The 230,686-nt window shown below is 43.6% G+C and carries 189 protein-coding genes and 1 tRNA gene (2 of these 190 cut by a window edge); 94 read left to right on the forward strand and 96 right to left on the reverse strand.

What is annotated here, in order from left to right; genetic code table 11:
* The 4 genes from G9X62_RS04995 to G9X62_RS05010 all read right to left on the reverse strand — a co-directional run.
* On the reverse strand, window positions 1–1,040 hold the 5' portion of the coding sequence (locus G9X62_RS04995; protein WP_223131670.1) for a M61 family metallopeptidase. The gene continues 328 nt to the left of window position 1, outside the view; only the first 1,040 of its 1,368 coding nucleotides appear in the window; the start codon lies at window positions 1,038–1,040; its stop codon lies beyond the left edge, outside the window.
* On the reverse strand, window positions 1,040–1,681 hold the full coding sequence (gene recO, locus G9X62_RS05000; RefSeq protein WP_315857631.1) for a DNA repair protein RecO: 642 nt from the start codon (window positions 1,679–1,681) through the stop codon (window positions 1,040–1,042). Before recO ends, G9X62_RS04995 begins: the two co-directional genes overlap by 1 nt.
* A gap of 25 nt (window positions 1,682–1,706) precedes the next feature.
* The gene (locus G9X62_RS05005; RefSeq protein ID WP_223131672.1) at window positions 1,707–2,411 is read right to left on the reverse strand and encodes a lysophospholipid acyltransferase family protein; all 705 of its coding nucleotides are present in this window, start codon (window positions 2,409–2,411) and stop codon (window positions 1,707–1,709) included.
* 85 nt (window positions 2,412–2,496) lie between these two features.
* The gene (locus G9X62_RS05010; RefSeq protein WP_223131673.1) at window positions 2,497–6,432 is read right to left on the reverse strand and encodes a hypothetical protein; all 3,936 of its coding nucleotides are present in this window, start codon (window positions 6,430–6,432) and stop codon (window positions 2,497–2,499) included.
* A gap of 52 nt (window positions 6,433–6,484) precedes the next feature.
* Here G9X62_RS05010 and G9X62_RS05015 point away from each other — a divergent pair, with 52 nt between their 5' ends.
* The 3 genes from G9X62_RS05015 to G9X62_RS05025 are packed head-to-tail and all read left to right on the forward strand — an operon-like array spanning window position 6,485 to window position 7,754.
* Window positions 6,485–6,994 (forward strand): KdsC family phosphatase, encoded by a 510-nt coding sequence (locus tag G9X62_RS05015; RefSeq protein WP_223131674.1) that lies wholly within the window; start codon window positions 6,485–6,487, stop codon window positions 6,992–6,994.
* Entirely contained in the window at window positions 6,985–7,506 is a 522-nt protein-coding gene (locus tag G9X62_RS05020; RefSeq protein WP_223131675.1) for a gamma carbonic anhydrase family protein, read from the forward strand. Before G9X62_RS05015 ends, G9X62_RS05020 begins: the two co-directional genes overlap by 10 nt.
* Window positions 7,503–7,754, forward strand: coding sequence for a VF530 family protein (locus tag G9X62_RS05025; RefSeq protein WP_223131676.1), 252 nt, complete (start codon window positions 7,503–7,505; stop codon window positions 7,752–7,754). The genes G9X62_RS05020 and G9X62_RS05025 overlap by 4 nt, the downstream gene beginning before the upstream one ends.
* On the opposite strand, the gene G9X62_RS05030 is transcribed toward G9X62_RS05025, so the two are convergent.
* On the reverse strand, window positions 7,751–8,605 hold the full coding sequence (locus tag G9X62_RS05030; protein ID WP_223131677.1) for a bile acid:sodium symporter family protein: 855 nt from the start codon (window positions 8,603–8,605) through the stop codon (window positions 7,751–7,753). The genes G9X62_RS05025 and G9X62_RS05030 overlap by 4 nt on opposite strands.
* Window positions 8,606–8,649: 44 nt before the next feature.
* On the opposite strand from G9X62_RS05030, the gene G9X62_RS05035 reads away from it, so the two are divergent.
* Window positions 8,650–9,465, forward strand: a complete 816-nt coding sequence (locus G9X62_RS05035; protein ID WP_223131678.1) for a 1-acyl-sn-glycerol-3-phosphate acyltransferase — start codon at window positions 8,650–8,652, stop codon at window positions 9,463–9,465.
* Here the strand turns inward: G9X62_RS05035 and G9X62_RS05040 are convergent.
* The 3 genes from G9X62_RS05040 to G9X62_RS05050 are packed head-to-tail and all read right to left on the reverse strand — an operon-like array spanning window position 9,411 to window position 13,244.
* The gene (locus G9X62_RS05040) at window positions 9,411–10,031 is read right to left on the reverse strand and encodes an alpha-ketoglutarate-dependent dioxygenase AlkB family protein (protein WP_223131679.1); all 621 of its coding nucleotides are present in this window, start codon (window positions 10,029–10,031) and stop codon (window positions 9,411–9,413) included. The two genes, G9X62_RS05035 and G9X62_RS05040, sit on opposite strands and share 55 nt — an antisense overlap.
* Before the next feature lies 1 nt (window position 10,032).
* The gene (locus G9X62_RS05045; protein ID WP_223131680.1) at window positions 10,033–12,084 is read right to left on the reverse strand and encodes a glycoside hydrolase family 97 protein; all 2,052 of its coding nucleotides are present in this window, start codon (window positions 12,082–12,084) and stop codon (window positions 10,033–10,035) included.
* A gap of 53 nt (window positions 12,085–12,137) precedes the next feature.
* Complete coding sequence (locus G9X62_RS05050; protein ID WP_223131681.1) at window positions 12,138–13,244, reverse strand: alpha/beta hydrolase; 1,107 nt, start codon at window positions 13,242–13,244, stop codon at window positions 12,138–12,140.
* A gap of 34 nt (window positions 13,245–13,278) precedes the next feature.
* On the opposite strand from G9X62_RS05050, the gene G9X62_RS05055 reads away from it, so the two are divergent.
* The 3 genes from G9X62_RS05055 to G9X62_RS05065 are packed head-to-tail and all read left to right on the forward strand — an operon-like array spanning window position 13,279 to window position 15,903.
* Window positions 13,279–13,854, forward strand: coding sequence for a pentapeptide repeat-containing protein (locus G9X62_RS05055; protein WP_223131682.1), 576 nt, complete (start codon window positions 13,279–13,281; stop codon window positions 13,852–13,854).
* Window position 13,855: 1 nt separating this feature from the next.
* Window positions 13,856–15,337, forward strand: a complete 1,482-nt coding sequence (locus G9X62_RS05060) for a DUF1593 domain-containing protein (protein ID WP_223131683.1) — start codon at window positions 13,856–13,858, stop codon at window positions 15,335–15,337.
* A gap of 8 nt (window positions 15,338–15,345) precedes the next feature.
* Entirely contained in the window at window positions 15,346–15,903 is a 558-nt protein-coding gene (locus tag G9X62_RS05065) for a GNAT family N-acetyltransferase (RefSeq protein WP_223131684.1), read from the forward strand.
* Here the strand turns inward: G9X62_RS05065 and G9X62_RS05070 are convergent.
* The 6 genes from G9X62_RS05070 to uxuA form a co-directional block, all read right to left on the reverse strand.
* Window positions 15,900–16,607, reverse strand: coding sequence for a DUF2490 domain-containing protein (locus G9X62_RS05070; protein ID WP_223131685.1), 708 nt, complete (start codon window positions 16,605–16,607; stop codon window positions 15,900–15,902). The two genes, G9X62_RS05065 and G9X62_RS05070, sit on opposite strands and share 4 nt — an antisense overlap.
* A gap of 71 nt (window positions 16,608–16,678) precedes the next feature.
* Window positions 16,679–17,926, reverse strand: a complete 1,248-nt coding sequence (locus G9X62_RS05075) for a YeiH family protein (RefSeq protein ID WP_223131686.1) — start codon at window positions 17,924–17,926, stop codon at window positions 16,679–16,681.
* On the reverse strand, window positions 17,926–18,858 hold the full coding sequence (locus tag G9X62_RS05080; RefSeq protein ID WP_223131687.1) for a 3-keto-disaccharide hydrolase: 933 nt from the start codon (window positions 18,856–18,858) through the stop codon (window positions 17,926–17,928). The genes G9X62_RS05075 and G9X62_RS05080 overlap by 1 nt, the downstream gene beginning before the upstream one ends.
* Before the next feature lie 4 nt (window positions 18,859–18,862).
* Window positions 18,863–20,128, reverse strand: a complete 1,266-nt coding sequence (locus G9X62_RS05085) for an MFS transporter (protein WP_223131688.1) — start codon at window positions 20,126–20,128, stop codon at window positions 18,863–18,865.
* Window positions 20,128–20,886, reverse strand: coding sequence for an SDR family NAD(P)-dependent oxidoreductase (locus G9X62_RS05090; RefSeq protein WP_223131689.1), 759 nt, complete (start codon window positions 20,884–20,886; stop codon window positions 20,128–20,130). The genes G9X62_RS05085 and G9X62_RS05090 overlap by 1 nt, the downstream gene beginning before the upstream one ends.
* 1 nt (window position 20,887) lies before the next feature.
* Entirely contained in the window at window positions 20,888–24,106 is a 3,219-nt protein-coding gene (gene uxuA / locus G9X62_RS11260; RefSeq protein WP_315857633.1) for a mannonate dehydratase, read from the reverse strand.
* Window positions 24,107–24,269: 163 nt separating this feature from the next.
* Between uxuA and G9X62_RS05100 the strand changes: the two genes are divergently transcribed.
* On the forward strand, window positions 24,270–25,307 hold the full coding sequence (locus tag G9X62_RS05100) for a Fic family protein (RefSeq protein WP_223131690.1): 1,038 nt from the start codon (window positions 24,270–24,272) through the stop codon (window positions 25,305–25,307).
* 72 nt (window positions 25,308–25,379) lie between these two features.
* Here G9X62_RS05100 and hemN read toward each other — a convergent pair whose 3' ends face one another.
* Window positions 25,380–26,744 (reverse strand): oxygen-independent coproporphyrinogen III oxidase, encoded by a 1,365-nt coding sequence (hemN, locus tag G9X62_RS05105; protein ID WP_223131691.1) that lies wholly within the window; start codon window positions 26,742–26,744, stop codon window positions 25,380–25,382.
* Between the two features lie 153 nt (window positions 26,745–26,897).
* The gene (locus G9X62_RS05110; protein ID WP_223131692.1) at window positions 26,898–28,292 is read right to left on the reverse strand and encodes an alpha-L-fucosidase; all 1,395 of its coding nucleotides are present in this window, start codon (window positions 28,290–28,292) and stop codon (window positions 26,898–26,900) included.
* A gap of 53 nt (window positions 28,293–28,345) precedes the next feature.
* On the opposite strand from G9X62_RS05110, the gene G9X62_RS05115 reads away from it, so the two are divergent.
* Together G9X62_RS05115 and G9X62_RS05120 are read left to right on the forward strand one after the other, a co-directional pair.
* Window positions 28,346–29,308, forward strand: coding sequence for a zinc-binding alcohol dehydrogenase family protein (locus tag G9X62_RS05115; RefSeq protein ID WP_223131693.1), 963 nt, complete (start codon window positions 28,346–28,348; stop codon window positions 29,306–29,308).
* Entirely contained in the window at window positions 29,305–29,667 is a 363-nt protein-coding gene (locus tag G9X62_RS05120; RefSeq protein ID WP_223131694.1) for a hypothetical protein, read from the forward strand. Before G9X62_RS05115 ends, G9X62_RS05120 begins: the two co-directional genes overlap by 4 nt.
* Here the strand turns inward: G9X62_RS05120 and G9X62_RS05125 are convergent.
* From G9X62_RS05125 to G9X62_RS05140, 4 genes are read right to left on the reverse strand one after another with little or no spacing between them, the layout of a single operon-like run.
* On the reverse strand, window positions 29,664–30,089 hold the full coding sequence (locus G9X62_RS05125; RefSeq protein ID WP_223131695.1) for a DUF6174 domain-containing protein: 426 nt from the start codon (window positions 30,087–30,089) through the stop codon (window positions 29,664–29,666). The genes G9X62_RS05120 and G9X62_RS05125 overlap by 4 nt on opposite strands.
* Window positions 30,089–30,751 (reverse strand): hypothetical protein, encoded by a 663-nt coding sequence (locus tag G9X62_RS05130; protein WP_223131696.1) that lies wholly within the window; start codon window positions 30,749–30,751, stop codon window positions 30,089–30,091. Before G9X62_RS05130 ends, G9X62_RS05125 begins: the two co-directional genes overlap by 1 nt.
* Window positions 30,748–31,326, reverse strand: a complete 579-nt coding sequence (locus G9X62_RS05135) for a PepSY-associated TM helix domain-containing protein (RefSeq protein WP_223131697.1) — start codon at window positions 31,324–31,326, stop codon at window positions 30,748–30,750. Before G9X62_RS05135 ends, G9X62_RS05130 begins: the two co-directional genes overlap by 4 nt.
* Entirely contained in the window at window positions 31,327–32,757 is a 1,431-nt protein-coding gene (locus G9X62_RS05140; protein WP_223131698.1) for a DUF2271 domain-containing protein, read from the reverse strand.
* A 98-nt stretch (window positions 32,758–32,855) separates the two neighbouring features.
* Between G9X62_RS05140 and G9X62_RS05145 the strand changes: the two genes are divergently transcribed.
* Together G9X62_RS05145 and G9X62_RS05150 are read left to right on the forward strand one after the other, a co-directional pair.
* Window positions 32,856–33,494, forward strand: a complete 639-nt coding sequence (locus G9X62_RS05145; protein WP_223131699.1) for a DsbA family oxidoreductase — start codon at window positions 32,856–32,858, stop codon at window positions 33,492–33,494.
* Window positions 33,491–34,366 (forward strand): hypothetical protein, encoded by an 876-nt coding sequence (locus G9X62_RS05150; RefSeq protein ID WP_223131700.1) that lies wholly within the window; start codon window positions 33,491–33,493, stop codon window positions 34,364–34,366. Before G9X62_RS05145 ends, G9X62_RS05150 begins: the two co-directional genes overlap by 4 nt.
* Here the strand turns inward: G9X62_RS05150 and G9X62_RS05155 are convergent.
* Complete coding sequence (locus G9X62_RS05155) at window positions 34,363–35,211, reverse strand: sugar phosphate isomerase/epimerase family protein (protein ID WP_223131701.1); 849 nt, start codon at window positions 35,209–35,211, stop codon at window positions 34,363–34,365. The two genes, G9X62_RS05150 and G9X62_RS05155, sit on opposite strands and share 4 nt — an antisense overlap.
* Before the next feature lie 71 nt (window positions 35,212–35,282).
* Here G9X62_RS05155 and G9X62_RS05160 point away from each other — a divergent pair, with 71 nt between their 5' ends.
* From G9X62_RS05160 to G9X62_RS05170, 3 genes are all read left to right on the forward strand, one after another.
* Entirely contained in the window at window positions 35,283–35,693 is a 411-nt protein-coding gene (locus G9X62_RS05160) for a GNAT family N-acetyltransferase (RefSeq protein ID WP_223131702.1), read from the forward strand.
* A 135-nt stretch (window positions 35,694–35,828) separates the two neighbouring features.
* Window positions 35,829–39,041 carry a SusC/RagA family TonB-linked outer membrane protein gene (locus G9X62_RS05165; protein WP_261345555.1) on the forward strand — a complete coding sequence of 1,071 codons (3,213 nt, stop codon included), beginning with the start codon at window positions 35,829–35,831 and terminating at the stop codon, window positions 39,039–39,041.
* 21 nt (window positions 39,042–39,062) lie between these two features.
* Window positions 39,063–40,517, forward strand: a complete 1,455-nt coding sequence (locus G9X62_RS05170; RefSeq protein WP_223131703.1) for a RagB/SusD family nutrient uptake outer membrane protein — start codon at window positions 39,063–39,065, stop codon at window positions 40,515–40,517.
* A gap of 64 nt (window positions 40,518–40,581) precedes the next feature.
* On the opposite strand, the gene G9X62_RS05175 is transcribed toward G9X62_RS05170, so the two are convergent.
* From G9X62_RS05175 to G9X62_RS05185, 3 genes are all read right to left on the reverse strand, one after another.
* Entirely contained in the window at window positions 40,582–41,847 is a 1,266-nt protein-coding gene (locus G9X62_RS05175; RefSeq protein WP_223131704.1) for a M28 family peptidase, read from the reverse strand.
* Window positions 41,848–41,882: 35 nt separating this feature from the next.
* Window positions 41,883–43,049 (reverse strand): cytochrome-c peroxidase, encoded by a 1,167-nt coding sequence (locus tag G9X62_RS05180; protein ID WP_223131705.1) that lies wholly within the window; start codon window positions 43,047–43,049, stop codon window positions 41,883–41,885.
* 84 nt (window positions 43,050–43,133) lie between these two features.
* The gene (locus G9X62_RS05185; RefSeq protein ID WP_223131706.1) at window positions 43,134–44,210 is read right to left on the reverse strand and encodes a carboxypeptidase-like regulatory domain-containing protein; all 1,077 of its coding nucleotides are present in this window, start codon (window positions 44,208–44,210) and stop codon (window positions 43,134–43,136) included.
* 36 nt (window positions 44,211–44,246) lie between these two features.
* Between G9X62_RS05185 and G9X62_RS05190 the strand changes: the two genes are divergently transcribed.
* Window positions 44,247–44,891, forward strand: coding sequence for a peptidoglycan DD-metalloendopeptidase family protein (locus G9X62_RS05190; RefSeq protein ID WP_223131707.1), 645 nt, complete (start codon window positions 44,247–44,249; stop codon window positions 44,889–44,891).
* Here G9X62_RS05190 and G9X62_RS11275 read toward each other — a convergent pair.
* The 4 genes from G9X62_RS11275 to G9X62_RS05210 form a co-directional block, all read right to left on the reverse strand.
* Window positions 44,888–45,103, reverse strand: a complete 216-nt coding sequence (locus G9X62_RS11275; protein ID WP_223131708.1) for a helix-turn-helix domain-containing protein — start codon at window positions 45,101–45,103, stop codon at window positions 44,888–44,890. The genes G9X62_RS05190 and G9X62_RS11275 overlap by 4 nt on opposite strands.
* Before the next feature lie 369 nt (window positions 45,104–45,472).
* A complete protein-coding gene (locus G9X62_RS05200; protein ID WP_223131709.1) occupies window positions 45,473–46,264 on the reverse strand; it encodes a hypothetical protein in 792 nt (263 codons plus the stop codon).
* 298 nt (window positions 46,265–46,562) lie between these two features.
* The gene (locus G9X62_RS11240; protein ID WP_261345556.1) at window positions 46,563–47,948 is read right to left on the reverse strand and encodes a M56 family metallopeptidase; all 1,386 of its coding nucleotides are present in this window, start codon (window positions 47,946–47,948) and stop codon (window positions 46,563–46,565) included.
* Window positions 47,941–48,309: a BlaI/MecI/CopY family transcriptional regulator gene (locus G9X62_RS05210; protein WP_130895575.1), complete on the reverse strand. Its 369-nt coding sequence runs from the start codon at window positions 48,307–48,309 to the stop codon at window positions 47,941–47,943. The genes G9X62_RS11240 and G9X62_RS05210 overlap by 8 nt, the downstream gene beginning before the upstream one ends.
* A 133-nt stretch (window positions 48,310–48,442) precedes the next feature.
* Between G9X62_RS05210 and G9X62_RS05215 the strand changes: the two genes are divergently transcribed.
* Window positions 48,443–49,282, forward strand: a complete 840-nt coding sequence (locus tag G9X62_RS05215) for a VOC family protein (RefSeq protein ID WP_223131710.1) — start codon at window positions 48,443–48,445, stop codon at window positions 49,280–49,282.
* A gap of 57 nt (window positions 49,283–49,339) precedes the next feature.
* On the opposite strand, the gene G9X62_RS05220 is transcribed toward G9X62_RS05215, so the two are convergent.
* From G9X62_RS05220 to G9X62_RS05235, 4 genes are all read right to left on the reverse strand, one after another.
* Window positions 49,340–49,882, reverse strand: a complete 543-nt coding sequence (locus tag G9X62_RS05220; RefSeq protein ID WP_223131711.1) for a nuclear transport factor 2-like protein — start codon at window positions 49,880–49,882, stop codon at window positions 49,340–49,342.
* Between the two features lie 9 nt (window positions 49,883–49,891).
* Entirely contained in the window at window positions 49,892–50,665 is a 774-nt protein-coding gene (locus tag G9X62_RS05225; RefSeq protein ID WP_223131712.1) for a hypothetical protein, read from the reverse strand.
* Between the two features lie 106 nt (window positions 50,666–50,771).
* Complete coding sequence (locus G9X62_RS05230; protein ID WP_223131713.1) at window positions 50,772–51,761, reverse strand: SO2930 family diheme c-type cytochrome; 990 nt, start codon at window positions 51,759–51,761, stop codon at window positions 50,772–50,774.
* Window positions 51,761–52,957, reverse strand: coding sequence for a parallel beta-helix domain-containing protein (locus G9X62_RS05235; protein WP_223131714.1), 1,197 nt, complete (start codon window positions 52,955–52,957; stop codon window positions 51,761–51,763). The genes G9X62_RS05230 and G9X62_RS05235 overlap by 1 nt, the downstream gene beginning before the upstream one ends.
* A 68-nt stretch (window positions 52,958–53,025) precedes the next feature.
* On the opposite strand from G9X62_RS05235, the gene G9X62_RS05240 reads away from it, so the two are divergent.
* The 3 genes from G9X62_RS05240 to G9X62_RS05250 are packed head-to-tail and all read left to right on the forward strand — an operon-like array spanning window position 53,026 to window position 56,395.
* Window positions 53,026–54,015: a sialidase family protein gene (locus tag G9X62_RS05240; RefSeq protein ID WP_223131715.1), complete on the forward strand. Its 990-nt coding sequence runs from the start codon at window positions 53,026–53,028 to the stop codon at window positions 54,013–54,015.
* Window positions 54,015–55,511, forward strand: a complete 1,497-nt coding sequence (locus G9X62_RS05245) for a sodium:solute symporter (protein WP_223131716.1) — start codon at window positions 54,015–54,017, stop codon at window positions 55,509–55,511. Before G9X62_RS05240 ends, G9X62_RS05245 begins: the two co-directional genes overlap by 1 nt.
* Complete coding sequence (locus tag G9X62_RS05250) at window positions 55,508–56,395, forward strand: dihydrodipicolinate synthase family protein (protein WP_223131717.1); 888 nt, start codon at window positions 55,508–55,510, stop codon at window positions 56,393–56,395. Before G9X62_RS05245 ends, G9X62_RS05250 begins: the two co-directional genes overlap by 4 nt.
* Here the strand turns inward: G9X62_RS05250 and G9X62_RS05255 are convergent.
* Together G9X62_RS05255 and G9X62_RS05260 are read right to left on the reverse strand one after the other, a co-directional pair.
* Window positions 56,364–56,660, reverse strand: a complete 297-nt coding sequence (locus tag G9X62_RS05255; protein ID WP_223131718.1) for a Dabb family protein — start codon at window positions 56,658–56,660, stop codon at window positions 56,364–56,366. The genes G9X62_RS05250 and G9X62_RS05255 overlap by 32 nt on opposite strands.
* Entirely contained in the window at window positions 56,660–57,112 is a 453-nt protein-coding gene (locus G9X62_RS05260) for a DinB family protein (RefSeq protein ID WP_223131719.1), read from the reverse strand. Before G9X62_RS05260 ends, G9X62_RS05255 begins: the two co-directional genes overlap by 1 nt.
* A gap of 76 nt (window positions 57,113–57,188) precedes the next feature.
* Between G9X62_RS05260 and G9X62_RS05265 the strand changes: the two genes are divergently transcribed.
* Window positions 57,189–58,490 (forward strand): alpha-L-fucosidase, encoded by a 1,302-nt coding sequence (locus tag G9X62_RS05265; RefSeq protein WP_223131720.1) that lies wholly within the window; start codon window positions 57,189–57,191, stop codon window positions 58,488–58,490.
* A gap of 50 nt (window positions 58,491–58,540) precedes the next feature.
* On the opposite strand, the gene G9X62_RS05270 is transcribed toward G9X62_RS05265, so the two are convergent.
* The 15 genes from G9X62_RS05270 to G9X62_RS05340 are packed head-to-tail and all read right to left on the reverse strand — an operon-like array spanning window position 58,541 to window position 85,415.
* Window positions 58,541–59,785 (reverse strand): serine hydrolase domain-containing protein, encoded by a 1,245-nt coding sequence (locus G9X62_RS05270; protein WP_223131721.1) that lies wholly within the window; start codon window positions 59,783–59,785, stop codon window positions 58,541–58,543.
* Window positions 59,782–60,597, reverse strand: a complete 816-nt coding sequence (locus G9X62_RS05275; protein WP_261345557.1) for a sterol desaturase family protein — start codon at window positions 60,595–60,597, stop codon at window positions 59,782–59,784. Before G9X62_RS05275 ends, G9X62_RS05270 begins: the two co-directional genes overlap by 4 nt.
* Window positions 60,594–63,464, reverse strand: a complete 2,871-nt coding sequence (locus G9X62_RS05280) for an invasin domain 3-containing protein (RefSeq protein WP_223131722.1) — start codon at window positions 63,462–63,464, stop codon at window positions 60,594–60,596. Before G9X62_RS05280 ends, G9X62_RS05275 begins: the two co-directional genes overlap by 4 nt.
* A gap of 55 nt (window positions 63,465–63,519) precedes the next feature.
* The gene (locus tag G9X62_RS05285) at window positions 63,520–64,689 is read right to left on the reverse strand and encodes an OmpA family protein (protein ID WP_223131723.1); all 1,170 of its coding nucleotides are present in this window, start codon (window positions 64,687–64,689) and stop codon (window positions 63,520–63,522) included.
* Between the two features lie 5 nt (window positions 64,690–64,694).
* Window positions 64,695–66,977 carry an O-antigen ligase family protein gene (locus G9X62_RS05290; protein WP_223131724.1) on the reverse strand — a complete coding sequence of 761 codons (2,283 nt, stop codon included), beginning with the start codon at window positions 66,975–66,977 and terminating at the stop codon, window positions 64,695–64,697.
* 26 nt (window positions 66,978–67,003) lie between these two features.
* A complete protein-coding gene (locus G9X62_RS05295) occupies window positions 67,004–68,743 on the reverse strand; it encodes a hypothetical protein (protein WP_223131725.1) in 1,740 nt (579 codons plus the stop codon).
* A 10-nt stretch (window positions 68,744–68,753) separates the two neighbouring features.
* A complete protein-coding gene (locus G9X62_RS05300; protein WP_223131726.1) occupies window positions 68,754–70,031 on the reverse strand; it encodes a hypothetical protein in 1,278 nt (425 codons plus the stop codon).
* Between the two features lie 9 nt (window positions 70,032–70,040).
* Window positions 70,041–71,228 (reverse strand): tail fiber domain-containing protein, encoded by a 1,188-nt coding sequence (locus G9X62_RS05305; RefSeq protein WP_223131727.1) that lies wholly within the window; start codon window positions 71,226–71,228, stop codon window positions 70,041–70,043.
* A 9-nt stretch (window positions 71,229–71,237) separates the two neighbouring features.
* Window positions 71,238–73,463, reverse strand: coding sequence for a fibrinogen-like YCDxxxxGGGW domain-containing protein (locus G9X62_RS05310; RefSeq protein ID WP_223131728.1), 2,226 nt, complete (start codon window positions 73,461–73,463; stop codon window positions 71,238–71,240).
* Between the two features lie 3 nt (window positions 73,464–73,466).
* Window positions 73,467–74,078: a hypothetical protein gene (locus G9X62_RS05315; protein ID WP_223131729.1), complete on the reverse strand. Its 612-nt coding sequence runs from the start codon at window positions 74,076–74,078 to the stop codon at window positions 73,467–73,469.
* Between the two features lies 1 nt (window position 74,079).
* On the reverse strand, window positions 74,080–75,435 hold the full coding sequence (locus tag G9X62_RS05320) for a fibrinogen-like YCDxxxxGGGW domain-containing protein (RefSeq protein WP_223131730.1): 1,356 nt from the start codon (window positions 75,433–75,435) through the stop codon (window positions 74,080–74,082).
* Between the two features lie 6 nt (window positions 75,436–75,441).
* A complete protein-coding gene (locus G9X62_RS05325) occupies window positions 75,442–76,386 on the reverse strand; it encodes a tail fiber domain-containing protein (protein WP_223131731.1) in 945 nt (314 codons plus the stop codon).
* Between the two features lie 2 nt (window positions 76,387–76,388).
* Window positions 76,389–76,667 carry a hypothetical protein gene (locus G9X62_RS05330; protein WP_223131732.1) on the reverse strand — a complete coding sequence of 93 codons (279 nt, stop codon included), beginning with the start codon at window positions 76,665–76,667 and terminating at the stop codon, window positions 76,389–76,391.
* A 32-nt stretch (window positions 76,668–76,699) separates the two neighbouring features.
* Window positions 76,700–84,808, reverse strand: a complete 8,109-nt coding sequence (locus G9X62_RS05335) for a beta strand repeat-containing protein (RefSeq protein ID WP_223131733.1) — start codon at window positions 84,806–84,808, stop codon at window positions 76,700–76,702.
* Between the two features lie 10 nt (window positions 84,809–84,818).
* Entirely contained in the window at window positions 84,819–85,415 is a 597-nt protein-coding gene (locus G9X62_RS05340; RefSeq protein ID WP_223131734.1) for a hypothetical protein, read from the reverse strand.
* A gap of 207 nt (window positions 85,416–85,622) precedes the next feature.
* On the opposite strand from G9X62_RS05340, the gene G9X62_RS05345 reads away from it, so the two are divergent.
* On the forward strand, window positions 85,623–86,777 hold the full coding sequence (locus G9X62_RS05345) for a helix-turn-helix domain-containing protein (RefSeq protein ID WP_223131735.1): 1,155 nt from the start codon (window positions 85,623–85,625) through the stop codon (window positions 86,775–86,777).
* A gap of 34 nt (window positions 86,778–86,811) precedes the next feature.
* Here G9X62_RS05345 and G9X62_RS05350 read toward each other — a convergent pair whose 3' ends face one another.
* From G9X62_RS05350 to G9X62_RS05360, 3 genes are read right to left on the reverse strand one after another with little or no spacing between them, the layout of a single operon-like run.
* Complete coding sequence (locus G9X62_RS05350) at window positions 86,812–88,176, reverse strand: OmpA family protein (protein WP_223131736.1); 1,365 nt, start codon at window positions 88,174–88,176, stop codon at window positions 86,812–86,814.
* A 1-nt stretch (window position 88,177) separates the two neighbouring features.
* Window positions 88,178–89,089, reverse strand: a complete 912-nt coding sequence (locus G9X62_RS05355; protein WP_223131737.1) for a PorP/SprF family type IX secretion system membrane protein — start codon at window positions 89,087–89,089, stop codon at window positions 88,178–88,180.
* 2 nt (window positions 89,090–89,091) lie between these two features.
* A complete protein-coding gene (locus G9X62_RS05360) occupies window positions 89,092–96,021 on the reverse strand; it encodes a LamG-like jellyroll fold domain-containing protein (RefSeq protein WP_223131738.1) in 6,930 nt (2,309 codons plus the stop codon).
* A 226-nt stretch (window positions 96,022–96,247) separates the two neighbouring features.
* Between G9X62_RS05360 and G9X62_RS05365 the strand changes: the two genes are divergently transcribed.
* From G9X62_RS05365 to G9X62_RS05380, 4 genes are read left to right on the forward strand one after another with little or no spacing between them, the layout of a single operon-like run.
* Window positions 96,248–97,375: an AraC family transcriptional regulator gene (locus G9X62_RS05365; RefSeq protein ID WP_223131739.1), complete on the forward strand. Its 1,128-nt coding sequence runs from the start codon at window positions 96,248–96,250 to the stop codon at window positions 97,373–97,375.
* A 24-nt stretch (window positions 97,376–97,399) separates the two neighbouring features.
* The gene (locus tag G9X62_RS05370; protein ID WP_223131740.1) at window positions 97,400–98,782 is read left to right on the forward strand and encodes a hypothetical protein; all 1,383 of its coding nucleotides are present in this window, start codon (window positions 97,400–97,402) and stop codon (window positions 98,780–98,782) included.
* A gap of 3 nt (window positions 98,783–98,785) precedes the next feature.
* Window positions 98,786–99,271 (forward strand): asparaginase domain-containing protein, encoded by a 486-nt coding sequence (locus G9X62_RS05375; protein ID WP_223131741.1) that lies wholly within the window; start codon window positions 98,786–98,788, stop codon window positions 99,269–99,271.
* 31 nt (window positions 99,272–99,302) lie between these two features.
* On the forward strand, window positions 99,303–99,803 hold the full coding sequence (locus G9X62_RS05380) for a heme-binding domain-containing protein (RefSeq protein WP_223131742.1): 501 nt from the start codon (window positions 99,303–99,305) through the stop codon (window positions 99,801–99,803).
* A gap of 62 nt (window positions 99,804–99,865) precedes the next feature.
* Here the strand turns inward: G9X62_RS05380 and G9X62_RS05385 are convergent, their stop codons facing one another.
* The 4 genes from G9X62_RS05385 to G9X62_RS05400 form a co-directional block, all read right to left on the reverse strand.
* Complete coding sequence (locus G9X62_RS05385) at window positions 99,866–100,909, reverse strand: NAD(P)-dependent alcohol dehydrogenase (protein ID WP_223131743.1); 1,044 nt, start codon at window positions 100,907–100,909, stop codon at window positions 99,866–99,868.
* A 408-nt stretch (window positions 100,910–101,317) separates the two neighbouring features.
* Window positions 101,318–102,397 (reverse strand): OmpA family protein, encoded by a 1,080-nt coding sequence (locus G9X62_RS05390; RefSeq protein ID WP_223131744.1) that lies wholly within the window; start codon window positions 102,395–102,397, stop codon window positions 101,318–101,320.
* Entirely contained in the window at window positions 102,394–103,284 is an 891-nt protein-coding gene (locus G9X62_RS05395) for a PorP/SprF family type IX secretion system membrane protein (RefSeq protein ID WP_223131745.1), read from the reverse strand. Before G9X62_RS05395 ends, G9X62_RS05390 begins: the two co-directional genes overlap by 4 nt.
* Window positions 103,281–114,779, reverse strand: a complete 11,499-nt coding sequence (locus G9X62_RS05400) for an Ig-like domain-containing protein (protein ID WP_223131746.1) — start codon at window positions 114,777–114,779, stop codon at window positions 103,281–103,283. The genes G9X62_RS05395 and G9X62_RS05400 overlap by 4 nt, the downstream gene beginning before the upstream one ends.
* A gap of 187 nt (window positions 114,780–114,966) precedes the next feature.
* On the opposite strand from G9X62_RS05400, the gene G9X62_RS05405 reads away from it, so the two are divergent.
* Window positions 114,967–116,640 (forward strand): hypothetical protein, encoded by a 1,674-nt coding sequence (locus G9X62_RS05405; RefSeq protein WP_223131747.1) that lies wholly within the window; start codon window positions 114,967–114,969, stop codon window positions 116,638–116,640.
* Window positions 116,641–116,655: 15 nt separating this feature from the next.
* Here the strand turns inward: G9X62_RS05405 and G9X62_RS05410 are convergent, their stop codons facing one another.
* The 9 genes from G9X62_RS05410 to G9X62_RS05450 all read right to left on the reverse strand — a co-directional run bounded on the left by G9X62_RS05410 (window position 116,656) and on the right by G9X62_RS05450 (window position 145,134).
* Window positions 116,656–117,825 (reverse strand): Fic family protein, encoded by a 1,170-nt coding sequence (locus G9X62_RS05410; protein WP_223131748.1) that lies wholly within the window; start codon window positions 117,823–117,825, stop codon window positions 116,656–116,658.
* Window positions 117,826–118,220: 395 nt separating this feature from the next.
* Window positions 118,221–118,475: a hypothetical protein gene (locus tag G9X62_RS05415; RefSeq protein WP_223131749.1), complete on the reverse strand. Its 255-nt coding sequence runs from the start codon at window positions 118,473–118,475 to the stop codon at window positions 118,221–118,223.
* A gap of 92 nt (window positions 118,476–118,567) precedes the next feature.
* Window positions 118,568–119,728, reverse strand: coding sequence for an OmpA family protein (locus G9X62_RS05420; protein WP_223131750.1), 1,161 nt, complete (start codon window positions 119,726–119,728; stop codon window positions 118,568–118,570).
* Window positions 119,728–120,621, reverse strand: coding sequence for a PorP/SprF family type IX secretion system membrane protein (locus G9X62_RS05425; RefSeq protein WP_223131751.1), 894 nt, complete (start codon window positions 120,619–120,621; stop codon window positions 119,728–119,730). The genes G9X62_RS05420 and G9X62_RS05425 overlap by 1 nt, the downstream gene beginning before the upstream one ends.
* Window positions 120,621–140,978: a tandem-95 repeat protein gene (locus G9X62_RS05430; protein WP_223131752.1), complete on the reverse strand. Its 20,358-nt coding sequence runs from the start codon at window positions 140,976–140,978 to the stop codon at window positions 120,621–120,623. The genes G9X62_RS05425 and G9X62_RS05430 overlap by 1 nt, the downstream gene beginning before the upstream one ends.
* 133 nt (window positions 140,979–141,111) lie before the next feature.
* A complete protein-coding gene (locus tag G9X62_RS05435; protein ID WP_223131753.1) occupies window positions 141,112–142,269 on the reverse strand; it encodes a helix-turn-helix domain-containing protein in 1,158 nt (385 codons plus the stop codon).
* Window positions 142,270–142,357: 88 nt separating this feature from the next.
* Complete coding sequence (locus tag G9X62_RS05440) at window positions 142,358–143,518, reverse strand: helix-turn-helix transcriptional regulator (RefSeq protein ID WP_223131754.1); 1,161 nt, start codon at window positions 143,516–143,518, stop codon at window positions 142,358–142,360.
* Between the two features lie 36 nt (window positions 143,519–143,554).
* Window positions 143,555–144,817, reverse strand: coding sequence for a type II toxin-antitoxin system HipA family toxin (locus G9X62_RS05445; protein ID WP_223131755.1), 1,263 nt, complete (start codon window positions 144,815–144,817; stop codon window positions 143,555–143,557).
* A 5-nt stretch (window positions 144,818–144,822) separates the two neighbouring features.
* Window positions 144,823–145,134: a helix-turn-helix domain-containing protein gene (locus tag G9X62_RS05450; protein ID WP_130895608.1), complete on the reverse strand. Its 312-nt coding sequence runs from the start codon at window positions 145,132–145,134 to the stop codon at window positions 144,823–144,825.
* 101 nt (window positions 145,135–145,235) lie between these two features.
* Between G9X62_RS05450 and G9X62_RS05455 the strand changes: the two genes are divergently transcribed.
* Complete coding sequence (locus G9X62_RS05455) at window positions 145,236–146,603, forward strand: TlpA family protein disulfide reductase (RefSeq protein WP_223131756.1); 1,368 nt, start codon at window positions 145,236–145,238, stop codon at window positions 146,601–146,603.
* Between the two features lie 309 nt (window positions 146,604–146,912).
* Window positions 146,913–147,269 (forward strand): hypothetical protein, encoded by a 357-nt coding sequence (locus G9X62_RS05460; protein WP_223131757.1) that lies wholly within the window; start codon window positions 146,913–146,915, stop codon window positions 147,267–147,269.
* Window positions 147,270–147,574: 305 nt separating this feature from the next.
* Here the strand turns inward: G9X62_RS05460 and G9X62_RS05465 are convergent, their stop codons facing one another.
* The 3 genes from G9X62_RS05465 to G9X62_RS05475 are packed head-to-tail and all read right to left on the reverse strand — an operon-like array spanning window position 147,575 to window position 151,227.
* Window positions 147,575–149,065: a GH3 auxin-responsive promoter family protein gene (locus tag G9X62_RS05465; RefSeq protein ID WP_223131758.1), complete on the reverse strand. Its 1,491-nt coding sequence runs from the start codon at window positions 149,063–149,065 to the stop codon at window positions 147,575–147,577.
* A 7-nt stretch (window positions 149,066–149,072) separates the two neighbouring features.
* Window positions 149,073–149,792, reverse strand: a complete 720-nt coding sequence (locus G9X62_RS05470; protein WP_223131759.1) for a tetratricopeptide repeat protein — start codon at window positions 149,790–149,792, stop codon at window positions 149,073–149,075.
* 10 nt (window positions 149,793–149,802) lie between these two features.
* Window positions 149,803–151,227, reverse strand: coding sequence for a DEAD/DEAH box helicase (locus tag G9X62_RS05475; protein ID WP_130895614.1), 1,425 nt, complete (start codon window positions 151,225–151,227; stop codon window positions 149,803–149,805).
* 64 nt (window positions 151,228–151,291) lie between these two features.
* Here G9X62_RS05475 and G9X62_RS05480 point away from each other — a divergent pair, with 64 nt between their 5' ends.
* The 3 genes from G9X62_RS05480 to G9X62_RS05490 are packed head-to-tail and all read left to right on the forward strand — an operon-like array spanning window position 151,292 to window position 154,200.
* Window positions 151,292–152,383, forward strand: coding sequence for a chloride channel protein (locus G9X62_RS05480; protein WP_223131760.1), 1,092 nt, complete (start codon window positions 151,292–151,294; stop codon window positions 152,381–152,383).
* Window positions 152,383–153,564 (forward strand): M14 family zinc carboxypeptidase, encoded by a 1,182-nt coding sequence (locus G9X62_RS05485; protein WP_223131761.1) that lies wholly within the window; start codon window positions 152,383–152,385, stop codon window positions 153,562–153,564. Before G9X62_RS05480 ends, G9X62_RS05485 begins: the two co-directional genes overlap by 1 nt.
* Window positions 153,565–154,200 carry a PglD-related sugar-binding protein gene (locus G9X62_RS05490; protein ID WP_223131762.1) on the forward strand — a complete coding sequence of 212 codons (636 nt, stop codon included), beginning with the start codon at window positions 153,565–153,567 and terminating at the stop codon, window positions 154,198–154,200. It begins immediately after the preceding gene.
* Here the strand turns inward: G9X62_RS05490 and G9X62_RS05495 are convergent.
* Together G9X62_RS05495 and lipB are read right to left on the reverse strand one after the other, a co-directional pair.
* Window positions 154,195–154,920, reverse strand: a complete 726-nt coding sequence (locus G9X62_RS05495; protein ID WP_223131763.1) for a 3'-5' exonuclease — start codon at window positions 154,918–154,920, stop codon at window positions 154,195–154,197. The two genes, G9X62_RS05490 and G9X62_RS05495, sit on opposite strands and share 6 nt — an antisense overlap.
* A 30-nt stretch (window positions 154,921–154,950) precedes the next feature.
* On the reverse strand, window positions 154,951–155,685 hold the full coding sequence (gene lipB / locus G9X62_RS05500) for a lipoyl(octanoyl) transferase LipB (protein WP_223131764.1): 735 nt from the start codon (window positions 155,683–155,685) through the stop codon (window positions 154,951–154,953).
* A 68-nt stretch (window positions 155,686–155,753) separates the two neighbouring features.
* Here lipB and G9X62_RS05505 point away from each other — a divergent pair, with 68 nt between their 5' ends.
* The 9 genes from G9X62_RS05505 to G9X62_RS05545 all read left to right on the forward strand — a co-directional run bounded on the left by G9X62_RS05505 (window position 155,754) and on the right by G9X62_RS05545 (window position 166,049).
* On the forward strand, window positions 155,754–156,107 hold the full coding sequence (locus G9X62_RS05505) for a YraN family protein (protein WP_223131765.1): 354 nt from the start codon (window positions 155,754–155,756) through the stop codon (window positions 156,105–156,107).
* A gap of 23 nt (window positions 156,108–156,130) precedes the next feature.
* On the forward strand, window positions 156,131–156,541 hold the full coding sequence (gene ybeY / locus G9X62_RS05510; protein WP_223131766.1) for an rRNA maturation RNase YbeY: 411 nt from the start codon (window positions 156,131–156,133) through the stop codon (window positions 156,539–156,541).
* A gap of 27 nt (window positions 156,542–156,568) precedes the next feature.
* Window positions 156,569–158,428 carry a tRNA uridine-5-carboxymethylaminomethyl(34) synthesis enzyme MnmG gene (gene mnmG / locus G9X62_RS05515; protein ID WP_223131767.1) on the forward strand — a complete coding sequence of 620 codons (1,860 nt, stop codon included), beginning with the start codon at window positions 156,569–156,571 and terminating at the stop codon, window positions 158,426–158,428.
* The gene (locus tag G9X62_RS05520; protein ID WP_223131768.1) at window positions 158,428–159,312 is read left to right on the forward strand and encodes a class I SAM-dependent methyltransferase; all 885 of its coding nucleotides are present in this window, start codon (window positions 158,428–158,430) and stop codon (window positions 159,310–159,312) included. The genes mnmG and G9X62_RS05520 overlap by 1 nt, the downstream gene beginning before the upstream one ends.
* On the forward strand, window positions 159,305–160,936 hold the full coding sequence (locus G9X62_RS05525; protein ID WP_223131769.1) for an Ig-like domain-containing domain: 1,632 nt from the start codon (window positions 159,305–159,307) through the stop codon (window positions 160,934–160,936). Before G9X62_RS05520 ends, G9X62_RS05525 begins: the two co-directional genes overlap by 8 nt.
* Before the next feature lie 477 nt (window positions 160,937–161,413).
* Entirely contained in the window at window positions 161,414–163,186 is a 1,773-nt protein-coding gene (locus G9X62_RS05530; RefSeq protein ID WP_223131770.1) for an AMP-dependent synthetase/ligase, read from the forward strand.
* A 49-nt stretch (window positions 163,187–163,235) separates the two neighbouring features.
* On the forward strand, window positions 163,236–164,315 hold the full coding sequence (gmd, locus tag G9X62_RS05535) for a GDP-mannose 4,6-dehydratase (protein WP_223131771.1): 1,080 nt from the start codon (window positions 163,236–163,238) through the stop codon (window positions 164,313–164,315).
* A gap of 1 nt (window position 164,316) precedes the next feature.
* Window positions 164,317–165,570 (forward strand): nucleotide sugar dehydrogenase, encoded by a 1,254-nt coding sequence (locus G9X62_RS05540; RefSeq protein WP_223131772.1) that lies wholly within the window; start codon window positions 164,317–164,319, stop codon window positions 165,568–165,570.
* 2 nt (window positions 165,571–165,572) lie between these two features.
* Entirely contained in the window at window positions 165,573–166,049 is a 477-nt protein-coding gene (locus G9X62_RS05545) for a UpxY family transcription antiterminator (protein WP_261345558.1), read from the forward strand.
* Between the two features lie 85 nt (window positions 166,050–166,134).
* On the opposite strand, the gene G9X62_RS05550 is transcribed toward G9X62_RS05545, so the two are convergent.
* Window positions 166,135–167,370 carry a nucleoside recognition domain-containing protein gene (locus G9X62_RS05550; RefSeq protein ID WP_223131774.1) on the reverse strand — a complete coding sequence of 412 codons (1,236 nt, stop codon included), beginning with the start codon at window positions 167,368–167,370 and terminating at the stop codon, window positions 166,135–166,137.
* Between the two features lie 48 nt (window positions 167,371–167,418).
* Between G9X62_RS05550 and G9X62_RS05555 the strand changes: the two genes are divergently transcribed.
* The 4 genes from G9X62_RS05555 to G9X62_RS05570 all read left to right on the forward strand — a co-directional run bounded on the left by G9X62_RS05555 (window position 167,419) and on the right by G9X62_RS05570 (window position 171,455).
* Entirely contained in the window at window positions 167,419–168,102 is a 684-nt protein-coding gene (locus G9X62_RS05555) for a M15 family metallopeptidase (RefSeq protein WP_261345559.1), read from the forward strand.
* 95 nt (window positions 168,103–168,197) lie between these two features.
* Window positions 168,198–169,550 carry a TolC family protein gene (locus G9X62_RS05560; protein WP_223131775.1) on the forward strand — a complete coding sequence of 451 codons (1,353 nt, stop codon included), beginning with the start codon at window positions 168,198–168,200 and terminating at the stop codon, window positions 169,548–169,550.
* Between the two features lie 354 nt (window positions 169,551–169,904).
* Window positions 169,905–171,305 (forward strand): efflux RND transporter periplasmic adaptor subunit, encoded by a 1,401-nt coding sequence (locus G9X62_RS05565; RefSeq protein ID WP_223131776.1) that lies wholly within the window; start codon window positions 169,905–169,907, stop codon window positions 171,303–171,305.
* Window positions 171,306–171,381: 76 nt separating this feature from the next.
* Window positions 171,382–171,455 (forward strand) — tRNA-Asn (locus G9X62_RS05570).
* A gap of 225 nt (window positions 171,456–171,680) precedes the next feature.
* On the opposite strand, the gene G9X62_RS05575 is transcribed toward G9X62_RS05570, so the two are convergent.
* Window positions 171,681–172,340 carry a hypothetical protein gene (locus tag G9X62_RS05575; RefSeq protein ID WP_223131777.1) on the reverse strand — a complete coding sequence of 220 codons (660 nt, stop codon included), beginning with the start codon at window positions 172,338–172,340 and terminating at the stop codon, window positions 171,681–171,683.
* 60 nt (window positions 172,341–172,400) lie between these two features.
* Here G9X62_RS05575 and G9X62_RS05580 point away from each other — a divergent pair, with 60 nt between their 5' ends.
* The 3 genes from G9X62_RS05580 to G9X62_RS05590 all read left to right on the forward strand — a co-directional run bounded on the left by G9X62_RS05580 (window position 172,401) and on the right by G9X62_RS05590 (window position 174,147).
* Window positions 172,401–173,303 carry a CorA family divalent cation transporter gene (locus G9X62_RS05580; protein WP_223129762.1) on the forward strand — a complete coding sequence of 301 codons (903 nt, stop codon included), beginning with the start codon at window positions 172,401–172,403 and terminating at the stop codon, window positions 173,301–173,303.
* Between the two features lie 188 nt (window positions 173,304–173,491).
* Window positions 173,492–173,686: a hypothetical protein gene (locus tag G9X62_RS05585; protein ID WP_223129763.1), complete on the forward strand. Its 195-nt coding sequence runs from the start codon at window positions 173,492–173,494 to the stop codon at window positions 173,684–173,686.
* 2 nt (window positions 173,687–173,688) lie between these two features.
* Window positions 173,689–174,147 (forward strand): DUF6036 family nucleotidyltransferase, encoded by a 459-nt coding sequence (locus G9X62_RS05590; protein ID WP_223129764.1) that lies wholly within the window; start codon window positions 173,689–173,691, stop codon window positions 174,145–174,147.
* A gap of 22 nt (window positions 174,148–174,169) precedes the next feature.
* Here G9X62_RS05590 and G9X62_RS05595 read toward each other — a convergent pair whose 3' ends face one another.
* On the reverse strand, window positions 174,170–174,532 hold the full coding sequence (locus G9X62_RS05595) for a MerR family transcriptional regulator (protein ID WP_223129765.1): 363 nt from the start codon (window positions 174,530–174,532) through the stop codon (window positions 174,170–174,172).
* A 107-nt stretch (window positions 174,533–174,639) separates the two neighbouring features.
* Here G9X62_RS05595 and G9X62_RS05600 point away from each other — a divergent pair, with 107 nt between their 5' ends.
* Together G9X62_RS05600 and G9X62_RS05605 are read left to right on the forward strand one after the other, a co-directional pair.
* Window positions 174,640–175,455: an SDR family oxidoreductase gene (locus tag G9X62_RS05600; protein WP_223129766.1), complete on the forward strand. Its 816-nt coding sequence runs from the start codon at window positions 174,640–174,642 to the stop codon at window positions 175,453–175,455.
* Window positions 175,456–175,607: 152 nt separating this feature from the next.
* On the forward strand, window positions 175,608–175,943 hold the full coding sequence (locus G9X62_RS05605) for a carboxymuconolactone decarboxylase family protein (protein ID WP_223129767.1): 336 nt from the start codon (window positions 175,608–175,610) through the stop codon (window positions 175,941–175,943).
* 16 nt (window positions 175,944–175,959) lie between these two features.
* On the opposite strand, the gene G9X62_RS05610 is transcribed toward G9X62_RS05605, so the two are convergent.
* On the reverse strand, window positions 175,960–177,027 hold the full coding sequence (locus tag G9X62_RS05610) for a formylglycine-generating enzyme family protein (protein ID WP_223129768.1): 1,068 nt from the start codon (window positions 177,025–177,027) through the stop codon (window positions 175,960–175,962).
* Window positions 177,024–178,673 (reverse strand): sulfatase family protein, encoded by a 1,650-nt coding sequence (locus G9X62_RS05615; RefSeq protein ID WP_223129769.1) that lies wholly within the window; start codon window positions 178,671–178,673, stop codon window positions 177,024–177,026. The genes G9X62_RS05610 and G9X62_RS05615 overlap by 4 nt, the downstream gene beginning before the upstream one ends.
* 167 nt (window positions 178,674–178,840) lie before the next feature.
* Here G9X62_RS05615 and G9X62_RS05620 point away from each other — a divergent pair, with 167 nt between their 5' ends.
* The gene (locus tag G9X62_RS05620; protein ID WP_223129770.1) at window positions 178,841–179,572 is read left to right on the forward strand and encodes a hypothetical protein; all 732 of its coding nucleotides are present in this window, start codon (window positions 178,841–178,843) and stop codon (window positions 179,570–179,572) included.
* Window positions 179,573–179,600: 28 nt separating this feature from the next.
* Here G9X62_RS05620 and G9X62_RS05625 read toward each other — a convergent pair whose 3' ends face one another.
* Together G9X62_RS05625 and G9X62_RS05630 are read right to left on the reverse strand one after the other, a co-directional pair.
* A complete protein-coding gene (locus tag G9X62_RS05625) occupies window positions 179,601–180,107 on the reverse strand; it encodes a cupin (RefSeq protein WP_223129771.1) in 507 nt (168 codons plus the stop codon).
* 9 nt (window positions 180,108–180,116) lie between these two features.
* The gene (locus tag G9X62_RS05630) at window positions 180,117–181,028 is read right to left on the reverse strand and encodes an alpha/beta hydrolase (protein ID WP_223129772.1); all 912 of its coding nucleotides are present in this window, start codon (window positions 181,026–181,028) and stop codon (window positions 180,117–180,119) included.
* A gap of 141 nt (window positions 181,029–181,169) precedes the next feature.
* Here G9X62_RS05630 and G9X62_RS05635 point away from each other — a divergent pair, with 141 nt between their 5' ends.
* From G9X62_RS05635 to G9X62_RS05665, 7 genes are all read left to right on the forward strand, one after another.
* Complete coding sequence (locus tag G9X62_RS05635; protein ID WP_223129773.1) at window positions 181,170–181,484, forward strand: nucleotidyltransferase family protein; 315 nt, start codon at window positions 181,170–181,172, stop codon at window positions 181,482–181,484.
* Window positions 181,471–181,800: a HepT-like ribonuclease domain-containing protein gene (locus G9X62_RS05640; protein ID WP_223129774.1), complete on the forward strand. Its 330-nt coding sequence runs from the start codon at window positions 181,471–181,473 to the stop codon at window positions 181,798–181,800. The genes G9X62_RS05635 and G9X62_RS05640 overlap by 14 nt, the downstream gene beginning before the upstream one ends.
* A 70-nt stretch (window positions 181,801–181,870) precedes the next feature.
* Complete coding sequence (locus tag G9X62_RS05645) at window positions 181,871–182,158, forward strand: GldL-related protein (RefSeq protein ID WP_223129775.1); 288 nt, start codon at window positions 181,871–181,873, stop codon at window positions 182,156–182,158.
* A gap of 114 nt (window positions 182,159–182,272) precedes the next feature.
* Entirely contained in the window at window positions 182,273–182,638 is a 366-nt protein-coding gene (locus tag G9X62_RS05650) for a hypothetical protein (RefSeq protein WP_223129776.1), read from the forward strand.
* Window positions 182,639–182,684: 46 nt separating this feature from the next.
* Window positions 182,685–183,065, forward strand: coding sequence for a helix-turn-helix domain-containing protein (locus G9X62_RS05655; RefSeq protein WP_223129777.1), 381 nt, complete (start codon window positions 182,685–182,687; stop codon window positions 183,063–183,065).
* 4 nt (window positions 183,066–183,069) lie between these two features.
* On the forward strand, window positions 183,070–183,723 hold the full coding sequence (locus G9X62_RS05660) for a hypothetical protein (RefSeq protein ID WP_223129778.1): 654 nt from the start codon (window positions 183,070–183,072) through the stop codon (window positions 183,721–183,723).
* A gap of 9 nt (window positions 183,724–183,732) precedes the next feature.
* Entirely contained in the window at window positions 183,733–184,170 is a 438-nt protein-coding gene (locus tag G9X62_RS05665; RefSeq protein WP_223129779.1) for a DinB family protein, read from the forward strand.
* A 7-nt stretch (window positions 184,171–184,177) separates the two neighbouring features.
* On the opposite strand, the gene G9X62_RS05670 is transcribed toward G9X62_RS05665, so the two are convergent.
* From G9X62_RS05670 to G9X62_RS05680, 3 genes are read right to left on the reverse strand one after another with little or no spacing between them, the layout of a single operon-like run.
* On the reverse strand, window positions 184,178–184,594 hold the full coding sequence (locus G9X62_RS05670) for a VOC family protein (protein ID WP_223129780.1): 417 nt from the start codon (window positions 184,592–184,594) through the stop codon (window positions 184,178–184,180).
* A 2-nt stretch (window positions 184,595–184,596) separates the two neighbouring features.
* Window positions 184,597–186,285 carry a GMC oxidoreductase gene (locus tag G9X62_RS05675; RefSeq protein WP_223129781.1) on the reverse strand — a complete coding sequence of 563 codons (1,689 nt, stop codon included), beginning with the start codon at window positions 186,283–186,285 and terminating at the stop codon, window positions 184,597–184,599.
* 13 nt (window positions 186,286–186,298) lie between these two features.
* Complete coding sequence (locus G9X62_RS05680) at window positions 186,299–187,210, reverse strand: hypothetical protein (protein ID WP_223129782.1); 912 nt, start codon at window positions 187,208–187,210, stop codon at window positions 186,299–186,301.
* Window positions 187,211–187,269: 59 nt separating this feature from the next.
* Here G9X62_RS05680 and G9X62_RS05685 point away from each other — a divergent pair, with 59 nt between their 5' ends.
* Window positions 187,270–187,461 (forward strand): hypothetical protein, encoded by a 192-nt coding sequence (locus tag G9X62_RS05685; protein WP_223129783.1) that lies wholly within the window; start codon window positions 187,270–187,272, stop codon window positions 187,459–187,461.
* Window position 187,462: 1 nt separating this feature from the next.
* Window positions 187,463–188,659, forward strand: a complete 1,197-nt coding sequence (locus tag G9X62_RS05690; protein ID WP_223129784.1) for an FAD-dependent monooxygenase — start codon at window positions 187,463–187,465, stop codon at window positions 188,657–188,659.
* Between the two features lie 4 nt (window positions 188,660–188,663).
* Here G9X62_RS05690 and G9X62_RS05695 read toward each other — a convergent pair whose 3' ends face one another.
* The 3 genes from G9X62_RS05695 to G9X62_RS05705 all read right to left on the reverse strand — a co-directional run bounded on the left by G9X62_RS05695 (window position 188,664) and on the right by G9X62_RS05705 (window position 190,147).
* Window positions 188,664–189,227, reverse strand: a complete 564-nt coding sequence (locus G9X62_RS05695) for a PIN domain-containing protein (RefSeq protein WP_223129785.1) — start codon at window positions 189,225–189,227, stop codon at window positions 188,664–188,666.
* Entirely contained in the window at window positions 189,217–189,672 is a 456-nt protein-coding gene (locus G9X62_RS05700; RefSeq protein ID WP_130895656.1) for a helix-turn-helix domain-containing protein, read from the reverse strand. The genes G9X62_RS05695 and G9X62_RS05700 overlap by 11 nt, the downstream gene beginning before the upstream one ends.
* Window positions 189,673–189,796: 124 nt before the next feature.
* Entirely contained in the window at window positions 189,797–190,147 is a 351-nt protein-coding gene (locus G9X62_RS05705) for a hypothetical protein (protein ID WP_223129786.1), read from the reverse strand.
* Window positions 190,148–190,218: 71 nt separating this feature from the next.
* On the opposite strand from G9X62_RS05705, the gene G9X62_RS05710 reads away from it, so the two are divergent.
* The 4 genes from G9X62_RS05710 to G9X62_RS05725 all read left to right on the forward strand — a co-directional run bounded on the left by G9X62_RS05710 (window position 190,219) and on the right by G9X62_RS05725 (window position 193,689).
* Window positions 190,219–190,608: a DUF1398 domain-containing protein gene (locus tag G9X62_RS05710; RefSeq protein WP_223129787.1), complete on the forward strand. Its 390-nt coding sequence runs from the start codon at window positions 190,219–190,221 to the stop codon at window positions 190,606–190,608.
* A gap of 34 nt (window positions 190,609–190,642) precedes the next feature.
* Window positions 190,643–190,984 carry a putative quinol monooxygenase gene (locus G9X62_RS05715; protein WP_261345487.1) on the forward strand — a complete coding sequence of 114 codons (342 nt, stop codon included), beginning with the start codon at window positions 190,643–190,645 and terminating at the stop codon, window positions 190,982–190,984.
* Complete coding sequence (locus G9X62_RS05720) at window positions 190,984–191,268, forward strand: hypothetical protein (RefSeq protein ID WP_223129789.1); 285 nt, start codon at window positions 190,984–190,986, stop codon at window positions 191,266–191,268. The genes G9X62_RS05715 and G9X62_RS05720 overlap by 1 nt, the downstream gene beginning before the upstream one ends.
* Before the next feature lie 75 nt (window positions 191,269–191,343).
* Window positions 191,344–193,689, forward strand: a complete 2,346-nt coding sequence (locus tag G9X62_RS05725; protein ID WP_223129790.1) for a TonB-dependent receptor — start codon at window positions 191,344–191,346, stop codon at window positions 193,687–193,689.
* Here G9X62_RS05725 and G9X62_RS05730 read toward each other — a convergent pair.
* Genes G9X62_RS05730 through G9X62_RS05740 form a run of 3 tightly spaced genes read right to left on the reverse strand, consistent with a single transcriptional unit; the run spans window position 193,686 to window position 194,954 of the window.
* Window positions 193,686–194,144, reverse strand: coding sequence for a hypothetical protein (locus G9X62_RS05730; RefSeq protein WP_223129791.1), 459 nt, complete (start codon window positions 194,142–194,144; stop codon window positions 193,686–193,688). The two genes, G9X62_RS05725 and G9X62_RS05730, sit on opposite strands and share 4 nt — an antisense overlap.
* 4 nt (window positions 194,145–194,148) lie before the next feature.
* Entirely contained in the window at window positions 194,149–194,415 is a 267-nt protein-coding gene (locus G9X62_RS05735) for a hypothetical protein (protein WP_223129792.1), read from the reverse strand.
* Complete coding sequence (locus G9X62_RS05740; protein WP_223129793.1) at window positions 194,412–194,954, reverse strand: RNA polymerase sigma factor; 543 nt, start codon at window positions 194,952–194,954, stop codon at window positions 194,412–194,414. The genes G9X62_RS05735 and G9X62_RS05740 overlap by 4 nt, the downstream gene beginning before the upstream one ends.
* A gap of 115 nt (window positions 194,955–195,069) precedes the next feature.
* Between G9X62_RS05740 and G9X62_RS05745 the strand changes: the two genes are divergently transcribed.
* From G9X62_RS05745 to G9X62_RS05775, 7 genes are all read left to right on the forward strand, one after another.
* A complete protein-coding gene (locus tag G9X62_RS05745) occupies window positions 195,070–196,038 on the forward strand; it encodes a YHYH protein (RefSeq protein WP_223129794.1) in 969 nt (322 codons plus the stop codon).
* Entirely contained in the window at window positions 196,038–197,357 is a 1,320-nt protein-coding gene (locus G9X62_RS11265) for a YHYH protein (protein WP_315857597.1), read from the forward strand. Before G9X62_RS05745 ends, G9X62_RS11265 begins: the two co-directional genes overlap by 1 nt.
* 137 nt (window positions 197,358–197,494) lie before the next feature.
* Window positions 197,495–197,764, forward strand: a complete 270-nt coding sequence (locus tag G9X62_RS05755; protein WP_261345488.1) for a toxin-antitoxin system YwqK family antitoxin — start codon at window positions 197,495–197,497, stop codon at window positions 197,762–197,764.
* Window positions 197,742–198,368 (forward strand): SCO family protein, encoded by a 627-nt coding sequence (locus tag G9X62_RS05760; RefSeq protein WP_223129796.1) that lies wholly within the window; start codon window positions 197,742–197,744, stop codon window positions 198,366–198,368. The genes G9X62_RS05755 and G9X62_RS05760 overlap by 23 nt, the downstream gene beginning before the upstream one ends.
* A gap of 64 nt (window positions 198,369–198,432) precedes the next feature.
* The gene (locus G9X62_RS05765; RefSeq protein WP_261345489.1) at window positions 198,433–199,311 is read left to right on the forward strand and encodes a sugar phosphate isomerase/epimerase family protein; all 879 of its coding nucleotides are present in this window, start codon (window positions 198,433–198,435) and stop codon (window positions 199,309–199,311) included.
* A 24-nt stretch (window positions 199,312–199,335) separates the two neighbouring features.
* Window positions 199,336–199,782: a winged helix-turn-helix transcriptional regulator gene (locus tag G9X62_RS05770; RefSeq protein WP_223129797.1), complete on the forward strand. Its 447-nt coding sequence runs from the start codon at window positions 199,336–199,338 to the stop codon at window positions 199,780–199,782.
* A 145-nt stretch (window positions 199,783–199,927) separates the two neighbouring features.
* A complete protein-coding gene (locus G9X62_RS05775; RefSeq protein WP_223129798.1) occupies window positions 199,928–200,479 on the forward strand; it encodes a nuclear transport factor 2-like protein in 552 nt (183 codons plus the stop codon).
* A gap of 76 nt (window positions 200,480–200,555) precedes the next feature.
* Here G9X62_RS05775 and G9X62_RS05780 read toward each other — a convergent pair whose 3' ends face one another.
* On the reverse strand, window positions 200,556–200,774 hold the full coding sequence (locus tag G9X62_RS05780; protein WP_223129799.1) for a DUF4287 domain-containing protein: 219 nt from the start codon (window positions 200,772–200,774) through the stop codon (window positions 200,556–200,558).
* A gap of 37 nt (window positions 200,775–200,811) precedes the next feature.
* Between G9X62_RS05780 and G9X62_RS05785 the strand changes: the two genes are divergently transcribed.
* Window positions 200,812–201,258 carry a DinB family protein gene (locus G9X62_RS05785; RefSeq protein ID WP_223129800.1) on the forward strand — a complete coding sequence of 149 codons (447 nt, stop codon included), beginning with the start codon at window positions 200,812–200,814 and terminating at the stop codon, window positions 201,256–201,258.
* Here G9X62_RS05785 and G9X62_RS05790 read toward each other — a convergent pair.
* Window positions 201,255–203,678 (reverse strand): TonB-dependent receptor, encoded by a 2,424-nt coding sequence (locus G9X62_RS05790; protein ID WP_223129801.1) that lies wholly within the window; start codon window positions 203,676–203,678, stop codon window positions 201,255–201,257. The two genes, G9X62_RS05785 and G9X62_RS05790, sit on opposite strands and share 4 nt — an antisense overlap.
* A gap of 156 nt (window positions 203,679–203,834) precedes the next feature.
* Between G9X62_RS05790 and bla the strand changes: the two genes are divergently transcribed.
* The 5 genes from bla to G9X62_RS05815 all read left to right on the forward strand — a co-directional run bounded on the left by bla (window position 203,835) and on the right by G9X62_RS05815 (window position 208,535).
* Window positions 203,835–204,542: a subclass B1 metallo-beta-lactamase gene (gene bla, locus G9X62_RS05795; RefSeq protein WP_223129802.1), complete on the forward strand. Its 708-nt coding sequence runs from the start codon at window positions 203,835–203,837 to the stop codon at window positions 204,540–204,542.
* Between the two features lie 37 nt (window positions 204,543–204,579).
* Complete coding sequence (locus tag G9X62_RS05800; RefSeq protein WP_223129803.1) at window positions 204,580–205,026, forward strand: QcrA and Rieske domain-containing protein; 447 nt, start codon at window positions 204,580–204,582, stop codon at window positions 205,024–205,026.
* A gap of 90 nt (window positions 205,027–205,116) precedes the next feature.
* Entirely contained in the window at window positions 205,117–205,293 is a 177-nt protein-coding gene (locus G9X62_RS05805) for a hypothetical protein (RefSeq protein WP_261345490.1), read from the forward strand.
* A gap of 95 nt (window positions 205,294–205,388) precedes the next feature.
* Window positions 205,389–205,943 carry a hypothetical protein gene (locus tag G9X62_RS05810; protein ID WP_223129805.1) on the forward strand — a complete coding sequence of 185 codons (555 nt, stop codon included), beginning with the start codon at window positions 205,389–205,391 and terminating at the stop codon, window positions 205,941–205,943.
* 114 nt (window positions 205,944–206,057) lie between these two features.
* Window positions 206,058–208,535: a zinc-dependent metalloprotease gene (locus G9X62_RS05815; RefSeq protein WP_223129806.1), complete on the forward strand. Its 2,478-nt coding sequence runs from the start codon at window positions 206,058–206,060 to the stop codon at window positions 208,533–208,535.
* Here the strand turns inward: G9X62_RS05815 and G9X62_RS05820 are convergent.
* The 3 genes from G9X62_RS05820 to G9X62_RS05830 all read right to left on the reverse strand — a co-directional run bounded on the left by G9X62_RS05820 (window position 208,525) and on the right by G9X62_RS05830 (window position 211,075).
* On the reverse strand, window positions 208,525–209,217 hold the full coding sequence (locus tag G9X62_RS05820) for a hypothetical protein (RefSeq protein WP_223129807.1): 693 nt from the start codon (window positions 209,215–209,217) through the stop codon (window positions 208,525–208,527). The two genes, G9X62_RS05815 and G9X62_RS05820, sit on opposite strands and share 11 nt — an antisense overlap.
* Before the next feature lie 2 nt (window positions 209,218–209,219).
* On the reverse strand, window positions 209,220–209,630 hold the full coding sequence (locus G9X62_RS05825) for an SRPBCC domain-containing protein (RefSeq protein ID WP_223129808.1): 411 nt from the start codon (window positions 209,628–209,630) through the stop codon (window positions 209,220–209,222).
* 104 nt (window positions 209,631–209,734) lie between these two features.
* Window positions 209,735–211,075, reverse strand: a complete 1,341-nt coding sequence (locus G9X62_RS05830) for an alpha-L-fucosidase (protein ID WP_223129809.1) — start codon at window positions 211,073–211,075, stop codon at window positions 209,735–209,737.
* Between the two features lie 90 nt (window positions 211,076–211,165).
* Between G9X62_RS05830 and fabV the strand changes: the two genes are divergently transcribed.
* Both fabV and G9X62_RS05840 read left to right on the forward strand, forming a co-directional pair.
* Window positions 211,166–212,368, forward strand: a complete 1,203-nt coding sequence (gene fabV, locus G9X62_RS05835) for an enoyl-ACP reductase FabV (RefSeq protein WP_223129810.1) — start codon at window positions 211,166–211,168, stop codon at window positions 212,366–212,368.
* A 74-nt stretch (window positions 212,369–212,442) separates the two neighbouring features.
* Window positions 212,443–212,994 (forward strand): sugar O-acetyltransferase, encoded by a 552-nt coding sequence (locus G9X62_RS05840; RefSeq protein WP_223129811.1) that lies wholly within the window; start codon window positions 212,443–212,445, stop codon window positions 212,992–212,994.
* Window positions 212,995–213,188: 194 nt separating this feature from the next.
* Here G9X62_RS05840 and G9X62_RS05845 read toward each other — a convergent pair whose 3' ends face one another.
* Window positions 213,189–214,100 carry a LysR family transcriptional regulator gene (locus G9X62_RS05845; protein WP_223129812.1) on the reverse strand — a complete coding sequence of 304 codons (912 nt, stop codon included), beginning with the start codon at window positions 214,098–214,100 and terminating at the stop codon, window positions 213,189–213,191.
* A gap of 261 nt (window positions 214,101–214,361) precedes the next feature.
* Between G9X62_RS05845 and G9X62_RS05850 the strand changes: the two genes are divergently transcribed.
* The 10 genes from G9X62_RS05850 (at window position 214,362) to G9X62_RS05895 (ending at window position 222,190) form a co-directional block, all read left to right on the forward strand.
* Complete coding sequence (locus G9X62_RS05850; protein ID WP_315857598.1) at window positions 214,362–215,327, forward strand: sodium-dependent bicarbonate transport family permease; 966 nt, start codon at window positions 214,362–214,364, stop codon at window positions 215,325–215,327.
* Window positions 215,320–216,162: a DUF6671 family protein gene (locus tag G9X62_RS05855; protein ID WP_223129813.1), complete on the forward strand. Its 843-nt coding sequence runs from the start codon at window positions 215,320–215,322 to the stop codon at window positions 216,160–216,162. The genes G9X62_RS05850 and G9X62_RS05855 overlap by 8 nt, the downstream gene beginning before the upstream one ends.
* A 7-nt stretch (window positions 216,163–216,169) precedes the next feature.
* Entirely contained in the window at window positions 216,170–217,120 is a 951-nt protein-coding gene (locus tag G9X62_RS05860) for an L-threonylcarbamoyladenylate synthase (protein ID WP_223129814.1), read from the forward strand.
* Window positions 217,117–218,460, forward strand: a complete 1,344-nt coding sequence (locus G9X62_RS05865; RefSeq protein WP_223129815.1) for a dihydroorotase — start codon at window positions 217,117–217,119, stop codon at window positions 218,458–218,460. Before G9X62_RS05860 ends, G9X62_RS05865 begins: the two co-directional genes overlap by 4 nt.
* 66 nt (window positions 218,461–218,526) lie before the next feature.
* Window positions 218,527–219,183: a DUF4386 domain-containing protein gene (locus tag G9X62_RS05870; protein WP_223129816.1), complete on the forward strand. Its 657-nt coding sequence runs from the start codon at window positions 218,527–218,529 to the stop codon at window positions 219,181–219,183.
* On the forward strand, window positions 219,183–219,968 hold the full coding sequence (locus G9X62_RS05875) for a PhzF family phenazine biosynthesis protein (RefSeq protein ID WP_223129817.1): 786 nt from the start codon (window positions 219,183–219,185) through the stop codon (window positions 219,966–219,968). The genes G9X62_RS05870 and G9X62_RS05875 overlap by 1 nt, the downstream gene beginning before the upstream one ends.
* Before the next feature lie 169 nt (window positions 219,969–220,137).
* Window positions 220,138–220,653 (forward strand): DinB family protein, encoded by a 516-nt coding sequence (locus G9X62_RS05880; protein ID WP_261345491.1) that lies wholly within the window; start codon window positions 220,138–220,140, stop codon window positions 220,651–220,653.
* Window positions 220,654–220,708: 55 nt separating this feature from the next.
* Window positions 220,709–220,846 (forward strand): DUF2256 domain-containing protein, encoded by a 138-nt coding sequence (locus G9X62_RS05885; protein ID WP_223129818.1) that lies wholly within the window; start codon window positions 220,709–220,711, stop codon window positions 220,844–220,846.
* Complete coding sequence (locus tag G9X62_RS05890) at window positions 220,821–221,114, forward strand: TIGR03643 family protein (protein WP_223129819.1); 294 nt, start codon at window positions 220,821–220,823, stop codon at window positions 221,112–221,114. The genes G9X62_RS05885 and G9X62_RS05890 overlap by 26 nt, the downstream gene beginning before the upstream one ends.
* Window positions 221,114–222,190 (forward strand): FAD-binding domain-containing protein, encoded by a 1,077-nt coding sequence (locus G9X62_RS05895; RefSeq protein WP_223129820.1) that lies wholly within the window; start codon window positions 221,114–221,116, stop codon window positions 222,188–222,190. The genes G9X62_RS05890 and G9X62_RS05895 overlap by 1 nt, the downstream gene beginning before the upstream one ends.
* Here G9X62_RS05895 and G9X62_RS05900 read toward each other — a convergent pair.
* Together G9X62_RS05900 and G9X62_RS05905 are read right to left on the reverse strand one after the other, a co-directional pair.
* Window positions 222,170–223,609 carry a cryptochrome/photolyase family protein gene (locus tag G9X62_RS05900; RefSeq protein ID WP_223129821.1) on the reverse strand — a complete coding sequence of 480 codons (1,440 nt, stop codon included), beginning with the start codon at window positions 223,607–223,609 and terminating at the stop codon, window positions 222,170–222,172. The genes G9X62_RS05895 and G9X62_RS05900 overlap by 21 nt on opposite strands.
* Window positions 223,606–225,069, reverse strand: coding sequence for a cryptochrome/deoxyribodipyrimidine photo-lyase family protein (locus G9X62_RS05905; protein WP_223129822.1), 1,464 nt, complete (start codon window positions 225,067–225,069; stop codon window positions 223,606–223,608). Before G9X62_RS05905 ends, G9X62_RS05900 begins: the two co-directional genes overlap by 4 nt.
* 85 nt (window positions 225,070–225,154) lie before the next feature.
* Between G9X62_RS05905 and G9X62_RS05910 the strand changes: the two genes are divergently transcribed.
* A complete protein-coding gene (locus G9X62_RS05910) occupies window positions 225,155–225,787 on the forward strand; it encodes a hypothetical protein (RefSeq protein ID WP_223129823.1) in 633 nt (210 codons plus the stop codon).
* Here G9X62_RS05910 and G9X62_RS05915 read toward each other — a convergent pair.
* Complete coding sequence (locus G9X62_RS05915; protein WP_223129824.1) at window positions 225,782–226,270, reverse strand: DUF4442 domain-containing protein; 489 nt, start codon at window positions 226,268–226,270, stop codon at window positions 225,782–225,784. The genes G9X62_RS05910 and G9X62_RS05915 overlap by 6 nt on opposite strands.
* A 57-nt stretch (window positions 226,271–226,327) precedes the next feature.
* Window positions 226,328–228,331, reverse strand: a complete 2,004-nt coding sequence (locus G9X62_RS05920) for a glycoside hydrolase family 3 protein (protein WP_223129825.1) — start codon at window positions 228,329–228,331, stop codon at window positions 226,328–226,330.
* A gap of 53 nt (window positions 228,332–228,384) precedes the next feature.
* Here G9X62_RS05920 and G9X62_RS05925 point away from each other — a divergent pair, with 53 nt between their 5' ends.
* The 4 genes in view from G9X62_RS05925 to G9X62_RS05940 are tightly spaced (at most 59 nt apart) and all read left to right on the forward strand, a layout consistent with a single transcriptional unit that may run on beyond the window.
* Window positions 228,385–229,032 carry a DUF1801 domain-containing protein gene (locus G9X62_RS05925; protein ID WP_223129826.1) on the forward strand — a complete coding sequence of 216 codons (648 nt, stop codon included), beginning with the start codon at window positions 228,385–228,387 and terminating at the stop codon, window positions 229,030–229,032.
* Window positions 229,033–229,091: 59 nt separating this feature from the next.
* Entirely contained in the window at window positions 229,092–229,583 is a 492-nt protein-coding gene (locus tag G9X62_RS05930) for a helix-turn-helix domain-containing protein (RefSeq protein WP_223129827.1), read from the forward strand.
* A 59-nt stretch (window positions 229,584–229,642) separates the two neighbouring features.
* A complete protein-coding gene (locus G9X62_RS05935; RefSeq protein ID WP_223129828.1) occupies window positions 229,643–230,122 on the forward strand; it encodes a (2Fe-2S)-binding protein in 480 nt (159 codons plus the stop codon).
* A 5-nt stretch (window positions 230,123–230,127) separates the two neighbouring features.
* Window positions 230,128–230,686, forward strand: the start of a protein-coding gene (locus G9X62_RS05940; protein ID WP_223129829.1) for a xanthine dehydrogenase family protein molybdopterin-binding subunit. 1,583 nt of this gene lie beyond the right edge of the window; 559 of the gene's 2,142 nt are visible here — the first part of the coding sequence; its start codon is at window positions 230,128–230,130; its stop codon lies beyond the right edge, outside the window.

Raw genomic sequence — 230,686 nt, forward strand, 5'->3', positions numbered from 1 at the left:
TTAGGCAAGCTCGTCCCATAACCATCCAGCCATAAATCGATCGAACTTTCCTCCAGCGACTGTTGCGCATCAGCGTCGCGGTCAAAATGCAATTTCAAGTTTCCTAATAAACCGGCGAGGTATTCTTGGCGAGACCAAACGCCTGATTCATACAAAAACCAATCCCCTACATAAGTCGTGATTCCCTCTACCACCCAACCCGTTGAAAAGGGGATTTCGCGGTCGTAAGCATAAGGGAATAGTTCTTTAGGCCGAATTGTCGCGATGTTCCAAACGTGAAAGAGTTCATGAGAACCTAAGCCGATCAAATCTTCATAGGCATCGCGGTCCGGCGGACCCATCACCATCATCGTGGATTTCGTGTGTTCCACGCCGTGGTAATAAGGCGTAGGACAAACCCAAAGCATGTAATGGTATTCTTTGACGGGGAAAGTGCCCATCCAGTCGAGCTGGGTTTGGGTGAATTTCTCGTAGGCGTCTGTCAGTTTTTTCGTCAAAGCCTGACGCGAACCCACCACATCGATAGCAAATTTCACACCATTGCATTTCCATTTGTGTTGAAAGATGGCCGGTGCGGCGATGTAGGGCGAATCCACTAGTTCGCGATATTTTCCACCATTTTTAAAGGTGCAAACGCTCTGCCAACCAGCTTGTTTTTCGATTTGGATTTCGCAACGCTCGTTTTCGCGACCCTTCACATACAGAAGACAGTTGATGAAATTGATGTAAAGTAAGTCGGGTTCCACCACTGATCCACCCGCATCGGGTTGATTCGCATAATAACTGTAGCGAATTTCTACGGGTTCCGATGCTTCTAGTTCCCAGGTGGAAGAGGCTGTTTTAGCAATTGCAACGGGAACACCTCCGCTGTATGCCTTTAAAATATGAATGTTTTTAGCAAAGTTTTGAGCCTGGTAGCGACCTGGGCGCCAAATAGGTAATTGAATCACCTGTTTGCCCGGTTTACGTGGGGTAAACTGAAAGGTGATGTCCAAATAGTTCGGCTGCGCCGAAGGTTTCAGAGCGTACAGGTTTGGCATTAGGCTAATACTTCTTGTAGAATTTGCAAGGAACGAATCTCTCCGAAATTTTCCATGTGCAATTGATAATAATTGAGCATTCCGGCCAATAATTCTTTGCGTTCCGCCCGGTGAAGTACAATGGGGTGACCGTAATCCGCGTGAATCAAGGCATCCAATTCTGTGAAATTAGGCACGATGCAGCCGGCAGCTTTTAACTGCTGGTAGAATTCCGCGGCATTACCTGCCCCAAAACCCAGAAAAGCCGCTAATTGCCACAAAAACTGCAAATGGAAATTTTCGAAATTTGCCTCTGCGCGATCTAGATATTGCATGGAATGGCTCAAGAACTCGAACAGAGCGGGATTTGCCTCCTCTTCTTTCAATACTTTGCTCAAAACTTCAGAAAGAAATAAGGCTAAAGACGACTTCGCGATATCGAAGGGAATAGCCTGGTAAGGGAAGAAGCATTTGGCCTCTGAAATCCGGTGTAAACCCTTGCCCGGCTTGTGGTAGACTTCTAAATCCAACAAGGTGAGTGGTTGGAAGAGGGCCATTTTATGCTTGGCTTTGGCAGAACGCACCCCGTTTTCAATGTAAGAACTGATCCCCATTTCCGCGGTGTAGACGTTCACCAGGATCGAGGTTTCCCGATACCGCATGTAGGAAATGACTATGCCTCGTGTTTTAGTTAGCATTCGTATCGACCATCGGAATACCGGTTTCGTCCGAAATTCGCTGTAAAATTTCTTCGATTGTATCTGATTCTTTGAAGCGAATCGGGTCTTTAAATTCCACGCTCAGAGTCGTGTTACGTTTCTTTAAGAAAAAGCCTTTCTTGTCAAAAGCGCGGCGAAAACCGTTGATTTGGACAGGAACGACAATCGGATTCTCCGCCTTAATCAAGTGAGCGGTTCCTTTTCTGATCGGTGCAAAAGCGCGGGTAGTTCCTTGTGGAAAACTGATGACCCAACCGAATTTCAGGCCTTTCCCTACTTTAGTTTGGGCTTCTAAATCTACTTCTCTTTTTACGTCTTGGCCGTGTGCACGCCACGAACGGTTCACTAAAATCGCCCCAGCTAAAGAGAAAATCCGCGGCAAAAATCCATCCTCCTTCATCGTCTCCGTAGCCGCCACATAAAACAGGCGAGAACGCGGAGCTAACAGGTAAAAGGGGAAGCGAATGCTGTTGTTCATCCGCCATTTCACGGAGAAGAAGATGTGGTAGAGGCAAATCACGTCCATGAAATAGGTTTGGTGATTCGACAGGAACAAGACGCCTTCGCGAGGCAAATCCTGAATCTTTTCCGTGCCTTTAATCTCTGTTTTATTGTAAATACTCAAACGAGCATAAGTCAACCAACCTAATACAAATACGATAATGCGCTTCATACCGATGGGATTCCCAAACGGATCGCGACGGACCAGACCCCAGCGGTCCAGGCAATCAAAAAACTTCTTTAAAAAGGTTATACTCTTAAAATCCACCGCTCTTTTCTTTGCCTTTTGTGGCTGGTTTTGTTTTTGTTGGTTCTTTCTTTACCGGTGCTTTCTTCACCGGAATCAATGGTTTGTAATACGAAGTGAAGCGCTTGATGAAGGCATTCTTTTCTTCTGCGGCAGCCTCTACGACTTTAATTCCGCCTTTTTTCTGCGTCTTTAACGACTCTCTCACCGCGGCAAGGAAGGAATTATCCGAAGAATAAACGCCTAACTCACCCTCAAAATAAGCGAAATAATACCAAAGATCTTCCGATAATTCCCAATAGGCGTAAAACTCTTCCTTGTTTGGCTTCTTAACCACCTCCATAAATCCTTTAATCGTCGCATTCACATCTACCGGTCCCACGTTAATCAGAGGCAAATCCCCAATCGAATAAAAAGCACTCAAATTAGGCGACCAAGCCCATTTTACGGAGGAGAAATTAATCATGCTCGTGAATTCAGGATCCACTTTATCTAGGGCCAAATGCTCCCGATCCATGCGTGCTTTTGTGGCCTCGGGAATTTTTTTGCCTAAAATCGGTTCCACCCGCTTTAAGTATTCATCTCGATCCGCCGGTTCATCGGCGGCGGCAGTTAGTAAACCTTCCTCTAAATTATATTTGACAATGCGATCGCCCATTTTCTGCAGAATGGGAACCGGCACTTGGAACTGTAAACTCAGCCAGGATTCGATGCGTGGAATCAGCGTGTCGATGGACATGGAAATCTTGCCAAAAGACCGAACTAGTTTGTTACCCGTGAATAATTGCACCATTCCGTCCGTGTCCACACGCTTTTTCGGAATCGATAAATGCATCTGCGATTCCACATTTTTAATGCTATAAACCTCAGCAGCCTCCGTCACTTCGCCGGCCGCTTTGAACAAAACTGGGTCGTCTTCATTCGACATCGGGCCTAAGAAAGAAGGGTATAATTTATTCGCCGCATTCACGAAAATGCCGGCGGTGACCGAGCGACCGAGTTCGTCTTTTAACTCGTCGTTCACCACAATTCCCTTCGAATTCGCGAACGGAATCCAGGCCGTTTTGAACTTCAACGTGCCTAATAAAGGCCTGATCGAGCCCTTGAATTCCAAGCTCGGTTTTTCAGAAAGAAAAAACACATCGCCCTTAAATTCTTGGTGCGAGGTTAATTTTAAAGGGGTTTTCTCGATGTAGCGTGCTTCAGCTCTGATTCCTTCGGGCAGAAAATCGAAGTTCTTCATCGGGATTACCAAACTGTCGCTTCCCTCTACCGGCAGTAGATAATTCGCGGTTCCCGTAAATCGATTCGCGTTAGCGGTGACGGTGTTAATGTTTGCCAAAACGTGGCCATTCACCGTCGCCCTCGCACCTATCAAAGATTTGAATTGGCCGCCCTTCGCAATGGCAAGCAAGCCTTTTGCCGGATAAACCGTCGCTGGTCCGATCTCGATTTCCTTCACTCCCTCTAGCGAAATGACCTCGGAGACTTGATCCAACACGCCAGATTTTGCCGTGATAGGGCTGGCTTTCGAAGTGGAATCTAGGGTTTGTAAAACGGGCCTCTGTAACTTAATTTTTTGGTTTTTTTGCTCCCAAACCGCCCCTGTGTAAGCGGTTTTATATCCTTGAATCGGCAATAAAGCTGGCGATTCCTCCACCGGTTTAAAAGTCAGATTCACGGCCCCGGGTGCGGCTTCGATCGAAATCCGTTCCGCGTTGAAAACCGGTTTCTTCAATCCAATGGTGAGCGATGCATCCTTCGATTTCCACGTCGCAGGTTGGAAATAATACAGTTCTGATTTCAGTTTTCCATCACCTAAGGTAATGTCGCCCTTCCCAAATACCTGCTTCTTGTGCATCCAAACCGGCCCCTCTAATTGCAACTGATTCGCATAGAGTGCAAAGGAATTCTTCTCCGGATAAATCGCTAGCGAATCCTCGCGCGGCAACCAAGTGAATCGGTGACCAGGAAGACTCGCGATGGGTCCTTTTTTGTTTGCCATCTCCCCTAGTTTCCCCTCCGATCCGACACTAATTAGCGAATCCGGGTAAAGGAAGGCCTCTTTCATGGATGATTGAAAACCCTCCATGGCAAAAGATCCTGCCGTATGAAGGCCCTTTTTGTCCATTTCCAGCGGGGCGCTTAGGCTGAGGTTGGCCTTGTTTTGATAGATTTTTAGGGGCGTTTTCTGGGTGTAGGTAAAACCAAAACTTTGGTCCGGCTTCAAGATCAATTGCGTGCTTAAGGGAGGTAAAAGCCCTTTAGAGTGAAAGGTACCCACAAATACCGGTGCCTTTTGGGTCAAACTATCCAGAGCGATGCTAGGAACTTTAAAATAGTAGGTCGAATCATACACCCCTTTCGCGCGCCATGGCTCGTCGAAGTGGGCGGTCATTCCTTTGGGAATAATTAATTTAGGGTATTCTGCTACGCCAAAACGTCCCGACTTATTTCCTGGTGGACTCAAAATCAGAGATCCAGATCCATAGCGAAAAGCTCCTCCAAATTCCTTGGATTGGCCTTTAGGGATAAATGTAATCGAATCAATCTGCGCGAATTGAGCCGTAAAGTCGTTGAATTTGAAGGCAAAATCTGGGCCTCGGAAACGGTAATCGCCGATCTTGATTTCGCCTAGGAAATTAAAGTCGCGGCCTTTTTGGAAGGTCAACGCCTCATCATAGGGAATAAATTCCGCCTTCAAGGAATCCGAAATCATCACCTGCTGAATACCCCGAATGCGCAATTTCTTGTCCACTAAATCGAGGGAAATCGAGGCCGAATCCGCATCAAGGTTTTCGCCCATCGAGGCCGCATAAAAGGTATCAAAATCCTTTTTCTCATAGGCTACCCTCGCGTAATGCCGCCCCAAAGCCGTAAAAGAATACAAATCGTCCACCACTTGCATGTAGCCAGCATCCACATAAGACTGAAAACCGGAATGAATCTGCTCCGGCCTGCGATTCACTAAAACTGCTAGGTCGCCGATGGTCGCCGCCTCCACTTTATTTTCGACTAAATAGCGGTACAAGATCCGCATAGGGCTATAATTCAGCAATCCTTGTAAATCTTGAATACGGCCGTCATTATAATAATCCTTTGACTCAAGCCAGGCAGGAACCTGGTTTCGGCCGGAAATTTGGTAAAAATCGATACGCTTTTCTTTCACTCGCAACACCCCTAAATCAACTGACATCCGCATCTCGTGGAACGTGTCTTCGAACAAGGCGCGGTTCTTTGCACCGGTATTTTTCTTGAAATGAAAGGTCTGGTTTTTCGGGTAATACTGACCGGCTACATCCCCTCGAAATAGGGAATCGTTTTCGCTCAATGGGCTACTCCAACGACCTGATGGAACTAATATGGTGGAATCTGGCAGAAACCAAATCAGCGGAGCTGACATCGTTCCCAGTTTTTGGAAATGCAAAGCTCCATCCCGCAATCCTTTGCGCAGATCCTTGAAGACAGGTTTGCCTGCCGCGGACCACACATCCCCCGTCATTTCGGTGGATTCTGTTCCTTTAAATTCGAAGGCAAAATATTTCTCTTTTCGCCGTAAGGTAAGCGATCCCTCGCCATTTAATTCGCGTTCGTTTTCGATCCAATCCGCCGATACAAACCGTAATGTACCATTCGCCGGCTGAAATTGCATCGCATCGATTTGTAGACGCGCGTTCTTGTGACCTAATTTATCACCAGGAATTTCTCCGCCTTTGGCCATACCTGTTTTCGACTTTTCGTCCCAGGCAAATTCCGTCACCTGAAAAACAAGGCTGTCATTAGCAACCCGATAGGTGATTTCCGAAGGGCCCCACTGGTTTTTCTCTATCTGAGCGCCATTCACGCGCAGCGAATAGGGCCCCACCTGAATCTTTTGCGCAGAAAGGCTAAAGCTCAGGGCTAGGGTGAAAAGCAGGATGCGAAAGAATGTAATCGTATTCTTCATAAAGGGATAAAAATACATAAAATATTCAGATATTTGGGTCAAAATAATCCCTATGTCTAACGTACTTTCCTTATTTAAAGATATCAAAGCCTTCATTTTTGACATCGACGGTGTGATGACGGACGGCAATGTACACGTTCTGGAGACAGGCGAACATTTCCGAACCTTCTACATACGCGATGGCTATGCGCTAGAAAAAGCGCGTGAGGCTAATTTTCAAATGTGCGTAATAACAGGTGGAAGTCATCCGGGGGTCAAAAAACGTTTAGAAAATCTCAAGTTTCAACACATCTATTTCGGTTTAGGTGGGAAAGATAAGCTGGAAACTTATTTAGAATTATTGCCAAAATTAGGGGTTAAAGAGAACGAAATCTTATATATGGGAGACGATATGGCTGACCTGAAGGTCTTGTCTCGCCCAGATATTTTGAGCACCTGTCCGGCAGATGCGATTCCTGAATTACACCAAGTCGTGAAATACGTTTCGCCATTTAATGGTGGCCGCGGTGCGGTGAGAGATGTGATTGAAAAAGTATTAAAACTCCAAGGAAAATGGGCTTAATCTTGCCAGTGAAAGGGATATCGCCTGTTTTAGGAGAAGACAATTGGGTCGCACCTAATGCCACGATTGTGGGAGATGTGCAGACCGGAAAGCAGTGCACGATTTGGTTCAATGCGGTTGTTCGCGGGGATGTGAATTCCATCCGCATCGGCAATTATTCGAATATTCAAGACGGTGCCGTGGTGCATTGCACCTACCAAAAAACCGTCACTTCCATAGGCGATTATGTTTCTATCGCACACAATGCCATCGTTCACGGTTGTACCATCGAAGACAATGTACTCATTGGGATGGGGGCCATCGTGATGGACAACGCGTACATCGAAGAAGGCAGTATTGTGGCGGCAGGAGCAGTAGTCACCCAAGGAACACGGGTGCCGGCTGGCACTATTTATGCGGGCAACCCGGCGAAATATTTAAAAGATGTCAGCCCAGAGGCGGCTGAAGTTTTCAAGCGCACGGCCTATAATTATGTAGAATACGCGTCTTGGTTTTCAAATCCTACCCAATGAGTAACGACCCACTTCACGGTGTAACCTTAGAGAAAATCTTAACGGATCTAGTCGATTTATTAGGCTGGGAAGAGATGGCTCGCAAGATCCGAATTAACTGCTTTGCGAGTGATCCGAGTATCAAATCTAGCTTGACATTCTTGCGTAAGACGCCATGGGCGAGGGCGAAGGTGGAGACGCTGTATATTTGGAATATTAAAAAGATCGAAAAGAAAAAGGCGAGTTCAGCCTCTAATCTGGAAGATTAGTTTCGCAAATTCACTAGCCAGCCAAAAATAGCCGCGGTGATAAACATCACAATGCTATACACCACCGCTGGAATCGTCATTGTTCCATTTCCGATCACATTCAAGGCAATAAAGATCGCCAAAGATCCATTGTGAATCCCGATCTCCATCCCTATCGCGATGGCCTGCTTCTTCTCCAAATTCAATAGCCGAGGTAGAAAATAACCGATCGAAAGACAGGCGATATTGAATAATAGACAGGCTAAACCTACCGTTCGAATATCCGCCATCAAGTGATCACGCTCCTTCCATCCGGCTAAAACGATGATCAAGGCAAGGAAAATAGCAGAAAGAATTTTAACCGGCGACTCAAGTTTTTGCGCGAATTCGGGGACCTTTTTTCTGATCAACATCCCGATTGAAACGGGTAAAATCACAATCAAACACACTTCCAAGACTTTAGAAAATTGCAAGGGAACGTAGGCGTCTTGCTGCATCAATAATTTCATCGACAGATTGACGATGAGCGCAATCGAGATGACGGAAAGAATGCTGTTGAGGGCTGTGAGGGTGACATTGAGGGCTACATCGCCTTTCGCGATGTGCGAGTATAAATTCGCGGAAGGGCCGCCGGGAGCAGCGGCTAAAAGCATTAAGCCGACGGCTAATTCAGGGGGTAAGTTCAGCCCTTTCGCGATGAAAAAACAGATGATGGGCAGCAGGATCATTTGGGTTCCTAGGCCCACAATGACCGCTTTGGGGTACTCGTACACGCGCTTGAAATCCGCAATCGTGAGTGACAAACCCAGGCCTGTCATAATGATGGCGAGGGCGATGGGCATTAAAACCACGGAGAGAAAGCTTGCTTGCATGCGATATTTTTTAAACCTTGCGGTCGTTAAAATTAAAGAAATACTTGATCTTTCTCCTAAAAATCTTTGCTCGTTTAGCGCTTCGCCTGTTTTGCCCGTCCCTCGTGGTGAAAAATGCGGAGCTGATGAAAACCAAAGGCCCCGTTCTATTAGTCGTTAACCACCCGGATTCTTTTTTAGATGCGGTCATCATAGGCGCATTGTATCCGCGAAATATCAACTATTTAGCGCGGGGTGATGTGTTCAGAAACCCTGTTTTCGGATTTTTGCTGAGGCAATTAAATATGCTTCCCGTCTTTCGCCAACGTGAGGGAAAAGAGCACCTGCACCTGAATTCAAACACCTTTCAAAAGGCAGTGGAATGCCTCCGGAACGACGGAATTGTATTGATTTTCATCGAAGGAATCTGCCTGAATACCCACGATTTGCAACCTTTTAAAAAGGGCGCGAGCCGCATTTTAGAGAGTGCGCATGCGGAAGGAATTTTCCCGATTGTTCAGATTGCGGGGATTGGGTATTCGAGTTTTACGGCTTTTGGGAAGGGAATTCACCTGGCATTTGAAAACATGTCGTGGCCTACGCCTATCGTGGACGCGACAGATCGAGTGAAATTTAATGCGGCGGTTTTTGAGAAGATGGAACGCTTGATTGAGGTGCCGCAGCACGTGGGATTCCCGCGCGGTTTACTCTACTATTTTGCCTTGCCTTTGTATATCCCGATGCGGGCTTTTGCCTACGCGAAAACGAAAGGTTCTGTCTTTTATGATTCGGTTTTGTTCGCCCTTTTGCTTTTTACTTTCCCCGTCTACGTCGCGCTCGTGGTGACAATTGTTCTAAAGGTCAGGTTGATTCTGGGCTGATGCACTTTCGTGGTGGGCGGCAGACGATGCAGCCAGTGGGTTTGGGTTTCGCCTTTCATGACTAAAAGGCTTCCAGCTTCTAGAAACACGTCTATTTTTTCGCCGGACTGCTTGTGCTTGAAACAGAATTTTCTTTCTGCGCCAAAACTAAGCGAGCCAATTGCCCCATTTTTCCGCAAATCTTTTTCGCCATCACTGTGCCAGGCCATTCCTTCGGAGCCGTCGTGGTATAAGTTCAAAAGGCAGGAATTATAGGTTTCGCCGGAGTGCTTTTCCGCGAGGGATTTTAAGGCTTGCAATTCAGGTGTCCAAGGCAAGGCCGTCTTCGTGGTATTGCTGTAGGTGTACGAAAAAGGCTGGTCTCCGTACCAAGCCACTTTGCGTTTCGTGATGATGCGTTTGCCATAAATGACCGCCTCATCGTTGCGCCATTCAATGCGATCTAATAAGGCCTGTGCCATTTCAGCTGCTTCCGTAGAAGACATCAATTTTCCATAATAATGAACGATTCCGTCGCCTGGAAGCAGGTTTATAGAAGGGTCCGCAGGAAAATCGAATAGTTCCATTTTAGTTCAGACGTCTAAGACTGATGGCGCAGCCGCCTCCGCGTTGCAAACGGAAAGTCATTTTTGACTTCGCGGTTACAAGGCGTTTTTCGACTACGTAGGCTTCTGGATTCTTCTCAAAATCGGCGTCATCTGCGTCGCGGTAGAGCAACGCTTCGTAGGTTTTATCTGGATCTAAAAAGTCTAAATCGAAAGACATATTTCTGGCCGTCGCGTTCGTGATCGAACCGATGAACCAGGTGTCTTTGTTTTTTGCCTTACGCGCAATTGTTACGAATTCGCCCGGTTCTGCGGTGATGATTTTCGTATCGTCCCAGTCCACCGCGACGTCCTTGATGAATTGGAAGGCGTCTAGTTTAGGCTCGTAATTTTCTGGCAAATCTGCCGCCATTTGTAATGGGCTGTAGATGGTGACGTAGAGGGCTAATTGTTTGGCCAACGTAGAGCGTACTTTCGTCGTCCGCGTCGAATCGAATTGATTCAAGTTCATGTGGAAAAGTCCCGGCGTATAATCCATCGGGCCACCCATCAAGCGGGTGAATGGTAGAATAGTCGTGTGTTCTGCGTTAATTCCAAGCGTAGGCGCGTTGTTAAATTCCGATCCACGGGCGGCTTCTGCGGCCATCCAGTTCGGATAGGTACGATGCAAGCCCGTCGGGTGAACGGACTCGTGTGAATCGACCATCAGGTGGTACTGCGCGGCTTTCTCAGCGACGCGGTTGTAGTGGTTCACCATCCATTGGCTGTCGTGGTGCTCGCCGCGCGGGATGATTTTACCTACATAACCCGTCTTAACGGTGTTGATTCCTTTGTCCACCATAAATTGGTAGGCTGCGTCCATTCGGCGCTCGTAATTCGTCACCGAACTCGAGGTTTCGTGGTGCATAATTAGCTTCAAGCCTTTAGATGCGGCATATTTTGTGAGGGTGTCGATTTGGTAATCCGCGTAAGGTGTCACAAAATCGAATACTTCTTCCTTCCAGTTTCCGAACCAATCTTCCCAGCCCGTGTTCCAGCCTTCCACTAAGACACCGTCGAATCCGTGCTTGCCCGCAAAGTCGATGTAGCGTTTCACGTTCTCCGTATTTGCGCCGTGTTTGCCACCAGCCAAAGGCCAGTTTGCTTTACCCACGTGCATTTCCCACCACATGCCCATGAATTTTTGGGGCTTGATCCAGGTGGAATCCTTGATTTTTGAGGGCTCGTTTAGGTTCAAGATTAGTTTAGAGGCCAAAATCTGTTCCGCCTTATTCGAGATCACCACCGTTCTCCACGGGGTGTTAAATGGCGTCTGTGCGTAGGCCTTATTTCCCACCGCATCAGGCACTAAAGCGGATGTAAATTCGAGTCCCTCCAGTTTCAAATGCATCGCCGGGTAATTCACTAATGCCGCCTCGTGCACATTCACATACATGCCGTCCGTGGACTTTAACATCAGGGGAGTTTGGACGAAGTTTTTGCCCATTAAAGACGTCACCGCGATGTCTTTTTCCTTTGCCGCTGCGGCTAGAGCATCGATTTCGGAGATTTTAGTTCTTTGGTAGGTATATTCATTCGTATCGTAATCTCCCGGAATCCAGAAGGCATTGTGGTCGCCCGTCATCGTGAAAGAAGACCACTCGTTATCGACGATAAAATGTTTGAAATTGTCTTGCGAAGGGAAGAAATAACGGAAGCCGATTCCATCATCAAAAACGCGGAAAATCACGTCCATTAACACCCCAGATTCCTTCAAATGCAGGGTCAATTCCTTGTAGTTATTTCTGATCTCCTTTACCTCGCCCCACACCGGTTTCCAGGTGCCGTCCACGATGGTAGAATCCACGCCTAGGATTTGGAATTTACGTAATTCTAATGCCGGCTTTTTCAGGGTTAGACCTAAGTCGGAGGCTGCTATTACTTCTTTGGCTTTATAAAAAACCTGGTATTTAAGGGCTCTGTCTGCACCTTGCGATACTTGAATCGAAATTTGATCTGTAGGCGAAGCTATCTTAAACGATTTTTGGGCGAATAAAGAGACGCTCAAAAGCAGGAGAAGAAGGGTTTTGTTCATACCGCGAAATTACTAAATTAATAGATTAAACGGTAAATGAACGCCAAAATTGCCTAAGGTAAAAACTCGATCGCCGGCTTCTTTCCTGTCTTCACAAAAGCGCGCATCGCATCGAATGCCTTCGCCGTCTGTGCATCCGTGAACTGACAATGGGCCTGACCATTCGTGTATTTAACGGCAAAATATTGATCGCGTCCTTGCGCATGAATCATATTTTCAATGTTCGTCACGGCATAGGAAACCGGAATTAATTGATCGTAAATCGTGTGCATTAATAGGACAGGCTTATCAATTTTTCCCGTGCGATCGTAGCGCGCAAAGAGCTCTGCCTGATCCTTCGTGGCAGGTAAGCGTTCCGCTACTGCGTTTACTTTCAAGTTATCTGGGAAGCCCGTGTAAAGCGTTTCCGTGTTGTCAAAAGGATTGCCTTTTAGCTTGAGGGCGATGTCGCGTAACACGTTTTGGTTAAAAAATAAGGCCCCAGGCAGGTCATCGAATTTCAAGTCAAAACGCTTCGCAAAAGCTACTGCTAACACGGAGTCTTTCTGCAACAAAGCCTTTTTGATCTCCCCCATTCGTTTGCCTGCGGTTGCAAAGGATACGAAACCGACAGAGCTATTGACGTCAAAAATATCTTTCAACGAAGGCACAATTCCAGGAAACAAACCGTTCATCGTCGCGTACATATCGTACTCTTTTCTGCACTGTAAATACGGGCGTGAAGAAAGTGGACATAAGGGTAATCCGCCATTATAATGTTGGCCAAAATTCTCCAAAGTCGCGAACGTAATTCCACCGCCCATCGAGTGCCCCATCATAAAGGTCGAGTCCGGCTGGCCCATCTTTTTGATAAAGGCTTGGCGCAATTCTTCGGTCGCATCAACTCCCTCCGGTAAGGCAAAACCTTGGATAGGGTAATCAGACGCCGCAATGGCAAAACCACGATCTAAAATCACCTGCAAGCGCTTATCCAAACCCGCATTTGCACTCGCCGCTGGGGTTCCCATAAACTGATAACCATGGGCATACATCACGAGTTTTTTGTTCCAATTTTTAGGCATCAAAACCTGATATCCGCCCCCTTTCAGGGTGCCTAAATCAATTTTTTCTTGGGCGAAAAGGGTGGTGCTGAGTGCGAGGAAGAGGAATAGTTTTTTCATAGTGCTAGTTAAGAGAAAGCAAAATAGGGAAAAAATGGTAATTTGCAGTATGGAGAAGCCCTATATCGTCGACCAAAAATTCGAGAAAGAAAGCACACTCGCCATCGGCGAATACGAACATTGCGTTTTCAAAAACTGCCAGTTTGAATCAGAAGATTTCAAAAATTTCCAATTCGTGGACTGCACCTTTGAATCTTGCAATCTCAGTTTAGTCAAACTCAGCGGAGCAGCGCTCCAAAAAGTACATTTCAAAGACTGCAAAATGCAGGGCCTTCGCTTCGAAGCCTGCAATCCTTTTTTATTCGAAGTAAGCTTCAATACCTGCGTTTTAAACCTGTCTTCCTTCTACCAAATCAAGGGAAAAAAGACGAAGTTCGCGGGCTGTTCCTTGCACGAAGTGGACTTCACAGAATCCGATTTCTCAGAAACCATTTTCGATGATTGCGATTTGGCTGGGGCGCTTTTTGACCAGACTAATGTGAGCAAAGCGGACTTCCGTAGCGCCTTTAATTTTGTGATTCATCCGAGCATTAATCAGATCAAGAAAGCGAAGTTTTCGAATGATGGATTGGCGGGATTATTGCAGGGCTTTGACATCTCTATATCCTAATATGAAAAAAATCTTATTCCTACTCCTGCTGAGCACCACGCTTTTCGCGAAAGGCCGCTATCCTCGTACGATCGTGACAACTGACGGCGAAATCGATGACGTAGACACCTTCATCCGGATGCTGTTGTATTCGAATGAATACCAGCTGGAGGGTTTGGTCTATTCGAGTTCGATGTGGCATTATAAGGGCGACGGGAAAGGGACCAAGTTCACCTCTGAAATGGAGATGACCCGCCAGATGTACGGTGCGAAAACAGACCTTCGCTGGCCGGGCGTTCAATGGATTCAAGATTTATTGAAAGCGTATGGACAAGTTCATCCGAACCTGATTTTACATGACAAAAACTACCCATCTCCTGCCTATTTAAACTCACTGGTCAAGGTGGGGAATATCGATTTCGAAGGAGAAATGGAGCAGGTAACCGAGGGTTCGGAATGGATCAAAGCAAAATTGTTAGACAACGATCCGGAGCCCATCTACTTGCAAGCCTGGGGTGGAACCAATACGATTGCCCGCGCTTTGAAATCGATAGAAGAAGCTTATTCGAAGGCGCCAGATTGGGCAAAAATCAAAGAAAAAATCTCTCGAAAAGCCATCCTCTACACGGTGATGGACCAAGATACTACCTTGAAGAATTACATCGCTAGAAATTGGCCGCAGATTCGCGTGTTTTACAATGCGCAGCAGTTTGCCAGTTTCGCTTATCCATGGAAGCGCGTGATGCCTAAGGCGACGCAACCCTATTTTGAGGGAACCTATATGGGGCCTAAAATCATCCAGAATCACGGGCCTTTATTGAAGATGTATTATGCCTATGGAGATGGCCAAAAACAACCCGGCGACGACGAGCACATACACGGTGATCCGACCAAATTGAAAGATGCGCAATGGGGATCTTTCCAACCTTTTGACTTTATTTCCGAAGGAGATTCACCCGCTTTCTTGCACCTAGTGGATGTGGGATTGAATAACTTGAACAACCCATCCTATGGTGGTTGGGGTGGTCGATTCGCTCTAGCGGAGGGAAATCCGTATCGTTTCGAAGACAACGAAAAGGCGGCGGATTTCAATCCGGATACCGGTAAATTAGATATTTCTTATTCCCAAACCCGCTGGTTAATCGCCGCGCAAGAAGACTTCGCAGCCCGCGCAGATTGGTGTGTGAAATCGTTCAAAGATGCGAACCATGCACCGCAAGTAACGGTCAGTGAAGGCATGTATGTGTACGCAAAACCAGGCGCAAGTCTTGACCTTCATGTGATCACTAGAGACCCCGATGGGCACGCCATTAAGCTGAAGGTTTGGCCCTATTCGGAGGCTGGATCTGGTAAAGTAGACGTGCAACTAGAAAACGCAACGGTAAAAGTGCAAATACCAGCGACCGCAAAAAAAGGTGACACTTTTCACGTCGTGGTCGAAGGAACAGATACGGGTTCGCCGGCTTTGACGAGGTACAGGAGAGTGGTGACTACTATAAACTAAATTCCCTCATGATCACACTTCAATTAGTCAAAGCCAAGGTGGAGATGAAGGGCGTTTTAGCCTTACAGCAAGCTAATTTGCGTAAAAACATTACGCAGGAAGAAGCGGAGACGGAGGGTTTTTTGATGGCGGAATATGACCTTGATTTTCTGGAATTGCTGAACCAAAAAAGCCCAGGTATCATTGCGAAAGATAGAGAAAAAGTGGTGGGATACAGTTTAGTCGCGTTGCCAGAAACGGCACGCCAGCATCCTTTATTAGCAGATCTGGTGCAGAATATTGAACGCTGCATTTTCGAAGGTAAGCCGGTTGAAAATTATGCGATTGTGGCTCAGCTTTGTGTTTCGAAAGAGTATAGGGGACAGGATTTGGTCCAAAAACTCTACGGAAGTTTCCGAGATCATTATGCTAATCGTTACACGTATTGTGTAACAGACGTCGCCCAGGCAAATCACCGTTCGCTAAAAGCGCATCAAAAACGTGGATTCCAAGTAATTGATACCTTAGATTATGGTGGAATTGGCTGGAATATTGTGTTGTGGGATTGGAATAAAAAAACTTTTTAAGGGATACGGTGATATACCATAATGCTCAAAATACTGCGGTCGTAATAATTCAAATTAGGGCGTTGCTGAAAGGCGTGCAAATAACCCACATCAACTGTTAAATTATCTCGTAAAGGAATACTGACTCCGGCAAACATCCGGTGTTGGTCTAACTCATTCGCAGGATTTTCCTGCGCCGCATTCAATAAAATTTCTGTATTCACTTTTCCCTGTATTCGCTTGATGAAGGGAAATAAGGCTTGAATTCGGTAACGAAGACGGTAATTGCTGAAGTTAATGTCATCCGTCAGTTCTGTACGAGTCGCATTCGTTACCCGGTTAAAGCGCATCTCTGATCTGAAACGATGATCCAGCCGAACTTTGGACCAGCGATGTTTGTATACGATATCTAGATGAGGGCGGTATTCCGGAATGGCTAGTCTATTCGCCGTTCGCGGATCATTAGGCGTGTTTAGGAAAAGGGCTGCTCCAGCAGAAAGATCCCAATTATCCCCTATCGTATGATGCACATGCGCTCTAAAAGCATTTTGGTGGTGCACTAATGGGTCTACAAAATGACGGGTATGTGCCTCGCCTTGAACATACCATTTCGCATTTAAAGAATGAGTGAGGTAATATCCGTACCAAACTTGGGATTGATGCTCTATTAGACCTTGGCTTTGCGCTGCGAAGACCGGGAACAAAAAGAAAAATACATACTTCATTTGGCAAAGATACAATTTTATTCTATAAAAACGATAGACTAAGTATTCTTTGTGTATTTCTACCTAAAAAACTAACTAAACAGCACATAAGCCACCGCCAATGTCACAAACACATTAAATAACTGCGCGATTAAGAAAGCGTATAAAGGCTTCTTTCCTTCCTTCGAGAATAGGTCTGAAAACTTGGTTTCTAAACCGATGCTAGTGAAAGCTAGGGCAAACCAAAGTCCTTGCAAAGCCTTGAAACCTCCCTTCACTGAATCGATCGTTTCGGATGAAATCACGAACGAGAACAATAGAGAAGCAGCGATGAATCCCAAAACGAACTTAGGGAAACGTTCCCAAATAATCGCTCCCGTTGGCTTCGCTTCTTGTACTGCCGAAGACTGATTATTTGTCACCGTCCAATAAATTGAAATCGCAAATGCCGCAAAGCCCAAAAGTACGTTTTGGGAGAATTTAACAATCGTCGAAATCTTTAAGGCCTCCTCGCCTACCATCGTTCCCGAAGCAATCACCGCACCCGTCGTATCAATCGTTCCGCCTAACCAAGCGCCGGTTACCGCTTGCGAAAGACCCAAAGCTTGCGCAATAAACGGCAAAAAGATAATCATCGGAATCGCTGTAATCAAGACGATGGAGATGACATAGGATAGTTTTTTGGAATCCCCTTTAATGGCTCCAGACGTTGCAATCGCAGCTGAAACACCACAAATAGAAACCGCACTAGAGATCATGATGGCGAATTCTTCGTCGATGCCCATTTTTTTGGAAACCCAAAACGCAAAATACCAAACCGAAATCACCACCACTAATGCTTGAATCAAACCGAGTGAACCGGCCTTCAAAATGTCTCCAAAAATTACGCTCGTTCCTAATAGGATCAAACCGATTTTCACGAACAATTCCGTCGAAAGGGATTCCGTTAACCACGCCGGAAGCGTGAAGAAATTACTCAAAACCAACCCGATCGTTAAGCTGAAAATCACCGCTTCCAAGTTCCAATTTTTCAAGAATGAGTTCCCTGCTAACACTAGTGCAAGTGAGGTAAGCACGAAAACAATGGGAAAACCTTTGGCCGTACCTGCTACACTTTTGCCTAAAACACTTGCCGCGAGAATCGCGATGATGTACGCGAAAATGAATAGCTGACCCAGCTTTACTAGGTTGCCGGCCGTGATTACCTTTTCGGTTAAATCACTCGTGGTCTCCCATCCGAAAGAGGGAGATGGAATTTTCACCCCTAAAAGGGCGACACCGATGATGATAAATCCAAGAAGGACGACTGTCCAATCTTCAGTTAAAAGGCTCTTCTTCATTATTTTGCTGGAGTCAACACAATGTTTCTGTATTCCACTGGACCGTGGTCGCCTTGCATCATGATAGGACCCGGCGCTGCTTCGTCGCTGTCCATCGCGCCGCCGGTGATGCCGGGGATGTTTTGTTCGACGATGACTTTTTGGCCATTTAAGGTCACGGAGACCTTGCGTCCCACTAAAGTGATGTCATAGGTTTGCCATTCACCGGATGGTTTTGCGGCTTGGAAAAGCGGATCGATAAAGCCGTAAATACCGCCTAAATAGATGCTGTAAGGCTCTTTCCCAAAACTGTCTTCCACCTGCACCTCGTAACGGCCGCGCAAGTACACGCCACTATTACTTCCTGGAGGAAGACGGAATTCGATGTGTAATTTGAAATCGTTGAACTTTTGTTCGGTGCATAAATTTGCACCAGAAGCAGGACTTTTCAGCACGCCGTTCTCTGCGATCCATTGGTTTTTAGGACCTAAGGCTTTCCAGCCTGTTAAATCTTTTCCATTAAATAGGGTGATCGGTTTTTGCCAAACCGGTTCCGCAGTTCTCCACAAAGAGGGAGCACGAACGCCCGTAAAGGCCATCGCTTTGCCGTTTGGTTTTACGATCGTTCCCGACAATTTTCCTTCTTTTAAATCCCCTTCGAATGACATGTAAGCTTCTTCTTTCTCCCACTGTGGCGGAATCTTAAACGACACGTGGCCATCCTTAAAAAACACCTCAGCAATAGGTCGCGAAGAACCACCATCTCCCACAAAATGGCCAAACAAGGTCTTGTGTCCTGAGTGGCGAACCTCTAACCAAGACGGGGCCGTCGATACTCCGCCATTGCGGTTTTCCATGGATACGTTTAAGTCCCAAGCTCCTTCTAAAGGGTGGTGTTCTTGTGCATAAGCACTCGTCGCGAAAGCGAATAAAGCAAAGAATAATTTTTTCATAGTCTTACGATTGAACCGCCTTCATCTGAGGCGAAATAAAATGTATGAGTAACCACGCAAATAAATAAGCGCAGCCACAAGCCACAAATATAACATTATATCCGGCTGACAAAGCCTGGTCTGCCTTGTAGGAATCTAAAATAACCCCAATAATGTAGGGGAAAATCACGCCTCCTAGCGAACCTGCCAAACCACCGATTCCCACGACAGAGCTTACCGCATGTTTCGGAAACATATCCGAAACGGTCGTAAAAATATTCGCAGACCAAGCCTGGTGCGCGGATGCCGCGATGGAAATTAAGAATACTGCCTGCCAAATATCCGTCGCCCAGCGCGCCCCAATAATCGGTACCGCACATAATGCAAAGAAGAACATCGAATACTTCCGTGCCTTGTAAACCGGCCAGCCTTTCTTAATGAAATATCCTGAAATATAACCTCCACCAATACTTCCAATCGAGGTACAGGTAAACAAAATCGCTAAATGCAAACTCGGCTTTTTCAAGTCAAGCGCGAAGGTCGTCGAGAAATAAGACGGCAACCAAAACAAGAAAAACCACCAGATAGGATCGGTGAAGAACTTGCCTACGATGAAGACCCAAGTTTGGCGATATCCAAATAATTTAGACCAGGCGATGGGTGCGACTTCTGATGTTTCTTCCTCAGACTGTATATGTGCTAATTCTTCTGAAGTAACCGAAGTGTGCTTCGCGGGTACTTCATAAAACCACCACCACAAAGCCAACCAAATAAATCCAATGGCACCCGTAATAATGAAGGCTTCTTGCCAGCCATAGGCTCCTAAAATCCAGGGCACCATAATGGGCGCGACCATCGCACCGATGTTTGCTCCGGAATTAAAAATGCCGGTCGCTAATGCGCGTTCGCGTTTTGGGAACCACTCCGCGACTGTCTTAATCGCCGCCGGAAAATTTCCCGCCTCACCGGCTCCTAAAGCGGCGCGTGCCGCGCCGAACCCAAACGACGTTTTCGCCAAAGCATGCGCCATCGCCGCGAACGACCAGATGACGATGGAGATGGCGTAACCCATTTTGGAACCAATCTTATCGATCACCTTCCCAAAAGCCAACAATCCGATCGCATACGACGCCGTGAAACACATCACGATGAAACTGTAATCCGTCTCCGACCAGTTCAATTCCTTCTCCAGCGTGGGCTTCAACAAGCCGATCACCTGGCGATCCAAATAGTTAATCGTCGTTGCAAAAAACAAGAGGGCGACCACCACCCAGCGGTAATTTCCTTTCATTAGAATCCGATTGAATTCCCGCCGTCAACCGGGATTGAGACGCCTGTTACATAATTTGCTGCATCCGAAGCTAAATAAACTGCCGCCCAACCGATGTCTTCTGGTTTCCCGAAATAACCCATTGGCGTACGATCCATCGCCTTATGTTTGCGATCTGGATCCGAATTCATCGCCGTTCTACTCATCGCCGTTTCGATAAATCCAGGAGCGATCGCATTCACACGAACGCCTTTGCCGGACCACTCGGACGCGAGCACGCGCACTAAACCATAGATACCCGTTTTAGAGGATGCATAAGCTGCCACGCGATCGATTCCGTAATAAGCCGCCATCGAAGAGATCATGATGATAGATCCTTTTCCGCGGTCTAACATATGTTTTCCTACCTCCCGAGTCAGCGAGAAAACGGCATTCAAATTCACGTTAATAATGTTCGCAAAATCGTCATCCGAAACTTCCACGGCCGGGCGTTTCATGTTGATGCCCGCATTGTTCACGAGTATGTCTATTCCGCCATGTTTAGCTACCAGCTCAGCAACTAAAGATGAGGTCAGACTCAAATCAGAAACGTCATTCACCGCATAATGTGCCCCTGAACCTAAATTGGCAACTGCCTCTTTCAGTACCTCTTCCCGTCGACCCGTAATCACGACCGTCGCGCCAGAAGCTAAGAAGCATTTGGCAATATCAAATCCGATTCCGGTTCCGCCGCCCGTGATGAGCGCCACGCGCCCTTGTAATGAGAATGGTTGTTGCATTTTATTTCAGTTGGTATATACGTACAATTTCTTTTATCTCTGCCAAAGTCCGCGTAGGCGTCCCATAGCTAATCGGTAATTTCGAATAGGTTTGAAAATACAGCAAATGCGCATCGCGCCATAAAACAGACTCACGTTGTTGCGCGGCCAAACGTCCGCGAACATCCGCAAAAATCTCCGGATCCACCTTGCCTTGTAGCGAATCCCAGTCCTTTTGCAAATCTTTCACTTCCTGTAAACCGGTATTCATTCGGTAACAGAATTCATCCCAAAGCGTGCGGCCCGAAGACAATTTCTCCTGCCAGCCTACATGGTGGAACCAAAGTAAATAGTTTAAATCGGTCTTCGCTGGATCAAGCCACTGTTGAGCGACCGCTGGATGATATAAACTCAAGGCATTACTTCCAGATGCTTTTCGGTCAAAACCCAAGCCCACAGAATCTGCGCGGTGGTAATAAATCGAAGTCCAATCCGGACGTTGGCTACGCTCGAGCCAAGGCTCCGGGCCCCAGTGAATCCCTTGACCCATCACGTGGTGCAAGCCTAGAGGTGTCGTGAATTTCACATAAGTGTCGCGGGATTTGATCAGGATATCCGAAGCCGTTTTAGCCGCTTTATCGTCGTGGGTCAAGGTCTGTTTCACCCACTCGTCCGCAATTTTTTCGGAGCTCAAGGTGTGATCCCAAGCCAATCGACCGAAGGCATACCAGTTTGCTTGCGACAGTAAATGTCCTGTCCAGTTTCTGTCGGAACCTGTGTTTGCCACGCCCGCCATCATGGTGATTTGGTCGTTGCCCAGGCTGCCGTCGATGACTTTTGCGACGGTGGAGCCTTTCCCGTTTTGGTAGGTATCTGAACCCAAGCATTCCTTGAAAAGGATGGATTGGTAAAAAACGTTCGTACTGAAACCGGTGTATTCTTGGGTGATTTGGAATTCTAAGGCCAAAGGCGTTTTCGGCATCGCGCCGAACAAGGGATGGAATGGTTCCCGCGGCTGAAAGTCGATCGGGCCATTTTTCACTTGAACGATCACATTTTTTGCGAAGGCTCCGTCCAAAGGTTTGAAGTCGTTATAGGCCTCTTTGAAGCGATCCCCTTTGGGATTAGGCGCATAAACGAACGCGCGCCAAATGACAATTCCATTAAAAGGTTGCACCGCCTCTGCTAACATATTCGCGCCATCCGCGTGCGTGCGACCGAACTCTTGTGGACCCGGTTCGCCCTCAGAATTTGCCTTCACTAAGAAGCCCCCAAAGTCTGGAATCTGCGCATAAATTTCTTTCGTTTTCGCCGTCCACCAAGCGCGCACTTGCGGGTCTAGCGGATCCGAGGTTTTCAATTTTCCCACCAGTTTAGGCGAGGCAAAGTTCACGGATAAAAACAGTTTGATGCCGTAGGGACGGAAGACGTCTGCGAGCACCTTTACTTTGGCCAAATACTCCGGCGTCATAAACCGCGCCGAGGCATTTACGTTGTTCACGGACACCGCGTTGATCCCGATGGAAGCGTTTGCCCGGGCGTAATCCGTGTAGCGCGGGTCGACCGTTTCCGGCAATTCGTACCATTTCCACAGCGATTGCCCCGCGTATCCGCGTTCGATGGTGCCCATCACGTTGTCCCAGTGGTTCAACATGCGGAATTTGACTTTGGGCGATGAGCTGAAGTTTGCCAAAGGCTTCTCCTGCTGAATCATCCGTAACAATTCGAAAACCCCGTACAAAATCCCGCGGTCAGAGCTGGCTTTGATTTGAATTTGCGGGCCTACGACGATGCTGAAAGCTTCTTCTTTTAGACTAAGGTCTTTTACGAATTGAACAGAGCCTTTAGTCGCGCTTACAGGCGCCACCCCCGTCAAACCCTTCAAGCCATTCGTTAATTCTTTCTTCGCCGTCTCTAAAATGGGCGTCGAGGCAAACTCGGATGAGATCGATTTCGCATACGGCGCATAGCGCGCCGCGGATGCGACTTTGTCAAATTTCAACCACAAGCGATAGCCATCATCTGCTTTCACGGCGAAACTGCAAACCACAAAAAACACCGCTAAAAAGGAGCGAATCGCTAATTCGAGTCCACGGATTTCCGCTAAACCGCGCAATCGTCCGATCGCCGAATAGCCTGGATAGGTTTTCTTTTTCAAATCGTCTAACATTTGGTGACCGTGATCTGGGCGCATCGGAATCTGTTCTCCGCCTCTTCTTTTTTCTTCTTCCACCACCGCTTTCACTACTTCAAACATATCCACATCACCCGTTAAATGCGGAGCCTCGTGGAAAATCAAAGGATCATTTTGTTCTCTAAAAGTGGTCCGCAAATGCAAGAAATGTATGCGATCTGCGAAGCGACGAATCATCTGAGGCAAATCATTATCCGCTCTCACTCCTAATGAACCGGTGCAGAATGTAATTCCATTCGCGCGTTCTGGGGAAGCCGCCATCAATGCCGCTAAATCCGATTCCGTACTCACCACCCGTGGTAAGCCTAATAAAGGGAATGGAGGATCATCCGGGTGGATGCATAAATTAATACCTAATTCCTGTGCCAAAGGCGCAATAGAACGCACAAAATAGTGCAAGTTCTCCCGCAATTGATCGGCAGATATATCCTTGTATTCGTCTAATAGACTTTGGAAATTCTCTAAATGAAAGGCCTCCTCTGAGCCGGGAAGACCTAAAAGTGCCGTGTTTTTTAACTCCGCTTTCTCATCGTTAGACATCGTTGCGAAACGCTCAGCAGCCGCAGCCTGAACAGCCGGCGTGTAATCTGAAGCGGCTCCCGGACGCTGTAAAATATGCAAATCAAACACCGCAAAATCCGTCCAAACAAACCGCAATGCGCGTGCCCCATCCGGCATCTCGAAGTTCAATTTTGTCCGCGACCAATCGAGCACGGGCATGAAATTATAGCACACGGTTTTGATGCCGCAAGCCGCCAAATTGCGCAATGATGTCTTGTAATTTTCAATGAGTTGTGCGCGAGACGGCAAGGCTTTTTTAATCCCCTCGTGAACCGGAAGCGATTCCACCACGGACCAATGCAAAGGCGTCCAATCCTGATTCCCCGCTTCAATAATAGCAATACGTTCTTGAATGGATTCGATAGGCCAAACTTCCCTCACCGGAATTTGGTGCAATGCGGTAACGACTCCTGTACATCCGGCTTGACGAATATCCATCAAGGAAACCGGATCGTTCGGACCGAACCAACGCATCGTGTGTATCATGTAAATTTGTTTAGAGGCTTGTGCTTTTATAGCAAAGGCTTACGCCTTGTAAAGCGCAAAATGCACAAAATTTACTGAAAAACCTGCGGGCTTGGAGGGATGGGTACAACCGAATTTGCGGATATATTATCGTATATTTGCGGATATTTACGTATATTTCTGAATGAAAATAAATAACCTACAGCTCGACCTAGACATGGCATTGGTGTCTGAAATAGCAAAAATCGACCGATTTGATGCAGCGTGGGCGAATTATGAAAAACGGGAGGGCGACACGTTGAAACAATTAAAATCCATTGCCACCGTGCAAAGTGTAGGGGCTTCCACCAGAATTGAGGGTTCTCAAATGACAGATGACGAGGTGGAGGTTTTTATCAACAAAATCGAGATGTCCTCTTTTACAGAAAGAGATCAGCAAGAAGTGGCGGGTTACTTTGAAACATTGGATACTATTGCTGAGCATTTTGGCACGATTGAAATTTCAGAAAACCAAATCATGGGGCTGCACAGCCTCCTACTAAAATACGGCGAAAAAGATACTTGGCATCGAGGTAAATTCAAGCAAGTAAGTAATTCTGTCGAAGCAAATTTAGCCGACGGAAGAAAGCAAGTCATTTTCAAAACGAGCGAACCCGGACTTCGCACGCAAGATGATATGATTCGTTTACTCGAATGGTATCGCACTGATGGGGAAACCTTACCCCTCATCAAAGCGGCACTTTTCGTTTATGAATTTTTAAGTATTCATCCTTTCCAAGATGGCAATGGGAGACTAAGCAGATTATTAGGCAGCTTGCTCCTATTGAAAAGCGGCTATTCTTGGATCCAATATATCAGTTTTGAAAAGGAAATCGAAAACAGGAAATCCGCCTATTATAAGGTTCTCATAGACACACAGCGAAACCGACCTGGTGAAAATGTGACGGAATGGCTACGTTTTTTCTTAAGCTGCTTAAGCCATATTCAAGAAAACTTGCTGTTAAAATTAGACCAAAGAAGAACGGACAATATCGCTTCCAATCAACGCGAACGCAAGATCCTTTTCTTAATTGAAAATCATCCGGGATGCAGCTCTGGAGAGATTTCAAGCAAACTCGATTTAGCGCTTCCTACAGTCAAAAAAGACTTAAAAGAGTTAGTGGAAAAAAAGGTGATTTATAAAGAGGGTGTGGGAAGAGGAACGGCGTATTTTTTGGTTTAAGTAAACAAAATTTCTAATCGTCTCATAAATCGGGCTTTTTTGAGGCGATTAGCGAAATTAATCGCCTCATTTCTACACCCCCCTACTAAACTGCGTCGTGGCCTCCGCTGTCGCCAGCAGTTTCAGGTCAAAAGCCTTGCAGATATTGCGAATGAAATGCTTGCCTAGATCTGTGACGATGACTCCGTGTTCACCCCAGGTGACGAGGTCATCGATCGCGAGTTCATCGAGTTCGTGAAAGGTGTATTGGCGCAGGACTTCGAGGTCCTCTTTGTGGAAATGGGTCTTGCCTTGGCAGGCGATGTCGAGGATGTATTGGCGCATTTTTTGGTCCATCTGACTTAAAAAATAGCCCTTGAAAACGGCCAGTTCGCCGGCGTGGATTTGCTGGTAATATTCCTGAATCGTCTTTTTGTTTTGGGCAAAACCATAGTAAATATCGCTGATGCTCGAGACGCCTAAACCTAAAAGCAAACCCGTCTGCTGCACCGTGTAGCCCATAAAGTTGCGGTGTAAGGTGCCCTCGTTGTGCGCTTTAACCATCAAATCCGATGGGAGCGCGAAGTGATCCATCCCAATGTCCGTGTAACCGGCGGCGCGGAAAAGCTCCTTGCCTTTTTGGTACAACTGCATCTTCTCAGACGCCTCCGGCAAATCGTTTTCGTCAAAAAGTCGCTGCGCCTTGCTCGTCCACGGCACATGCGCATACGAATAAAACGCGATGCGATCCGGCCGCATCGAAATCGCATCTTGAATGGTCTTTTCGATCCGCGGCAAGGTCTGCAAAGGCAGGCCATACACTAAATCCAAGTTCACCGATTCATACCCAATCTCCCGCGCCCATTGCACCACCTGTCTCACATTTTCCAAAGGCTGCACCCGATTAATCACCTCCTGAACCTGGGGATTACTGTCCTGCATCCCAAAACTCACGCGGTTAAATCCGAGCTCAAAAAGCGTTTGTAAATGTTCGCGTGTCGTGTTATTTGGATGCCCCTCGAAACCGAATTCGTGGATCTTTGGCACAACTGAATCCGCTAAAATTCCCTGCAACATCCGCTGTAAATTCTGCGGCGAAAAAAACGTAGGCGTTCCGCCTCCAATATGCAATTCCCGAATAACGGGCTTAGAGCTCATCGATTTTCGGTACAAATTCCACTCCTGTAACAGCACTTCGATGTACTCCTCCTCCACGGAATGATTCGTCGTAATGCGCTTATTACAGCCACAAAATGTGCAGAGTTTCTCGCAAAAAGGCAAGTGAATATACACGCTAATCCCCTCTTTTTCATTGCTCTCCTCGAAACGACGCACAAACATCCGTTCCCAATGTTCGCTGTCAATCGTCTCATCCCAAAACGGTACCGTCGGATAACTCGTATAGCGCGGAATCGCTACGTTGTACTTGTTCAATAAATCTAGGCTTACCGCTTGCATGGGGGCAAAGGTAAAAGGGAGAGGATTGTTGAAAAATGACGAATGTCAATTTTCAACAGAGCATAGAGTAGAGAGTATAGATAAAAGATGGTAGATTATAGAGTAGAGAGTATAGATAAAGAGAACCCATCTCTACTCTATAATCTACTCTCTCTACTCTACCGACGAAGTCAATTTAAACACCCACGCATACTGACACGGACTATTCCCCGGTGTAACGGCCGGAGGAGCGATGCTTAAGACTCCATTTTTAAACGTCGACTTAACCACTGCTGAAGACCCTACCAGAGTCACCGAAACCGGTTTTTTCACACCCGCCACCTGAAGCGCGGCCGTTGGGAATTCCGTCGTAATGAGATATAAATCATTGCCCTTTTGGGTGAAGTATTGTTTGGTAGCGGGCGTGACCTTAGGAGCTTTGGCCCACTTACGCGTACCATAAATCCCCTCGCCATTCACCTTTAACCAAGACCCGATGTCCGTCAAACGCTGCTGCATAATCACCGGAATTCGACCATCCGCAGTGGGCCCAATGTTCAACAACAAATTGCCTCCGCGCGCGACCTTGTTAATCAACATGTGCACGAGCTGCTCGGAAGTAGAATAGTCCTCGAGATTTTCGTTTCGGTTATAGCCAAAAGATCCGGCGATCCCGCGACATTCCTCCCAGGGTTTGGCAAAATCCAAGCCATTCGCATCCCCATTATGCACTAAATCGTATTCCGTGGTGTAAAATCCACCGTGCTTACTGCGCGTTTCCTTGCCCCATCGATCGTTCACGACTACACTCGCGCGAACCGGCGAATCGTTGTATAGCCAGGACAAAAACTCCGTGCTGCGCAACTTATCAGACGTATAATCCCACTCGCCATCCGTCCAAACCAAATCCGGATGGTACGTGTTCACCAAGTCCTTCATCTGTGGGAACATGTGCTGGTCGATGTACTCGTTCAGCGTCTCCTTTTTATACAAGGGATTGTACCACTCGAGAAGCGAATAGTAGTAGCCCATTTTGATATTTTTGCTTTTGACAGATTTTGTCAAATCTCCTAATAAATCCCGGTGCGGACCCACATCCACCGCGTTCCAATTCCAGGATTGTTTTGATGGCCAAAGGGTAAAACCCTCGTGGTGTTTCGACGTCAACACGACATATTTTGCGCCTGCATTTTCGAACAATTTAGCCCACTCATCTGGCTGAAAAAGCTCGGCTTTAAATTGATTTGTGAAGTCTTGGTATTTGACATTAGGCCCAAAAGCCTTGTTATGAAAATCCGTAAAGAAATGCTGCGTCTTATTCGGCTCTTGCCAGCGACGCCAGTACCATTCCGCATAGCGATCGTACACGCCCACCTTGTCTCTGGCAGTCGGACTATAAGCCGGCACAGAATACAATCCCCAGTGAATAAAGATGCCAAATTTTGCATCTTCAAACCATCCCGGTACGGGGCGGCTGTCGATGGATTCCCAGTTATTTTGGTAGGTTTTTTGGCCGAATGCGTTGCCCGCGACAAGGCAAAGTGCCAGAATTAATAACTTGATTTTCATAAGGTTTAGATTTTATCGAGCCTAATTTAATTAAAATTGTTAATTTCAACCCTATGCAACAATGGATATGTAATGAGCCTGGAGTTTTGGTTTCTCAACAAGTAGAAATGCCTCAGCGCACACCCGGATTTTCCCTTCTTCGCGTACGCAACATCGGCATCTGCGGAACCGACATTCATGCCTTCGCTGGCAACCAACCCTTCTTTTCGTATCCCCGCATTTTAGGCCACGAGCTGGCGGTAGAAATCGTGGAATCGGAAACCTTTTCGCCGGGAGAATTAGCGACGATTATCCCCTATTTTAATTGTGCTACTTGCGGGGCTTGCACGGCTGGCAAATCGAATTGCTGTGAGAATATCCAGGTTTTTGGGGTGCATACAGACGGCGGAATGCGTGAATATATCGTAGTAGAGGATCGTTACATTTTACCGGGCAATGGTCTTTCAGCTGACGAACTCGCACTAGTAGAACCACTTTCCATCGCAGCACACGGACTTCGCAGAGCGGATCTAAAAGCAGGCGAAAAAGTCCTCGTAATGGGCGCCGGACCTATCGGTCTTTTCACGATTTTGCTGGCTAAAATTCAGGGGGCTTTAGTCGAAGTAGCAGAACCTAATAAGGCGCGTTTGCAATTTTGCGTGGAGAATTTAGGGGTTGCGGAAGTTTCCTCAGCGGCCTTCAACACCGTCATCGATGCCACCGGAAATCTGAACGCTATCGAATCAGGATTCACCAAAATAGCCCACGGCGGAAAATACGTTTTGATTGGATTACAAAAACAGGCGATCTCCTTTTCGCATCCAGAATTCCACAAAAGAGAAGCCACTTTAATGAGTAGCCGAAACGCAACTTTGGAAGACTTCCACTTCGTCATGAATTTATTCCGCGATGGTAAGATTCAGGCAGAAAAATTCATCAGCCATCGCTTCACAAAAAATCAAGTTCCTGGTATTTTTGCAAAAATTAACGAGCCCACTCAACAAGTAATCAAGGCGATGATTACTTTAGCGGAATGAAACCACTACTCCTATTCTGCCTACTTTTAGGCGCCTGTAAATCCCAAGAAGTGCTACCCGATAACTGCTTCAAAGGACGTCTTTCCCTAAAGGGTATTTGCAATAATTACGTGATTGAATTAGTCCAAGGATCGATAGACACAGCGAAGCTCGAAGTAAAGTGGAAAAATCCGGATACAGGTAAAAACTATACCAATGCCTTCGCACTTTCAAACCCTTGCGCCTTACCCCTTAGCCTGAAAGAAGGGGATGAATTCTTTTTCAAGTTAGATTCCACCCAGCTGACCGCCGAATGCGTTACGTGCAAAGCTTACAGCCCCACGCCTAGGAAATCTTTACCTATCTCAATCTGTCCCTAGTTGATTTTGAAATTCGTCACCTCATAGCCGATTTCTTCGTCCGCCATCATTTCTGAAAAGTCGAAGAAGACATTCGTGGGGTAGCCATAAGTGGCATTAAAATTCAGCACTTTCTTCGCTGGATTTTTGTCGACGTTCGCCTTAATGACTTGCAATAATTCCGGGATCGTATACATCACACCGTAGCGTTCCGCAGCATTATAGGGTGCGCCATTCACGCTAACAATTTTACCATTTTGAACCACAATTTGATGTGGCCCCACATATTCCAGGGGACAAAAGCAAACCCGCTTAAAGGAAAAAGAATAGTTAACAATCTTCTTTTCGTTCCAAAGATTCAGATTCGTAGTCACGTCATCCAGCGGCTCCACGGTTTTGCAACCCAAGAAAGAAAGGCAAAATAAAAAGAGTAATTTCTTCATTACAGCGCGAGGCGAGTGAATAGACCTACATTGTCTTTCTCCATCTTCATCGGTCCATAGTAATCGAAATTCGCTCCTAGACCTACTGTGAATTTCCCTTTAGTAATACCCGCACGCAACATCAAAGCACTACGCGCGTGAGTTCCTTCGCTTAAACTAGCGACATGTAAAATCTGGGCTTTGGAATAAAAAGAAAGATCCTTCGAAATAGCCGGCTTAAATTCGACGATACCAATGGTGGAGATGGCACGCGATGGCTGTAAATTTATATTGGGATTCAATAAAAATAACCAAGTCCGATTCGCCTTAAAATACTGCAATCCCACCTGTGGCACTAAGCCTAATTTATAATGCCATTCCGCTCCAGCCGTCGCTCGAATATTCCCAAAAAGCTTGTACGTGAGGTTATTCACAATCACTAACTCCGTCTCTGAAGCGGTGTTATTATAATCCACCATCCCAGTGCTGAGATTAAAATAACTCAACTTCCCATCCGCTGAAACGGGGCGATTGATAACGCCTATAAACTGAACTCGATTATTTCCAAAAACCGCCTCCACCGGAAGTGGCGGAAGTGGAGCGTGGTCCTGACCAAACACAGCTACAGAACAGAAAAGTAAAATGATAAATGGTAAATGGTGAATGGTGAATAAACGTTTCATACAAAATAATAAAATACCCAGGCAACGATCCCGCCGATAGCTAACCAAAGCATCCCGTTCGCGCGTTTCTTCTTTAAAAATAATAACAAAATCAACCCCGATACCGAGATAACAATCATAAAGATTGCAGAAAAGTCAATGACCCAAGACCAGGACTTCCCGGTGTCACGCCCTTTGTGTAGATCGTTGATCACGGCGATAATACCCATCTTCGTTTCCGTTAATTCGTATTTCCCATCAGCCCGATTCACGAAGAAATCAGCTGTATAGCCTGGGCCTTGGAAAGAGATCGAAATCTCTTCGTCGTCGATTCGGAAATCGTTCAATTGTCCCTTGATGCTGTGGTTTGCGCGCAGTTGTTCGACGATGTCGAGTTTGGGGATTTTGGCGGTATCAGCTACCGAAACCCAACCAGCTTTCACAGAACCTTTCAGCTCAGAAACAACCGTACTTTCTGGGAACCAATCCACGTGATTCAGGGTCAAACCCGTCACCGAAAAGAACAATACAATGATGAAACTGAACATCGACAAATAGATGTGCAGCCACCTCGACCACGTCGCTAAATCTCTCATTTACTTTGCTTTATAGACTAAAGAAGCCGCGGTCATCTCCTCGCCGCCGGGTAATGTTTGGCTAGCTGACTTCCCGTTAAACTTCATTTCTTGCTTAATCAACTGATACGTTCCGTGCTCACGAGCTGCCTCAATAAACACGGTATATTTCCCCAAAGGTACATATTCCCCCGCATCATTCTTCCCATCCCAAACCAAGGTATACTGCCCCGCCCCACGCGTCGCTCCCGTCACCGAAGCGGCATCAAATTCCACCTCTCTCTTCGCCGCAAACCATGAGCGCAAATCTGGCAACCAACGTGGCTTATTATACCAAACTGCGATTCTTTTCACCGGTTTGTGATCTTCATCCTCAATCCAAACCGCCACGAACGGACGACGCGCCCGACCTTCGAAACGAGCAAGTTCGAAATTGATATCCAATGTTTGGCCTGCAGTCCACAACTTCTCTTTTATATTCACTAAGCTGATCGCGGACTTCTCTACTGACGTCGCCGGCCAGTTGTCACTTCTATATTCCGCACCCTCTTTGTCCACGATTAAATACGATGCCTCCGGATACTGAGCCGCTAAATTGATCGATGCCGCCACGCCTACTACGTTAAATGCAGTTGCCAAAGCCCCCGCCGTCACCGCATCCTCGTGCGCCACCGTCGCCGAAATCACTTCCGAAGCTGGTTCCGCCGTCCGCGGATCCATGATGTGCGAATAATGCACGCCATCGATATCCGAACCTCTTCTATAATCGCCCGATGTCGCCACCGCTTGATTATTCACTTGGATATAGCCTAAAACCTCCGCGTTCTCCCCCGCATTTCGCGGATCAGACACGCCTATTTTCTCTGTCCAATCTCCCTTCACCACAAAATCTCCGCCTATATTCACGACTACACCAGCCACGCCCTCTTCTTTCATCGCCTCTTCGGCTGCTTTCTCCATCACATAGGACTTTGTAAAACTGTGTAATTTCAATTCTGTATCCGATAATCGCGTCGCTCCGTTTTCGTCTAGTGACCAATGCGCCTGATTCACTTCATTCACCGCATTTTCACGCGCACCTTCAGAGGGGATTTCTGATGCCCACATTTTGGCAATATGTTCCGAGGCCGGATTCAAAGCTCCGTCCGTTTTCACATTCCATTCTTCGAAATGCTGTAACACCTCACGTAATTCAGAAGAAATTTCGATGGACTCGCCGTGTGACGAGCGCCATACATTAAACTCCGAAGATTCACGGGAAGAAAGGATATCATTTAAACGATTAATCTCCGCTAATACCTTCGATTCTGCGGTGGAAGCAGCGGCCTCTGACGAAGCGATGATTTTTAAATCCAGCGAAGTACCTAATACATTTTCAAAATGGGAGGTCAAAAGGCCATGAGACGCGCTGGGCGTTAAACTAAGTAGACTTAGGGCGATTGAATGGATCATAGGGTTTGTATTTAGACCACAATATTGAAAAATAAAGTGTTTATTGGAATGATTTTTGCGATAAAGCGTAGAGATTTGTAGATATAATCGGGGAAATAATGAAAATCGAGATTTGGAGTGATATCATGTGTCCGTTTTGCTACATAGGCAAGAGGCATTTGGAAAAGGCATTAGAAACGTTCCCTGGAAAAGATGAAGTGGAGATCGAGTGGAAGAGTTTTCAATTAGACCCCACGATCCCGATGGACCTAGGCGATGAGACAAGCGTTTACGATTATTTAGCCGCTAGAAAAGGAATCTCGTTAGAGCAAGTGAAATTGATGCACGACCGCGTTTGTGAAATGGCGGAGAGCGTAGGTTTGCACTATGATTTTGACCAGGCCAAAGTTGCCAATTCTCTAAAATCCCACCACCTCATCCAATACGCGAAAGACCAGGGCAAAGGCGATGCCATCGAAGAACGCTTATTTCAGGCCTATTTTATGGAGGGCAAAAACCTAGCACTCGATGAAGCGCTCGTGGAATGTGGAGAAGCTGTAGGACTAGAACGCGAGGGAATTCTGAATGCTTTGCAAGACGAGAATTACGCATACCGCGTGAAGCAAGATATTCAAGAGGGAGAGAACTTAGGCGTGCGAGGCGTGCCCTTCTTTGTTTTTGACAGAAAATACGGCATTTCCGGTGCCGAACCCATCGAAGTGTTTACCAAAACCTTATTGCAAACAGCCGCAGAATGAAAAAGCTCATAATTTTTTTACTCCTATTAATAACGACAGCTGCAAAAGCACAGGATTCTACTTATGTCTCCGTCGAACTGAAAAATGGGAAAAGTGTATCGGGTCAATTGATCCATAAATCAGAGGCAGAAGTAACCGTCGCTACAAAGGATTTAGGCAAAGTCACGCTAGCTTGGTCAGCTATCAAGTCAATTAACATGATTTCAAAGGAAGGGAAAGGCCAAAACACGCACCCCACCCGCTATTTCTTCGCACCTTCAGCGATTCCTTTGAAAAAAGGAGACAAATATTACCAAAACGCCCTTTTCCTAGTCAATTCTTTCCAAGCTGGAATAACGGATCATTTCTCCATAGGGGGAGGATTAGTCGTCCCTTTTGCGCTTTTTATCACGCCAAAAATAGGCTACCAGGTAGCGGATAAAGTACACGTAGGTGGAGGAATTCTATTTGCCACTTCCTTGATAGGGGGATTGAATTTTGGGGTAGGAACGGTCTACGGATCTGTCACCTACGGGACAAAAGAAAGCAACCTAACCTTAAATACGGGATTAGGGGCGTATAATGAAAACACCGGTTTAGGTAGAGATGATTATAACTGGAAGTTTGCCAGCCATCCGATGTTCACTTTATCGGGTATGACACGCGTTTCGAATAAAGTCATGTTACTCACAGAGAACTGGTTTTTCTCTAACAAGACCGTGAATTATGACTCGAATGGTCAATTCTTAAATTCCTCAACAGCGTATAATGGGATTCTATCCGGAGGCGTAAGAATTTTACTAGAACGCTCCGCCTTCGACGTGGGGTTTTTAGTTCCTTCCAGCATCGAAAGTGGAGCGATCCCTTATTTAGCTTATAATATTAAATTCTAAAGACTCTTCAAGTACGCAATACTAATAGGTACAAACTGCTCCTCTTGATTACTTTCGTCTTCAATGAAGCAATGCTCGATGCCATTCTTCTTCGCAAGTTTGATGATCGCCTTCCAGTTTCCTTGACCCGTTCCCACCGGAACATCGTTTTCCGCTGGAGTTCCGCCAGTTAAATCGCCTGCCACGCCTTTGCGCAAATCTTTTACGTGCATTAACTTGAAACGTGTCGGGTATTTCTTCAATAGCTTCTCAGGCATCGCTGCGCCACCCCCATGCATCGTCCACAACACATCCATTTCGAAAGAAACGTATTCCGGATTCGTGTTTTTGATGATGTAATCTAAGAGAGTTTCATCTTTGCCAAAAGGCTGGAACTCGTAGCCATGGTCGTGGTAACAAAGTGTCAATCCATTTTCTTTGAATTGCTTTCCTGCCTTATTGAATAAAGCAACAGCCTTCTCCGCTTCTTCTAAAGTAAAGCCTCCACGAACTTTATGAGGGATCCACGCACACATCACAAATTTCGCGCCTAGTGTTTTCGCATTAGCAATTGCCTCCGCTGGGTTCTCTAATTGCTCGTAACCCACTCCAGTAGAAGGAACGCTAATTCCGCGATCCGCACACATTTGCTTGAACTCTGCTGCAGTCTGACCCTTTTGGGCGCCACCTTCTATTTCAGTGATGCCCATCGATTTAATCAGATCAAGCGTCTTCGCTACATCTTTAGGAAATTGATTTCGAAAAGTATAGGCTTGAACGCCAAGAGGATAGGTGTATAATTTTTGTGCTTGTACGAAAGCAGGTAATGCCAAAAGGCACACAATAACAAGGTGTTTAATTTTCATATTAATATAGGTTTTGTGTAAAAATGACTTTTTTTTGTGAATAATTCGAGAAACGTAAAAATTATTTTCACATGCCCATCACCTACCTTCCCCAGCCTAAAATTACTGCCCAAGATTTCATCGACATCCTGGACAAGTCGACCTTAGGCTTACGCCGTCCTCTGGCGGATAAGGAAGCAATGCAGATCATGTTCGATCACGGTAATGTGTATATAGGCGCTTACGATGACGAGAAATTAGTGGGTTTAGCACGCGTAATGACCGATTTTGTCTTTACTAGCTATCTTTCTGATCTTGCAATAGATGAGGCCTACCAGCACCAAGGCATAGGGAAACAATTAATCTTAGAAGTGAAAAAATTTATTCCTCGGGCTAAAGTTATCTTGCTGGCGGCACCGGCAGCGGAGGGTTATTATCCTAAAATTGGGATGAAAAATCACGGGCATTGTTACGTTTTAGACAGCTTGGATGAAATCAAATAGTTTGGGGATTTCTTTGATTTTTAAACATTCTGTGCGATTTTTCGGTTTGAAAACCAAATAAACGTTTGGCTTTCAGTATAAAACCCAAATTAATTCTATCATTTTTTAACCCAATTTTTGCAAAATTCATCGCTTATGAAAACAAAAATTACTAGCCTTTTGACACTAATATTAGTGTTCATGATGCAGGTATCGTTCGCCCAGAAAGCAACGAAAACTGTAACAGGTACGGTAGCAGATGAGAACGGCCAACCTTTAGTGGGCGCATCTGTCATCGTAAATGGAACAAAAACGGGAACAAACACAGACAAGTCTGGTAAGTTCTCCATCGCCGCGGCTGATGGCCAAAGCTTAACTTTCAGCTTTGTAGGTTACAACAAATCTACTGTAGCTGTAACGAGTGCCACTTCATCTGTTCAAGTAGCATTAACATCTGACAACACGTTAGATGAAGTTATCGTAACGTCTTATAGCACGTCTACAAAACAATCCTTTACAGGTACGGCGAAAGTCGTAGATGCAAAAAACATCGAGCGTAAAAACTTCTCTAACATCTCTAAGGGATTAGCGGGTGAAGCTGCCGGTGTGACTGTCATCAACTCTTCTGGACAACCAGGTACTTCAGCGGCTATTCGTATCCGTGGTATCGGTACGGTTAACGGTAGCCGTGGTCCACTTTACGTGTTAGACGGTGTGCCTTTTGAAGGAAACATTAACTCGATTAACCCAGGTGATATCGAAAACACTACTATCTTAAAAGATGCGGCTGCAACAGCGATCTACGGTTCTCGTGGAGCGAATGGTGTGGTAGTAATCAACACGAAGAAAGGTAGCAAAACGGGTGATGCAGTGATTGAACTAGAATTAAAGTCTGGTCAAAACATGAGCTTATTGCCTCGTTACAGCACAATCAAATCCCCAGAGCAATACATTGGTTTAACTTGGGAAGGTTGGTACAATAGAGGTGTTGCGTTAGCAAATGCTAACCCAACGGCTTACGCTAACACAAACTTGTTTGCTAACATGCCTAACTACAATATGTGGACGGTTCCTGCGGCTCAATTAATTGACCCAGTGACAAGACAAGTTGTACCAGGTACACAACGTCGTTATATCCCAGAAAACTGGGCTGATTACGCATTCCAAAACTCGAATCGTAACGAAGCGAACTTGAAAATCTCAGGTGGAAACAGCAAAACACGTTATTTCGCTTCTTATGGAGCATTAGAAGACGTAGGTTACTCTGTAAACACAGACTACAAGCGTTATTCTACTCGTTTGAACTTAACACACAACCCTAAGTCTTGGTTAAGCTCGACTACGAACATTGGTTACTCGTATGGTGTGACTAACAACCCAGGTCAATCATCTGACTCCGGTTCTGTATTCTGGTTTGTGGATAACTTGCCACCGATCTATCCATTATTCTTACACGATAACACAACATCACAATACGTACGTGATCCATACTACAATGGATACCAATACGATTACGGTGTAGGTCGTGGTTTTGGTGCATTAACGAACTCGATTGCAGATGCTAAATTAGGTATCCGTAACACGAAGTCACACGATGTGAATGCATCTACTTCATTGAATATTCAAATTACTCCAGGTTTGTCATTAGAAAACAAATTAGGTTTACAATATTCAAATGCTTCTTTGGATAACCAAAACAACCCCTTCTACGGTCCTAACGCAGGTCAAGGTGGTTATATCTACAAGCAAAAAACAGAAAACTTAAACTACAACTTGTTAAACTTATTACGTTACAAGAAGTCGTTTGATGTGCATAATTTTGAAGCCTTCGTAGCACACGAAAGCTATGCAACAGAGACGAAGTTCATGTGGGCTTCTATGTACAAGTTAGTAATGCCAGACGGAGTTGAATTCAACAACGCGGTTATCTCTAACCCTCCAGGATCTTACTTAAATAACTACTCATTAGAGTCTTATTTTGGACAATTAAACTACGATTACGATGGCAAATACTTCTTATCTGCTACGGTAAGACGTGACGGATCTTCTCGTTTCTTGAAAAACAAATGGGGTGATTTCGGTTCAGTAGGTGCTGCTTGGTTAGTATCTAAAGAAGCGTTCATGGAAAATGTTCCATTGATCAAAGACTTGAAGTTAAAAGCTTCTTATGGTTTAATTGGAGAGCAAGGTGGTATCGGTCTTTATCCTGGATATGACTTATTCCAAGTACAGAACTTGAACTCAAACATTTCTTTATCATTCGTTTCAAAGGGTAACCCAGATTTAACATGGGAGGTTTCGAAGCAAATGCAGGTAGGTGCTGAATTCAAATTAGGCAAATACTTAGATGTTGCCATTGACTACTATACGAAGACAACTGATAACTTGATCTTCGATCGCCGTGTAGGACCTTCAGTAGGTTATGCATCTCTTCGTGTAAACGATGGTGCTTTACGTAATACAGGTATCGAATTCGATGTAACGGCACACTTGTTACAATCGAAGAAGAACTACTTAGATTTAACGATCAATGGTGAGATGATCCAAAACACGATGCTTCGTTTACCAATCGATCCAGCAACGGGTAAGGAGAAAATCATCGACATCGACGGTTTATATGGTAGAGCAGTAGGTCACTCGATCTTCGATTTCTACACACGTGAGTACGCAGGTGTTAACCCAGAGACAGGTGTTTCTGAGTGGAACGTATATTGGGTAGATTCTAACGCGGATGGTGTTCGTCAAGCGGCGGAAAACATCAAGTCAATGGCTGATTTCGAAGCAACTGCAACGGCAGAAACATTGAAAAATGTAAAAGTTTCTCGTACTGCTACGTATGCGGATGGTACAACTAAATTTATCAACAAATCCCCATTCCCTACTGTTAGAGGAGCGTTCACGTTAAATGGTGGTTTAGGTAACTTTGACATCAGTGCACAATTCCTTTACAGCTTAGGCGGTTACGCTTATGATGGTGCTTATGCTGGTTTAATGAACTCAGGTGGTGCTGCAGGTGGTAATAACTACCACACAGATATCTTAGCTCGTTGGACAGCAAAAGGTCAAGCAACTGACGTACCTCGTTTATCTGCTGGACAAGATGCGAACGTAAATTCAGGATCAACTCGTTTCATTACGAAATCAGATTTCTTAACGTTGAACAACGTTCAAATCGGTTACAAGGTTCCTAGTAAATTCTTCCAAAACAGCCCAATTTCAGGTGTTTACCTTTGGGTGTCTGGAGATAATTTATTCTTAGCTTCTGCAAGAGCTGGTTTCAACCCAAGCTCAGCTGAAACAGGAGGATCTGATACCTACCGTTATTCTCCATTGTCTACATTGACAGCTGGTTTACGCGTTAAGTTTTAATTTTTTAAACGAAATAGAAAGATGAAAACAGTATATAAATTTTTATTTGCGGCTGTCCTAATGGGAACAGTTAGTTGTAAAGAAGAATTTTTACAGACGGAACCTACCGAATTGATTTCAGCGAATCAAATCGCGGAAGCGTCTGCTTTAAATCCGGGTTTACAATCTGCGAACGTAGCAGGTATTTATGCAACGATGTATGGCGCGGGAACGGGCGGTACGTCAGGACACGATGACTTTGGTCATAAGTCTTACGATATGTATGGTGACTTATTATCAGGTGACATGGCTTTAACTTCGGTTATCTATGGCTGGTTCAGAACAATCACAGAATTCCAAACAACAGTAGATTATACGCAACAAGATAACTACCAAGTATGGCGTTTCTACTACCGCCTTATCTTTGCTGCTAACACAGTAATTGATGGTTTAGGTGGTAGCGATGCGATCCCTGCAACAGCAGCTGGTCGTTGGTACATGGGTCAAGCGAAGGCGATGCGTGCATTCTCGTATTTCTACTTAGCACAGTATTTCCAAAACGAATACAACCCATCTGAGAAGATTTTACCATTATACAAAAACACAACAGATCCTAACTTGCCTAAGAGCTCAGCAGCGGATGTGTATGCGCTAATGGTGAAAGATTTAACAGACGCACAATCTTTATTGTCTGACTTCTCTCGTGCAAACAAATCAGAAGTAAATGCTTCCGTAGCGAAAGGTATGTTAGCGTATGTTCACGGTGCGATGGGTAACAACGCAGCGATGAAAACGGTTACTGCTGATGTAATTGCAAACGGTGGTTTCAAAATCATGACAGCTGCTGAGGTAACTGGAGGATTTAATAACCTAGGTACAAGCCAATGGATGTGGGGTGTAGACATCACAGTAGATTCTAAGTTAAACTTGATCTCTTGGTGGGGCCAAATGGACCTTTACACGTACTCATACGCTTGGGCAGGTGATATCAAAGGTATGGATAAGGCATTATATGATGCGATCCCTGCAAATGACATCAGAAAGACACAATTCTCTGCTGCGAATAAGTTAGCTCCTATCGGTAAGTTCTACCACCCGAACAAAGTGATCGGTGGTCAAAGAACAATCGACGCGGATTATATCTACATGCGTGTGGAAGAGATGTACTTGTTAAATGCAGAAGCTTGTGCTAAAACAGGTGACGAAGCAGGGGCAAGAAAATCTTTGAAAGCGATTGTATCGCTACGTGTTCCTGATGCCTCTTACATCGATGCGTTAACAGGAAAAGCGTTACAAGATGAGATTTACTTCCAAACTCGCGTTGAGCTTTGGGGTGAAGGAAAGTCGTACTTATCATTGAAGCGTAACAAGGGAACTACAAACCGTGGATCAAACCACTTGAAGTTTGTAGCTACTCCAGTTCCTCACAACGATACACGTTTAACTTTCAAGATTCCTATCGAAGAAGTTCAAAACAACCCGAACTTGAACAAGTAATCAAGTTTAAATTAAAAAGCCGCTCCTTCTTTCGAGGGAGCGGCTTTTTTTATTTACGTTTCTTTTATTTCAGCTTGGACGTATCTACGCGGCTAGGGGTATCTTGTCCAGAAATAATACTGGTCGCGCTCTTCGCGATGGCCTTAATGATTTCGGTCATATTATCTAGGTCCAAAGTCTGTACCTCATCACTCGCCTTGTGGTAATTAGGCTCGCTGTCCATCTTAGACGTTGAAATCGTATGAGCTGGAACGCCTAATTCTGCTAGCGTGGCATTGTCAGAGCGATAGAATAAATTTTGGTCTAGATAGGGATCTGGATAAAACGTGAAGGGAGAACCGACTAAATTCTTCTTCAGAATTTCCCCCATCGATGACTTCTCGTAACCGGTGATGTAGGCACTGTTTTTGCCCCATTTACTTTCTGTACCGATCATCTCAAGATTGAACATCGCCATCACTTGATCCGGATTAAATTGCTTCGAGAAATAGGCGCTGCCGTGTCCCCCACTCTCCTCTGCCGTGAAGGCCGCAAAGATCAAGGTCCGTTCATTATCGCGCTTCTTAGCGTAGTATTTGGCTAACATCATCACCGCTGTAGTTCCGGCGGCATCGTCGTTTGCGCCATTGTAGATGGAATCACCTGCTACCGGTTTGCCTATGCCTAAATGGTCGTAGTGGCCAGAGAAAATGACATATTCGTTCGGACGGCTTTTGCCGGGAAGGATTCCCACGACGTTAGATAGTTGTAGTTTCTCTACTTGCTGCGTCGCGCTTACTTTAAACTTCGTAGGAATGGTATTCGCAACCATGAAAATAATCGTGGCTTGATTTTCTCTCAGCGGACCTCTGCCGGAAAGGCGCGGAATGAATTTAGCAAAGCTCTCGTGTAAGAAGGCGATCGTTGGTTTTTTTGCGCTCATAATGCGGTAGGCATTTTGGCCAAAATTCTCTCCTTCCTTAATGCTCACCACTTCGAAACCGGATTTCTCGTCGATCTGGATGGAGGTTTCTTTAGAAATAATGGCGACCTTTTTTGACTCTATAGATTGTTCATCTAGACCACCGGAAACAGAAATAAGTTTCGATTGATACATCGGAAAACTCTGCAAATAAGAACCATTGGTCTTCTGCAAACCCGCTTTCTCGAATTCAGCAGAGATAAATTGCGCGGCCTTTTCGATACCCGGCGTGAATGGTTTTCTGCCCGCCAGCTCGTCAGAAGCTAAATAAGTTTCGATACGCTCGGTTTCTGAGCGTGTAATGATTTTGTCAATTTGCTGCGCTTGAGCCAATAATGGTAGCGCTAAGAGTAAGAAGATTTTTTTCATCGGAAGATTTTATTCCGACAATATTACACAATTATCTACAGAAAAGGATTCCCCCATTTCTTGTTTGTATAGACATCCTTTCCGGTTAAGGTGCGCAAAAAGGCGACCATGGAATTGATTTCATCAGGAGTCATTTGGAGGTTTTGGCCTATGTTATTTGGTTTCAAACGCGCATCCAAATTCGTGTTACGGGGGTTAGCCGCAATCGTATTATAGTGATTCAACACCTGGCGAATCGTAGCAGAAGCAGCCGTATGCATGAAGGGCGTATTCGCTACTCCCGAAGCATTTAAAATGTCCCGTAAAGAAGGGGAACGTGTGTTATTTAGGTCGTTTTGGGTGTTACCGATCACACCGATAAAACCATTATTACGCGAGTTCGGGTCAATGTCAAATTCAGGGGCTTGGTGACAACCTTGGCATCCGAAGCCTCCGCCAATGCGTTCGCTTGCGGCATTAAAGATAGGTGGATTGATAAACAAGGCCTTCCCGGCATTTTCTTGAGCAGTGAAATTAGGGAAAGGGGCACCATCATTTCCTACTTGTGCGCGGCCTATATCGTATTTCGAGTCGAAGGATTGAATGCTGCGAATAAATTGGGCCAAAGCCGTTTGCATCCGTGCCTCCGTTATCGTCGCATCACCATAAGCGAGCTTAAAGAGTTCTTTGTAATAGCCCTTTCCATTGAGTTTTGTGATGAGCGAAGTGATCGTGCCGCGCCCGGTTTGGCCACTAAAACCCATCTCCAAGTGATCCACAATGGGCATCGTCGTCTGCGCCTCTAGACTCGCCGCACGCTCGTTCCAGAAAAACTTCGCCTCATTCGCATAACGCGTATTGATCAAACGCATCGAGTGCCGTTCCGTCCGCCCATTTTCCACGCCTAAACTGGAAATAGCGGTATCCCCAAAGGCAAACTCCTGCTTATGGCAGCTCGCACAGGCGATCGTATTATTAATACTCAGATTCTTGTCGTAAAATAACACGCGACCTAGCGTCGCAGCCTTATCGGTGATGGCATTCGCCCCGGTATTATCCTTATTGACGTAGGCCGGCTTACCTTGCGCGGCATAATTCTCTAAAGCGAGCGGATTGATGGAAAGGGCTTTTGGGATTTCTGTATACGGATCCGAAGTAACGGTATCCAGCGAATCCTTGCAGCTGAATAATAATAGACTGAGAACTAGAGTGTATAGACGCATAAATTGATTTTTTATGAAGCTAGGAAAATTAACGTCTATAAACGGGTCAAGTAGACGTTTCGCAGCATCCTGGCGATGAACAGACTAAGGTTGACTAATGTCAAAGTCTAAAGGAAGTAAGTCCGCCATCCCTATTTTGCCCATATCTCCTCGCATTTCGATGGAATAAGGATTCATGATATCGCCTGTATTCGTCACTTGAATCAGGCCTTTCGGAATTAAGATAGTGTAAGGGTACGGAGCATCCATAAAGATAGGCCTCGACACCCGTTTTTTATTGAATACGATTTCCATCGGAATACGCCATTCAAGGGTTCGCAAGCCATCTGTAGTCATAGGTCCGGCTAATTCGGCCGCCTTGAAAGCGACATGGCGTTCATTGTTTGGGTCAAAAAACAGGCCCCTGCGTAAATTGTTCAAGTATTCCGGCTTCAATAAATAGGCATTAAATCCCTCCTCTTCTACCCGATTATCCACTAAAGCCTTCAAGAAATGCTTCATCGAACCCTCATAAGCCTCCATGCGATTTCGCTGCCACCTTCGTTCCTGCTTCGCATCTTCTGCCACCATTTTCTCAAAACTCGCCAAACCCTTATACGCCGTCAAGCTATTCGTTTTCTGAAAATTGTCCATAAAATACGTGATCTTATAGCCCAGCGTCATGTTCACAATTTGCACAGGCTGAGAGGCTTTAGCGGTAAAGAAGTCCTCATCTTCGGAAAAATCAACTACCTCTCTATTCGTGATGTAGACCTCTTTTCGATTATAACTTTCTCCTAAAAACCCTTTCTCAAAGGCCCTAAATTGCTTTTCCCAAATCTTGTCCTGTGATCCTACCACCCGCACTTCGTCTAGTGTTTTGTTGTCTTCCTCTAAATTGAAATTCAATTCTGAGATTTTTGCAGGAAATTCCAGGGAAACTAATTTAGGTAAATACCCCACCATGGAAGCTACCAAACGATATCGACCAGTCGGAATATTTTTCAATACATAGTGCCCATTTGCATCCGCCTGTGTCCCTATAGTCGTTCCTTCGATGAAGACACTCGCCCCCGGAATGGAAACGTTTCCTTTCTCTACCACAGATCCAATTAGCTGATATTTTTGCTGTGCACAGAGGAAAAAGGGGGCAAGAAGCAGGGTGAATAGAAGGCGCATCATTTATCTTTGACTAAATTTAAGCAAATAAATTCAAGAATGATTAATCGCCTATTTTACGAGCCATTAACGCCTGAAAACAGTATCGCGCTGGATCTAAGTGCGAAGAATAAAGAGCTAAAACGCCGTATTTATTCGAAAATCGACGCGTTTTGTGCGTATATGGAAGAAAAATTAGGGGCCAAATACGGTGTGGGCGGCTACCTCGAACACCGCATCATCTACGAAGCACACGAGAATTTTGCGACGAACGCGGACGATTTCAGGAACATTCACTTGGGAGTTGATCTTTGGGCACCGGCTGGAACACCCGTTTTTGCACCGCTAGCTGGTATCGTTCACAGCTATCAAGTCAATCGCGGCTCCGGAAATTATGGCCCCACGATTATTCTCTACCACCCAGCAGAAAACATTTACAGTTTATACGGCCACCTAGGAATGGAAGATATGGCGGAAATAGACGAGGGAATGCCAGTTGCCGCGGGAGACCTACTTTGCCACCTAGGCAACTCAGATGAAAATGGCGGCTGGCCTCCGCACCTGCATTTTCAACTCATTCGCGACCTGAATGGATTTCACGGGGATTATCCGGGCGTATGTTCTAAGCGGGATGTAGCGTTTTATGCAGAAAATTGTCCGGATCCTTTGGGATTTAGTGCTGCTGCGAATAGCGCCACTCTTTAATTAGGTGACAATTTTGAAAACAAGAATTTCGCGAAATCGGTCTTACCTTTTAGTCCTAGTTTTTTAAATAGGTTCCTTCGATGGCATTTGACCGTCGAAACCTCGATTTGCAATTGATCTGCAATCTCTTTATTTGTGAGACAATCTTTGGCCAGATTGATAATCCGAATTTCTCTACTCGTAAGATGTGATGTAGGTATCCTCTCCTCCATAATAAATTCATGTTTAACACCTTCTAGTGTAAATGGTGCGGGTGAATCATTCGTAATCCGAATGATAAAAAACAAAATTTAAGAATAGAACAGGGGGTGAAATCGTAGATTTCAGTTAGAATTGCAAAATTTACTTTGAACTAACTTCAAATTCTTTCTGAGAATTTAAAAAAGCGAAATACAGTATTAGACCACCAATTGGAATAAACAAAACTAACATTATCGCTATTGTTTTTTTGTAATTGGAAAATGTTTTCTCCAAAATAATTTGCCTAAGAACTTTTATCAAAAACAGAATATAAGCAATGAAAATTCCTGCAACCGTAATTCTGAATATCAGTGAGTTAATGGGAGATAGAAGGTTCATAGCTAATTGTTTGTTGTACATTTAAATGTAGAAATTGTCACACAACCTATAGATTCATAGAAGCAAGATGTACTTGTTCCCAATAATTTACATTGGTAATATTTAATATCTTCACCAGCTCCTCCTCTTGCTTCTTGCTCATCATCAATTGATTGCTCTCTTGTAAAGCCCCATCCCATAGTGTATCCATAGTAGGTTCGACCAATTGGTGCTTCATATTCAGGCCGCTGATTTGAATTTCTGCCTATATATGGATTAGATGTCCGAATTTCATCATAATAGTTTAATAAAACTAATGCCATCATTCTTTCTTTAGAAGACAAATTTGCCTCTTTATCTAATTTTAAAATTTTATCATTATAGGCTAATACGAACGTATTTAGAGATTTATCAATATAAAGTTTCGCGTTAATCCCCCACGTATTAATATGGGTCTCGACCGAATACGCTCTTGCTGTCATTTTCTTAAATACTATTCGAGAATGGTGAAGGTTTAGGCTTTCCCCATTTACTACGATATTCTGGCCTTGCACCTCGAAAACCAATTCGTTAAGTTTTGAATGTTCTATTTTGGTAAACTGATTTACCCCTAGTAAATAGCTAATTTTAGAAATATCTGTTTTAACAGAATCAAATGAAACTTCCTCTAATTTAATTTCAATATCTGAATTAAAGGGTTCTATTGAATTAGTTGAAACGCATCCGACTAATGATAAAAGGGACAAAAAATTGATAGCGAAAATAGAGAATACTACAGACGTCAATGTATTTTTGGGGAACTTAAAAGTATCCATATTTCCTATAAAATTTTACCCCTACTCTTCATTGGTTTTTCAGGTTTCACCAACACTTGATTGTGCGGTGTAAACATAGCGTATTAAAATACACGTATCAATACCGCCATGGTGGTAGTTTAGTAGTAGTTTAGCGGTATAGGGAATTCTGAACAGCTTTTTTACTATCTACATTCAGGTCTGAGCTCAAGAATATGGCCTGAAATGAATCCGAAATCAACTAGGTATAAACGGTAATAGCCTGGTGAAAATCACCGGCTATTACATAGTATTCTATCATTTTTTAAAACCTTAAGAGCTAGGGCTTTTTAGTAGTAATTTCTACTACACCGTTTGCTCCTTTTTCCGCATATTTTGCTGTGGCTTTTTCGCCTTTTAAGACATTCATCGATTGGATGTTGTTTGGGTTTAAATCGTTTAGATTTATCTCTGGGGTGATGACGCCATCGATGACGATGAGGGGTTTAATTTTATCTCCAGAAGATGGCTTCAAAACAATGTTTCCCTGGTCTTGAGGAGAAATGTTTTTGTTCGATCCTTTCACAATCACAGTAATATCTTTACCGTCGCGAGTTCCTTTCATGACGATGGAACTTGAATCTATGTTCCCATTCAATTTTGAAATAGAAATAGATTCAGGTGCTGCTGGAGGAGTTGGAGGCGTGGGTGCTCCCGGCGCACCAGCGGGTGGCGGTGGAGGTGGCATATCACGTGTGGCTACAGAAAACACTTTCTTGCCTGTTTTAGGGTCAGAAAAAGTGGCGGAATCTGGTCGCATCGTAACCGTGTATTGTGTTGCCAATTCCTTTTTAGGCTTAGGCTTTTGAGCGCTCAATTGGATCGAGAATAAGACCAAAGAAATCGCCACTAGAGGCAATACGGCCACCTTTCTTAGGTAGGCGTATTTAGGGGTATTGGAGGTTGTTAACATAATAATTCTTCGTTTAATAGATGAGTAATAGAATGAGTGACTCGGATTTAAAAAATGATTACCGTAATAGGTTTGTAAGAGCATTTTGGCAAAAGCATCCACCTCTCCAGCGCCCACCGCATCGCGGTCAGCAATAAATTCGTGAATGTTTTGCAATTCTTTTTGAATGATCCAGTTGAAAGGATTCATCCAAAAAATAGAACAAATCAGTTGAGAGAAAAGGCGATCCCAAGAGTGTTTCTCCCGAATGTGGGTAAGCTCGTGTTGCAGCATTTTTTGGCCATTTTCGTCTTCTATGGAGATTGATCTTTTCCAAAAAAGATTCGAGAAAAACGAGAACGGCGCCTCCTCTAAGTCTGTTTCGATGAAGGTAAAATCCCCCATCTGTTTTTTGGCACTGACCGATTTCAAACGGAAAACTTTCAGAATTGAATAGGCTAAATAACAGAGTAATAAGGCACTGATTGCATACATTGGTACTAATTCCCAAGGAATATTTAGCCGCAATTCCTGCACTGGCGCGGACGAACCATACATCAAGTATTTCAATGCGGGTGTGGCAGCCACTTCTTCTTCAAAAACACCAATCCTTAGATGAAAAATGGGAAAAACTACACTTAAAGCCATCGCCACTAACAGATAAAAGCGATTGTAGGCATGATAAATTGTATTCTTTAGAAATAGCGAATAATAGCCAAAGAAAATCCCTGCATAAATCATCGATTTCAGCAGGTAAATTAAGGTCTCATTCATCGCCTTTCGATTTTAGGTTTTGTAATAGGAGTTCTAAATCTTCGATAGACATCTGCTTTTTGTCCACTAAATAAGACACGACGTTCGTGTAAGATCCGTCAAAAAAGGATTCCGTTAAACCGGCCATTCGCTGGCCAGAATAATCCCGTTTCGAGACTTTCGCAGAATACAAGTTGTTTCGATTCGGATTAGAGATTTGGACAAAATCCTTCTCCACTAAAATCTTCAACAGCGTCGCCACCGTATTCGAGTGTGGCTTCGGCTCCGGCAACAGCTCGATGATGTCCTTCAAAAATCCGCCTTCCGACAAATTCCAAATGACCTGCATGACCTGCTCCTCTGCTTGTGTTAATTTTTTCATTCGTTTTACTTTTCGTTGAGGCAAATGTATAACTAAATTTTTAGTTACAAAATATTTCTAACTATTTTATTAGTTATTATTTTACAGGTTGTTATTTGGAAAGTCGTATTTTCTATCGAAATTTAATCCCACTATGATACACGAAATCGCTACCTGCCTCTGGTTTGACAAGAATGCAAAAGAGGCTGCTGACTTTTATCAAAGCACTTTTTCGGGCTTTGAACCTCTTTCCGAAAATCCGATGGCGGTGAATTATCGTTTATTTGATAGACGTTTTATGCACCTGAATGGCGGACCAGGATACCCGATTAATCCGTCTATTTCCTTCTTCTTGAACCTAGAAGACGAGGAAGAAATCAAACGTGTTTGGGCGAAATTAACCGAAAATGGTAAGGTGTTAATGGATCTAAACAACTATCCTTGGAGTCCTTTATATGGCTGGTGTTCAGATCAGTTTGGAATGAATTGGCAAATCATGAAGAACCACGAATCGCACGCAAAGTTGGCGCCTAATTTGATGTTTACTGGCGTCAATAATGGAAAGGCAAACGAGGCGGTTGATTTCTACACTTCTCTTTTCCCCAATTCTGAAATATTACACAAAGCGCTTTACGAAAAAGGGGAACACGATACGGAGGGGAATGTGAAGTATTCTCAATTTACATTGAACGGAAAGCCTTTCCATTTAATGGAGAGTTCGATGGATCATCAACATAACTTCAATGAAGGTGTTTCGATGATGGTCACGGTCGATACGCAGGAAGAAATTGACCACTTGTGGGACAACTTAGTGGCAGAAGGTTCGCCAGGAAGATGCGGTTGGTTAAAGGATAAGTACGGGGTTTCTTGGCAGGTTGTTCCTTCGGTTTTGGGAAAATTAATGAGCAATCCTGAGACGGCACCTAAGGCGACATATGCTTTTTTGCAGATGTCCAAATTCGTAATTGCAGAGTTAGAAGCAGCAGTAAAATAAAAAAGGTGGGCACTAATAGCGCCCGCCTTTTCTAAACCCTTTTCAACAAAAATTCTCTTATTTCTTCTTAGCGGCTTCCATTGCCATAAACTCGTCCACGATAAATTTCGTATCGTAGAAATGGATTTCTTGAGCCACTTTATCATTCTCCCATTTCAAGGCCTGGTGCACATTCATCACAAGTTCTTTACCCGTAAATTTCCCCTTTACATGCCAAGTGCCCCAAAGGTTAGTCCAGGTTTCTCCATTATTCATCTTTAATGTAACCACGCGAAGGAAACTAAAACGAGGATTATCCCAAAGTTGACCATTCGTAGTAAAGTCCGCCACATAAGCTTTCTTTCCTTTAATGTCTGGAATCGTATCTCCAGGATAATAAACCGCTATATTGTCTGCAATCTCATCCCATTTGTAAGTCGTGTCATTTGCAAACGCAGCCTTAATTTGGTTTTGAATAATTTGAGATTTCTCATCCGTTGAGGTGAAAGTTCCACCTAAAGAATCTGCGCTTGCTTCTGTAGAAGTAGCGGCTACATCTTGCTTTTGACCGCAAGAAAATAAGGCTGTAGCGACAGCCATGATCATGATTAGTTTTTTCATTATGTGTGTTTATTTAGTAGATAAGGCAACAGTGGTAATCATAGTTGCTGTCATTTGACGTTGAGAAGGAATTTGTTTCATGAATGCCTCCGGGCTAATTCCTAATGCTTTCGGAATTGCAGCGGCATAACTTGCCATTGCTTCGTCCAATTTTGATAATTTATCCAAACTTTGAATCGTAGTATAATTAGCTGAAACTTCATCAGAAGATGGGTAAATCGTTTTATAAAGTGACCAGCCAGAGATATTTCCTGCTGCAATTCTAGCTTCGTGGACCTTCAATACTTTTGCTTCAAATGCCTCATAAGCTGCAGCATCACCTACTTTCATCATATCAAAAATTAAGAAATGGCTTTTATTTGTTCCCTTTGCAGTACCATTCACTCTTTTGCCGATGGATTGGCGAATAATGGTTTGGGTGCTATTCGTAGCGGCAGCTAATTTTGCAAAACTAGGATCTGCTTTTAACATGTCTGCAAATAGTTCCATTGGATACGTATGTATCTTATCAAGATCTGTTCCTCCATTCACGGTTATATAATCAAAATCAATACCCTCTGACTTAATGCCGTTAAAGGGAACATACATCATCCAATCGGAAATAATTCCTGCTGTTTTGCGTGCCTGGTGAATAGGCAACCATTGCTTTTCATTTGCGATAGCATCATCAATTGTTTTGCCTGGTTGTAATTTGTGAAAAGCTACGATAGTGTAGCGATTTTGTGCGAAAGTCGCTGCGGATACCAGCAGGACTAGAGCTAGAGAGGTGAGTAGTTTTTTCATTTCTTTTAAGGTTATGTTTCCTCAAACCTAGAAACAATACCATTAAAAGAAATTACATCACTATTATCATTTGTTCCAAAATCCGTAAACGGAACAAATTCCTACGCTATTGCAACGATTGAATCCAGGAACGAACTAATTCAACTCCCTCGTGATGAGTAAGTTGTCTACCTAATTCCGGCATCATCACGCCTGGATCGCGCGAAGCCATTCGGTAGTGTAAAATACTCTGTTCCGGCTTTCCAGGAACTATGTCATAACTCAGATTTCCAGACCCGCGACCTGCAGCAACAGGGGATTTTAGGAAACCATAAGCGGTGCGATCTTTGGAATCCCAGGTTAAATAGAGGCCAGATGAACGAGCCGGTCCGGTGGGATTATGGCAGTGGGCACAATTGATATCGAGGTAAGCTTTCACGCGATCATCGAGGGAAGCTGCCGTATTAAAATAGTTGACGAGGGCGGGAATGTGGTCTTTTGGCAAACCTTTTAAGATGCCAGCTGTCTCCCAATGTTGTAATTGCTGGCCATCATTCAACTGGCGAACGGATGGACCGATGGGCGTCATTTCGCCGGAGCGTTCGTGACAGCCCTTGCATTGGTTCATGTTAGGCACCTGGTATTCAAAGGACTGCTTTTTGCCGGAGGCGTCTGTCCATAAAACTTGGTCGCTTCCGCCAGCTACTTCTAGTGTGGCATCGGTTTGTTCTTTGTTCCAAATGTAGGGTAACGCCACCCAGCCTTTCTCTTCGTGCAATAAAACGCGCGTTTCCATCAGGCGACGCCCTTTCTTCGGGTTGCGTTCGTCGATGGGATAGTAGAAGGTTTTGACGATGGCCGTGCCCACAGGGAATTGCAAAACAGAATCTGGATTATAGGCGACCGATTGACCTGGGGGCAGCTTTACAAAACGTAGCTTTGAGGCGTAGTCAGAAAATAGTGCGGAGTTTAAGGCGTAGGGAACGACGCCGTCAGCCGGGATTAGGTCCTTTAAGGTGCCTTTGAAAAAACCGTAATCAGACAGGTTTTCTCGGTAATTCGTTTCTGCCGAAATGAGCCCAATAAACGCTATCAATAAAACGATTAGTATCCGCATTAGAATTTAGTCGATTTCACGTGTTCTAAATCACAATCAAACAAGTCTTTGCCCTGCTTCAAACCCTTGAAATTATGCTCGGCATCTAGGTTAGCCGTACTTTGGTTGACATTATCTCGCACGCAAATCGAATAATCCAACGGATATTTCCTGTCTGGACCCACCTTTGCTGGGTTCAAAATGCCATCATACACGACCGCAGGAACGTGGCGACCGAAGCGTAAAACGAAGCGGTACATTTTGCCAAAACGGCTATCCATAGGTACCCTTCTCGGTTTACGCTCGAAGGTGTTATGGTGAATCGAAACCGCCGTAGGATAGGGATCGTAATCCTTGTCTTTGATAGCGTTTTCGGTCATATAATAGGAGATAACGGCGACGCCGATGGTGGCATTGTTGATGATTTGATTCTCAAAAAACTCGACATTACTTGCCGCCAACACCATCATACCCGTGCCTTTAGGTACATTCCCTACGATATTCCCCTTAGGGGCGAAGTTCTTCAAATTATTCTCCTTCACTAGGTTGTGGTGGACACGGACGTGGCCTCCCTTTTTTTGGACCAAATCCGGTAAATCAAACACCAAAATACCACCCGTATTCCCGATGGCCTTGTTATTGTAGACATCTGCATAGAGGGAGTTTTCGATTTCGATGCCGGCCACATTTTCATAGGCCTCCGAATTACGGACGATAATGTGTTTAGATTGTCCCACATAAATGCCCGCATCCGAAGCGCCAATGGCGATGCACGAATCGATCAAGACATTCTCGCATAAAACGGGATAGAGCGCATAGGAGCCATTGGTAGACTTAGGACCGCCCGTCCAAGCTGCCTTCAGGCGGCGAAAGGTGATGCCTTTTACATTCATCGTCTTGATCAAATCGCCTTTGGAATCCTCCGTCGTCATATCCTCAATCACGATGTTTTCACAGTTCGAAACCCGGAGGCCTTCTGCGCCTTGGGTTTGGCTTTTAAAGCTCAAAATAGTTTTATCGATGCCCTTCCCGCGCAAAATGATGTTCTTTTTACCCTCTAATGACAGGGTTTTAGTCAACTGGAAACGCCCTGCCTCGATCTCGATGGTAGAGCCATCTTCGGCTAAAATGAGGCGTTTTTGCAGGTTTTTTTCAAAATCTGCTTGAGCTAATGCGGTGAGGCTCAAAAGACTGAGCAAAAAAGTCAATAGTTTCATCAAATAGGATTAAGGTATTCGAAATTAGGAATAATTTCATAATATTACCGCTAACAACCTAGTAACCTATGAAATTCATTTACACCTTTCTATTCAGCTTAGGGGCTTTTTGTGCTACAGCACAAGTGGGAAAAGCCGCCTTTATCTACGAAACTGCCCCATACCCCTCCTGCCACGCTTCTACGTTAGCTGAAACGCCTACGGGTTTAGTGGGTGCTTGGTTTGGTGGGAAGCACGAAAAAAATCCGGATGTGGGGATTTGGTTTAGTCATTATGTGAATGGAAAATGGGAAACGCCGGTAGAAATCGCGAATGGAATTCAGGGGGATGGCCGTCGTTATCCGCTTTGGAACCCCGTATTATACCAAGTTCCGGGGAAAGAATTAATCCTGTTCTACAAAGACGGGCCAGCACCAGACGAGTGGTGGGGGATGTTAAAACGCTCTTTTGACGGGGGAAAAACCTGGTCCGCGGCAGAACGCTTGCCAAAAGATATCTATGGTCCCATCAAAAATAAGGCCGTTTTACTCCCTGATGGGACCTTATTATGCCCATCGAGTTCCGAAGACGACGATTGGAAATTGCACATGGAATTCACCCGCGACTTAGGGAAAACCTGGTCTAGAACGGGCCCACTGAATGATGGCGTGACCACTTCGGCGATTCAGCCTTCTATTCTATTCTTACCAGATGGACGATTACAATTAGTTTGCCGCTCTGAAAATGGCTTTATTTTACAAGCCTTTTCTGGAGATCAAGGTCGTACTTGGACGGCGCTAGAACCCTCCAGTTTAGTGAACCCTAATTCTGGAATCGACGCGGTTACGTTGAAAGATGGCCGCCACGTCATCGTCTACAATCCGGTGAAAAAAGGCCGATCTCCCATCAGTGTGGCTATTTCCTCAGATGGGAAAAGCTGGAAAGATATCGCGACCTTAGAAAATGAGCCCGGGGAAGAGTTCTCCTATCCGGCGGTTATTCAGACAAGTGATAGCAAAGTTCATATCACCTATACGTGGAAACGTAAGAAAATGAAGCACGTCATTCTTTCGCTCTAATGGCTGTACTCGACCTCTTTTTGATTCTATGTTACCTACTGGCGATGGTGGGAATAGGGGTGTATTTTTCGAGAAAGAATAAGAGTTCCGAACAGTTTACGACTGCCTCCGGATCGATTCCGGGCTGGGCTTTGGGCTTGAGTTTTTATGCCACTTTTCTGAGTGCAATTACATTTTTAGGGGATCCAGGGAAGTCGTTTGGGGCGAATTGGAATCCCTTTGTTTTTAGTCTGTCTATTCCACTCGCGGCCATCGTCGCCACGAAATGGTTTGTTCCCTTTTACCGAGAAAGTGGAGAAATTAGTGCGTATACGCATTTAGAAAAGCGGTTTGGGAATTGGGCTAGGACCTATGCAATGGTCTGTTTTATCATGACGCAGCTGGCGAGAATGGGGACGATTTTTTATGGAATCGCACTGACTTTAAACGCGCTGACAGGGATTGATATGCGCCTGATTATTCTGGTGGCAGGGCTTTGCATTATTCTCTATACGGTGTTAGGCGGGATGGAAGCGGTGATTTGGACTGAGGTTATTCAAGCCGTTTTAAAGACGCTGGGGGCCGGGATGATTCTCTATTTGATTACGTTGCAAACGCCCCTCAGTGCGATCATTAAAAGGGCGGTACAGGAGGATAAATTCAGCCTGGGGACCTTCGATTTCAATTTTCAAACGAGTTCTTTTTGGGTGATTTTAGGGTATGGTTTTTTTATCAATCTGACGAATTTTGGGATAGACCAAAACTATATTCAGCGTTACCATACCGCTAAAAATCCCCGCGATGCGGCGAAAAGTATTTGGCTTTGCGTACTATATTATGTGCCTGTTTCGTTTCTGTTTTTCTTTATTGGGACTGCGCTGTACAGTTTTTATGCGGAGAATCCGGCGCTGATTTTGGAACTGAAACAACAGGTTTCTATCGAGAAAAACATTCCGCTGGACGCCCTACAAGCGAGTGATTATGGCGACCGCGTTTTGCCCTATTTTATGAAAACCCAAATCCCCACCGGGTTCCTCGGTCTGCTCATCGCCGCCCTTTTATCCGCGGGAATGAGCACGATGAGTTCGGGGATGAATAGTTCGGCGACGGTGTTTTTGAAAGACATCTATTTACGTTATATCGATCCAGAAGCAGACGCGAAAAAACAGTTTCGGCTGTTGTTAATCGCTACGACTTGTATGGGTGGATTGGGCATCGTTTTTGGGATAAGTATGATAGGGGTAAAAAGCCTTTTAGATGTGTGGTGGAAGCTTTCTGGGATTTTTGCGGGAGGAATGTTAGGCATCTTTTTGCTCGGGTTTTTAGCGAAAAAGGTACGCAATTTCGAGGCCAAAATCGCTGCGATTATAGGTTTACTCCTGATTGCGTTGATGTCGTTCAAGGATAACTTGCCTGAAGCTTTGCAAATTCCTTTAGATAGTAAAATGACAGTGGTTGTGGGGACCGTAAGTATCGTGGGAATAGGCGTTCTCATTCAAAAATTGCGCACAAAATGACAGCCCTACCACGCGGTTTTATTCCAGTGATGCTCACCCCTTTTCAGGACGATTTATCTATTGATTTTGCTATTTTACGCCAATTGTGTGATCTCTATATCGATAAGGGAGCAGTAGGGCTTTTTGCAAATTGCCTTTCGAGCGAGATGTATGAATTATCCTCTGAAGAACGATTAGAAGTCATTAAAACGGTAGTAGATCAAACGGCGGGCAGAGTGCCAGTAGTCGCGACGGGAACTTTTCAGAGCAGTATCGAGGAGATGGCCTCATTCTCGAATCAAGTTTATGAATTAGGGGCGGATGCGGTCATTATTTTGAATAATCAGTTTGTATCCGCAGAAGAATCCGATGAGGTATTTATAGCGCGCATCCGTCGCTGGATGGAGTTAACTCCGGGCGTGCCGTTTGGCATTTATGAATGCCCGGTTCCCTATAAAAGATTGGTTTCGATCCCGGTTTTAGAGGAGCTTTTAGCGACTGGACGACTCTGTTATCACAAGGATACGTCGCTCAATTTAGCGCAGGTGCAGGCGAAAATTCAGGCTGGGAAAGCATCCCATTTTGGGGTATATGATGCCTATATGGTTCATGCCAAAGCTTCTTTAGCCGCCGGCTCAATGGGCCTTTCCTGCATTCAAGGCAACTTTTTCCCTGATTTACTCGCTGATTTCTGCTTGCGACCTTCTGAAGATTTTCAAGCTTTTCTGACTGATAACATGGAGCTAATGCATTCGGCATATCCCACGAGCGCAAAATATGTGTTGCAAAAACAGGGCTTTCCTATAGGGCTTGCCACGAGGCGCAAAGTGGAACCTTTAACTGAGTTTCTAAAAGCAGCATTAGACGAATTGCTTACATCAGCTTCTCGGTATCAATTTCCATAAAGTCCTCCACTAAGGGAATGAAAAAATCCTGCACGAAGGCGTCGTGTTGTGGATGAATCGAATAGGCTTGGTAAATTTCTGGCGATGCGAATTCCATGGAGAAGCCGTATTTGAACTTGTTTTTGGAGCTGGTTTGGCGAGAGACTTCCATTTTTTCTACCCCGTTAATTTCTTCTAATGCTTTCAGCGCCACGAAGAATTCGTGCTTCTGTGATTCTGAAACCGTTGCTTTGAAATTAAAAATGCCTGCGTGTCGTAAACTCATTAGTTACCGTATTTATGGATGATGGCTATTTGTCCAGCATGATAAGCCGTGTGGGAGACAATTCTACCCAGTGCTTCTGCTTTTGTTTTTGTCCCAAATTCCTTCGTCGTAATCACCTCCGACCAAACCGAATCCGGCTGTGAAACTAAGGTTTCGTGTAATATCGAAAACGACTCCTCCACGTAAGCTAACAAGCTTTCCAAGTCCCTCCACTCACCCGTATCGTGGCCAGCAATGACCGTTTTAGCGGACACTTGCACCGACGAATTCCCGAACACATTCTTCGAAAACAATAACTCTACATCCCCAATGTGACGGATCAAAAAACCAATCGAATTAGGTGAATCGCCTAAATGCTTGCTTAAATCCTCTGCAAGTAAGGTTTTCAATTGATTCGAAAATCGCGTGCGAGCCTCGACCCACTCAGCGACAAAATGATTCGTCGTTTCCATGTACCAAGTTAAGGAATTTGCGGTAAAATTTTTGAATAGCGCTGACAACTAGTAAATTGGGTGAAAATCTAGACCTATGAAAAAAATATTATTACTCTCGCTTTTACTACTAAGCACGCTGGTTTACAGCCAAACTTACACCCCCTCTCCTGCCAATCTAGCGGCGAGAACGGACTTCCAAAACAACAAATACGGCCTTTTCGTCCACTGGGGCATCTCTTCGATGCTGGCCGATGGCGAATGGGTGATGAACAACCGTAAGATCGAAAAGAAAGATTACCAACGACTTTTAAAGGGTTTTTATCCCTCCGAATTCAACGCAGCCGAGTGGGTTACTATGGCCAAGAATTCCGGCATGAAATACATTATTTTCATCACGCGCCACCACGATGGTTTCTCGAATTGGGATACGCAACAATCGGATTGGAAGATTACGAATACACCCTTTAAGCGCGACGTGCTTAAGGAATTAGCGGCGGAATGCAAGAAACAGGGGATTAAACTGGGTTTATACTATTCGACTTTGGACTGGTACCGCGATGATTATCCTAGGGAAACGGGGCGCACGGGACAAAGCTCCGGCAGAACGGGTAAGAGTGATTACGCGTCTTATTTGAAATTCATGAAGGCGCAGTTAACGGAATTATTGACGAACTATGGCGAGATTTCAAACATCTGGTTTGATGGCCATTGGGATCAAACGAATCCGGAAGGAAATAAGGATCGCAGCTCGCGGATTGATTGGAAATACGATGAGATTTATGGCTTGATTCACTCGATTCAGCCGGCGTGTATGATTGGGAATAACCATCATTTGGATCCGATTCCAGGAGAGGATTTCCAAATGTTTGAGCGCGATCTTCCAGGCGAAAATCTACATGGTTTGAGCTTTCAGACGGCCTCTGCTTTGCCTTTGGAAACCTGCGAAACCATCAACGGCGCCTGGGGTTATAATATGAACGACCACAAGTACAAAACGCCTACCCAAATCCACCAGTTATTAGTGGGAGCGGCGGGTCGTAACGCGAACTTATTATTGAATGTGGGGCCCATGCCTACGGGCAAGATTCAGCCGGAATTCACGGACAGTTTAGCGGTAGTAGGCAAGTGGCTAGAGGCCAATGGCCGTTCGGTTTATGGAACGCGCGGAGGTCCGGTGAAACCGCAACAATGGGGTGTTACAACGGAGAACGCGAGCAGCGTATTCGTGCATTTGTTCCACAAACCGAGTGAAGAAAGTGTGTTCATTCCGGGCAAATACAAGAAGGCTTCCGTTTTAAATGGCGCCGCTGTAAAAGCTAAAATCGAGAAGGATGGAATGCGAATTGTGGTGGCAGATGTGCCGGTGGGGACGCAGGTGATCGAACTAGTAAAATAAAAAAAGGGGCCGTTTTTTGCGCTGCGCTATGCACGCGCGGCCCCCCTCTTTTATTTCAATGCTCCGTAAATAATATTCTCTATTTTTTCCTGGTAATCACCGTGGGAGTTTGGCGTGTGTTGCGACATAATCAACACGATCATTTTCTCTTTCGGGTCTGCCCAATAGGTCGTTCCATAGTAGCCTCCCCAAGCGAAGGATCCTTTGTTGCGCATCCTGCGATTAGCGGATTTTTCGCCAGTGATTTGGAACCCTAAACCATAGTCATCATTGCCTAAATTGAAGTTCGGGCTCACCATCAATTCTGCCGTACGACGTCCAATGATTTGTTTTCCGTTGTATTTACCTCCGTTCAAGATGCATTGCAAGAAGATCGCGTAGTCAAACGCCGTAGACGAAAGTCCAGCGCCGCCAGAGAAGAACTTCTTCTTGAATAATGGATAGTTCGGGTTAATGCCACGGAATGTAGGTGACCAAGGGATGATTTGGTTCTGCTCATTTTCCGTGTATACCGTAGGCAAGCGCGATCCTTTATCCGCCGGCAAATTGAAATAGGTGTCCTTCATGCCTAATGGGATGAAGATATGGTTTGTTAAATAGGCTTCCAAAGTCTCTCCGCTGATCACCTCGATCAAACAGCCCAAGACATCCGTGTTCAAACCATAGGTGAATTTTTCACCTGGATTGTGGATTAAAGGTAGGGTTCCTAATTTCGTGATTGCCTGCAATAACGTGGTTCCGTTGTCGCCTAGGCCCGATGGGACGCCGGCTTTCGCGTAAATCGCCTTCATTTTATCAGACCCAATTCCCGCGTAATCTAAGCCCGAAGAGTGCGTTAACAGATCGCGGAAGGTGATCTCGCGTTTCGCTGGTTCCGAGGTGTAGCTCGTGTCTGCGGCATTGAAATCCTTCAATACGCGCGGTGATTTGAAGGACGGAAGGAAGTCTGAAATCGGTTGGTCTAAGCGTAATTTTCCTTGTTCGAAAAGCTGCAAGATGCCTAGGCTGGTTAGGGCTTTGGTCTGTGACATGATGCGGAAGATTGCGTCTGCCGGCATTGGTTTTTTGCTCGCCAAATCCGCGTAGCCATGGCCCTTGTAATGCACGAGTTGGTTGTTCTTCACGATCAAGGTAACTGCTCCCACTAAATGGTTTTTCTCCACATAGGATTTGACTAGAGCATCAATCGCTTCGAGTTTTTTGGCATCAAAATCTGCCGTGGGCTGCACCACCGGCGATAAAACTTGCGCCACTAACGATAGCGGGAGCAAGAAGAGAATTAAGAGTTTTTTCATTCGTCTGTTTTGATTTTCGAGTTAAAAGGAAGGTTTAATTGGTAGGCAAAGGATTGGTCCTTGTCGTTATCTAACACGTCTAAACCATATTTGATTTTCTCCATCGGCGTGGCATCAAACGTGCCGAAAAGGCGATCCCAAAACGCAAAGATATTCCCGTAGTTCGAGTCCGTTTGTGGACGCTCGAAGTGGTGGTGTACCTTGTGCATATTAGGTGAAATGATCACATAGGAAAGGGCCTTATCTAGCCAAAGCGGCAAACTGATATTAGCGTGATTGAACTGAGAAAGTACGACGCTGAGGCTTTGGTACAAAAACACGATCCACATAGGCGCTCCACACACCAAAATCGCTAAAATGGCGAAGACCGCCCGAATCACACTCTCGCCCGGATGGTGACGATTCGCCGTGGTCGTGTCCACCTGCGTGTCCGCGTGATGCACCATGTGGAACTTCCAAAGCACCTTAATCTTGTGCTCGATCAAATGCACTAAATAGGCGCCCACTAAGTCCATCAGCAATAATCCCACGATTAAGAAGGCCCAGCTAGGCATCGCAAACCAATGTAAAATGCCAAAATTTGCTTCAGTCGTCCAGTCGCTCGCCATTACTAATAGCACCGCAAACGGGAAATTAATCGCAATGGTGGTGAAGGTCAAAAAGAGGTTCAGCTTTGCATGAGCCCACTTGTTTCCTTTGAAATTCACTAAGGGAATCCCGGTTTCAATCAACCAAAACAACATAATTCCGCCAGCTAAAATCAAGCCGCGATGTGCACTAGGGATGGTAGCAAAATACGATTCAATCATCATTTTTTCTCGTTACGTAAAACATAGACAAAATTTTTCACAGTAGGCCTTTTGTCATAAAAGTCCAAAATATAGTAGTAGGTTCCATCTGGAACAGAACCCGTTTTCTCAAACAAAGAAGTACCCTTAGATGTTTCGCCGGCCCAATTGTTTTGGTAATTATCCGTCTCATATACTAAACTTCCTACCCGATCAAAGATTGAAATGTGGTTCGGGATAGGCTTCGTTAATAGGCCCTCAAAGATTAAGAAATCATTTTTACCATCCCCGTTAGGTGAAATTCCTTGCGGCTCGAAGAACGGACAAGGATCCGGATCCAATCGATTTTCGATCCCATCTCCGTCGCAATCCGGCTTGTACTTCAACGGATTCTCCTCATCCTCATCATAAATTCCATCCCCATCCGTATCCAAGGTTCCCGCTGATAAAACCGTCACTGTTAAAGATGTCGTGCTATTGCAACCCGTGTTATTTGTTCCTTTAATCGAATAGGTCGTTGTCTTAATCGGATTCGCTATCACCACCGCTTTATCCACCGCCGAGAGGCCATAACGCGGCGACCAAGCGTAGCGATCCGCTCCAGAGGCTGTGATAGTCAGACTAGACCAGCGAACCACTTGCGCCGGATTAGGCACAAACGTGATCGATGGAATAGGGTTAATGACTACGACAGTTCCGGAACTATACGCCGTTCCGCAAACGGGTTGCGTGATCACGGCGCGGAAGTATTTCGTGTTAGGCAAGTTCGTGGCCGTGTAACTTGAATCCGTATTAGCGATGTCCGCCACCCCTACTAAGAAATCCGGCGTGTCAGCCGATTGCCATTTTGAAATGGTCCCTATGTGCCCGCTCAGCTTAATGGGCTGGCTGTTTTTGTCCCCACAGAAGGTACCGGTTCCGGTTAACTTTCCACCGGCAATTTCCTCCGTTCGAATGACGACAGCGTTCGTGAATTCTAAACTATCCAGCGACGAGCGCGCGCCACGGCGGTAATAATAGACCGTTTTCGAAAGCGGTGGCGTATAGGTTTTTGCGGTGGCTCCGGGAATCTGCGTGAATGAAATGTTGTCTAGGCTTTGTTGCCAAATATACGTAATGGGCCTAGGAACGCCGTAGGCGTCTATTTTAGACGTTAAGGACGAGGGTTTAGCCGGGTAGCAGAGGGATTGATCGGAGGCAATTTCACCAGGCCACAGGTAAGGCAAGATGGTGACCGTGTCCTTCTGGACCGCATTGGACCCATTAATCGTGAAGCTGATGATCGCCGTACCTGCAGTAATACCGCCTGTTAAGATGGCCGTATAGGTTCCGTTGTTATTATTTACGACAGCAGAAACGGTTCCTAAAGTGGATGAAATAGTCACTAGGCCGCCATTTCCGGTCAAATTATTGCCTTTGAAATCTTTTAATTGAACGAAGATGGTGGAATAATCCTTGTTGTTTGCCTTAATGATTTTAGGGCTTGCGTTGATGGTTGAAGTAGTCGTGTCAGAGACATTCGGTACAGAGCCGCAGAGGTCGATGGTGGGCGTTTGGTCGCAGTTAAAGATAGGCTCTTTGGCATCAAACGATGTTCCATCACCCATCGAACCATTAATCCGGTGGCCTACATAGCAGAATTTCGAGCTGCCTTCCTTCACATATAACAAGGTGTGGCCACCCATTTCTGCAAAGAGTGCTTTATCAGTCCCTTGATTAAATCCTCCCGCTAAACCCGGATCGTAGGACGCGTTTTCCACTGGCCTGCCTAACATATTGCGGGCATTATAACCCCAGGAGTATAAATCCCCCGCCTTGGTGATGGCCGAAGCAGCTGGAACGGAATTACTATGTTCCTGTACGGTTACGAAGATGACGTTTGTAAGGAAGTCATTAGGAGCCGCTGATTTTTGGGCTTGAACCCAATTCAAATGAACTAAATCCCGCGTAAAGGCACCGCACTGGTAATTTTTATTATCCCCCATCGCGTAGAGGTTCCCAGAATTACTCAAGACGTAATACGTATTATACGAGCTACCGCCTGTGATTCCTCCCGTCACACCGATCATCTTGATCCCCTTCGTTTTCACATCATCCGGCAGCGTCATCTCAGTTGCATACGAACGGTAAGCGGATCCCGTGCCGTCACCCAAAAAGGTCGAAGCTCCCCAAGTATACATCTTACCGTCATTCGTTTCCGCCACAAAGGCATTGTAATTCGCACTGGCAGATTGGCCCCGCACATTTTTTACTCCCGTTAAATACGTAGTTGCATTCAACTTCACCCGTTGCCAACTATTCATACCAGTCGTGCCTTGAGCCGCCCCGTTCCCGTCTATTGCCCCAGATAAATAGCCTAAGACGTATACGTCGCCTGATTTACTTAATAAGACCAAAGTCCGGTAAACGGCAAATAGCATCTTTACATCCTGCGGTTCTAATCCCATAGGCAAACCGATGGGCGAAGAACCAGTGGGAGGCGTGATTTGAGCGACGCCTTGAGAGGTCGTAAGTGAAGGGTTAAAAAGCGACCCCACTGCACCCCAGGCAAATAATCCCGTGGAAGTTAACACCGCTGCCTGGTCAATGGATGCTCCTGTATTAGTACCTCCAATGCCCGCTTTGTAGATGGTTCCTGATATGCCAGAATAATTCGTAGAGTTAATTTCCAAAGGCGTTAATTGCCCCGTCAAACCCGATGGTGCCATATTTGCCCCCCAGATGGAGTATTCCCCCGTACTCTTAATGGCAACCGAAGCATGGTAACCACTAATGAGCTTATCGTATGGATCATTTACGTTGCATTGGGCTGTGACGTCGAATGCGGCACAAAAAAATAGGATCATCCAGCCCCATACCCTAAAGTAATAGATTGTGCTAGATGATCCCATTTATAAATTTCAATTTGTTTAGAGCTTAAATATAGCCTTAAAATATTGAAATTTATTATTTGATGATTCTAATTTCGATGCGACGGTTAAGCGTCATTCCTGCCTTCGTTTTGTTCGAAGCTACTGGCTTGTCTTCGCCATAGGCATTTACTTTAAGGCGAGAAGCCGCGATTCCATTTTTCACTAAGAATTTAGCTGCCCCTTGCGCTCTAAAGCGAGATGCCTTTAGGTTATTTTTTGATGTACCATACGTATCTGAGTGACCATCAATGCGCACCTTAATTTCTGGACGTGCCGTCAATGCTGAAGCAACTACTTTCAATTTTGCTTCTGATTCTGACGTCAACTCCCACTTATTATTCATGTACAAGATGGTCGTTTCCGCCATCGCCTCTTGATCTGCTTTCAACTGAGCCGCCGCCTTCACTTCTGCCTCCGCTTTCGCGATGGCCTCAGCTTTTGCTTTCGCTTCTGCCTCTGCTTTAGCGATAGCGTCTGCTTTTTCTTTTGCATCAGCTGCTGCCTTTTTAGCTGCCATCTCGCGTGCAATTCGATCTTGCTCTGCCGCCTCCGCTGCAGCTTTCGCCGCTGCTTCTTCCGCTGCTTTTGCTGCCGCAATGGCTGCCTCCTCATCCATTTTCTTCTTCGCTGCTTTGAAACCAAAGTGGTATACTAAACCGAAGGAAGTACTATTATTCGAACCCCTCACAGACGCGATCTTCACTCCTGCTTCCGTCGATTGAGCCATCGGGATGGCTAAATTCGATTGAACGATAATAGAGAAATTTTTCGCCACTTTTAGGTCAAGTCCTAAACCACCTACAGCGTTTAATTCATAGGCATTTCCAGGGTAACCGTAGTCTCGACGCGCGAAGGCGTCTGCTCCTATTTGGAAGAATGGTTTAAAAACCGATGTCTTTTTACGTGGGATGAAGAAGTAGCGCATGTTAGCGCCCGCAGAGATAAATTTGCCATTCCAGGCACCTGGGCTAAAAAATTCCCCTTGAAAACCGGCTAAGGACGTGTAAACCACATCCATATTCGCGGATTTACGCTTCGAGAATTGTACTCCTAAGTTCGTGAAAGCATTGAATTCATCCTTTCCCGTTAAGCGATTGTTTGTCCATAAGTCGGTAGGGCCGCCTATAATGACTAACGATTTGTCGTTTTCTTGTGCTGCGACTGTTCCGCTTAGGAATAATAAACCTAGTAGTAATTTTTTCATATTCGTTATTTACAATGCTGAGCAATGGCTGCAGCTGCATCTGGGTAGCCTTTTGCTTGTGATCTATTAAAACTAGCACATGCGTCTGCTTTCTTGCCAGTGGACAGCTGAGACATACCCGCAAAGTACGCCGATTTCCCGGTATTATTCCCGGGGTGTTGTTCGGATTTGGCAAAATAGAACAAACTTTCTGCAAACTTACGGCCCGCATAATAGCAAATCCCTACGTTTTCTAGGTGGGAGAAATTACCCGGATCTAGTTGTGAAAGTTCCTTGTAGATGGCTGCCGCTTGCACGTATTTTCCTTTCACGAATAGCGCATTTCCTTTCGCCGTCAGTCCTTGTAAATCGCGGTTGCCTCCGCGCAACATGTTTTTCGTTGGATTCAAAATCGCCGTGTCCGCCGGGAATTTTTTCAAGGTCTTTTCTAATTGCGCCAGTAAGTTTTTGTCTGCCCCTTGCTTCACTTCGAACATCCCTAGCAAGTACTGATTCCATGTTAAGGCGTTGTCGTTGTTTACGTCCAAAGATACCTGCAACGCCCGCTTGATCTCGTTCGTATCCTTGAGTTTCGCAGACGTGAAAATCATATTCTTGTAATAACTAGACGCGCGAGGCCAGGCATCAAAGGCACGTTTCGCATAGAAGTGAGCCGAGTCCATTTTGTTCAAAGACGCATAAATGGAGGTGCGCAAGAAGTCATTATAGTGCAAGAAAGGGTTATCCTTTTCGCTCTCTTTCAACACACGCAAGGCGTCGTCAAAACGTTTGTCCCGAATGTAGTAGCGAGATAACATAGCTTTCATCGGTAAAGTGGACGAAGAAAGATTCGGAATGTCTGGCAATTTCTCCACTTCAATAGTCGCCATTTTCGGATCTGCGTTCACTTCTCCCATCACGAATTTTTGGATCTTCAAGGACTCAAACGTTTCGTTCGCGATGTAGATCGCTGGGATTAAAAGAGCTGCTCCCGCGATGAGGTAAATGAAGGGTAGTGCGCGTAGGTTCCGTGATGTATTGTCCAAAGGAATCAACACCAACGCCGCCGCCAACGACAGCATCGTCTGCATCGCTGTCCGCTCTGCCGGGAAGTTTAAAAGCGCATCCACGCCGTAGCAAGTAACGGCTAAAAAGGCGATGATGACCATGAGTTCATCGCCACGTTTTTGGTTTAAAAACTGAACCGTATAATAGAGCAAAAGCAGGAACAATCCTGCAAAACAAAGTCCGCCTACCAGACCTAAATCCGCAAACATTTCGATGAAATCATTGTGCGCGTGATACGGCACAAATAACTCGTTCGCCAGCTCCCGCTCGTAAGGAATCGAGGCTAATTTCCAGTTGCCATAACCCGCACCTAAAATGGGATTGTGAAGCGCATAATCTGCAGCAGTTCCCCAAAGGTGAATACGAGAATTTTGTTCACTGGCAATGGTGATGTCTCCGATACGCTTCGTTACTGTGCCATAACCAGTCTCGGTATCTTGTCCAGCGACAGCTAATTTCAAACGCATATTCGAAGCGAAGATCGCTAGGACCGCAGGCAATAAAACGAAAAGAAGCGCCGGTTTTAGCGCTGATTTTTTCTTCCAAATAAGTCCAGTGAAAAACAACACTATGATCAACGCAAAACCCACATAGGTGGAACGCGTGTTCAACAAAAACAGGCCAAACGTCCCTAAGAATAGGGCGATGATTCCGGCAATTTTGCCTAGCCATTTGGCAGACATAATCACATACATTGCAAACGGAATCAATATTAAAAGCGTCGCCGCCGTCACGTTCTTATTCCCGTGGTATTTATTCAAACCTAGGATGGCCGCGTCCAAATTCATCGTGCGCAAATTCGCGCTAAAACCCTTGATCACATAGATGGCATCGAAGAACAAAAAGGCCGTAATCGCATACGCAATCCCAGTAAAAAGAAACGCGCGATCTTGGTTATAATACAGAATCGAGAGATTCAAAAAGACGAAATAGGTAGTAATCAATCGGGCCAAAGTCACCAGCGTCTCCGTGGGATTTATCGCATAGAAATAGGACCCAATCGCCCAAAAAACCAACAGCGAAAACACCCACGTAAACTTGAAAGAAAGAACGTGCTTTATAGCCTCTTCGTAGACTTTATAGCGTAGACCTATGAAGGCCACAATCCCTAAACTCAAGCTACTCGAATACAACCACTGCGCACCCATCACATCCGACCCGCCCATGTCTGGGATGAAGTAGACGGCGAGGTAGAAGACGCTGGCTAAAATCGCGATGAAGGAGGAGAGGGTGGGTTTCATGGGGTAAATTTAATAAAATATAATAACTACTCACCCAACCAACGTGCCTGAAACCAAGATGTTGCCGCTCCTTGACCTCTAGCATTTGCATTAAAACCAACATTGTAAATATTGATATAATCAGTAGAGCCATTTAGATATATGACTCTATTTACGATTAGTGTGACGGCCGATATTGAACCAACGACTCCGACGTTTGCACCATTCTTGTATATTACCATTGAAGCCTCTCCATTTCTATAAACATCATAGCTTGCACTAATTTCCCAATAACCCGCCTTTTGGGGTGTAAAAGTATATGTTGAAGTATTGAACCAACTACTTGGCACATTGACAGTATTATTAACAACACTATACCTACAAAGATCATAGGTGTAAGCACCAGGCAAAGTATAAGAAACATTTGCGTATGCTTCAAGTAAGAATAGTTTGGATGACGATGCAGTACCAATAAAATTATTCGCTTTCACATTACCACTCACCTCCAATTTTTCAGAAGGAGCATTCGTTCCTATCCCCACATTACCTGTTGTATTATAGGTATTTGTTCCTGAAAGTATCCAGGGATTTATAATGGCGGATGAGCCAATTTGTGTAATGTTAGCAGTTCCAGCTAGTACCAGCTGCGTGCCTCTTGTAGCTCCAATTGTCCTCAACTTAACTGTTTGATTGGCTGTTGGAGTATAAATAAAATTTACAACGGGGTTCGATCCAAATCCGGAAGTAGATGTAGTCGAAGTAGTTATAGTTTGTGTTCCATCTACTAATAAAGAATTTGTCGTAGCATCTACAAAACCATATTCAATATAACTTCCATCTGCAGAAGGTGTATTTGCTCTTATCTGAGCTTGAAACAAATAGGTTTTATTAGCAGAAAGTGTAAAAATACCTGTGGTTGTATTGTAAGGAATATTACCACCATTATTCGTTGTAAAAATTAAATCTCTATTAACACCAACTGTTGTTTGGTAAATAGTACCCACAGACACATAATCCACACTCTGTCCAGTGACTGGCGAGTTACCCGATATTACTTGTGCCTCAAACCAAGGATAAGAACCTGAAGCAGAGAAATCACCAAGTCCTCCAACTGTAACGGCTCCACTGTTTAACGAACTTAGCAATCTAAATGATAATACGGTAGAGACATTGGGAGTAATGATTACCTCTGCTATACCACCAAATGCACCAGCACCTGATGCTCCATCAGTTGGTGAATAAGCATTGGAAGCGCTGCCAATATAAGACGTAGAAGTTTCATTATACCACATGAATGCGGGCCTATTACCTGAAAAATTTGGCACAGCCGCCATAAGTCTATAGGTATTTCCGGGAGCTAAGGTGATTTTCCCATTAGTCGTATTTAAGGAGATATCTTGACCTGAAGTATTATCAACCCGAGTAAAAGTAACAGCTCCATCTACTGCAACGGATTGATTAGCCGTCCTAGATCCTCTTACAAAAGAGGACGCAAAACTACCGCTACCTCCTGCAGTTGCAATAGTAGCCCAGGCATTTCCATTCCAAAAATAATATCCTGCTGGCAATCCAACATTATCTCCTGTATTATACACTAACAAACCAGTTGCCGGGCTTGCAATTGTAGAATTATCAGAAATACCAGTTAATGTAACTCTTGGTGGCAAAAAGCCTTTATTGGTAGCACTTACATCCAACTTAGCAGATGCATGTGGAGTATTGGTGCCGATGCCGGTTTGGGCAAATACACTTACAGAGATTAAGAAGAAAAATACTATCTTTTTCAATTTGTCTTTTTTAGAACCCGAGGTAAATAAACGTGTTTACAACTAATTTTCGTGGTGTAATATCGATGGTTTGTTGCGTTACCCCTCCATTAATGCTCGTTGATGTGGCGGTATGATTGTGTGGATCTATGACATGAGTATGGTCTCCTGCAGAACCAATGATACCCGTGGTTGCATAAAAGGCGTTTATGACACGGTCAGTAATATCTGCGTCTCCTTCATTGGGAGCCATTCCTGTTTTAAAGGCATAGGGGTATCCATTTGCATATCCTCCCGTAGAATTGGGCACTATCTTCACCGGGTGATCGTGAGCTCCAGCACTTTGCATAGTAGCTGTGGTATTACTAACCGTTATTGTAGGTATGATGTTCGGTAATTGATTTTGAGCAAGCGTCCTACTCATACTTCCTGTTACACTCCCCAAACTACCGCTAGATTGCACCAAAACCGCATCTGTTGCATCTGGAAGATTAGCGCCAATTCCAAGTGCCGTAGCTTTTGATTGTTGTGTAGCAGTTAATGAAGATTTTAACCGTCCATCTAATTTAATCCATCCATTGTGATCTGTAGATTGAATCCCCGTTTTTATATCTCCAAAATTGATGACGGTCATAGGGGCATTCCCAGATATTTTTTTCCACGTAACGAAAGACCGTCCATCTGTATTTGAATAAACATTATAGGCTCCATTGGATGCCCACGCTTTTATTTTATAGGTTGCACTACCCGTTGTTGTTACCTGATACGCTGCTGTACCTGTTGTAGAAAGTACACCATAACCTGCTAAAATTTCAGAGTTTGAAATTAATGTCCCCGAAGCGTCATATAAAGCATATTGCCCAACTATCGTAGTTGATCCTTGAGTTCTAATAACAGGAATAATTTCCCATGTACCGGCTGAAGGCAAGGTAAATGACAATAATTCAACAGGTGTTGAGGAAGTAATTGAAATTGGATTTGCCCCTAACATTTGTGAACCAAATTCCGCCGCTACACTACCGCTGCCTCCTGCAGTTGCAATGGTTGCCCAGGCACCTCCATTCCAAAAATAGTAGCCTGCGGCAAGACCTGCATTATTTCCTGTATTATAGATTAATAATCCTGTGGCTGGCGATGGAATGGTGGTATTATCCGTGCCCGATGTTAAGGTCACACGTGGAGGCAAAAAGCCTTTGTTCGTTGCATTCACTTCTAGCTTCGCGGATGCGTCAGGCGTAGTCGTCCCTATCCCTGTTTGGGCATAAAGACCACTACTAATAAATAAGATTAAAATTATTTTCCGGATCATAATTAACGATCAATTATTGCCTTCTTTATTTAACAATTTTTCTAATTGCACTATTCGCTCTTCTAATTGCTTCATTTTTACATCTTGCTCTTGAAGAGCTTTAACTAAAATGGGAGTCAACTTACTGTAATCAACAGATTGGGGAATTATTTTTCCATCAGCATCCATTGCATCCTTTTTTCCAGAAACAGCATAAGGTAGCACTTCTTGAAGTTCATGTGCTATAACACCATACATTCTAGAGCTATCCCTCTTCCAGGAGTAATCATATGTTTTTACTTTATTAATTAAATCTAATCCGTTAAAATCTTTAAAATCAGTTTTTAAGCGATAATCAGAGGATGTATTATATGAAACCATGTTGCCGCCATTTGACCCAACAATGGAACCAATATTAGTCCCCTGATTTTGAAAAAACATAAACTCGTGATAGTTGTTCCCCCAGTTTTGATTGGTATTTGCATTTAATTGTATGATACCATAATTATCCGAACTTGTGCTCTCAAGATAAAGTGTAGTCATTTCAGAAGATTTGAGATGGAGTCTGGAGAATGGTGAATCTGTACCAATTCCCACTTTATTATCGGTAGTAACTGTGTAGGCCGGAGCTACTGAATTGTTTAAATTCCAATTTGTGTAAAATTTAAACTTATCTGAATCTGCATTATCTATCCCCATAGAATAGCCTCTTACTCCCAAGATGTCGAATGCAAGATAGGGATTGCCACCGCCAGCGCCAGCGGTCCTTATCAGTGCAGTGGCATGAGATGCTGTGGAAGTATTATTTGTGTTTAAAATATACAAACTGGGACTTGTTGTATTAGAAGGGTCTGAACCAAAAGTATTAGCGTTATCTATATGTAATGTAGTTCCTGGTGTAGCCGTTCCAATGCCTAATTTCCCATCCGAATTGAGCCACATCCGGTTTGTATTATTGGTACCAAACGTAAGTGCCCCTGTAGAAAATTGATTCATCAGAGTCAACGTGGTAGAATTAGCCCCAAGGTATCCTAAATAGCCATATCGCGTACTTGGTCCCTGAGGATATAATTCCATGTACGCATGGTCTGAACCCTCCATACGAAAAATACTTCCATTAGATTTCACATGGAGTTTTACTGCGGGAGTAGTCGTCCCAATACCCGTTTGGGCAAAAACACTTACTGAGATCAAGCAGAGAAATAATATCTTTTTCATAGGACAAATTTAACGGACCCAATACCAAATAATACCAGGAAACTCATTTACATCCCCTCCTGTTCCAGCATTACTAATCCATGGCACTGGGGGATATCCATAAAAAGTAGAAATTAATGTGCCCCACCAATTACCTGTACCATCACAAATTGTTAATAAACCATACCCAGAACCAGCAGTTGAACTATACCATGGCATTCTTTGTGACAAACCCATATTGTTTGCCACATATTCCCATTTATTGAACTTTTTGTCGACTGTGACATTAGTTTGTGTATTATCTGTATTAACAAAACTATAATTCCCATTGGCCGTCCAAATTCCACCATAGCTTTTTCTATTAGTAGCATCAATCATATATTGAAAACCACTTGCACTTTTTTTAATATAATTTGCCCACCCAACAATAGAATAATTTGATGTAGAAGTGCTTGTAATATCTGCATTGGTTGTAAATGGATTCGAAGAATTTAAGGAAATCGCATTCGCATAATTCCATCCTGCATAAGATGAATTTTTCAATATTAATGTCCATCCACCACCTTCCGTAGTCATGTCTGCGTAAATTTTAATTGGGATACCTCCATTGATATTTGCATTTTTTATCCAATAAAATCCATCGGGTGAGTTAGGATAATCTTGTTTAATTTGATAAGCACTAGTAGATGCCGATGCGGGACCAAGCCCATCTTTAGCAGCACGAAATTTATACCTATAAGCTGTAAAATTAGTATTGATTTCCTGTTGCGTTAATTCACGATTATAAATTTTAAAATTGGCGACACCCATATTTATCTTATACCCATCTGAAAGCCTCCACCCAGAAATTCTGCCTATCCCTGATCCAAAAACCGCATTTGCTGCGCTCCAACCAGTCCCTGCAATTTGTGTACTAAGTGTTTGTTGAACTCCATTAATATAAATTTTATTGGAGGTGTAATTACTCCCAGGATACATGACAAATGTATAATGTTGCCAATCACCCCAATAAGTACTAAAGACAGAAGTATTGATTCCATATAAAACACCATTGCCGCAATTAAATCCTAAATGTCCATCACTTGTCCAAACATCATATGTATTGAAACCAAACATCATACCATTCATATTTGAAGCCCCAACATTCGTTACATTCGCCCACATCTCTACAGTTACAGCGGTTGCATTACTTACATTAGCCGTAAAATCCCCATAATTAGTTGTGCCATCAAATGAAAAATACCCCTCGTAAGATGGATAGTATTTATTTGAGCTTAAACTAGCATCGTTTGCGTTTAGAGTTAAATCTTTCCAAATAGTTGAGGATCCTGTATAACTACTTGAATTCCCTGCATCTAAATTTAACACCAATCCAGAATTTGAAAAACAAGTTATAGCCACACTGCCATCACCAGTTGTATTTGGTGTCCCAAATATACTATAGGCAGAACTGGATTTTGTAGAACCACCAGCACCACCACCCGTAGCTCCGCCACCGCCTGCACCTCCGCCGCCTCCAAAAAATCCGCCGCCTGCGCCGCCTCCACCGTTCCAACCCCCTACTCCAGTATCTGAGCCTCCAGATCCACCAGAAATATCATTACCGTTTGTCCCTTTAGTTCCAGGATCATAGGGCTCTCCGGCTAATCCGGGTTCAGTTATAGTGGCTGCATAGCCATTCTGGTATTTGTTATTCTTTATATAAGCTGGCTCAACGGGTTGATTTCCATTGCTAGAAGTTCCACTAATCGTATTCCCCGCATTACCACCAGTATAATTAAACTCTGTAGAAATTCCTGCTCCACCTCCACCTCCACCAGCAACTACTAAAGCGTTTGCATTCGCTGGACTTGCGGAAGTAAACACCCCTGATAATCCTCCGCCTGCACCTCCATAGTTACCTCCACTTCCACCATTACCTCCAAAGCCATACTTAGCCGTAGCTGATTGGCCAGGAAATCCGCCCACTACGATGTATAAAGTTTGGCCTGGCGTTACATTTAAAGTTGTCGTTATATTTGCTCCTGCACCACCTATTTGTCCTCTGGCACCTGTACCTCCTTTGGCCCCTATAGCATTCACCTGAATACTCGTGACACGATTAGGCACGATGAACTTTTGAATAGCACCTGAATAGGAAAATACTTGAGTGGTATTTACAAAAGGTTTCCGAAGTGCTAAGTTTTGAAAATTAATTTGCGCATTCGACAAAATCGAAGATGTCAATAAAAATAGTATGAAATAAAATTTCCGCATTTTTTAATATATACTATCTCCAAAAACAAAACCTGTTGATGTGGTATTCATTACTAATCCAACAATACTATTTGTAGATCTTGTTGTTAAACCGTTGGCAGAATTTAACGTTACACCGGTACCTTGGACAAAAATGACTTGACCTACGCCGCCTTGTATTACTTGACATGAAAAACCAACTGGCAAATTATTTGGTACCGTTACATTAATGCTAGTGGTTGATGTAATCAGAAATATCTTATTGTTATCAGTGGCTGCTAAAGAAAACGAAGAAGGAGATGTAGTCTTACTATTATCAATAATTAATCCATTCGCAATTGCTATCCAACTAGTTCCGTTATAATAATAATACCCGGGAACTACCTTATAAGGGTCCGTTGTAGTAGTTGCAGTATTGTAAACTAACAATCCTGTTGCCGGGGTAATGGAAGATCCTGCAGAATTTTTAATCGTTGTATTATCATTAGTTCCAGTTAATGCAATGCGAGGGGGTAAAAATCCTTTATCGGAAGCAAATACATCTAGCTTCGCAGAGGCATTAGGAGTGGTGGTGCCTATGCCAGTTTGGGCCAATGCACCAAAAGAAACCAATAAGAAGAAGACTATTTTTTTCATATTATCGAATCCAAATTTGATGGAAGGTGCTATTTTGATACCCTGTGCCACCTGTTCCTGCAGGGTAATCATCTACTTCCCATCTATCTGTATATCCTTTGATTCCCCAGTGATTTAACCCGGCGATCCAAAATGGAAATTCCGTCATTGCTTTGTTCCCCTGACTTGTAAAAAAGCTAGACGCACTTCCTGGCGTAATTCCATTATGACCTGTAAGTGGAAAAGCCCCTGATTGTATCCCTGATGCACTTCCTGTACCCGTTTTAAAATAACTGATTGTCTCGGGATGTGAAGTCTTAAAATTTACAATTCTATTGTGCCCTGATGTTATTCCATAAAAACGTAGTTCCGTAAAAGTAAAACTACTTAAATAGGCTGGTGAAGTATGCCCCCAAGTAGTTGTACCTTGTTCATTTGTACCTAAGGCAGTAGAGCCTTGAAGTGGTAAGGAATTTGCTCTAACATTTAATTCAGGATTAGTACCTCCTGCATGTAAATAATTCAATACCAAAGTCCATCCTCCGCCATCAGTCGCCATATCACAATAGCAAGTCGTATTAGGCTGTGCCCCAGCTAATCCGTCAGGATCTATAGTATAAGTACCAGAAGCTGAACCTGGGAAAGCGGCTAAAATTTCTTTACATGACCTTAAGATATTTTCACGAAACAATATACCTAATCGCATGGATGGATAGTTAGAGTTAGTAATTGGTGTAACTCGCACAAAGCGTGCAAGCATGACATTTGAAAAGTTGTTGTACACCTTTGTATTTTGATCCGAATTCAAAGTCATACCCGTGCTTGCAACTGCCCAATTAACATTATCTATACTCGTTTCCACTTTAGCACTGGTTACCCACTGGGCCATATTACCTCTACCTTGCGTAACTATCCCTTGTACCCAACGTGGACTTTGAAGATCATATTGTAAATAATCATTGGGGTTATCTACTGTTCCAGCTGACCAAGCCTGTGTTGCGTCTAACCATGGTCTATTATGTGATACTCCATAGGCATCATTAATATAAACACTTGATGAAGACCAATTGATTGAATTATTAATAGACTCCATGGTAGGGGCTCCATTCATACTGGTTGCAGCTACCCATTTACTGGAATTATTTGTTAACACTAATTTAGCCGTGCCATTAAAGGTAATTTTATTTGAATAGACCGTTGTGATATTGGGTATAGTGATGGTGTGACCTGTTAATATATTAGCATTTCCCGTTAAATCTTTAGGACTTGTCCAAATAGCCGTGTTATTAAAGTTACCCGATCCCGTACTGTTGGTAGATGTTTGAGCAACAAGCACCGATAATTTACACAAAAGAAAAAGAACCCATACTCTTTTCATGGTCGTCTATTTTTTCTTGCGCTTTAACTTCTTGACTTGAGATTTTAAGCTATCGATTTGCTTTTGTTGCTCTTTGATAGCCTCCACTAAAAGGGCTACTACTTTGTCGTATTTCACCGAGCGGTATTCCTCTGGCGAATTGTCTTTAGACACTACCTCTGGCAGGATTTTCTCTACTTCTTGAGCGATGAAACCTACTGAACGATTTTCACTAAAGCTACGAGTAGGAAACTCAGTCGTCTTCCAATCAAAATTTACCCCACGAAGCTGCAATACTTTTTGCAACGGATTTTCGATAGGAGAGATATTCGTTTTAAACCGTGCATCTGAGGAACCAGCGATGGAGTTTGCAATGATATCGCCCGCAACTTGCAAACGTACGGAAGGAGTTAAGCTACCCATGCCGATATTCCCATTTTCCATAATGGTAATGCCATTTGTTTCTGCAATGGAATTAAAAATACGGAGTCTAGCATCGGATGAGGTCGTGCCATATTGATCAATTATCCAGTCTGCCGTACTTCCGTTTAAAGATTTTTTAATATTGATTTGGCCTCCTTCGTTAGAAGTAAAGGCCGGATTAATCGAAATTTCTCCAGGGATAGTTCCTGTAGAATTTCCTACCGTGAGGGTGCTATTAGGAGCCGAAGTTCCTATCCCTACATTGCCACCTATAGGATTAAATGCCAAGCTGTATAGGGTGGCATAATTCCCTCTATCTCTCGCCTGCATCCAAGAAAATGTAGACGTAGAACTTAGGCCAAAATCCAACACGTGCGTATTTGCTCCTGATGCGCCTAACCTTAGGTTGCCATTTGCTGAAGAGTTAGAAGTAGCTGGATCTGCCTTAGTCGTAAATATGTCTAGCTTATTAATGGGCGTAGTCGTCCCTATCCCCGTTTGGGAAAAGGCATAAAACGACACCAATAAAAGGACGACTATTTTTTTCAATGCTATTTTTTCTTGGTTGGTGCCGCTACTGGTGCCGGTGCCGCCACCACGCTATCTAAACGTGCGGTGCGCGCCATGTCTTTTTGTAAACTGTCTATCGCCGAGATGATGAATTTCACTTGCGAGTGGGGCAGGTTGCTTTGGTCTGCGATCGCTTTGATCGAGTTCAAATTATTCCAGTGGTAATTCACCGTAGGTTCCGCGATGCGCATCGAGATGAATCTGTCAGCGGCGAAAGAGAATAAGGCCAAAGCCCCAGCAAGCATTAATACTTTTTTCATTTTATGTTGTGTTAAAATTGTTCTTTATAGTTTTAGAATAGTGCTCTAAATAATATCCATTGACTATTTGTTCCGTCTGCAATTAATTTAACCCAGTTGTTAGATGCTTCAACGCCTAGAGTTGCAGATCCCGCTGTGTTATTTGCAAAGTCTGCCACTATTTTCTGCGTTCCATTTGCATTAATTGTGACATTGAAATTCGAAATATTTTTAATAATAATTTCTTTGCCACTCATTGTGCTTGTAATAGCCGGCAGAGAGATTGTACCCGTTGCAGCATTTGAATAAATCACATATTTATCATCCGTTGCAGAAACGGTATAAGTCGCAGAAGAAGAAACCAATCTAAATGCAGCATTCGGATTTGAATTCCAAGTTGCTCCTCCATTAGCATCAGAAGTTAAAACTTTATTTAATCCTGCGCCTGTAGAAATCGTAACCGTGCTACTGAAAGTAGCAGCCCCTGTTGTAGTTAAGGTAGTTAATGTCGAATTACCAGATGCCGTCAATGTAGATAAAGTCGTTGCACCTGTCACTCCTAAAGTACCCCCAACCGTTTCATTATTCGTAACACTCAAACTTGTTAAGGTAGATGTTCCGGCTGTTAAGGTACTTGCTAAGGTTGTAGCACCTGTTACTCCTAAAGTTCCGCCTACAGTTTCATTATTCGTAACACTCAAACTTGTTAAAGTAGATGTACCGGCAGTTAAGGTAGATGATAAGGTTGTGGCTCCTGTCACTCCTAAAGTTCCGCCAACATTCACATTTCCAACAATACCAGCACCACCACCAACTTGTAAAGCCCCCGTTGTTGTAGAAGTAGATGCCGTTGTTCTAGCCAAGGTTAAATCACCATTGATGGTAGCACTTGTTATGGAAGTGTTACCAATTACAGTAGTGTTTGATCCATTGCCCTTTGCATTTGAGCCAATTACAATTTCATTCGTTGAACTGGTTGTGTTAGACAAGGCCATAGTTCCAATAAAGATACTATTAGTACTACTAGTTAGGTACCCAGAGGAAGTTCCCTGTGGTCCAGTTGTAGCATTATTGTATGCGCCAGCTGAACTTCCTATAGCAATATTTGAATTCCCTGATGTTATTTTAGAAAGCGCATTGCCTCCAATACTCGTATTATCAGCACCGGTAATTGCACTCCCCATCGAACTATTTCCAATTGATATATTATTATTAATTTCACTAGCAGTAACTGAAACTAAATACCTTAATGAAGAACCACCAAATGCGATGTTATTTGATCCAATTGTATTAGCAGATAAAACATTACTTCCTACACCAATATTGCCATTACCACTTGTTAATCTATTTAATGTACTATATCCAATTCCAACGTTATTGCTTCCAGATAGGTCATTGCTAAAAATACTAGACCCTATTGCATAATTGTAATTATACGCTCCCGTACTACTAAGGTTATCTGAGAGACCAATAGATAAATTTGAGGCATTACTTGTTGAGCTAGACCCTACAGAAAGATTTGCTCCATTAAAATCAGCTGCATAAACACTTCCTGAAACACCAACACCCCCATATACTTGCAATGCACCAGTAAACCTAGAAGTTGAAGCTGTGCTAGAACTTACCAAAACTCCTCCGCCACTACCGACTCTTAATCCCCACTTTGTTGGACTACCTGTACCACTAAAGGTTGGGGCAATATCAAGTCCAACTAATACATCTGAGCTAGATCCTGAAGTTAAAGTTGGTGAAACTAGTAAACCACGTGCTAAAGATGAACTAGCTGTTACACTAGGAGAAAATGTCTTAAGTCCAGTAAATGTTTGTGCTCCTGTTGAAATTAAACCTGGGTTTGTTGAACTTGCTGCAGCAAGAATTAAGCTTGTTCCGCTTATAGTTCCTCCAGTTGAATAAGATGTTGCACTCGTATATGAAATAGTATTTACCCCTGAAGGTGTGGATGAAACCCAACCCGTTCCATTCGATGTCAAGACATTACCTGAAGTTCCTGGACTTGTTAAACCTGTACCGCCGTAAGCAACCGCTACAGTTGATCCGTTCCAAGTACCACTTGTGATTGTAGCAACTCCAGTTAAACTAGAACCTGTAACGGTCGAAGCTAATGAGGTACCAGTTAAAGTCCCAGCATTAGCCACAATACTTGCCGTACTTGCCGCAGTCAAACGGCCCTTACTGTCTACCGTAAATGTAGGAATGGCAGTAGAGGAACCATAGGCAGCAGCTGTAACTGTTGTGTTTGTAAGTGTCGCCGCAAAACTTCCCGTACCTGTTCCTGTCACATCGCCTGTTAAGGTGATTGTCTGATCTCCTGTATTTGTTCCAGATGTATTAGAAATAACACCCGCCTGAGCATCAGTTACATAATTTCGATTTGTACTAGGCGCAATATCTGCCGTTGTTGCATCTGCACCAGCTGTTACAAGACCAAAAGCATCATAGGTGATTTTTGTTTTAGTTGCTGCTGTGATAGCAGCATTTGGAGCAATGAAACTAGTTCCCGCCGTTAAAGGCGCTTGATAATCTGTACCAGCCACCGCCGCACTTACAACACCACTTCCGTTTGCTTTTAATAATCCGCTCACGGTTCCGGCACCCCCTTTGCTACTGCTAATTACGGATCCACTCCAAGTACCTGCAGTGATCGTACCCACCGTCGCTAAATTAGCTAGTGAAGTTAATGTTGTATTCGAAGTCGCTGAAATGTTGCTAGCAGTTGTTGCCGTCGTAGCATTTCCTAAGAAGTTAGTAGCGGTAACGTCACTGCTGAAGGTCTTTGCCCCCGCAATCGTCTGCGCTCCCGTCGAAATTAATCCCGGATTCGAAGCATCTGCAGCAGTTAAAGTTAAGGTCGTTCCACTGATGGTTCCGCCATTCGAAGCTCCCGTAGTTGAGTAAGCTAAAGTCGAAACTCCCGCCGTAATTCCTACGGTGCTCGCTGAAGTTACTCTACCCTTAGTGTCCACCGTTAATACTGGAATCGCAGTAGAAGATCCATAAGTTCCTGAATTAACACCGGAAGCAGCTAAAGTCGTCGCAAAACTTCCATTTCCAGCACCTGTCACATCACCGGTTAAGGTCGTAGTAAAGTTCGCAGCCATTACATCTGTACCTATTACTAATCCTAAATTTGTTCTGGCTCCGGCGGCGGTAGTGGCGCCTGTACCACCTTTGGCAATAGCAACTTCCGTCGCACTCCAAATACCTGACGTGATATTACCCGTTAACGATAAATCCCCCGTTAAGAATGTTTTAGTATTCGAGCTATTACCTAAAGTCACCGTATTGCTTCCATGACCTATCGCACGCATACCGATAACGACTTCATCCGTTCCTCCGCTAGTTAATGGCCTTGCGTCGTAACCTAGCAAGATACCATTATTCATCGTAGTATTATTTCCTGTAGCACCGCCATTTGGACCATAATTTCGTCCGGCAAAACCACCGACCGCGGTATTATTATTTCCAGATGTTAAATAGTCAATCGTAGCTGCACCAAGAGCAACGTTTACACTACCACCTGTATTTCTTTGCAATGCCTCACTACCCACAGCCACGTTATAGTTACCAGAAGTGTTTGCATTTAAAGCTGTTGCACCCAGGGCCGCGTTTGAAGCAACTGCTCCAGCTCCACGTCCCACAGTTAACCCATTCACTGAAATATCTGTATTAAATGTAGCGGTATTTGTAAAGGTCTTTGCTCCCGCAATCGTCTGCGTTCCCGTCGATATTAATCCCGGATTACTTGCATCTGCTGCTGTTAAAGTTAAGGTTGTTCCACTGATTGTTCCACCATTCGAAGCTCCAATAGTTGAATACGCTAAAGTCGAAACTCCCGCCGTAATTCCTACCGTGCTAGCAGCTGTTAATCGACCTTTGCTATCTACTGTGAATGTAGGAATGGCAGTAGAAGATCCATAAGTTCCTGCGGTAACTGTAGTGTTGGTTAAGGTAGCAGATCCCGTTACATTAGATGTTCCGTCAAATGCCCCACTCGTGTAGGTCACATCCCCTATTGTAGAGATGGTGCGGCCGGTTGCTAAGGCTGTTGCTGTACCCGACAAAGTTCCTGTTAAATTAGTTGCCTCTAAACTTGTTAAACCTATTACCGAAGAAACCGTTCCACCTAAAGTCATCGTGGTCGACCCTAAAATCGTTGTACTATTAGCCAGCTTCACATTTGTGATACTACCATCCGAAACACCCGCTGATGCTACACGTGTATCAACATAATCCTTAATCAATTTTACGCTTGGATATCTTGATGTAGAAGCTGCATCTGTTGTGATGTTTGTACTCATATTATCTACAGATTGAGCTCCTAAATTTGTTAAGGCTCCTCCTGCTGTGGTGGCACCTGTACCACCTTTGGCAATATCAATCGTTGTAGCACTCCAAATACCCGAAGTGATTGTTCCCACACTAGTTAAACTAGACGCCGTAATATTACTTGCCAAAGTCGTACCCGTTAAGGTATTCGCATCTGCCGCAATCGTAATATTAGCAGATCCATCGAATGCCACACCGTTAATGTTTCTCGCTGTGGCTAAAATGGTGGCAGATGCTGCATTACCTGAAGGAGTTAAATAATCCGTACCGGCTACCGCAGCACTCACCACTCCACTTCCATTTGCTTTTAAAATTCCATTAACGGTCCCAGCACCACCATAATTACTCCCAATCGTGGTTCCACTCCAAGTCCCGCCGTTCAAATTACCCGTTAAATTGATATCTCCTTTAAAATAGTTTGCAGTAATTGAATTATTACCAATAGTGACTGTGTTAGAGCCATTACCTACCACATTATAACCGATGGCTATTTCATTTGTAGATGTATTTGTTCCTGCACGAACGCCACTACCAATAAAAATACTTTGTGTTGAACTTGTTAAAGCGGTTCCAGAACCAGACCCAAAAAGTAAACCCGCATTATCTCCTACAGCCACGTTATTTGAAGCTCCTGCTGCATTGTATAATGCTTTAGCCCCTAAAATTGAGTTATTTGCTCCGCCATTGTATAAGGATTGATAACCTAATACTGTATTGTTAGCCCCAGTTCCAGGATTGTAAAGTGCTTGATAACCTACAGCCACATTATTATCGCCGCTTGATGGTGCTGCAGAACTATAAAAAGATTGAGAACCTATAGCTACGTTATATCTGCTATTAGGGAATTTCATAGCTTGATAACCTAAAGCGACATTATAACCACCGGAATTAGATGCAGCTTGCGAGTTGGCCGAATTTCCAATGGCCACATTATAGTCAGACGTATTATTATTTAACGCTAATCTACCTATGGCAATATTATTCGTCTTATTATGAGTTCCATAACCAAATAAGATTTCTCGAACAGTCATATCATTGCTAAAAGTCTTTGCTCCAGCAAACGTCTGCGTACCATTCGTTACCACACCACCATTCGATGCATCCGCAGGAGTTAAAATCAACTCTGTAGTTCCACTAATCGTTGCACCTTTCGCATTTGAAGTACCAGAAATGGCGCCAATAGAACTTAATCCTGCATTTGCCGCAACAATCGAATTCTTCACGTATTCTGTGGTAGCCACTTTCGTTGAATTATCACTCGTCGCCGGAGTAGGCGCCGTAGGAGTTCCTGTAAATGTCGGTGAAGCAAGAGGGGCTTTTAATAAAATATCGGATGTATTTGCTGTAATACTAGCCGTGTTCGCCGCCACATTCGTAGGCAATGTTGCAATCGTACTTGAACTCACACCACCCACGGAATTCACGGTCGTTGCAAAAGATCCATTCCCTGATCCTGCAACATCGCCCGTTAAGGTTGTGGTGAAGTTCGCAGCCATCACATCGGTGCCTATCACTAAGCCTAAATTGGTTCTAGCATCAGCGGCATTAGAGGCACCTGTACCTCCTTTTAATACCGCTAACGTACCGTTGATTTTTGCTGAGGTAATACTATTATCCGCCACACCAGCATTCGCACTTTGTTGATCTACGTAGTCCTTAATCGCCTTAAACGAGGGGAATTTCGTAGTGGAATTTCCGTCAATAAGAATATTATTACTCTTATTGTCAGTAGGTTCTGCGCCCAAAGCCACAAGAGCTCCAGTCGCTGTAGACGTACCCGTACCACCATTCGCAATCGAAACAATTCCTGTTACGTTGGCCGCATTACCCGTGATATTTCCAGAAGGCGTTACGTAATCTATGCCCGCAGTTAAAGCTGTTTGCTTGTTGTTGAAAGTGGTGAAATCAGCCGAACTCAAATAGCCATTCGCAGACGCTGAGGCAGCTGTCATGCTGAAATTACCTGTGGACGCATTATAGCTTAGTGGCCCAGTCGCACTGATAGCACCCCTTACTCGAGCGTCTGTATAATATTTATTCGTAGCCCCCTCTGGGATTTCATTTGTGGATAAATTCACACTAGGTCCCACCAATCCGTTAATAGTAGAAACATCGGTCGATGCAGCTAGCTGAATCCAGTTCGATAAAGTGGTAGCTGGCAAAGCGCTCAACACGTAGTTAATGTTTTGGTCTGATCTGATAGCAATACTTCCCACTTGAGCACCTGAAATAGCCGTCATGGTCGCATCAGAATTGACTACAGAAACGCTTTGAAAAGAGATCGATGGAATTTGAGCAGATGGGATTTTTCCATTAACACCTAAGGTAGCTACCCCATTATTTGCACCTTTCTCTGTGACAGCTACAAAGTCTGTCGCAGCGCTATTTGCCGCTGTACCAAACGTTCTTTGGGCTAATACATCTGTACCAATGACCAATCCTAAATTCGTTCTTGCGCCAGCCGCCGTTGTAGCTCCCGTTCCTCCATTTGCAATGGCAATGGTACCAGATATAGTGGAGGCACTTGTTGAAATGGTGATATCAGACGATCCATCAAAAGGAACGCCGTTGATATTTTTAGTGGCTGCTAATTTCGTAGCCGTGGCTGCATTACCCGTCGTACTTTGATTTAATAAAGGGAAGTTAGTCAGGTTTGCTGCGCTGCCGTTTGGACGAAGGTAATCCGTTCCTGCCACGAGTGGCGCTTGCACATTAGTCCCTATCACTAAGCCTAAATTCGCCCTGGCTCCAGCTGCAGTAGAAGCTCCTGTTCCACCATTAGCAACAGCGATCATTCCTGTTACATTGGTTGCATTGCCCGCAATATTTCCAGTTACTTTCGATCCAGCAATAGACGTAATTTTTGTATCTGTGACAGCTCCATCAATGATTTTAGCCGTGGTAATCGAGTTCGCCGCAATGGCAGGAGCATCCGCCGTTCCCGTTAAATCACCCGCTAATTTGACTAACCCTTTCGTGGTTGCATTTGCATCTGGAGGGGTTACCCCTACCGGAATCGTGATATTCGCTGTACCGTCAAAAGGAATTCCGTTGATGGTGCGCGGGGTTTCTAAAGCTGTGGCTTTGGCCGCTAAATTAGCGCGGTTTGCTTGATTTGCTAGATTCGAATTCCCCGTACGATTATCAATATAGTCCTTAATCGCCTTCACAGAAGGGTACTTCACGGACGAAGCAGAGTCCGCAATGATATTCGTTGATTTATTTGCTAAAGATTCTTTGGTGTCTAAAATGGCCAAAGTAGGAATGGAAACTTGCTTGTCCACATCCGCCGTGTTGTCCACATTGCCTAGGCCTAAATTTGTTCGTGCAGCGATGGCATTCGTCGCACCCGTACCGCCTGAAGCGATCGGTAAAACCCCTGATAATTTCACCGCAGTCTCCGCTAACAGGGTGTAAGGAACGTACGTAAATTTCTGATTGCTCACCTCGGTGTAGCGGCCACCTTGGTCAAAACTCACATTCGTAATGATGCTTTTTGTAACGCCGTCCCAGCTCAAGGAAGTAAAAGTCCCCGCTTTCCCCGTATTAACGCCACCGCCAATAATCAGGTTTACAAGGCCGTATTCGTCGGTTTTAGTTTTGTGAAGTTCCTCGTATTGCAAAGTCGTTCCCGCATAAATCCCAAAACGGATCCACACGTCTTTGCTCACGTAAGGTTGCGCGGTGACGTCTTTTCCCGGAATTTCAATCGGATTCGGGTCGATGATCACGGCTTGATAACTGATTCCTTTGTTCTGCGAAAAACCCACGAAGGAAATCAAGGAGAATGCGATGAATGATAAAAATTTCTTCATAAAATAGAATCTATTTCGACTGGATCTTTATGCCAAAAGAAACCGTCGAGGGTACAAAGTTCAGGGTTGATGTCCCGAACTGAATGGTGTCTAAATGTTGATATTGCGTGTATACGTACAGATTTGAATTTACTTTCTTCTCAAGCTCGAGCGAAAAACCCGCGAAGTAGCGAAGTCCACTGAACTGCTCATCTTCCGATAAATCTTCATAGTGGTTTTGTAAGAATTGGTTACCGTTGATCATTTTTTGGACCGCACCTCTCGCTTTCAGCATCAAGGTGAAATCATTTCTGAATTCTAGCTTCGGACCGATACCTCCGCTAACACCCATAAAATCGGTTTGGTAGGAAAAGGGAATGTTCTGCACATCACCCACCGCGTTGTATTGCGAATAGGCTAATCCTAGATCGTATTGGAAACGACGGGACATCGATTTTTCGTAACCTAGCGTCATATTTATACCTGACCCAGGTTTTAAAAATGTAGGATTTACCCCAGCAGAATTCGTGAAAATGAAATTCGTGGTGTTTGCCCCGAAAGACAAATTCCAAGTTTGAGCTGATACTGAGCTCGCTACGAACAACAAAAGAAGCGTAATTCTTTTCATAATTTTCCTTGTAAATGGCCATTAAATGTGGTTTTGGCCTAGTTCAACAAGCAAAATTCGAATTAATAATGCGATAGTTCTTTATATGATAAAACCGATTTAGTCCAATATGTGTTTTTTTGGACTAGTCAGAAAATGAAATTTTTTTGGACTAGTCAAATATTTTACAATTTTAATCGGTTAAATTGCAATGCATTCATTTATTAAATGATTTTATACATATCCCTGTTCTCTATCATCACCTCTGCGATTATCGCCATTTACAACTGGCGCATTAATCCGAATGCGTTATTATTAACAGGGATTTTCGGGATATTCTCCACGTATGGCCTGACGCATTATTTCACGGTTTACCACCACGACATTTTTTGGACAGCTATCTTCTACGGAAACTTATCCCCTTTATGGTATTTACCTGGCCCGATGTTGTATGTGTATACGCGGAATACCATCACCGACAAAAGCCTATTTTCGTCTAAAAAAGACTACCTACATCTGCTGCCTTTTCTCATTCAGGCCATCAATATTTCCCCTTATCTATTCAGCACATTTGACTTTAAATTACAAACGGCCAGGCTCATCATTGAAAATATCAACAATGTCCGCACCTTAGGAAGTGGCTTCTTTATTCCGCCAAGTATCTCCTTTGTGACACGGCCCAGTTTGGTAATTATCTATGCTATCGCCAGCGTATTCCTTTTGCAAAAATACCACAGGAAAGAGCATAAAAACTTAGAGGCAAACAAGCAAAATAAACTCGTTTATAACTGGTTATTTACCCTCATTTTAGTCACCTTAATCGTGGCACTAAATTTCTTAGTTATGACGCTTGATTTGTATGGCGCACCCGTTAATCGCGTCATCATGGAATCCGAGCCTACTTACAACATTTCTGGAATTGCTTTCGCATTGCTACCACTTGTTTTGATTGTATTCTTCCCTCAAATATTGTACGGGATGCCTATCGCAACCTCGACTAAAAAGGCGGCTAAACTAACTATCATGGCGGCTGACCCATCTGATCCTTTGGCAGAAACCGCCCAAATCATCGTCGACTACATCAACAACGAGAAACCCTATTTAAACCCAGATTTTGATTTAGAAGATTTATCTGAAAAACTGGATATTCCAAAGCACCATATCATTTATTGCTTCACCATCATCCTTCAGAAAAAATTCACCGCTTACCGCTCTACCGTTCGCATCGAATATGCGAAAACATTATTGAACTCAGGAACGGCAGATACCCTCTCCATTGACGGAATAGGTTCACAATCTGGCTTCTCTTCTCGTTCTGGTTTCTATGCTACATTTAAAGCCGAAACAGGAATGACGCCGAGTCAGTATTTGGAAACGCTATAAAAAAGAGGCCTCTTTTCAGAAGCCTCTAGTTTTACTATTTCGTGATTTTCAATTCCACTCTTCGATTAAGTTTCATCCCATCCACCGTCTTATTAGGTGCAGCTGGCACTAGCTCTGAGAACCAAGCTAATTTCATTCGCTTATTCTTCACACCATGCTGGATGAGGTAGTTGCGTGCCTCGAATACACGGTTCTTCGAAAGTTCGACGTTGTATTGTACTGTTTGGCGAGAATCCGTGTGACCCGTCACTTTCAGCTTTAGACTAGGCTGAGCTTTTAATAAGGCCAACGCAATATCCAAGGTGCTTATCGACTCTGCCGTTAAGCTAAATCTATTCGTATTAAAGTAGATCACTAAGTTCTCTGGCACCCCTTGAAGAGCAACTAAACCGGCTACGTTTGGCATCAAATCATCAGCATCGATTACACCGTCACCATCCGCATCTTTAGGCGCAGGACAGCCTTTTAGCGAGGCAATTCCGGCTAGGTTAGGACACGCATCTTCGCTGTCAATCACACCATCGCCATCCGAATCTGCTGGGCAACCTTGGTTTGCTTTAACACCTGCAACCGTAGGGCAACGATCTTCACTGTCGATGATTCCATCGCCATCTGTGTCTGCAGGACATCCTTGATTTTCCTTCACACCTGCTACCGTTGGGCATTTGTCTTCTGCATCAATTACGCCGTCTCCATCTGTATCTAGAGGGCAACCGTTGTTCGCGCGAACGCCTTTGACCGTAGGGCATTTATCTTCTTTATCTACGATGCCATCGCCGTCGGTATCGATGGCAACTGGCTCGGTAATTTTAGCTGGTACAGGAACCGGTTTGTTCCCCCATTCGTACACTAGACCTGCGGTATAATGTGCATAAGTTCCACGACCGTCCGTGAAGTCTACTTTGCCTAGTTGGAAGAAAGGGAAACCCACATTTACCATGGCACGACCGTAAAGAGAGCCTAAAATTTTAAAGTCAAAACCGGATCCTACGGATCCTGTTAAATCAACATCACTATAGGTCGAACGCGTTGAGTTATCTGCCACGACTTCACCACTGAAATTCGCAAAAGGTCTAAACTTTTTGTGTGTCTCGCGATCCAATAAATAATAACGAAGACCTAGGCCGGCTGAGGCCATATCCTTGGCATCACGAATCCCATAAACTAACGTTCCATACACATCGACATTCGGCTTTACTTCAGCCGCATATTGAATCCCAAAATGCGTGTAGCTTTGTACGTAGTCTCTGCGGGTTGGGTAGTTTTGGTACCACATATCAGAAACGCCACCGATTAGGGCGAAAGACTGGCGCTTAGGTGTTTTCGATTCTGTGCTATCCTGCGCAATAGCAGGCGATAGTAAACTAGTTAATATAAAAAATAGTATATATTTCTTCATGTTATTTGGCTGTTTCGGTTTTGGCCTCTTTCTTAAAAATCGACAAGCGGATCGCAATCTCGTGAGACTGCATCGTTACTTTACTTAAAGAAGAAATAGGCATTTCATAGATGTATCCCAGGTAGATTTTAGGACTCGCTTGAATTCCTAAACGGGCGCCGTAACTGTCCTTATGGCGGTAAGATAATCCTGCCTCGAAGGCATTGCCAAAACGCGACATCACATTCACATCCCAGCTAACTGGTACATCCTTTGCGATACGCGCCATGAACGAGGGCATTAGCGTGATAAATTCTGACATACGAAGCGTAGTCCCCGCGTTCACATAATGATAGGTAACGTCTTTGTATCCTCCGTTCACATTCCCAAAATCATAACTAATCACCCGAGGCTGCGAAATCGCCACAAACGTCCCTTTACTATTTCCTAAACGCAATCCCCAACCGGTATTGAATTTAATACCTGTCGAGCGATCTCCCTGAAAAACCGGGTCTGTTTGATCCACCACTTGAATTCCATCGTAATCAAGGCTAAGCGTCGAAGCGCCTACTCGAACACCACCAGATATCTTCCAGTTATCATTCAACTTTACTTGGTAAGCAAAATCTCCTGCAACCGTTGAAATCTTAAGTGGCCCTGCGATGTCAGACATGGCTAAAATCGCCAATCCCGTCTTAGGCTTCCACTTAAAGTTTCCTGTAAATGCCATCGTCCGAGGAGCCCCTTGAATCCCCACCCATTGCTGGCGGTTCATCGCAGTAATTTCTGCTTGATGCTCTACTTCTCCAGCAAACGCTGGCGAAGTAATTACTGGATTTAAACGATACATTGAATACATCGTCTCAATCTGCGCTTGCACTAGAAAAGTCCCTAAAAGTAAACCTGCTAGTAGTATAAATCTTATCTTTTTCATCTCTATTTAATCGTGCGGTCTACTGATAAATAATTACTGATTACTGGTTTTTTGCCAAAGAAGTCAAGGATGTAATAATACGTTCCATCCGGCAACAAGGTCCCTGTAAAACTATTATCATAGCTTTCCATCTCGAACACCAGCGTGCCCCATCGGTTGAAGATCGACAAGTGATTTGGAATCTTACGTAGGAATAATCCTTTAAAGACTAATCGATCATTCTTACCATCGCCATTAGGTGAAATCCCTTGTGGTGCGAAAATCTCACATTCATCCGGATCTAATCGATTCACAATGCCATCCTTATCACAGTCTGCGAAGTCCGCATCCTCATTAAATTCTTCATCGTAATCCAAGATGCCATCTCCATCAGAATCCACATCATATGGATCTAACTTCCCATCGCGATCTGTATCTGGCGGCGTTAAGCCTTTGTTCGCTGAGCTAGGAATTCCTTTCTCATCGATGTTTCCATCAGCGATGCCATCCTTGTTATAATCCGAACCACTCGCTTCGATGACATCGGAGATTTGATCTGCATCAGAATCCAAATCACGGAAGTTAGGCATTCCATCTGCATCCGTATCACATAGAATTCCGGTTCCCGTACATACCTTATTTTCTATTGAATCTAGGATGCCATCGTTATCAGAATCCAAGTCCAAATAATCTGGCTTGCCATCCTTATCCGTATCAACCGTCGTCTCTAATTTATCAGTGATGCTATCCCCATCCGAATCCGTATCCAAACAGTTTGGAATACCGTCTCCGTCAAAGTCCTGCGTTCCTTCCACCTTATTCGTGATACCATCTGAATCGCAATCTAAAAGCAACCAAGCAGCGCTAGGGGCTAGTGTGATGCTTCCGGCCTTAAATGAACATGCATCTGCAGCCGAAGTACCATCCGCTAATTCGGTTCCATTGGTCACACCATCACCGTCGCAATCCAATGCTTTCCAATCATCGGATACATTCGCTTTTACTTGCCGAGTTGGCTCATAAACGCAAGGATCCGTTGGGGCTAAATCTGTTCCGTTAAGCTCTCCGTCACCATCACAATCCGCTAATGGATCTTGTAAGTCGCAGGCCATAATCGTTACAAATGCAGTAGAAAATACCTCCGTATTACCGATCTTGTAGCTAACTCGGTAACCCATCGTTACTAAGCCACTCTCAAATGGAGCACGCTTGTAAGTCATCTCACCGGTTAATGGGTTGAATGTTACGGTACCTCTAGCCGTTCCTTCGTTAGGGGTAGCCTGGCGGACAATGATCGTATTTGGCCCAGGTAAGAAGTCGTCGTTCGTTAAGATATTTATCGTTACCGTACCAGAGTTCCCTACGGTCACAACATCATTGCTGGCCACTGGAGTATCCTTATTGGGATCGGTTGCGTTCGGGTTACCATCGTTATCACAATCTAAAGCTCCCCAGTTCATGGTAGGGGTTAATGTTTTAGAGGCAGCTGTGAAAGAACAACCGCTTCTAGGATCTGTTCCGTCATCCGTCTCTTTTCCATTCGTCACTCCATCTCCATCGCAGTCCGCTGCACGCCAAATAGCGTTCGTCGTTACTGGTGTTGCACCTGCAGCGTGAACACATGGGTCTTTAGGATCTGTATCTGTTCCGTTAGGTGTACCGTCCCCGTCACAGTCTAAAGCATTCCAAGCTGTACTTGGAGTTAAGGTCTTGCTGGCAGCTACGTAAGAGCAGCCATCGTTAGGATCTGTGCCGTCATCGGTTTCTTTTCCATTCGTAACGCCGTCTCCGTCGCAGTCCGCTGCACGCCAAATCGCATTCGTCGTTACTGGTGTGGCGCCTGCTGCGTGTACACATGGGTCTTTAGGATCCATGTCGGTCCCGTTAGGAGTGCCGTCGCCATCACAGTCTGTCGAGTTCCAGGCAGAACTTGGTGTCAAGGTCTTGCTAGCAGCTACGTATGAGCAACCATCGTTAGGATCAGTGCCGTCATCCGTCTCTTTTCCATTCGTTACTCCATCTCCATCGCAGTCCGCAGCACGCCAAATCGCATTCGTCGTTACTGGTGTGGCGCCTGCTGCGTGTACACATGGGTCTTTAGGATCCGTGTCGGTCTTGCTAGCCGCTACGTAGGAGCAGCCGTCGTTAGGATCTGTTCCGTCATCCGTCTCTTTTCCATTCGTTACTCCATCTCCATCGCAGTCCGCAGCACGCCAAATCGCATTCGTCGTTACTGGTGTGGCGCCTGCTGCGTGTACACATGGGTCTTTAGGATCCGTGTCGGTCCCGTTAGGAGTGCCGTCGCCATCACAGTCTGTCGAGTTCCAGGCAGAACTTGGTGTCAAGGTCTTGCTAGCCGCTACGTAGGAGCAGCCGTCGTTAGGATCTGTTCCGTCATCCGTCTCTTTTCCATTCGTTACTCCATCTCCATCGCAGTCCGCAGCACGCCAAATCGCATTCGTCGTTACTGGTGTAGCACCTGCTGCATGAACACATGGATCTTTAGGTGCTGTATCTGTTCCGTTAGGTGTTCCGTCGCCATCACAGTCCGCCGTTGACCAAGCAGAAGTGGGCGTCAACGTTTGACTGGCTACTAGGTATGAGCAAACATCGTTAGGGTCCGTGCCATCAATTACCTCTTGTGCATCGGTGACTCCATCACCATCTGTATCTGCTGGTGCAGCTGAAGTAACCGTTACCGTTACGGAAGTTGTACCTGAACATGATGTATTAGATGTGCCAGTTATAGTGTAAGTCGTCGTTACAGTAGGCGATGCTGTAACTACTGCTGTATTCATTGCAGATAAACCAGTAGAAGGAGTCCAGCTGTAGGTATTCGCTCCTGAGGCTGTCAATGAAACGCTTGACCCCGAAGTAATCGATGGCGCTGATGGTGAGACCGAAATAACTGGCAGTGCATTAACAGTCATCGATGCAACAGAACTATTCACCGCACTACATGACCCTAAAGTAATTACTGCACGGTAATAGGTGGTCGCCGTTAAATTAGTTGCTGTGATACTAGCTGTCGTACTCGCGATATCTGTTACCGTTCCGGAGAAGTTTGCCACTAAAGCTGATTGCCATTTCGTGATAGATCCTGTTTGGCCTGATAAAGTCAATACCGTACTATTTGTACCAGCACAAACTGCAGCAGAACCCGCAATCGATCCACCCACACTCTCTTGAACCGTAATTAATATAGCCGATGTATAAACCACCACATCAGTTGCTGTGCTCACTCCGCGTCTAAAATAGGTATTCACTGAAATTGCTCCAGGGGAATAGGTCGATGAAGTAGCGCCCGAAATCGTATTAAAGGTTGTACCATCAATACTAGACTGCCATACATAAATGAACGACCCAGTTCCTCCGCTTGCATCAGTAGCTGAGCTTAAGCTAGCCGGCGTAGCGCCAACACAAATTGTTTGATCCGCTGAAATACTTCCTGCGGTTAAGGCTGCATTTACGGTTACTGACACCGTTGCAGTCGAAGAGCAAGTGGTCGTTGAGTTAGTCCCCGTAACCGTATAAGTTGTCGTTGCAGTAGGAGATGCAGTTACCACTGCGGTATTTGTTGCGGATAAGCCCGACGAAGGTGTCCAGCTGTAAGTATTCGCTCCAGAGGCAGTCAAAGACACAGAAGATCCCGTGGTAATGGTTGCCGAAGAAGGTGAAATAGAGATAACTGGTAAAGCATTGACTAAAACTTCAACTGGATGAGTAATTGCAAATGAGGATCCAATGGTCGCTTTTCGCCTAAAATGAGTCGTGGCCGTTAATGCAAAAGGATGCGTATACGATGCTGAGGTAGCCCCCGAAATATCCGTATATGTGCCAGAATGACCATTGGTTGAAATTTGCCAAATATAAGTAGGGGACCCTACTCCTGCGTCTGCTGTACTCGTTATTGTTGCTGCAGTATTTCCGTAGCATATCGATTGATCAGGGCTTAATGTGCCAGGCGTTATATCGGTAACACTTAACACAAATGGTACAACGGCTGATGTACAACCCGTCGTACTATTCTTTACCGTTAAGTTAAAATCATAACTATTTTGAGCACTAGCCGGAATCGAAATAGTTAATGGACTCGTTGTAATAGATGCATTTGAAACCGCGACAAAATTCGCCATGGCTGTAGTCCCCGCAGTTAATGAGTATTGATCTGCACCTGCACTTAAATTAGCATAAGGAAGCGAAAAGCTTGTTGCAGATGTCGTCACATCTGGAATGACATTGACAGAAACCGTAGGCAAAGGATTCACAGTAACGGTTGCTACCGAACTATTTACTGCAGTACAAGATCCTAGCTTAACCACTGCGCGATAATAAGTAGTTGATGTTAGGTTTGTTGCTGTTATACTTGCCGTCGTACTGGCAATATCTGTAACCGAAGAGAAATTAGAGGTTAGTGATGATTGCCACTTTGTGATAGATCCTATTTCGCCAGATAAAGTTAAAATAGTGCTGTTCGTTCCGGCACAAACTGCCGCAGAGCCTGAGATCGATCCGCCTACACTGCTTGTCACTGAGGCATTCCCAGTTGCTAAATTTTGTGTTATGGCATCCGTAGATGTGATAGCAATATTTCCAGATTGTCCATCAATGGCTGTAGATGCCAAACGTACATATATTAACCTTGCACTTACGGTTCCAGAGGATGGTGCAATGCTAATAGTAGATGAATAGGTCCCCCCTGCACTCGTTGCTATTTCATATCCAGTCGGAGCTGTTAAGATTAAATTTGCCGTTAAATATTGAGCACTCACTGTAAATGTCTGGGATGCAGATGCCGTACCTAAACAAGAATTAAATGCAGTTAAAGAACCCGATGTTGTAATGGTTGGAATAACAACAGTAACTAATTTAGAAACCGTTTTATCACACACTATATAAGTGATGGTACTTGAACCAGCATTCACACCGGTAACCACTCCGGTTGTTGGATTAACCGTCGCAATATTAGTTGCTGCAGAAGACCAAGATCCACCCGTTAATCCATTTGTATAGTTTGTCGTTAAACCTTTATTTAAAATAGATTCGCCAGAAATTTCTGGGATTAAGCCAGGGACAAAATTGGATGTGTTACCAGACATGGCAAAACCTTGTAATGTTCCATTAATATTGGCAACATTTGTTCTATTGGTGATAATATCATTAATCGAATTCGTACCATTTAGGACTCCTTGGTTAAAATTATAATAGGCAACCAAACCTGTTTCATTTCCAGCTAATTCAGTTAAATAGGAATTTTGAATTTGAGTTAAATTTCGAGCAATATTCCAAATGCGAACTTCATCCATTTTACCTTTAAAGAAACTCACTTTTGACGTAGTACCACCAACAGTATTATCGGTTGCTCCTATATATACTTTTACTGCTGAAACACTTGAAGCTACGCTTTCTGCTGTATTTACAGAATTACTCAATACACCATCTACATAGATTTTCATACTCGTGCCATCAAACACTCCAACTACATGGTGCCATTCATTAATCGGAATACTATTTGAACCTACAATACTCCAAGGAGATGCCTCTCTCGCAAAAACAGGTTTGCCGTCGCTATTAATGAATAAACGATAATTACTGTTTACACCACCGTTATTTTTTGAAATTATATCGGCTGAATTCGCATTGGTTTCTCTATTTATCCATGCTTCAAGTGTAAAACTTGTAGTACCGGTAAAAGCTAAATTAGCATTGCTTCCTACATTGTCCAGTACCACATAATCGTTAGTACCATCAAAATGCATAGCATTATCCGTATTAGTGGTTACAGTCAATGTCTTACTTGTTGCACCGGTAGATGTGACAGAAAGTACATCTGAAGCCACTGTTGTTGAGTTAGTAGTTAATTTAACATAAACAGTCGTAGTGGTAACCGCATTTGAAACTTGACTAATTGTTACGGAGCTTTGATAGCCAGTATTTTGACTTGTGGAAACCTGAACTCCAGTAGGGGCAGTAACAACAATGCCCGCTGTTAAATTAGACCCTGAAATGGTAAACGTTTGAGGACTAACGGTACAGCCTGAACAGGTTGAAAATGTTTTTAAAGTTCCTGAAGTGGTAATTAATGGTGATGGCAAAATAGTACCTATTCCATATGCACCATCACTATTCAACACATTACTACCAGCAATGGCTCCAGTATTTAAATTAAAAGTTCTATTAGAAGCTGCGCCAGCGTTCAAAATAGGGACCCTAATTTGAATACTTGTTGCTCCTTGCGCTATTGAAACTGAACTTGAAATGTTTACCCAAGCACTCCCATTATAATACTGCATACTACTTGTGTAATCAGTATTAAGTGTAGCAGTTACAGCCGTTAAAGATGGAGTAAATGTAGAATTTGCATTCGCTGCACTGGAAAGGCTAACCGTAAAAACTGCATAGGAATCTGTATTATTGACAGTTACATCATTTACAGTAATTTTTGGTTGGCTATTTTGCGCTGTTAGAACAGCATCCATAGCAGCTAAAATTGGATCCGATGACGTGGAAACGTTAGTATTCGAACTATAAGAAGTTACACCTGGTATTACTAATAAATAGGCTTCGTTTGTATTGGTATAAAAATACAACCCTACCGTTGTACTTCCATTCTTATCTTGTCTAGATACTTGACCGGTTATTGATTGTTTAACTCCGGAAGAATTGACATAAGTTAAGACACCTGCAACATTGTTGCCTGTTAATCTAAAAGTTACATCTGCAGGATCTAAAGAGGTAAAAGTAAATCCAGAACCTGTTATAAATTGAATATTGGAAATACTACTTGTTTGCTCTGCATAAGAACTACCGGTTCCTTTATACACATCATTAAAGAAAATTCTTGCGGCATTTGCTTTTTCTGAAGAAAAGATAAATGAAACTAGCAATAATAGAATAAAGGATGATTTATGAATAGACTTTGAAAAGCCTTTCCATTGATTGAAAATCGACATATTTATAAAATTTAGAACACGGGGTTAACTCCGTTATTATAATCGTGAGACAAACGCTTAATAAACGAATGACTCAAAATTTCATTTACTCGAATCAAAAGTACGTCAATTAGAAATCAATCGACGAAAACCCTAATGAGTAATTAGTCCAAAAAAAAACCGGACACCTTTACTCTTGGGAATTGAAGATTTTTTGTGGAAATTTAAATGTGTTCTAAATAAGTTTATGCTTTACTACTTTGCACTACTTTCGGTATTGTTAGCTTTAATACTGTCCATTTATAATTGGAGAGTGAATAAAAACACGTTTTACATTAGCGGAATTTTAGTTATTCTCTCTGCTCACGGACTTACCCACTTTTTTACTGATCCGTCTCAAAGTGATTTTTCATTGGCCCTATTTTATGGGAACTTAACTCCGTTTTGGTTATTGCCCGGCCCATTACTTTATTTTTATTTTAGATCTGTCTTCTTTCCTGGAAGACCTAAATGGACAACAATAGACCTCTTACATTTCATTCCTTTTGCCGTTCAGCTAATCAATATTTTCCCCTATTTGATAAGTCCTTTTGACTATAAATTACAAGTAGCACACGCCATTCACTTAGATCTAAATAACTTACAAAAAGTACGTATTTATTCGTTTTGTTCTTTTAGTGCCTCTTTATTAAGCCGACCCATTATTATGTTAGCCTACCTAGTTTGGTGCTCCTTATTAATGCTTCGACAGAAAAGCTCATTAAGTAAATCAAAACATAATTGGCTAGTGTTCTTCCTAGGCGGTCTTCTAATACCTACTATTGCCTACCTATATATTGCATTAAAGTTGTTTAATGCGCCTATACCACGCATTTCGATAGATAATTATTCCACTTACTTTATCTCCGGAATAGCTTACATAGCATTACCTATCATTTTAATTACGCTATTCCCTGAAGTGCTTTTTGGCATAAAACCACTAAATCTAAAACACGCTGAGGAGGGCTCGAAAGTAATTAAGGAGGACAATGACTATTATCTCGAATTAACCAAAAAAATAGATCAATATTGTCATAAAGAAAAGCCCTACCTGCAGCCATCATTTGAGATAGCTAATTTAGCTAAAGCCATGCAAGTGCCACAAAAACAAATCTCAAACGCCTGCAAAATTGCCTACAATAAAAAATTTACCGAAATCCGTAATCACATGCGTGTAGAACATGCGAAACAATTGCTACAAAATGGGCTTACAAACAATAATACCATTGAAGCGATAGGAGCATATTCAGGATTCAAATCAAGATCTACCTTCTATGAAGCTTTCAAAGCCGAAACAGGAATGACCCCTAGCCAATATTTGGAAAAATTAGCTTAATTTTAGCTCTGACTCTGGAGCTACATGAAAAAATTCATCTTCTTTCTTCTACTGATTTCTGCAACTATTATTAAGGCAGACAATCTCCGCCTATCCTATCTAGGAGAAGCAAACATTTCCTATACAAAACCATATATCTATTTAATTGAAAAAAATTATTACAAAACCATCAAGATTCCTGAATTAACAGAATCAGAGCCCATCTACTTTAAATTTTCAGATTCCACATTTTATAAGAAATTTACCCCTTCCTCTTTCCAATTAAATATCATTAATAAGAAACTATATATAACCCAGAATTTAGGGGGAATTGTTTATGAAATTCGTGGGAATGAATTAATTAGAATTGACCACTCTTTCGAGCATAAAATGCAAATTAATAGTCAGCAATTTATTCATGATAATCGCATTTTTCGTTTCGGGGGATATGGCTTCTGGTCTGCTCGGAATTTCTTCACTTATTTTGATATAAATTCCAAAGAATGGGAAAGCTATTCCCCCGTTCAAGGCGACAAAATTCCACCTGGAATGTTCGATGTAAATCAGTTTAAAAACGGCGACGATATCACCTATTTTAATGGTATGGTAATCAATGCTTTTGACTACCTAAAATTTGAAAGAAATCAGGATATCTGGCATTTTAATTTACGATCAAAAACGTGGGAAAATAATGGGAAAACGGCCCTGTTTTTTGGCAATAGCCCTCAAAATTTTCAATACGAAAATTATTATGTTGCTTTCAATGATGAACGTAGAATTGTACGCGTAAACTTCAATGATGAAACCTATGAAATATTTGAAAACGAGGCTGTTTCATCTAAACTATCTCCTCAATTAAAACCATTTGTAGAAAAGGGTATCATCTATTATTTTGCGAACAATCATGCGAATGGCGAGATAGAATTAGTAGGCCTTCCTATTGAGAAATTTTTAGGAAAATCCATCTTAAAAGCTGCCTTTATAGAACGAAATCTTTGGGCCACATATTCTGCCTATATCATTGCAATCATTGCCCTACTTATTTTCGCTTTGCTCATTTATTTCGGGTTGAAATTGCGCCCATCGAAGGCCACTAAAATCACAGACAAAGACGGCCTTCTCTACCTAGGAAAAGCAGCCATCAATTTCGACGAAACAGAATTAAAAGTCATTAAATATTTATTGAAAAACGATGACGTACCTAACTCAGAATTACTCGAATTAGTAGAGCAAAAAGGCGTCCATTTTTCGCACAATATTCGGGTCAAAAATGATATTTTAAATCAGCTAAATTTAAAGCTTAAAGCGATTCTCCAGGTCGATGTGAACTTCATCATATTCAAAAAATCAGACACCGATTCTCGCCTTAAAGTGTATCGTTTAAATAAGCAATACTTCAAGGTGAGTGAGGAGTTTTTGAACACTTAATGTATGATCCAAATCTTTGTAACCGGCGGCACTTTTGACAAGGAATACAACGAACTAAATGGGTCGTTGTTCTTTAAAGATACACACTTACCGGAAATGCTCGAAAAGGGCCGGAGCAGACTCGATGTTTCGATCGATACTTTGCTCATGAAAGACAGCTTAGAGTTTAGTGACGTGGATCGCCGGTTAATTTCCTTTGCCTGCGCGTCTGCCGGCGCTAATCGCATCTTAATTACTCATGGAACAGATACGATGGTCCAAACGGCTCAATATTTGGCCGCGCAGAATTTGGCTAAAACCATCGTCCTCACCGGCGCCATGATTCCCTATAAATTTGGTAGCTCAGATGGGATGTTTAATCTGGGTAGTGCTTTGGCATTCCTCCAAATTCTAGAGCCCGGAGTCTACATTTCGATGAATGGGAAGATTTTTGCGACGAATAACGTCCGCAAGAACCTAGAAAAAGGTGAATTCGAGACAATTAATTAATACCTTGCATCTACATAAAACCCTGTTAATCATGAAGAACAAAATCATCGTTGGATTAATCGTTGTATTAATCGCCATCCAATTCGTTCCTACGGAAAAGAACCTTTCGAACGACAACACTTACGCTATCGAAACGAAGTATGAGGTTCCTGCAGACGTTAAGGTCTTGCTAGAAAATGCCTGCAACGATTGCCATTCAAATAAATCTACCTACCCTTGGTACAGTTCGGTTCAGCCGGTGGGATTTTGGTTAGATCACCATGTGAATGATGGTAAAAAGCACTTGAATTTCGCGACGTTCACGAAGATGCCTATCGCGGTGCAAAACCACAAATTGGAAGAAACGATCGAACAAGTAGAGTCTGGCGAGATGCCTATGCCGTCTTACACGTATTTTGGTTTACATAGTAATGCCAAATTATCAGAGGCAGACCGCTCTAAAATCATCAACTGGGCTAAGTCTCAAATGGCGATGTTGAAATCAAGCTATCCGGCGGATAGTTTGAAGATGAAGCCAAGACCGCGCGGCTAAGCGCTGCTGCGCTGCGCAGTCGAACAGTCGCCTACGGCTTAGTCAGCGCTGCTGCGCAGCGATTACAGCGTCTTCATATCAATCACAAAGCGGTACTTCACATCTGACTTGATCACACGCTCGTACGCCTCGTTCACATCTTTCATGTCAATCATTTCGACATCAGAAAGGATGTTATGTTCCGCGCAGTAGTCTAGCATTTCTTGTGTTTCCTCGATGCCGCCGATCATCGATCCGATGATGGAACGTCTTTTGGAAATCAACGTAGCCGCGTAAACTTGAGCTGCCTCTGGAGGAATTCCGACTAAAAGCATCTTGCCTTCGACCTTCAAAAGGCCCAAAAACTTATTCAAATCATGTGACGCCGCCACCGTATTCAAGATGAAGTCAAATGAGCCTTTCAAAGATTCCATCGTTGCAGGGTCAGTAGACAAAGCGAAGTGGTGAGCGCCTAGGGCTTTTGCGTCTGCTTCTTTGGAAGGAGAAGTACTCAACATGGTCACTTCCGCGCCAAAAGAAGCCGCAAATTTCACCGCCATGTGGCCCAAACCACCCAAACCTAAGACCGCCACTTTGTGACCCTTACCTACCCCAGCATAGCGCAAAGGCGAATATGTCGTGATGCCGGCGCATAATAGAGGAGCGACGCGCTCTAGCTCTTTGGTAAACGGAATGTGCAATGTATAGGCTTCATCGATGACATACGTCGAGGAATATCCGCCAAAAGTCTGCGTCACCCCATCGCGGTAATAGCCATTATAGGTAGGCGTCATCTCCTCGTCGCAGTATTGCTCCTGACCCTTTTTACACGATGGACACTCGCGGCACGAGTCCACAAAAACACCCACACCTGCCAAATCGCCCACTTTAAACTTCGTTACTTCGGCACCTACTTCCGTGATCGTACCCACAATTTCGTGGCCTGGAACAATCGGATACACAGACGGCCCCCACTCGGAGCGCACCATGTGAATATCTGAGTGACAAACCCCGCAATAGAGGATGTCGATTTTAACGTCTTTAGGACCTACATCGCGTCTTTCAAAATCAATCGGTGCAATGGGCGCCTGCGGATTTACCGCGCCATATCCGTGTACTTTTATCATAGTTTCGTTTTTTAGTATAAGGTAAAATTACTCGTTTAATACTCACATTTGTATCACGATTTAACCTTTATATTGTAAAATGGATTTAGGCCAAATAAGGGGTGTATTTGTTCGAAAACCTTCAAGGTACTGAGGCCACTTTTGGACTATTGACACTTTCTGTCAATACCTGAAAAGCCCTCTGAGTGCCTCGACGTTTATTTCACACCATAGTGCCCTCAGGGGCCTTAATAAGCATATTAGACTAAATCGCGAAGCGATGACTAAGCCATGGGCGACTCATTGACTAAACGACACATTCGTGACTAAGCCACGAAGTGGCGACTAAGGCGCTTCGCGCCGACCATAACAAAAAAACCCTTCAGCCAGTAGCCAAAGGGTTTCAAAACTCCGTGTTCTAAATAATCTTTAACGCCAAATCCGGACTTCCACCCGGCGATTCAGCTGTAAATCTGTTCGAGAAGCAGGTGCCTCTTCTGAAAAGGCCTCTGCTTTAAATCGCGCCGCTGCAACGCCGTGTTGTACTAAATACAAGCGCACGTTTTGGACACGTTTCAATGATAGTTTTAAATTATAATCGTCCGATTTTCGGTAATCCGTATGTCCTTTTAAGTGGATTTTCACATCGGGATATTCGGCCATTAATTCGATGATGCGATCTAATTTTTTGGCAGATTCTGGGCCTACCCAAGACTTATCCGTTTTGAAATAGATTTGGGTATTAAATAAGCTGTCCAAATCTACATCCGCTTTCGCGACAGAAGCGACAGATGCAACAGTAGCAACCGCAGTAGCTGGCGCAACTGCAGGTGCAACCGCAACGACTTCAGCCGAAGAACCACCAGCCGGAGCCGCAACCACAGGAACAGGAGCGGCAACAGCAGTCGCAGGCGCCTCAGCAACCACAGCCGGAGCAGCAGCCACGATAGCCTCAACCGCCATAGCCGGCGCCTTAACCGGCGATGGCAAACGAAACACCACACTCAGCCCCGCAAAGACATTCGATCCACTATTCGTAAACGGACTTAAAGACCCAGACGAAAAGAAAGGCAAACCTAAAGCCACCGAACCACGCAAAGAAACAGCCGAAGCCGCTTTGAAGTCAATCCCTAATCCAGCAGAACCTACAAAATCAGCATCGCGATTCGTCAGCGCATAGGAATTATCGAAAAGTAATTCGCCAGAAAATTGCCCAAAAGGCACAAAGCGTTTGGAAAGAGGCTTCAAAAAATACCGCATACCCGCAGAAGCGGAAGCAGATCGCGCCGGAGAAGAAAGGTCAAAACCATAAGAAACTCCGCCAAAAACCTCCGCCGTAGGCTTCAAAAAACGACCATATTGCCCCCCTAAAGAAGTATAATGCAACAACACATCTCTTCGAGTCGCAGCCTGTTGAAGCGTGCGATCTGTGCCTCCTACCAGAAACGAGAGGGAAGACTGCGCGAAAGTGCCAAAACTGATAAAAAGTAAAAGTAGAATTTGTCTCATTTTTGTTTCTCGAATAAGGATAATTTAAGCGCCAGCTCGTGGGTTTGGACCCCGATGGGATTCAACGTAGCTAAAGGAAATTCCGCCGTATATGCGACATACACTTTCTTAGAAAAGGGGACCCCGAGGCGCGCGCCGTAGGAGATTTTGTCGCGATAAATTACACCCACATCAATCTTTTCAGATAGATTAGCCAGCAAATTCACATCCCAGCTAAGCGGCACAGAAGAAGCCATACGTAGCATCGCAGAGGGGGAAATACGAATCCCCGGAGCAGCCTGAATCGAAGTTCCCGCCTGCAAGTATGTGTAAGCGACATCTTTAAAGGCCCCAGATAAATTGCCAAAATCATAGGTCAGCACCCGCGGCTGAGAAACCGATATAAACGAACCATTACGGTGAGCGAAATGCAATCCCCAGCCTGTGTTTGGCTTTAATCCAGTCGATTTATTGACCTGGATATAGGGATCATTGATATCGATGGCCGTTAAACCTGCATAATCGATGGAAACGGAGGAAACGGAAAGCCGAAGTCCTCCATTCATTTTCCAATCCGTATTTAAGCGTACGGAATACCCTAAATCGCCGGATAAACTTGTGATGCGCAAAGGGCCGGCTTGGTCAGCAGCGAAAACGCCGGCGATGCCGATTTTAGGCTTCAGCTGGTAATTCCCGGTCAAAATAGACGTGCGTGGCGAGCCCTGCACTCCTATCCATTGCTGGCGGTTTATCGCCACGAACTCCCCTTTTGCGTCACGGGAAATAATTCCGGAATGAGCGGGAGAAGTGACCAAAGGATTGATTTGGTACATCGAATACATCGACTCGATTTGGGCGGAAGCGATGTGGCCTCCTAATAGTAAAAGCAATAGAATTATCTTTCTCATTTTCCGGTGCGATCTAAATAAATAAAGTTCGTGATAGTAGGTTTAGCCCCTTTAAAGTCCACCACATAATAATAAGTGCCATCTGGCAGCTCGCCAGAGACGCCGTTGCCGCCCCAGGTGTTTTGGTAATTTTCTTGCTCAAACACGACACTACCCCAGCGATTAATAATGGTCAGATGGTTCGGCTGAAGTCTGAAGATTCCAGGAATTTTCAACACATCATTTAGCCCATCACCATTAGGAGTAATGATTTGCGGCAAGATTAAATCGCACACATCTGGATCGATGCGGTTTTCGATTCCGTCGTGATCGCAGTCTTTTAGATTGCCAAAATCCAAGTCATCCTCCACTTTGTCCAGAATACCATCCCCATCAGAATCGGTATCTTGGAAGTCTGGAATTCCGTCTTTATCCGTATCGATGTTCTTCTCATAGGTATCTAAATAGCCGTCATTATCCGCATCTAATTCGCGGTAATCTGGAATACCATCACCGTCAGAATCGAGTGGTTTCAATGGATTAGAACCCGCTTCGATTTTGTCCAAAATACCATCACCATCCGAGTCCGTATCGAGGTAATCAGGGATACCATCTTTGTCCGTATCACCCGTTGTTTCTAGTAAATCAGGGATACCATCTCCATCAGAATCCGTGTCTAAATAATCCGGGATTCCATCTTTGTCCGTGTCGATTGGATTCAATGGATCAGAACCTATTTCCACGTCGTCTAAGATGCCATCGTTATCCGCGTCGATGTCGATGATGTTAATCGTGAACACCGCGTGATCCGTTTTGCCACTTAAGTCTTTCGATTGAATATCGAGTGTATAAACGGCCTTATCATCGAAATTAGGGCTCTTCACGAAGCGTAAAATACCCGTTACTGGATCGATGGTAAAGGATGAACCATCTAAACCTGGCAAAATAGTGAAGCTTGTTAAATCCTGATAATCCGGTAAAGTTTGAACCTTGATGACAGCTACCGAAGTAGGTTGTTTTTCGCGGTACGAAACCGTTTTACCCGAAATAATTCGAGGGAATTCATCTACGTTTGTGATCTCTTGCGTGAAGCTCGCCAGGTCGTAATTACCATCTATATCAGTGGCACGAACCACAATCGTAAAGCGCGCATTTCCATTCGCATCCACGAACGATTCATAATCAAATCCAGAGGCGTCTCTCACCGTGATCGCGCCAGTTAAGGAATCGATCGCCACGGCTGCGCGGATCGCGGCAGAGTTCGTAGAGTCTAGCGTGTAGTAGAGTTTTTGGCCCTCTTCATCCTTATCCACTGACGAATTCACATCATTCACGTTGTATAAAAGCGTCGCCGCAACCGTGCCTTCCGGACGAGAAACAAGCGCCGCATCGTTAATCACCGGCTTAATAATTCCCAACCCGCCCGGGTCACTAATGGAGTTATTCACTAAAGTATCCCTATCCCCGAAGGCCCCATCCGTAAAGGTCAACACAATACGCTCAATCGTGCTCGGGTCATTATCTAAGTCGATTAAGGTCGCCCCGTCGTCATAGGTCTTTAAGTCTTGGTCATCCTTAAAGCTCTTCCACTCTCCAGCGGTATTCTTCTTCAAATAAGTAGAACCCTTCATTCCCACTGGGAATTCTAAGACTGCACGCACCTGTAGACCCGGTCTGTTCGGATCTAAATCGCGTAATGGTAAACGCGGTGAAAGTGTATCTGCTGCGTTCGTTAATAAGCCCTCAATCGTGAACTGGTACAAGTCTGATGAGAACTGGCGATCCGTGTTCGCGATGTTAGGCGTAGGCAATAAGGCTACGTTTCTGAACTTCGCGTTCGGGTCAAGATCTAGCGAATCTAAACCACTTTTTCCACCAGGTAATGAACCAATTAACAACGATCCCACCTTAGAAGTCGCTGGTCTTACTGCACCCGGCACTCCATTTGCCCAATCGATTCCGGCTTGGTAATCCGCGTAAGAACCCAAAGGAACGTTCGTGATATTGTTTTGCTTTCTGTCAGGAATTCCGTCGCCATTTACGTCGCCTCCGTTAGGTGCCACCTCTTCCAGTTTCGAAGGAATGCCGTCGATATCAGGGTTTTCCGCAATCACAATTTTCACTTTGTAAGGTCCATTTAAGACCCCACTTTGGTCCTTAATGTAGTAGTCAAACTCTTGTTCTCCGTAGTAATTCGGATCTGGCAAGAAGTTAAATGAACCATCTGGGTTGAAGACGAATTGACCGTTTGATACGCTGGAGTTTTGGTCCAAAGTATATTCCACCGAATCATCGTCCGGATCAATTCCCGGCACGTTCGTACTCACACCCACGCCCTCAGTTAACGGAATACCCATATTTTGGCCATTAATCACGACCTGATTCAAGGTAACCGCCGCACCCGTAGGCTGGTCATTTGCCCCTATGATATTGATCACCGCATTCGCATTCAGGTTATTATTCCCGTCGGTTACCACGTAGGCAATATTGATTTGGCCTTTTTGCGAACCATTTAAGAACTTCGACTTGCTCATCTCGATGAACAAATTCGTTCCTGATAAATCCGTCGAAGACACCACATCCTGGAACTTCGTCACCGTCGTCGAATTGATAATGACCGGCTGATTTGTGACTACATTTTCGATCGAATAGGTAATGACCACGTTGCTGACGGTGAGCGGGTCGCCCTCGGGGTCAGTGATGCCGGCTAATAAATCGAGATTGAAATCTGGTGAATCTTGAGAAATCGTAACCGGAGCCGTATTATCAACCGGAGTTTGATTCTTTAAGACAGAAACAGACGACCCATCTGTAGAAGCCGAAACGGTAGTTCCAGCATTTCCAGCTATGTCTGTGTAGTCAATGGCAAAACCTAAAACACCATCATTCGTACTATTGATAATGACATAACTAGCTGTCCAATTAATACCGTCTCCTGAAACAAAGGCTGTCTGGCCATCCATCGTAACGATTGGAGTATTCACCGTTTCAGATGTCACGAAATCGATGGTCACCACGTCGCCTATATTTCCTAACGTAGCATCGGTGTTACTACTGTAAATCGTCGCAGAAGAAACACTAGGCGCACTTGCGTCTATCGTAACCGTAAACGTATTATTTGCATCTGCGCCGTCTGTATTGCTATTGCCCACCGTGTCACTGAAGGTATTACTTGCCACTGAAATGGAAGCGTTTCCGTTGAAATTCGCCGCCGGAGTGAACACAATCGAGTAGCGACTTCCTGATCCTGTTAATGATCCCAAAGTTCCATTCGTAGCCACGATATCTGATCGCGTAAATCCACTCACTGATTCGTTAAAGGTGAACGAAATGGTGGCGGTTTCGTTTGCATTTAAGGAGCTCACGTTGCTCGTTAATGCGACTGTAGGACGGAACGTGTCGATGATGAACGAGACGTTATTGCTTGCCCCGTTTTCGTTGCCCGCTGCATCGGTAAATTTAGCTCCAGATACACTTAAGTTCCCGTTCGCTGCCGAATTTACGGCAGGCGTAAAGGTTGCTCTATAAACCGTGCTTGAAACCACTGTCCAGCCACTTAAAGTACCGCCAGTCACCGTCACGTCACTTTGGATAAAGTTCGAGGTCGCTTCTGAAGCCGTGAATGTAATCGTGGAAGTTGTTCCTATCTTAAAGGTGCTAGCACTGCTTGATATCATCATTCCAGGTGCCGTTCTATCCACTCTAACTGTAGAGTTATTGGTGGTAGCTGTGGCAGCCGTTCCTGGGTTTCCTGCTAGATCCGAATAATTGATCGAGATCGCAGCGATTCCATCCGTTGTTGTAGCCGTCGCTGCATAAGTCGCCGTCCAACTTGTTCCTGATCCAGCAACAGTCGCTGCATTTCCAGCGATTGTCACTAAAGGTGTTGCGATCGTTTCAGAAGACGTAATGGAAAGGGTAATGTTGTTACCTGATTTCGCCAAATTCGTCACCGCATTATTACTCACAATCGTCACCGCCGATAAACTAGGAGCCGTCTTATCTACCGTAAACGTGATTGTTCCCGCTGGAGCAGCATTGCCCGCTAGATCACTCACATTCGAAGTAATCGTGTAAGTGCCGCCGTTTGTTAACGCTGTTAAAGCGGATGCAGGTACAGAAAGAGCTGCAGTGCCTCCGCCACTAACTGTGCTCGTATACGTCTGGCTATTTAAGGTGGTTGATACGATTTGACCTGCCTGAACATTAGTTAAGGCAATATTAACCGTCCCATTTGTCACAGATTCCGCTTGGTTTATTGACGTTCCAAAACTCACACTCGAAATCGAAAGCGTAGGCACTTGTGTATCGATGCTGACAGACGGAGCGCTTGCTGAAGCCGCATTATCGTTACCCGCTAAGTCAGTAAATCTCGACGTAGCTATGCTGATCGCGGAGGACCCCTCGAAAGAGGCCGTAGGCGTAAGCACAACCTCATAAACCGCCCCTGCCGTTTGAGTCAAGGTTCCAAAGGAACCGTTATTCATCGACACATCCGTCAAATCAAAACCTAAAATGGCTTCCGAGAAAGTAAACGTGATCGTCGCCGTTTCACCTGCTTTTAAGGCCGTAGCACTCGACGTAATTGCGACCGTAGGAACGGTATTATCAATCGAAATGTTCAATGTACTGCTCGCTGCCGAATTCGTATTTCCTGCCGCATCCGTGAATTTCGTTGTCGCTACATCGATCACACCGTTCGCATTTGAATTCGCTGTAGGGGTGAAGTCAGCGGTGTAAGAAGTTCCACTCACCGCCGTCCAGTTTGCTAACGTTCCGCCACTCACCGTCACATCTGACTGCACAAAATCAGCCACCGATTCTGAGACCGTAAAAGTGATTACAGAAGTCTGACCAGAGCGAAGATTCGCCGGGTTACTCGATACGGTAATGGTAGGTGCTTTTGTATCTACGGCGACCGAAATGGTATTAGCCGTATTTGCACTCTCGTCATTCGGGTTCGCGTTTGGATCCGTATAAGAACCACTCGCGATAGAAATTGCAGCTGTTCCCTCGAAATTAGCCGTCGGTGTAAACGTCGCGGAATAGTTTCTGCCGCTGCCCGTTAACGCACTAATGGTACCTCCGGTAACCGTCATATCACCTGCTACAAAATCCGTTGCCACCTCTGACAGGGTGATAGATAAGGTGGCGCTTTGGCCTATTTTCAAATTAGCCGCATTCGAAGTGATCGCTGCGGTCGGTTTCGTTTTATCAACGGTGATAGTGAACGTATTCGCGCTCGCCGCATTCGAAGCCGCATCGCTTACATTCGTCGTGACCGTGTACGTTCCCCCATCCGCTAAGCCCGTTAAGGCAGAAGCAGGAATCGTAATCGTAGCGGAGTTATTGTTAACTGTCGCGCTATAGGTTTGGCTATTCAAATTAACGCTAACTACCTGTCCATTTTCTGTTCCTGAGGTGGTGACTGTAACCGTCGCATCTGTTGCCGATTCGCTCGCATTAATGATGGTTCCCGCGCTTGTGGAAACACTAGAGATCGTCGGTACCGTTTTGTCTACCGTAAATGTGACCGTTCCTGCCGGAGCCGCATTGCCTGCTGCATCACTCACATTCGTGGTTACCGTGTAAGTTCCTCCATCCGTGAAAGCAGACAAACGAACTGCCGGAATGGTGATGGTTGCGGCATTGGAAGCAACCGTCCCTGTATAGGTTTGGCTATTAATCGAGACACTTACCGTGCGACCATTTTCTACATTCGTTAAGCCTACTGTAATAGTACCTGCTGTCGCTGTTTCTGAGGCATTCAGTGACGTTCCCCAGCTCAAACTATTTGACCCTATACTTGGGATTTTTGTATCGATTGCCAAAGCAGACATACTAGCCGTCGCGCCATTATCATTACCCGCTAAGTCCGTAAATGTAGTCGCAGCTATACTAATTGCTGACGTTCCTTCTAGATCAGTGGCTGGCGTAAATAACACCGCATAGGCCGTCGATGACGTTTGGGTTAATGTACCAAAACTTCCATTATTCATCGTCACATCCGTCAGGTCAAAACCCAACACAGCCTCCGAGAATGTAAACGTAATTGTCGCCGTTTCACCCGCTTTAACAGCCGTTGTGCTCGAAGTAATCGCCACGGTAGGAAGCGTATTATCGATCGAAATCGTCACCGTACTGCTAGCTGCCGTATTCGTATTTCCAGCCGCATCTGTGAATTTCGAAGTCGCCACATCGATCAAACCATCCGCATTTGAATTCGCCGTAGGGGTGAATTCTGCGGTGTAAGAAGTTCCACTCACAGCAGACCAGTTCGCTAACGTTCCACCACTCACGCTCACATCTGACTGCACAAAATCAGTCACTGATTCTGAGACCGTAAAGGTGATCACGGACGTCTGACCTGAGCGAAGATTTGCTGGATTGCTCGCGACGGAAATAGTAGGAGCCGTTCTATCAATGGTCACGGTAGAGTTATTCGTCGTCGCTGAAACAGCTGTTCCTGCATTCCCCGTTAAATCGGAATACGCAATCGTGATGGACGCCGTTCCTTGCGGAGTCGAGCTAGTCACCATATAAGTCGCCGTATATGTTCCACCCGATCCAGTGATACTAACTGTCCCACCAGCAATCGAAATACTTGGTGTCGTTATAGATTCAGAAGCCGTGATGGATAGGGTAATAATGTCCCCTATTTTGGCCAAAGCCGAATTCGCATTCGAACTCGTCACCAGCACCGAACCTAAGCTAGGAGTCGATCGATCCACCGTAACCGCCGAACTATTTGTCGTCGCTGATACCGCCGTTCCTGCGTTACCTGCTAAGTCGTTATAGCTAACGGTAAATGTTGCCGTGCCTTCTGGCGTTGTATTCGTCACCGTATAGGTCGCCGTATAAGTTCCGCCCGTTCCAGTTACGGTTGCTGATTGACCCGCAATGGTTACTATAGGGGTTTGAATAGATTCACTTGCGGTTAAAGCAACGGTAATAACGTCTCCTTCTTTTGCCTTTGCAGGGTCCGCGTTGTTACTTGAGATAGTAATAGAGCTCAGTGTTGGAACTTCCGTATCAATAATAATATTTGAAGACCCTCCTAATGAGCTTACCGCGTTTGTTGCAGGCAATGTAATTGTTGCAGGGTTATTTCCTAAGTCTACAATCGTTCCTCCATTTAAGGCTAATGAAGTTGTTGCAGCGTAATTCAAATCTCCCGCCGTTTCACCTGCACCGACTGTATAGTTAAAGGTCAAAGTGCTTGTTCCGCTTCCTGAAGAATAGCTAACAACTGCATCCGTAGTTCCTGTTTCTAACGTTATTTGTGGGGATCCTGTAACTGTAACTGGTTCAGAGAATGATACCAAAATAGGAATTACTTGACCTGCTTTATAATTCCCGTTTGCTAAACTAGTACTTACCGAACTTATTGTTGGAACTACAGCATCTTTATTAACTGTTTGCGTAACCGCTGTACTTGTATTGCCACTTCCATCAGTTAATGTCAGGCTATACGTTAATTGACCATCAGCTAAACTTGTTACATTAATATTAGAAATCGTTTGAGAGGAAGAAGTGATGGCACCTGTTCCTGTAACCGTTCCAGAACCAATAGATATAGTATAATTATAAGTAGAACCAACCTCGGCTCCTGTTAAACTAATGGATGTTACCGTTTGATTTGCTTGTGTGATGCTTGCTTGATCAATGGCAAAAGAGTATCCTGTTGGTGCGGTTCTATCTACGGTAACCGAAGAACTATTCGTTGTAGATGAAACAGCCGTTCCTGTATTACCAGATAAATCAGAAAAATTATTAATTACAATAGCAACCACTCCCTCTGTTGTAGAAGAACTTACGGTATAAGTAGCCGAATACGTTCCGCCATTTCCTGTTACTGATATTGTTTGTGAAGCAATAGAAACAGTTGGTGTTTGAATAGATTCACTTGCGGTAATAGAAAGTGTGATAACATCGCCCACTTTTGCTTTTGAAGTATTGCTATTATTAGATAAAATTTGAACTACTGTTAAGGTAGGTGCCGTTCTATCCACCAAAACTGACAAACTATTTGTCGTTGTCGTAACTGTCCCACTATTACCTGCTAGATCTGAGAAAGAAATCAACAACGAAGCCGTTCCTTCAACCGTTGAACTAGCCACCGTATAGGTTGCCGTATAAGTGGCCCCTGTACCTGTTACGATAGCAGATTGTCCTGCAATGGTAACCGTTGGGGTTTGGATAGCTTCACTAGCTGTAATGGATAGTGTGATTACATCCCCCTCTTTTGCCCTTGATGTACTTGAATTATTACTTGCGATACTTGCTGCACTTAATGTGGGAATTGTATGGTCTACTGTAACTGAAGACGAATTTGTGGTACTCGACACAGCAGTTCCTGCGTTACCTGCTAAATCATTATACGAAATCGCTATGGCCGCTGTACCTGTTGTTGTAGAACTTGTTACTGTATACGTTGCAGTAAACGAAGTACCTGTACCGGTTACAGCCGCAGCTTGACCTGCAATCGTAACAGTAGGCGTATTGATGGACTCATTAGCGGTCAAGGAAACAGAGATTACATCTCCCACTTTCGCAAGCGTGCTAACTGGGTTGTTACTTGAAATAGAAACAGTAGTCAAACTAGGGTTTGTTCGATCAATCGTATATGTTTGGCCACTGCTAAACCCTCCTGAAATGGGAGAAGTTAATGCATCAATGATGTTTGTCCCACTATTATTCAAATTCAATCGTAATGTACCATCTCCCGAGAATGACACAACTGTAACGGTATAGGTGGCTCCAGAGCCAGTTATACTCGAAATTGTACCAGAAGTTACCGATCCTGTATAAGCAAGTGCAAAATCACTTACATCGACCCCAGTAACTGATTTGCTAAAGTTGACCGTAAAATCAAGGGAGGTTACATTCGTATTCTCATTGGATACGCGATTGATACTAGTAACTGAGGGTAAGATAGCATCCACCAATACCCCGGTAGTCGCAGCTACACTATTCAAATTTAAATTCAAATGATTCCCTGCTCCATCTGTCAAAGTTCCTGAATTTAAAATAATAGCAGAACCCAAAGCAATACCGTTTGCATCTGAATCGCCATTTACAACAGTATACGTAAAGGTTAGGCTTGTGGTCCCAGAGCCAGCAGCATAAGTGGCTTGAACCACATTCGAGCCAATAGTTACAGGAATGTTAGGAGATCCTGTTACAAATACATTTTCCGATATATTTACCTTAAAAGTTAATACGTTTGAACCTATATAAGTGCCATTTGTCGGCACGGTTACGGAACTTACCGTAGGAGCCGTATTATCAATTGTAATGGATGAAGCATCAGTCGTGGTTGTAACTGCGGCTGTTGGGGCATTACCGGCTATGTCTGTAAATGAAACTGAATACGTAAGTGTTCCAGAACTAATCGTATTAGGGACTGTAAAGGGGTAAGTCCAAGACGTGCCACTCCCAGTAGCTGTGTAGGTAGAGCCTGCAATGGTAATGGTAGGGGCAGTGATGGATTCAGACGCTGTCATACTAAACGTAACAACATCTCCTGTCTTAGCCCTGGAACTATTCGAGTTTCCAGAGGACACTGTAAATGTAGGTAACGTAGGTCTTACCCCATCGTAATTCAAGGTAAATGTTCTTGTGGCATCACCACAAATTCGAAAAGCATTACCACCTATTGCACAAGTACCTCCCGTTGAAATTAATCTTCTTGCCGTATTATCTGTCAAACTAAAACTAGCCCCACCTCCACCAGGAGATGCTGAAATTTCATAGCCAGTAAATTCTAAACTTGTCCCTGAGAAATTTTCAGGTATCGTATAGTAAAACGTATGCACATTTGTCCCATTACCTGCCCCAGGTGTTGCTGCGGTAGCCCATTTCCAGTTAGAAGATAAACTACTGCCAGTTAACAATTGATATGTATTAGCAACACCTGGTGCGGTAGTATAATGAAACATTGGTTTATTATACTCAATTGACACAGGAACAACATCCCCAATCTTAGCGGCAACTGTCCAAGTGGATTTAATTTTCACTACACTTGGTTGAACCTTATCTAGTATAACATCACTTTGCCCGGAAAGCGAATTAGCTGAACCTGGCGCGGGTAGTGTTAACGATGCATTAACTGTACCATTTATAATCGTACCTCCATTTAATTCTAATGCAGCGGAAGATTGATAGTCTAAATCTTCAGAATAAGCATTTGCTGCGGAAGAATTACCTGAGTTGTCTTTATTATTGTCATACTCAAAAACTAAGGTATTAGATCCGGAGCCAGAGACATATTTTGCATAAGCAGAATTCTGTAAATTCACATTAAGTGCTAATCTTGGTGTACCTGTTACAGTTACTGCATTATTAAACAAAACATTAAATCGAATTGCATCAACTGTCGCATTACTTCCTGAGATACAAGCGGTTCCTTGAGGGAGCACTGTAAAAATATTATTGCCTCTAAAATAATACTCTTTTAATGAAACCTTAATTGGAAATGGTTTTCCGTCTGATTGAATATTGATGTTCTCTTGTCCAGCTAATGATTTAGCCGAGTTTAAATCAGGTAATAAAATTGGGGCATCTACATTAGGTCCCACATTATTTTTTATGGTCCCTGTAGTAATCTGCAAGGCGCTAGTAGAAGCATAGTTTATGTCTCCCCCCTGCAAACTAGAGCCCACTATATACTTAAATCGCAAAGTTTTTGAATCAGGCTGACTATCATAATTAGCTGTTACTTCTATACCTCCTACATCGAGCTTAAGAATAGCGACAAGCCCAGAAACAACTACAGGCCATGTATAGTGAACGTCAATAAAAAAACTTTGGCCTTCAGAATAATTTTGCCCATCATAAGCATCAGAATCGACAAATATTTCTTGTTTTGACGCAATTAAGATTTTCTTTGAATTCCAAAATCCTTTATTTGGATTATCTCTAGAGTAGGCAGAATAATACCAAAAATTTTGATTCCCGCTTTCCGGAAATATAGGAAAACTTCCATTAATGAGCTCTTGATTCGAATTCATTACACCTATTATCCCTCCATTAGCTTGTAGCGTACGAGGAGCAATGGCAGTACTGGTATTATATTGACTGCCATTAGAATAGTAGGTTAAGAAATTTCCGAACGAATTATCTCCGTCAATAACTACATATTCAAAAACCAAGCTTTTTGCTCCGTGACCAGAAACATAATTGGCGTAGTACCAGACACTTGGAATTGCAGACGAAGTTAAAATGATGCGTGGCGAACCATTACTAGTATTTACGTGCCAATTGAAGCTTCCAGAAAGCTCAGTACTGGTTAACACAATTTGAACAATATCGCCTGTCTTTAAATAAGTAGGATTGTTGACATCTGTACTTGGAGTAATTTCAACCCGAGAGGAATTGAATAACTTAATTGTTGTAGACAGATTTGCCTGCACATTATTAACACTTTGTGAAAATGCCTCACCTACAGGCAATACTAGGAAAAGAAATATGAAAATTGATTTATAAAGCGACTTATGGGAGAAAATCATTTCCATCGAATATTATTTTGGTTTTATTTAACCCACAAAAATACCCCTTCCTATTCACCTAATCAGTACAAAAGACAAAATCTAAAATCCTATTTAAAACATCATTTAGTATGATATAATCAAATTTAGGCCTATATTTGACTTAAATAAAGATTCTGTTTAACCATACTCTGGGAATCGGATAAGATAAAAAATGCGTGTTTTACTAAAACATCTTCGAGGTTTAGGGCTTCTAGGTGCCATATTCCTGATAAGCACGAAATGCTTGGTGGCAGATAATTTATCCGATTTTCAGCTCATTTCAGTGAACTCGGAATACTTCTATTACAACTTTGAGTACAAGAATAAGGCGCTGTTTTTGGGGAGTAGTGAGGGGGTTTTGGCCTATAAAGATCCTACTCACGTTCAGTTGATTGATAAAGAAAAAAAGGGGTATGTCTATTTGGAAAATGAAGAACTGAAATCCTCCATTTACCTAAAAGGCAACATCTATACACCCCATTATAAATTGCTTTTGCCGGAGGAATTTAGACACAACGCGATCCTAGGAACCACCTACCAGAATAAGTTGATGCTCATTTCTAAAGGGCAACTATTCATCTTTAAAAAGACGATTAAACCTAAAGCGGACACGCTGAGTATTCGAACCATTTCTTCTCATTTTTTAGGAACCTACGGTGGTATTTTTCAAAATGGAAAACGATTCACCTATCCAGAATATACGAACGGCTATATCCGCGAATTCCCAGGGGAAACATTCATTTGCTATGATGGACTGTTGCGCTTAAAGGGTATCGATACCCTTCGCTATGAAGCAAATGGCGGGAATACGCAAATAGGCAAAGTCGACATTGGGAAAGTAAAAGATGTTTTCAAAATTGATAGTAGCCGATACCTCTTGTTCTCAAGTAAAGGTTTGAGCATTAGTGATTTGAAAACGAATGTCCGTTGGATTGAACGAAACAATTCAGATAGAGAGCCCCGTTTTTTAAAGTCCTACAACCGCGATAATTTGGCAATTGTCATCTATTACGCGTATGGAAATAAAATCCAAAAATTCAACCTCCTAAATAATTCTTACACCACCTTATTTCAAATTAATCCCAGTCTAGGGAATATAGAAGACGCCTATTTTAACTCCGCCTCTAACATCTATTTATTAACTGAGAACAAATTAATTAAGGCTATTTCTGACTCTGAGGGGAAAAACTTTTTGTTTGAAACTTTGGCAGAAAACCTCATCGGAAACCACCATATCATTCCATACGACGCGAATCATTTATTGGTTACTTCAAATGACGGACTTTCCACTTACAACCTAGACACCCACGAGTGGATTCCTCATCTGATTCGCGACGAGTTCAACCACCGTGCCGTTTTTATGAACGGCAACACCCTATTATTAGGAACCATTCACGGATACTATGAACTATCCAAGACCCAAATTGAACAGCTCATTTCCTCCCGTCTAGAAGAGCTCGTACAGGAGCGCGAGCCGTCTTTTGCGGATCACAGAACGGAGATTATATATGGCCTTACCGCCATTTGCGTTTTGCTTTTAAGTCTAACCCTTTACCTGATTACGCGTCCATCTAAATCCGCGATTGATAACAAGGCCAAAGCCTCAGCCATCCTCTCCTACATCGACGACAACCTAAAAGACGTCACCATCGTTAACATCTGCCACGAGTTCAACATCAACCCGCTACAGCTAAACGATATTTTGAAGACAGACAAACCCGGCGAACTCATCCGCTCAAAACGCCTCGACCTCGTCCGCAAAATGCGCAAAGACCGTCGCCGCGAAGAAGATATCGCCCAGGTAACCGGCTTCTCCGTTTCCTATTTGAAGAAAATCAAGGCCTGAACCTAAAACGAAAATTTACACTCTAATTATTTTCATATAAGGTTCAAAAGAGTATACTGCGGAGCGCCTACCAGAAGCCTCTTGTACTACCCTGAGTAGCCCATAATCATGTAGTACGCGTGTAAATCTGGAAGCAGTGGGAGTAGGTATGCCACTCCTGGTTGTAAACTTACTGTTTAAAAAAACGGGATTCGTAAATATATAATCTAATGCTGTTACACTCCATTTAGAGGCTAGTAAGTCAGAGAAAGTGGTTTTCATTTGATTATATAATTCATTAATTTTTTCAACAACTTCTAAATTAGAAATGGCTTGTTCTTCCACTGCCTTAAAAAAGAACTCACACCACTCGTTCCAATGATTTAAACAAGATACATTCCTCATCAAATCGAGGTACTCATCCTTATGTGTTTCGAAATAGGCACTTATATAAAAATGGGGCTGTAAAATTAAACCCGCTTTCCATAAATATAGCGTAATCAGCATCCTTCCAATCCTTCCATTCCCATCCTCGAATGGATGTAGCGCTTCGAATTCTACATGCATCAACGCAATTTTTATAATATCCGGAAAACTATTTTGATCCATAAAATGAAACAAATTATCTAAGCCCTCAGGTAACATTTCGGGACTTATTGGAACAAATAAAATCTTCTTTTTGATCTTATCTGCTAAATAATTTTGCTCTTTCTTAAACGAACCTGGAGACTTTTCTGCACCTCTTCCAAAAAAAAGTAATTGTTGATGAATCGTTCTAATCAGATGACTTGAGATAGGATATCCTTTTTCTACTGAACTTTGAGCAGTTTGAAGTGCTCTTCGATACATGATCGTCTCTAGTACCTCTGAGCGAAAATTTTTGGAAGAATTTTCCTCACTTTCACTTTCGGCTTCAAACAATAGAATTTCATCCATTGTACTAATCGTACCTTCCATTCTAGAGGAAATAACCGCTTCCTGATTTCTTAATGGAGCGAGTAATAATTCACTATTATGCATACTCTTTAGCATTTGGTCATATCTTGCCAAAGCACTAGTAGCCTTTATCAATTGAGGCAAAAAACCTCGTAAATCTAATTCTACTGGAGGAAATTGGTTATAATGATAAGAAACAGCGCCGTTTAAATCCATCGTTTTTTGTTTAAAATTACCGAAAAATACAAGACAAACAACTTTGTTTATCATATTTTTGAAATTTTAAACAACAAGCTATCTAGACCTCAAACCATTCACATCTACGCACTTTGTTTATTATATTTTTCAATTTTTAAAGAACAAAATACCTACTAGGCCTAGTCCGCAAATTGTCCCACGATTACAGTTTTGTTAAATAAATCAAGAGGCACGTAAGCCGCTTTTGGACTATTGACACTTTCTGTCAATACCTGAAAAGCCCTCTGCATACCTCGCACTTTATATCACACAATACTAACCTCAGTCACTCTAATCGACATATTCGACTAAATCGCGAAGCGATGACTAAGCCGCAGGCGACTCATTGACTAAGGCGCATCGCGCCGACCATAACAAAAAAACCCTTCAGCCAGTAGCCAAAGGGTTTCAAAACTCCGTGTTCTAAATTATCGTATGACTTCGAACTCTGCGAGATCAAAAAAGATCTCTTCCGAAGCCTCAAAACGCGACCAGCGCTGATTAAATACATCCAAAGTTTCCGCACCACTTAAAAGCGAAACCGATTCTCCTGTTTTTAAAGTCAGTTCAATACAAACAGACCCTTTCTTCTCGACTACGTCGAAACGCTTAATATTCGCCCGATTAACAAACTTAAACGTGCAACCGTTATTCGTACAGTATTTTAATCGTATTGATTTCATCGTAAAAGAGAAATAACAATCAAAACTACATTACCGCAAAATCACTCTTTGTCAAAAATCCTGCCAAGCACAGTTTTTGGACTAAATAAATCTTACTTCCAAATATGCACCTCCACACGGCGATTCAACTGCAGATCCGTCTTCGAAGCCGGCACTAACTCAGAGAACGCCTCGCCTTTAAAGCGATTTGCAGAAACTCCGCGCTGCATCAAGTAGCGGCGAACAGATGCCACACGACGCTCAGCTAAACCGGTATTATACTGCTCGGTCTGGCGGTAATCCGTATGACCTTGAAGCTTCACATTCACAAACGGGTATTCCTTCAACAACTCAATTATGCGGTCTAATTTACGCGCATTCATCGGCCCTATCCACGACTTATCCGTGCGGAAATAGACGACGGTATCGAAAAGCGAATCGAGATTCACCTCGCGACGAGGCTCAACAGCAGCAACTACAGGAGCAGGAGCAGCAGCCACCGGAGGACAACCTTTCAACTCCTTCAAACCCGCAACTACTGGGCAATCATCCAGCGCATCGATCACCCCATCGCCATCTTTATCAGATGGACAGCCTTTATTTTCACGTACCCCTTTCACGGTAGGACAATCATCCTCAGAATCTAAAACTCCATCGCCATCAGTATCTAATGGAGCAGGCTCAGCCACAACCACCGCCTCAGCAATAGGTGAGTGACCCCACTCAAACACCAGCCCTAAAGTCGCACTAAAATTCGTCCCTCTATGATTCAGTGGATCTAGTTTACCTGACACAAAAAACGGGAATCCCACCTGCGTGAGACCGCGCAAAAGCCAGTGTTCCGCCACCTTGTAATCCACACCAGCGGCGATGGATCCGGCGAAATCTACATCGCGGTAGGTTTGGTTATAATTATTATCGAAAACAGCATCCCCCGCAAACTGCCCGAACGGTTTCAGGCGAAACTTGTCCCTATCACGTAGGTAATAACGAAGACCCAAACCCGCGGAAGCATAGCGATCACGCGACCCATTGAGACCGAATAATAAGGTCCCAAAAACGTCCACATTCGGCTTCGTTTCGCGGGCATATTGCAACCCTAATTCGGTATAATTAACTAAGAAATCACGGCGGGATGGCAACTCCTGCATCCAGCGATTCGTGCCCCCTAAAAGAAGAGCCATGCTGTGGCGCGGAGTGTATTTTATCTCTTCCACGGTGCTTTGCTGAGCAAAAGCAGAGAAACTTAACAGGATAAAAAATAGCTTCTTCATTATTTCGGACGATTTAAAATAGACAGGCGAATCGCGATTTCGTGCGTCTGGTTACTCACTTTGCTTAGGCCGGAAATGGGCATTTCGTAGATGTAGCCGAGGTAAATTTTGGGGTTTGCTTGCATCCCAAAACGAAGACCATAACTATCCTTATGTCGATAGGCCAAACCCGCATCAAATGCCTTTCCTACCCGTGCCATCAGATTCACGTCCCAGCTGAGTGGAACGTCCTGTGCGGCGCGCGCCATAAACGAGGGCGAAAACGACAACTGATCGTTCACGCGCACGGTCGTTCCCGCATTAATATACAAATAGGTCACATCCTTGTAGGCGCCAGAAAACCCGCCAAAATCATAGCTCAACACCCGCGGCATCGACAAGCTCGCAAAGAATCCGCCCTTGTGATTAAAGCGCACGCCCCAGCCCGTGTTTCCTTTCAATCCTGAGCCTTTATTCGTCGCTAATATCGGATCATTCGGGTCCACCACTTGAATACCGTCATAATCTAAATAAACCGAAGAAACGCCCAAGCGAATCCCGCCAGCCATACTCCACTCCGGATTAAACTGCACGTGGTAGGCTAAATCCCCCGCCATCGTCGAGATGCGCAAAGGTCCCGCCTGATCTGCGAGCAATAAGAAGCCTCCGCCTATTTTGGGTTTGTATTGAAAGTTCGCCGTTAAGGCCAACGTCCGCGGCGCACCCTGAATACCTAACCATTGCTGGCGGTCCATCACCACGATTTCGCCGCGGTGCCCGTCCTCCATCGTTCCAGCGTAAGCCGGTGATGAGATAATCGGGTTAATGCGGTACATCGAATACATGGTTTCAATCTGCGCAAACGAGCGCAAACTAACCAGCAAAAACAAAATCAGTATATAACTCTTTTTCATTAGTTCGAAGATCTATCTAAGTACACATAATTGCCTAGGTTTGGCCTAGCACCAAAGAAGTCAAGGATGTAATAATACGTTCCATCCGGCAGCTGACTGTCTGTCGCAAGCGCGCCAAAAGCATTGTCCGTTTGACCTGACCAATTGTTTTGGTAATTACCCGTCGAGAACACGATGTTACCCCAACGGTTGTAAATCGTCAAGCGGTTTTCGATGTTTAATCCTGGCAATCCACGGAAAATCAAGGTGTCATTTTTACCATCCCCATTAGGCGTGATGGCCTGTGGCGCGATCATATCTGGCACCGGTAAAACGGTAATGTGCAAGGTCGCTTGCGTACATTTTCCGTCTGCGCTGCACACCGAGTAAATGATGTCCACTGGTCCTACATAACCCGCCGCTGGAGTGAACGTATACGCTCCCGAAGGACTCAAGCTGAAGCTTCCTTTCGCCGGATCCACGTTCGTCACCGCCGTCGCTGTTAAGGCGCTGCCCGTCGAACTCTTATCGTTTCCTAACACGTTTCCGCTCACTAAACCTCCCTGCGTCGTCGCAAAGTCATCTGAGGCGAGCAAGTTTTTCGATGCTGAAGCTCCTACCGTGTAGTACACTTTTGCCGTCTTGCAAAGTGCCGGCTGGCTGTTATCGCAGACCGTATACGTTAACACGTCTGTTCCCACAAATCCTGGCGCTGGCGTGTACGTGATTGTTCCGTCCGCATTGACTTTCGCGGTTCCATTAAGAGGTGCGTTGGTGATCGCCAAAGTACTATAAACTAGCACTCCTCCCACATTCGCCGCCTGGTCATTCGCTAACACATTCGTTGTCACCGGAGATCCTGCTGCCACTGAAACCACATCTGCATTTGCGATCGGTGGATTCGTAATCGCGTTAGGATCGCTCACCGTGATGACTAATGGAACGAGAGGACAGTTGGTCGTTTGAGCTTTGGCACACACTGGAACCAAATACTCATACGTTCCCGGCGTCGTCGAACTGAAAATATACGTTCCATCCGGATTCATTTGCAGACTCGCGCCGCTAATCGAAGTCGGCTGGCCATAGGTCGATCCCGCAGGCACCACGTCATTCGTCGACACACTACCATTCACCGGAATCCCTATCAAGGTCGCGTTAAAGTCTGGCGTGATGACTGGCGCCGGATTCACGACTAGGTGAAGCGTCGCTTTCGCACACACATTGCTCGCAGAACACACGGTGTACACCACATCCACCGGACCAGAGAATCCTGGCGCTGGCGTGAAGACATAAGTTCCGTCCGCATTAAACACGAGCGTTCCTTCGGCCGCAGAAACCCCACTGACAATCGTCGCGGTTAAGGTCTCCCCAGCCGTATTTTTATCATTCGTTAACACAGATCCCGTTACCGGCGTACCTGCTGGACTGCTGTTATAATCATCCGTCGCAAAGGTCTTCGAAGGTTCCGCCACTGGCTGAACAGTGTACGTAACTTTCGCCGTCGCACAAAGTGCTGGTGTCGAATTATCACAGATTTTATACGTGATTTCATCCACTCCGGTGAAGCCTGCTTTTGGCGTATACGTTATCGTTCCATCCGAGTTCACTACGGCTGTTCCGTTTGCTCCGTTAGTTACGATTGCCAAACTCGCTGGATTCAGACTCGCCGCTGGATTCGCCGCTTTGTCATTTGCCAAAACTTTCGTCGTCACAGATGATCCCGCATTCACCGTCGCCACATCCCCATTCGCCACCGGACTGTTGCTATCTTTTAACGGATCGCTAACCGTAATCACGAGTGGAACCGTAGGGCAATTCGTCGTTTGACCCGCAGGACAAGCTGGAACTAGATACGTGTAAACTCCCGGAATCGTCGCCGTGAAGCTGTAGGTTCCGTTCGCATTGACTGTGATTGTCGCCCCCGATTGTTGCGCTGGCTGACCATAAGTCGCACCCGGCGCATCATTCGTCGACACATTACCGCTCACCGGCACATTGATGTTTGTCGCATCGATGTCTGGATTCGTGGAAGGTGCTGTATAAGGTACCACCGGTGGCACAACTGGATCCGTCACCGTAATCACCAAAGTCTGCGTAGGACAATTGCTCGTCTGACCCGGTGCACAGACTGGAATCGTGTACGTATACGTTCCTGCTTTTGTCGCTGTGAAGCTATACGTGCCGTCTGGATTCACCGTGATCGTCGCACCCGTTATGGCAGCTGGTTGACCGAAGGTCGTGCCGGCAGGGTTGTTATCGTTCGTTGCTACATTACCCGTGATGGCCGCGTTTATGGTCGTCGAAGCCGTGTCGTTCACTGGTGTCGGTTCTGTCACCGTGATCACCAATGTTTCCGTAGGACAATTGCTCGTCTGACCCGGTGCGCAAACTGGAATCGTGTAGGTATACGTTCCGGCAGTAGTCGCTGTGAAGCTGTACGTTCCGTCCGCATTTACAGTGATCGTTGCACCTGTTATGGCAGCTGGTTGTCCGAAGGTCGTACCCGCTGGATTACTGTCGTTCGTAGCTACATTTCCTGTTTTAGGAACATTCGCGAAAGCTGTCGCCGTGTCGTCCACTGGGCCTGGCGCCGTTACCGTGATCACTAACGTTTCCGTAGGACAATTGCTCGTCTGACCCGGTGCACATACTGGAATCGTGTACGTATATGTTCCGGCCACAGTAGCTGTGAAGCTGTACGTTCCGTCTGGATTCACCGTGATCGTCGCACCTGTTATGGCAGCTGGTTGACCGAACGTCGTGCCAGCTGGGTTGCTGTCGTTCGTAGCTACATTTCCGGTTTTAGGAACGTTCGCGAAAGCCGTCGCCGTGTCGTCCACTGGGCCTGGCGCCGTTACCGTGATCACTAACGTTTCCGTAGGACAATTGCTCGTCTGACCCGGTGCGCATACTGGAATCGTATACGTGTAAGTTCCGGCAGCTGTTGCTGTGAAGCTATATGTTCCATCTGCATTCACCGTGATCGTCGCACCAGTTATCGCAGCCGGCTGACCGAAGGTTGTACCCGCTGGGTTGCTGTCGTTTGTTGCTACATTTCCTGTTTTAGGAACATTCGCAAAAGCCGTAGCCGTGTCGTCTACTGGGCCTGGCGCCGTCACCGTAATCACCAAAGTCTCCGTAGGACAATTGCTTGTCTGACCCGGTGCACATACTGGAATCGTATACGTGTAAGTTCCTGCCAAAGTAGCTGTGAACGTGTAGGTTCCATTAGCCGCGACTGTTATCATTGCACCCGTTAAGGCAGCTGGTTGACCGTACGTAGAACCGGTAGGAATCACGTCGTTCGTCGAAACATTTCCTGACTTAGGCACGTTCGCAAAAGCAGATACTGCATCATCCACTGGCGCAGGCGCAGTCACCGTGATCACCAAGGTCTCCGTAGGACAATTCGCGGTCTGACCCGGTGCGCATACTGGAATCGTATACGTGTAAGTTCCGGCAGCGGTCGCTGTGAACGTGTAGGTTCCGTTAGCCGCGACTGTTATCGTTGCACCCGTTAAGGCAGCCGGCTGACCGAAGGTCGTACCCGCTGGATTTAAATCATTAGTCGAGACATTGCCCGTTTTCGCCACATTAGCAAATGCAGTTTCCGTGTCATTCACTGGACCTGGCTCATTAACCGTAATCACTAACGTTTCCGTAGGACAATTCACGGTCTGACCCGGTGCACATACTGGAATCGTGTACGTATAAGTTCCGGCCACAGTGGCTGTGAACGTGTAGGTTCCACTAGGCCCCACTACAATAGTAGCACCCGTTAATGCAGCCGGTTGACCGTAAGTCGTGCCCACACGAACCACATCATTCGTCGAAACATTTCCACTAACTGGCACATTAGCAAAACCAGATGCCGTGTCATCTACTAAGACTGGCGCCGGATCCACTAAAATGTGAAGCGTCGCTTTCGAGCAGATATTTCCCGTCGTGCATGCTTGGTACACGATATCGACTGGGCCACTAAATCCGGCTGTCGGTGTGAACGTATACGTACCATCAGCCGCCATCGTAAACGTTCCTTGCGCAGAGCTAGGTCCGGTTACTAAACTAGTTGTTAAGGCTGCACCAGAGGTGTTGCTGTCATTTCTAAGCAATGCGCCAGTTGCAGGACTGCCTGCAACTACGTTATTGTAATCATCCACCGCCGTCGTTACCGCTGGAGCGCCGGCTGCTTCTACGGTGAAGTAGAGAACAGCGGTTTTGCATAAGGCAGGATTTTGGTTATCACAAATGCTGTACACTAAGCTATCCGTTCCTACAAAATACGGACTAGGTGTGTAGCGAATCGTTCCGTCACTATTAATCAGTGTCGCGCCATGAATAGGTGCGGTCGTGATGCTTAAGCTTGATGGAACCAACGCGTTATTTACTTCGCCAGCTTTGTCGTTCGCTACTACATTCACCGTCTTCACGGTTCCTTGTTCCATCGTCACATGATCATTATTCGCCACTGGAGCATCCGCTACCAATGGATCTAATACCGTGATCTCTAATGGGGTCTGAGGGCAACCGGACGTTTGGTTTGGCCCACAAACCGAAACATAGTACACGTATTTGCCTGGCACTGCCGAAGTGAAAGTGTACGTTCCGTTCGCATTCATCGTTAAGGTCGCGCCGGCTAGTTGGGCTGGTTGACCATACGTGGTTCCGGCAGGAACTGGATCATTCGTTTTCACGTTGCCACTTACTGGAACGGATTTGTTCGTCACGTTCACATCCGGCTTGCCTAAATTTTCTACATCGCGGTAATCAGGAACGCCGTCGCCATCGCTGTCCATTGGGGTCGCGCTTGGGCCTTTTTCGACCGCATCGGTTTTGCCGTCGCCGTCTGTATCTAGGTCTAAGTAATTCGGGATTCCGTCGCCGTCTGTATCGGTAGGCGTGCAAGGCGCAGTGCCGGTGCAGCCATCGTCTTCGATGCTGTCTAGGATGCCGTCACCGTCAGAGTCCGTGTCGAGGTAATTTGGAATACCATCTCCATCCGTATCTGTTGTACCTTCTACTGCATCAGGGATGCCATCGCCGTCAGAATCTAGATCTTTGTAGTTTGGAACGCCATCACCATCCGTGTCGACAGGAGATGCTGGGTTAAATCCTTTTTCGATGCTGTCCAAAATTCCGTCGCCATCACTATCCACATCGATATAATTCGGTTTGCCATCGCCATCCGTATCGACTGTTCCTTCGGTCGCATCGGTCATGCCGTCACCATCCGAATCGAGGTCGCGGTAGTTCGGAATGCCATCTAAATCCGTATCTAATGGAGTCGCGCCAGATGGGCCTTTCTCCACTGCATCCGTGATGCCGTCGTTGTCTGAATCCGTATCGCGGAAGTCTGGAATACCATCGCCGTCCGTGTCTAAGATCGCCGCACCCGTTCCGCGTTCTACGCTGTCTGGGATGCCGTCATTATCCGAATCCGTATCACGGTAATCTGGGATGCCGTCGCCGTCTGTGTCGACTGGGGCGTTTCCGTTCGGTCCTTTTTCCAAAGCATCCGAAATGCCGTCGCCATCGCTATCCGTGTCGTAAGGATCAGGCAAGGTGGTTCCGTCGGTATTTGGAGGAGTTAAACCACCATTCGTCGAACTAGGAACTCCATCTGCATCGACTCCGCCATCTACTTTTCCATCTCCATCTACATCCGTACCATTGGACTCTCTCACGTCTGAAATGCCGTCGTTATCACTGTCTGGATCTAATCGATTCGGAATGCCATCGCCGTCGGTATCGCAATCCGGTGCCGAAGGCGAACAAGCTGCAGCCTCCGCCGAATCAATAATTCCATCATTGTCATCATCTAGGTCATTGATATCATAAATACCATCCGCATCTGTATCTAATGGGCAACCATTATTGCCAACAATTCCCGGTAATAATGGACACTGATCCACGTTGTCATTAATGCCATCGCCATCAGAATCTGGATCTAGGTAATTCGGAATGGTATCTCCATCATAATCCGTTTCACCCTCCGATAGATCCGATTTATTATCGCCATCCGAGTCCAAATCTTTGTAATTCGGAATACCATCACCATCCGTATCCGTAGGGGTACAAGGAGCCGTTCCGGTACAGCCTGCGTCTTCCACAGAATCTAAAATTCCGTCATTATCCGAATCCGTATCGCGGTAATCTGGAATACCGTCGCCGTCTGTGTCGACCGTTCCTTCTACTGCATCTGGGATACCGTCATTATCTGAATCGATCTCTTTGTAATCCGGAATGCCGTCGCCGTCGGTATCTAATGGACTATTTCCATTGATCCCGCGCTCTATTGCGTCTAAGATTCCGTCATTGTCTGAATCTGTATCAAGGTAATCTGGTCCTAATGCGCCGTCCGTATTATCTGGCAAAGACCCATTCGCGCCTTTTTCTACGCTGTCTGGAATTCCGTCGCCGTCAGAATCTAAATCTCTATAATTCGGGATGCCGTCACCATCTGTGTCCGTAGGAGTACAAGGCGCGGTGCCTGAGCAACCGGCATCTTCCACGCTATCCGGAATACCATCACCATCCGTATCTAAATCTAAGTAGTCAGGCGTGCCATCATTGTCCGTATCTACCGGTGTAGACGTAGGCCCTTTTTCAATGCTATCTGGGATACCATCGGCATCGCTATCTAAGTCTAAATAGTTAGGAATGCCGTCGTTGTCGCTATCGATATTACCTTCCAAAGCATCGGAAATACCATCCCCGTCACTATCCACATCTAGGTAGTTTGGTCTTCCATCATTATCGGTATCGGTTGTTCCTTCAATCGCATCCGTTATACCGTCTCCATCTGAGTCTAAATCTCTAAAGTTCGGAACACCATCTCCATCCGTATCCGTAGGAGTACAAGGCGCCGTGCCGGTACAACCCGCATCTTCTACGCTGTCTAAAATTCCATCACCGTCACTGTCTAAATCTAGGTAATCAGGCTTTCCATCACGATCCGTATCTACCGTTCCTTCTATTGCATCTGGAATACCGTCGCCATCTGAATCTGGGTCTAGGTAATTAGGAGTGCTGTCGCCATCCGTGTTCGTTGTTCCTTCAATCGCATCTGCAATGCCATCACCATCTGAATCTAGATCTTTGTAATTTGGAATACCATCGCCATCCGTATCGGTTACCCCTTCATTTACGTCAGGTATACCATCGCCGTCTGAATCAAGATCTCGGAAATTCGGAATACCATCTCCATCCGTGTCGATGGAACCTTCCACCGCATCCGTGATGCCATCGCCTTCAGAATCTGGATCTAAATAATCAGGGATGTTGTCATTATCAGTATCTGCCAAAGCTGATCCAGAGCCTTTCTCGATTGCATCCGAAATTCCATCGCCATCTGAATCCAAATCGTATGGATTGCTATTACCTGTTCCGTCTGTATTAGGCGGCGTTAAACCTCCATTTGCAGACGCTGGAACACCGTTGCTATCAGGCGTACCATCCGCAATGCCATCGTTATTTGCATCTGTTCCATTGGCTTCCGTGATGTCTTTAATGCCATCGCCGTCAGAGTCTAAGTCCAAACGATTCGGGATACCATCGCCATCCGTATCACAATCTACCACAGATGGGCTGCATGCAGCTGCCTCCACGGTATCCAGGATGCCATCATTGTCATCATCAGAGTCATCCACATCAGCTAGACCATCGCCATCACTATCTGGAGGACAACCAGTCGTAGAGCCATTTCCAGAAATCAGTGGACATTGGTCTACCGCATCTAACACACCATCACCATCCGAATCCAAGTCTAAATAGTTAGGCGTATTATCGCCATCCGTATCCACATTTCCTTCTGTCGCGTCTGATTTCCCGTCACCGTCCGAATCTAAATCACGGTAATTCGGAATGCCATCGCCGTCCGTATCGGTGGTTCCTTCAATCGCATCTGTGATGCCATCGCCATCAGAATCTAAGTCTCTGAAATCCGGCGTGCCATCACCGTCTGTATCCAGCGGAGTGGTTCCTGATCCTTTTTCAACAGCATCCGTAATGCCATCACCATCACTATCTAAGTCGATGTAATCTGGGAATCCGTCGCCATCCGTATCCACCGGAGTGCCCGTTGGACCTTTTTCGATGTTATCCGAAATACCATCTCCATCTGAATCTAAGTCCAAGTAATTAGGCGTGCCGTCTCCGTCAGTATCCGTTGGAGTGCAAGGTGCGGTGCCGGTGCAACCTGCGTCTTCGATGCTGTCCAAAATTCCATCGCCATCACTATCCGTATCCAGGTAATTTGGAATGCCATCTCCGTCTGTATCCACGGTTCCTTCTACGCGATCAGGAATACCATCGCCGTCACTATCAACATCTAAGAAATTAGGCGTGCCATCACCATCCGTATCAACGGTGCCCTCTGCCCGATCGGCAATGCCATCACCGTCACTATCCAGATCTCGGAAATTTGGAATACCGTCTCCATCCGTATCCGTTGAGCCCTCTAGGCTATCTAAAATACCGTCGTTATCTGAGTCCAAATCTTTGTAATCCGGCGTACCATCTCCATCCGTATCCACTGGAGTTCCGGTAGGTCCTTTTTCAATCGCATCTGTAATGCCATCGCCATCAGATTCGGTATCAATGTAGTTAGGGTTTCCATCTCCATCCGTATCGACTGTTCCTTCGATCGCATCCGAAATGCCATCGCCGTCACTATCTAGATCCAAGTAATTAGGTGTTCCATCGCCGTCCGTATCTGTCGTTCCTTCGATTCGATCTAAAATACCATCGCCATCGCTATCCGTATCTAAATAATCTGGCGTTCCATCATTATCCGTATCGCGCGGAGTAGAGGTAGGTCCTTTTTCAATCGCATCCGTAATTCCATCACCATCTGAATCTAAATCCAAGTAGTTAGGTGTTCCATCTCCATCCGTATCCGTAGGTGTGCAAGGTGCCGTTCCGGTGCAACCGCTGTCTTCAATCGAATCAGCAATTCCATCGCCGTCGCTATCTAAATCACGGTAATCTGGAGTTCCATCTCCATCCGTATCCGTAGGCGTACAAGGTAAGAACCCGATACAAACAGCGTCTTCTAGGCTATCTGGAATTCCATCATTATCAGAATCCGTATCTAGCCAATCCGGCGTTCCATCATTGTCCGTATCTCTTGGAGTGCCTGAGCCTTTCTCCGTTGCATCTGGAATTCCGTCACCATCCGCATCGATCGGAGTGATGGTTAAGCTTAAGGTTCCTGTGCTCGTCGCCGTTCCATCTGAAACCGTATAACTAATCGCTGGAGCGGATCCATAATAATTTAAAGCCGGTGTAAACACGAAGCTTCCATCCGCATTGATGATGATGGTTCCTACCCCTGTGATGGTCGTTAATTGACCTGCTGGGTAACTCACGCCACCTATCGAATACGCTGTAACACTTAACGCAGAACCCTCCACATCACGATCGTTTGCTAACACGTTATTCGTGATAGGCGTATTAATCGGTTCGGATAAATTCTCATTTGCCACGATAGGCGCATCGTTCACAGGCGCTACCACAATCGTCAAATTACCATTCGTCGATGCCCCTTGGCCATCACTAACGGTGTATTCGATCATCGGAACAATGCCATTATAATTCGCCGTAGGCGTAAAGGTAAAGGTGCCATTCGCGTTGATCGTAATCGTTCCCACACCAGGAATAGTCGCTGTAGAAGTAAACGTTCCCGTGATACCCGCAATGGTAAATTGAGTGATCGTTAATGGATTAATTTCTGGGTCTGAATCGTTCGTTAATAAATTCCCCGTAGCGACCGCATCTTCCTGCATATTCACCGTTTCTGGAGCCACCACTGGCGGATCATTTACCGGTGTAACCGTAATGCTTAACGTACCTGAAGTTACTCCTCCGTTTCCATCTGAAACAGCATAAGTAATCACTGGAACCGTGCCAAAATACCCGCGGTTAGGCGTAAACGTATACGTCCCGTTCGCATTGACAATCACAGATCCTATGCCTGTTAATTCCACAATGGATCCCGCTGTATAGGTCACTCCACTGACCGTAATTTGGGTGATTGTTAAAGAAGCTGTTGCGGTTTCTACATCTGTATCATTTGTTAAAACACTCAAGCCAGTGATCGCTGTATTTTCTGGCGTTGTTAGCGTTTCATTCGTTACGACTGGCAAGTCGTTAACTGGTGTAACTGCGATGTTAACATTGGCTGTATTCGTAGCAACACCATCTGAAACCGTATATGTAATGGTAGGAACCGGACCATTATAGTTAGCGAACGGAGTAAACGTTAAATCTCCAGTAGGCGTTAGTGTCACTGTTCCTATTCCTGGAATAGTAGCAATCGAAGACGTACTAAATGATCCATTAATTCCGGCAATCGTAAACTGAGTTACGGTCAGTACGGTATTTCCACCATCAATATCTGAATCATTCGCTAACACATTCACCGTGACTGGTGTGTCTTCTGGCGTTGTTTTATTGTCATCATTTACTGCGATAGGTGAATCGTTCATCGCGGTCACATTGATGTCCAATGTTCCTGTATCTGTACCCCCATTTCCATCACTAATCGTATACGTAATGGTAGGAACGATCCCGTTGTAATTAGGGAATGGCGTGAACGTGTACGTTCCGTCTGCATTCATCACGAGGGTTCCTGCGCCCGGAATCACATTCGTAGAACCGGCTGGATATGTATAGGTAGTTGAACTATTGCCAGAGATTACAGTAAATGAATATTGGGTTACGACTAATGAAGCATTTGAAGTTTCCGCATCCGTATCATTTGAACGAACATTTCCGGAGACAGGCGTATCTTCCTGAGTAGAATTCACATCATCTACTGCAACTGGATTCGCATTTACAGGCGCCACAAAAATATCTAAATCACCCGTATCGGTTCCACCTTGTCCATCGCTTATAGTATAGGTGATTATTGGAATTGTCCCTGAATAAGAAGGATCAGAGATAAAAGTATAAGATCCATCAGCATTAATTGTAATCCAACCTTTCCCTGCAATTGCAAATGTTGTGCCTATAACTGGCCCTGTTACACCTGCAATGGTATATCCTGTCACAGTAAGCGTATTTCCATCTACATCCGCATCATTCGTCAATATATTGCCAGTCACTGTGGTATTTTGGTTCATCCTCACAATATCATCCGTCGCTAAAGGCGCATCATTTACCGGGTTAACGGTTATCGTTAAACGACCCACATCTGAGCCACCGTTACCATCGCTTAGCGTATAATCTAAATACGGAACAGCTCCAGAATAACTTGCCGTAGGCGTGAATGTATACGAGCCATTTGCGTTCATGGTGATCGAACCTTTGCCCGGAATATTCGCGACATCTCCTGGGTTATAGGTGATTCCGTTGATCGTGAATTGCGTAATGGTTAAGGTATTTCCGTCTGCATCAGAATCCGGTGTTCCGGTAGTTAAAACATTGCCAGAAACTGGGGTATTTTCATTCGTAGCAATGACATCATCTACCGCCACTGGCGCGTCGTTTACTGGGGTAATAGTTAAAGCCAAAGCCCCTACATCCGACCCTCCATTCGCATCCGTCGCTGTGTATTCGATCGCCGGAACCGAGCCATTGTAATTCGCCACCGGCGTAAATGTGAAGCTGCCATCAGGATTCATCACGAACGTTCCCACATTCGCAATCGTCGCTGTTTGGCCAGCATTATACGAAACACCTCCTACCGTAAACGTCGTAACTGTTAAGGCTGCGGCAGGCGAACCTGATCCTGTATCATTCGTCAAAACATTGCCTGTCAGAGGTGTGTCTTCTGTTCCTGTTTTGGCATCATCGACGATCGATGGAGTGTTAGACATGAGGATTTTGGCAGCAGCCGACGTCACATTTCCGCACACATAATTCGACTGCGATAACAGCAATTGATAGCGGTAACCTTTCATCGCAATGGACACATTACTCACCGTCAAAGTACTCGTTCCTGCGCCGGCATAGGTCGAAGAATTCGTCACGTTTGACCAGGTATTTCCACCGTCTGAACTCACTTGCCATTGGTAGGTAGTCGTGCCCGTTCCCGCGGTAACATTCGCAGAGAATACAGCAGAACCACCAGGCGTCGTAGATTGATCTGCCGGTTGTGTCGTGATGACACTGGCCGCTCCAGCACTTAAATAATTACTATTCGTGCCGGTATAAGTCGCGCTGGTAATCTTACCTGTGGCGTCGACCGTGATTGGATTTGTGCCAAATTGTTGGTTGCCATCCGTCCCCTGCGTCAACGAATTGTTGTAGGCTTCGTTCGCATCTGAACAGCCATCGCCATCGGAGTCAAGATCCAATTGATTCGGAATACCGTCTCCATCTGTATCTGGACAACCAATTGGTGTTATTGAAATATCGTCAATAGAAAAATCATTACCACTTGCATTAACGGAAACATTTTTTATAATGAATGATACCGTTTGGTTGATTGGCGACGTATAATCTATCGTAGCTAATTTCCAGCCTAATGAATTTTGGGGGCCTGTATTCGCCTGAACCAAAGTTCCACCCCCTGCCGAAACAACCTCAGCCGCTAATTGGTAATCGTTGGCTGCCGAAGCCGCTTGGTGCCAGAACGAAATTCTGTATTTTGCCCCTCTAAGTAAATCAATGTTTTCCCGATAAAAAGTACCCATTGTCGTACTTCCATTCACTGCCAAATAGGCATCGGTAGATGTTCCGGTTGTGTGACCTAGATATCTCCAAAAAGCAGTTGAACCTGCAAAATATGGCGTAGTTTGATTAACAATTGCATACTGAGCAGCTCCTGTATTTGAACCTGAATAAACATAGCCTCCAGTAACTGTTGTATTGGCTGTATTTCTTGGAGCTGCAGCCGTTCCAAATGTTCCATTAGATTCATTAGTATTCAATGGAAGCGTAGGACACTCATTAGAATCTAATATTCCATCATTATCATCATCTAAATCGTCTAAATCCGATACGCCATCAAAATCTGAATCCAAACAAGCTTTGATTGTAGGATCAATAGCACGTTCATAGAAATAGGTTCCCGAGAATAATCCGCTTTCGGTGGCTGTTTCAATGGAGTTAGCAAATCCGTTATTTCCATATCCACCACTGACAGTAGTAGCCGTTAATAAACTAACTGTTTTCGCTTCAGCGGCATCAGAACATCCATCACCGTCTGAGTCTAGATCCAAATGATTTAAGACTCCATCATTATCTGTATCATTTGTACAAATACTTTTAGGATTCAAACTTGCTTGAAAGGAGTTTGGTAAAACTAAACGTAATTCATAAACTCCGCCATAATAAGATGTACCAGCTACACCAACAATACGGAACAAGGTATATTTAACCGTAGGGTTCAAGGTGTTTGAAACAGTGAATAATCCTGATGCTGTTGTTGAGCTCACTGCTGCAGATAAGTCTGCCCAAGTTGTACCATTGTCTACACTTCCTTGTAATTTAAAGGTATTAGCGGTTGAACTAGATAGTGCCCAATTGTATAACTGAAATTGTACTCCACTAATGGCGATAGGACCTACAACACTTGGGGTAATTCTAAATAATTCTTTTCCGACCCAATTTTGTGCATTACCAAATGCAGAATAGGTTGCGGCATTATTATCTATGGCATTTGTTATGGAATTCGTACTATATATTAATAAATCCGTTGTTAATTTCGCGGGTAAGCTTGCCTCCGAATTAGTGAAAAAACAAGTGGGTGATTCCACTGCGTCTAGAACACCATCATTATCATCATCAATATCAGAAATATCAATTACACCATCATTATCAGAATCCAAACAGACATTTAATGCTGAACTTGCCGCATAATAATACGAATATAAACCTGTGTAAATGCCGTTTCCTGATGTTTCTAATGCATCCGCAAAACCATTCGTACCATAAGGCCCGTTAGCTATTGTATTAGCTACGTTTGCAGTGGTTGTCGTGGTGGAAGTAGAATCTGAAGCTAAATTAATAATGCTGCCTGAATTCAATGTTCCGGTTACACCTGCTTCTTTTGCATCGCTACAACCATCTCCATCAGAATCTAAATCAAGCTCGTTTGGTATTCCGTCTTTATCAAAATCACAATCTGGCGGAATAATCACACCATAATCACCTGTGATAAACGTTTGACCGATTACTACTTGACCTATTTGAAAGGTATTTGTAGAATTCGTATTTAAGGTTATTCGGTTAAAAGACCCGGACCTTAGACGCATTTCTTCTAAAGGGCCATTGGACGTACGAGCCCCGAAAATCCTTACTTCACCAAATTTATTTATGTAGATACGAGAAAGAGGTCGCTGTTGATTTCCTGCGACGTCCCACACAGCCGTATATGATGTCCCATCTAAAAATTCTACAACCGAATTAGATGTATTGGTGACGAAATATTCTAATTCCTGAGGATTCACTAAATGGGTACCATTGATACGAACATTGTATGAATTATCTAATGACCAAACATTTACTAACAATCCATCAGGTGCTGCAGGAAAGGTTTGAGAGGCGGAGGCTCCATTCGTAACGGTAAAAGACTGTCTTGAATAATTCACATTATTAGGGTCAAAAGGCGCACATTCTTGTGTGTCTAATACCCCATCATTGTCATCATCTAAATCATAAATGTTACCTACCCCATCGTTATCAGAATCTAGACAACCATTGTAATTAATTGACAGTGCATATTTGTAGACAAGCGTGCCACTGTAAACGGCACTTTCTGTTGCCGTTTCTAGACCATCCGCAAAACCATTAAGCCCATAGGTGCCTGATGCAATAGCGCTTGCTACGTTGGCTGTCGTTGTTAAATTAGTAGGCGTTCCATTTACAATTGAACCAGATAATAAGGCCCCTAAAACACCTGCTTCTTTAGCATCCGGACAACCATCGCCATCAGAGTCCAAATCAAAATTATTGGCAATCCCATCACTATCCGTATCTGTCGCTGTACACGTTTCTTTGGGATAGAAACTTGGCTCATAATTAATTGATGTGGTGAAATAAAATTCGGTAGCATACCCATTCACATTAACGGTTCCTGCGGTTCCATATAAACGGTAAAATTTATATCGAGCTTCGTTTTGTGTAACCCTGAAAATTTCGTTGGGTGTATTTGTTGTCCAAAAAGGAGCAACAATCGTATTGTCTGTAACAGTATTAAATGTGGTTCCTGTATTTAAATCTGTCCAAGTTGAATTATCGTTACTACCTTGAACCTTTACAATTGCACCTGAATTAAAATGGCTGTTACCATCAGCAAAACGAAGGGTTAATTGTGATAAAGAAACAGGATCATTAAATGTGATTTTATATAATTCTTTGTTTACAATAGATGAGCTATTCACAAACCCAATGGCTATAGTTGCACCATCTCCATCGATTAGATTTTTTGGTTGATTAATTGAATTAACTCTAGGAATTTCTGACGAAATTGTAACGATAGTTTGTCTGTTACCACTTGAAAAGAATGAAGCAGGATAATAACAATTGGGAGATTCAATCGCATCTAAAATACCATCATTATCATCATCAATATCAAATATGTCAGATACTCCATCATTATCAAAATCACTACAAACATTTACAGTAGCACTTTTTGCATAATTACTGTAAGTAGATACATAATTAATCAATCCTGAATTAGCGCTCGTTTCCACACCGTCTGCTAAACCATTTGTCCCATATACTCCCTGAGCTATCGCGTTCGAAACGGATGTGTTTGTTAATGACCCGTTTACTTTATTGACAAGGGTACCTGAAATTAAAGTTCCAGAAACGCCCGCTTCTTTAGCATCACTACATCCATCACCATCCGTATCTAAATCCAAACGATTGATAATCCCGTCGCCATCAATATCTGGGTTACAGGTAGCGGCAATATTGTCTGAAAAATCAGTGCCTCTTTCAAAAGGATTAAAAACATAGACCGCTCTATTTTGAGTTGATCCATCTCCAAATGCCCCTGAAACATTATGCCCTACGTTCCCGATCTCCCCTTTGTCATTTAACATAGGAGTAACGTGACCTCCATTTTCCACGACATAAATTTTATCTGTGGGTAAAATTCCGTCGGGGGTTTTTGGAACTAAGGTACTTGCATTACCTAAACCAATCATGTTATTCCCACCAGCATCACCCCATGATAGAGGTTGACTAGTATTTAAAATCACTGACGCTGTGGGATAGCTATCTGTTGAATTTTGGGCACTTAAATATTCTACATTTTCTAAAAATCCTATACCGTCTTTCCCTTTAACTTGTAACCAAGAATTTGAATTGGATGTACTATTTTGTCCCAAAATACCCGCAGCACCAGACCCCATCGCATACAACTTTTTATTGGTACCTAATAATAGGTATGTCATGCTTGTGCTGTAGGTTGCATCAATCATCGCAATTCCAGTTCCGCCTGGCAAGGGGTTGGTCATTTCTGTTGCGAAATTTAACGTGGTTGGAACTGAACCATTTCCTACATACACGTTAGTACCCCAAGTGTATAGCTTGTTATTCGTAACATCTGCTGCGATTGAACCCCCTGAAGTAGCTTCAATCTGATCAATATTAGCTAATGGTGCATTAGGTGCCACTAACACTTTCGTAAACCCTTTCGTTGTTGCGGTTAAACCTGCACCATTTAAAGAAGGATATGTCAATGCATTAGCATACACCGTTCCATCATGTAATAAAATCAAGAAATTATTCGTCGAAGCGCTAATAGATTTGATGTTTTTAGGATCAATTTCTGATGGTAATGCCACTTTTTGAAATGCACTGGGAGCTCCAGCTACAATACCAGGAAGCGAAAAATTAGTACTCAAATAGCCCCAAGCCCAAATTCCTTCCGTTGTAGCTAATATATAAGAACTGTTTGAACCTACGGCTGCCATATCAATTATTTCACCCGTATAATTATAGCCATTAGCAGGTGTAACGAGGGTTGGTATTACTTGGTCTGTGCCGTCTGGTTTAGCATATTGCCCTGCTACATAATACTTTCCGCTTTTACTTCTAAATAAGGTTCCGTGAAAGGCAGAACTCATTATTTTCGATTTAAATTTTGCTTCATCTGTCCAACTTGCAAAAGACGGTGCATCACATTCTTCCGTATCTAATACGCCATCATTGTCGTCATCTAAATCAAATACGTCGCTGATGTTGTCACTGTCAGAATTCAAACAAGCTTTCGTGTTTATATCGATAGCGAAAAGGAAGTTATATGTCCCGCTATAAGTACCATTATCAGCTGATGTTTCTAATGTATTTGCAAATCCATTTGTTCCAACTCCGGAAGTAGGATGAGAAAAGTTTTGTGTTGTATTCGTGGTCGTACCTGCTTCTAACGCATCGCTACAACCATCCCCATCGGAATCCAAATCTAAACGGTTTGGTATACCATCGTTATCTGTATCACGATCAAAACAGATTGATTTTTCTGAATAGGTCGAATTAGTTAAACGAATATTGGAAAATAATGAGGAGGTAGTACTTCCAGAAATCGCCAATTTATAAGCAGAGTTGGTACCCTGATATGCTGTTTTTTGCACACCATTTATTTTCACCGTCACATAACCAGTTGCAGAAATATCAATGCTATATTCCTCGGAACCTGTTATAGCTCCATGATTAAAGCTCCATACACCGCCATTAAAATACCCATAGGCTTGTGTCGCTGCTAAATAAAACTTAGCTCCGTTATCATTATAATTGGCTGGTGTTTGTGCCGCGGCTGCTGGCAATAAACCAAACATCGCTGATCCTTCCGTGGTGAATTTGTTGAATTTCAGCGAAAGAGGTAAAGAAAAATTTTCAGATGAATAAGATGAATTCCAGCCATTGGTATTCGTAGTAATTGAGTTGCTTGTTTTATTTACAACTGAAACGCCATTAAAGTTTACATTTTCCAAATTTACGCCATATGGCATACACGAAACTTGTTCTTGGCTATCTAAAACTCCATCATTATCGTCATCTAAGTCATTTACATCTAATATATTATCAGAATCCGTGTCTCTTAAATTTTGTTTGACAGCAAATCCTATCACTGCATTATTAGGTAAAACTTGGGCAAGTTCCCATTTAGCAACCACCCCTATCCCCACTTTAGTCATAGCGGTAAAAGTTGCATTCGAAAAGTCTCCATCTCCATCAGTATCAACTACTAGATAAACTGTTTCTGCATCATATTTTTGGATATTTGAAAAAGGCAATGCATTTACAGCTGAATTCCCAAAAGCAGGGACACTAATTTTACTAGCATCAGATATCCCAACATTACTTACTTTCCATTTACGGTTAAGTGGATAATAAATTCCTGTTAACGTCTCTGAATACAATAAATTTGCATTATTATCTCCAAGTAAAATGTACGTATTATCTGTTGTAAGATTGTTTCCGACACTTAAAGCATTGCTTGAACCTATGATAGAATTATTTCCAAGCGTAATAAATTTACCCGTGTAATCAGAAGAGTTTGCTTGTCGCTGATGTAATCCTTGTGCATCTGAACGTGCAATACCAAACACGTGATTATGGTAAGAAGCATTATTCGTCTTATTCCATATAGTTGTTCCATCAACTGTTATATAATCATGGTTTACAGAAATACCATATTTTAAACCTAAATAGGATTCAACGATGTTTTGTTGCGATGCGGTATTCGTATTTTGAAAGGTAATAATTTCAGCGATGGGCCCATTCCAATATCGATTTGTACCTGACTGAAAAGAAATGGAATTAGCAGAAAAAGGGGCAGCATTGGATAATGAAAAAGCAGAAATCAAGTTAGGTTGCCCATTGGGCCCGAAATCATAAGTTGAAGAGGCGGAACCAACGGCTCCATCTTTTCTCCAAGAACCTTGAGTCGAACTCATTAAACCCGTAAATTGTAACGTACTTCCTGTGCCACCATGAAAAGCGGGTGCTACTCCTGATCCATAAAGAACGTGGTAATAATCTCCTCCAGCCGTTGCATTGACATCTTGAACCACCCAATAACTTTGACGAATATTAGCTAGATCCGGGATATTTAAAGAGTATAAGGACGAAGTATTAAAAGTTAAAGCAGGATTGTAGTTTAACACATTTGTATTAAAGACCGGCTGCTTTGCAACTATGGTGTTATAAGCATCTATTTCATTCCCCGATAAATCATCCCAAAAAGGCACTTTGTCGTTATTGTTATAACTAGTTGTAGACGACTTAGTATAGACATCTAAACGCATCGCCCTATAAGTAGCAAAACTGGATGGTATAACGCGAACATAACGACAAGTGACTGGTGCAGCAAAGTCAGCATATACAAGATCAGTATTCGTTTCATTACCATTAAAAAGACCCAAGTCAGTGTAAGTAATATTGTCCGAAGAAACACGAACTTGAAAATCTTTTACAAAATAAGAACCACTAGCTGCACCAAGTAAGGCAATACCATCAATAGTTTGTTCACTTGATAAATCTAAAGTAATATTTCCAATAGGATTGCTACCGGTAGGATTTGCGGCCCCACCTTCTGTTGAACCGGGAATCCAACCATAGGAACTTGATAATATGGAAGCAGAAGCGGGCCAAGCACTACCCCAATCACTAGATGAAGTTCGTTTATTAGCTGGCACATTTAGTAAAGTACGTGTAGTTTTGATGGCGCCATCTGCTTTTAACCAAAAGGAAGGTTTGTTCTCTAAACCAAGAGGAGAAATAGATGGGATAGTGGGCTCAAATAAATATTTTCTTCCTGCACCTACACCTGGGAAAATGGTATTACTACTATACTCGGCTTTACTACTTAAAATGTGGTTAAAGGTGTAAATAGAGATGTATTCATTTGCTCCAAAATTTCCTAGACCAGCACTTGCGCTTATCGTGCCTATAGGAACCGTATTACCATAGATATATTCGATATTATTAGACGTCTCGTAAATTTTTATTTGATAACTAAAACCAGTCGAGGCATTCGAAGTGTAAGCCACTTTCCATTGAACAGTTAATACTCGATTAGGGGCTGAACCACTTAAACTGTAAGTAACACCTCCACCAGAAGCAACGGAGCTCGTATAGGTTGCATCCCACCAGGCATATAATTTAGGCGTATTCGTAATAGAGACTGCACTGTTAACACTTTCCGTAGAAACAGCAGACGAACCTAATTTCAATAAGCCAGCTGCGTTTACAGAAAAACTAGAATAAGTATTGCCCTGAAAAACAAAGTTAAATCCAATGGGTGTAACCGAAGAAGCCGCTGCTATTGCAGAACCTCCATTAATTAAGCTCGACCCAGAAACAAGTTCAGTATAGGTGGCAGAGGCAGTACTAAATTTTAAATTAGTGAGCTGCGCATTTGATAAAAATGGAAGTAAAAAAACCAGTAATACAAAGTAATACTTTAAGAATAGACGCATATATCAATCGGATAATTGTAAATCATATTTCATTGCCGATGTTGAAATAATACAATTCGGCAAACAAATAAAGTAAATCACGATGGGGGGATTTGTCAAAAAAAGTGTCTTTGACAGAATTTGGACGAATATTCTAACCTATTCTGGAGTTGAAATACTCCTTAGGGGTACAGCCTTTGGCTTTCTTAAAGGCGGTGTAGAAGCTTTGGCGAGAACCGAAACCGGACGCTTCTGCGATCGTTTCGATGGATGCTTTGGCCAAATAAGCAGGGTCACTCAACTTTTCTTCGATGTACGCAATCCGGTAATTGTTCAAATAATCGCGGAATGAAATACCGTGCGTATGTTTGATTGCCTGCCCTATCAGTCGGTGCGGATGACCTGTCAGAGAACCTAATAATTCCGCTGTCAATTGTGAATTCAAGAACACCTCCGTGGTTTTAAAGTACTCGTCCACTTTTGATGCTAAGGCTTTCAATCTCATTTCCTCTTCGTCACTAAGAACAAGTTCCTCTTTTTCCGGGCCGCGTAGATTCTCAGCAAGGATTTTGACATCCAGTAGTTTGGGATTAATAGCAAGGTAAAACAGATGGAAAACAAACTCCGCGATTAAAAGATAATCCGTCGTGATAAAGGACGATTTGCCGCTGTCTGTATAGATGAAAAGATACCACAAATAAAAAATGGTACAGAACCGAAAGAGCAGAATCCCGATGATCCAGAAATGGAAAACCCCTTTTTGGAACAAAATCTCATTCTGTTTATCCCGTCTAAATTGAATATAATAATACACCATCGCAATGTAGAACACGAAGTACATCAACACTTTTGCATACACGTGGTAGTAGGGATCGAACCACAAAAAACGCGGATTATAAGCGAAATAATCTCCCTGTGCGAGCATCCACTTCACCTCTTCTATTTTCACTTGTTTGGAACTCAAATAGTAAGGCGTATTCTCTATGAGTTGTAGCAGGAATGGTAAAAAGAAGATCAAATGAATCCATTGGAATTTTGCGCGCGGATGTAACAAATACCACAAGAACATGAAATTTAAGGGCGGCAAAATATAAAAAAGCGGAGCAGAAGTCCGATAGAAGTAGGGGGTCACCACAATCACTTCCGGCATTAAATAATAAGCCGCAACCACTAAATAGGCAAGGATTAAAAACTGTACCGCTAAGATTTTAGCAACAACTAAATTCCCTTTTCTGATCAAAAAATTCAGACCAAAGAGCAAGCACAGCGAGCTCACTAAAGAGAAAAGGTACAAGGATCCGACGTTTGACATTTAGAACAGTTGAATGATAAGCTAAATAACAAAAATTGGACAAGTGCATCTGTAACATATTACGCCTGTTACAAAAATTGGACAAAAATTATTCTACGTCTTTTTGAGCAAAAAAAGCGGCCGGAGTGATATGATGAAGCTTATTAATGGCATTATGAAGTCCTTGTCTAGACCCAAAACCGGCTTGTTCCGCCATCAAGTCCTGAGACATCGTCCGCCATGATTCGTGCTGTTTACGCTGCTCCACGATATAATTGATCCGCCACGAATTGACAAAATCTGGATAGTTTAACTCGTAGATATACTGTGTGGTACGCGATAATTCTCGCGCTGAAATACCAATCGATTTAGCGGTATTATCCAAGCTGGCATCGCTTTGTAAAAAAGGTTTTTGAGCTACGAAATACTCCTCTAATCGCTGGGCAAATCCCTCGTATTTTTTCAATTTCTCCGCATCTTCATCTGGCTCAGGATGACGTTGCTCTGGTTGCAAGCGATTCACTAGGCTTTGGAAAGTTACAGCATCTAACAAGTCAGGACGATATAAAACAATCCCTACATTCAGGAATGCGGCTAAATGCATCAAGAGATCCGCATAAGAGAATTGTAGATTATTAAACCCAATGATGCCCATCACATAGGCGATAATAAATACAATGGACAGCAGACTTAAGCTAGTGTAGGCAAGCAACCAATTGATAACGAAGCTTCGCTTGTAGCTGTTTTTACGAATGAAATGGAGGACCAGGAGGAATGACGCAATGGCATAAATCGTAGATCCGCTAACCTTCAAAAAGGACAAGATTCTAGGTGGAAAGTAGGTGACCGTACCCGGATAATTAACTAAAGATTTATATTTCATCACGAGTTGAATCTCGCTTAGCTTATTCTCAACTGGGCCAAAATAAAACGGCAATAACTCTGCCAGATGCAAGACAAAAGGAAGAAATAATAAGCAATGCCAAATCTTACATTTTTGGGCAGGATACAGCATAAAATAAACAAACAAGAAAGCAACAGGAGGCGCTAAGAAATGAATAGGAGAACCTACCATATACAAATGCGGGTACTCTTGTAGGCGACCGCCCGTAGCAAAATACGCTAAAATAATACGAGCGCAAAAGATCAAAAAATACAGCCCTAAAAACTTCGACGCCAGCATACCCTTCTTCGTAATCAGGTGCAGCCCAAACAATCCCACCAGCGTGGAGATCACGAAATCATAGCATAGTTCAACGATAGTTAGCAAGGTGGTGTTTTGTTTTCGGTTGCAAAATAGTAATAATTAGGGAATGAAAGCCATACGGAACGCATTTGCTTTTAAATCACGGTCTAATAAAGGAATTCCAACAGCTTTTGCTTCTTTCTCCCAGCCCTGAACGGCTGTTTTCACTTCTACAATAATCTTTTCTGCTTGCTCTGCTTCTATTCTAAAGAATGGCGCGGTCTCTCTGAGTAGATCCCAATCCAACGCATTATCCACATCAGAGATATTTAAATGAAGACCTGTACCTGTTTCAACGGGATTAATATCATAAGCCGGGGATAAAATCCATCCTTCTTTGGACCACAAAAAACCGTGATTTCTAAGGTGGTCATCCACATTAGAAACGGCAATAGAAAAGGCCATTCGTCTCCACAATTGAACTAAATCACTCGAAACATTCGCACCCTGTTGTATGATAAAATCAGCTAATTCAAGATAACTAGCGCCATCTTGTCCATCGGAATAGCCTAAAAGTGTCATCGCAGAAGCAAAATGTTTTCTTTTGCCAGCACTTGTTCGATCAAAGCGTTTCGTTAAAAAAGTATGGTGCTTTGTTGAATAGATTTTAGCTTTTGCCTCAGCCATTTCAAGGCCCACTTTTAATGCCAAACGATGCGTTACCAATTCCCAGCCACCTACATCAAACGTATCTTGTCCACTGGGGAATTTGGCGATCCAAAGGTGCCCGTTCACATCTGCAACACTTGCTTTTGGGCGAGCGCCCCCTAAGGAAGATCCAGGCGCCACTAATAAGCTTAACCACCGCAAATAATCAGGATCCTGAACCGCTTCCTCGCTTTCTAAACGCAAACTTATCTGTTCTAATTCTCTAATGGAAGTCCAGGCCGGAACCGCGTATTGTTTGTTATCGTCCAAAAAAGGTCCATCCATTTCCCTTTTATAACGCAATCCTCCCATCCGATTTCCGTCAAAAACACCCAACAAAAAATCCAGTTCGGTCAAATTTTGCATAGCCCTTTTCTCCAAACGCGCCATAGCCGCCTCCCTCCTACGCAACAAAACTCTTCCCCAGCGATCCGGCGATGAATCTAAAAACAATCCAAAATTCGTTTTATCATCACTCAAATACTGCAACCCCTCACTAAAAACTAAATCGGGATCCAATATTTGCGCAAAATTACTCGACAACCATTCCTTCGAATAAACAAAAGAAAATACCTCTTTTCCTCGCAATAGTTCCGATTGCAGTTGACCCATGAGCATTTTCTCCTCTGGCAAACCCTCCCAATCAGCATATACAAAAACACTTCGATAAGCCATCTTTCTTATTTTTTAGGCGCGCGTTGCTTTGTCACTAATTCCAAATCCTGTAATCTCCTTCCCAGCACATCATCCTTTGCAAGTAGCAAAAAATCAGAGGATAAATTTAGCACGTGCAATACCATAAAATACGCCCCCATACTGACAGAATCCACCCCTTTTTCAATCGAAACAAGCGTAGGACGACTAATCCCTGCCCGCATAGCCACTTGCTCAGCGCTCAATTTTCTGCGCAAACGCGCTAGCTTAATATTCTCACCCATACCACTCAAAATTCGTTGGTATTTAGGCATAAGTGGAAATCCCGAATTCGCCATAACATTAAATATAATTTACAAATATAGCCTATTTTGTTAATTAAAATTAACATTATAAATTTGATTCTGTCTAAAAACTAAATTTTCCTATATTTGCCCCCATGAACAGATTCTTTGCCCTTTTACTTTTCATCCCGCTTTTTACCCAGGCGCAGTTTAAAATCACTGTTTCTCGCACAAAAGACCCCGTTTATTTCCGTGGAACCCTGTTTGATGAGAAGAATTATTTGGCCAAAGACACTGTGCGCGGCACGCTTTTAACATCGAAAACTCCCATCAAAGGCGGTATTTATTACCTACAATTCGCTCCGTCTAAGGAGCGCATCTACTTCAATATCGAGAACAACGATAAATTCACTTTGACCTTTTCCGGCCCGGCCTATTTAGATTCAGCACACTCCTCAGACCCAAAAAACGAAGTCTTTTTAAACTACCAAAGACTCGAAAAATCCTTTGCCGTCATCGACTCCCTGTACCAGGTAGAAATTGCCCGCGGTCGCAAGTTCAAGTTCGCGGAGAAAGCTGCCTTTTTCCAGTCCAAAACGACTGCCTTAGTAGCCTTCCGCAAGAAAGCACTTTTGTCGCTTCCCCCCACTTCTACGCTTGCACTCTATTTTAAATCACTGAATTCGCTGGACGAATCCGTACCAAGCCGTACGGATTATGCAGCTCGCTCTAAGTTCTTTTCTCGCATCCCTTTTAGCGATGGGAAGTTATTGTTCACCCCCGTTTTCCGTTCTTTGCTCGTAGAATACCTCTCCTATTATCCTTTGCAAGCTGATTCGATCCGTGTAGGTGTAGAAAAAGCGATGTCCAAAATCGACTGCGGCGCCAAATCCTATCCCTTCGTTTTCGACTATTTCTCCACCGTGATGAAGAACCGAAACATCGTGGGCAACACAGAGGGCTATGCCTGGTTTTTAACCAAATACGGGGTAGGGAATGCGTGCGGCGCGTTTACCGCCGCGCAGAAAAAAGCCTTTAAAGAAGAAGCCGATAAATTGAGCGCCTTGAAATCGAACGCAGTCGCCGCAAACATCGTGCTAAAAGACACCGCCGGCGCCACCCAGGACCTCCACAAATTCGCATCAGAGAACGATTACACCCTCCTAATGTTCTACGCACCCACCTGTGATCATTGCCAAAAAGAGGTCCCCGAAATCGACTCCACCACCTCCGTCATCTCCCGCATCATGAACCTAAAAATAGGGCGCTTCGCGGTTTGCAACGAACCCGGCGTATCCCGCGCGGTTTGGCTAGATTTCATTTCTAAATACCGCGTAAACACGAACGTCCTCCACGTCGACCTACCCGCTAATTCCCCCTTGCGCAGCACCTACGACGCCTTCTCAAACCCCACCTTTTATCTCTTAAACCGCAAAGGCGAAATCATCGCTAAAAAAATCAGCCCCACCACCCTCCGAAAATACTTCGCCGGCCTACAGTCCTCGCGACCTAATGTGCCATAGGGGGCTTTGATGCCACTATTGTGAGGTATTTTGCTCGAGGTACGCAGAGGACTTTTCAGGTATTGACAATTGCTGTCAACACCCCAAATGCGATTATCAATAACCTGATAGGTTTGGGCTGAAAATTGTTAGAGGTTTGCAAAAATAACCACTAATAATATGGACCTAATAGTAAGTATCTCGGCGGGCCTCGCCTCATCCTATTTTTTTCTCGTATTCTTCCTGTACCAGAAAAAGCCAATCATTGCGATTTCAGAAAATATAAGCCTCGTAAAATTCAACGGCGAAGACAATTACACGTTCAAATTTGTGAACTTAACGCCTGCCGTAATTTTCGACGTGCGTGTAGAATTAACATTTTACAAACCGGTGGGAGATTTTAAGGGGAATAATTTACAAGGAAGCGACATAAAACTTAAGGGTAATTTTATCGCCTATATACCACGAAGCAACGATAATGATTCCTTTAATCTACACGCAATGAGGCTTAGAACAACTGATAATTTGCCCGATTTATGGAAAGATAAATCATCTTTTATTCGACTCACAATTATAGGAAAACATGCCCTATCTGGCTTTAATCAAGTATTTGTGAAAGATTTTTTGAGCGTAGATTGCATCACCACTAAGAAATTCCAATCCGGCAATTATTTAACCGTAAAATAAATCATTCACAATCATCATTAATCCATTTTTCCTTCTACCTTTATCTCAGTTTTAAACAAAAACAAAATGAAAAAAGATGTAATTGTAGGCTAAGCGCCTAATTAATATTCGAATTGAAAAAGCCTGAATCTTCAGGCTTTTTTTATGCCCTGAAAACAGGAAGATAATTGACACATTCTGTCAATACCTGAAAAGCCCTCTGAGTACCTCGACGTTTATTTCACACATTATTGCTCATACGGCCCGCAAACAACATATCTGACTAAACCGCGAAGCGATGACTAAGCCACGAAGTGGCGAGTCGACTAAGTCCGCAGGACGCCTTCCGCCAGCACCCGGTCATTCGAGAGGCGGGGAACTTTGTTTTGGCCCCCTAATTTACCCTGGGACTTCATATATGAGATAAAAGCACCTGCGGGAAGTGAAGTAAGAACTAAAGGGCGCAAGATAGAGCCAGTAATCAGATCACGGTAATAGATATTTTGCGCGCACATGGACGCATCTAAAGCCTCCTGAAAAGCAGATAAAGACGACGGCGGCGATGAAAACTCGATAAGCCACTCATGGTAAGGCAAACCACTTGCAGGAGAAACCTGCGGTGCAACAGTAAACTCAACCACCCGAGCTTCTGGGCAAGCAGAGAGCGCGGCAGCTAATGCTTTCTCGACTTCTTCAGCGATGACGTGTTCGCCAAAGGCCGAAATAAAGTGCTTAATCCGACCCGTCACCACAATGCGATAGGGATTCAAAGAAACGAACTTCACGGTATCGCCGATGGAATAGGACCAAAGGCCGGCATTCGTCGTCAACAAGAGCGCGTAATTAACGTCTAATGAGACCTCTGTGAGGCTTAAGCGGACTGGGTTAGCACCGAAATAGGTATCCGTAGGAACAAACTCAAAGAAAATCCCGCCGTCTACGTTCAATAAAAGCCCTGGTTCGCCCGAAGAGTCGTCAAACGCAATGAACCCCTCCGAAGCGGGATATGTCTCCACCACGTCAATTTCTCGGCCTATCGAGGCCAGTAGTTTCTCCCGGTATGGCTCGAAGTTTACGCCGCCGGTCACGAAGACCTGGAAATCGGGGAAGAGGTCGCCTATTTTTTGGCCAGATAACTCCTCTAGACGATCAAAATACATCTGCACCCAAGGCGGAATCCCGGAAATCAATCCCATCCGCTTCGAAATCGTTTCTTGCACAATGGCCTCGAGCTTTTGCTCCCAGTCTTCAATGCAATTCGTCTCATAAGATGGCATCTGATTGCCGCGTAAATAACCTGGCACATGGTGGTTCACGATCCCCGAAAGGCGGCCAGTGGGCACTCCATTCGTCTCGGTCATCTCCGGAGAACCGCTTAGAAAAATCAACTTCCGGTCTAAAAACGACGCATTGCCACTATAATAAACATAATGCAACAAGGCATCTCGCGCAGCAGTAATGTGAAAAGGCATCGAATCCGATGAGATGGGGATGTATTTGACGCCGGAGGTGGTGCCGGAGGTTTTGGCAAAATAGGCTGGTTTTCCTGGCCAAAGAATATCTTCCTTACCCGCCACAACTTCGTCAATATAGGGCTTAATGTCTTCGTATTCGAAGATGGGTACATTAGAGCGGTAGTCGAGGTAGTTCTTGATTTTGGAGAAGGAGTGCCCTCGCCCGAAAAGGGTTTTCTCCGCCTTTGCCACCATCTGCTTTAACCAAAAGTCTTGGCGCTCAAAGGCCTGCTGTTGGCTCAAGCGGTACTTTTTAACGACACGGGCCGCTAGAGGTTTGGCAAAAAAGGAACGAATACCCATCGCTACACTATTTAAATATGCCTTTCGGATCCGGCATTTTGGCAGCTAACAGCGAACCAAAATTCAAGTCCAATTGCAAAATATCAGCCATGCGAGCTTCGTGGAAATAGGTCCACGCTAACTCGTAATTCTCTTTATAATACGCCACCTGGCAGCGCTTCATCCACGCATTCGCGTTCTTCGGATCCTGTGCCAGGGCATGCTTTAATTCCGTTTCTACTTCGTCCAAAGTTCCACAATCCTGGCCTTTTTGGTAACAATCTAACTTCACTATCGCATAATCCACACGCATCATCGACTGTGTAGAATCAAGCTCTAAACCTTTGTTTAACAGGCGAATAGCGAGATCGTTGTCCCCTCTTTGGAACGAAATAACCCCTAATCCCCAAAACGCATCCACGCAATTCGGGTCAAGCGCACTAATCAAATTAAAGCGGTAAGTCGCGGTGTCTAAACGAGCAGAGGCAATATATTCCCAAGCGCGTTCCGCGAAAAAAGCCACGGCTTCAGCTCTCGAGCCAAAAGAGGCATCGCAGCTCGCCACGAACTCATTTAACTCTTTTTGATCGGCTTTCGACAGTGGTTTTGAACCATACAAAACTTCGTACTTCGCTGCGCGAACGGGTTTTACAGGCGCCGCGACCGCTTCACTCTTTGCGGGCTTAGTCTGCGAAAACGCTGTGAAACCAGCCATCGAAATCAAACACAATAACAGAACTCTCTTCATAATCACAAAACTAACGTTTCTTTTTATTGGACGCTGCGCCAGGACGGAATTTTGCATTCTTACCTGGGCGGTTATTTCGGACAATAGGCTTAGGGCCTTGAACGGCGCCGCCTTTGGGTCCAGCTTTAGTAACGGCTTTTTTCTGGGGCACTTTCTTGCCTGCCGCTTTGGCCTTAATCACCCATTTCTTATCGTGGAACGCACCCTTAAAGTCCGGATCCTCGCGTTTGCGCTGATCATCGACCGCGCGTAACATATCTTGTTGCTCTAAAAACGGCGTTTCTTCGATCTTAATTCCTTCCGGCAGCTGTTCGATTTCGATCTTCTGCTGAATGATCTCCTCGATCTTCGTCCAGTGGTAGCTTTCCGCTAACGTAATAAAGGTAATCGACTCCCCTATCTCCTCTGCACGTCCCGTACGGCCGATTCGGTGGACATAATCCTCATAAATCAAAGGCACATCGAAGTTGATCACGTGAGAAACTTTCGGGATATCGATCCCGCGTGCCGCCACATCCGTGGTCACCAAAACGCGCACATTTCCCTCGCGGAATTGGGCCATCGCATTGATACGCGTGTTCTGGCCCTTGTTCGAGTGAATCACACGAACCTGGTCTTTCGGCAAGGATTTCAACAACCACTTCTCCACCTCATTTGCCGCATCTTTCGAGCGACAGAATACCATAACCCGATGAAAATCAGGGTTTTGCATAAAGTAAGCCAGGGCGTGTAATTTCGTTAATAAGTTTGGCGCCTCGTAAACCGATTGTGTCACCTGGCTCGCTGGCGTTGCCTGCGGGGTGATTTCGATCTTCATCGGAAACTCCAAAAACTCGTGGGACAAGTTCTCCACCTTCTCTGGGAAAGTCGCAGAAAATAATCCGTTCATTCGTTTTTTGTACGGTATTTTCTCCAAAATCTGACGAATCTGCGGCATAAAGCCCATATCCATCATCTTATCCGCTTCGTCTAAAATCAAGAATTTCAATTCCTTCACCACAATCACATCCTTGCGGTACAATTCGAGGAATCGACCCGGCGTAGAAACGAGGATGTCGATGCCTTCCTCGAGGGCTTGGATCTGAGGTTTTGGCCCTAATCCTCCGTATAAGGCTAAAATACGCAAGTCCGTAAACTGCGCTAAACCGATCATCACGGTGTGAATCTGCATCACCAGCTCGCGGGTAGGCGCTAAAATCAAGGCACGCGGATTCTTTCCTTGCGCATATTTGCAGCGCATCAAGATAGGCAACGCATAAGCAGCCGTCTTTCCGGTCCCCGTTTGCGCAATTCCCAGCAAATCGTGGCCTTGCAATAATAACGGAATCGCCTTCTCCTGGATCGGAGTTGGTTTCGTATAACCCACCGCGGTACACGCGCGTTGCAGCTGTGGATTTAATCCCAAACTTAAAAATTCATCCATTGGATTCGGCATTGTAGTAGATTTGCAAAGGTAGGGAAAATATAATTCTTACCTTTGAAACAAAATTATTGTTGTTTTGGCACGAATTAAGGCATTTCTATCGAATCTAGGCCTATTGGTCGCACTCTCCTTCGTCACAGGGAGCCTTTCTTCGCTATTTTTAGCCGGCCTCGACTGGATTCAACACAACGGATCCTACCTCTATGCCTTACCTCTGGTAGGTTTAATTTTCCAAAGCTTCAAAGTCCCAGCCTACCTCATCATCCCCGCCACCTGGCTGAGTCATTTGGCCGGAGCGTCTGTTGGTCGCGAGGGAACGGCAGTCACCATGGGTCGGGTGCTGGGTGAGAAATTTTCAGACGTTGACCTATTCTCTAAGGCTGGCATGGCCGCCGGCTTCGCCTCCGTTTTTGGAACGCCACTCGCCGGAGCCTTTTTTGCACTCGAAGTAGGAGAGGTGGGCAAAATTAATTTTCGCCACATCCCCGCCTGCCTTTTCGCTGCTTTTTCGGCGAATTATATCAGTCTCCACGTGTACGGCACAAAACATCTTTCTTACCCGGCCATTTTTTTACCGGAGTTTTCAGGTACATTTTATGCGAAATTAGCGCTCCTGGGCCTATTTTTAGCCCTAATTGCCTTTCTCTATAAGCGCTCAGAATCGATTATAATTGCTGCGTTCGACAAATCACCCGTACAAGGTCCTCTAAAAGGGATTCTCGCGGGCTTGATTTTGCTCGGTGTACTAAGCGTTCCGATGTTTCACGAAACGATCGGACTCGGTTCGGAATTTTTACTTCGACCATTTACGTCGGTCACACCAGACTTCGCCCTTTGGAAAATGCTCGCGACAAACTTGAGTTTAGGTCTCGGATTTAAAGGGGGAGAAGCGACGCCGTTGTTTTTGATCGGGTCACATGCGGCGTCCGGTTTCGCCTCTTGGTTTGCGTTACCAGTAGGATTATCGGCAGCCATCGGCTTCGTCAGTTTATATGGTGGTCTTGCCAAAACTCCGCTTGCCGCCACCTTCTTAGGCATGGAACTTTTCGGTACATCTGCCTGGTTCATTTATTTCATCATTACCCTGATCGTTCTATTCGGCTCAGGCAAAAAAGGAATCTTTTCAAATCAAACCTGGGCTGACTATCTGCCCAAACCAATCTACTAATGTTTGCAAAAGCCTTCGAACACTACGACTCCTTCCGCGAAAATCGCCTAATGAAACGCCGCTTTTCGGCGGCTCTTTGGCAAGAATTAATCACCGAATGGTCTACCCATTTTGCTGTCCGCGAGCTAGGTAAAACTGAAGAGGGCAGACCTATCCACGAGGTAAAATGGGGCGAGGGACCTATCCAAATCATTGCCTGGTCCCAAATGCACGGAGATGAAGCGACAGCCACTATGGCTTTAGCCGATATTTTTCGTTTATTATCCACATCAGGCCAAATTAGTACCGAGTTTAAGCAAAAATTGCATCAGAAAATCACCTTGCGCATCATTCCGCGCCTGAATGCAGATGGCGCAGAAAGATGGCAACGCGAAACGGCTTTGGGTATCGATATGAACCGTGATGCGACGAAGCAAAACTCCGTAGAAGCTCGTCTTTTATCTGCTTGGGCTGACGAAATTAAGCCCGCTTTTGCCTTCAATTTACACGACCAAAACCGCTTGTATTCGGTAGGCAATAGCCCAGAACAAACACATATCGCCTTCCTAGCCACCACAGGTGACGATGCAGGAACTTGGACTCCATCACGCTTACGTGCTGGCCAAATCTGCCAACGAATGATGCACCAAATCCAACCCATTATCCCAGGCAAAATCGCCAAATGGACAGACGAATTTGAGTCCCGCGCCTTTGGTGATACCTTCTCGTCTCGCGGATACGGTTTGGTTTTATTAGAATCAGGCGGGGCAGGATGGGACCTAGAAAAACAATCGCTACGCAAATTAAACGCTTGTCTCTTGCTCGATGCCTTCTGCGCGATTGCAGATGGTTCCTATGCAGCAGAATCCATAGAAGATTACGAGGCCTTACCTACAAACGAGCGAGCGATTGTGGACATCAAAATCACCGATGCGCCACTCAGTGCGACGGTTCGCGCAGACGTATTATTTAACTTGGTAGAAACCCCGATGACCGATGGAAATATCCATTATTCCTGGGTAGTCGAGAACATCGGAGACATGTCGCCGTTCTATGGATTAACAGAAATCGACGGGAAAGACTTACATTTGTCCCCTGATTCAAGCATTAACTTAGGCGAGAATTACACCGAATTGGTCTTGCTAAAAGACGGAATTCCTAGTTTCAAATTATCAGATTACACGCATAAAATACAATCCTAAATGACTTCATTACCTGTAATTATCATTGGCGTAAATCCTTTTGGCTTAGAAGCTGCACACATTTTCCAAAAAAACGACGTCGTTATCTACGGATTCTTAGATGACGATCCTAAGAAAAAGGATACCAGCATTGGCGAAATTCCCGTTTTAGGAACAGCAGACGATGAGTCTTATTTCAAATTAATTGGTAAAAACTGCGGCGTATTTGTAGCCTTAGAAAACCCAACCGAGCGCAAGAAAATGATCGAATTAATTTTAGAAGAGCGCGAAGTAAAACCCGTAAACGCCATACATCCTACCGCTAATATTGCAGATGTGAAAAGCCTAGCGTACGGTGTATTCATCGGAAGTGGAGCACAGATTTTACCTGAAACAAAGCTGGGGGATCATGTTATCATTGGCTCAGGTGCTATCGTGGAAACGGGTGCACAAATTGCTGATTTTGCTTCCATCGGAGCGGGTTCAGTGATAGGCAAAGAAGCCATCATTGAGAACAATGCTTACGTAGGAATTCACTCAACTATCGTGGGAAGTGTGAAGGTAGGAAAGAGCGCAACAGTAGGAGCGGGGAGTGTGGTAATTGAGAATGTAGCAGCCTCGAAACGTGTCTTCGGAAATCCGGCAAAGGCCCTATAATTTGACAATATTTTCTGGCGCAACTAGATCTAAAAAGTGAAAACGTAGATAGAGTTGCGCCACTACGATGACATCTTCTAGGCAATACTCATTGATCCTAGCTAATCCATTTTCCTTGTAGAAAACACGGTTCACCTGGTCTCCAGAAAGATCAGCTTTGGCCCCAGAAATCCCCATCAATTCAGCTAACAATTCTAGCGAAGTATAGGATCTTCTATCGCCAAACTTCCACATCTCCATCGTATCCTGGTGGATAATTTCCCATGGTTTTTTGCCTTGTAATTGCAACGACTTCGGAATTTCCAATCCATTAATGAGCATGCGTCTACACAAATACGGAAAGTCAAATTCCTTGCCATTATGCGCCACTAGCGTCAATTCTCTCGACTTATAGGTCTTATTTACGAACGCTATGAACTCTGTGAGAAGCGTTTTTTCGTCTGCCAGAGCAATCGTCTTCACTTTTAAGGCCATCTCGCCCTGTTTGTTAACGAACAAAAAGCCCATTCCCACCACGATAATCTTCCCAAATTCCGCATACAATGGCGCCTTTTCGAAATACATCTCTTCTAGGCTGATATTAGCGGGATTTATCAAATTCTTCGCCTTTCTTAGCCAAAATTCTTTCATTTTATCTGAAAGTAGGGCAAAATCGGATACTCCGGACGAAGTTTCGATATCAATGAAGAGGGTATTCTTGAAGTTCTTTAAGGTATCCATATTTCATGTTCCACGTGGAACGTGTAAATCTTATGCTTTCAATGTTTCACGTGAAACATTCATTAATTCCATTTTAAATAGATCATTCAAATGCCCTTTGACAATAGCCGAAACAGCTTCAAAATCCATTTCCTTACCTAATTCCTGCTGCAACGAAGTAACTCCACGGGTCGCAATGCCACAAGGCACAATGTGAGAGAAATAGCTCAAATCCGTATTAACGTTCAATGCAAATCCATGCATGCTAATCCACCTTGATGCCTTAACACCCATGGCACAAATCTTGCGTGCACTCTCCTGAGCAGGATCAATCCAAACGCCGGTTAAACCTTCGATTCTCCCGGCAACTAATCCAAAACCCTCACAGGTTTTAATGATTGCCTCTTCCAACATTCGAAGATATAAATGAATATCCGTATAGAAATTCTCTAAATCCAGAATAGGGTAACCCACTAATTGCCCTGGTCCGTGGTAGGTAATATCACCTCCTCTATTTGTCTTAAAATAGGTTGCACCTATCGTAGACAAGAAGGATTCTTGCAGCAACAAATGGGACTCATCACCGCTCTTACCTAGGGTATACACATGCGGATGTTGGCAAAATAAAAGGTAATTATTCGTGATGACTTTGTGATCCTCCTCAAGGCCTCTATTATCCAATTTAACCGACGCTATACGATTTAACAAAGTCTCCTGGAGATCCCAAGCTTCCTTGTATTCTATCAGTTTTAAATCAACAAATTGGACTTCTTTATTCTGCTTCATTCTTTATCAAGAGGCTGATAGCGCCTAGCAAATCGCCGGGCTACCTTTAGAAAAACAAAGATACAATAATGGCAAAACATATAACACAAGGAAAACTAGGCGAGCAAATTAGTGTAGACTACCTACTAAAAAACGCCTATTCAATCGAAGCAAGAAACTACCGCTACAAACGAGCGGAGATCGACATCGTCGCAAAAAAGGGAGATCTCTTGATCTTCATAGAAGTCAAATCCCTTAGAAGAAATACCCACGGACATCCCGAACAAAAAATCACCCAGAACAAAATAAGGCTCATCAGCAGGGCTGCTTGTGCCTACCAATACCAGCATAAATGGCGCCAAGAAGTCCGATTTGACAGCATTTCGGTGAATTTTTATCCACAAGCCTTCAAAATAGAGCATTTCGAGGATGCTTTTTCGTAAATTCGCGCTTTAATAGCGCGCACATGATTCAATTTTGCTCAGAAGACATAACATTCTCCTTAAAAGAGAAGTTAAAACACAAAGCCTGGTTAAACGAGGTGGCGAAACAAGAAGGGAAAAAGATCCTAGAGTTAAGCTATGTCTTTTGCTCAGACGAATATCTGTTACAGATTAACCAAGAGTATTTGAACCACGACACACTAACGGATATTGTGACTTTTGATAACTCAGAAGACCCGAAGAAAATAGAAGGAGATATCTTTATCTCAATCGATCGTGTGAAAGAAAACGGCGAAAAGCTAGGTACTTCAGAAACAGAATTAGAGCGCGTCATGGTACACGGTTTATTGCACTTACTAGGTTATAAAGACAAGAAGAAAGAGGACAAGGCATTAATGACCGAGAAAGAAGATTTTTACATTAAACAATACTAAAATGTTTCACGTGAAACATTCATAGCTATGCTAAATTCATACGATGTAATTGTGGTGGGAGCGGGACACGCCGGATGCGAAGCAGCTTATTCGGCGGCGCAGATGGGATCACGTGTTTTGTTAGTCACGATGAATATGCAGACGATAGCTCAGATGTCATGCAACCCAGCGATGGGTGGCGTGGCGAAGGGCCAAATCGTTAGAGAAATTGACGCCCTAGGGGGAATGTCTGGAATCATTTCAGACAAGACGATGATTCAATTTAGAATGTTGAATCGTTCCAAAGGTCCGGCGATGTGGTCACCCCGTTGTCAGTCCGATCGTATGCGTTTTGCAGAGGAGTGGAGAAATGCCTTGGAGGGGAATTTGAATGTCGATTTTTGGCAAGATTCTGTTCAGCAATTAATCGTAGAAAAAGGCGAAGTGAAAGGGGTCATCACACGTATGGGAATGACCTTCACTGCACGCGCTGTCGTACTAACGAACGGTACATTTTTAAATGGCTTGATCCACATAGGGGAGAAGAATTTTGGAGGAGGAAGAATGGCAGAACCGATGGCTATTGGACTAACAGAACAACTGGTTAACCTAGGTTTTGAATCTGGAAGAATGAAGACAGGAACACCTCCGCGTGTGGATGGCAGAAGCCTCGACTTCGCTGCGATGGAAGAACAAAAAGGCGACGAGAACCCAAGCTCTTTTTCTTACCTTACAGAAACTCCACTGACCGAACAACGCTCTTGTTGGATCACGCATACAAACTCGAAAGTGCACGAAGTCTTACGCAAAGGCTTCGACCGTTCGCCTATGTTCGCAGGAAGAATCAAAGGTTTGGGCCCGCGCTATTGTCCATCAGTTGAAGATAAAATCAACCGTTTTGCGGATAAAGATTCGCACCAAATTTTCGTCGAACCAGAAGGCTGGAGCACGGTAGAAATTTACGTCAATGGATTCTCCACTTCCTTGCCAGAGGACATTCAATTCGAAGCGATTCGTTTAATACCAGGATTTGAAAAAGCGAAGATGTTCCGTCCGGGTTATGCGATTGAATACGATTATTTCCCACCTACCCAATTGACTCCAACCTTAGAGACCAAGCGCGTAAAAGGTTTATTCTTTGCGGGCCAAATCAACGGAACCACAGGTTACGAAGAAGCTGCATGTCAAGGACTAATGGCTGGTATCAATGCCCACTTAAAAACGCACGAATTAGATCCATTTACATTGTCTCGTTCGGATGCTTACATCGGTGTTTTAATAGACGATTTAATTAACAAAGGAACGGACGAGCCGTACCGTATGTTCACGTCCCGTGCTGAGTTTAGAACGTTACTTAGACAAGACAACGCGGATGAACGCTTGACCGCGAAAGGATACCAATTAGGTTTGGCGACCGAGCAACGCTGGAATAAATTTCAGGAGAAGAAAGCGCAAGTAGCGGCTTTAACCGAAGAGATAAAAAACACGAAAGTAAAACCCACAGAAGTAAACGACTGGCTAGAGCAGGAGGGAAGTGCTATCTTGAAAGAGGGGGCGCCTATCGTGAATTTATTACGTCGTTCCGATTTATCATTCGACCGCATTGCGACACACCCTAGTGTAGAACCGATCGTCAGAAACTATTCACAAGAAGTACGCGAACAAGTGGAAATCTTAGTGAAGTATGAAAGCTATATTGAGAAAGAACGTTTGATGGTAGACAAAATGCGATCGATGGAAGACCTATCCATTCCGGCGAATTTTGACTACGATAAAATCAAAACACTTTCGACTGAATCACGCATTAAATTGAAATCCATTTTGCCACAGACGATCGGACAAGCTAGTCGCATTTCAGGTGTATCGGCTTCGGATGTTTCAATTCTACTTTTATTCATGGGACGCTAATGGAAAATATTCAAAATTGCCCGGTTTGCGGATCTCCAGATTCAACCTTGAAATTCAAGGCGAAAGATTATACCGTGTCGAACGAATTGTTTCATATCGTGACTTGTCATTCATGTCAATTGATTTACACAAATCCACGACCGGCGGCAAACGAGGCGGGGCCCTATTACCACGCGAGTGCGTATATTTCCCACAGTGATACGAATGAGGGAATTGTCAACAAGTTATACCACGCCGTACGCAAATTCACGTTGCAATCGAAAACGAATTGGATTGAACCTGAGAAAAAAGGAAATAAAGAGTTACTCGATATCGGTTGTGGAAACGGTCACTTCTTAGCGGCAGCGAAGGAAAAAGGCTGGAATATAAATGGGGTCGAATTAGACCCAGAAACGGCCGATAGAGCAGCGAAGTTAACAGGCCTAGCCATTGCGCCATCTTTGAAAGAAATCGGCTCAGAGAAGAAATTTCAGGTAATTACACTTTGGCATGTATTAGAACATGTCTACGAGCTAGACGAATACTTTCAGTTCTTCAAAAGCCGTTTAACGCAAGACGGTAAATTGCTTTTAGCTTTACCTAATCCCGCGTCCTTCGATGCGAACTATTTCGAAGAATATTGGGCGGCTTATGATGTTCCACGACACATCTACCACTTCACGCCGGCAACCATTACGGCATTAGCTGCGAAATACGGTTTTAAGTTAAAAAAGAGTCGCGGATTGATCTTTGATAGCTTTTACATTTCTTTGTTAAGTAACGAATACAAAACAGGAAATAAACGCTTACTTCATTCGTTCTGTATAGGTTTACTTTCAAACCTACGAGCGATGCTAGGAAAGCCCAATTATTCAAGCAATTTATATATCTTTGAAAATGCATAAGTTCTTGAAATTCAGTTTTTTAATGGCGTTTTTTGGCCTAGGAATCAGCTTGGTATTACTACAAAGTTGTGCCCAAATGGCCTCGCCTCCCGGTGGTAAAAAGGACACGTTGGCTCCGGTGGTAACGACCTCCATCCCGCTCAACAAAAGCAAGAATTTCAAAGGCAAAAAGATTGAATTAAACTTCAACGAATATGTCACCGTTAAGAACTTAAATCAGGAATTATTAATCACTCCCTCGATTGGTAATTACGAAACACGCATCCGTCCCACAGGATTAACACTCGTTCTCGATAGTGCGCTTAAAGACAATACAACGTATACGTTCAATTTTAGAAATGCAGTGGAAGATATCGCAGAGCGTAACAAAGGAAAAAATATTAAACTTGTATTTAGTACGGCTAATACCATCGATTCCTTGAAAATAGAAGGTCGCGTGAAGCATTTGCTAACGAATAAAAAAGCCGATAACATCACCGTAGGCCTTTATCCCTACACGGATACCTTATCCATCGATAAGGCTAAGCCCTATTATTTTGTTCGTACAGACACGTCTGGAACGTATGCGCTAGAGAATTTAGCGGCAGGCAAATACTATATGGCGGCATTTGAAGATGCGAACAATAATCTACTATATAATTCTGCCAAAGAGTCGGTTGACTTCATAACCGAAAACTTTATTGATCTGCATAAAAACGAGACACGGGACTTCAAAATAGCTCTTCAAAACCAGGATCCGTTGAAATTAAGCAAAACGACCACTACTGCAAAGACCATTTTGTATGAGTTCTCACGCGGCATTAAAGCAGCAGATTTACGCTTTTCGTCTAGCGAAAAGCCGCTATACATAATCGAAAACGAACGAAACCTTCGCATCTATGCGGGAGGATTAAACAAAGCGGATACGCTAAAAATCGAGGCTGCTTTAGAGGATTCGGTAGGGAGAAAATACGAGTTTAAACTGAAGGGAAAATTTAGGGAATTGGCAAAAAAAGAAAAGTCAACGTATATAGCGCTCGGCTTCGATATATTCCCTAAGGTAGGTGCTCAAATCGTTCCTACAGACTCTATTCTCATCATTTTCCCAAAACCCGTATTACAATGGGTGTCTAAGAAAGTACATATTTTAACCGAAAACGAGGATGATTTAACGTTCCCAGACGAAGCCTTTTCTTGGAATAAATTCCAGAATGTATTAACCATTAAATCAGCCTTCTTACCCAAGCTAGAAAAATTCACCCTTTCTTTGGATAAAATTGCATTCGTGGGCCCAGAAGCTGATTCTACGAACGAATACAAACAAGTCATTAAACGACTAGACCCAGAAGAAACAGGTGTAATTGAAGGGGGGATTCGTAAACCTGGGCACTATATCTACCAATTATTAAAGGGTGAGAAGCTTGAAAAGGCCTACGAGCAAAAGTCTACAGGACCCTGTTCTTTCCAAAACGTGGAACCAGGCATTTATACCTTAAGAGCCATTGTTGACAGCAATGAAAATGGACAATGGGATATTGGTGATTACAAGACGAAGATCAAGTCTGAGCCCATCTATTATTTTGATACTAAGATCAAATTAAAGGCAAACTTCCAGTTAAGTGACTTGTGGATAAATACCCCTTAGCACTGTGGATAAGTGGTGTATAACTCGCCTTTTTATCCACAATCAGTGTGCATAAATGTGCATAACTTTTTAGCTGATATGTTCACTGTGGATAAACACAGACTTATCCACAAGTTGTTAGCTAGTTATCCACACAGGCATATGGGGTTTAAAATTTGCAAAACTCACTGATATCAAGCACTTACAAACACATATTAGACTTATCCACTTATCCACAGAGAACAACAAGAAGAAACAAAAAAGAGATTTAAAAACATTTTTCTTTTTTTAATTTATGTGTGTGGATAAGTTTTAAAGCTGAGAAAGAGGATTTGATGCTTTTTTGATATTTTAGGTATAAAAAATATTTATATCAGATAAAAAAAGATTAAATCACCTATTCATCTGTGGATAACTTGTGGATAAGTAATTTAGGTGCAAAAAGAACTATATTTAATACTATTTGGCTAAATTGCTACCTCTAAACCCTTCATACTAATGGTTCATCAACAATTCACCCGTGTCTTCGATTTACTAATCGCGTATCAAAACTTTCAAAAAGCGGATCTCTTTAATCTAAAGAGGGATGGTGAATGGAAAAACTATTCTACTTCCGATACCTTAGAAACGATTCAAACCTTGGCTTTGGGTCTTTTAGCCCTAAAAGTGAAACCAGGTGACAAAATTGCGATCATCTCTGGAAATCGTCCTGCTTGGAACTTTGTAGATTTTGCGGTCCAAATCATAGGTGGTGTGACCGTTCCCATGTACCCTACGATTACCATTGAAGATTATGACTACATTTTCAGAGACGCTGAAGTAAAATACATCTTTTGTGAAAACGAGGAATTGTATTTAAAAGCTAAAGAAGCCTCTAAGGGAAATAAACAAATTAAAGGCATTTACACTTTTGATCCGGTAGCAGATGTTGAAATGTGGACGGTTGTGAAGGATTTAGGAGAAGGAAAGGATGCCGCTGTTTTACAACCTTTGATGGATGCGGTGAAGCCAAGTGATTTGTTGACTTTGATTTATACCTCAGGAACGACGGGTCGCCCTAAAGGAGTAATGCTTACCCACCACAATATTGTGAGTAATGTGAAATCCTTAGTGCGTGGAAATTTCTTCGATTTACTACCAACTGATCGTGCGTTGAGTTTCTTGCCTTTGTGTCATATCTACGAACGTACGGATGTGTACATGTACATGTATTATGGCGTTTCGGTCTATTATGCGGAGAGTATGGAGACGATTGCGGATAATATTCGCGAGGTGAAACCGGCGATGTTTGCTTCGGTTCCGCGTTTATTAGAGAAAGTATATGATAAGATTTTGGCCAAAGGAAATGAGCTCACCGGCATCAAACGGACTCTCTTCTTTGGTGCGTTAGAATTTGGATTGCAATACGATCCAATGGAGAAGTTAGGATTAATCGACTCGTTAAAATTAGCCTTCTATCGAAAAGTGATTTTCAGCAAATGGCGTGAAGCATTGGGCGGAAACGTTCGTTTGATTGCTTCTGGATCCGCAGCATTACAACCTCGTTTATCGCGTGTTTTCTGGGCAGCCGGAATTCCTGTTTCTGAGGGTTATGGTCTTACTGAAACTTCGCCGGTTATTTCTGTTTCACGTGTGAAGCCGGTGGACTTCAAGGTGGGTTGCGTGGGATCGTTAGTGGATTGCATCGAATTAAAGATTGCAGAAGACGGAGAGATCTGTGTGAAAGGAGATTCTGTGATGGTAGGTTATTACAAGAACCCAGAGGCTACCGCTGAAGCGATTGATTCGGAAGGCTGGTTCCACACAGGCGACATCGGTATGATGGTGGATGGAAAGTATTTGAAGATTACGGATCGCAAGAAGGAGATCTTTAAAACGTCTGGCGGTAAATATGTAGCGCCACAATTAGTGGAAAACAAGTTGAAAGAATCAGCATTTATTGAGCAATGTATGGTGGTGGGCGAAGGCCAAAAGTTCCCATCAGCGCTTGTCATCCCAGAATTTAATGCACTGCAAGTATGGGCTGATCAACAAGAATTGGGCGTGAAAGGTCCAGAGTCCTTGATCAACAACCCGAAAGTGTTAGCTAAAATCGAGCAAGAAGTTCAAGAGACGATGGCATCTGTGGCGAAATACGAACAAGTAAAAAAATTCGTTCTATTGCCGCGTTTGTTTACGGTAGCGGATGGAGAAATCACCCCTACTTTGAAATTAAAGCGCAAGGCAATTTACGCGAAACACGAGAAGGCGATTTTGGCCTTGTATGAATAAATTGCGTTAGGCCTCTTTTTTGCGTAATTTTGGTTTCTTAATGAATCGTATGTCGACAGGAAAAAAGGTAGCCCTCATTACGGGTGTAACAGGACAAGATGGCGCTTATTTAGCGGAATTTCTTTTAAATAAGGGTTATATCGTGCACGGTATCAAGCGCAGAAGCTCGTTGATTAATACCGATCGCATTGATCATTTGTACCAAGATCCACACGTGGATTCTGCCTCTTTTATCTTGCATTACGGAGATTTAAGTGATTCCACGAATATCATTCGCATCATTCAAGAAGTTCAGCCGGACGAAATTTACAATCTAGGGGCGATGTCCCACGTGAAAGTTTCTTTCGACGAACCAGAGTACACAGCGCAGGTAGACGGCATCGGAACTTTGCGTATTCTAGAGGCCATACGTTTGCTAGGTTTGATTAAAAAGACTAAAGTGTACCAAGCGTCCACTTCGGAACTTTACGGCCTGGTACAGGAAGTTCCGCAATCCGAAACAACTCCCTTTTATCCTCGTTCTCCCTACGCCGTCGCTAAATTATATGGCTACTGGATCACGGTGAATTACCGCGAAGCCTACGGTATGTTTGCGGTAAACGGTATTTTATTTAACCACGAATCCCCGCTTCGCGGCGAGACCTTCGTGACGCGCAAGATTACTCGCGGTGTGGCCCAAATCGCTTTGGGACAAGAAAAAAAGATTCACTTAGGCAACCTAGACGCGAAACGCGACTGGGGCCACGCGAAAGATTACATCGAAGCGATGTGGTTAATTTTGCAACAAGATACACCCGAAGATTATGTGATCGCGACCGGTATTACAACGACCGTGCGCGAATTTATCCGCATGTCATTTGCGGAATTAGGTATTGAAGTAGCCTTTACTGGCGAGGGCGTGAACGAAATAGGAACCGTTGTTTCTTGCTCGAACCCGGCGTATCAAGTACCGGTGGGACAAGAAGTTATTGCGATCGATCCACGTTATTTCCGTCCTACGGAGGTAGAATTGTTGATCGGTGATCCTACGAAGGCCAAAGAAAAACTAGGCTGGACCCTCAAATACGACCTTGCCGCTTTAGTGAAAGACATGGTGCAGGCGGACGTAAAACTTTTCTCGAACAAATAAGATGAGTACACGGATCGCCATTATTGGCTTAGGATATGTGGGTTTTCCGCTGGCGGTGGAGTTTGGCAAAAACATCCCTACCCTCGGATTTGATATAGACACTAGCCGCATCGCGGAACTAAATAGCGGTTTCGACCGCACACAGGAAGTGACCGCGGAGCAATTAAAGGAATCCGTTTCTTTAACATTCTCTTCGAATGCTGCGGATTTAAGTACTTGCAATACTTTTATTGTTACAGTACCCACTCCCATTGACCACTTCAAAAAGCCGGATTTAAGTCCCCTGTTGAAGGCATCGGAAATGATAGGAAAAGCCTTGAAAAAGGGCGATTTAGTCATTTACGAATCCACCGTTTATCCGGGTTGTACGGAGGAAGATTGCGTTCCGGTTTTGGAGAAATTCTCCGGATTAAAATTCAATGTAGACTTCTTCTGCGGCTATTCGCCAGAGCGCATTAACCCAGGCGACAAGGTAAACACCTTGACTAAAATCAAGAAAGTTACCTCTGGATCCACTCCCGAAATCGCCGAAAAAGTCGACCAACTTTACCGCTCCATCATCACCGCAGGCACGCACAAAGCGCCTTCGATGAAAGTAGCCGAAGCGAGCAAGGCCATCGAAAACGCCCAACGAGACGTCAATATCTCGTTCGTAAACGAATTAGCCTTGATTTTCGACCGCATGGGCATCGACACCACCGAGGTGTTAGAAGCCGCTGGAACGAAGTGGAATTTCTTGAATTTCAAGCCCGGTTTAGTAGGCGGGCACTGCATTGGCGTGGACCCCTATTACCTATTACACAAATCCGAAAGCCTGGGTTATTATCCACAAGTGATCCTTTCGGGTCGCCGCGTGAACGATAACATGGGTATTTTCGTCGCGAATAAATTAGTCAAACTGTTGATTAACAAAGGCCAAAAAATAGGCGGCGCCAAAACCCTCATGCTCGGCATCACCTTCAAAGAAAACTGCCCAGACATCCGCAACTCCCGCGTGGTTGATATCTACAAGGAATTGGTGGACTTTGGCATGGACGTAGACGTCTACGATCCCTGGGCAAACGCAGCTGAAGTGAAGCACGAACACGGGATCGAATTAGTCTCTAAACTAGCCGATAAATACCAAGCGATCGTTTTAACCGTTGCCCACAACGAATTCCTTGACCTCCCCTTCGCAGACCTTAAGGCAGAAAACGGTGTCATTTTCGACATCAAATGTATTCTTTCCAAAGACCTGGCTGACGCCCGCTTATAAACATGGCTTGGTACGCGATTTATACGAAATCCAGAATGGAGAAGAAAGTCTCCTTGCGCCTCGAAGAGCTAGGCATCGAAGCCTATTGCCCTACCACGAAGCGCAAAAAGCAATGGTCTGACCGCAAAAAATGGGTTGAAGAAGTCCTCTTCCGCTCCTACGTATTCGTTAACATCGACCTCGAAAAACAAAGTGGCTTAGTCCGTCGCACCTTCGGTGTCGTGAACTTCGTCTACTGGCTCCACAAACCTGCCGTCATCCAAGACGCAGAAATCCTCGCCATCAGACAATTCCTATCTGACCACCTCGAGGTAGAAACCATCGGCACCACCGCAAAAGTGGGCGATTACATCACCATCGAATCCGGCCCACTCACCGGCCAAACAGCCAAGATTGTAGGGCTGAAGAATAAGCATGAGGTGAGGCTTAAGATTGAGAGTTTGGGGTTTGAGCTTGTTGCGGCATTAGCAGAGAAGTAATAATGGTGAATGGTAAGTGGTAAATGGTAAATATTTGATGGTAGATTAATTCACCATTTACCACTTACCATTCACCATTTAAAGGTTATCCAAAAAACAAATAACTCACCCCCACCGCTGTAAGGATCCCCACCAAATCCGCCGCTAATCCCGCCCATAGCGTGTAGCGAATGTTGCGAACTTGAACAGAGCCGTAGTACAGGGCGATGACGAAAAGGACCGTTTCTGCGGAGCCTTGGAAGACACAAGAAAGGCGGCCGGCGAAGGAATCTGGGCCGAAGGTTTTCATCGTGTCAATCATCATGGCGCGGGAACCGCTACCTGAAACGGGGTGTAAAAGAGCAGTGGGCATTGCGTCTGTGAAGCGATTGTCGATTCCCATATAGTTGACGGCCATTTTCATGCCGTCTACGATGAAATCTAAAACGCCAGAGTTGCGAAGGCAAGAAATGGCTACGAGCATGCCTACGAGGTAGGGAATGATGCGGACGGAGGTTTCGAATCCACCTTTGGCGCCTTCAACGAAGGTTCCGAAAATGTCTACTTTCTTATAAAAGGCTGCGGCGATGAAAGAGAATATCAGGGCGAAAAGGATACCGTTGCTGAAGAGTTTGGACTGGATGTCGATTTGCTCTTTTGGGAGGCTGCTGAAGTACCATAAAATACCGGCAAGAATGGCGGTGATGCTGAAAAGCCAGCCAAAGAGAACGGGTTCAAACAGACGAATTTTTTGCTTGAAGGAGACGAAAATCAGACCCGTGATGGTGGCGGCGTAAGTGGCCATGAGGCAGGGAATAAATACGTCTGAGGCGTCTTGGGCGCCATAAATGGCCCGTTGAGCCATGATGGAAAGTGGGATTAAAACGGGGCCTGCGCTGTGGAGCACGAGGAACATGATTTGGGCGTTAGAGGCGGTTTCCTTCTCTGTATTCAAATCCTGTAAACCTTGCATCGCTTTTAAACCGAATGGGGTGGCAGCGTTATCTAATCCTAAAAGGTTTGCCGAGAAGTTCATGATCATTTGGCCATGAACGGGGTGGTCTTTTGGAACTTCAGGAAACAAACGAGAAAAGAAAGGTTGGATTTTGCGGGCCAAAAAATGAATCGCACCCGCCTTCTCACCTACTTGTAAAATGCCCATAAAGAAGGCCATGACGCCCGTTAGTGGAAGAGCCACTTTCATGACGGCTACTTCCGCGGAGTCAAACATCCCGTCTACCAGGATTTTAAATATGTCGGTATTGCCGAAGAATATGAATTGAATCAGGGCGACCACGAACGCGACACCGAAGAACAAAAACCAAATCCAATTTAAAGCCATAGGTAAGAGAGGTAAAAAACGATTAAATTTAGGGAAAATTCCGTCAAAATGAAGAATCTATTCGCTAAAGCAGTTCTAATGCTACTAATTAGCTTGTCGTTGAAGGCACAAAAAACGACCTGTGCTGCCGAATTATCCATGCAGAAACAGGGGCTACAAGAGGTGACAGCTCAAGTGAAGAACGTTTTATTTGAGCTAAAATATGCGACTTCTGATAATTTCATGAAGAAGAACGTATATGGTTGTTTGACGCATGCCTACTTGCAAAAGGAGACGGTTGTGATGTTGAAGAAGGCACAGGAGAATTTGGAAAAAGCGCATCCGGGCTATCATTTGTTGATTTATGATGCGGCCAGACCGCTTTCGAAGCAGTGGGAACTTTGGAATACGTTGACAGAATATAGCCCAGAAAAACGCCGGACCTATGTGGCAGATCCGAAGGAACATTCGATTCACAATTATGGAAGTGCGATTGATTTAACGGTGGCGGATGAGAAGGGAAAGCCGCTGGAGATGGGGACGAAATATGATTTCTTTGGCGAAATGGCCTACCCGAAAGAGGAAGCGAGACTTTTAAAGGCGGGTAAATTAAGCCAAAAAGCCATTGATAATCGCCTCATTCTACGCAATGCCATGAAAAGTGCGGGCTTTATGCCTATTGAATATGAGTGGTGGCACTTTAATGCATTTTCGCGCAAAGTGGCAAAAGAAAAGTTTTCCGTTATACCATAAATGGGGTTTCATCCTGAAGCCTTGCCGTTTATCCTAAAATCAAGGTTGGCTTTCGCGGGATTGTTTACCTTTGCATACATTTTATTGTTGACCTTATGTCTTTAAAAATATTTAGTCTTTCTGCTTTGCTTTTGGCCAGCGGAATGTCAGCTACAGCTCAGAACGCTTCAGCGATTCAGGCGAACGGAAATACCGTTCAATTATCGCTTTCTAAGGCGGTTGAAATCGCGTTACAACACAATCTGAATGTGAAGTCCTACGAGGTGAGTTTGCGCAACGCACAATTGCAGTTGCAGCAGTCGAAAAACAACGCCTTGCCTAATTTAAGTGCGAATATTAACCAATCGGCTTCTTTTGGACGTAGTATTAACCCCTTCACGAACGGATACGATTCGCGTAACATTAATTACAATAACTTGGGTTTAAACGCGGGAATGCTTCTTTTTAATGGAGGCCAAATTCGTAACTCGGTTCTCCAAAACGATTATAACCTGAAGGCTTCGCAAGAAGATTTGGCATCCATCAAGGAAAATATTTCCCTACAAGTGGTGCTTTCGTACTTAGCCATTTTGAATTCGGAAGATCAATTAAGCATCGCGAAGTCGCAGACAGAAATTACGAAATTACAGATTTCTCGTACGGAGAAATTGGTGAATGCGGGCTCCCTTGCCCCTTCTAACCTATTGGATTTGAAAGCGCAATTAGCGAATGAAGAATCGAACGTGGTGAGTTTCCAGAGTTCTTTGGACCTCAATAAATTGACCTTGATTCAATTGTTAAACGATTCGAGTATTTCAGCCATTTCATTGCAACGCATTCAGGTTCCTACGCCTAGTTCTAATGGATATGACACGGGAATGGATGATTTATATGCCAAAGCTTTAGCGATCCAGCCTCTAGTGAAAGCCGCTGATCTACGTGTACAAAGTGCTCTAAAAGGCATATCGGTAGCCAAAGCAGGAACGATGCCTACTCTATCTTTAAGTGCAAGCATGTCTGCGAACCAGTCGAATGCCTTAACCATGGGCTATTTTGATCAATTGAACAATACCCAAAACAAGGTGATCTCTCTGGGATTAAACATCCCTATTTTTACACGTTTCGCTAACAAGACGAGAATCGCACAGGCAGGTTTACAACGCGAGAACGCTTCGATTGAAGCATCAAAAGCGCGTTTAACTTTACGCCAAAACATCGAACAAGCCTACGTTAATTTAAACAACGCGGCGATGAAATACGAGGCAGGCCTTTCACAAGTATCTGCTTTAGAAGAGTCTTTCCGCGCAGCTGAAAGCCGTTTTCAAGCAGGGACAATTGATTTCGTAAGCTATAACTTACAAAAAACGAATTTAGATAAGGCGCGTTTGAGCTTGGTACAATCGAAATATGACTTCGTGTTTAGAACGAAAATTTTGGATTTTTATCAAGGGAAGAGCCTGGTTTTTTAGTTGCAGAGCAACTGAAAAACCATAGTCGCCGCGTTGCGGCTTAGTCACCTCTACGAGGTTTAGTCGTCTCTGACGAGACTTAGTCATCGCGGTGCGATTTAGTCAAAGAGTCTAAAAGTGGACCTATTGACTAAGACGAAGTCGACTAGATTGCGAAGCAATGACTAAGTGACGAAGTCACGACTGATTAGCGACGCAGTCACGATATAGAGAGTTAATTATAAACAATAAATAAAGTTACAAAGACTCAGACGAAGTCGACCAAACTGCGAAGCAGTGACTAAATCGCGAAGCGATGACTCATTGACTAAGCGACGTAGTCGCGACTAAGTCACAAAGTGACGACTAAAAATTATGGCAACTAACAACAACAGTAAGCGGACTTGGATGATCATCGGAGGCGCGGTGGTATTGATTTTTGGTGGATTATTTCTAGCCAAAAAAATGGAATGGATCGGGAAAGTAGAGCCTACGGAGGTAGAGTTCGCGAAGGTTTCTCGTTCGACGATCATTGAAAAGGTAAGTGCGTCTGGAAAGATCCAGCCGGAGGTTGAAGTGAAATTGTCGCCAGACGTTTCTGGGGAGATTGTTTCTTTGAACGTAGCGGAAGGCGATTCAGTAGTGGCTGGCCAGGAATTGTTGAAGATTCGTCCGGATAACTATGTGTCTCTTTTGGCACGTGCAGAAGCGCAAATGAATGCAACGAAAGCAAACATGGAACAAAGTAAGGCGGTGTTAGCCCAGAGCGAAGCGCGTCTTTCGAAGGCAAAAATCGACTACGATCGTAATGCGAAATTGCACAAGGACAAAGTAATCTCTGATGCGGACTTTGACCAATTTGTATCCGCTTATACAGTGGCGAAACAAGATTTGGAAGCGGCAAAAGCCAACGTAAATGCCGCGAATTACAATGTAAAATCATCACAAGCGACCTTAAAAGAAGCGAAAACCAACTTAACGAAGACGACGATTTATGCCCCTCAAAGCGGAATCATCTCGAAGTTAAACGTAGAATTAGGGGAGCGTGTCGTAGGAACGTCACAAATGGCTGGAACAGAAATGTTACGTATCGCGAACTTGAACAAAATGGAAGTGCGCGTGAATGTTAACGAAAATGATATCACTCGTGTAAGCATCGGTGATACGGTTTTAATCGACGTGGATGCATTTTCTTCTAGCGAACGTAAGTTTAAAGGGGTTGTGTATGAAATTGCTAGTTCAGCGAATTCAAGCGGAACAGCTTCCGTGGTTTCGAATGATGCGGTAACAGAATTCGAAGTGAAGATTCGTGTATTGCGTTCTTCTTATGCAGATTTAATCAAAGGCAAATTGTCTTATCCATTAAAGCCGGGGATGACAGCCTCTGTTGAGATTTTGACAAACAGAAAAGAAAACATTGCTACGGCACCTTTATCTTCTGTAACAACGCGCGAGATCGGAGCTGAGGTGAAAGAGGGCGAAAAGAAAGAAGACGACGGAACTAACTCAACTAACTCTAACGATGCCTTAGAAGCGAAGAAACGCAAGGAAAACACGAAAGAAGTGGTGTTCGTGATGGAGAATGGCAAAGCGAAAATGATCCAAGTGAAAACAGGCATCTCCGATTTTGAAAATATCGAAATCGTGAGCGGCTTGAAAGACGGACAAGAGATCATCGCAGGGCCATACGCGACAGTTGCTAAGAAGCTGAAAGAAGGAGACTTAGTGAAGAAGAAGGATCCAAAAGCAGCAGAAAAGGCTGCTGACAAGAAATAAATTCAAAAAAAACAGGGGGCTATCTTGCATTTAATGATTTAGCCCCCTATTTTTGCAGTCCCAATAGGAACCAAATTCCTTCTTAGCTCAGTTGGTTAGAGCACATGACTGTTAATCATGGGGTCCCTGGTTCGAGCCCAGGAGAGGGAGCACAAATCAAAAAGAGGTCATTTCGACCTCTTTTTTTGTTTAAAAACTACCCTATATTTCCGTAAACAGACATTTTTTGTGGTTGCATCTTTTTACATTTTCAATACTTCATTTTTTGTAAATGTTACAACCCTAAATCAATGAGTTTAGGAGAAATGTGGTCTATCGAATCATTTGGAAGATTTAATATTGGTTTTTGTGGTTCGAGGTCAGTAGAGGTGTCAATTAGTTTAGGTTTAAACCCAATGCCAGCCCCACCCACGGCTTTTGATTATAAATCCATTGAGATGAATTATTGTCAAGCAAATTATCAAATCCGTAGGCTATTCCTAATGTGAAATTGTTGATGGCAATAATACCAGCGATACCTTTGGAAAAAGTAATACCCTGGTATTCATAAGGGATTAAACCTTGACTAACATCACTATTAATGACCGAATTACCTAAACCAACAAAACCTCCTATAGAAAAGCCATAGTGGTCGATTTTCCGCTTGAATCGGTTGCTAGGGGATTTCTCAAAATTTACCTGAAAATAATCATTTCGCTTACCAAAATACAAGGCCGCATTAATTTCACTGTTTAATTGGGCAGGCATTCCTGATAAACTTACTCGGTATTTGGCAGGGATGGCAAGCACATCTATGTCAAATGTAGATTTTTCGAGGGTAAAATTACGTTGTGGTACAGAACTAATAGCAAGAAGAGAATGCTCCTTTTTCCCGTTTTCAGAAAATACAAGAAGCGTATCGTTTTGTGTTTCAATAAGCACCTTCCCTTGATTTGTTCGGTATAACCCGTCCTTTAACCCAAATTTTGAAGTATTTTGAATGACTCCACAACTTCCAAGAAGAAAAATGAAGGAGATGTAAACGAGTAAGCGCATATTTGAGTAGATTTCGAATGCAAGTTAATAAATACAAATTACCCCTTAATTAAATTTTAAATGGCAATTGTAATTTTTGAAAATAAAGAGCAAATGTTGACCTGGGTAGATGTAACTGCTCCTTCATCCACAGAATTAACGGAACTTAGCAAAACCTATGATTTAAACCATTTTGCTTTATCTGCTTGCTTACAGCCAGACCACTTACCTAAACACGAGGATATTGAAGGAACTCATTTTATTATCACCAGGGTACTAATGCCTATTCGAAGTGGTAAGTCTGTTTCCATACAATCCATTTCTACTAAAATTGCGTTTTTCTACAGACCTGGATTGTTAATCACAATCCATCGAATTTCACACGATTTTATACAGGATGTTCGAATGCGTTTTTTCGATAAAGGACAATTTAAATTAGTCGAATCGATTGTTGCCAAATTGTTGTGGCACATCTTACATTCATACGAATTGCCAGCGGTAGGCTTATCAACGGAATTAGATGAATTTGAGAATATGGTTTTTTCACAAAACCTTACCCCTCAAATGTTATTGGAATTATATCAAATCAAACGCAAAGCCCTGATGAGTAAGAAACTTCTATTATTCAGTCAAGAAGCGATAAGTTCTGTCAAATTACCAGTAGCAAAAGCAGATGACTTACAGGATTCAAGAGACTTACACTTAAAGCTCCTAAATATTTATGACCAAATTCACGAAGACGTTTCCAATTTGGTGAATTTTTACCTCTCCATTTCAGCACAGAAAACGAACGATGTCATCAAAGTATTAACCATCTTTTCGGTGTTTTTTATGCCTCTTACTTTTGTGGCAGGAATTTATGGAATGAACTTTGACTATATGCCAGAGTTGAAAATGCGTTATGGTTATCCTTTACTTCTTGGCATTATGGTCCTTTTAAGTGGCGGAATTTACTTGTGGTTTAGGAAAAAAAGATGGCTATAAATCAAACTATTAATATGGATTAAAGTATGAGATTTAACTTTTAAATTTTTTGATAGACGCAAGCCCAAGCATCGAAAATGGCTGCAACATTCCACCTAGTAAGGGAGCAAGCCGATCAGAAATGATCGGCTTTTTTGTTGTATTTCGGGTTGTTGGAAGGATTAAAAAAATTCATAGTATATTTGATTATGCTAAAATTTGATAGAACGTATAGCACCTCTGGAAACCTTTTTGATCAAAAAGAAGAGGCTACACATTACGTAGGAATGAGCAAGGAAGAAATAGGTAAGGTTTTTGCCTATTTAAACAGTGTTTCTTATAATTACCCTTTTGGGAATCCACCTAAAATGGACAAAGCGGTATTTTCTACACGCAAAAAGTAGCCATGGGGAATATTTTTAATTCAGATTTTCAAGAATTTTTATTGGCTTTGAATAAAAATGAAGTCAGCTATGTCTTAGTTGGAGGATATTCCGTTATCTATCATGGATTTCCCCGAACTACAGGAGACATTGATATATTTGTTGAGGTTTCAAAAAACAATTATGATAAATTGGTTCAGGCCTTTGAGCAATTTCAAATGCCTCTTTTTGATATGACTGAAGAGTCCTTTCTTCACCAAGCACACATAAATGTATACACCTTTGGAAGGCCCCCTGTGTGCATTGAAATCTTGAAAGAAATATCTGGATTTACTTTTCAAGAAATTTATAACAATGCATTAGAAACTGTTTTTGAAGAAATCCCAATGAAAGTAATCCACATCAATGACCTGAAAAGAAACAAGGAAATAAGTGGTAGAGCCAAGGATTTAAATGACTTGGAAAATCTGTCTAAATTGTGAAATTGGCTTGCCCCCTTTTATCTTAGCACCTATCATTTAATACGTCTTCCTTGAACTGAAGTAATAGTTTCTTCATCTCCTTTATCTCTTTCATCTTTTGCTCTAAAGAGACCAATTTTTCGGCTAGAATTTCAAGCTTTTGTTCTTTGGTATAAGCATTATTATACCATGCATTAATGATTTGTCCTATTTCTTTAATGGTAAAGCCTACCGACTTTGCATCACTAATGAATTCCAATTTTTCAACGCTTACTTCATCATAGTGGAAGTAATTATTTGAAGTAACAGAATCGTCTTGTTTCCCCTCGATCAACCCCGATTTCTCATAAAATCGAATGGTGTGTGCAGAGAGCCCCGTTCTTTTTGATAGTTCATTTATTAGCATGTGACAAATATAGTGGATTGAAAATAAATGTCAACCATAGACCATACTCTAATGTTGTGGGTTTAAAATAAAGGGAATAGATTTGTTCAAAATCAAATAAACAAATGATGAATAAGACCATATTGATTACCGGAACGTCTAGCGGCATTGGAAAAGCAACCGTTTATGAGTTCGCAAAAATGGGGTGGAATGTGATAGCTACTCAACGAAATCCTGCAACAGAAACAGATTTCAACCAATACCCCAATGTAAAATTATACCCCTTGGATGTAACAAACCTTGAAAGTATTTCCCAAGCGATGTCCCGTGCTATAAACGATTTTGGTAAAATTGATATTGTGGTAAACAATGCAGGTTATGGTGTTGATGGCGCATTTGAGGCTATGTCAGATGAGATCATTGAAAAACAATTCAACACTAACGTCTTTGGATTAATGCGTGTAACTAGAGAAGCAATAAAACATATGAGACCCACTGGTGGCGGAATTATTATTCAAATTTCGAGTATGGGAGGAAAAATCACCTTTCCTCTTTACAGCATTTACCACGCTACGAAATTTGCAGTGGAAGGTTTTACAGAGTCGTTACATTACGAGTTAAGTCAGTTTAATATAAAAATGAAACTCATTGAACCGGGCCCCATCGTTACTGATTTTTATGGCCGAAGTCGTCAATTTATTAAACCTACTGATACAAATCAATATGACGGGTTTATTCAAAAGTTTAATAATGCTGCAGAGAAAGTAATGAAAGATGCTGAAGGTCCAGAAGTTGTAGCAAAGATGATTTACAAATCTGCAACTGACAATAGTAATCAAATGAGATATGCAGTGGGTAAACCCGGCCCTATGTTGTTGGTGCTAAGAAAATTGCTTTCTGATAAGTTATACTTTTTGATGGTTAGAAAAAGTTATAATTTATAAATATGCCACCTGTAAAGTTGCAGCGTATGTTAATAGAGATAGTAAGCCGATCAGCAATGATCGGCTTTTTTGTTTTATAGTTACCCCCAGTTTTAATAATCCAATCATTTTTACAGCTGCAACTTCCTTATATTTGTTAAAATGAATATAATATGAGCGAAGAAAAGAACGTATCCGCAGCGGAGAAAATGTTAGGCGATTTTGCCCCAAGATTATTGGGCTACACAGATAATGTATTGTTTGGCGATGTCTGGGAGGGCAAGGAGCTTTCAAGACGCGAAAGGAGTTTAATAACGGTGGCGGCTTTAGTTGCGGGAGAACATTCTAACCAAATCAAATTTCATTTGAATTACGCGAAAGAACATGGTTTAACGGAAGCGGAGCTCGTGGAGGTTATCACCCACTTAGCTTTTTATGTAGGTTGGCCTAAGGCCATGACGGCTATTATGATTGCGAAGGAGGCGTTTGGGCAAGAGAAATTAACGTAGTTTGTTATTAATTACATTAATCCATCACACAACGAAAACCGGTATGCTGCAAGCCTGAGTCTGGGCTTGACTTCATCCGTGCGGAGCACCGGTAACTAGAACAATACCCATCGTTGCATAAAAAAGAACCGCCTCGCATGACGCGTTTGGCAACACCGGGTTCATCCGGATCATCACTCGTGGAAGGGCCACGTGGGTTTAGACTCGGACTTTTTTTGTAATAATCGGCACGGTACCAATCCGCGCACCATTCCCATACATTTCCAGCGGTATCATATAATCCATAGCCATTTGCAGGGAAAGATTTAACCGGAGCAGTGGTCGTTTTATACCCGTCTAATGCTTGATCCTCATAGGGGAAATGCCCCTGGAAACTATTCGCTTTATACGGGGCGGAATTCACCGACACGTCCCCCCAGGGGTAAATCTTATTTTTTAATCCCCCACGGCTGGCCCATTCCCATTCTGCTTCTGTGGGTAATCTTTTGCCAGCCCAACGGGCATAGGCGGCGGCATCATCCCATGAAACATGAACGACGGGATGATTTTCTAGTCCATGAATCGTTGACCCAGGACCTGTGGGGTGTCGCCAGTCGGCCCCTCGTTTAAACGCCCACCATTGGGAATAGTCGCTTAAATCGACCGGACCTGTTGTAGGAACAAATACCAAAGAACTGGGCGCCAAAAGCGAATCTGCCGGTTTAGGCGTTCCCTTCGGAGCTTGCTTAGACAACTCCGTCCAATCAATCGTCTTTTCAGCTGTGGTTATGTAGCCCGTTGATTTAACAAATGCTGCAAACGCCGCATTGGTTACCTCTGTTTCATCCATCCAAAATGCCTTAATACGCACTTGGTGTAACGGGTATTCGTCTGCACGACCCTGCGTATCGTGTGAGCCCATAGAAAATATACCTCCCGGAATGCGCTTCATGCCAGCCTGGGATTTCAACGTAGGTTTGTGATTAATCGATTTAATTTGCTTCAGCCGATTGGGTGTGGAAACGTGGCATATAGGGATTGGGGTCTGACTGAAAACAGACAGTGTGATGACTAATAAATAAAGGGAAATAGAATACCGACTCATTTTCTTTTGGCTTTCATCTCCGCCGCCTTTTGTTTCGGCACACCGAATACCTTTCCTTCTGCTGCATCATTCAAAAAGCGATCTATGTAGCCGTTGCTAATGGTGCTATTGTCCTTGTATTTCAGTCGTAATGCGTCTAATTGCTTATGCAAAGTCTTTCGAATCGAAGCATACGCCGGATCATTGTAGACATTCTTTAATTCCAAAGGGTCCTTCTCGCGGTCAATAAGCTCCCAAGCATCCGTAGAAAAATAGTAATGAATTAACTTATATTTCTTAGTCACGATGGCATAATGTCGATTCACCATGTGTTCTGCTGGGTATTCATAATAGTGGTAATATACTGCATCGCGCTTCCAAGATTTACCCGTCATCAGAGGGATTAGACTTTGGCCTTGCATATCTTTAGGCGCTGGAATGTCTGCTGCATCCAAAAAGGTTTGGGCAAAATCGAGGTTTTGAACTAAAGCATCTGATTTTTGACCGGCTTTAATTTGGCTTGGCCACGACACCATCAGCGGAGTCTTGAAGGATTCATCATAGATGAAGCGCTTATCGAACCAACCGTGCTCGCCTAAGTAAAATCCTTGGTCGGAAGTATACACAATAATTGTATTTTCCATCAAGTTATTCGCTTCCAAATAATCCAATAAACGGCCTACGTTCTCATCTACTGATCGTAAAGTTCCTAGATAATCTTGCATGTAGCGTTGAAATTTCCAGCGCATTTTATCTTGCTCCGTCATGTTCGGGTAGGCCTTGATGAATTCCGCATTAATACGATTGTAAACGCGGTCAAAATTCGCTTTTTGGCTTGGGGTTAATCGGCCCATTTCAGCAGCGAAACGACGCTTATCAAAACCGATTTCTGGGATTTTCAATGAGTCCATCGTAGCGGGATAAATTTTGTTATCCCCGGCCCAACTCATACTGTTTAGGATATTCATTTCTGCTTCTTTGGCGGGGGATGTCCTACCGGAATAATCATCAAAAAGCGTCTTGGGTTCCGGGTACGTTTTCTGCGTCATTTCATCCAAATGGCGTTCTGCCATTAACCAGGAACGATGTGGAGCCTTGTGTAAATACATCAATAGGAAAGGTTTTTCAGGAGTTCGCTCCTGCTTCAACCAGTCCAAAGTCATGTCGGTAATTATATCTGTTACATAGCCATTGACTTTAATATTCCCCTCGTTTTTTGTGATGAAATCGGGATTATAATAATTGCCTTGGTCAGGTAAGATTTTGAACTGATCAAAGCCCTTTGGGCTATTTCCAAAATGTAGTTTCCCAAACATCGCCGTTTGGTATCCGTTTGCCTGTAAAATCTGCGGGAAGGTAATGTTCGTTGTATCGAATTTAAAGTGATTGTCGACCTTACCATTTAGGTGTGAATGCTTACCGGTTAGGATCGTGGCCCGACTGGGCGCACAGATGGAATTGGTCACGCTGGCATTCGTAAACAGGATACCATTTTTTGCAATGCGGTCTATGTTAGGAGTCGAAATTAAGCGTTGGTCATATGCCGAAATGGCCTGATAAGCATGGTCGTCCGACATGATGAAGATGATGTTCGGACGCTTATTGGCTTGCGCTAAAATTTGTGAAAAGCTCGCGCACATGAGCAATCCAATTAAAATATGTTTCATGTAAATAGGTTTAATATTGGCAAATTAGATAAATAAACAGGAAAGACCCCCAAGGCTACCGATTTAAATCTAATTTCAGCAATTCTTTTTTGTTCCCTTTTCCCTTTTGGGAACAGATTTTAGCGGTTAATCTTACTACTTCTTTACCTTATACTTAAATTTAAATTATGAGCTTAAAGAACAAGGCAGCTAAATTACGTTTCGATCTATCAGGGTATTACTTTTTCGGATTGGTCTTTCTCGTATTACTGGGTTTTTGGCCTTCGTATTTTGCCAAATTTTTCAACGGCACAGCGGATTTTTCCTTCTATTTTCACTTTCATGCTGGCGTGCTCATTCTTTGGATGAGCTTACTTATTCTTCAGCCCATTTTAATCCGGAAAAAGCACTTAGATATCCATCGCTTGCTGGGGAAAGTAAGTTATTTTCTTATTCCCTTCATCTTTATATCTATCATTTTATTGACTCATTCTCGTTTGCCACATCAGGGGCAATTAACGGACGACCATTTAGTGGGGACGTTCAATTCGGTTAAGGATTTAGTGATTTTGGCTGTTGCCTTTTTTATCGCGTTAAAGTATGTAAAGGACTATCAGTTACACGCCAGGGGAATGATTGTGACGGGTTTGGCATTCATAGAACCCGCATTTATTCGCTTTACGTTAAGAGTGATTAGTGATCCAATGATGGCTTATGTGGCAACTATACTAACCGTTTACGCGGTATTCATTTATTTGATTTATCTCGAGCGAAAACAAGCCAGCGCTCGCTGGGTGTTTCCATTGGTCTTAGCCCTTTATGTGATTGCTCATGGAATGGTCATATCCGAGATCGTGTATTTTCCATTCTGGCGTGAATTTGTCACTTGGTTTGCAGGATTACCTTTGACAATAAACTAATTTTATACTAATAAAATTAGGGTAATTGTCATTTCCAATACTCAAATACTGGCCCATTATCTCCAAACACAGAATCTTTATCTGGAAGTGGAATACTAGCGATTTCTGCCAAAACAGATGAACTTTCTTCCTTTTTCAAACTAAACTTCAGGTTCCAATCTGCGCCATTCGGATAGCCTCCTACAAATTGATATTCCAGAGAATTATCTACTGAAATATGCCCAATACCTGCGGGCAAGATGATTACGTCCCCCTTTTCCACGGTAACAATTTCTCCCTTTTCTCCACCTAGCTTTAAGCGCGCGTGTCCACTTTTTAGTCCCAAAACTTCATGCGTATTGCTATGAAAATGGTCTTCGGTTAATATGATATCATGCCAGTTATTTCCCCATCCGTTTTGGCAAAATAATACTTCCAGGTCCTTGCGAGCAACGTGCTCAAGGGCATTTTTATAAATTATCACGGGGAGAATGTTGTTCGGAATATCTCCGTCATTCTCGAAAAAGTAGGTGATAATATCTTGTTTGTTCATCATTCACTGAACCTATTTCGCCACCAGGAACTTATTCACATCCAACCAATGGATAAACGCATCAAACCATTTATTGCTCGTTCTATTCGGATTACCTAAACCAAAGCCGTGGCCGCCGTTTTGGTATAAGTGAAACTCCACCGGTCTACCCGCTTTGAACCACGATTCAATCACTCCAAATTGGGAATTAAATAAGAAGTCATCGGAGGCAATCGCGTTAAACATCGGTGGTGCGTTGGCTGGCACTTTCACTGGACCCATTCCACCATAAATCGGTCCAATAAAGGCAAGTTTCATCGTTTTCGAATTAAGCGTTGCGTGCATCGTTAAACCAGCTCCAGCAGAAAATCCAATCATACCAATTCGTTGTGTATCTACACCCCAAGCTGCGGCGTTTTTGATGATCATCGCATAGGCCGCTTCTGCGTCAGTTAATTGATTCGACAGATCCATTTGAGCCATTGGATTCGTATTCTTTGCTGTGCTGTCTGTCTTTTGTGGTGCCGGACGTGGACGATTCATCCAAGCCGTAAAGTCATCTAACTTTTCAGGGGTTGGGAATAAGCGGTATTTTAGAACGAAAGCGGTAATTCCTTTTTTGGCCAAAGCCTCAGCCACTTCCCAGCCCTCATTTCCCATCGAAAGCCAACGGTATCCCCCACCCGGCGCCACAATAACAGCAGCTCCATTTGCCTTGCCCTTTTCAGGGAAGAAAGGCGTTAAGGTAGCTTGGGAAATATTCCGCGCCATCGGATCGCCCCACTGGCGAAACCACGTTTCAGCTGCCGGCTGGTCCTTCACGGAACCAGTATTTAATGGAATCGCATTAGGTTCTTTAGGCGCATCTAGCGGATAAATCGTTCCATCTTGTGCGATGGTGTTGAAAGCCAAACAGGTTAGAATGGCAATAAATAGCTTTTTCATAGTTTTACGAGGTTTAGATTGACAAGATAAATAATTTCATTTGGTTTTATTATCATGGATTAAGGGGTTCAAAATCAAGAGTTTGATAAATGGCAAGACAATGTTGTTAGCTAGGGTTTTAATGTCTAATTTGCTGGAGCAATGAACCAGGTAAAAATCCATACTAAAAAAGAGCTTTTGAATGCACTTTCTAAAAACAGAGAGATGATAAAGTTATTTGGAGTGACTAGCCTAGGCATTTTTGGATCGTTTAGCAAAGGGAAAATTAAGGAATCGAGTGATGTGGATTTATTAGTTGATTTTGACCCAGCTAAAAAGAGCTTTGACAATTTTATGGATCTGTCCTTCTTTTTAGAGGGGATTTTTGGCAGAAAAGTGGAGATAGTTACCACTCAATCATTAAGTAAGTTTATTGGACCTCATATTCTAAATGAGGTTCAAAATGTTAGCCTCTAATATCGAATTGGTTCAACATATTCTTGTTGAAACATCTTTCATCTTACAGCATACGAATAATAAGTCTAAAGCGGACGTTGTAAACGACGAAGTGCTTTGTCGTGCAGTAGTTAGAAGCCTAGAAATTATAGGAGAAGCTGCTAAAAAATTGGATGACGAATTTAAGTCAATCAATAACCATATAGAGTGGAAAAAACTTGCCGGCACTCGTGACAAATTGATACATGATTATTTCGGCATTGATTATGATATTGTCTGGGATATTATCGAAACCAAAATTCAGGACTTAGATTATTTCTTGCGACAACTGGTTTAGCTTTAAAGCTCTTACTTTTGTTTTGTGGAGGCAAATCCTTTACTTTAACCTATTAATCGGTCTTAATTAGATGAACCTCGGAATCGTAGTTAAATGGAGCTTTGTTATTAGCTTAGTTTTTGAGCTTGTGGGCGCGTTAATGAAGATTATGCATCTTCCAGGTGCTGATATCTTATTAATCATTGGTATGGTGGCCAATGGGGTTTTTATTGTTTCTGCTTTATCGGAAGTTTGGGGATCTGTGAGAATCAATACGAATGAAAAAGTGATGTGGACGATTGCCTTTATTTTTATGGGATTTTTAGGCGCCATAGCAGGAATACTTTATGTAGTAATGGGGCGTAAACGGATAGTATAATTCATATGAAGCAATTCTTTACTAAGTACCGAAACCAAATTATCGTGGGCGTTATAGTCTATCTATTCTTGATTTTTAGAGATGTAATCAAATCTATTTTTTAGTTAATCAATTATGAAAAAAGTAGCCTTTATCCTTAGTCTTTTCTTAATGGCATTTTCTGCAAAAGCCCAGGATAATATTAACATCAATTTCTCCAATGATTACAAAGATGTGTATCATCTCTCGTTAATTATTTATACTCCAGATGGTAAAATACAAACCCGCGTTAGTAATCTAAATCCGGCCGAAACCAAGACGTATTCCTTACCTGCTCGTACCGAAATTTTCATCGCAGATTATAAACAAGAAGCTTTTGCGATGAAAGGAAATGATATAAAAGCAACAGGTGTGAAACCTTTTCTTGTGCTAAAAGATTCGGAATCCGAAGTCCTTATTAAGTTAAGTTCCATCGCGAACACTCAAATGTCGTCTAAATGACGCACCGATGCCAATAATTAGAAAAAAGTAACGATCATATTTGCAAATGGAATTTGGTGCCAGAGTTAAAGAGATTAGAACAAGTTTGAATTATTCTCAAAAAGAACTTTCTGAACAAACCGGCTTAACGCTCAGAACAATTCAACGAATCGAGAATAAAGAAGTGAAACCTAGTCTTCATTCATTGAAGGTGATAGGCGAGGCTTTGAAAACAGATTTGTCCGAATACTCCACAGCGGCTGACACTAAACCCTACGAGTTTAATTTCACCATTAAAATCACGGATATGAATCAATTTATCACAGACTTAAAAACATTAGTAAAGAACAATTGGAAGTTAATTCTTTGGGTAATCTTAATTGTTTCTTTTATTTCCAATTACGATCAAATTAAAGCCGGCTTTATCGATGGCTGGAATAATAAATAGTTGAATGAATGATTTTTATAAACAGCCAAAAGCCTTAGTCTGGATCGAATCCATTCTATTCCTTTTGGCTGGTTTTTTTCTAGCGGTTTTGATCATCGAAAAGGGTTCGGAACAACCAGTATTTTACGCAGCGTTCATTTTATACGTTCCCATCAGCCAATTTTTGTATACGCCTATTTTTAAGCTAACGGGTGGATATACCTATTATTCGCCCATGCTGTTAGGCTATATGGCGAACGAGAAACAGATCGATTTACATAGCGGGACCGGCTTTGATTATTTGTTTGTTTTTAGAAATTATAAGCCGGGAATTGAATTAAGAAATAGGCTGCTCGCTTATCATTTGGAAGGCTTATTACAGCTCATCTCTTTAATCGAAAACAAGCAGGTTTCGGAATCTGTTACAATCGTGGGAACATCGTATTTTTTCAACGATAGAACCTTACTAAAACTCGGGTTCCAAATCGAAAAGGCGTCTACCTTTTATCGAGCAAATCTCTTTATTAATTTCATCGATTTATTTTGGATGTATTCTCTTTCGCGAGGCAAAGTTTCCATACCCGCTATGTGGGATGCTAAAAAAGCGAGTATTCAGGGGGCAGCACTAGTGGCTCAGAAAGGGAAATTTGAAGCACTTAAAAATCATTTAACGGATTAATCGCCTACTATGGAAAAGCAAATTTTCAAAGACCTATTAGCGCAAAATCAGCTAAGTTGCAGTTTTGCTTTCAATGAAATTAATGACAAAAATGTGTCATTGCGATTAAGCGCAGGTGCATCTTCTATAGGTTTTATTTATCGTCACATAGCTGAAACAATGCTCATGTTTGGTTATTTTTTCGGCATGCCTAGTGATGTTGCAAATACTACGATGGGTCAACAGGATGAAGGCCAAGGCAACAATTGTGGTGAAACAAAAACCCTAATGGAAAAAGGCTTTTTGATGTTGGAACAATTGATTGAAAATACGTCTGATGGAGGTTGGAATGAAACAGTAGATACGCCTTTTTTCGGAACTGTTTCTAAGGCACGCTTATTTGCGCATATTTTATACCATAATTCTTATCATGCAGGCCAAATAGGCTTGACACTTAAAAGGGCTTAGGATAAGTCTAACACTCCACCATCCACTCCACCCCAAACTTATCCCGGAAAGTCCCTAAAATAGTGCCCCAAGGCCCCTCATCTAAGGGCATTTCAACAGTGCCTCCAGCTGATAAACCATTGAATATAGTCTCCGCTTCTTCTTTTGTCGAGACAGCAATAACAATCTTACTTCGATTCTCTTCCTCGCTCACCACCCCCATAAAATTAGGTACATCGCTACCTGATAAATAACCTCCACCATTGATTGGCAAACGGATCAACATGATCTTGTTCTGCTCTTCTTCCGGGAACGAGAATTCAGGATTGTTCAATTCTTTAAATCGCATGAGACGCGAAAATGATCCGCCTAAAACTGAGCGGTAAAATTCAAACGCTTCTTCCGTGTTTCCGTTGAAGTGGATGTGAGGGATAATAGTTGCCATACTTATAAATTTAATTTCTTCTTTTCTTTTAAAGCGTAATCCACCGCTCTTGCGGTTAATGCCATGTAGGTCAATGAAGGATTTTGGGTAGAGGTTGAGGTCATGCAAGAGCCATCAGTGACAAAGACATTCTTGCAATGATGTAGTTGGTTGAAGGCGTTTAACATTGAGGTCTTTGGATCTCTTCCCATCCGGACGCCGCCCATTTCGTGGTTCTCGTTTCCGGGTAAGCGTTTCGTGTCGATAGGCTTAATGTTATGGAAGCCGGCGGCCTCGTACATTTCGGTGAATTGCTGGTGAAAATCTTTGAGCATTTTCTCATCGTTTTCGTCGTATCCGATCGAAATGCGGAGCTGTGGAATGCCGTATTTGTCTTTCAGTTCTGAGTCTAATCGAACGGTTGAATGGGCCTTGGGAATCGTCTCTCCCATCATACCCACATTGATGTGCCAATTGCCTAGTTTTGGGGCAAATAAGGAATTCTTTAAGGACTCTCCTACTAAATCGTTTGTGTTTTCCACTATACGTGAGGCGCTTAAATTGCTCGCATAGCCTCGAAGGAAATCTGTTTCCTGTTTGTATACATTTCTGAAGCGCGGAATGTAGCCTGATGTGGGCCGTTTCCCGGAAGTCGTTTTGTCTAAATCCCCATCGTATTCTGCCGTGATTCTGCCGCGGTAACTGTGGAAGGCCATGTGCGTTCCTAAGATGCCTGAGTCATTTCCTAGGCCAGTAGGGAAGCGCGATGAAGTGGAATTTAAGAGGATTAAGTTAGTGGCCAAAGGCGAAGCATTCACAAAAATGATCGAAGCAAAATACTCTTCCATTTCGTCCGTAAGTGCATTTATAACCCTCACCCCAATCGCCTTCTTTTTCTTTTCATCATAGATAATCGAATGTGCAACGGAATGGGTTTTCATTGTTAAATTTCCCGTCTGATACGCTGCCGGTAAAGTTGCGGAATTACTGCTGAAATAGCCCCCATATGGACAGCCACGCTCACAGAGGTTGCGGTGTTGGCATTGGCTGCGTCCCACGGACTGGTGGATTTTATCGGCTTGACTTAAGTTGGCTGTACGTGCGATGATGACGTGTCGGTCGGGGTATTTTTGGCTCACTTTTTGGCCAAAATGTTTCTCCACACAACTCAACTCATAGGGCTTTATAAAGTCGCCATCCGGCAAGGTTTCCAGGCCATCTTTATTTCCAGAAATCCCCACAAATTTCTCCACGTGACTATACCACGGCGCAAGGTCTTTATAGCGAATAGGCCAGTCGACCGCAAAGCCATCGCGCTCCGGACCGGTAAAATCAAAATCACTCCAGCGCTGGGTATGTCGACCCCACAAGAGCGAACGACCGCCCACGTGATAAGCCTGAATCCAATCGTAGGGCTTGTCTTGGATGTAAGGTTGTTCTCCGTCCTTGGTCAAAAAATGAGCCGTAGCTTCAGTGAAAATAAAATTTTTACTTGCGGTTTTGTATTCCTTTTTCTGCTCTAAAGTCGCTTGTCCTCCGTGTGGAAATTCCCAGGGATTCAGCATCGTGGTGGGATAATCGACTACGTGTTTTACATCTCTGCCGCGGTCTAAAAGCAGGGTTTTTAGGCCTTTCTCCGTCAGTTCTTTGGCAGACCATCCACCGCTAATTCCGGAACCGATGACGATGGCATCAAAGGTGCGTTTTGACATTATTCGGTAAAAATTATTTTGATAACCAGTGGAATGTATTCAGGGCAAACTGCTTCCAGTCATACTCTGCGACCTGCATACCAGCTGAAAACTTTTTTGATTTCATCATGACGTACATTGCTGTAAATCCGTTGCAATCGCCTAATGCTACGACTTTTCCTTTGCCATAATTACCAGCCAATCCTTGTGATTCCGCCGTGCCTGAGGGAGCACTACCACTGTATTTTTTAATAGTGGCAGATGGCGAAAGCTTGAAAAGAGTAGTATAGCTTTTGCCTGTTAATCCACCTCCGCCATAGCTCATGATGTTGTTAATTTGTTCACCTGCTTGTTCGCCTTGTGTGATAGGGTGATCCGAGTTTAATAGTCCATTGCTTCGTGTAAATTTAAGCATGGTTTCTTTGCTTGACATCTCAATTTTGGTCTCATAGTTAAGTGAATCTGACACAATTCCAATGGACAATTGTATTCCAAATTTATTAAAAAGAGGAGTCACCGATTTATCAATGGGGGCATGCTCGTCGAACATGAGTAAAGAGCCGCCATTTGAAACCCATTCTTGTAATGCACTTAATTCGTCAGGAGTAAAGGTGATTTCATCTGTTACTTGATTTTTCGAACCAAATGTAAAAGGCATTGCAGGAAAGATGACCAGCATTTTATATTTTGACAAATAGGCTTTCGTAAATTTCATCGAATCTACGCTCACCTGATATCCGTCAGCCGTTGCTACATCTATCAATGGTTTTGCCAAACCCAAATCCACGATAAAATTGTAATGGCCTCTGTCGAATAAAACCTTAGGGCCTTTGCCTTTTGAGTATTTTGGATGCGCGACGCTAGCATCGAAAGGGCTGTCGTTTAACATTTGGCCTTGAACGGCGATGTTTATCACCAAGCAAATAGTCAGTAAGGTAGATTTCATAGGCACAGGTTTTATTTGATTAAGAAGTAAATTAGATAAAATTCTGATAATTTACCTACATGTTAAATTACAAAGATGTTACTATTCATCTCGACCTTTTACCGTCAGGTGAAAACTTTATTGAGGTGGAGGCGAAGGATTATACGGAGGAGTTTTCATTCGTTGAACTTCAGGCACATTGCCAAAGTCTTTTTGAACAATTAGGAATCAATCCGGATGATGTTTTAAGATCTGGTTATTTATCGTATTAATATGAAGGCAAAAAAAATACTCATCTCAGGCGCAAGCATCGCTGGCCCAACCCTCGCTTTTTGGTTACACCGATATGGTTTTGACGTCACGATTGTAGAGCGTGCGGAATCATTACGTTTAGGGGGGCAAAACGTCGACATCAAGGGAGCCGCCCAAAAAATTGCCCAATGGATGGGCATCGAAGAGGAGATTCGAGCAGCGGATACGGGGGAATTAGGGGTTTTATTTGTTGATAAAAATAATGTCACCAAGGCCGCTTTACCGAAAGGCGAATCCAATTTGGGAACGAGTGAATTAGAAATTCTTCGTGGGGACTTAGTGATGATTTTATACGAGCATACGAAGGAAAATGTCGAGTATCTTTTTGGCAATCAAATTATCGCGCTCGATGAACATCAAGATGGGGTAAAAGTCACTTTTCAAAACGGTGAAATCCGTGATTTTGATTTAGTTATTTGTGCGGATGGGATTCGTTCGCGGACGCGGAGTTTGATTTTTGGCGATGAGCCTGTCGTAAAACCGGTGGGACTTTATGTTTCCTATTTTACGATTCCCAGAACAGCTACTGATAGTCGATGGGCTCGCTGGTATAATGCGACTGACGCCCGCGTGATATTCATGCGCCCTGACAACGAAGGCACCATACGTGCGTCTTTTTCGTTTATGTCGGAACCTAAGGGTTACGAAAAACTGTCACAAGAGGAGCAAAAAGCCTTGTTGCAGGAAAAATTTGCGGATGCTGGTTGGGAAGCTAAACGGGCATTAGCGGAATTAGATAACAATGCGGACGTTTATTTTGACGCCATCAGCCAGGTTTTCGCACCCCGTTGGTCCGAAGGCCGTTGTGCCATGACTGGCGACGCTGCCTTTTGTCCCTCCCCATTAACTGGAATGGGCGTTAGTTTGTCGGTGGTGGGTGCGTATATATTAGCGGGGGAATTATCTCGCCATGACGATCATAGCGATGCCTTTGCCGCTTACGACAAAGCGTTCAGGCCTTATGTGACGGAAATCCAAAAACTTCCTCCGGGTGTTCCTAGGCTAGCTCACCCTAAAACGAAGCTCGGAATATTCTTCTTGAACACGATTCTCAACTTGATTTCGAGTAAGTTCGTGAAAAAAATTGGGCAGCTATTTTCCGATAAGAATAAGTCCTCGACGGACGATACGATTGAGTTGGAGGAGTATGGGAAATAGTGTTTTATAATAATGCATGCAGGTAATCTGCAGTATCTTTTAATCCATTTTTTCGACAAATATCTAATACCTGATATTCGTCTAAATCGGGATTTTTCTTGTGTGAAACCATCATTTGAAAAGCGGCTAGTGCTATTTCATGGTTAAGATCAATGAGATCAGTTAAAAAGTCGTCTGCGTTTTTGGCCGCGATATTGAAGCCTTTCAAATACGATTCTGGGAAGTCTTTTAAATTATTTGTTACGATGATGTCAGCATTAGATTTAATCGCTGCTGCTAATACATGACGGTCTTTTAAATCGGGGAGTTTTAATGTTTTCGTTATAGATTCATAGTCTTGAACCATAGCTCCGGCAAATGCCAAATTTACATTTTCAATGCGCTTTAGTATTTCTGCTTCTGAAACATTTTTTCGCCTCATAACATCAGCCCATTCCGTAAAAATATCAGGACTCCATTTGGGCGTATATAATTCATAGTGGGCAAACCATAGGAGGATATCCCGGGTCAAGATCGGATAAATGACATTAGTGTCCAGAAAGCAGGTAAACTTAACGCTATGAATCATACAGCCCGAGGTCTTCATCCATTTTCATCATGTCGATAATTCGCGCTCGTTGTTTGGAATACATGTGGGCTTTGTATTGCGTAATATCTTCGAATTTAATTCGACGATGCTTTCCTACTTTGATAAAAGGAATTTCTCCACTTTCTAGCAATGAAATCAAATGGGGTCTTGAGCATCCCAATAATTCGGATGCCGCCTGTGTAGTCATTTCTGTTGCTATGGGAACGATGGAAATGGGTTTACCTTGACTTGTTGCTTTTAGGATTGTTGCCAAAAGCTTTAAGGCCTTTAGCGGAACCCTGATTTTTTCAGAGGTTTCTTCAATTTCAATTTCTGGGTTTGTTGCATGAAGGGATTCCAAAGTCGCAGATAGCGCTTCATAGGATTCTTTCGCAACCCTTTGCTCCTCTTTAGTGGGTCTACTTATTCTTGCTTCGGCTTCCATTTGTTTAAGTTGATTTACGAAATTAAATGAAATAACTGAATTAAACGAAATAAATGAAAATATTTTATTTTGTTACGTTGGACGATAGATGTCGATTAGTTTGTGAATATGCTATTTCTTTGGACTAGTTTTTATATCCCATCGAAAGCCCTACATCACCCTTCACATCTAGCTTAACGTCCACCGATTTATCAGACGAATTTTCAATTCGAAGAGCGGTATTTTTCCCTACTTTAAGTTTCACATTTGCGGCAGGTTGTAAGGTTAAAGGTGAATGACGTCCCCCATCGATTGGATATTGCCAAACCGTTAATGGAGAAGTCGAAGTATTAGTCACACTCGCAGTAAAACGGCCATGCTTATTATTTCCTAGAATAAACGCATCGTTCGCCTGAATAGTAGTAGTGGAATGAAGCATATTGCAAGCAGAAAGGAAGATTCCGGTTATCAGGATGCTAAAAATGGATTTGATCATTTTAGTTTGTTTAGTAGCTTAACGGCATTTAGGAGGAAAAGTTTTAGCTTTGAGAATTATAAAATGACCTGATGTTTACCCTTGACCAAATAACCTCCGCCCACAGCCTCGTCAAATCAGGGGCCGATTTCCCTCCATATGTTCGCGACTTGAAAGCATTAGGTGTCATGAATTACATAGCTTTTGTGGCGGATGGGCACATCGATTATTTTGGCGCGGAAGAGTATCTAGTGCAGGCTACCGGAAAATATGAGGCTTTGGCCAAAGCAAAAACTGCCAACATCCCCTTATTTAAATCAGAGCTAATAGCCCACCAACAAGGCAAAACAGACTACCCCACTTTCATTCAGATGTGCGCTGAAACGGGCATAGAAAAGAGGGAAGTTAACCTCGAAAAATTAACCTGTACCTATTTCGATATCGCAGGAAATGAAGTAGTAACCGAACAAATCCCCACCTAAAATGAAACACTTTTTCTTCATTCTATTTCTGCTAATGTCTAGCCAAATCTATGCGCAGGAATCCAATCGCATGCACCGCATTGCGAAAATCAAAGTTGATGCGAAGCAACTCGACGTCTACAAATCGCTTTTAAATGAGCAGATGAATGCCGCGATAAAAGTGGAACCTGGCGTTTTATCGTACACAGCGGTGGCGGATAAAAAAGATGCGACAAGCATCATTATTTTCGAAGTTTATGCGAGTGTAGAAGCCTACCAGTCTCACATTTTAACGCCCCATTTTAAGAAATACAAAGATGCGGTAAAGGACATGGTTTTGTCACTCGAACTGATCGATACGGACGTCGTTTGCTTAGCTAAGAAAGATAATTTCTGATGAAATCATTCAAAGAATCCTTGTCGCAATCTGCTCCTGATCCGCAACTTTCGACTATTCTAAAAAGTCTTTGGTATGATGCCAAAGGAGACTGGGATCAAGCTCACGCCCTCATCGATCAGCTCGCTGATCGTGATTCAGCTTGGGTTCATGCCTATTTGCACCGCAAGGAGGGGGACATTTGGAATGCAGATTATTGGTATGCCCGCGCTAAGAAAACGCGTCCGACATATTCGTTGGATGAAGAATGGGCGAACTTAGTTTCTTATTTTTTTAACACCTAAGAAGGAATTCTTTGCTTGGATCATCTAAGTGAATAGTAAGCAATTCTGCTTCAATTATTTACTAATCATCCTCCTATGTGGCGTTTCCTATCCATTCTTTTGTTGATTTCATTCAACGCTTTTACGCAAAACAACACCCAAACCATACGTGGTGTTATTACTGACAAACTTTCTCAAACACCCATTCCGGGGGCCAGCATTCAAATTGCATCTTTGCAAAAAGGAGTGGCAACGGATAGTTTGGGCCAATTTAGTTTGAAAAACATTCCCCCTAATCGCTATGAAATTAAGGTTACTTGCGTGGGATATAAAAACGTTACGCTTCCGAATGTGATTGTGATTTCTGGGAAAGAAGTAATCCTAGATATTCAATTAGAAGAGTTGTTTAATCAACTCAGCGAAGTCGTTGTTAAAGCCAGTAACAAAGGCGGAACGATAAATAAATTAGCGAGTGTTAGCGCTCGAACGTTTTCGATGGAAGAGGTGAATCGTTATGCGGGAGGTCGTTCAGATCCAGCGCGTTTAGCCGCAAATTTTGCTGGCGTTTCTGCGCCGGACGACAGCCGAAATGATATCGTTATTCGGGGCAATTCTCCGGTGGGTGTTTTGTGGCGAATCGATGGAATGAATGTGACTAACCCGAACCATTTTGCCTCCGTGGGTACGACGGGTGGAGCCGTAAGTGCTCTTAATACGAATCTCTTAAAAAATTCGGATTTCTTTACCTCTGCTTTTCCCGCAGAATATGGGAATGCGACGGCCGGTGTTTTTGATTTAGGCTTCCGTTCTGGGAATAATAAAAAGAGAGAGACCACTTTACAAATGGGCGTTATAACCGGTTTAGAAGCGACGACAGAAGGGCCATTTTCAAAGAAAAGTGACGCATCTTATGTGGTGGGATATCGCTATTCATTAGCAGGAGTCGCACAAAAAATGGGCGTTGACATCGGTACCACCGCCTTGCCGTCATACCAAGACTTGTCTTTTAAAGTGGCGAGCGGCAATAGTAAATATGGCAAATTTTCCTTGTTTGGGATTTTGGCAAACAGTACGATTGAAATCAGTGGAGGGAGTTCTAGTAGCTTATATGGGAACGGAAATCAGGTCGACTTTGCGAGTAAAATAGGAATCACAGGCTTGAATCACTTTAAGCAATTGACATCAAAGTCATACATTACCTCGACCTTGGGCGTAAGCTACTCTAGCAATGACCAAACGTCCTATGATTTTGACCGAAACGACAACCTCGACTTTATTAAAGAGGTAAATAATGTAGCTCGAACGAGCTATAATTTTAGTTCCACTTACCATTCAAAACTAAATGCACGGACCTTTATTAAGATGGGAATTCGAAACGAAGTGATTGATCTGTATTTGAATTATAAAACTAAAAATAGGGCTAGAGACACCTATATGCAGCTTTGGGATTATAATAGTAGCACGAACCTTGTCCAAGCATTTGCTCACGTTAAATACGATGTTAGCGAAAGATTGACGATGAATGCGGGTTTGAATACCCAATTATTTTCGTTGAATAATTCTACTTCTGTGGAGCCACGTTTGGGCTTGATTTATGCAACGTCGGATAATAGTAGTTTGAATTTTGGCTACGGATTGAATGCCCAACTGCAGCCGATCAATGTCTATTTTTTAGCGAGCACAAACCCGAGCGGAAGCAAGAGTTACACAAATCAAGGTTTGGACTTTACGAAAAGTCACCACTTGGTTTTAGGTTATAATGTTCAACCTTGGAAGGACTGGAGAATTAAGACGGAGGCGTATTACCAGTCTATTTATAATGTTCCGGTTACGTCATATTCTAGCAGTTATTCGATGTTGAATACGGGGGCGACATTTAAAGCAGATTTACAGGATAGTTTGGTTAATGAAGGAACGGGCAAGAATTATGGCCTTGAATTAACGGTGGAGAAGTTTTTCAGCGACGGGTATTATGGCCTATTTACGACCTCCTTGTATGATTCAAAATATGTCGCCAGTGATGGCATTGAACGAAATACAGCCTTTAATGGCAAGTATATTTTTAATGTATTAGGGGGAAAAGAGTGGACGGTAGGTCGCGTGGGTCGAAATAAGATTTCGATTGATGTAAAATATACGAATGCAGGAGGGCGGGCTTATACTCCGATAGACCTATTGAAGTCTAAAGCAACCGGTCGAGAACAACTATCTTCTGAGGAGTATTCGAGTTTCTATGAAAATTATTACCGGGTAGATTTCAAGGTAGGATACACCTTAAATAGCGCGAACAAAAACCGTTCACATACGGTCTCGTTAGATTTGCAAAATGTGACGAATCACAAGAATATTTTTTCGCAGAATTATGACAATAAAAGCCAAAGCATCAACACGAAATACCAATTAGGCTTCTTCCCTAATGTGGTGTATAAATTGCAGTTTTAACGACTCGACCTAGGTCCCATAAAACCAAAGTTAGAACTCGTTAAAATCTTTTCCACTAAGCGATCAAAGGCCTTAATTTGAGGGCCTTTGCATAGTCCGCGGATATCGCGAAAGTGGGCATAATTCAAAGAATCTAATTTTCCGTAAGTCGCTGTTAACTGTTGCAGGGCTTGCGGATTTTTATTTTCAAATTGGTAATAGGCTTTTTTAGCATCGGCAATCTCTTTTCTAATTTGGGCTGATTGGTCTTGGTGATTTTTGACGTAGCCGGCGTAAATCCTCCGCTGCTGTTCATTGAATTGTAGTTCGTCGGCGATGACATTTTTTAATTGTGGGCCGCCAGGAAAGGGACGATGTTGGAATTCGTTGAAAACAAAAAATCCGAGCGCTAGCACATTAATGAACAGGCCAATACCAAATACCCAAGTCCACACTTTTTTGCGTTGGTTTACCATGATTTTAATAGGTTAAATTGTTTGCGGCGTAGGATTTAGCTACGGATTCCAGTTGAATTTGGGCGATTTCTTGTTGCGTTTGTTTCCCAGCATAAAATAGGGCACCGGAGAAAAATATCGCGACGAAGCTCGCCGCCGCCATCCAGCGCATCGACTCGCTTTGCTCTTTTTCTTGCATGGCATCAAACATATGATCTAACACCTCTGTTTGATTTTTCCACTGTAGGCCTTGAAGGACCTGCAATTGTTCGTCTAATGGGTCTTCTTTCATTTCAATTCTTTTTTAATGTTTTCTTTCGCACGACTGACGAGCGATTCTATAGCTTTGATACTTAAGTTCATCAATTCACTGGCCTCGGCATACGACATTTCATCTAATTTTATCAGCGTAAAGGCGACGCGTTGGTTTGGATTTAATCGGTCAATGGCGCGGTAAAGTGACAGCGCTTTTTCTTTATTTTCTAATTGAATATCCGGGTGGAGTTCCGTGGACTCATAGCTTTTAGATTCGTTTGGCATCCACCAGGGCAATAATTCCCGCCACTGCGATCGTCTTTTTTCTTTTCGTAGCTTTTCTAAAGCCTTGTTTATCGCAATCCGAATAATCCACGTACTCAACGAAGATTGACTCTTAAAAGATTTGATCGACTCATAGACTTGAATAAAGGTCTCTTGACACACATCCTCTGCCTCTTCACGGTTTCTCAGAATCTGCATGGCGTGATGGAACACCCGACCTTGGTATTCTTTTACCAAAGTCCGGAATGCCACCTCGTCACCCGAAATCAAATCCCTAATTTTCCGATCCATTCTTCAATCATACCTTAGATGTTTCTGCTTTCCAAATTCTTCGGTTGAAATAAAAATATTTTTTTACCGAAGGAAATGTAGATGTGGCGCATCTAAGAACAAAAAAGCAAACCTCATGTTAAGCAAATCCATTAAAATAATCTTCAGCTGTTTATTATTAACAGCTTGTTCGCAATCGGAAGATATTAGCCCATCTAATGCTACAGACGTCATTTTAGAGGTTGATCCTACGCTTTTTATCCCAGCAGGTTTAGTGGGAACTATCACTAAAGTGGAAAAAACACTTTCAAATGGGACTACCACGATGTGCTATAAAATCACCACTTCTAAAACACCTACGGATCATGTAATGGGTCCTTGGTGTCCCACTAATGCGTCGGATGATGCTAGTAAAGGTGGGCTTTGGTTTGAAAAAGGCAATATCTATGATGTGGATGGAGCGTTTGTTAAAAATTTGGCCACTTTTTATAATGATTCAAAATGGAATCTAATAAGAAGCGACGGAACCATTAAAGTGACAAACACGAAAGAAGCTTGCCAGGCTGCTGCACGTCCTGACGTAGATCCACAATACAATAATTATTGCGTGGAATGTCAACCCACCTATTTCTCTAACATTAAATTAACGTATTATATTCCTGTTAAACCGATTAAAACGAACGGGACAACAACTTTAGGTGGCGGAGCTCCGGGCGGTATGGTAGGAGTTGCATTTAACGGAATTAATTTTGATCCACCCGCACCTACACAGGCTATTTTAGGGGCTTACACCTTAGCTCCAATGGATGACGCAGGCGGTCACGTCAATGGGGCAACGGGTTATCATTACCATGCTGCTACCGGGAAAAGCAAGAAAGTAGAACAAGTAGATGGACATGCCGCGATGATAGGGTATGCGATGGACGGTTTTGGGTTGTATGAACTGCTGGATAAAACCAATAAAGAACCGACAGATTTAGACGCTTGTCGCGGACATTATGACACGACCAGAGGTTATCATTATCATGTGGCCAAAGCAGGAAGTAATAGTTTCATCGGCTGTTTTCATGGCGCGCAAGGAAGCGTTGAAATAACCACTAATTAATGCGTGGCCTACTAATTTTACTGTTTTTTTTGCCCCTAGGTGTTTTTGGACATAGTTCACAAATCTCCACTTTTGCACTTGTTAAAGACTTAAAAGGACAATGGACTGTTCACCTCAGTGCGTCATTAGAGGCTTTTGAAAGTGCGTTAGGAAACAAAAAATTTAGCTCTGCTGAAGCTTTTCAAAAAGAGCTAATTCAGCAGGTCAAAAGCGACATTAAAATCAAGTCGGGGGTTCTACAATCTGTAAACTTAAACGATGGTCAATGTCATTTAGGCCATCAAACGGATTTGAAATTTACATTAAGTGGTTTATCAGCTGAAGCATCTACTATTTCTGTGGAAAATGAGTTCTTTAAAGAACTGAACAGCCATTTTATGGTATTTAAAGTCATTAATGGAGCCACAGAATCGAATCAATTCGTACTGCAATCTTCGAATCATTTTTCAGCTCAGGTACACATTCAGCCTACGGGTATCATAGTAGATTCTGAGCAGGCGTTTAACTATTATTATCTCCTTTTTATTGCTCCTATTGTATTACTTCTCTTACTTAAATATCCCATGAAAAAATCCATAAGCGTAGTTACGTTAGCCACGTTATTTTTCGCCTGTTCTACAGATGATTCTACTGTTACTCCAGCTGCCTCATCAGCCGAAGTTCCAGCCGTATATAAGAAAATCTATGGCGCATCCAGTGTGACGAGTGATAGGACGACTATTTCCATCAAAGTAAACGGGTTGCCGGATCATAAAAGCCCTTATTATGCAACGACCAATAGTCTATATCAGTCGTATTCCGGGCTTACTTTTGGAGGATATATTTTTGAAAAAAATCCGAATTCCATTATCGAACAATCGGCTACTTTCAAAATTCCTGTTAACCCAGTGATGGCAACAAATCATGCAGCAACACCTTTAGGTCCCATCGGTATTGCTTTAAATGGCGTACCATTTTTCAATCAATATGCCGGCCCGAACAACCAAGAACTAAAGGGAGAAATGGCGGGATTTGATCAGTTTTATGGTCATCCACAAAACTCAGGGGTATACCACTACCACGTGGAACCGTTGCATCTAACCACCGTTAAGTCTACTAAATCCGGCCTTCTGGGATTCCTTTTGGACGGATTCCCGGTATATGGACCGCAAGAAGAAACGGGTTCTGCGGTGACGAATGCAAATTTAGATGTGTACCATGGACATAGCCATGCCACGGTAGATTATCCCAATGGAATTTACCATTACCATTTTACGTCAGAAGCTCCTTATTTAAATGGTAATGGTTTTTATGGAACGCCGGGAACTCTTACACAATAATGATGAGATACGCTGTACTTCTTCTTTTTTTTTGGAGCTGTTCTAAATCAGAGCCGAAAACCGTAGTCGAAAAAAAGTATTTCCTATCTGGTCAGATTAGGGAAATTCGATACATCCAAAATGGAGTAAGGCAGGGTATGCAAACGGCGTTTTGGGAGAATGGCAAGAAGCGTTTTGAATACACTGCGGTTAATGATGCATACGAAGGAGAGCTTAAAGAATGGGCTGAAAATGGACAACTTTTTCACTTAGCCCATTACAAAAATGGACAAGAAGACGGGGTCCAAAAGATGTGGCATGCAAACGGCAAAATTCGTTCGAATTTTGTGATCATAAATGGTCGCCGATACGGTTTATTAGGCACTAAAAACTGCAAGAATCGGGATGAGAAATTATTGGCTTATTAGTATTTTCTTAGTGGCTTGTTCGGAAACCCCTGTTTCGAAAATTCCTTTTTATAACACCCCTGATTTCAATCCCTATTTTATCAGTGAGGCGGAGGCTAGTTCGAAAATTACGCACCGCATTAAACCTTTTGCCTTTTATAATCAAGACAGTACATTATTCCGCAGTGAATCACTTCAAGGAAAAGTGTACGTGGCGAACTTCATTTTTACGCGCTGCAGCAATATATGTCCTGATATGACTGCTCAAATGAAGCGCATCGAAAAAGCTTTTAAGTCAAATTCAACTGTAGCCCTTGTTTCTTTTACCGTAACGCCTTGGTTCGACGATGTGAAGACACTGCGTAAATTTGGCGAAAAATTCCAAATCTCCTCATCGAATTGGTCTTTGTTAACGGGCCCCAAAGCATCCATCTACACCCTTGCCCGCCAATCCTTTTTTGCAGAAGAGTCTATCGGTTATAATAAGGATACAAACGAGTTTTTACACACGGAGCACATCATTTTAGTGGATCAAAAAGGCCGCATTCGCGGGATTTATAATGGTACGATTCCCTTTGATGCAGATCAATGCATAGAGGACATGAAATTGCTTTTGCAGGAGTAAGGGCTTATTTTATCGAAAAAATACATTAACTTGAATTTTCAACAAAATTTTTAATTCAGTACCTATGAAAATCAAATCAATAGTAGCGGTATGTGCCATGTTGGCTATGACCCTATTCTCCTTCAAAGCAACGGATAAAGAGGTTCAATCAGACAAGCGTTTTGGCGGATTAGCCTTGTATACGGTTCGCGATGCGATGAAAGATGCGCGTGCAACATTAGAAAAAGTAGCACAAGCGGGCTATGTAAACGTAGAATCTGCGGGTTACAACAATGGTAAATTCTACAATTTATCTCCAGCGGATTTCAAATCATTGTTAGATGAAATGAAATTAACGCCTATTTCTGCTCACCAAGGAACGGTTACTTTTGAAAATATCGATCAACAAATCGCCGATTTAAAAGCAGCAGGATTCAAGTACTTTGTCATTCCAGTTCCTCCTATGGGATTGTTTACATTTGATAATGTGAATAAGCGTATGGCGATGAAAGGTGGCGCGAAGAATTTGGCAGAAATCTTAGACAAATTAGGCGAGAAATGTACGGCTGGTGGCTTGCAGTTATTGTACCACAACCACGATTTCGAATTCAGAAAAGATGCAGAGGGTATTGTACCAATCGAATACCTTTTAGAGCATTGCAATCCGAAGAACGTTAATTTCCAAATGGATTTATATTGGGTGACTAAAGCTGAAGCAGATCCAGTGGATTATTTCAAGCGCTATCCAGGACGTTTCAAAATTTGGCACGTAAAGGATATGGATGATCAAGGTCGTTTCGCTCCAGTAGGAAATGGAAAGATTGATTTCAAACGTATTTTAGACAACAAGAAATTGTCAGGCATGCAATACTATTTCGTAGAGCAAGATGCTTGTTTCAATGAAACGGCTTTAGAAGCGATCGTAATCAGCCATAAGGGTTTAGAAAAGATAGGATTTAAGTAATCTTAGTGTACTTTTGCGACCGTTATGGAAAATGATACAGTAGTACAGTTTCGGTCTTTGTGTCCAGTAGCAACCGGTTTGGATGTTTTTGGGGATAAATGGACCTTGTTGATTCTGCGAGACATGTTGTTTCTTCATAAGTCTACGTTTAATGAATTCAAGGCTGCACCAGAATTAATGCCGAGTAAAATGCTTTCGAATAGGCTTAAAAAACTGGAATCACTTGGATATCTAAGTAGAAAAAAAGGAGAAGTCAACAAGAAAAATGTGCATTACCTTTTAGAAGAAAAAGGGATGGAAACATTTCCCATCATGGTAGAAATCGCGTTGTTTACCACCGATTTTTATTATGATCATTTAGGAGATACGTATACCGAAGTGGTAAAAACGCGTATGAAAAACGACAAGGATAACTACATCAATGAGATGATTGAAAGTTATAAGTCGTTTAAAGAATCCCTCGTTATTTAGAATATAGAAATTCGATTTTGAAGAGCCTCCGGAATTTTCCGGGGGCTTTTTTTGTTGCTTTATTTTTTGGAAAATAATCTAGAAAATGTTTTTAGTATCAAAATGATACTTATATTTGGCAAACATAACAATTCTAAATTATACTATGAAAAAATTACTACTACCCCTGATGGTCATCGCTACGATGTTTGCCTGTTCATCACCAGAAACAAAAACGGCTGATGCTTCAACATCATCAGATGCCCATTCTGGAACGTTTTCCTCACAAGATGAAAAGTCTGCAAAGGTGAAAGAGCTTTTGGAAGCTTACATGAAGAATGATTCCACTAAGATTTATGAGTACTATGTAGATACCGTTCAGATTTACGATCAAATGGCCGCAAACCAAGAAGGCGGGAAAACGAAAGCCAATCCAGGTGGGCGCGCAGGTTTTGCTGCAAATGAGCGCATGAACCATGATTTTTATTCGAACATCAAGGTAACTACGGACAAAATCATGACTTTAAAATTTGCGAATGGAGAAGAACATACAGGAGTTTGGTGTGTGTGGACGGGTAAAGGAAAGTTTACTAATAATGAAGTTTCTGCACCATTACACCTTGCTTTTATTTGGCAAGGAGATAAAATCGTTCGCGAATACCGCTTCTTTGACCCTGCTACATTGTATGAAGAAGTTGCAGCGTCACAAAAGAAATAAAATTGGTTTAGGGTTTGATGAAAAGGGGGGCAATGTGTCCCTCTTTTTCTTTGTGCTCTAGTCGTTTTCACTATGACTAATCTGTCTTCCCCTTAAACAGCGCCCAAATCGCCATGCAATGTCCATGGCCTAATTCAAACTCTTCTTTTAGCCAATTAGTGACGTCTGTTGCTTTAACCGTGGCTACAAGTTTCCTGTTTTGCAGAAAGCCTTTTTGTTCGGCTAAGGCTTTTAAATCTTCTGGACTTTTACCGGTTTTGGCTTGAATATTATCGAGGTAGGCTTGGAATGACATAATGTTAGTACTTTTGGTGCGCTAAATTATTCAAAAAATGAGCCTTATAAAAGAACTTATATCCCTTTACGATCGCGACCTGAAGGCGCTTCGCAACGAAATCGAATCTTACCCGGATGATGCTTCGGTTTGGAAAAAGACTCCAGGAATTTCTAATCCCGGTGGCAATGTATTTCTGCATTTAATGGGGAATTTGAACACGTTTTTGGGGGCAGTTTATGCGAATACCGGCTATGTTCGTGATCGTCCGCTTGAGTTTTCGGCAACGGGAATTTCTCGAGCAAAGTTACTAGCTATGTTGGATGAAATTCATCCGATTGTGTTGCAGGTGTTGCGGGATTTTCCATCTGAAAATCTGGGGGAAATCTATCCCATCAAGATTTTCGATGAAGAGAAAACGGTCTCTTATATTTTTATTCATTTGGAGACGCATTTGGCGTATCATTTAGGCCAAATAAATTACCACCGACGCATCCTATCTTAATTCACAAACTTCACATTCAATCCCACGTACCAAGTCCTTCCATCAGCCGGTAAAATTCCTGGACCAGGATATCCGCCAGATCTTCTCGTAAAGTAGCGCGTATCGGTTAAGTTATTAACCCCAAATTTCAGCTGGGCATACTTTTTAAACTTGTAAGAACCTGAAATATCTTGTACCTGGTAAGCAGGAATTAAACCTGTTGTCGCTGCTGCATTAGCCGATATGGTATTGCTCGCATCCGCAAAGGCCTGACCAATGTCGCTGATTTGCCAGCTCAAAGTAAGTCCCTTTTTTGAATAAGTAATTCCATAGCGATTGATTTTTTCAGGGGCGTTTTCCACTCTTTTCCCGGCTAAATTTCCTTCCACAATTTGACCGCTTACCACTGAGGTAGTTTTGAAATCAAGGTAGCGCGCCTGGATGGCAGCGATGGAGGCAAAAACGGAAATATTACCGATTTTCGATCCCCTTAACCACCCGGTAGTGGGGCTAAATTCGATGTAGGCCTCTGCTCCTTTGGAAACCGAATGACCCAGGTTCGTGCGGTACTGATAGATTTTTCCCTCCGTGTTTGTACGCGAAATAGTTCCTACACGATTATCGTAATTGAGGTAGAAATAGTCGACGTCAAAGGTTAAATAATTGCCTACTTCTCCTCGGTAACCTAGGTCAAAATTGAAGCCTTTCGCATCCGATAAATTGGGGTCAATTACGTCCGTAGTAGCAGGAGGCAATAGGTCAGAAGCTAATACCGGGCGATATGCTTGTGCGATGTTACTGTAGAGTTTAGTGTTAGCGCTCAGCTTATATTCCGTGCCTGCACCTAGCAAAACGAATGATCTTCCTCGTGAACTAGGTGTGACTGCAATGGGCGAACCGGTAGTGCTTAGCCCGGATTGTCCCGTCATGTGTGTTTCGATTTGTTCCAAACGGGCACCTAAAGTGACTAGGATCCGGTCAGATGGCCGTAAAATCGTCTCAGCAAAAGCGGCATAGTTGGTATTTTGGAAAACTAGGTCGCGCGTATACAATCCTTGAATGTCAAAGTCCATACCGCTTCCATTGCTCCCTACACCCAGTTGTTTACGTTTGATTTCTCCCGAGAAATACCGCAAACCTGTAGCCATTGTATTCTTCCATGACCCTATTTGATAGTTTACTAGGTAGCGTAATTCCGTACCATTTGTTTGGTAATAATCTCGGTCAACCTGGCGATTTCCTTTCGGATCCACTTCTGTAATCGGTTTAGTGAAACCGATAGAACTACGTTCTGCCGATGTCCCAAAATACTTTAAACTCAGTTTAGAATCCGCATTAATGACATAGTCAGCGGTCAACGCATAGATGAACCAAGGGTTACTAAACCAATTTCTGGCGCGCTTACTTTGCTGTGCATTGAGGGCAAATTCTGTATCGGTCAAACCGCCGGCTTGTTGACTCTGCGTGTACATGTAGGTCATTTGCCCGCCTACTTTCAGTTTATTTGAAATGGCGTAAGATAATTCTGCGTGCGAGTGGTCCGTGTTAAAATAGGAGTTTTGGCGCCATCCATTTCCTACGCGTTTTTGGTAGTAGGTTGTATAGCTTAAACGTCCAGCGGTTCCACCTACATAATTAAAAGAGCTGAAGAGGCCATTGTTTCCGGTGGTGTTTTGGCTTTCAACGACCAGCTTAGTAGAGAGGTCAGGCTTGCGAAGAACGAAATTCATCAGCCCCCCAAACTGTGGTCCATATTGCAATGAACTTGCCCCTCGAATGATCTCAATGCGGTCAACCACCTCCATCGGTGGTGTATAATAGGCTTCTGGATAGCCCATCGGGTCTGGAGTGATATCGTAACCGTCCATTCGCACATTGAATTCCCAAGAGCGATTAGGAGAAAGACCTCGCGAGGCCACCCCTAATTGAATCCCTGAACCATCACTTTCCCAAACCGAAATTCCGGGTGTTCTGGAGAAGATTTGGCGGGAATTATTCATCGCTAAATTCGCCTGTAAATTATCCAGCAGAATCACCTCATTTTTCTTCCCGGCCGTAATCGTGTATTCGTTAACTTGAGGTAAAAAGGTATTGCCTTTTACGCCCGATTGAGCCGTGACGGAAACGCCTTGTAGTTCTGTCACATCGCTTAGGGTAAAGTTTGCTACAAGCTGGTCTCCCTCTTTTATGCTGATTTCCTGTAATTGGGTTTTATAACCCACAAAACTCACTTTGATTGTATATTGTCCGGGCTTTAATCCCTTCAGGATATACTGGCCTTTTGCATTCGTTTGGACTCCCCTAACCGTTCCCTCTAAGGTGATTGATGCTCCAGGAAGAGGCTCTTTAGTTTCTGTTGAGATATGTCCTGAAATGGAAGCTAACTGGGCGAAGGAGTTGAATGAAAGTAGTAATACGAAGGCTAATAGCGTGTTTTTCATTTAAAGTTTATTTAGACTAATTTTAAATAGAGCACAAATGTAGGAAGCGATCTCGAGTTGCGCAACACTATTTAGAATTATTTTAAATAAGAATTTTTGCTAGTCGAGTATAGCAGGTTGTAATGAATAAGGTAAATTTGGTTTAACGATTTAAAAATGAAGAAGTTTGTCTTGGTTTTATTGCTTGGCTATATGCCGTTTATTCAAGCGCAACAGATAACCCTAAAGCAGTTATCCAACAACACATTTATTCATACCTCCTATTTACAAACAGATGATTTTGGCCATGTTCCTTGCAATGGTTTAGTGATTCGAAATGGCCAGCAGGCCCTTGTTTTTGATACCCCCACGGATGATAAAGGTGCAAAAGAATTAATTCGTCTGGTGCACGATTCCTTGCATTGTAAAGTCGTTATGGTTATTCCGACCCATTTTCACAACGATTGCTTAGGAGGCCTACAGGCTTTTCACGATGCCGGAATACCTTCCATAGCGAACGAATTAACGCTAGAATTAGCTAAAAATAGTCAGGTGGCTGTACCGGAATTTAGCTTTCATAAATCCTTTACCTTTAAAGTGGGAAAAGAAAAAGTGTTGATCAAGTTTTTAGGCCAAGGCCACACTCGGGATAATGTGGTGGGCTATTTTCCTAGCGAAAAGGTGTTGTTTGGGGGCTGTTTGATTAAAGAAATAGGCGCTTCTAAGGGTTATCTAGGAGATGCAAATGTGGAAGAATGGTCCGCAACAGTGAAAAGAGTTAAAAGGAAATTTCCCCGTGTGAAAGTGGTCGTGCCGGGTCATGGGGAAGCCGGGGATTCGAGTCTGCTTGATTATACCCGCAAACTATTCACAAAACAAAACTAAGTTTATCTGGTTAATAGCTTGAAAAATAGCTACTAAGATGAACATGAATCGCGAAGAGTTCTTACACAAATTATCTGGAGGTTTAGCCGCAACCTGCGTTGCTTGTTTGGCCGCCGCCTGTTCTTCAGAAAATCCTGGTCCTATTTCGCCGGCTACTGGATCCAATCCGACAGGAAATACCGCGGGGACCACAGTAAATTTAGATTCTGAGTTAAAAAATATCAATGATTTTGTTGCTAAAAACTCCACTATCATCATTCGCACCGCGTCCGGAAATGCCGTCACTAGTTTTTTAGCCTTCTCCTCGGTATGTCCTCACGCTGGAGCCACAGTAGAGTACAATAATTCTACCTCCTCCTTTTTATGTGCGGCCCATGGTTCCACCTTTAATTCTAATGGAGGTTTAGTGCAAGGTCCCGCGACTAAGGGACTCACGAAATTGACGGTTGAAATTACTGGGTCTACTTTAACGGTCAAGGCGTAAATTATTTTTATCTTTGATTTAGATAAAAATAATAACCCTATGAAAAAGTCTCTTGTTAAATCATTTGTTGCTTTAGCTCTATTAGCGTCTATGAGTTCATGCGCCACAGTACTTGGTGGAAGAGTTACGGAGTACCAACGTACAAAACCAGCACCAGGGAAACCTGCCAGAGAAATTAGAAGTGCAGCATTGATTGCTGATGTGATCTTGTTTTGGCCAGGTGCTATCGTTGACTTTGTAACCGGTGCGATTTACAGGCCACAATAATTTCGTCGACGAAAACCCTAGTTTCCATCGACTATTGGACTAAGTATTTGGTGATTCTGTGCGGAACTTTGGCCCAGTAAAAAAACCAACATCATATGAAAAAATACCTACCCATTTTAGTTGCAACACTACTTTTTACTTCCTGTAAAAAAGAGGAAGATATTCATCCGACAGATGACAACGAATTGATTACTCGTGTCGAGTTAAAATTTACAGATGTAACTGCAAAGACAACTCTTACCTATACTTTTCAAGACAAGGATGGGGATCCCAAAACCGCCCCGGAAAAGTTTGATAAAATCGTATTAAATAAGGGAGTAACCTATTCCGTTTCTGTAGGGGTTTATGACGATACGAAATCGCCAGTTGAAGATATTGCGGAGGAGATCGCTGAAGAATCAGATGTGCATTTATTTGTATATAAGGCTACACCGGCATCTTTATTAACGACGACTATTTTGGACAAAGATAAAAATGGTTTACCTATAGGTTTATCTTCCTCTATTTTGACTCAGTCTACAGCAGGAACGGGTAAATTAAATCTAATATTAAAACACCAACCTGAATTAAATGGGGTTCGTGTGAAGACGGGCCAGGAAGCCGGCGGAAGCACGGATATAGACTTGCTGTTTGATGTAGAAATAAAATAATTCCAGTGACTTAATTAGGAAGCCCTCATATGAGGGCTTTTTTTATGGTTAGCCTACAAGGTGTTCGTGGATTAAAAATTTATTTCATTAATTTGGACCAAATTCAAATAACGAATGAAAAAAGCACTTCTCATCATCTTCGGCCTAGTAGCCACTTCATTTTTAAGCCACGCGCAAAACGCTAAAGCACCTGCCGCCGTGCAGCCTAAAACAGCTGATTCTTCTGCCGCCAGGAAGCCCGCATCGAAGGCTAAATCTTACGATCAGGTAATCACCAAGGACGCTAAATCCAAGAAAGGATTATTCACCACGCATCAAATAGGCGATAAATTCTATTTCGAAATCCCGAAAAAACACTTGGGCAAAGACATGTTATTAGTTAGCCAAATCGCCAAACTTCCCACGGGTATTGGCGGAGGCTATGTGAATGCCGGAACCTCTTCGCACGAGCAATTGATCGTATGGGAAAAGTTCCAAGAAAAGATCTTAATCAAAATCAAATCCTATGCGGCAGTAGCCGCAGATTCATTGCCTATCAGTTTATCCGTAAAGGCAAATAATTACGAGCCTACGCTGTATATGTTTGACATTGAAACGTATAGCAAAGACTCTTCGAATGTCGTGATCGATGTGACCAAGTTTTATAGCAGTGACATTCCTGCGATGAGTGCATTAGATGCCTCTTTGCGCGTGACACACGGGGTAAGAAATTTAGATGCGTCTCGGAGTTTCATTCGTTCCATCAAATCATTCCCATTGAACATCGAGGTGTTACAAGATTTCACCTACAATGCTTCGAAACCATCTGCAACACCCTACACAGAGACCATCAGTTTGCAGATGAATCAGTCGATGATTTTATTGCCAGAGAAGCCGATGAAACCCCGTTTATTTGATGAGCGCGTGGGTTATTTCACCCAAAAGCAGTACGATTACTCTAGCGAGGAATTAAAATCCGTTCAAAAATCCTACATCCAACGCTGGCGCCTAGAGCCTAAAGATATGGCGGCTTACATGCGTGGCGAATTGGTGGAACCTATTAAGCCTATCGTTTATTACCTGGATCCAGCGACCCCGATGAAGCTTCGCAAGCACATGAAAAAAGGGGTGGAGAATTGGCAAAAAGCCTTTGAGGTTGCCGGGTTTAAAAATGCTATTATTTGCAAAGATCCACCGACCGCCGCGGAAGATCCAGATTTTTCACCAGAAGACATTCGGTATTCGGTGATTCGTTATGTGGCGAGTACTACTCGAAATGCAACAGGACCAAGCGTTAGTGACCCACGTTCTGGGGAGATTATTGAGAGTGACATTATTTGGTACCATAACCATTTGCGTTCGTACCGTAACCGGTTCTTGTTAGAAACCGGAGCTTCTAATCCGAATGCTCGTACGCTTAATACGCGCGAAGAGGACATTGGCGAAATGATGGAGATGGTGATTTCACATGAGGTGGGTCACGCTCTCGGTTTCCCACATAATATGGGCGCAAGTAGCTCTTATGAAGTGGAGAATTACCGCAAGGCAGATTTCACCAATAAAGAGGGGATCTCTGCTAGTATTATGGATTATGCGCGCTTTAATTACATCGCGCAGCCGGGTGATCAAGGGGTTCGCTATATTCGCAAAATGGGCCCATATGATGATTATGCCGTGAATTGGGGCTATCGGGTTTTACCAGACGCGGCTCGTCCAGAAGATGAAGTGCCTACGTTAGATAAGTGGATTGAGGCCAAAGCAGGGGATCCAAGATTCCGTTTTGGCAATCAAGGAACGACTTTTGATCCAAGTTCTCAAACGGAAGATATTGGAAATGATCCCATTCGTGCGAGTACCTATGGCGTGAAAAACTTGAAATATGTGGCTAAAAACCTAGCTGATTGGACGAGCAAAAAGACTAATGATTACGAGGATTTGATTGAATTAAATGATGAATTACTGAGTTCTTGGTCGCGTTATGTGGGCCACGTTACGACGATGGTGGGCGGCGTATATGAGCAATACGCTAAACCGAATCAAAACATTTCTTCCTATAATCCAGTACCGAAAGCGAGCCAACAAGCCGCTATTAACTGGATCATTTCAAATGTATTTACGAATGTGGATTGGTTGATTAATAGAGAAGTAGTGACCCACAACATGGCGGGTTATATCGATCGAATGAGAAGTCTACAAGTTAGTCCATTGAACCGCATGTTAAGTTTAGAGACTTTTGCGCGTTTGGATAACTCTGGTCTGACTACCCCAAATCATTACAAGACCATCGATCTTTTCCAAGATGTACGTGGAGGCATTTGGACTGAATTAGCAAGTGGCAAAAACATCGATCAATACCGTCGTAATTTACAAAAGGCCTACATTGAACGTATGAAAACGTTGATGACTGATCAGGCGCCTGCGCCTGCTGCTTTCGGTGGGCGCGAAACCTATCCTGTTGCACAATCCGATGTGCGCTCGATAGTACGTGGCGAATTGAAGGCGCTTCAGGCTAGTTTAGCGGCTTCGAAAGCGAAGTTTGCAGATAAAGAAGTGCGCTATCACTTGGATGATTGCTTAGAGCGCGTGAGTTTGATTTTGAATCCTAAGAAGTAGTTTTTAACAAGAAAAATTCGATGATTACCCCATTCAGAATATGCCAAATAAGATAGTGGCTTAATCGAATCAATAGTGAAGAAATAAAGCCACTCTTTTTCAGGTAAATCGCTTGTATTAAATTCATGGCAAAACCTGAAAGGAGCGCATATATGATAAACCAAAGTGGGCCACTTGGGAATTGTTCTAAAGGCTCACGTAAGGAAGTTAGAAGAGCGATTCCCCAAAACAGGGTGGGAATCGCTTTTTCATTTACATATCGATTTGAAAAAAACAGGACGATGCCAATGGGAATTAGTCGATAGAAAACCTCAATTTCAAAAGCCCCTGAAAAGAACAAAAACAGCGAGTAAGGAAATGGTTGCGTGTAGGGAGGGAGTACTTTGTGCGGAGGATGCTCTAACCCATATTCAACAATGAGTAAGTCTGTTAATCCAAAAGCCAATCCAATTAGCATTGGCATCCAAACTTTATTTTTTACCGAAATTTGGCTTTCCCAAAATTCAGGAATGCCAGCTTTGGGAATGAGGAAAATAAAAGGAATCCCAATGCACATAAAAAGCACATTTTCATAGTTCCAAATTCGCGGTGTGGCTATCTCAAAGGATGTTTGATGGCTAATGAAGATCCCTAGAATAGTTATAGCAAGGAATCCAAAGTAGATTACAAGCGAGCGGTTCATGGTTAGCGACTTTCTGCGTAGCTTTTAAAGTTATCTAAAATCATCTGCCAGCCGGCTTGTTGCATGTTCTCCAGGTTTTGATTTTCCGGCTCAAATTGTTCAGTTACTTTCGTGCCCATTTCGGTGGATGCGAAAGTAACCTTCATTTTACGGCCATCGCCGATAAGGATTTCGAGTGATTTTTGCTCCTCTATTTGTTGGAAAGTGCCCCAAAAATCAAAGCTCATCGACCCATCTCTTGCTGCCATCTCATAGTGAAATTCTCCACCGACTTGTAGGTCTGTTGTGGCTTTTGGGCAGTGCCAATCGGGAGAAGCAAAGTTCCAGTTTTGGATGTGTTCTGGAGAAGTCCATTTTTCCCAAACATGCGCGATGGGCGCATTTATCGTAGTTTCAATCGTAATGAAAGCCATTCTTATTTTTCTAATAAAGCGTTAACACACCAAAGCAATGGGCCTTGGCTGAGCAAATCTCCAACAATTCTTTTACGATCCCAAAAGTAGTAGTTTTTTCATCGTTATTTGGCCCCATCCATGGAGCTTTGTTTGGTTTTATCGGTTTGAGGCAAACGCCCTTTTGCGTTCGAAATTTTCAATACGACGGCATTCGGCCATCTGTTATTTGTGTAGAAGCGTTGGCCATTTACTGCGCTAATAGTTAAGCCTAATGGGCTAGCATGGACGTATGTTTTGGCATCAAAATCTTGCTTGTATTCCACCAGTTCGCTTTTGTAGCCCAAAATTTCTACTGTCGTTTTCTCGTTCCCAATCACATTCGAAAGCACAAAATGCTTGCGTTCCCCGTATTTCCAATCGTCCGGTGAAGAACGCAAAATGAAGGCATAGATGTATTTCTCATCGTTTGATTGTGTATACCAAACGCCCTCTTCCTTAATGATTGGCATGGGTTTCACGGCATAGATTGCCTCAGAATACGCGAAGTTCCAAAGCGCGATTTCACGCAGAATGGCCTCTTGCTCGATCTGAATTTCGCCATTCGGTTTAGGCCCTATATTTAGCAAGAAGTTCCCTCCTTTCGCCCGGATTTCTGCTAACATATTGATCACCGTTGTACCCGATTTTTGCGGATCATTCGTGGGTTTGTATTGCCAGTCCGTTCCCATCGTATAACAGGCCTCCCAAGGTCTAGGCAGTGAAGCATTCGGAGTCGTTTGTTCCGGCGTTTTCATCGCATCACGGGTGATAACTAAATCCGGATTGATTGACCAGGCAAATTCACGTAGACCATCGCCGGGGCCGTCGATGAATAGGATGTCAATTTTTCCGTATTGAGTAAGTAGCTCCTCCATTTGCGCCTTATCATATTCCATCAAACCCGGATTGGTCTTTGGATAATGGGCTGGATCTTGCGCTCGACCAATGGGCTGCTTGTGAGTATGTAAATAGTAGAAATCATCGGGGGAAAAGTAAAGTCCAACGGCTATGCCTTCGGCGCGGAATGCTTCTACGATTTCTTTTGTGATGTCCCTTTTAAACGGCGTGTTCATTACGTTGAATGGGGTCGTTTTCGTTTGGAACATCGCGAAACCCGCGTGGTGTTTGGCAGTGAATACCACGTATTTCATGCCGGCGAGCTTAGCTAGTTTCGCCCAGTCTTTGGGCCTAAACTGCTCCGGATTAAAAAAGCCCGGAAGCTCGTTGATGTATTTGTTCACATAGTCATCCGATGCGCCTGCCAGAGAATGGCTGATAACCGCACCTAAATTGACATCCACGTTCCAGTGAATAAACATCCCAAAACCCAAGTCTTGAAACCAATTCACACGCTCTGGTTTATTCGTCGTTTGCTGGGATAAGGCCGTGAAGCTGAGAAGGATAAGGAGGAAAATCTTTTTCATATAGGTAAAAGTCAAGATTCGAGTAAATCTACCTTTTTTATGGATAATTAGGTGCTTTAACTATATTTGCACAAACAAAATACAAGCACTATGATTATTGAACCTAGAATGAGAGGGTTTATCTGTTTGACATCACACCCGAAAGGTTGTGAAAAAAACGTCTTAAATCAAATTGACTATGTGAAGTCAAAGGGAGCCATCGATGGCCCTAAAAAAGTGCTTGTGATTGGAGCCTCGACAGGTTTTGGTTTAGCCTCTCGCATCACGAGTGCATTCGGATCGGATGCCGCGACGATAGGAGTTTTCTTTGAAAAAGCACCTGCAGAAGGCAAAACAGCTTCTCCAGGATATTATAATAGCCTCGCTTTCGAAGCAGCCGCAGGTAAAGCGGGTCTTTATGCGAAAAGCATTAACGGCGACGCGTTCTCTAACGAAGTAAAAGAGCAGACAATCGACTTAATCAAGGCGGATTTAGGCCAAGTGGATTTAGTAATCTACAGCTTAGCATCTCCGGTTCGCCAGCACCCGGTTACGGGCGTGTTACACCGTTCGGTTTTGAAGCCTATCGGTGATACGTTCACGGATAAAACGGTTGATTTCCACACGGGAATAGTTTCAGATGTGACGATTACACCTTGCAGCGATGAAGATATCGCGAATACGGTGGAAGTGATGGGTGGCGAAGACTGGCAGATGTGGATGGACGCCTTATTGAACGCGGGCGTTTTAGCGGAAGGTGCGATGACAGTTGCGTATTCGTACATTGGTCCAAAAGTAACGGAGCCAGTTTACCGCAAAGGAACAATCGGAATGGCGAAAGACCATTTAGAAGCGACGGCGTTTAAGATTACAGATGATTTGGCCAAAATAGGAGGCAAAGCCTTCGTTTCAGTGAACAAAGCCCTAGTAACGCAAGCAAGTTCAGCGATTCCAGTGATTCCCTTGTACATCTCTTTGCTTTACAAAATAATGAAGGCAGAAGGAACACACGAAGGTTGTATCGAGCAAATCCAACGCCTATTCAGCGCACGCCTTTATACAAACGGTTCGATTCCAGTAGACGAAAAGGGGCGTATCCGCATCGACGATTGGGAGATGAATCCAGAAGTTCAAAAAGAAGTGGCTGAATTATGGAAAGGAGCTACGACAGAAAACTTGACTGCGATTGGCGATTTAGCTGGTTATAAATCGGATTTCTTAAACTTATTTGGCTTCGGAATTGATGGCGTTGATTACGCTGCGGAGGCGAACGAAATGGTGGAGATTCCGGGATTGATTACGGTAGTGAAATAAAAAGAACTATATAAAGTCATAGTTAATTGGGTCAAAGTTGTGAAAAGCTCTGGCCCAATTTTATATATAAGAATATGAACATTTTCGAACGCATGCGTGCTGGCGGAATCATTCCGCATACTGACCCACAATGGGCGGAGGTTTGGGAGATCGTGAATCAAACGATTGCGCTTTCTGCTAAGCTGAATGCTTCAGGAAAAGTGGAGGAGATTCGCGCGATTTTATCTGAAATTTTAGGCCAAAGCATTGATCCATCGACGACGGTTTTAGCGCCTTTTTCAACCAATTTTGGGAAGCATACGACAATCGGGAAAAACGTGTTCATCAACCATGGTTGTTCGTTTTTAGACTTAGGTGGCATCACCATTGAGGACGATGTGTTGATCGGGCCGCAAGTGAAATTAGTGACTGAAAATCATCCGGTGGATCCTAGCAATCGCAAGAGCCTGGATGTGAAGTCTGTTCACATTGGGAAAAATGTTTGGTTGGGAGCTGGCGCCATTATTTTGCCGGGTGTTACCGTAGGCGAAAATTCGATTGTAGCAGCAGGTGCAGTGGTGACGAAAGATGTACCTGCTAATACGATTGTGGGTGGGGTGCCGGCGAAACACATAAAAAATATCTAGCCTTTTTCTGGCTCCGGCCTAGCATTAATTTATTTTATGATTTTTATAAAATAGTTTAAATTTTATTATTCATTAAGCCTGCTTAGTTTTGCATGCAAACGACTCTGACTCAATTAAATAAATCAATCAATTGTGTTAGTTTAATTAATGAAAAAATAATCAATAAAAGCCAGGCAAATTTTGCTTGGCTTTTTTTATTGGAAGTATTTCTGCTTGATCTGCTCTTTATTTTCGGCTAAATAAGCTAAGAATGCCTTCGAAACGGGGGACAAATTTTTATCCTTGTGCCAAATCAATTTCCATTTAGTAGAGATGGGTAAACCATCTCGTTCGATGATTTTTAAGGAACCTGATTTGATTTCATTTTTGATTCCAATGATGGGCATAATCGAATAGCCTAGGCCGGCAATAACGGCTTGCTTTACCGCTTCATTTGAGGTTAATTCAATTTTTTTCAAGCCATCCACTCCTTGCTTTTTGAAATAACTCTCCATTACTTTCCGGGTACCTGATCCGTATTCACGGAAAATGAGGGGCAGTTCGTTTTTGAAATCGAGGTAATTAAAAGTTGGTTTTATCTTGGCTGTTTCGCTATTTCCTATGAGGTATAAATCGTTTAAAAGCAGGTCGATGGAATCAAATGTGGGGTTATCTAAGGCATCTGAAACGAGACTAAAATCGACTTCGTTTTCTAGCTGACTTTCCATCACTTTTTCCCTATTTGTTACATCAATATTAATTTCTACGCCTGGATTTGAACGCAAGAATTCGGTCAAAAAATAAGGCAAAACATATTTCCCTGTCGAGACAATCGAAATCTTAAGGCGACCCACTAATTGGTCTTTGAAAGCCATCGTCTTGTAATTAATGGCGTAAACTTGTTCTAGGATACTTTTGGCTGATTCCGCAATCTCTTTACCAAAATCTGTAATGTAAATTTTCTTACCAATGATTTCGATAAGCGGAATGTCGAACTGCGCTTGTAGGTTTTTGATTTGAATCGATACAGCTGGCTGTGTAAGGTTCAGTTCTTCAGCCGCTTTGGTGATACTAGTAGTTTGTACCACCTTCAGAAAAATCTGCAATTGATTTAGGGTATAATTCATAATGCATCGTTATGTATTTCATTATAAACTTAAATAAAAATTAATGATAAATGAGCGTTTATTTTGCAATTAAATCAATCAACATGTCCGCCGCTTTAAAAATAGTCTTTGTTTTTTCTCATCTTCTCATAATCGGAGGATTACTCTTGTTGCTTTTTCAAGGACCTGATGTCATTCAGGAAAAGCTTTATCTATCGCTAGTAATTTTTACAACTTTAAATCTGGTTCGCCTTTTACAAAAAGGGGACGGGGAAAATCTACATGATCAACTTTGAATTACTTTCTTTCAATCTGACAAACCCCACCTTACTGTTTTTCATTCTGGGGGTTTTCGCAAAATATGTCAAGAGTGATTTAGAAGTTCCGGCGGCATCAAAAAACTTCATTTCACTGTATCTGCTATTCTCCATCGGATTTAATGGCGGTAGCGAATTAGCAGTGACCGGAATTACGAATGAAGTAATTGTTAGTCTCTTGTTTGGCATGTTATTAGCGTTGATTATACCCATTTATTCCTACTTCATTTTACGCATTAAATTAAATTCTTCTGACGCAGGTGCTATTGCAGCATCCTATGGCTCTGTCAGCGCAGTTACCTTTGTTTCTGCGGTGGCTTTTTTAGAAATGAATCAGCTAAAAGTAGGAGGAGAAATGGTGGCCGTCATGGCGTCTATGGAGTTCCCTGCCATTATTATGGGAGTTATTTTAATGAATCTATTTCCGGACAAAAAAGAGAATGCCCCTGTCCAATGGAAGGAGGCTATGAAACACTCCTTGACGAATGGAAGTGTGCTCATGATTTTTGGAAGTTTACTCATTGGATTCGTCTCTGATTCGTCTCAATCCATCGGAATTAAGCATTTTACTTCAGATATATTCAAAGGTTTTTTAGCCATCTTTTTGTTAGATATGGGGATGGTGGCTGCTAGCAGGTTTAAGGCGTTTAAAAAACAGGGGTCTTTTTTATTGCTTTTTGCCTTGCTAGTGCCCCTTTTTAATGGGGTATCTGTCGCCTTTATTTCACAATTCATCACTATTGATGTGGGGAATAGACTGATATTCTCGATTTTGGCAGCCAGCGCTTCCTACATTGCAGTACCTGCAGCGATGCGTTTAGTGGCCCCGAAAGCGGATCCGGGAATCTATATTCCAATGGCATTAGGCGTTACATTCCCCTTAAACATTACGATTGGATTGCCTCTGTATATGCAAATTATCCATGGCTAGTGAACACTATTTCTACGGGCGAAAAGTCGTCATTGCGACAAAACACCAAAAGGAACAGGTGATTGGACCGGCATTACATGAGGCGTATGGGATGGAATATGTCGTTTCAGAAAAAGTAGATACGGATCGATGGGGCACATTCACAGGAGAAGTGGAGCGTGTATTAACACCAGTCGAGGCAGCTAGGCAAAAATGCATTTTAGCTTTAGCGGAATGTGATGCAGATTTTGCCATTGGTTCAGAAGGATCTTTTGGCCCACATCCTACGCTGTATTTTCTGCCTGCGGATGAAGAAATTCTGCTACTGTTGGACCGAAAAAGGGGGTTGGAGATTGTGGTAAAGCACACCAGCCTGCTAACAAATTATGCCTCATTTGAGCAAGGTTCAGAGCAGGATTTAGCCGATTTTTTACAACAAATTAAATTTCCTAGTCATGGTTTACATGTGAAAAGTCCAGAGGCTTACGTGGCGAAAGGAATTAGATCTGAAGATCGATTAAACCAAGCGATTCAGGAGGCTGTTAATCGCTTTGGAACCTATACCTTGGAGACCGATATGCGTGCGATGAATAATCCGACTCGGATGTCTGTTATACAGGAGCTGGCGGGAAAATTAGTGGAGAAGATGAAGAGCTGTTGTCCTACCTGCCAAAGACCTGGATTTAGCCCCACCGATGTTATTCGTGGCCTGGTTTGTTCTTGTTGCTCCTTACCTACGAAATCACTTAAATCGCTTATTTATAGTTGTGAAGGATGCCACTATACAACTTGTGTTGATTTCCCTGATTCGAAAACGATGGAGGACCCTATGTTTTGTGATTTTTGTAACCCCTAAGTATACTATGATTACGTCTGATATTTCGCTTGTTAAAGACCACTTAGAAAAAGGTGAAGTGGTGGGGATTCCTACGGAAACCGTCTATGGTTTAGCGGCTAACATTTACGATGAACATGCGATTGCGAAGATTTTTAGTACCAAAGGAAGGCCAAATACGAACCCTTTGATTGTACACGTAAAATCGATGGAACAAGCGCACACTTTGGTGTCGCATTTTCCTCCAAAAGCCTCCCTTTTAGCGGAGCGTTTTTGGCCTGGTTCCCTCACCTTAATCCTGCCTAAAAGTGAGTTGATTTCTGATGCTATAACTGCTCAGCAATCGACAGTTGCCATAAGAATGCCTAACCACCATACAACTTTAGCCTTGTTGGAAACCCTAGACTTCCCTTTAGCGGCTCCCAGCGCAAATCCCTATAACAGAATTAGCCCTACCTGCGCTGCACATGTGGAGAATTATTTCCCTCAAATTCCCATCTTAGAAGGCGGTAATTGCGAAGCAGGTGTAGAGTCGACCATTCTCTCTTTTGATGGAGATGAGGTCGTTTTACTGCGGCATGGCGCTATTTCAATGGAGCAAATTGAGGAGGTAGTCGGACGTATTTTGGACAGAACATCTTCCGAATCCGTGCACCTTGCACCCGGCAGAAGCAAGAAGCATTATTCGCCTTTGTGTGAATTAATTATTAGCTATGAACCGCTGTTTATGCTGAGTGCCGTTCAGCAGAAGAAAGTGGCTATTTTATGGTTTAAAGAAGTGAAAATTGATAGTCCCAAAGTCACCATCAACCACATTCTCTCTCCTAGTGGAAGTTTTAAAGAAGCGGCCGCTAACATGTATGACGCTTTGCATCAATTAGAAAAATCAGGGGTAGAATTAATTATTGTAGAGCGTCTGCCTAATTATAATTTGGGTCGTACCATTAATGACCGATTTGAAAGAGCCGCCGCGAAATGAAAAAACAATTACTAGTTAATGCTAAAATCGTCAATGAAGGCACCTCCTTTTTTTCGGATGTGTTGATTCATCACGGCCGAATTGAAAAAATTGCCACCCATATTTCTGATCCTAATGCGAACGTTTTCGACATCAATGGGAATTATTTGATCCCAGGAATGATCGATGATCAGGTGCATTTTAGAGATCCGGGATTAACGTATAAAGGTAATTTAACGACAGAATCTAGAGCGGCAGTGGCAGGCGGCGTGACCTCCTTTATGGATATGCCTAACACTGTTCCTAATACGCTTACCCGTGATTTACTAGAGCAAAAATACCAAGCCGCGGCGCAGCAATCGCTCGCTAATTATTCCTTTTTCATGGGGGTAACCGCCGGGAATTTAGAGGAGGCTTTACGGGTAGATAATGAGAGCGTTTGTGGTATTACGGATGATGGGTTGTACTTTAATGAGCAGCAAATTCTAGCAAATAACCCGGAATATTTGGAAAAATTATTCTCGCGGGTAGAAACCTTGGTTGCCTTACATAGCGAGGACGAATCCATTATTGATCAAAATTACGAGCGGTATTTTACCGAAACGAAAGGCCAAATTCCCTTTGCTTTGCATGCTAAAATTCGAAGTACAGAGGCCTGCGTGACGGCCACCAAACGGGTTTTGGACATACAATCAAAATACCAAAATAGACTCCATTTTTTCCACATTTCCACTGGCGAAGAAGCGATGCTTTTCCCCGCCTCTACCGATTATAGAAACAAACGAGTAACAGCAGAAGCCTGTATTCATCACCTGTGGTTTACGGAAAAAGACTATGAAAAAAGAGGAGGCGATATTAAATGGAATCCCGCTATCAAGACAGAATTTGATCGTGTTACGTTAATCCAAGCGCTTAAAGAAGGGCGCATCGATATCATCGCCTCAGACCACGCTCCTCACAGTAGGGAAGAAAAACAAGGGACCTACGAACAAGTAAAATCAGGCGCACCTATCGTACAGCATACCTTGCCACTTTTGTTTGAATTAGCTTCTCGCGGGGAAATTTCCGTCGAACAAATTGTCGAAAAAACGAGTCATCGGGTGGCGGATATCTATCGCTTAAAAGAGAGAGGCTACTTGCGCGAAGGCTACTATGCGGATGTCGTGGAATTAAGGCTAAATGCTCCGTGGGAAATTACTTCATCATCCCTTTTGTATAAGTGTGGTTGGGCGCCGGTAGTGGGGGAGCGACTTTCTGCTAAAGTCAAGCGTACGTTTGTGAATGGGAATCTCGTTTTTCAGGAGGATGTGTTTATGTCGGATGCCAAAGGTTCTCGATTATTCTTCGAAAAGAGTAGGTAAGCTCTTCAGCTTTCCGTTTAAATAATAATTCGTTTTGCATGAGTTGAAATGTCGTACTTGCAGACTATGACAACATCACGCAAAACTTCTTTGACCGCCGGTATTCTCTACCTAGTGACCTTTATTTCCATACCAACTTTATCGCTGTACCATGAAATTCACCTGCCTAATTTTGTTATCAGCTCAGCTCCATCGACTGATGTAGTGCTCGGAGGGATGTTAGAATTGGTGATGGCTTTGGCCTGCATAGGTACTGCGCTGGCGTTTTATCCAGTCTTGAAGAAGCAAAACGAAATGCTTGCGTTGGGTTTTGTGGCTGCTCGGATTTTAGAAGCTACTTTGATTTTTGCAGGTGTGGCGAGTTTATTTACGGTCTTAAATTTGCGCTCTCTAGGTGCAGAAGCACAGGTGGTTTCCCGAGGATTAGTGATGCTCTATGATCGTTTGTTTTTGATTAGCCAAAGTTTCATCCCCGCCGTCAATGGGTTATTGTTAGGATCACTTTTGTATCAAACACGTTTAGTACCTCGCATTTTACCCATTATAGGGATCATCGGCGCCTTTACTTTAGTAGCCGGTGATGTAGCCGTTTTGTATGGAGTGTATGATCAGCGCGCGCCCATTGCGGGATTATCCGCGGTTCCGATTGCCCTTTGGGAATTTTCATTGGGGATTTATTTGACGTTTAAAGGATTTAAAGAAAATGCCGTAATTTTAGGCTAATGAAAATCCCTATTTACCAAGTCGACGCCTTTACGAACGAACGATTTAAAGGCAATCCTGCTGCCGTTTGCCCCTTGGATACATGGCTTCCAGATGCCGTGATGCAAAATATTGCAGCGGAGAATAATTTAGCAGAAACCGCCTTTATAGTTCCCGCTGGGAATGCATACGAAATCCGCTGGTTTACACCCACCGTTGAAGTGGATTTATGTGGTCACGCGACCTTAGCGAGCGCGTATGTTTTGTTCAATGAATTGGGTTTTGCTGGGGAACAAATCAACTTCATTTCTCATCGAAGCGGTCCTTTATCTGTGACAAAGATCGGCGCTATTTTAGCTTTGAATTTTCCGGTGGATACCTTATCGGAATTACCCTTAAGTCCAGCGTTTGCGATTGGATTGTCTCAGGCGCCTGTCAAAGTTTTCAAAGGCAAAACGGACTACTTATTTGTCTACAATTCGGAAGCAGAAATCTTGGCTTTGCAACCCGATTTCGAAGCATTAAAAACACATCCTGTTCGCGGGATTATCGTAACGGCCCCTGGCGAAACGACGGATTTTGTATCTCGCTTTTTTGGCCCAGCTTGTGGAGTAAATGAAGACCCGGTGACGGGTTCAGCGCACACGACTTTGACACCATATTGGTCTTCAGTTTTAGGTAAATCGGAATTAACGGCTCGTCAATTATCTTTACGGACAGGGGACTTAACCTGCAAATTAGTGGGCGATCGCGTGGAAATTGCGGGCGAAGCTGTGTTATATTTGCGGGGCGAGATTAATGTATAAAGATGAAAAACAGTAAACCAGCAAAGTCAGTCGGAATGCTATCGAAACAACAAAAGCCTGTTTCAGATGTGCACCACAAAGCAGGTCTTATTCCTAAAAGTCCATTCAAAAGTAATTTGGTAAAAACAGTTAATAAACGAGTAAACAACCCTTTTAAATTATAATGATCATGAAAAAATTATTCACTTTTTTTGCCATCTTAGCCATGGCCACTAGCTTAACAGCTCAAACTCCGAAAGCGAATTTGGTTAAAGATTGGGAGCGCGCACGTGCTTACACGAAAGAGTATTTAGATGCGATGCCTGAATCAGGTTTTGCTCTAAAACCTACGAAAGAAATGCGTTCTTTTGCAGGCCAAATGCTTCACTTAAGTGATGCGATTTATGGTATCGTAGGAATGGCTACTGATGTGGCGCCTACTGCCAAAGATTTAGAGAAATCGAATGACGTAGCGAAAGCAAGCGTAACGGAGAAAGTGTTAGCAGCCTATGATTTTGCCATCAATGCCATTAAAAATGCACCGGATGCAAAATTAGGCGAGTCAATTAAATTATTTGGCCGTTTTGATGTAACGCGTGGACAAGCAATCGATAAAGCGTTTGAACACCAAACACACCACCGTGGTCAAGCAACTGTATACATTCGCTTAGCGGGTGCGACTCCTCCAGCAGAGAAGTTGTTCTAGTCTGAAACATTCTTTCTAGAAAAGGGTTTGTCTTTTATAGGCAAGCCCTTTTTTTATGCAAGGCGTTAAAAAACAACATTTACCCTCCAAAATCTGCCCCGTTTGCAATCGCCCTTTCGCCTGGCGCAAGAAGTGGGAGAAGAATTGGGATCAACTCATCTATTGTGGTGAAAAGTGCAGACGTAGCAAATAAGTTTTCGGACGAAGATATCGACCGCATCATCCAAATGGCTTGGGAAGATCGAACGCCTTTTGAGGCGATCGAATTTCAGTTTGGCCTGAAGGAAAAAGAGGTCATCGAATTCATGCGTTTGAATAGCAAGGAGTCGAGTTTCCGCATGTGGCGCAAGCGAATGACTGGTCGCGGCACAAAACATCTGCAAAAACGCGTGGCCGTAGATCCCCGTTTCAAATGCACCCTGCAACGCAGCATCAGCCTGAATAAAATCAGTAAGCGCTAATGAAGTTTTCGACAAAATACGAAGAAATACTAGCACAAATCGATCAATTTGACGTAGAGAAATACGCTCGTTCGCGCAACTTCATCACCGGAGGTGTGTCCTATCTTTCCCCCTATTTATCCCGTGGATTTATCACGGTTCCCCAAGTGGTGAAGCGACTAAAAGACCGCGGAATTGGTTTAGCACAAGGCGAAAAATTCATCCAAGAATTAGCCTGGCGCGAATTTTATACGCGCACTTGGTTTCAAAAGGGCGATGCTATTTTCGACGATATTCGCCATCCACAGGAGGGAATTGAACGCTTTGGAATTCCTCGTGCAGTGCTAGAATCTACAACAGGAATTCAAGCATTAGATGGGGCATTAAAGAACTTCCCAGAAACTGGATATTTACACAATCACCTACGCATGTACCTCGCCGCCACGATTTGTAATGTGGCGAAATACCATTGGCTGGAACCTGCTCAATGGATGTATTACCATTTGTTGGACGGCGATTTAGCGAGTAATGCGCTGAGTTGGCAATGGTGCGCCGGAACGTTTAGTAATAAGTTGTATTATGCGAACCAGGAGAATATCAATCGCTATACAAGCAGCCAGCAAAGAGGGACTTTTTTAGATTTCGAATACGAGGATTTGCCCTTGCAATCGGTTCCCGATCATTTACAACGATCGGTTGAGGCGGAACTTGTTTTCACTCCGCCTAAGACGCAGCCGCTAGTCATTCAGTCCGAAGTGCCTACTTTCATCTATACCCATTATACGCTTGATCCCACATTCCACGAGGGGGAAGTCGGTAACCGTATTTTGGTTTTAGAACCGAGCCATTTTGCAAAGCACCCGATGGCCCCTAAGACGATTGAATTCATCCTATCACTGGCTGAAAACATACCGGGAATTCAAGTCTATTATGGAGAATATGCGGACCTTAATTTGAAAGGCATTTTCCGCGATCACCCGATCAATGCTCATTTTCAAGGTGTTCGGGAAGTGCATCCAAGTTTAGCGCCCGGCTTGCAAGGGGAGTTTAATAGCTTCTTTTCTTTTTGGAATAAATTAAGCAGACAACTGAGCTAAGAAAGTTTCCGCGCGCGAAAGATGTGCCTCTCTTTTTTCCAAAGGCATCTTGTCCCAGGTGCTGATCAACATGGCCCAGCGCGGATTTTTACGGAACGTTTCACGCTGTTTATCTAAGAATCGCCAAAACAAACCATCCCAAATCTCCTGCCATTCGCCTTTCGGATAATCACTCATTTTCAAGATGTAATTCGAGCCGCAGATATAGGGTTTCGTGGTCATCAACCCACCATCGCTGAATTGTGACATGCCATAAATATTGGGCACCATCACCCAGTCGTACGCGTCGATGTACAGTTCCATGAACCAGCGATAAACCGCATCCGGTTTGATTTCGCACAATAGCATAAAATTTCCCAGCACCATCAAGCGCTCGATATGGTGATTGTAACCTGTCTTTAAGAGCTTACGAATCGTTTGGTCGATCGGTTCCACCCCTGTTGTTCCATTGTAAAAGGCCGCAGGCATTTTTTTAGTAAACCCCCAATAATTCGTGGTTCGCTGTTGAACCCCGATTTTTCGATAGAGTAATTGAACAAATTCCCGCCAACCTACCACTTGACGGATAAATCCCTCCACGCTATTCAAGGGTGCAGCGGAGGCCGCAACGCGTTCAATAACTTGAGCTGGATTCAGTAATCCTACATTAATCAGAGGGCTCAAAATACTGTGAAACAAGGTCTTTTCATTCGCCTTGATGGCGTCTTCATAATCCCCAAAAAGCGGAATCCTTTCCTGAATGAATTGATCCAAAGCGGCCTCCGCTTCCGCATGTGTCACCGGGTAATAAGCCCCTGAAAATGGTCGCTCGGAAGAACCTGGATTGTCCGGAAAATTAGCAGTAACATAGTCGATCGCCTCGAGGATATAATCGTTTGGAACAGCCTCTGGAAACGGTGCCGGGATGAAGGTATTCTTCGGTATTTTCTTACGATTATCCGCATCAAAAGTCCATTGGCCACCCATTGGCTTCCCGTCGTCTTCTAGTAGAATCCCGCGGTCTTTTCGCTGCTGGGTGTAAAAGGCCGTTTGGAAATAAGGCTTGCGTGTACCGAGCAGTGCGGTGTCAGTATTGAGGAAGTTCGGGCTTGCTAGCAATTGAACGTCGCTAGCTCGTCGAAGTCTGCGTTCTAGTAAGTAATCATTCGGATCGAAAAGCGTAATGGAACCTGTTATCGACGCGATCAGTTCGACTTCCGAGGCGCGTGGATCCTGCGCATCGATATATTCAACCGTTTTACCAGCCGCACGAAGTCGATCTGCAAAGGCGCGCATGCTCGCCCGATGGAAGAGTATTTTCTGCTTGTGAAAGGCGTATTGTTTGAAGAATAAATTAGATTCGATGAGGTAAAACACACCCGCTTCTTGAGCGAGGGTCTCTTCAAATAATTGGTGCGGAAAGATTAGGAATGCGCTCATTTGTTCACGTGTTTTTGGAGGATTCGCGCCCCCTCTTGCCGGGCCTTTTTCGTTTTCCGCATCGCCCAAACTTGGTCCGACGCCGTCTTTCTTGTCACACTCAAATCCACGACCGGAGCGGGATAATCCACCTCTATTTTGACCCCGTACAACGTTTGCTCCATCTCACTTAATTTCCAAGGTTCGTGAATCAAGGTAGGCGGAATCGATGCTAATTCCGGCACCCATTTTTTAATGAAAATTCCGTCTGGATCATGGGCATAAGAATTCTTAATCGGGTTATATATTCGAATGGTATTAATACCTGTTACACCCGCTTGCATCTGGATTTGTGGGTAATGAATACCGGGTTCGTAGTCGAGAAATTGTCGTGCTAGAAAATGCGCTAAATCCCGCCAATCCTGCCATAGATTAAAGACAAAAAAGGATACGACCATCGCCCGCATTCGAAAGTTTAAATAACCTGTTGCGACCACACAACGCATACACGCATCGATGAGAGGAACTCCGGTTTGGCCGTTTTGCCAAGCCTGAATCAAGAACTCATCGCGGTCTTTCTCGAGCGCTTTATAGGCCTTATTTACAGGTTCAAATTCCATTCTCGATTCATCCTCAAACTTCTGCATGAAATGACCTTGCCAATGCAATCGGGAGGTGAAATTAGAGAGAGCCCGTTTATTCACAGCGGTCTTATAATGCTGCATCGTGAACGTATGAGCCATCCGCATGCTGATATTTCCGTAGGCTAAATAAGGAGAAATCCGGCTGCATCCGCGCCTACTTGCCTCAGGTTTGCTGATGGAAAAACTATAATCTTTATGCCGTGATTCAATGAAACTTTTCAGGTATTTCCAGCCCCAATATTCGCCACCTTCTTGGAAAATGGGATTCCTGGTTTTAAAAGCAAGTGGCAGTTCTGGACCTTTAAAAGTATCATAAAATTCAGGCGATAAACGCAGCAAATTCCAGTTATCCTCTCGAACAAAATAGGGTTCGTGCCGCATCGTCTCTTCCCAACGTTGTTGCCATGTTTTACGCGATTTCAATCGACGAATCACACCGCCGGTGGGCGTTTCGTTCCAGTTAATTCCTGCACTCGAGCAAAAAGCTGATACCGCTTTGTCCCGTTGAAAACTCAAATCATTTCCAATCTCCTGATGGGAGAAAATTTGGCGAATTTCATATTGCTCCGATAGCGCCTGAAACACCGGCAATACCTCTGAATGAAAGAGGTAAAGGATTCCGTTTCGGTCCTCTAATCGCCCCTGCATCTCGACTAAAGATTCATGGATAAATCGCCAATGGCGGACATCACTGTCTGGGAAAGCGATCAGGGATGGCTCAAAGAAATAAACCAATAACACCGGTATATCAGAATCCAAAGCCCGGTACAATGGCTCGTGGTCCGTAAAGCGGAGATCACGTTTGAACCAGACGATGTTGACAGGAGTTTTGGCCATAAATTACTAACTGAAAAAACCCATAGGATGTTTTCAGAAAGAAAAAGCGTACCTTTGCACCGGTTTTTAACCTTAATGTATCAAAATGAAACAATTTATAACCCTTTGCTTTATCCTCTTTGCGACCAGCACCCTAAGCGCCCAAACAGGAAGCATCGAAATGAGTACCGGTGGATTCTCTTTCATCCCTGCTTTTACCTCGAAAGAGCCTAATATCATTATCAATGCAAGTACAAATCCGAAACGCAAGTTGACTGGTGCTGTGATGTATATGATGCGTATGCAGAGTATGACGCCTACGACGGTGGTCTTATTTACCCGCTATCGATTTATTGACAAGAAGTTTAAGGCGACAGCAGGCATCCACATGCCCGCGTTTCAAATGACGAAGGATTATGCGGTGACGAGTTTCTTCGGACGTGAATTGAATATGTCCTATCCCCTGACTGAAAAACTGACCTTAGGTTCTTTTATTTTGAATGGAGAAGCACGTAATACGGATTTTAAAGTAACTCTAGTCTCTGGAAATACGCATTACCGCCACAAGAATTGGGGCTTTTTAACACAGGGATATTACTTATCCGTGGGAGATTTAACCGGAGTAGCGGAGACGATCTCGTATGATATCAATTCTCATTTTCAGGCCAAAGCCTTTGGTAATTATACCCTAACGGATGGCAATATTATTGCAACGGTCGGCTTAAAATACAACCTATAAGTTTTTCGCTTTAAAGGTCCACGTGAACTGAAATTCAGCCACGATTTCACCCGCCTGATTTTTACCGATGGAAGTAGAGAGGAGCTTCGAGCCCTCTTTATTTTCGAGGGCATCATTGACAGCTTGTTGGAAAGCAAGACCATCTGCGCAGGTAAAAATGATCGCCCCGGTCGCCTTCTTCACGAACTTCGCTTCGAGCTTTTCGACTAACATACTCACCGCCGGCTGGCGCTTATATACCTGACCAAAAGCCAACATTCCACAACTCATCTCCGCCGCCATCGCCTCTACTGCGAAGTACATCGATCGAAACGGATTCTGATTAAACCACGAAAGCTTCACGCGAACCCCACACGATTGCTCATCGAAATGCGCCATCGATAGCCCGGCCCAAAAGGCGGATGATAGTTTTTGGAAAACAAAAAACTTGAATAATACCGGATTCGTAATGATCCGCTTGAAAGTGGGGAAATGTGGGTTCATAGCTAGCAATGTTCTGAACCAAAGATATAAAAAAAGGGGCATTTCTGCCCCCTTATTCTAATAACTCAATCCATGCCCAAACGCAAACAAGCCATAACCTGGACCTTCCATATACCCCGGAACGTCTGATTTATTCGCCTCTACCGCCGCCTGATTTATTGGAGTGGTGAATGGCATTTTCCCAGTCGGTTTATAAGCACCCGTCACGATATCAAGAAGTGCTTCTTGGGTTGTTCCAAATGTCGCGATGATCGAAGAAGCTTTTCCCTTATCGATCTCTTCAATCACCCATGGATTCGTGTAATTGATAGCTACGATCGTCGGTTTGGCATTCAATACTTCATTCACATGATTCACATCAATGCGATTCTTAGATAGATTCAAATCGATTTTCGAACCCTGTGAGCTGAATAAGCCCCCTGAAGTAGGAACTAGCCACAACAAAACGACATCAGCCTCTTCCTTTGTGGATACGAATTCCAAACCAGGATAATTGGGTTTCGACACTTTGATCGCTTCACCGGCGTTGCGGCCGGACTGGAAAAACGTCTCGAAGTATACTTTGGTTTTCTTCGCTAGAGGTAAACGCTTGTCGTCATTACGCAATAAGACAATCGATTTGCGTAGTGCTAAATCGGCTGCAGCCACCGCCTCCTTATTTCCCACTGTCTTCACTGCATTTTCCACATTCACATACGGATTCTCAAAAAGACCTAAGTCGAATTTCTCCTTTAATAATTTCGCCACCGATTGGTTGATGCGTTCTTCCGAAACCAATCCAGTTTTCACCACTTCGATCAAGGTCGTAGGATCCGCCGCACCAGAGAAGATATCCACTCCCGCGTTTAACGCTTTTTTATAACGCTCAGGAATGCTGATATTTTCCACACCCCAAGGCATCATTTCGATAGGACCCGTGTCCGAATTGATGATTCCGTGGAAGCCTAATTTATCCTGTAATAAATCACCGATCATTGCCTTGTTATACGAGAATCCTACCTCCTCGAATTCCTTTCCTTTGGGAGCAGAATAATACGGCATAATAGCGGAAGTTCCGGCAGCAATCGCTGCCTTAAATGGCTTCACGTGGTAATCGAACATTCCCCCAGGATAATGCGCAAACTTACCCCAATCGAAGTGTGAATCTTGTCCGTCCACTTGTGGGCCACCGCCCGGGAAGTGTTTCGTAGTCATCGCTACTGATGAGCTAGAAAGCTTCGTTCCTTGGAAGCCTAGAACAATCTCTGTAATCATCTTCGACGCCAGATCCGCATCTTCCCCAAAAGTACCCTCAACGCGACCCCAGCGTGGTTCAGTCGCTAAATCCGCCATATACATATAGCCTTTGCGAAGACCTACAGCGCGCCATTCGGCTGAAGCTGTTTCCGCAAACTTACGAGTTAGTTCAAAGTCGCGCATCGCCGCTAGACCTAATTCGCCAGGCCATTTAGAGAAAGCGGTAACTCCCACACTTAAACCTACTGATGCATCTGTAGTCACGTGATTACGCGGATTCGAAGCTACGATCGCCGGAATGCCTAGACGAGTGGACTCACAAAGTTCCTGTAAGTTATTCGACCATTTGGCCATAATCTCAGGCGACGCATTCGCGCGCAAAATGAAATGGCGCAGGTGATATTTCGTTACCCCTTTTGTAGTACCCGCCGCAGACATGTTAGGAGCGCCTAAAGGCTTGCGGGTGAACATATTCGTGTTTTGGACTAAATCCTCTTCATTAAATCCTTCGGTGATCGGCGTTCTTGGACCTCCACCCTGTACTCCATTCGCGAACACTTGATCTCCGCCCATGCGCGTCGTGCTGATAAGCATGAAACCGAGTTTTTCCTCGACGGTCATTTGGGACACTAAATCCTTCACACGCACGTCCACAGGCAAGCGCCAGTCTTCGTATTTGTCTAGTTTATTATTCTTGTTTAAGTCTTTAAAGGACAACTTTCCGACCCGAAGAGTAGGCGTTTTCATAGCGACAACGACAGGTTGCGTTTGGGCTAATAGTGAACTAGAAGCAAAAAGCAAGGCAATAAGCACACGAGATTTCATAGGTTTTTTCTTTCTTTGTATAGGAAAGCAAAACTGTAGCCAATTCTAATCACATGAAAGATCCGAATGTAGACGAATTTATACAAAGTGCCGACAAATGGTCCGCGGAGATGGCCTTTTTGCGCCGCATTTTGCTTGACTGTTTGATGGTAGAAACCTATAAGTGGCGGACACCCGTGTACATGGTGGGCACGAAAAATATCATTGCGATATCTAGTCTGAAAGACCATTGCGCTTTGAATTTTTTCAACGGTGCGTTATTGCAGGATGAGGAAAACATGTTAATTAAACCCGGCGAACATACGCAATTAGGTCGCTGGATGAAGTTCAATTCGGTGGAACAGATTTTGGCCAAAGAAGATCTCATCAAAGCCTACATCCTAGAAGCCATCGAGGTCGAGAAAATGGGCTTGAAAATGGAAAAGTCCACGGAAATACCGCATCCGGAAGAATTAACGGCGATCTTCGACAAAAAACCCGCGTTAAAAACGGCCTTCGAGAAACTCACCCCAGGTCGCCAGCGGGCTTATCTTCGATTTTTCACGGATGGAAAACAATCCGAAACGCGCACCTCGCGTATTGAGAAAAACGAGAAATATATCCTGAAAGGAATTGGTTTAACAGACTGCATTTGTGGTTTGACGAAGCGAAAACCGAGTTGCGACGGATCGCACCGGGCGATTGAAAATTTTAAGAGATGACGCAAAGAAGTCATGTCTATGGCGTTTGTTACTAACGAGAATTACCTCAATTTTGGCCTATGAATTTTGGAGAACAATTAAAGGAAATCCGCACTACAAAAGGACTCACTCAAATCGAATTATCAGAAAAGAGTGGCGTCGCTTTGCGCACCGTTCAACGCATGGAACGCAACGAGGGCAAACCGAGTTTGTATTCGATGAATGCGATCGGCGAAGTTTTGGGGACGAATTTGACTTTGTTGTACGCTCCGGATTTGGAAACCGAAACACGAAATATTATGGAAAGTACAGACCAACAATTGTGGGCGATTGCGAGAAAGCGTGCGAAATTTAAAAGAAGTTTTGGCGCCTATTCCGTTGTGATTCCCTTTTTATGGATCATTTGGTATATCACGATGCCGGGAGAAATACGCTTTAATGTGTTGCCTTGGCCTATTTGGCCTATGCTGGGCTGGGGATTAGGACTAGGGATTCAATACGTGAATGCCTATGTAATTCAAGTCGGATCTTTAGAACAACGGGAATACGATAAGCTGAAGAAAGGAGAATAAAGTATATCGGATTTAGAGAATTAGATGCTAAATTAGTATCCAAAGAATACTCTAGATCTATGAAAACAATCGAACTGTCGATTAATCAGAAAGTTCACCGCATCGAGGTGGATCCTGAAATGCCCTTATTGTGGGCCATCCGCGATATCGTAGGATTGAAAGGAACAAAATTTGGCTGCGGTCAGGGCCTATGTGGCGCTTGCACGGTACAGCTAGATGGACAACCCATTCGTTCTTGTCAAACTCCGGTAGGCAGTATTACCGCTAAACAGAAAATCACGACGATTGAGGGTGCTTCGACGCGTTTAGAGAAGATCATTCAAGCGGCTTGGATCGAGCATCAAGTACCGCAATGTGGCTATTGCCAGTCTGGCCAAATTATGTCAGCCACCGCTTTGTTGAAATCAAATCCAAAGCCATCGGAATCCGATATTGAGAATTATATGTCCGGAAATATTTGCCGTTGCGGTACCTATTCCCGTATCAAGTCAGCTATTCAAACCGCTGCTAAAAACGCGTCCAAAACAGTTAAATCCTAAGCCTTATGTCACTCGAATCTAGAAGAAGTTTCATCAAAAAAGCAGGGGCAACGGGACTAACGTTTTGGTTAGGATTGTCCTACGTAAAAGGAGAAAGCGCGCCAGTTATTTCCACCGCGAAATCATTGACTCCTTTTATTAAAATCGACGCCAGCGGCATCACGATATTCAACCCAAATCCAGAAATGGGACAGGGTTCTTATCAAGCTGTTGCTTCGATGATAGCGGAGGAGTTGGAAGTGTCTTTGGCCCAAATCACCATAAAGAATACCAGCGGAGAGAAAGAATTCGGAGGAGGCCAATGGGCTGGCGGAAGTTCGACCGTTCGCGAGGGGTATATTACCTACCGCAAGATAGGCGCATCCGCAAAAGAAATGCTAGTTAAAGCCGCGAGTCAGACCTGGGGAGTTAGCCCAGAATCGTGCACGGCGAAAGAAGGAAAAGTCATACACGCTGCGACTAATCGCTCTTTGAAATACGAAGAATTAGCGGAGGCTGCCTCTCTATTAGAAATCCCTAAAGAGCCTAAATTAAAGGATCCGAAGGATTTCAAAATGCTCGGAA

Source organism: Aquirufa lenticrescens, assembly GCF_019916085.1.
GTDB classification, from domain to species: domain Bacteria; phylum Bacteroidota; class Bacteroidia; order Cytophagales; family Spirosomataceae; genus Aquirufa; species Aquirufa lenticrescens.

Excerpts from the sequence above, each read along its gene's own strand:
- G9X62_RS05200 (WP_223131709.1), bottom strand. The coding sequence starts at position 46,264 with ATGGATACTTTTAAGTTCCCCAAAAATACATTGACGTCTGTAGTATTC.
- G9X62_RS05045 (WP_223131680.1), bottom strand. The coding sequence starts at position 12,084 with ATGAACAAAACCCTTCTTCTCCTGCTTTTGAGCGTCTCTTTATTCGCC.
- G9X62_RS05580 (WP_223129762.1), top strand. The coding sequence starts at position 172,401 with ATGGCAATTGTAATTTTTGAAAATAAAGAGCAAATGTTGACCTGGGTA.
- G9X62_RS05655 (WP_223129777.1), top strand. The coding sequence starts at position 182,685 with ATGGAATTTGGTGCCAGAGTTAAAGAGATTAGAACAAGTTTGAATTAT.
- G9X62_RS05600 (WP_223129766.1), top strand. The coding sequence starts at position 174,640 with ATGAATAAGACCATATTGATTACCGGAACGTCTAGCGGCATTGGAAAA.
- G9X62_RS05585 (WP_223129763.1), top strand. The coding sequence starts at position 173,492 with ATGCTAAAATTTGATAGAACGTATAGCACCTCTGGAAACCTTTTTGAT.
- G9X62_RS05475 (WP_130895614.1), bottom strand. The coding sequence starts at position 151,227 with ATGCCGAATCCAATGGATGAATTTTTAAGTTTGGGATTAAATCCACAG.
- G9X62_RS05355 (WP_223131737.1), bottom strand. The coding sequence starts at position 89,089 with ATGAAAAAGATAAGATTTATACTACTAGCAGGTTTACTTTTAGGGACT.
- G9X62_RS05160 (WP_223131702.1), top strand. The coding sequence starts at position 35,283 with ATGCCCATCACCTACCTTCCCCAGCCTAAAATTACTGCCCAAGATTTC.
- G9X62_RS05350 (WP_223131736.1), bottom strand. The coding sequence starts at position 88,176 with ATGAAGAAATATATACTATTTTTTATATTAACTAGTTTACTATCGCCT.
- G9X62_RS05415 (WP_223131749.1), bottom strand. The coding sequence starts at position 118,475 with ATGAAATCAATACGATTAAAATACTGTACGAATAACGGTTGCACGTTT.
- G9X62_RS05930 (WP_223129827.1), top strand. The coding sequence starts at position 229,092 with ATGAATTTTGGAGAACAATTAAAGGAAATCCGCACTACAAAAGGACTC.
- G9X62_RS05555 (WP_261345559.1), top strand. The coding sequence starts at position 167,419 with ATGAAGAATCTATTCGCTAAAGCAGTTCTAATGCTACTAATTAGCTTG.
- G9X62_RS05810 (WP_223129805.1), top strand. The coding sequence starts at position 205,389 with ATGAAAAAATACCTACCCATTTTAGTTGCAACACTACTTTTTACTTCC.
- G9X62_RS05685 (WP_223129783.1), top strand. The coding sequence starts at position 187,270 with ATGTTAAATTACAAAGATGTTACTATTCATCTCGACCTTTTACCGTCA.
- G9X62_RS05120 (WP_223131694.1), top strand. The coding sequence starts at position 29,305 with ATGAAACCACTACTCCTATTCTGCCTACTTTTAGGCGCCTGTAAATCC.
- G9X62_RS05245 (WP_223131716.1), top strand. The coding sequence starts at position 54,015 with ATGGCTGTACTCGACCTCTTTTTGATTCTATGTTACCTACTGGCGATG.
- G9X62_RS05125 (WP_223131695.1), bottom strand. The coding sequence starts at position 30,089 with ATGAAGAAATTACTCTTTTTATTTTGCCTTTCTTTCTTGGGTTGCAAA.
- G9X62_RS05065 (WP_223131684.1), top strand. The coding sequence starts at position 15,346 with ATGATCACACTTCAATTAGTCAAAGCCAAGGTGGAGATGAAGGGCGTT.
- G9X62_RS05190 (WP_223131707.1), top strand. The coding sequence starts at position 44,247 with ATGATTAATCGCCTATTTTACGAGCCATTAACGCCTGAAAACAGTATC.
- G9X62_RS05430 (WP_223131752.1), bottom strand. The coding sequence starts at position 140,978 with ATGCGTCTATTCTTAAAGTATTACTTTGTATTACTGGTTTTTTTACTT.
- G9X62_RS05680 (WP_223129782.1), bottom strand. The coding sequence starts at position 187,210 with ATGAAATCTACCTTACTGACTATTTGCTTGGTGATAAACATCGCCGTT.
- G9X62_RS05040 (WP_223131679.1), bottom strand. The coding sequence starts at position 10,031 with ATGGAACTATTCGATTTTCCTGCGGACCCTTCTATAAACCTGCTTCCA.
- fabV (WP_223129810.1), top strand. The coding sequence starts at position 211,166 with ATGATTATTGAACCTAGAATGAGAGGGTTTATCTGTTTGACATCACAC.
- G9X62_RS05175 (WP_223131704.1), bottom strand. The coding sequence starts at position 41,847 with ATGAAAAAAATCTTCTTACTCTTAGCGCTACCATTATTGGCTCAAGCG.
- G9X62_RS11240 (WP_261345556.1), bottom strand. The coding sequence starts at position 47,948 with ATGAATGAGACCTTAATTTACCTGCTGAAATCGATGATTTATGCAGGG.
- G9X62_RS05740 (WP_223129793.1), bottom strand. The coding sequence starts at position 194,954 with ATGGATCGGAAAATTAGGGATTTGATTTCGGGTGACGAGGTGGCATTC.
- G9X62_RS05465 (WP_223131758.1), bottom strand. The coding sequence starts at position 149,065 with ATGGGTATTCGTTCCTTTTTTGCCAAACCTCTAGCGGCCCGTGTCGTT.
- G9X62_RS05735 (WP_223129792.1), bottom strand. The coding sequence starts at position 194,415 with ATGAAAGAAGACCCATTAGACGAACAATTGCAGGTCCTTCAAGGCCTA.
- G9X62_RS05770 (WP_223129797.1), top strand. The coding sequence starts at position 199,336 with ATGGAAAATGATACAGTAGTACAGTTTCGGTCTTTGTGTCCAGTAGCA.
- G9X62_RS05830 (WP_223129809.1), bottom strand. The coding sequence starts at position 211,075 with ATGAAAAAGATTTTCCTCCTTATCCTTCTCAGCTTCACGGCCTTATCC.
- G9X62_RS05880 (WP_261345491.1), top strand. The coding sequence starts at position 220,138 with ATGAAAAAATTATTCACTTTTTTTGCCATCTTAGCCATGGCCACTAGC.
- G9X62_RS05270 (WP_223131721.1), bottom strand. The coding sequence starts at position 59,785 with ATGAAAAAACTCTTAATTCTCTTCTTGCTCCCGCTATCGTTAGTGGCG.
- G9X62_RS05675 (WP_223129781.1), bottom strand. The coding sequence starts at position 186,285 with ATGTCAAAACGCACCTTTGATGCCATCGTCATCGGTTCCGGAATTAGC.
- G9X62_RS05010 (WP_223131673.1), bottom strand. The coding sequence starts at position 6,432 with ATGAAGAATACGATTACATTCTTTCGCATCCTGCTTTTCACCCTAGCC.
- mnmG (WP_223131767.1), top strand. The coding sequence starts at position 156,569 with ATGCTAAATTCATACGATGTAATTGTGGTGGGAGCGGGACACGCCGGA.
- G9X62_RS05900 (WP_223129821.1), bottom strand. The coding sequence starts at position 223,609 with ATGAGCGCATTCCTAATCTTTCCGCACCAATTATTTGAAGAGACCCTC.
- G9X62_RS05390 (WP_223131744.1), bottom strand. The coding sequence starts at position 102,397 with ATGAGACAAATTCTACTTTTACTTTTTATCAGTTTTGGCACTTTCGCG.
- G9X62_RS05665 (WP_223129779.1), top strand. The coding sequence starts at position 183,733 with ATGGAAAAGCAAATTTTCAAAGACCTATTAGCGCAAAATCAGCTAAGT.
- G9X62_RS05445 (WP_223131755.1), bottom strand. The coding sequence starts at position 144,817 with ATGGCTTATCGAAGTGTTTTTGTATATGCTGATTGGGAGGGTTTGCCA.
- G9X62_RS05595 (WP_223129765.1), bottom strand. The coding sequence starts at position 174,532 with ATGCTAATAAATGAACTATCAAAAAGAACGGGGCTCTCTGCACACACC.
- G9X62_RS05805 (WP_261345490.1), top strand. The coding sequence starts at position 205,117 with ATGAGTTCATGCGCCACAGTACTTGGTGGAAGAGTTACGGAGTACCAA.
- G9X62_RS05250 (WP_223131717.1), top strand. The coding sequence starts at position 55,508 with ATGACAGCCCTACCACGCGGTTTTATTCCAGTGATGCTCACCCCTTTT.
- G9X62_RS05285 (WP_223131723.1), bottom strand. The coding sequence starts at position 64,689 with ATGAAAAAATTACTACTAGGTTTATTATTCCTAAGCGGAACAGTCGCA.
- G9X62_RS05895 (WP_223129820.1), top strand. The coding sequence starts at position 221,114 with ATGAAGTTTTCGACAAAATACGAAGAAATACTAGCACAAATCGATCAA.
- G9X62_RS05550 (WP_223131774.1), bottom strand. The coding sequence starts at position 167,370 with ATGGCTTTAAATTGGATTTGGTTTTTGTTCTTCGGTGTCGCGTTCGTG.
- G9X62_RS05860 (WP_223129814.1), top strand. The coding sequence starts at position 216,170 with ATGATTACGTCTGATATTTCGCTTGTTAAAGACCACTTAGAAAAAGGT.
- G9X62_RS05335 (WP_223131733.1), bottom strand. The coding sequence starts at position 84,808 with ATGAAGAAATTTTTATCATTCATCGCATTCTCCTTGATTTCCTTCGTG.
- G9X62_RS05405 (WP_223131747.1), top strand. The coding sequence starts at position 114,967 with ATGCGTGTTTTACTAAAACATCTTCGAGGTTTAGGGCTTCTAGGTGCC.
- G9X62_RS05725 (WP_223129790.1), top strand. The coding sequence starts at position 191,344 with ATGTGGCGTTTCCTATCCATTCTTTTGTTGATTTCATTCAACGCTTTT.
- G9X62_RS05420 (WP_223131750.1), bottom strand. The coding sequence starts at position 119,728 with ATGAAGAAGCTATTTTTTATCCTGTTAAGTTTCTCTGCTTTTGCTCAG.
- G9X62_RS11275 (WP_223131708.1), bottom strand. The coding sequence starts at position 45,103 with ATGGAGGAGAGGATACCTACATCACATCTTACGAGTAGAGAAATTCGG.
- G9X62_RS05780 (WP_223129799.1), bottom strand. The coding sequence starts at position 200,774 with ATGTCATTCCAAGCCTACCTCGATAATATTCAAGCCAAAACCGGTAAA.
- G9X62_RS05690 (WP_223129784.1), top strand. The coding sequence starts at position 187,463 with ATGAAGGCAAAAAAAATACTCATCTCAGGCGCAAGCATCGCTGGCCCA.
- G9X62_RS05185 (WP_223131706.1), bottom strand. The coding sequence starts at position 44,210 with ATGATGCGCCTTCTATTCACCCTGCTTCTTGCCCCCTTTTTCCTCTGT.
- G9X62_RS05155 (WP_223131701.1), bottom strand. The coding sequence starts at position 35,211 with ATGAAAATTAAACACCTTGTTATTGTGTGCCTTTTGGCATTACCTGCT.
- G9X62_RS05700 (WP_130895656.1), bottom strand. The coding sequence starts at position 189,672 with ATGGAAGCCGAAGCAAGAATAAGTAGACCCACTAAAGAGGAGCAAAGG.
- G9X62_RS05560 (WP_223131775.1), top strand. The coding sequence starts at position 168,198 with ATGTCTTTAAAAATATTTAGTCTTTCTGCTTTGCTTTTGGCCAGCGGA.
- G9X62_RS05365 (WP_223131739.1), top strand. The coding sequence starts at position 96,248 with ATGCTTTACTACTTTGCACTACTTTCGGTATTGTTAGCTTTAATACTG.
- G9X62_RS05615 (WP_223129769.1), bottom strand. The coding sequence starts at position 178,673 with ATGAAACATATTTTAATTGGATTGCTCATGTGCGCGAGCTTTTCACAA.
- G9X62_RS05310 (WP_223131728.1), bottom strand. The coding sequence starts at position 73,463 with ATGCGGAAATTTTATTTCATACTATTTTTATTGACATCTTCGATTTTG.
- G9X62_RS05135 (WP_223131697.1), bottom strand. The coding sequence starts at position 31,326 with ATGAGAGATTTAGCGACGTGGTCGAGGTGGCTGCACATCTATTTGTCG.
- G9X62_RS05765 (WP_261345489.1), top strand. The coding sequence starts at position 198,433 with ATGAAAATCAAATCAATAGTAGCGGTATGTGCCATGTTGGCTATGACC.
- G9X62_RS05815 (WP_223129806.1), top strand. The coding sequence starts at position 206,058 with ATGAAAAAAGCACTTCTCATCATCTTCGGCCTAGTAGCCACTTCATTT.
- G9X62_RS05790 (WP_223129801.1), bottom strand. The coding sequence starts at position 203,678 with ATGAAAAACACGCTATTAGCCTTCGTATTACTACTTTCATTCAACTCC.
- G9X62_RS05590 (WP_223129764.1), top strand. The coding sequence starts at position 173,689 with ATGGGGAATATTTTTAATTCAGATTTTCAAGAATTTTTATTGGCTTTG.
- G9X62_RS05870 (WP_223129816.1), top strand. The coding sequence starts at position 218,527 with ATGACAACATCACGCAAAACTTCTTTGACCGCCGGTATTCTCTACCTA.
- G9X62_RS05635 (WP_223129773.1), top strand. The coding sequence starts at position 181,170 with ATGAACCAGGTAAAAATCCATACTAAAAAAGAGCTTTTGAATGCACTT.
- G9X62_RS05715 (WP_261345487.1), top strand. The coding sequence starts at position 190,643 with ATGTCTAGCCAAATCTATGCGCAGGAATCCAATCGCATGCACCGCATT.
- G9X62_RS05575 (WP_223131777.1), bottom strand. The coding sequence starts at position 172,340 with ATGCGCTTACTCGTTTACATCTCCTTCATTTTTCTTCTTGGAAGTTGT.
- G9X62_RS05495 (WP_223131763.1), bottom strand. The coding sequence starts at position 154,920 with ATGGATACCTTAAAGAACTTCAAGAATACCCTCTTCATTGATATCGAA.
- G9X62_RS05905 (WP_223129822.1), bottom strand. The coding sequence starts at position 225,069 with ATGGCCAAAACTCCTGTCAACATCGTCTGGTTCAAACGTGATCTCCGC.
- G9X62_RS05265 (WP_223131720.1), top strand. The coding sequence starts at position 57,189 with ATGAAAAAAATATTATTACTCTCGCTTTTACTACTAAGCACGCTGGTT.
- G9X62_RS05470 (WP_223131759.1), bottom strand. The coding sequence starts at position 149,792 with ATGAAGAGAGTTCTGTTATTGTGTTTGATTTCGATGGCTGGTTTCACA.
- G9X62_RS05260 (WP_223131719.1), bottom strand. The coding sequence starts at position 57,112 with ATGGAAACGACGAATCATTTTGTCGCTGAGTGGGTCGAGGCTCGCACG.
- G9X62_RS05235 (WP_223131714.1), bottom strand. The coding sequence starts at position 52,957 with ATGAAACTATTGACTTTTTTGCTCAGTCTTTTGAGCCTCACCGCATTA.
- G9X62_RS05915 (WP_223129824.1), bottom strand. The coding sequence starts at position 226,270 with ATGAACCCACATTTCCCCACTTTCAAGCGGATCATTACGAATCCGGTA.
- G9X62_RS05280 (WP_223131722.1), bottom strand. The coding sequence starts at position 63,464 with ATGGGATCATCTAGCACAATCTATTACTTTAGGGTATGGGGCTGGATG.
- G9X62_RS05085 (WP_223131688.1), bottom strand. The coding sequence starts at position 20,128 with ATGAAAGGAAATTACCGCTGGGTGGTGGTCGCCCTCTTGTTTTTTGCA.
- G9X62_RS05340 (WP_223131734.1), bottom strand. The coding sequence starts at position 85,415 with ATGAAAAGAATTACGCTTCTTTTGTTGTTCGTAGCGAGCTCAGTATCA.
- G9X62_RS05215 (WP_223131710.1), top strand. The coding sequence starts at position 48,443 with ATGATACACGAAATCGCTACCTGCCTCTGGTTTGACAAGAATGCAAAA.
- G9X62_RS05110 (WP_223131692.1), bottom strand. The coding sequence starts at position 28,292 with ATGAAAATCAAGTTATTAATTCTGGCACTTTGCCTTGTCGCGGGCAAC.
- G9X62_RS11265 (WP_315857597.1), top strand. The coding sequence starts at position 196,038 with ATGCGTGGCCTACTAATTTTACTGTTTTTTTTGCCCCTAGGTGTTTTT.
- G9X62_RS05450 (WP_130895608.1), bottom strand. The coding sequence starts at position 145,134 with ATGGCGAATTCGGGATTTCCACTTATGCCTAAATACCAACGAATTTTG.
- G9X62_RS05075 (WP_223131686.1), bottom strand. The coding sequence starts at position 17,926 with ATGAAGAAGAGCCTTTTAACTGAAGATTGGACAGTCGTCCTTCTTGGA.
- G9X62_RS05505 (WP_223131765.1), top strand. The coding sequence starts at position 155,754 with ATGGCAAAACATATAACACAAGGAAAACTAGGCGAGCAAATTAGTGTA.
- gmd (WP_223131771.1), top strand. The coding sequence starts at position 163,236 with ATGTCGACAGGAAAAAAGGTAGCCCTCATTACGGGTGTAACAGGACAA.
- G9X62_RS05695 (WP_223129785.1), bottom strand. The coding sequence starts at position 189,227 with ATGATTCATAGCGTTAAGTTTACCTGCTTTCTGGACACTAATGTCATT.
- G9X62_RS05760 (WP_223129796.1), top strand. The coding sequence starts at position 197,742 with ATGAGAAATTATTGGCTTATTAGTATTTTCTTAGTGGCTTGTTCGGAA.
- G9X62_RS05030 (WP_223131677.1), bottom strand. The coding sequence starts at position 8,605 with ATGCAAGCAAGCTTTCTCTCCGTGGTTTTAATGCCCATCGCCCTCGCC.
- G9X62_RS05820 (WP_223129807.1), bottom strand. The coding sequence starts at position 209,217 with ATGAACCGCTCGCTTGTAATCTACTTTGGATTCCTTGCTATAACTATT.
- G9X62_RS05410 (WP_223131748.1), bottom strand. The coding sequence starts at position 117,825 with ATGATAAACAAAGTTGTTTGTCTTGTATTTTTCGGTAATTTTAAACAA.
- G9X62_RS05800 (WP_223129803.1), top strand. The coding sequence starts at position 204,580 with ATGAACATGAATCGCGAAGAGTTCTTACACAAATTATCTGGAGGTTTA.
- G9X62_RS05220 (WP_223131711.1), bottom strand. The coding sequence starts at position 49,882 with ATGAAAAAACTAATCATGATCATGGCTGTCGCTACAGCCTTATTTTCT.
- G9X62_RS05745 (WP_223129794.1), top strand. The coding sequence starts at position 195,070 with ATGTTAAGCAAATCCATTAAAATAATCTTCAGCTGTTTATTATTAACA.
- G9X62_RS05935 (WP_223129828.1), top strand. The coding sequence starts at position 229,643 with ATGAAAACAATCGAACTGTCGATTAATCAGAAAGTTCACCGCATCGAG.
- G9X62_RS05395 (WP_223131745.1), bottom strand. The coding sequence starts at position 103,284 with ATGAGAAAGATAATTCTATTGCTTTTACTATTAGGAGGCCACATCGCT.
- G9X62_RS05210 (WP_130895575.1), bottom strand. The coding sequence starts at position 48,309 with ATGAAAAAATTAACACAAGCAGAGGAGCAGGTCATGCAGGTCATTTGG.
- G9X62_RS05375 (WP_223131741.1), top strand. The coding sequence starts at position 98,786 with ATGATCCAAATCTTTGTAACCGGCGGCACTTTTGACAAGGAATACAAC.
- G9X62_RS05275 (WP_261345557.1), bottom strand. The coding sequence starts at position 60,597 with ATGATGATTGAATCGTATTTTGCTACCATCCCTAGTGCACATCGCGGC.
- hemN (WP_223131691.1), bottom strand. The coding sequence starts at position 26,744 with ATGCAAGCGGTAAGCCTAGATTTATTGAACAAGTACAACGTAGCGATT.
- G9X62_RS05060 (WP_223131683.1), top strand. The coding sequence starts at position 13,856 with ATGAAAAAAATCTTATTCCTACTCCTGCTGAGCACCACGCTTTTCGCG.
- recO (WP_315857631.1), bottom strand. The coding sequence starts at position 1,681 with ATGCGGTATCGGGAAACCTCGATCCTGGTGAACGTCTACACCGCGGAA.
- G9X62_RS05755 (WP_261345488.1), top strand. The coding sequence starts at position 197,495 with ATGCAAACGGCGTTTTGGGAGAATGGCAAGAAGCGTTTTGAATACACT.
- G9X62_RS05565 (WP_223131776.1), top strand. The coding sequence starts at position 169,905 with ATGGCAACTAACAACAACAGTAAGCGGACTTGGATGATCATCGGAGGC.
- G9X62_RS05080 (WP_223131687.1), bottom strand. The coding sequence starts at position 18,858 with ATGAAAAAATTATTCTTTGCTTTATTCGCTTTCGCGACGAGTGCTTAT.
- G9X62_RS05005 (WP_223131672.1), bottom strand. The coding sequence starts at position 2,411 with ATGAAGCGCATTATCGTATTTGTATTAGGTTGGTTGACTTATGCTCGT.
- G9X62_RS05645 (WP_223129775.1), top strand. The coding sequence starts at position 181,871 with ATGAACCTCGGAATCGTAGTTAAATGGAGCTTTGTTATTAGCTTAGTT.
- uxuA (WP_315857633.1), bottom strand. The coding sequence starts at position 24,106 with ATGATACACACGATGCGTTGGTTCGGTCCGAACGATCCGGTTTCCTTG.
- G9X62_RS05630 (WP_223129772.1), bottom strand. The coding sequence starts at position 181,028 with ATGAAAAAGCTATTTATTGCCATTCTAACCTGTTTGGCTTTCAACACC.
- G9X62_RS05705 (WP_223129786.1), bottom strand. The coding sequence starts at position 190,147 with ATGATCAAATCCATTTTTAGCATCCTGATAACCGGAATCTTCCTTTCT.
- G9X62_RS05625 (WP_223129771.1), bottom strand. The coding sequence starts at position 180,107 with ATGATGAACAAACAAGATATTATCACCTACTTTTTCGAGAATGACGGA.
- G9X62_RS05150 (WP_223131700.1), top strand. The coding sequence starts at position 33,491 with ATGAAAAAGCTCATAATTTTTTTACTCCTATTAATAACGACAGCTGCA.
- G9X62_RS05925 (WP_223129826.1), top strand. The coding sequence starts at position 228,385 with ATGAAAGATCCGAATGTAGACGAATTTATACAAAGTGCCGACAAATGG.
- G9X62_RS05255 (WP_223131718.1), bottom strand. The coding sequence starts at position 56,660 with ATGAGTTTACGACACGCAGGCATTTTTAATTTCAAAGCAACGGTTTCA.
- G9X62_RS05520 (WP_223131768.1), top strand. The coding sequence starts at position 158,428 with ATGGAAAATATTCAAAATTGCCCGGTTTGCGGATCTCCAGATTCAACC.
- G9X62_RS05540 (WP_223131772.1), top strand. The coding sequence starts at position 164,317 with ATGAGTACACGGATCGCCATTATTGGCTTAGGATATGTGGGTTTTCCG.
- G9X62_RS05050 (WP_223131681.1), bottom strand. The coding sequence starts at position 13,244 with ATGAAAAAACTATTCCTCTTCCTCGCACTCAGCACCACCCTTTTCGCC.
- G9X62_RS05640 (WP_223129774.1), top strand. The coding sequence starts at position 181,471 with ATGTTAGCCTCTAATATCGAATTGGTTCAACATATTCTTGTTGAAACA.
- G9X62_RS05425 (WP_223131751.1), bottom strand. The coding sequence starts at position 120,621 with ATGAAAAAGAGTTATATACTGATTTTGTTTTTGCTGGTTAGTTTGCGC.
- G9X62_RS05170 (WP_223131703.1), top strand. The coding sequence starts at position 39,063 with ATGAAAACAGTATATAAATTTTTATTTGCGGCTGTCCTAATGGGAACA.
- G9X62_RS05455 (WP_223131756.1), top strand. The coding sequence starts at position 145,236 with ATGAACAGATTCTTTGCCCTTTTACTTTTCATCCCGCTTTTTACCCAG.
- G9X62_RS05020 (WP_223131675.1), top strand. The coding sequence starts at position 6,985 with ATGGGCTTAATCTTGCCAGTGAAAGGGATATCGCCTGTTTTAGGAGAA.
- G9X62_RS05490 (WP_223131762.1), top strand. The coding sequence starts at position 153,565 with ATGACTTCATTACCTGTAATTATCATTGGCGTAAATCCTTTTGGCTTA.
- G9X62_RS05670 (WP_223129780.1), bottom strand. The coding sequence starts at position 184,594 with ATGGCAACTATTATCCCTCACATCCACTTCAACGGAAACACGGAAGAA.
- G9X62_RS05530 (WP_223131770.1), top strand. The coding sequence starts at position 161,414 with ATGGTTCATCAACAATTCACCCGTGTCTTCGATTTACTAATCGCGTAT.
- G9X62_RS05360 (WP_223131738.1), bottom strand. The coding sequence starts at position 96,021 with ATGTCGATTTTCAATCAATGGAAAGGCTTTTCAAAGTCTATTCATAAA.
- G9X62_RS05230 (WP_223131713.1), bottom strand. The coding sequence starts at position 51,761 with ATGCGGATACTAATCGTTTTATTGATAGCGTTTATTGGGCTCATTTCG.
- G9X62_RS05015 (WP_223131674.1), top strand. The coding sequence starts at position 6,485 with ATGTCTAACGTACTTTCCTTATTTAAAGATATCAAAGCCTTCATTTTT.
- G9X62_RS05610 (WP_223129768.1), bottom strand. The coding sequence starts at position 177,027 with ATGAGTCGGTATTCTATTTCCCTTTATTTATTAGTCATCACACTGTCT.
- G9X62_RS05130 (WP_223131696.1), bottom strand. The coding sequence starts at position 30,751 with ATGAAACGTTTATTCACCATTCACCATTTACCATTTATCATTTTACTT.
- G9X62_RS05315 (WP_223131729.1), bottom strand. The coding sequence starts at position 74,078 with ATGAAAAAAATAGTCTTCTTCTTATTGGTTTCTTTTGGTGCATTGGCC.
- G9X62_RS05290 (WP_223131724.1), bottom strand. The coding sequence starts at position 66,977 with ATGAAACCCACCCTCTCCTCCTTCATCGCGATTTTAGCCAGCGTCTTC.
- G9X62_RS05865 (WP_223129815.1), top strand. The coding sequence starts at position 217,117 with ATGAAAAAACAATTACTAGTTAATGCTAAAATCGTCAATGAAGGCACC.
- G9X62_RS05920 (WP_223129825.1), bottom strand. The coding sequence starts at position 228,331 with ATGAAATCTCGTGTGCTTATTGCCTTGCTTTTTGCTTCTAGTTCACTA.
- G9X62_RS05435 (WP_223131753.1), bottom strand. The coding sequence starts at position 142,269 with ATGTCAAACGTCGGATCCTTGTACCTTTTCTCTTTAGTGAGCTCGCTG.
- G9X62_RS05730 (WP_223129791.1), bottom strand. The coding sequence starts at position 194,144 with ATGGTAAACCAACGCAAAAAAGTGTGGACTTGGGTATTTGGTATTGGC.
- G9X62_RS05620 (WP_223129770.1), top strand. The coding sequence starts at position 178,841 with ATGAGCTTAAAGAACAAGGCAGCTAAATTACGTTTCGATCTATCAGGG.
- G9X62_RS05785 (WP_223129800.1), top strand. The coding sequence starts at position 200,812 with ATGAGCCTTATAAAAGAACTTATATCCCTTTACGATCGCGACCTGAAG.
- G9X62_RS05605 (WP_223129767.1), top strand. The coding sequence starts at position 175,608 with ATGAGCGAAGAAAAGAACGTATCCGCAGCGGAGAAAATGTTAGGCGAT.
- G9X62_RS05720 (WP_223129789.1), top strand. The coding sequence starts at position 190,984 with ATGAAATCATTCAAAGAATCCTTGTCGCAATCTGCTCCTGATCCGCAA.
- G9X62_RS05070 (WP_223131685.1), bottom strand. The coding sequence starts at position 16,607 with ATGAAGTATGTATTTTTCTTTTTGTTCCCGGTCTTCGCAGCGCAAAGC.
- G9X62_RS05850 (WP_315857598.1), top strand. The coding sequence starts at position 214,362 with ATGATCAACTTTGAATTACTTTCTTTCAATCTGACAAACCCCACCTTA.
- G9X62_RS05910 (WP_223129823.1), top strand. The coding sequence starts at position 225,155 with ATGAAACAATTTATAACCCTTTGCTTTATCCTCTTTGCGACCAGCACC.
- G9X62_RS05165 (WP_261345555.1), top strand. The coding sequence starts at position 35,829 with ATGAAAACAAAAATTACTAGCCTTTTGACACTAATATTAGTGTTCATG.
- lipB (WP_223131764.1), bottom strand. The coding sequence starts at position 155,685 with ATGAAGCAGAATAAAGAAGTCCAATTTGTTGATTTAAAACTGATAGAA.
- G9X62_RS05330 (WP_223131732.1), bottom strand. The coding sequence starts at position 76,667 with ATGAAAAAAGTATTAATGCTTGCTGGGGCTTTGGCCTTATTCTCTTTC.
- G9X62_RS05825 (WP_223129808.1), bottom strand. The coding sequence starts at position 209,630 with ATGGCTTTCATTACGATTGAAACTACGATAAATGCGCCCATCGCGCAT.
- G9X62_RS05300 (WP_223131726.1), bottom strand. The coding sequence starts at position 70,031 with ATGATCCGGAAAATAATTTTAATCTTATTTATTAGTAGTGGTCTTTAT.
- G9X62_RS05660 (WP_223129778.1), top strand. The coding sequence starts at position 183,070 with ATGAATGATTTTTATAAACAGCCAAAAGCCTTAGTCTGGATCGAATCC.
- G9X62_RS05380 (WP_223131742.1), top strand. The coding sequence starts at position 99,303 with ATGAAGAACAAAATCATCGTTGGATTAATCGTTGTATTAATCGCCATC.
- G9X62_RS05225 (WP_223131712.1), bottom strand. The coding sequence starts at position 50,665 with ATGAAAAAACTACTCACCTCTCTAGCTCTAGTCCTGCTGGTATCCGCA.
- G9X62_RS05305 (WP_223131727.1), bottom strand. The coding sequence starts at position 71,228 with ATGAAAAAGATATTATTTCTCTGCTTGATCTCAGTAAGTGTTTTTGCC.
- G9X62_RS05710 (WP_223129787.1), top strand. The coding sequence starts at position 190,219 with ATGTTTACCCTTGACCAAATAACCTCCGCCCACAGCCTCGTCAAATCA.
- G9X62_RS05145 (WP_223131699.1), top strand. The coding sequence starts at position 32,856 with ATGAAAATCGAGATTTGGAGTGATATCATGTGTCCGTTTTGCTACATA.
- G9X62_RS05845 (WP_223129812.1), bottom strand. The coding sequence starts at position 214,100 with ATGAATTATACCCTAAATCAATTGCAGATTTTTCTGAAGGTGGTACAA.
- G9X62_RS05240 (WP_223131715.1), top strand. The coding sequence starts at position 53,026 with ATGAAATTCATTTACACCTTTCTATTCAGCTTAGGGGCTTTTTGTGCT.
- G9X62_RS05345 (WP_223131735.1), top strand. The coding sequence starts at position 85,623 with ATGATTTTATACATATCCCTGTTCTCTATCATCACCTCTGCGATTATC.
- G9X62_RS05140 (WP_223131698.1), bottom strand. The coding sequence starts at position 32,757 with ATGATCCATTCAATCGCCCTAAGTCTACTTAGTTTAACGCCCAGCGCG.
- G9X62_RS05855 (WP_223129813.1), top strand. The coding sequence starts at position 215,320 with ATGGCTAGTGAACACTATTTCTACGGGCGAAAAGTCGTCATTGCGACA.
- G9X62_RS05775 (WP_223129798.1), top strand. The coding sequence starts at position 199,928 with ATGAAAAAATTACTACTACCCCTGATGGTCATCGCTACGATGTTTGCC.
- bla (WP_223129802.1), top strand. The coding sequence starts at position 203,835 with ATGAAGAAGTTTGTCTTGGTTTTATTGCTTGGCTATATGCCGTTTATT.
- G9X62_RS05320 (WP_223131730.1), bottom strand. The coding sequence starts at position 75,435 with ATGAAAAGAGTATGGGTTCTTTTTCTTTTGTGTAAATTATCGGTGCTT.
- G9X62_RS05025 (WP_223131676.1), top strand. The coding sequence starts at position 7,503 with ATGAGTAACGACCCACTTCACGGTGTAACCTTAGAGAAAATCTTAACG.
- G9X62_RS05370 (WP_223131740.1), top strand. The coding sequence starts at position 97,400 with ATGAAAAAATTCATCTTCTTTCTTCTACTGATTTCTGCAACTATTATT.
- G9X62_RS05100 (WP_223131690.1), top strand. The coding sequence starts at position 24,270 with ATGAAAATAAATAACCTACAGCTCGACCTAGACATGGCATTGGTGTCT.
- G9X62_RS05400 (WP_223131746.1), bottom strand. The coding sequence starts at position 114,779 with ATGGAAATGATTTTCTCCCATAAGTCGCTTTATAAATCAATTTTCATA.
- G9X62_RS05485 (WP_223131761.1), top strand. The coding sequence starts at position 152,383 with ATGTTTGCAAAAGCCTTCGAACACTACGACTCCTTCCGCGAAAATCGC.
- G9X62_RS05545 (WP_261345558.1), top strand. The coding sequence starts at position 165,573 with ATGGCTTGGTACGCGATTTATACGAAATCCAGAATGGAGAAGAAAGTC.
- G9X62_RS05115 (WP_223131693.1), top strand. The coding sequence starts at position 28,346 with ATGCAACAATGGATATGTAATGAGCCTGGAGTTTTGGTTTCTCAACAA.
- G9X62_RS05090 (WP_223131689.1), bottom strand. The coding sequence starts at position 20,886 with ATGCAACAACCATTCTCATTACAAGGGCGCGTGGCGCTCATCACGGGC.
- G9X62_RS05650 (WP_223129776.1), top strand. The coding sequence starts at position 182,273 with ATGAAAAAAGTAGCCTTTATCCTTAGTCTTTTCTTAATGGCATTTTCT.
- G9X62_RS05885 (WP_223129818.1), top strand. The coding sequence starts at position 220,709 with ATGCAAGGCGTTAAAAAACAACATTTACCCTCCAAAATCTGCCCCGTT.
- ybeY (WP_223131766.1), top strand. The coding sequence starts at position 156,131 with ATGATTCAATTTTGCTCAGAAGACATAACATTCTCCTTAAAAGAGAAG.
- G9X62_RS05875 (WP_223129817.1), top strand. The coding sequence starts at position 219,183 with ATGAAAATCCCTATTTACCAAGTCGACGCCTTTACGAACGAACGATTT.
- G9X62_RS05840 (WP_223129811.1), top strand. The coding sequence starts at position 212,443 with ATGAACATTTTCGAACGCATGCGTGCTGGCGGAATCATTCCGCATACT.
- G9X62_RS05180 (WP_223131705.1), bottom strand. The coding sequence starts at position 43,049 with ATGCGTCTATACACTCTAGTTCTCAGTCTATTATTATTCAGCTGCAAG.
- G9X62_RS05055 (WP_223131682.1), top strand. The coding sequence starts at position 13,279 with ATGGTAATTTGCAGTATGGAGAAGCCCTATATCGTCGACCAAAAATTC.
- G9X62_RS05385 (WP_223131743.1), bottom strand. The coding sequence starts at position 100,909 with ATGATAAAAGTACACGGATATGGCGCGGTAAATCCGCAGGCGCCCATT.
- G9X62_RS05525 (WP_223131769.1), top strand. The coding sequence starts at position 159,305 with ATGCATAAGTTCTTGAAATTCAGTTTTTTAATGGCGTTTTTTGGCCTA.